Source organism: Streptomyces sp. SP18CS02 (genome assembly GCF_036322365.1).
Classification (GTDB): domain Bacteria; phylum Actinomycetota; class Actinomycetes; order Streptomycetales; family Streptomycetaceae; genus Streptomyces.
The window spans coordinates 1-228,330 of the sequence record NZ_JAQYXC010000281.1 but is presented as its reverse complement, the minus strand read 5'-3'; the positions used below and the strand labels follow the sequence as shown (position 1 = coordinate 228,330).

Here is a 228,330-nt window from a genome sequence, read left to right as displayed (position 1 = left end):
GCCCGCGTGGCGCCATACCGCTGTCCCTCGCCCTCATGGGAGCCCTGTCGGTCGCGCTCCTCGTCGGGCTCGCCCTGACGACGGGCGCCACCGACTGGCCTGCACACCCAGGGTTCCGGGCCTGGCAGACGATCTGTGTGGCGCTCACCGTGCAGGCGCTGCCGTTCCTGCTGCTGGGGACCGCCGTCTCCGGCGCCGTCAACGCGTTCGTACCCGCGCGGGCGTTCGAGAGGCTGTTGCCCCGCAACCCCGTGCTGGCCGTCCCGGTCGCCGGTGCGGCAGGGGTGGTCCTGCCGGGCTGCGAGTGCGCGTCCGTGCCGGTCGCCGGGAGCCTGATCCGGCGGGGGGTGACCCCGGCCGCCGCGTTCGCGTTCCTGCTGTCGGCGCCCGCGATCAACCCGGTCGTCCTGGTGTCGACCGCCGTCGCCTTCCCGGGCCGGCCCGACATGGTGGCGGCCCGGCTGGTCGCCTCGCTCACGACGGCGGCCGTCATGGGCTGGCTGTGGCTCGCACGGGGCCGCTCCGCATGGCTGACGATGCCCGCCCGGCACACCGGCCACCGCGCCGGTCACAGCCGTTGGGAGGAGTTCCGGACCGGGTTCCAGCACGACTTCCTCCACGCGGCCGGGTTCCTGGTGGTCGGGGCGATGGCGGCCGCGACCTTCAACGTCCTGGTCCCCCGGTCCGTACTGGGGACGTTCGCCGGCTCGCCCTGGCTGGCGGTGCCGTTCCTGGCGGGGCTCGCCATCGTGCTCTCGGTCTGCTCCGAGGCCGACGCCTTCGTCGCCGCCTCGCTGACGGGCTTCTCCGCCACCGCCCGCCTGACGTTCATGGTGGTGGGACCGATGGTCGACCTGAAGCTGATCGCGCTTCAGGCGGGCGTCTTCGGACGCGCTTTCGCCGTGCGTTTCTCCGCCGCCACCGCGGTGGTGGCCGTGATGTGCGCCTGCCTGACGGGGTGGTGGCTGCTGTGAGACGCGACGTCCAGGCGGTCCTGCTGCTCCTTTCGGGCTCCGCGGTGCTGCACGTCTCGCTGCTGAGCGAGCTCTTCCTGCGGTACGTCAAGGAGGGCCTGCGGCCGTTCCTCGTCGTCTCCGGGGTGGTGCTCCTGGTCCTGGGCGTGGCCTCGGCGGTACGGGACGGACTGCCGTTCATGCCCGGGAGCCGCGCCCGGGACGACGCGGGCGCGGAGGCCGCCGGCCCCGGCCCGGACGGCGGGGGCGGCGGCGCTTACGAGAGCGTCACCGCGCCCCACGGGTCGCCCGGGAAGGACCCGGACAACGACCACGGTCACGGTCACGACCACCACGCGGGACCACGCGTCGCATGGGTGCTGTTCCTGCCCGTGCTCGCCCTGCTGCTCCACGCGCCGCCCGCCCTCGGTTCGTACACGGCGGGCCGGGAGACCGACGCGGCCGTCGCCGAGGTCTCGGAGTTCGACCCGCTGCCCGCCCGGGACCCGGCACCGCTCGCCCTGTCCGGCTTCATCGCGCGGGTCCAGCAGGACCGTGACGGGAGCCTGCGCGGCCGGACGGTGCTGATGACCGGTTTCGTCACACCGGCGAAGGACCCCGGCGGACCATGGTTCCTCACCCGGCTCGTCGTGAGCTGCTGCGCGGCGGACGCGCAGACGCTGCGCGTCCGGGTGCACGGAGCCCCCGCGCCGCCCGCCGACACCTGGGTCACGGTGACCGGGACCTGGCACGGGGGCGGCCGGCTGGGCACGGCGAACGCCTCGGTGGCCGTCGACGCCCGTTCGGTGAAGCGGGTGCCGCAGCCGGCCGGACCGTACCAGGACACCACTCCCCTGCCCTGACACCGCACAGGCGTACGCTCCCTGGACGTGATCCCGCCGAGCAAGGAGTACGGCACGTGAGCAAGGTGCGCAGACCCGGACCGCCGCCGGTCGAGGAAGGTCTGTACGTGGTGCGCAATGTCGCCAGCGGGCTGGTGCTGGAGGTCTACAAGGGCGTCAAGGGCAGTGGCGCCAAGGTCCAGCAGGGCGAGGAGGACGGCACCGCCGGACAGCGGTGGCACATCACCCCCGTCCCGAACGGCGGCGGGCTCCACCACCTGGTCAACGCCGCCAGCGGCAAGCGGCTGGACGTCGCGAACGCGTCGACCGAGAACGGCGCCCTGGTCCAGCAGTGGCGGGCGAACAACTTCGGCGCCCAGGAGTGGACCATCGAGCAGGACCTGGACGCACCCGGCACGGTGACGCTGGTCAGTTTCATCAGCGGTCTGCTGCTGGAGGTGGCCGGCGCTTCCCTGGAGAGCGGCGCGAACGTCCAGCAGTGGGAGGACACCGACTCGCCCTCCCAGTGGTGGCGGCTGGAGCGCGTGGACGACCCGGCCTGAGTGTCAGCCCCGGCGGGCCGTGTGGACCGTGCGGACGGCCAGGGTGTAGAGGTCCGGCCGGTGGTGCAGTCCTCGCGGCTCGGCCGGGTCGAGCAGCCGGTCGAGGGTGTTCCGGTCCTCCGGGTCGAGCCGGTCCCCCAGGGCGTCGCGGGCCCACGAGAAGGTCGAGACGGCGTGTTCGCGCACCGCCTCGGTGACCGGCGCCGGAAGGTCGTGCAGGAACGAACGGGTGCCACTGGGCGCGAGACCCGCCCCGGCCAGCAGCGCCCGCCAGTCGTCGACCTCGTCCCTGGCGCCCGGCAGCGCCGCCCGCATGTCGGTGAACCAGCCGGAGAACACCGCCTCGACACGGGCCTCCAGGCCGGGGCGCCCGATGCCGATGTTGTGCGGCAGGTGACGCGTCGGCAGGCCGCCTTCGGAGAGGGCCAGCAGACCGCCGGGGCGCAGCAGCCCGCCGAGCCGGGAGAGTGCCTCGCCCTGGTCGCCCAGGTGGTGCAGCGAGTTGGCCGCCCAGATCAGATCCGCCTCGCCCAGCGTGCCGATCCCGTCGGGGAGTTCGGCCTCGACGGTGGTGACGCGCACGCCGAGGGAGGCGGCCCGCTGCCGGGCACGCTCCAGGAGCTCGGGGGTGGCGTCGACCGCGACCACCTCCGCGTACGGGAACGCCTCGGCGAGGAGGCACGACAGCACGCCGGGGCCGCTGCCGATGTCGAGGACGCGGCGCACCCCGGCGGCCGGGACCAGCTCGCCGAGCCAGGTCACCGCCTGCCGGTAGAGGGGCACCTGGAGCGCGGCACCGAGCTCCAGCTGCGGGAACATCTCGTTCCAGTCGATGTGGGTGTCGTCGTGGTGGCGGGTGGCGCCGTGCTGGTGCGCGTCGTGGTGCCGGGTGTCGCCATGGGGGTGGGTGCTCATGGGGACAGCGTGGGCCGGAGCGGCGGTCATGGCGAGAATTCTTGCCGTTTCGGCAAGGCGACCGAGCGGTGTCCCGGTGAGGCCGGGCCGCGGGCCCGCGGGCAGGCGGTGCTCGGCGCGAAGGAGCCGCTGCGGCCCCGGGGGGCGACGCATGGCGGGCCGGCCGGTGCACGGCGCCGGGCGGGCCGACACGTCGGCGAAGGGCGGGGGAGGCGGGTGCCGGGGCAGGACCCGCCGGACTTCACGGAGTACGCGCAGGGCCTTCGCACGGTGGCCGCGAGGCCGGGCGGGGAGCGGCTGGGATCGGGCCGCATCCCCGGCCGGCCGGCTGTTCAGGAGGCGCCGTGCAGGGGGGCGATCGCGTCCACCCGCGACGCCAGGTCGAAGTCCTTCTCCGTGACCGCGCCGCCCGCGTCATGGGTGTGCACCGAGACGGCGACCGTGTTGTAGCCGAGTGTCAGGTCGGAGTGGTGGTTCAGCTCCTCCTGGATGCGGGCGATGTGGACGACCATCGCGGTGGCGGCGAAGTGGGTGCCGAGGCGGTACGTGCGGGCGATCCGGTCGTCCTCGGACGACCAGCCGGGCAGTTCGCGCAGCCGGTCCTCGATCTCCTTCTGCGACAGCGGCTCAGTGGCCATGTCCCGTGCTCCCTCCGGGTCGGTGCGGGTGACGGTGACGATACGGTCCTTGTGCCCCGGGGCGGTGGTCAACACGTGCGCCGTACGGTGGTGGTGTCCGGCTGGGCTACCGTCTGCGGTATGACAAGTGCCGTGGTGGCCAAGGGAGTCGGACCTCTGTTGCGCGGCTGGCGGGTGCGGCGGCGGCTGAGCCAGCTGGAGCTGGCGCTGCGGGCCGACTCCTCGGCCCGCCACATCTCCTTCGTCGAGACGGGCCGGTCCCGGCCGAGCGAGGCGATGCTCCTTCGTCTGGCCGAGCACCTGGAGGTACCGGTCCGGGAGCGCAACGCGCTGCTGCTGGCAGCCGGTTACGCTCCCCGGTACGCCGAGACCCCCCTGGACGACCCGGCCCTGGGCGCGCTGCGCGCGGGGATCGAGCAGCTGCTGGCCGGGTACGAGCCGTATCCGGCGCTCGTCGTGGACGGCGGGTACGACGTGGTGGCCGCGAACCGGGGCATCGCGATGCTGCTGGACGGGCTGCCCGGACATCTGCTGGACCCGCCGCTCAACGCCATGCGGATCACGCTGCACCCCGAGGGCCTGGCGCCGCGGATCCGCAATCTGCGGGAGTGGCGCGGCCACCTGCTGGCCCAGATGGAGCGCCAGATCGCGCTGGCCCGTTCGCCGGCGCTGCGCGAGCTGTACGACGAGGTGGCCGCCTATCCCCCGCCGCGGGCCCGGGCCGGCGACGGGAGGCCCGGGGAGGAGGGGCCCGGGGAGGAGGATCCTCCCTCTCCGTACGCCGCCTTCGCCCTGCCCCTGCGGATAGAGCACGGCGGACAGGTGCTGTCCTTCGTGTCGTCGATCTCGACGTTCAACACGCCCATGGACGTGACGGTCGCCGAGCTGGCCATCGAGACGCTGCTCCCGGCCGACCCGGCGACGGTCAAGCACTTGCGGCGGCTCAGCGGCTGAGCGCGCGCACGGCCGACCACTGGAGGGCGGCGAACACCGCCACCACGACGGCCTGGGCCGGGATCCACATGGTGCCGGCGGTGCTGGGCGACAACCAGGCGACCAGCGCCACGAAGCTGAGCACGGCCCAGGCGAGGTTCACGTCGACGACCAGCCTGACGGGGGCGAGGGGCGGCCGGCGGCGCGAGGCGAGCCAGCCGACCCCGGCGGCGAACACCGTCAGGAGGACGCCCAGTTCGAGGAGGAGCGCGGGGCCGACGCCGAGCAGCCGGCCCAGCGGTCGGGAGGCGGCGACGTAGGCCAGCCCGTTGGCCCCGGTGACGACGGCGTCGAGGGCGAGGAAGCGGCGCAGCGCGGTCTGCGGCTCGGTGGTGCGGGAGACTCCGGCGAGCAGGGCCTGGGACATGGCGGATCGGCCTCCATCGAGGTCGTACGGATCGGTCGGGGCCCGGTCCCCGAGCGGAGTGCGCCGCTCGGGGGCCGGTACGGACACCTTGCCGGTCGGCCGGGAGGCGGGTCGATTACCCGTGGGGTAATGCGACTGCCCGCGCGGCCCTGCGGGCCGGCCCGTGCGGTCGCGGGCGCGGCACGTCGTCGGCGCCGGGCTCCGGTGCCGTGGACCGCGGGGTGGTGAGGGGACACGGCCGGCGGCGGGGGGCCGACGACGACGCGGACGGCGCGCCCCGGCCCGGCGGGCGATGCCGCCGGCCTGCGCCGAAGCTCTCGTCCGCAGTCTGGTGGATCACGAGACAGGAACGGCCGTCCGGCGGCATCCTTGGGTCCGGGCCGACAGTTGCACGAGGGGTGGCAGGCGCCGATGCGCATTTTCATCAGCTGGTCAGGGAACGCTTCACGACAGTGCGCCGAGGTGCTGCGGAGCTGGCTTCCGATCATGAACCAGTCGATCGAGCCCTTCGTCTCGTCGCAGGACATCTCCAAGGGCGAGCGGGGCCTGCACAAGATCGCCGACAAGCTCCAGGAGAGCGCGTACGGCATCGTGTGCGTCACACGGGACAACCAGGCCGCGCCCTGGATCAACTTCGAGGCCGGCGCCCTCTCCCGCGAGCTGGGTGAGAGCAGGCTCGCCCCCTTCCTGCTGGACCTGGCGGTCAAGGACCTGTCCGCCGGTCCCATGACGCAGTTCCAGGCGACCGAGAGCTCCTCGCGCGACGATGTCCTGGCGCTGGTGAAGAGCATCAACGACAAGTGCGAGAAGCGGAACGAGCACCTGGAGACCCTCTTCGAGAAGTTCTGGGACGACCTCCGCACGAGCCTGGAGGGGATCCGGAGCAGCCAGCCCGCCAACGAGGTTCCCGAGCGGGAGACCTCGGACATCCTCAACGAGCTGGTCTCCCTCGTGCGCGAGCAGAGCTCGCGCCTGCAGCACCTCGAGGGCAAGGTCGCGCGCACCGGGGACGTCAACACCACGACCCACTACACGATCAACGAGCCGCACGAGGTCAAGATCCAGTCCGAGGAGCCGGAGTCGCGCACGCGCCGGCTCCTGCGCACGGTCCGCGACGCCATCGGGGCCGAGAACGTGGTGAAGGCGGGGCGGAAGGCCGGGATCCTCCAGGTCATCACCAACACGGAGGGCATGGAGAACGCCCGGCAGTTCGAGATGGAGATCGCGGACGCGGCCGCCTCGTGCGCCGTCGGGCTGGAGATCAAGACGCCCGACGGGGACACCCTGCTCTACCCGCCGTTCTGAGGGCGGGCGCGTGACAGCACTGCGCCGCGTGCGCGGAGCCCTCGGCAACAGACGTGGCATGGGCCTCGTCCTGCGGAACTCCTCGGTCGCCTTCGTCGCCCTCTCCGGCGTTCTCCAGCTGATACTCGCGGTCCGCCCCGTCCAGGAGCTCCAGGACGGGCGGACCATCCTGGCGATGGCGGCCGTCTCGGCCCTGTGGGGGTTCTTCACGTCCCTGCCGGGCAGGACGGTCTCCCGCACGTTCCGCAACCCCGACTTCACCGTCACGGTGAGGCAGGGCGACCTGTTCGCCGAGCCCTCCCAACTCGTCATCGGGTTCACCGACTGCTTCGACACCTCGACGCATGACAGCGACATCATCGCGCCGGGCAGTGTGCAGGGGCAGTTCCTCCACGGCGTGTACGGCGGAGACACCGACCGGCTGGACCGGGACCTGATCTTCGCCCTGCGCGGCACGTCGCCCGAGGTGGTGGAGCGGCCGGAGGACAAACCGCGCGGGAAGCGCACCAGGTATCCCATCGGGACCGTGGCCGTGCTGGGCATCTCCGAGCGCCGGTACTACTGCGTGGCGTACTCACGGATGAGCAACGGGCTCGTCGCCCGCTCCAGCGTCGATCTGCTGTGGCAGAGCCTGGGGAACCTGTGGTCGTCCGTCGAGACGCACGGGCACCGCCGGCCGGTGGCCATGCCCGTCGTGGGTTCGGACCTGGCGCGGGTCGACAGCCTCGACTACGAGAGCCTCGTCAAGCTGGTGGTGCTCTCCTTCGTCTCCCGGTCACGCACATCGGTCGTGGCGAAGGAGCTCTGCCTGATCGTCCACCCGAGGGACAGCGAGCGCCTCAACATGAACGAGGTGTCGGCCTTTCTCCACTCCCTGTGAGAGCTTCGCCCCAGTGCCTTGCACGGAGCCCGAGGACGGCGCGCGGGGGCACGCCGCGCCGCTCCTCACACCCCGTCCGGGGGTGGCGTGAAGCTGGGCTGTTGGGCCGCTTAAGAAATCCTCGATGGACGCGGGGAGCGCGGCTCGGCAGATTGGTGCACGTCCACGATCAGCGCAACTTCCCTGCCTGGAGCCGCCCGATGAAGGCACTTGTCAAGCAGAAGGCCGAGCCCGGTCTCTGGCTCATGGATGTCCCGGAGCCCGAGACCGGCCCCGGTGACGTGCTGATCCGGGTGCTGCGCACCGGCATCTGCGGGACGGATCTGCACATCCGCTCCTGGGACGGCTGGGCGCGGCAGGCGGTGGCGACGCCGCTGGTGCTCGGGCACGAGTTCGTCGGCGAGGTCGCGGCGGTCGGCTCCGACGTCCAGGACATCGCGGTCGGCGATCTGGTCAGCGGCGAGGGGCACCTGGTGTGCGGCAAGTGCCGCAACTGTCTGGCGGGCCGGCGCCATCTGTGCCGGGCGACGGTCGGTCTCGGGGTCGGGCGGGACGGCGCGTTCGCGGAGTACGTGGCGCTGCCCGCGTCCAATGTGTGGGTGCACCGGACGAAGGTCGACCTGGACATTGCCGCGATCTTCGACCCGTTCGGGAACGCCGTGCACACGGCCCTGTCGTTCCCGCTGGTCGGCGAGGACGTGCTGATCACGGGTGCGGGTCCGATCGGGATCATGGCCGCCGCGGTCGCCCGGCACGCGGGTGCGCGCAATGTGGTGATCACCGATGTCAGCGAGTCCCGGCTGGAGCTGGCCCGCAAGGCGGGCGCGACCCTCGCGGTCAACGTCGCCCAGAGCGGCATCGACGAGGCGCAGCGGCAGCTGGGGCTGCGGGAGGGCTTCGACATCGGTCTGGAGATGTCCGGGCGCCCCGAGGCCATGCGGGACATGGTGGCCAACATGACGCACGGCGGCCGTATCGCGATGCTGGGCCTCCCCGCCGAGGAGTTCGCCGTCGACTGGTCGAAGATCGTCACGTCGATGATCACCGTCAAGGGGATCTACGGCCGCGAGATGTTCGAGACCTGGTACGCGATGACCGTGCTGCTGGAGGGCGGCCTCGACCTCAGCCCGGTGATCACCGGGAGTTACGCCTACCAGGACTTCGACGCCGCGTTCGACGAGGCAGCCACCGCCCGCAGCGGCAAGATCATTCTCGACTGGACCACCTGATCGGGCGCGGCCGGCCGCGTCCGGCGTGCCGGGTCGTGACCGGTCCCCCGGCCGGCCCGCGCCCGGCTCACGCGTCCGGCGGGCCGGCCCGCGCCGATCTCCGAGGTTCCCTCGGTCCACCGTCCTCATCAAGGGAGCAGCCCTCATGTACACCACCGTCCGCGACGATCTCCGCGCCACCCTCGACGAGATCCGCGCCGCCGGCCTGCACAAGCCCGAGCGGGTCATCGGCACGCCGCAGAGCGCCTCGGTCGCCGTGACCGCCGGCGGTGTGCCCGGCGACGTGCTGAACTTCTGCGCCAACAACTACCTCGGGCTCGCCGATCACCCCGAGGTGGTCGCGGCCGCCAAGGAGGCGCTGGACCGCTGGGGCTACGGCATGGCCTCGGTGCGCTTCATCTGCGGCACGCAGGAGGTCCACAAGGAGCTGGAGCAGCGCCTCTCGGCGTTCCTGGGTCAGGAGGACACCATCCTGTACTCCTCCTGCTTCGACGCCAACGGCGGTGTCTTCGAGACGCTCCTCGGCCCCGAGGACGCGGTGATCTCCGACGCCCTCAACCACGCCTCGATCATCGACGGCATCCGCCTGTCGAAGGCCCGCCGCCACCGGTACGCCAACCGTGACATGGCCGATCTGGAGCAGCAGCTCAAGGAGACGCGGGACGCGCGGCGCCGGCTCATCGTCACCGACGGCGTCTTCTCCATGGACGGCTACGTGGCACCGCTCCAGGAGATCTGCGACCTCGCGGACCGCTACGACGCGATGGTGATGGTCGACGACTCGCACGCGGTCGGGTTCGTCGGCCCCGGCGGGCGCGGCACGCCGGAGCTGCACGGAGTGATGGACCGGGTCGACATCATCACCGGCACGCTGGGCAAGGCGCTGGGCGGCGCGTCCGGCGGCTATGTGGCGGCCCGCGCCGAGATCGTCGCACTGCTGCGTCAGCGCTCGCGCCCCTATCTCTTCTCGAACTCGCTGGCGCCCGTGATCGCGGCCGCCTCCCTGAAGGTCCTCGACCTGCTGGAGTCTGCCGGTGACCTGCGCGGGAAGCTGGCCGAGAACACCAAGCTGTTCCGTACGCGGATGGCGGAGGCGGGCTTCGAGATCCTGCCCGGCGACCACGCCATCGCCCCGGTGATGATCGGGGACGCCTCCGAGGCGGGCCGGATGGCCGAGCTGCTGCTGGAGCGCGGTGTGTACGTGATCGGCTTCTCCTACCCCGTCGTGCCGATGGGCCAGGCCCGGATCCGTGTGCAGCTGTCCGCGGCGCACTCGGTGGCCGACGTGGAGCGGGCGGTGGCGGCGTTCGTCGACGCCAGGGCCGCGATGGCCGGGTGACAATGGCTGGGTGATCGACCCCCGGCGTCTGCGTATCCTGCGAGCCGCGGCGGACCACCGTACGGTGACCGCCGCGGCCGCCGCGCTCTATCTGACCCCCTCCGCCGTCTCCCAGCAGCTCGCGGCGCTGGAGCAGGAGACGGGGCACACCCTGCTGACGCGCAGCGGCAAGGGGGTGCGGCTCACGGCGGCCGGGGAGATCCTGCTGGAGCACGCCAACGCGGTCCTCGTACAGCTGGAGCGGGCCGAGGCGGAGCTGGCGGCCTACGCGGGCGGCACGGCGGGCGAGGTGACGGTGGCCGCGTTCGCGACGGGCATCGCGGAGGTGCTGGCGCCCGCGATCGGGCGGCTGGCCGACGCCCACCCCGGTATCCGGGTACGGGTCCGGGACGCCGAGGGCGACGAGTCGCTGCCGCTGGTGCTGGACGGCGAGGCGGACCTGGCGCTGGCGGTGGAGTACCGGGGGGCGCCGCGCGAGGGCGATCCGCGCCTCTCGCGCGTGCCGCTGTACGCGGAGCCGTTCGACGCGGTCCTGCACGCGGGTCACCCGCTGGGGCAGGGGCCCGAGGTGGCGCTGGCGGAGCTCGCCGACAGCGACTGGATCGGCCCGTACCCCGGCAATCCCTGCCATGACGTGATGGTGCTCGCGTGCGAGCTGGCGGGCTTCGATCCGCGCCAGGTGCACTCGTCCGACGACTTCCGCGCGGTCGTGGCGCTGGCGGGGGCCGGCGCGGGGGTGGCGCTGGTGCCGCGGTCGGCGCTGCGGGGGATGGAGCTCAAGGACGTGGTGGTCCGCCCGGTGGCGGGCCCGGCCGCCTTCCGGCGGGTCTTCGCCGCGGTGCGCCGGGGCGGCGAGGACCATCCCCTGATCCGTCCGGTCCTGGACGCCCTGGCCGCATCGGCGGCGGGGCTCAGCGAGACGGGCCTGTGAGGCGGGCGGTTACGCTTCGGCCGCATGGGGGGAGCAGTGAGGATGTTCGTCGTCCTGGTCGTGGCCGTCGGGGGGGTGTGGGCCGCTGTGGCGTTCTTCGCCGGCGAAGGCGAGTCGCCCCGGGAGCGGGAGGGACGCATGGCCGCCGAGGCGGGCGCGGCCAGTGGAGCGGCCCTGCGCGACGAGGCGCTGTCGAGCGGCGCGTCGCCGGCCGACGCGGTGCCGAACGTGGAGCGGTGCGCGGCCGAGTGGAAGGCGTCGCAGCCCGCGGGGCTGGACGCCACGGTGCGAATGGAGTTCATCACGGCGTGCGTGGGTGTTCCGGTGCGCCGGTGAGGCCGGGCGGCCGGTACGCCGTGGCTCCCGGTGCCCGGCCCGCGCGGCCCGCGCCCGCCGGCCGGTGACGTCCGGCCGGTGACGTCCGGCCGGTGAGGCGGGGCCGGTGAGGTCGGTCGCCCGGTCCGGCGGCCGGTGCGGGTGCCGGACACCGGACACCGGACACCGGATGGAGGCCCGGCCGGGCCCCTTCTCCGGGCCGGGCCGGGCCGGATCGCCGGATCAGCGACGGACGGGGTCCGCCGGCCGGTCGGTGGCCGGGGCGTCGGCCGGATCGCGGGGTGCCGGCTGTCGCGCGGCCGCGCCGGCCTCGGGTTCACGAGCGCGGGCGGCCTCGGCTCGGAGCATGGCGTTCAGGGCGGCGAAAGGGTCGATGGGCATGGCTGTCTCCTCGCGGTGGTGAGTGGTCCGGGACGCTGCTGGAGGGGGAGCGGCATACCGCTCAGCAGCGCAGGACCACGCAGCGCACCGTGTGGACCGCCGCGTCCGCCCGGCGCGCGGGCCGGTGCGGGGCACGGGACCGCCGCGCGGTCGGGGCGCCCCCGCGGGGGACGCGCCCGGGGCGCACCGCGCGCCGATGGCGCCGGTCCGCGCGGTGGGGCGCGGCCGCGTCCGTCCCGGCCGGGTCGTGCTGCCCCTCGCCGCTCGGATCGGGGGCACCGGAGGCGGCCGGGCGGGGCTCGGCGCCCGTGGCGGGAGGCGCTCCGGCCGTGACGCCCAGGAGGGCGGTGAGCACCATCAGGGCCACCAGTGCCGCCCGGCGCGCGGTGGCGCGGGCGGTGGGGGTGAACAGGGTGGTGCCGGTCATGGGCGTCCTTTGCCCAGGACCGGTGGCGTTGTGGCCGCTCCGCCCGTAAAGCCGCCCGTGCGGGGTACGGCGGTTACGCCGTCCGTGCGGCACGCGCCGCGAGCGGTGTGCCCCCGGTCAGGAGCCGGAAGACCCTCCGGGGTCCGGCGGCCCGGGAGTCGAGGGGGCGCGGTGTCCGGCAGCCGGGCGCCCTGTGGCCGGCACCCGTGACCTGCCGGTGGCTCAGCCGGGTCGCCCGCCCGCCGCGGCGCGCTGCTTGCGGGCGGACATCCAGGCGTAGACGAGGACGCCGGCGAAGAGGAACAGCACGCCCTGGTAGACGGCCGCGTATCCGGAGCCGGCCACCAGCCACATCGAGAACCCGAACGCGAGCAGGGCGAGGACCGCGTCCCGGACCAGGCGGCCCCGGTCCACCCGGTCCGACCGGCCGGACGCCAGGAAGTAGAGCTGGGCGGCGGTCGACAGGAGGTAGGGGACGGTGGCGGTGAAGGTGGTGACGAGCACCAGGATCTCGAAGACGCCGTGCGAACCGGCCGTGTAGTTGTACACGGTCAGCAGGGAGGCCAGGACGACGGTGACGAGGACTCCGACCGTCGGGACCCCGCGCCTCTTGTGGGCGAAGATCTGCGGGAAGAGGCCGTCGCGGGCGGCGGCGTAGGGGGTCTGGGCGCTGAGCAGCGTCCAGCCGTTGAGGGCACCGACCATCGAGACCAGGGCCATGCAGGCGATGGCGGTGCCGCCCCAGGAGCCGCCGAACATGGCGTTGACGGCGTCGGAGAAGGGGGCGGTGGAGTCGACGAGCTCGTCGTGGGCGACGGTGCCGAAGACGGCGAGCGTGCCGAGCAGGTAGACCGAGGCGGCGCCCAGGGTGCCGAGGATCGTGGCGCGGCCGACGTTGCGTCGCGGGTCGCGGACCTCGCCGGCGCTGACCGCCGCGGACTCCACTCCGAGGTAGCTGAAGAGCAGGATGGCGGCGGAGGCCGAGATCGCGCCGATGGCGCTGGAGCCGCTCGCCTGGAAGGGCCCGAGGTTGGCGGGGTCGAAGAAGAACAGTCCGCCGATGGCGACCAGCAGCAGGGGGACGAACTTCAGCACGGTGGCGACGAGCTGGACCGCCCCGACGTAGCGGGTCCCCGCCAGGTTGGCCAGGGCGGGCAGCCACTGGAGGGCCAGGGCCGCCGCGATCGTCGCGCCCTTCGAGCCGTGGACGGGGACGAGCACGTCGAGGTATCCGACGGCCGCGACGGCGAGCGCGGCGTTGGAGACCCAGGTGGTGATCCAGTACGACCACGCGGCGAGGAATCCGGCGAAGTCGCCGAAGGCCTCACGGGCGTACACGTAGGGTCCGCCGGTCTGCGGGAGCCTGCGGGCGAGCCTCCCGAAGACCAGCGCGAGGGCGATGGCGCCGATCGTCAGGACGCCGAAGGCGACCAGGCTGATGGTGCCGTAGGGCGCCACGGACGCGGGGAGCAGGAAGATCCCGCCGCCGATGATGTTGCCCATGACCAGAGCGGTGGCGATCGGAAGTCCGAACCGTCGCGCGTGCTTGCTCTGCTCGTCTGGGGTGACCGTGGTCAGGGTGCTCATGGGACCGGGGCGCCTTTCTCCGTACAAACCTGAACATGGTCAGGTAAGGCGAACACTGCGCCAAATCAGCCCTGTTTATCCTGCACGGCACCGCCGGGAACCGGAAATGCTCCTTCCGCGCGTGTCTTCGACGGGGATTCCTCCGTGGTGGTGATCACGGCTCCGGCGATCGGGCCGAGGGGCACCTGCGGGCCCTGGCATTCGCGCAGCCAGCGTCGCAGCACCTGGTGCACCTCTTCGGCGCCGACCAGTTCCCCGCCGTCGTCGACGGGGGCGGAGAGGGCCACCGGGGAGAGGAGGAAGGGCTCCGACTGCTCGCCGCCCAGGCCGCCGTGGGAGCCGATCTGTTCCTCGAAGGCGTGCACCTCGCCGGTGGCCGGGTCGTACATCGAGTTGACCATGATGTCCGCGACGTGCGGGAAGGAGTCGGTGCGCCGGATCGCGTCGGCGGCCCCCCGTCCGAGGACGGCGAGCGGACCGGTGTCGGTGAGCTCGTCGACCGGCACCTCCAGACCGGCGGGACCGAGCACCACAGAGCCGTGCTCCTCGCTGCGGACCAGCAGGAACCCGATGCCGGGGTGGTCGGCGAGGGTGCGCAGCAGGGCCGGGTGGCGGCGGTCGATCTCCTCGCGGGACATCCGGTACGGCACGTCGGGGAAGGAGACGAGGCCCAGGTTCCCCGAGGCCAGGACCATGGGCCCGGAGCCTCGCGGCGGGCGTTCCTCCCGCCCCTGTCCCGCGGGCCGGTGCAGGGCGTCGCGCAGCGCGTCGCGGGCCTCCGCGCCGCTCCTGGTGCGCTGGGCCCGGCGCGGTACGGGCAGCCCGCAGCCCGCCCGCACCAGGTCCCTGAGCGTCAGCCCGTACGCGCTCTCGAAGGTCTGTCCGGGGCTCTGCCCGTGGTCGGACAGGAGCACGATCCGGTACGGGCGCGGGGTGTGCTCGGCGACCTTGGCGATCAGCGCGACCGAACGGTCCAGGCGCTCCAGCACCTTGGCCGCGTCACGGCTGTGCGGGCCCGAGTGGTGGGCGACTTCGTCGTAGGCGACGAGGTCGGCGTAGACGGCGGTGCGCCCGGCCAGCATGTCGCCGATCACGGCCGCGACCACCACGTCGCGCTCCACCACGGTGGCGAAGGCGCGGATGAAGGGGTAAAGACCTCCCCGGCCGACGCGCGGGGCGTCGCCGCGGATACGGGCGCGGGTGGCCTGGCCGATCTCCCGGCAGACCTCGGCCACGAAGGAGATCGCGGTGCGGACGGCGTTGGCGGGGTCGCGGAAGTAGGCGAAGTAGCCCGCCCGGGAGCGGTTGCGGCGGCCCCGGCGGGCCGCGACGGACAGGACGAGCGCCAGCTGGTCGGCCCCGCCGCTGAACAGGTTGCCGCGGCTGGCCCCGTCCAGGGTGAGCAGTCCGGCGTCGCCGGTGCGCCGGATGGCACGGCGTTGCAGCTCGGCGGCGCTGGCGGGCCGGTTGCTGACCATCAGCCGGCCGGTGTCCTTCTCGTACCAGCGGAAGGCGGGCACGTCGTGGTTGGTGCCGTGCAGGATGCCGAGCTGGCTGGCGCCGGTCTGGCTGGACCAGTCGGTGCGCCAGGGCGTGAGCCGATGGGTGGTGCCGGTCCAGGCGGCGAGGGTGGGCATCAGGCCGTCGGCGACGGCGTCCCGCAGCACCCGGTGGCCGACCCCGTCGAGCTGGAGGAAGAGCGTGCCGGGCGGGCTGCCGGGGCCCGCTCCCGGTCCGCGCCGCCGGCCCCGGCCGGCGAGACGGGAGAGCCTGCGGCGGTAGGCGTTGTCGTCGCGTACGGCGAGGGCGGTGGAGGTCGCCGAGGCGACGGCGGACATGACGGCGGCCACCACGACGGCGTTCTGCGGGTCGGCCTCACCGCGCCCGTCGGGGGTCAGCCGGAGCGCGACCAGCAGCAGGGTGCCGTTGAGGAAGAAGCCGAGCAGGCCCACGACGAGTGCCGGGACGAGCAGCAGCGCCCGCACGGCCAGCGGCCACACCAGCGCGCTCAGCAGACCGAACACGCCCGCGCCCCAGGCGGCGGTGACGGCGGTCCTGGTGACGCTGTCGCCGTCGTCCGACTGGAGCTGGACATCGGGGAGCAGCCCGGCGAGCGCCAGAAGCGTGAGCGTCGAGACCGCCCACACCACGACCACCCTCAGCAGGGCGCCGCCCGCCGTGCGCCATCGCCCGTGGAACACCCGTTCGCCTTTCACCCGGAAGCCTCCAGCCTGGCACAAGGGGCGGACGCGGCGGTCTCCCGGGCGGGTCAGCAGCCGTCGTACCCCGCGGTCGGCATGGACAGCCTGCGGTGGACACGGGCCTTCGCGGTCGCGTCGTACGCGGGTTCGTCGAGTCCCGCGGTCTCCAGCCGCACGCCCCTGCGCTCGCACTCGGCGGTGAAGTCCCGTGCCGAGGTCAGGGCCCGGTCAAGGACCCGTTCACTGGGCGCGACGAACAGGTCGACGGCGCCGGACTCGACATCCGCCCACAGGACGCGGTGGTCGGGGCGCAGCCCGTAGAGGAGGAGCTGCCGGGTGACGACATATCCCTTGTCGGCCGCCCAGCGCTCGCACATCGCGTGCTGGCTCCGCGTGTCGACCAGGAAGGGGTCGCAGTCGAGTTCCTCGAGCGGCGTCAGGCTGGCGATCGCCGCCACGCGTACCTCGTCCATGCGCAGACCCTACTCCGATCGTGTCCGCGCGAGGAGGCGCGCAATTAGGCTCGTGGCAGCAGTCAGGGAGCGAGGAGGGGCCCGTGGAGATCACCTGGTGGGGCCATGCCACCTGTACGGTCGAGGACTCCGGAGTGCGGGTGCTCACCGATCCGCTGTTCGCGCGCCGGCTCGCGCATCTGCGCCGGCGCCGCGGTGCGCTGCCACCGCCCGCCGCGGCCCGCGCGGACGCGGTGCTGATCTCGCACCTGCACTCGGACCATCTGCACCTGCCGTCGCTGGCCGGGCTCGCGCCGGGGACCCGGCTGATCGTGCCGCGCGGCGCGCTCCGGGCGGTCCCGGGACTGCGCAGGCTGACCGGGCTGCGGATCACGGAGGTCGGGCCCGGTGACGAGGTGAAGGTGCGGCAGGTGGTGGTGCGGGCGGTGCCCGCGCTGCACGACGGGCGGCGGCTGCCGGTCGGTCCGCACCGCTCCCCCGCACTCGGCTATGTGATCACCGGGGCGGCACGGACGTACTTCGCCGGGGACACCGGCCTGTTCGACGGGATGGCCGACGCGGTGGGCGAGGTGGAGGTGGCTCTGCTGCCGGTGGGCGGCTGGGGCCCCTTCCTGGGGCACGGGCACCTGGACGCGGGCCGGGCGGCGCAGGCGCTCACCGCGCTGGCGCCGCGCGCGGCCGTACCGGTGCACTACGGCACGTACTGGCCGATCGGTCTCGACGGGGTGCGGCCGCACGAGTTCCACGCGCCGGGGGACGAGTTCGTCCGGCAGGCGGCAAGGGTCGCCCCGGACGTGGCGGTGCACCGGCTGGCGCACGGCGAGAGCGTGCGGCCGGAGGTCGGGCGGTGATCGAGGAGTGGGCGCGGCAGTTGCCGCCCGAGTCGACGCAGCAGGCGATCGCCTACCCGTCGCTGTTCCTGCTGGTGGCGCTGGGCGCGCTGGTGCCGGTGATCCCGACGGGGGCCATCGTCAGCTCGGCGGCGGTGGTGGCGTTCCACCAGACGGCGCCGTTCGCCCTGCTGGTGGTGTTCGTGACGGCGGCGTGCGCGGCGTTCGTGGGGGACGTGGCGCTGTACTGGCTGGGCCGGCGCGGGGTGCGGTCGAAGAACGGCTCACGGTGGCTGGCGGCGCTGCGCGGGCGGGCCGCGCCGGACCGGCTGGAGCAGGCGCAGGCGAAGCTGCGTGCGCACCGGGTGTCGGTCCTGGTGCTGTCCCGGCTGGTCCCGGCGGGGCGGATTCCGGTGATGCTGGCGTGCCTGCTCGCCGAGATGCCGCTGCGCCGGTTCGTGCGCGGCAACGTCCCGGCGTGCCTGGCGTGGGCGGCGACCTACGCGCTGATCGGGATACTCGGCGGTTCGCTCTTCGCCCGGCCGTGGGAGGGCGTGGCGGCGGCGGTGGCGCTGACGGTGCTGGTCAGTACGGCTCCGGCGGCGTGGCGGCGGGTGCGCCGCGGGCGGGCGGACCGTCAGCACGCGTGACGGCGGCCCCGGGTGCGGGCCCTTCCGGGGAACCGGACCGGCCCCCGTCCCCCGGGGCCGTTCCGTCAGGGCGCCGCGAGCACCCGTGAGGCGCCGACGGGCAGGTCCCACAGGCGGTCGCGGGGCAGGCCGGCCGCTTCCCAGGCGGCGTTCAGCCGGGTGAGGGGTTCCAGTACGGGTTCGGCGGAGAGGACGAACGTCGCCCAGTGCATGGGGACCATATGGCGGGCCCCCAGGTCCTGGAAGGCCCGTACGGCCTCCTCCGGGTCGGTGTGGACGTCGCGCAGCCACCAGCGGGGGGCGTAGGCGCCGATCGGCAGCAGCGCGAGGTCGATGTCCGGGAAGCGGCGGCCGATCTCCCCGAACCAGTGTCCGTAGCCGGTGTCCCCGGCGAAGTACACGCGCTGTCCGAGGCGGTCGGTGAGCATCCAGCCGCCCCACAGCGAGCGGCAGGTGTCGGTGAGGGTGCGCTTGGACCAGTGGTGGGACGGTACGAAGTCGAAGCGGACGCCGTCGAGTTCGGCCGTCTCCCACCAGTCGAGTTCGGTGACACGGGTGAAGCGGCGGCGGCGGAACCAGCGGCCCAGGCCGGCCGGGACGAACACCGGTGTGTCGGGCGGCAGCCGGCGGAGCGTGGGCGCGTCGAGGTGGTCGTAGTGGTTGTGGCTGATGACGACGGCGTCGACGGGCGGCAGGTCCTCCCAGCGGACTCCGACGGGCGTGATCCGGGCGGGGGTGCCGAGGATGCGGCGGGACCAGACGGGGTCGGTGAGGACGGTGAGGCCGCCCACCCGGACGACCCAGCTGGCGTGTCCGGCCCAGGTGAGGGCCAGGGTGTCGGCGTCGACGGCGGGCAGCGGTCCCGGCGCGAACGGCAGCCGGGGAATGTCCCGCAGACCATCGGGGCCGGGGCGCACGGCGCCTTCGCGGGCCAGCCGGGCCATGGCGCGTACGCCGGGCAGGGGTGCGGTCAGCCGGTCCGCGAAGGATCTCGGCCAGGCACGTACCTCGGGAAGGGGGCGGGGACCGCTCCCGCCGAGCCGCGACCCTGTCGACCGCCCGGAGCGCTGCGGCCGATCGGCGGGTGCCGTCTTTTCCGTCATCTGCGGGCTCCGTTCACCGTGGTTCCAGTCACCGTAGTTCCAGGAAGGCGGATGCGAAGGCGTCCAACGCCTTGCGCACGTGCGGCAGTTCCAGCGGCCGGGGCGACGCGAGGGACTCCGCGCGCTGCTGGGCGTCGGCTCCCAGCAGGGGCCCGGTCTCCAGGCGTACGCGCAGCGCGCCGAGCTCGTCGCCGAACCGGTGGCCGCCCGGCGTGGGCGCCCCCAGGCGGCCGGTCAGGTACTCCTCCAGCTCCATCGAGTCGGTGACACCGTGCCGGGCGAGTCCGGACCGCAGCGGGGCGAGGTCGGCGTACAGATGGCGTCCGGCCCGCGGTGGGCGGGCGAGCGCGCCCGCGGCCCGCACGGCCTGGTGGGCGGCCGCGGCCACCCGCGCGTGCAGGGCGGCGGCCTCGGCCATCCGGGCGGAGACCGGTGCGGGCTCGTCGAGCGCGTGGGCGGCGGCCTCGGCGACCGGGGCGGCGATGTGGGCTCCGAGAGCGGTGAGCACGTCGAGGGTGCGGGCGCGGCGGGCGGTCGCCCGGCGGGTGCGCGGGAAGCGGGCGACGGCGGTGGGCCAGGCGGACGGGGTGAGGGCGCCGGACAGGTCGCACACGACGGTGACGTCGTCCGGGCACATCTCGGCGGGGCTGACCAGTACCGTGTCGTGCGGCTCGTGCAGGGTGTCGCGCCAGGTCTCGTCACTGATGATGTGCAGTCCCTCCCCGACGGCCGCCTCGCATGCCTCCCGTACGACCTCGGGCGGGGCGACGGTCCCGGTCGGGTCGTCGACGACGGAGATCAGCATCAGCGCGGGGTGGCCGCCCTCGACACGGATCCGGCGCACGGTCTCCAGGAGGGCGAACGGGTCGGGCACGCCGCCGCATTCGGCGGGTGTCGGCACGTGATAGGCGGGCCGGCCCAGCAGCCGGGCCTGCGGGGTCCAGGCGGCCGGGCAGGGCCGGGGCATCAGGACGTCGCCGCCGTGGGCCGCGATCAGCGCGGAGAGCAGCGGCTCGGGGCCGGGGGCGGCCACCACGTCCTCCGGGTGGCAGCGCAGGCCGCGTCGCGACCAGTAGCCGCACGCCGCTTCCCGCAGGACGGGCCCGCCGCCGGGCGGTTGCGGCTCGGTGCGGGTGGCGGCCGACGCGAGGACGGCGGCCAGCTCGGACAGGACCGGCAGACCGGGATCGGGTGCGGGCGGCGCGTAGCGCACCGGCCCGCGTCCTTCGGGAGCCGTCTCCCGCATGCGCTCACCTCCGCCGACACTGCCGGACGCGTGCCCGTCCGCGAACCCCTTCATGCCGCCCCCTCACGCTCTTTATACGGAGGTTCCGCCCCGCTCGCCGCTCCGGATGCGCCGGTGCGGACGTCGGCGCGGGTGCCGGCCGCGGGTACAGGCGTCCCGGTACGGACCCGGCGCGCGTCCGTCGTGCGTCCGGTACGGGCCCGGCGCGCGTCCGTCGTGTGTCCGGTGCGCGCCCGGTGTGCGCGCCCGGCGTCACGGGAGCGCGGCGAGCCGGGACAGTTCCCCCTCCAGGCCGCGGCCCCTGGTGCGGACGACCCCCGCCGCGACGTCCGCGAGCTTGCGGTTGGTCAGCTGCGAGAGCCGCCGCAGCACCCCGTACGCCTCGTCGGCGTCGCAGCCCAGGACGTACATCACGATGCCGCCCGCCTGGTCGATGACGGGCCGTGAGCGCAGCGCCGTCGCCAGCTGGCCGGCCTCGGTGAGGGCGGCGCGGTAGCGGCGGTCGCGCACCAGGCCCGTGGTGATCTCCTCGCCCAGGGCCGCGGCCGGGCCGTGCGCGGCGTCCTGGAGGGAGCCGGGGCGGAAGCCGTAGAGATTGAGGGTGAGGTCGATGCCCGCGCGGCGGAAGGGCAGCGTCACGCTCGCCCGGACGCCGGAACCGAGTGCCATGGCGCGGTAGCGGGGCCACCGGTCGTCCGTCAGCAGGTCCTCGGCGTCGACGGGGCGGCCGCTGTCCAGGGCCGTCCGGATGGGTCCGTCACCGGAGTGGAGCTGGAGGGAGACGAGGGCCGCCAGGTCCGGATGGGTGGCGCTGGTGCGGGCCTCCTGCCGGCCGTCGTCGAGCGTCGCGACGGCCCCGCAACAGGCCGGGAGGGAGCGTACGCAGACCTCCGTGAGCTGCTGCAACCTGCGTACGGTGGAGGCCGGTTCCGGCCCTTCGAACTCCCGCTGGGGCAGCATCGCACACTCCTCTCCCCCCTGGCGGCTGCCCGGCGCGGACAGCGCGAAACGGCGTACCCGGCGGCCCGGCCCCGCGGTTACGGTGCAGTCATGACGCAGACGGACGACTTCGGCGAGGACCTCGCGGATTTTGTACGACGGGTGGGCGAGCTGCGCACCGCCCGCGCGCTGCCGGCCGTCGAGCAGCAGGGCGTTCTGGACGCGGCTCTGTTCGAACTCCAGCATGCGGCAGAAACCCTGTGGCCGCGCTACGAGAGCCTGGCGGCGCGCGCCCCGGACGGGACGTCGGCCGACCGGCAGGAACGCCAGTTGCTGAAGACGGTGTTCCAGCGGCTGCCACTGCCCGTCGCGCTGATCGACCGCGACACCGTGGTGCGCAGGATGAACTTCGCGGCGACGGGGCTCACGGGCGTCCGTGCCGGCTACGCCACCGGACGGCCGCTGACCGGGCTGCTGCTCTCGGGCGACCGTGCGCCGCTGCGCACGCAGGTCGCGGCGACGGCGCGCGGGGAAGGCGGCCGCAGCCTCAGTGTGCGGCTCCAGCAGCGGCCGGACGAGCCGGTGCGGGCGACCCTGACCGCGCTGCCGCTCCCCGGCGAACGGCAGCCCCATGTGCTGGTGGTCCTGCAGCCGGGCGTCCCGGGGACCGCGGTGCCGGCGGGGGGCGGCGGAGCGGGCCGGCGGCCGACGCCTCCCGACCTCGCCGAGACCACCCGCCGCACCGAGGCGCTGGACCTGGTCGACGCCATGGCCGGCGTCCTGCTGGACTGTCCGCCGGGCGACCCGGACGCGGCGTTGCGGGCCGCCGCCGACGTCCTGCACGGCCGGTTCGCGGACTGGGTGATCGCCGATACGGCCGGGGCCCGGCCGCTGCGGCGGGCGGTGGTCCTGGGCCCGGGCGGTACGGGCCACGGGCCGCTCGTGGCGGCGCTGGAGCGGCAGGACCCGTCGGGCTGCCCCCTGGTCGTGGAGGTGGCGCGCGGCGGGTCCGCCGCGCTCCAGGTACGGCCCGAGGACACCCTCGCGTTCGGCGAGGACGCCGCGGGCGCGTCGGTACTGGTGCGGGCCCAGGTCAGCTCGTTGCTCTGTCTGCCGCTCTTCTGCGAGGGCAGCGGTGTGCTCGGGGTGCTCAGCCTGTTCCGCACCGGGGCGCGGCGGGCCTTCTCGATGGCCGAGGCGCAGGCCGCCGACGTGGTGTCCCGGCACCTGGCGCTGGCTATGCGGCGACGTCCCGCATGATGTCCTCGCGCATCTGGGTGCAGCAGCGGCTGATCAGGCGGGACACGTGCATCTGCGAGATGCCGAGGTCCTCGGCTATCGAGCTCTGCGTCATGTCGCGGAAGAACCGCATGTAGAGGATCCTCTGCTCCCGCTCGGGCAGCTTGCGCAGCCGTGGCTTGACCGACTCGCGGTCGACGACGACGTCGAGCGCCGGGTCGGGTCCGCCGAGGGCGTCGACCAGGGTGTAGCCGTCCTCGGTGCCGGGCAGCTCCGCGTCGAGGGAGAGGGCGGTGAAGCTGTCCAGGGCCTCCAGCCCGGCCATCGCCTCCTCCTCCGTCATGCCCGCCTTCTCGGCGATCTCGGCGACGGTGGGAGCGCGGCCTCCGACCGTGTGCGAGAGCTCCTGGTAGGCGAGCCGGACGCGGCCGCGCAGATCCTGGACGCGGCGCGGGACGTGCAGGGTCCACATGTGGTCGCGGAAGTGTCGCTTGATCTCGCCGGTGATGGTCGGTACGGCGAAGCTCTCGAACGCGGCGCCCCGTGCGGGGTCGTAGCGGTCCACGGCCTTCACCAGACCGAGCGCGGCGACCTGCTTGAGGTCCTCCAGCGCCTCTCCCCGGTTGCGGAAGCGGCCCGCGAGGCGGTCCGCCATGGGCAGCCAGGCTCGGACGATGTCCTGCCGCAGGGCCTCCCGGACCTCGCCGTCGGGGAGGCGGGACAGGCGCAGGAACGCCTCGGTGGTGTCGGGGGCGTCGTCGTGCGGGTGCTTCGTGTGAGTGAGGGTTCGCATGTGGTTCAGCTCCCTGGACGGTGCTGACGATGGGACTGTCACCCCGAGGAGAGCGCTGCTCCGGGCACGGGCACGCCCGGAGCCGATCACCGCTCCCACGGACGTGCCTCCGGTCCGAAGCACGAGATGCGCATGCCCGGGGGCGGATCCGGCAAACGCCTCATTCCATGCTGGCCCCGTCGCGGCCGCTCGGCTCCCCGAACGGGTGCGGGCGCCGCACGAGCGGGGCGGGGCACGGGTGCCCGGGAGCGGGGCAGGGGCGCGCGGAGGCCCGGTGGAACGGGGCCGGGGCGGTGGCCCGCGCGGTGCGGCGTGCAAGCGCCGGTACCGGGCGGGCGTACGGCCTTCCGGGTGAACGGACCGCTGTGACCGGCGGGGGGCCGGCGGGGGGCGGTGGGCGTGGACGGACCGGTGTGACCGGCCGGGGGGCCGGCGGGGGGCGGTGGGCGTGGACGGACCGGTGTCTCCGGCCGGGGGGTCGGCGACGGCCGGCGGGCGTGCGGGGCCTGCGGCGCCGTGGGGGCGCCGCGGCGGGTGCCGGCGCCCGGCAGGTGGCGTCAGCCGACGGCGTCAGCCGACCGGTACACGCTCGGCCGACGCCCTCGGGGCCGCGGAGGACATCGCGATGACCGGCGGGAGCAGGGCGTCCGGGGACATCCCGCCGACGGGGGCCGTCGGAGCGGTCGGAGCGGTCGGAGCGAGGGTGCCCCCGGGTCGGGCGGCGGGCGCCGTCGACGGGCGGCCGGCGCGGGGGAAGGCGCCAGGGGCCCGTCGTCGGGATCCCCTTCGGGCAGGAGCAGTTCCTCGTAGCGGCCCATCGCCAGGACGACGCCGAGCATCGCGGGCGGCAGCAGCAGCGGAACCAGTACGGGAAGCACGTTCATCGAGCCGGTCCTTCCATCGGGGAGCCGGTCCTTGCGTCGGAGGCCAGGGGCTCCCCGTGACGGGGCCCGCACCGGGCCGGGGGTCTCGTTCCGCACGCGGGATCCGGCCGGGTACCGCCTTCGGGCCCGACCGCCGTCCGGGCCCGAAGGCGGTGTCTCCCGCACCCCCTTGGCCGCTCGGCCGAAGTTGCGGGTCCCCCCGGGGCCGGTCCGCAAACCCGTGGACGGCCGACCGGTTTACGGGCGTGCCGTCGGGTACCCGCCCGGCGACCGACGCACTCAAGATCATGGAGAGTGGCATGCAGCGAGGCAGCGACCGGCTCAGCCGCCGTCAGGACGACGAGATGAAGCACCAGCTCCAGGGGCTGCTCCGGTCCGGTCACCCCACCCGGAGCGAGGAGTGGCACGACCCCGAGCCCATGGCCGACGACGACCCGGAGCTGGCGGCGGGACCGGTGCCGGGCGACCGGTTCGAGACCCTGCGGCTGGAGCTGGGCCGCCATCTGGCCCGTACGCCCTTCCCCGCCCACCGCGGGGAACTGGTGCGCATGCTGCGCGAGCGGCACGCGCCCGACCCCCTGACCGAGCTGGTGGAGCGTCTTCCCGGGGACACCACGTACCGCAGCGTGCAGGACGTGGCGCTCGCCCTGGCCCCGGCGTGACGGCGGGGTGAACGCCGCCGCACCGGCGGCCCCCGGCATGAAGGGCCGGGCCGGGGGTACCCCGTGCGGCGTCAACCGAAGCGGAAGGCACCGAAGGCACGGAGGGCGGAGAGCGATGGCACAGCTCGTTCGGGAAGTCATGACGGCGGGCGTCGCGGTGGTACGTCCGGACGCGTCGCTCGTCGAGGCGGCCCAGCTGATGCGGGCCCAGAACACCGGCGACGTGCTGGTGGCCGACGGGGACCGGCTCGTCGGAGTGGTCACCGACCGGGACATCGCGCTGCGCGCGGTGGCCGACGGGGCGGACCCCCTCACCGTCAACGCCCAGTCCGTGTGCACGCCCGACCCCGTGTGCGTGGCGCCGGACGACGAGGTGTCCGACGCCCTCCGCCTGATGCGGCAGTACGCCGTACGGCGGCTTCCGGTGGTGCAGGACGGCCGTCCGCTCGGCATGGTCGGCATCGGGGACCTCGCGGTGTCCCACGACCCGGATGCCGCCGGTTCTGCCCTCGCCGACATCGGCCGGGCCGCCCCCGACACCCTCTGAGGCCCCGCACCATCGGCGCCCGCGCGGGAACACACCCGGGCGCCGGAAGCACGACAGGAAAGGAAACACCGTGCGGATCGCGTTTCTCGTGGCGCCGGAAGGCGTCGAACAGGTGGAACTCACCCAGCCGTGGCAGGCGGTGACCGACAGCGGCGACACCCCGCAGCTCGTCTCGACCGAGCCGGGAAAGATCCAGGCGTTCAACCACCTGGACAAGGCCGACACCTTCCCCGTGGACGAGACCCTGGCCGAGGCGTCGGTGGAGGCCTACGACGCCCTGGTGCTGCCGGGCGGGGTGGCGAACCCCGACTTCCTCCGGATGGACGAGCGGGCCGTCTCGTTCGTGCGCGGCTTCTTCGACGCGGGCAAGCCGGTCGCGGCGATCTGCCACGCCCCGTGGACGCTCGTCGAAGCCGACGTGCTGCGCGGCAGGACCCTGACCTCGTGGCCGAGCCTGCGGACGGACATCCGCAACGCGGGCGGCCAGTGGGTCGACGAGCAGGTGAAGGTCTGCACGGGCGGACCCAACACCCTGATCACCAGCCGGAAACCCGATGACCTCAAGGCCTTCTGCGTGGCGTTCACCGAGGAGTTCGCCAAGGCCTGAACCGCGCGGCCCGCGACCGCCGCCCCGGCTTCCCACGGCACTGCCTCGGGACACTGGACACGGGGCACTCGGGACACCGGGTACGGCGTGCGCGGGCCACGCCCGGGACCGCTCCTCGTCCAGCGCGGCGGACGAGGAGCTCCGGCGTGTCCGGGTCCGTTCGCACGGGCCGGGGCGCGTCCGGGTGCGTTCCGGGCCGGGGCGGGTCCGTTCGCAGGCGCGCGGCCGCCCCGGCCGCCCTGGCGTGCCGGGGCGCCGGGCCCGGGACTGTGCCCGGGAGGCGTGGGTGTACCCGGGGAAGGCCGGGGCGGCGGTCTCAGACCTTCCGCCCCACCATGGCCAGCAGCTCCGTCTGGGCGTCGGCGCCCGGGGGCGGCTTCAGCGGACGGTCGAACAGCCCGCTCTTGTACAGGCTGTCGGCGTACGGGGTCACCTCCTCCAGGGCGAAGTCGACGAGCTCACGCGGGAGCCTCTCGTCGGCGCCGATACCGCGCGCCAGGTCCCACGCGTGCACCACCGCGTCCGAAATCATCTGCGAGCAGTAGGCGGTGGCGGGCCTCCGGCCGTAGGAGAGGTTCACCGTCCGCTCCATCGCGCCCGGCTCGCCGAACGCCTCGAGCGCACCGGCGGCGGCCCGGTCCCAGGCGGCGACCGGGTCGTCGCCGAGCACGTCGCCCTCGAAGGCGTCGCCGACCTGGGCGATGGTCCGGCCCTCGCGTACCAGCGGAACCACCCACAGCTGCTCGCCGGTCAGGTGGGCGACGAGATCGCGTACGGACCACTCGGTGCAGGGAGTCGGGGCGTCCCACTGGTCCGGACGGACCTCGTGGACCAGTTCGGTGAACACTCCGAGGGCCTCGTTGTACCGGGCCAGGAGCCGTTTCGAGGCAGAAGCCATTGGTACCTCACCTCCGCAATCCACTGTCCCTTCCCGTCGCTCGTGGCGCGAGGGGACACCCGGCGGGCCCATGGCACTCCTGCCGGTGTGCCGCTCCATGTGCGCGCCGGCGCCCCGGCGGCGGTCGGCCGACGCTTGGCGCCGGCGGGACGGGGTACGCGCCAGACATGTCTGATGTGTACGCCGAGCAATCGGTACAGACCCTGCGTGACCGGGTCGCCGCGATCCTCGGCGACTGGGACCGCGAGGTGTTCCACGAGGTCGCGACCCGGCACTGGCCCGGCGGCGACCCGCTGCTGCCGCGACTGAGCCGCAGCGCCAACCACGGGCTGCTCTGGTTCGGTACGGCGGCGGGCATCGCCGTGTTCGGACGCGGCCCGCGATCACGCCGGGCCGCCGTACGCGGGGTGGCCTCCCTGGCCCTCGCCTCGGCGGCCATCAACACCATCGGCAAGCGCTCGGTACGCCGCGCCCGGCCCGTGCTGGACGCGGTGCCCCTGGTACGGCAGATGAAGAAGCAGCCGTTCACCACGTCGTTCCCGTCCGGGCACTCCGCGTCGGCGGCGGCCTTCGCGACCGGGGTCCTGCTGGAGTCCCGGGGATGGGGTGCGGTGGTGGTGCCGCTCGCCACCGCCGTGGCCCTCTCCCGCGTCTACACGGGCGTCCACTATCCCAGCGACGTACTGGTCGGTGCGGCGCTCGGAGTGGGCGCCGCGTTCGCCGTACGCGGACTGGTGCCGACCCGTTGGCAGCTTCCCTCGCCCGGCCGCCCGCACGCGGACGCCCCCGTGCTGCCGGGCGGCGAGGGCCTGGTCGTGGTCGCCAACCGGGCCTCCGGGTCCTCGGACGCGGCCGCCCTGGTCAGGACCGCCCTGCCCTACGCCGAGGTGCTCGAATGCGAGCCCGCGCAGGTGGAGAGCGAGCTGGAGAAGGCGGCCGGGCGGTGCACCGCGCTGGGCGTCCTCGGCGGCGACGGAACCGTCAACCGTGCGGCGACCATCGCCGCCTCCCACCGGCTGCCGCTCGCGGTCTTCCCCGGGGGCACCCTCAACCACTTCGCCTACGACCTGGGCGTCGAGGCGGTCGACGACACCTGCCGGGCCGTGACCTCGGGCGACGCCGTACGCGTCGACCTGGGCCGGTTCACCCCGGGCCCGGACGGCGCGGCCGAGGGCTACTTCCTCAACACCTTCAGTCTGGGGGTGTACCCGGAGCTGGTGCGGCTGCGGGAGCGCTGGTCGCCGCGGATCGGCGGCTGGCCCGCCGGCGTGCTGGCCGCGTGGCGGGTGCTGCGCGGCCAGCACCCGCTGGAGGCGGAGCTGCACGGGGAGCGCCACGCCCTGTGGCTGCTGTTCGCCGGCAACTGCATCTACCAGCGGATGGGCCCGACGCCCGGCCACCGCGCCGACCTCGCGGACGGCCTGCTGGACGTGCGGGTCGTGCAGGGCGGCCGGCTTCCCGGGCTGCGGCTGCTCGCGGCGGCGCTCGCCGGACCGCTGAGCCGCTCCCCCGTGCACGCGGCGGAGAAGATGCGCCGGCTGCGGATCTCCGGCCTGGCGCCCGGGACGTCCCTCGCCTACGACGGCGAGGTGGGCCGGGCCCCCTCGGAGCTGGTCGTCGACAAGGCCGACGAGGCGCTCATCGTCTACCGGCCCGTTCGTTAGGTCCGCTCCGTCCCCATCGATCTCGTCGGCTCCGTCCCCGCCGATCCGCCGATCCGCCGGGCCGGGGGCCGGGAGCCGTTGCGAAGGGTCCGGCGCTGTCGGACGGACGGCCGCCCCTGGTGCGGTACCGATCCACCGGTACCGCACCAGGGGCGGCCGTCCGCGTGCGTCGACGTCCGTTCGCCGGACCGTTCATGTTCAGAGCAGCGGCCCGAGCGGCCCGAGGTCGATGTTGAGGTCCTCCGGGGCGAGCCCGAAACGCGTCCGGAGGATCTCCATGCGGTCCTCCAGCAGCATCAGGGTCAGCCCGATCCGCTCCTCCTGCTCCTCGGTGAGGTCCTCGCCCTCCACCCGGCGCAGCGCCTGCCGTTCCATGAGCTGACGCAGCAGCTCGATGACGGTGAGCACCAGCCGGGCGAGGTCGCGTTCGACGCTGTCGGGGTCGAGCTCGACCCGCCGCTTCGGTTCGCTCACGCGCGCACCTCCCAGGGGGAGGGGACCTTCTCACCGACCGAGCTGATCAGCGCCCTGAGGTCGACGCGGACGAGATCGACGTCGGCGATGCTCAGCGTCAGGTCGCCGGTGAGGACCACACCGCCGGCCAGCAGCCGGTCCAGCAGGTCGACCAGCGCGACCTGCCGCCGCGCGAGGGGCTCCGGCACGGCGCTCACCGGCCGTCCTCCCCGGTGTCCTCCTCGGCGATCCCGGCGAAGGAGTAGGGCGCCCACGGCCCGGTCAGCTCCACCCGGATGCCGGGTTCGGAGGTCCGGCCGACCCGTTCGACGAAGGCCTCGCTGCGGGCACGGTCGACCAGGTAGGCCGCGTTGAGGACGTTGACGCCCTCGGCCTTGGACAGCCGGGCGTCCTGCGGGCGATGGACGGCGCCCGCCTCTGCGTACCGGGAGAGCTCCTCGTGCAGGCTCCGGGACAGGGCGTCCGCGCGCTCCAGATCGCCCTCGCGGTTGCGACGGGCGTGCAGGCGGCGGCGCAGGTAGTCGCGTCCCCCGCCGGTCCGCCCGGCGCCGGGTCCTTCGGCCGGCGCCGTCCCCGGCGCGGGTTCGCGCTCCGGGGCGGTCCCGCCCGTGTCCTTGCCGGGGTCCGCGTACACCTTCACGCCCCATTCGACCCGGCCGTCCAGCCGGTCCAGGGTCCGTACGAAGCGGTCGTGCCCCTGCTCCAGCAGCAGCCTCACCCCGCTGTCGTCCCGGCAGACCGTGGCGAGGCGCAGCGGGACCGGGCAGGCGACGGTGGACAGCGCCGCGATCACCGCGTCATGGGCGCGGGCGGTCGCGGCCAGCCAGTCGAGGTCCTCCAGGTGCGCGCGCAGTGGCGCCTCGTCGAAGTCCTCCGCCGGTACGGCGCCCACCACGGCGGTCAGATCCCCGTGGTGCAGCAGCCGGGGCGGCTCGTCGCCGATACCCCGGACGCCGTCGGGCAGGACGCCCTCGAAGGGGCGGGTCACGGCGTACACATAGCGCAGTCTTTCCGTCATGCGTCCCGTCCCTTCCGTAGTTCTGTGCTCCGCCACGCGGTCCGCACCCTCGGTTCCGTGCTCCGTCACGCGGTCCGCTCCTTCAGCTTTACGATCCGTCTCGCGGCCCGCACCTTCGGCTCCACGATCCGTCATGCCGTCCGCACCTTCGGTTCCACGTTCCGTCATGCCGTCCGCTCCTCCAGCTCCGCGATCCGGCGCTGCAACTCGGCGTTCTCGGCCGCGAGTTCCCGGTGCCGGGCGCCGGAGGAGAGCGAGGGGTCGCTCTCCCACCAGTCGATGCCCATCTCCTTCGCCCGGTCGACCGAGGCGACGACGAGGCGGAGCTTGATGGTCAGGAGCTCGATGTCCAGCAGGTTGATCCGGATGTCGCCGGCGATGACGACGCCCTTGTCGAGGACACGTTCGAGGATGTCGGCGAGGTTGGCGCTACTGCCCTCGGACGCGTAGGGGCTGGGAAGCTGGCCGGGAACGGTCATGGTCGTCGTGCTCCTTCTTCCAGGCGGGCCAGCAGCTCGTCCTCCCGGCGGTCGAATTCCTCGTCGTCGATCTCGCCCGCCTCAAGCCGTTCCTCGAGGCGGGCGAGTTCGCGTTGCACGGCGGCGGGGTCGTAGTACTGCCGCTCCGCCTCCGTCACCACCTGGCGCAGCACCCATGCGGTGCCGCGCAGCGGGGCCGCCGGCAGCAGCAGCAGTTCTCCCAGCAGGCCCATCGGGTCACTCCACGAAGCTGTAGGGCGGCAACGGCCCGTTCACCTGCAACACCAGGTGGGGATGGGCCGTCTGCAGGGCCTGGAGCGCGCTCACGAAGGCGTCGGCGCGCTCCCGTTCGACCAGGAACGAGATGTTCGCCAGCCAGCCGCTGCCCTCCGGGGCGGGCCGGACGCCTTCCGCCTTGTCCTCCAGCGTCTGCTGGATCAGCACCGCGTCGCGCGCCTCGCGCTGCTTGACGGCGGCCACGACGCGTTCGCCGAGGGCGAGCTTCTGGTCGTACGTGCCCCCGCCCGCCGCGCGGTTGGCCTCGCTGAGGGCCCGCAGCTCCGGGTCGTCGGCGAGGACCTGGTGGAGGACGGCTTCCTCGTCGTGGCTGCCCTTCACGTTGTACTCGACCTTGTTGTCGAGCGCGTCGAGCCGTTCCAGGTAGTGCGCCTCACGTTCCCCGAGGGCGGCGGTGACCGCCTCGTCGTCGGGTGAGATGCCGCCGAAGCGCATGGGCAGGACCGCACCCGCCGCGCCCGCCTCGGAGAGCACGTTCTGGTGCGCGAGCAGGTCACGCCGCTTGGGCTTGAGGTTCTCCGGTGCGTCGCTGACGAGCGCGGCGAGCCGGCCGGAGGTCAGGACGCGTACGGCCTTGGGCGGGTCGCCGACGCCTCCCATCTTCTCCGGGAGGTTCGGGTGCGAGCTGCGTGCGATGCCGTAGACGTACGTGCTCACTCCTGCTCCTCCTTACGGCGGGACGAGGTGGAGCGCCCGCGTGACTTGGATTCGGTGGTGGATTCCTCGCGCCCCTGTCCGAGGGCGTCGGAGAGGGTCTGGGCGGCTCCGCTGAGGACGCCCTTGGACTTGCCGCGCGCGCCGGACTCGGTGAGTTCGCCGACCAGGTCCGGGAGGCCGGGGTCCTTGCGGGGGCCCGACTCCAGGTCGAGGCGGTTGCACGCCTCGGCGAAGCGGAGATAGGTGTCGACGCTGGCGACGACGACGCGCACGTCGATCTTCAGGATCTCGATACCGACCAGGGAGACCCGGACGAACGCGTCGATCACGAGCCCTCGGTCCAGGACGAGTTCCAGGACGTCGTACAGGCCGCTGGTGCCGCCCGAGCCGCCTCCGCCTTGCTGTGCCGGGACAACTGTCATGTGGGTGATGCCTCCTCGGGTCTAGGAGCCCTGGGAACGGTCGGCGCGGCCGCGCTCGTAGCGGCGGACGCGCCGGTAGCCGGTGAGCTCGCCGCGTGGGTCGAGCTGGACCTCGTACGAGGCGAGCAGGCTCATCGTGTCGGGGACACGGGCCAGTTCGAGGACCTCGATGTTCAGGATCCAGCCGTCCTCGGTCTGTTCGAAGGACGACACCGACTCGGCCTCCCTCCCGGTGAGCTCGGTGAGCTGTGCCTGTGCGGCGCGCAACACCTGGATGGCTCCCGGGAGTTCTTCCGATTGTTCCTTGGACTGTGACGAATTCTTACGGTCGTTGGTGTTCTCTGATGTATTAGCCATGGCACCTCGCTCCTCGGGTTGCCGTGACGCTGCTCCGCAAACCCTTGGCCTGGACTCAACGCGATGCGTCGAGCCTTCGACGGGCCGGGCCGAGGGCGCGGGGGCGGGGCGCACCGCCGCCCCAGGGGTCCGTGCGGGCCTGATCCAGGGCGGTGTCGACGGTCCAGCGGGCGGCATGCGTGGCGGGGTCGTCCAGCTGTTCCCAGCGGATCGGAGTGGCGACGGGTGCGCCGGGCCTGGCGCGTACGGAGTAGGGCGCGACGGCGGTCTGCGCGTAGCCGTTGCGCTGGACGTCGAGGTAGAGACGGTCACCGCGCGCCTGTTTGCGGGCGGCGGTGGTGAGTTCGTCCGGGTGAGCGGCGGCGAGGGTGTCGGCGACGTCCCGGGCGAAGGCGCGGACGGCGTCGACATCGCTGCGGCCGTTCAGGGCGACGATGACGTAACAGCACGAAGACCCGCGCCGTACGGGCGGGCCGCCGCCGTCGGGCGCGGGTACCCGGGGAATCCCACGTGCAGGCGCGGGTCATCGTGCTGGGCGGCGGACGGAAGATCGGGTCCGTGACCGTTTCCCGAACCCCGCCGGCTTCCCGGTATCCTGCCGACTTCCGGAAACCCGCCGACGGGTGCCCCCCCCCACGGGTGCCCGCCACGGGTTCCGGCCGGGTGCCGGCCGGGTGCCGGTGAAGTGCGGGCCGCGCTGTGCGCGCACCCGCTCCGCGCGGTGGCCGGATGTCATCGGGGGGTCGGACCTGGGCGACAGGGGGCTACGCCCTGGCCCGGGAGGACCGGAGGAGGTCGGAGTCATCCGCAGCGAACTGATCCGTACGCAACGGCTCGATCTGGTGCCGTTGCGGGCCGGGCACGCCGACGAGATGGCCGTGGTGCTGGGCGACCCGGCCCTGCACACCTTCATCGGCGGTGCCCCCGCCGACGTGGTGGGCCTCCGGGCCCGTTACGAGCGGATGCTCGCCGGGCCCGGCCCCGAGCAGCCGGGGGTCGCCTGGTGCAACTGGGTCGTACGGCTGCGCGCCGAGGACCGGCTCACCGGGACGTTGCAGGCGACCGTCACCGAGGGCGGCGGCGCCGAGATCGCCTGGGTGACCGGCACACCGTGGCAGGGCCGCGGAATCGCCTCCGAGGGAGCACGGGCGCTGGTGGAGCATCTGCGGGCGCGGGGGGTCGGGCCCGTGATCGCGCATGTGCATCCGGAGCACGGCGCGTCCGCCGCCGTGGCCCGCGCCGTTGGGCTGTCCCCCACCGGCGTACTGCACGACGGCGAGGTCCGCTGGCAGCTGGGCGCGGGCCCCGGCACGGACTGAGCCGGGGCCCGCCGGGGCCGCGCTCGCGCGGCGCGCCGCCGACGGCCCCCGGTAGTTCCCGCCCCTTCCCGTCCGGTTCCCCGTCCTTCCGTCCGCACCTCCACCGTGGCCACCGCGCGCCACCCCCCGTCCGGCCGGCCGAGGGGACGCCCCGGGCTCCGGGCCGTCAGGGCACGGCGATCCGTTCCACCAGCAGTTTCACCGCGGCGGCGATCGACTCGGCGTCGATGCCCGACGCGCGCAGCTGCTCCTCGGGAGTGGCCGACGCGGGCATGTTCCGCACCGCGAGGCGTGCCATGCGCGGCGCGGGGCGGCCGTCCGCGAAGGCGTCTGCGACGGCGTCCCCGAGGCCGCCCTCGGGGTGGTGGTCCTCGACGGTGAGCAGGCAGCCGGTCGCGCCCGCCGCTTCGTCGAGCGTCTCGGTGTCCACGGGTTTGATCGAGTACAGGTCGATGACCCGTACCGGAATGCCGTACTCGCCCAGCAGGTCGGCGGCCTTCAGCGCCTCGTGGACGGTGATGCCGGCGGCGACGACGGTGGCCCTGTCCTCGTCACCGTGCTCGCGCAGGACCTTGCTGCCGCCGATGGGGAACGCCTCGTCGGGGCCGTAGATCACGGGCGTGTCGCCGCGCGTGGTGCGCAGATAGCGGACGCCGTCCAGATCGGCCATGCTCGCCACCAGCCGGGCGGTCTGGTTCGCGTCGCAGGGGTACAGCACGGTGCTGTCGTGGACCGAGCGGAACATCGCGAGGTCCTCCAGGCCCATCTGGGAAGGACCGTCCTGGCCGATCGAGACACCGGCGTGCGAGCCGACCACATTGATCCCGGCGCGGCCGGCGGCGGCCATCCGCACGAAGTCGTACGCGCGGGTGAGGAAGGCCGCGAACGACGACGCGTAGGGCACGTAGCCGCGGGTGTTGAGCCCGACGGCCGCGGCGACGAGCTGCTGCTCGGCGATGTAGCACTCGAAGTAACGGTCGGGGTGCGCCTTGGCGAAGAACTCGGTGCGCGTCGAGTCGCTCACCTCGGCGTCCAGCGCGACCACGTCCCCGCGGGCCGAGCCCAGTGCCTCCAGGGCGTGGCCGTAGGCGGTACGGGTGGCCACCGCGTCGCCGATCTCGAAGCGCGGGAGCTCCGGCTCCCCGTTCCGTACCGCGTGCAGCACCTTTCCCTCGGGCGGCCTCTGCACGTCGACGTGGACGCGGGAGCGGACCCCGCCCAGTTCCGCGATGGCGGCCTCGGCGTCCTTGAGGGGCTTTCCGTGGAAGCCCTCACGGTCCTCGACGGCGGCCACCCCGCGTCCCTTCCGGGTCGCGGCGAGGATGGCGGTGGGCTGGCGCAGTGTCGAACGGGCCTCCGCGAAGGCCCGGTCGACGGCTTCGACGTCGTGGCCGTCGACCTCGATCGTGTGCCAGCCGAAGGCACCGAGCCGCCGCGCGTAGGCGTTCAGATCGTGCTCGTGGCGGGTGGGCCCCCGCTGGCCGAGCCGGTTGACGTCGACGATGAGGGTCAGATTGTCCAGGTGGTTGTACGCGGCGTGTTCGGCGGCCTCCCAGACCGAGCCCTCCGCCATCTCGCTGTCGCCCGACAGGACGTAGACGCGGTAGGGCAGCTGGTCGAGGCGTTTGCCCGCGAGGGCCATCCCGACGCCGACGGGCAGGCCCTGGCCCAGGGATCCTGTGGCCACGTCCACCCAGGGGAGCCGTGGGGTGGGGTGCCCCTCCAGCCGGCTGCCCAGGGTGCGGAAGGTGAGCAGCTCCTCGTCGTCGATGGCGCCGGCCGCGTGGTACATGGCGTACAGCAGGGGTGAGGCATGGCCCTTGGAGAGGACGAACCGGTCGTTGCCGGGGTGCTCGGGGTGCGCGAAGTCGAAGCGCAGGTGGTGGGTGAGCAGGACGGCGGCGAGGTCGGCCGCGGACATCGACGAGGTGGGGTGCCCCGAGCCGGCGGCGTCGGCCGCGCGGATCGCGTCGACCCTCAACTGCTGGGCGAGAGAAGCCATTTCTTCGTACTGCATGTCACTCCTTGCCGGGTCCGGCCGAGGTCCGGGCCAGTTCGGGCGAGTCCGTGTCCAGCGGCACCTGCCAGGGGCTGAGCAGTCCCAGCTGCACGGCCTGTCGCGGCAGGACCGCGTCGAGGGCCCAGTCTGCGGCCACACGGATCCGGTTGCCGGGCATCGCGGCGAGGTGGTAGCCGCGGGTGACGGCGCCCGCGACCGGGCCGGAGAGCGGCACACCCAGCGGGTTGGCCGCGGCCTTGACGCCGCCGAGGTCGACGGCGAATCCCATGTCGGCGTGCTTGTACGGGACGGGCTCCCCCAGGCCGAGGGAGGCGGCCACGTTGTGCGCCGCGACCTTGCCCTGGCGGGACGCGTGCTGCGCCGTCATGGCGGTGAATTCGCCCGGCCGGGTGAGATCGGGTACGGCCGCGGCGTCACCGCACGCGAAGACCTCGGGGTGTCCGGGGACGCCCAGCTGCGGGGACACGACCAGCCGGCCGCGCTCGACGGGCAGTCCCAGCGCCGAGACCAGCGGGTCGGGGCGTACGCCGACGCACCAGATCAGGGACCGGGTCGCGACGAACTCCCCGTCGTCCAGCAGGACGCCTTCGGAGGTCGACTCCTTGACGGAGGTCCCGGTGCGGACCTCGACCCCGCGTTCCCGCAGCACCCGGTCGGCCGTGGACGAGAGCCGCGGGTCGAGGCCGGGCAGGACGCGTTCGGCGACGTCGAGGAGCAGCCAGCGGGGCTTGGCTCCGGCGGGCCAGGCGGGCTGGTTGCGGACGAGCTGGTCGGTGAACATCTTGCCGTGCGCGGCGAGCTCGGTGCCGGTGTAGCCCGCGCCGACCACCACGAAGGTGCAGCGGGAGGTGCAGGTCCCCGGGTCGCCCCCGCCCGCGGCCAGCTCGATCTGGCGGGTGATGTGGTCACGCAGGTAGAGCGCCTCCGGCATGCCCCGGAAGCCGGTCGCGTGCTCGGCGACCCCGGGGATCGGGAGCAGTTTGCTGACGCTCCCGACGGCCAGGACGAGCCGGTCGTAGGTCAGCTCGCCCGCGGTGCCCTCGGGGTCGGTGTAGTGGACCGTACGGGCGGCGAGGTCGACGTGACCCGCTTCGCCCAGCACGAGCCGGACGTGGCGCAGGGTGCCGGAGAGGGAGACCGTCACCCTGCGGGGCTCCAGCACCCCGGCGGCGACCTGCGGGAGCAGCGGCAGGTAGAGGAAGTAGTCCGTGGGGTTGAGAAGCACGATCTCGGCCCGGCCGCGCAGCCTGCGGGAGAGGCCGCGGGCGGTCTGGTACCCCGCGAATCCGGCGCCGACGATCACGATCCTCGGCCGGGTGCGGGGGCTCCCCGGCGAGGCGCCCACGGCGGACGGGTCGCCCGAAGGGCCGTTCGAACTGACGGGCAGGGTCACGGGGCCTCCATCGTCATGTCTGATTGCGGCAGAATGTCCTGGCAGACGGACCTCTCCGGTGCCCCTGAGCACGGGGGTCAAACGCGGCGGGCCGGGGCCCGGACCCGGCGGCGCAGGGCGGCGGCCGCCGCGGACACGGCCACCGTCGCGGCGGCCAGGGCGGCGGGGTGGCGCAGCAGGACGGTGTCCCAGTAGCGGTCGCGGGCCTCGTCGTCGAAGCGGCCGTGGGCGCCGAAGTCCCGGCCGAACGCACCGTCGACGGGCGTCCAGAGGTTGTTGAGGCCGGGTTCGTCACCGGCCGCGTCCGGCGTCCCGGCACCCTGTTGCTGCGCCGCGTAGCCGGTACGGGCCAGATGGCGGTCGAGCAGGCCGGGCACCAACGCGTTGGCCAACAGCGCGGCGGCCGTCCCGGCGCCCACCCGGTACTCGCGCCGGCCGGGGTGGTCCACCGCGTACAGGACGGCGCGCGCGGCCACCTCGGGCTGGTAGACCGGCGCCGGGGGCCTGGCGCGGCCGGGCATCCGGGACAGCGCCCAGTCGAACTGCGGGGTGTTGACGGCGGGCAGCTGGACCATCGTCGTGCGCACCCTCGTACCGGAGTGCAGCAGCTCGCAGCGCAGTGCTTCGTTCCAGCCCTGGATGGCGTGCTCGGCACCGCTGTACGCGGACTGCAGCGGGAGGCCCCGGTAGGCGAGGGCGGAGCCGATCTGGACAACGGTCCCCTGGTCACGGGGCACCATGCGCGACAGCGCCGCTCTGGTTCCGTTGACGTACCCGAGGTAGGAGACGTCGGTGACCCGCCGGAACTCCTCCGGGCCGATCTCGGTGAACGGCGCGAACACCCCGGCGACGGCGTTGTTGATCCACACGTCGATCGGTCCCAGTTCCCTCTCGACGCGCTCGGCGGCCTCGTCGACCGCCAGGGCGTCGGCGATGTCCACCCGTACGACGAGAGCCTCGCCGCCCGCGGCCAGCACATCGCCGGCCGCCGCCGCGAGGCCCTTGTCACCGCGGGCGAGCAGGGCGACTCGGTCGCCGCGTGCCGCGAGGGCCCTGGCGGTCGCCCGGCCCACACCGCCCCCGGCGCCGGTGATCACGACGGTACGGGGCACCTGGTCACCCCCGGTGGTGCGGGGACCCGGCCGGCGGACCACCCGGAGGTGTGCCGAGGTCCGGATCGGCGGCGGGCAGGGGCGGGGTGCCCGGCGGCGGGACCGGGCCGCCGCCGGGGACGGCTGTCGGCCCCGGGGAGGTGCGGGCGCGAGCGGCGGGGCGCGGGGCGACGGAGGCCACGAGGAGCGGCACCCCGGCTTCAGCGCGGCGGCCGGCCCGGGCGCGCGGCACGGCGGGCGGCTCGTCCCTGAGCGCTTCCCGGACAGCCCCGGCGATCTGTTCCGACAGCTCCGGTTCCGGCCCATCCATCGCTTCCATGAGGCGCGGGTACCCGGGAGCCGACACCCATAACACGGTCCGGCCATACCCGCTTGTCCATATGACAAGACAGGGGTCTCACCATTCAACACAGCGGGCATACGGTGGACCCCGGAAACCTCACTCCGAGAGCGAGCAGGGAGTCGGCCATGGCGGATGCCGTGTACACCCATGGGCACCACGAGTCGGTACTGCGTTCCCACCGCTGGCGCACCGCCGCGAACTCCGCCGGTCACCTCCTCGGCGAGCTCCGGCCGGGGCTGGACGTCCTGGACGTGGGGTGCGGCCCCGGCACCATCACGGCCGACCTCGCCGCGCTGGTCGCGCCGGGCCGGGTGACGGCGGTCGACGCGTCGGCCGCCGTCCTGGACCAGGCCCGTGCCGTGACGGACGAACGCGGCCTGGACAACGTGCGGTTCGCGGTCGCCGATGCGCACGCACTGGAATTCGCCGACGGCTCCTTCGACGTGGTCCACGCGCACCAGGTACTCCAGCACGTGGGCGACCCGGTGAAAGCCCTCCGCGAGATGCGGCGGGTGTGCCGCCCCGGCGGTGTCGTCGCGGTACGCGACAGCGACTACGCGGCCTTCGCCTGGTTCCCCGAGGTGCCGGTCCTGGACGACTGGCTGGGACTGTACCGGCAGGTGGCACGGGCCAACGGCGGCGAGCCGGACGCGGGCCGGCGGCTGCTCTCGTGGGCCCGGCGGGCGGGCTTCACCGACATCACCGCCTCCGCCTCGACCTGGTGCTACGCCACGCCGGAGGAACGCTCCTGGTGGAGCGGGCTGTGGGCGGACCGCACGACCGCCTCGGTGTACGCACGGCTGGCCGTGGAGGGCGGCCACGCGACCGGGGAGCGGCTGGCGGCGATCGCCGCGGGGTGGCGGGAGTGGGGGCGGCAGGACGATGCCTGGTTCATGGTCCCGCACGGGGAGCTGCTCTGCCGGGCCTGAGGGGCGGGAGCGGTCCGGCCGGCCGGAACCGAATCGATCTCGCTCCCCCGCGCGGCCAACTACCCTGATCGGCATGGAGATCCTGGGAACCACGCTGCGCGTCTGCGTCGACGACCTGGAGACCGCGGTCGTCTTCTACGAACGGCTCACGGGCGGCCACGCGCAGCGTTTCGAACGGGGTGGCGTGTCGGTCGCCGCCGTCGGCTGCTTCCTGCTGATGAGCGGCCCGGAGGCGGAGCTGGAGATTCTGCGGAAGGTCACGGCGACCATCGCGGTGCAGGACGTGGACAGCGCGCTCGCCAGGCTCAACGAGGTCGGCGCCAAGGTCCTGGCGGGCCCGGTGCCGACCCCGGTGGGCCGCAACCTGATCGCGGTGCACCCCGACGGTTCGGTCTTCGAGTACGTCGACCGCCGCCTCTGACCTCATGGGTCCGCCCGGTCGGCCCCGGGCCGTGGCGGGTGCGGCCCCCCGGCATATTTCCGCGCGCGACTGCGCGTCGCCGCCCTAGGGTGTGTCCGGAGAGTAACGGCGTCCGCCCGGGGGGCGGGGTTCGCGGCGTCCGGTGCGTGCGATCGCGGCGGAGGAGCGAGCCGACGCGGTGGAGGCTCCTCCCGTGCCCGAGGGGCCCGGGGGGTGCGCGGGCCGTGGCGGATCAGGCGGGATGCGACGGACCACCGTGGGGTGGGCCGTCGGCATCGAGGCATACACGAAGGACGGCGGGGCGGATGGGCACGCAGCACACGTACCGGGTGATCGTGCGCGGCACATGGGACGGACTGACGGACGAGGCGCGCGACAGGCTGCTGGCGGAGGTGGACGACCACGGGCTCGCCGGGATGCGGTTCACGCCGGAGGGGTCGCTCACCTATGACGCCGCGCTGAAGCACTTCTCGTACCGCTTCACGGTGGTGTCGGAAGCGGCGGACGGCGAGGAGATGGCCGCCGCGATCGCCGAGGACCGGGCCGAGTCGGCGCTGCGGGAACTCGGCCACGGTTACCGGGCCCTCAAGTCGACGGTGACGGACATGGACACCATGAAGGTGAACCACAAGAGCCGCCGCTCCTGACCGGCACCGGCCCCGTCGGTCCCGGCCACCGCCGGAGACCGGCGGAGACCGGCGGCGACCGGCGGATCGGCTCCCGGTCCCGGACGGTCCGGCACCAAGGTCGCGGTTCCCCGGCCGCAGTCCCGGGGGCGCCCGCCCGCGCACGGGGGCGGTCTCAGGGGGTTCCGGTGGTCATCTCCGCCGTGATCGCCCAGCGTTCGTGGTCACGCCAGGCGCCGTCGATGTGGAGCATCGCCGGGGAGAAGCCCTCCAGGCGGAATCCTGCCCGGCGCACGAGGGTGCGGGAACTCTCGTTGCCGGGCTGGATGTTGGCCTCGAGCCGGTGCAGGCCGAGGGGCCCGAACGCGTACCGCACGACGAGGCCGAGCGCCTCGCTCATCAGGCCGCGCCCTGCGGCGTGCGCGAAGGCGCCGTAGCCGAGGGCGCCGCAGAGGAAGCTGCCCCGGACGATGTTGTTGATGTTGATGAATCCGGCGATCCCGCCGCCCTCGTCCTTCTCGCAGACCAGGAAGGACGCCCTGGCCGGGTCCTCCATGAGGGCGCGCGCGTAGACGGCGTACGTCTCGGGGCGGTCGGGCGGGAAGAGCCAGGGCCGGTGCAGGTCCTTGCTCTGCCCGGCGCGTGCGGTGAACTCGTCGGCGTCCTCGTACGTGAGAGGCCGTACGGCCACCCGCGGGCCTTCGGCGAGATAGCTGCGGGAGGGCGGTGAACCGGACATCGGGTCAGCGTACCCACACCGGACGCCGTTCCCTCGCGGGCGCCGTGCGGGCACCCGGCGGTATCCGGAAGCCAGGCCCCGGCCGCCGCCCGGAGAACCGCCGCCGCCCCCGGGACCAGGACGGGTGTTCCTGGTCCGGCGGGGGCGGCGGGCGCGGCCGTACGGGTGGAGCGGCGGGGTCGGCTCAGTGGTGGGCGATCACGAGCTGCGGCTCGTCGGCGTCCGCGTCCGCGCCGTCGGCCGGGTCGGGGCGCTGGATGAGGAACGCCGTCACGACACCGATCGCGAGCAGGGCGAGCGCGGCGTACATGGCGTGCTGGTAGCCGGCCTCGGTGACGCCCCCGGCGTCACTGCCCGCCGTGATCATGGCGGAGGCCAGGGCGATGCCCAGTGAGGCTCCGATGCCGAAGCAGGCGCCGTTGAGGCCGGACAGCGAGCCGGGCTTGTCCTTGGGGGCGGTGGTGACGGCGAGGCCGTTGAGACCGGTCAGCATGAAGCCGCCGTACGTCACGCCGAGGGCCGCCAGCGAAGTGACCAGGATCCACTCGCTGTGCAGGAAGAACGTGGCGAACACGAAGATCACCAGGTTGGCCACGGCGCCGGTGACCACGATCCTGCGCCAGCCGATCTTCGGACCGAGGCGGCCGGTCAGCGGAGCGGAGATCACTCCGATGAGCTGGATCGGGGTGAGGAAGAGCACGGCCGCGGTCACGGCGGAGAGGCCGAGCCCCACCCGGGCGTCCTGGGAGAAGAGCGGGATGGTCAGGGCGACCGCGCCGAAGGCTCCTCCGAGGGTGCAGATGGTGGTGATCAGCAGCGGCCAGGCACGGCGGGAGGCCAGGACGTCCAGGTCGATGACCGGGTTGGTGGCGCTCTTCTGCGAGAGGACGAAGAAGACCAGCGAGGCGAGGCCGCCGAGCAGGAACCCGAGGGTCAGCACGGAGGTCCAGCCCCAGGCGGCGCCCTGGGCGAGGCCGACGAGAACGCCGGTGAGGCCGAGCGCGAGGGCGGCGATGCCACGCGAGTCGAAGCGGGTGTCGGCGGTGGTGGGCGGGACGTCGGGGACGTAGCGGTGGACACCGACCAGTCCGGCCACGGCGATCAGGGTCGAGCAGACGAAGATGCCGCGGAAGCCGATGGTGTCGGCGATCTGGCCGCCCGCGATGGCGTCGACGCCGGCGAGGCCGCCGTTGACGGCGGTGATGATGCCGGCCGCCTTGCCGAAGCCGGCCGGGGTGAGCAGCTGGTTCAGCGTGAGGAAGGCGAGGGTGAACATCGCGGCCGAGACGCCCTGGAGGATGCGGCCCGCGATGAACACCTCGATGTTCGGGGCGAAGACGCACAGCAGATTGCCGAGGATCAGCACGAAGGCACAGAGGATCATCATCGGCTTGCGGCCGCGCTGGTCGCTGAGGCGGGCCAGGGTGACCTGGCCGATGGCCGCCATCAGGAAGAACAGCGTCTGCGAGAGTCCGGCGGCGGCCGTGGTGGTGCCGAGGCGCTCGATCACATCCGGCAGCGCGGGGCTGAGCATGGTCGCGTTGATCTGGTAGCCGAGTACGGCCAGGACCATCGCCAGCAGCATGGGGCCACGGCCCGCAAGGTCGGATTCGGCTCCGGAACGCGTCCGGCCGAGCGAGAGTGACATGTCGGCCCCTTTGCCTTGGATGTCATGTCGAGAACGGTGCGGTGCAATGCGACGCGGCAGCCCGCCCCGCCCCGCCCCGCAGAACGTCGGGATCCGTCGAGCCCGGTGGAGACCCGTGGAGCCCGGTCCGGGCCCGGTCGTGGATCCGCCGTAAATCCGTCGCGGGATCGCTTGCGGGATCCGTCGCAGGATCGGGAAGAAGCTTGTCAGACAAGTGCCGCCTCCACAGATTGAGATCTACGCGCGTAAACGTCAAGGGGTTCGTGCTGTGAATCCGAAAAAACCCGTGGGGCCCGGGGTTTCCGCAGCTCAATCGAGACGCAGGCGGCATTGCCCGACCGGGCGGCCACGGCATAACTTGCTGACAAGTGAGCCGAGGAGGGGCAGTGGTGGTCAGCGCAGAACAGCGGAGACCGGTCGTGGTGCTGTACGAGCGGATCGTCGACGCCATCCACGCCGGTACCTACCCGCCGGGCTCGACCCTGCCGTCCGAGCCGAAGCTCGCCGCGGAGCTGGGCGTGAGCCGCCCCGCCCTGCGCGAGGCGCTGCTGCTGCTCCAGGAGGACGGGCTGCTCTCGGTGCGGCGCGGGGTCGGCAGGACCGTCAACGACGGGCCGCCGCGCCGCGGTTTCGAGCACATCCAGCCACTGGAGGAGCTGATCGGCGGAGGCGGCCAGGTCCGCGTGCGGGCATTGCTGCGCACGGTCGAGGAGCCGACCGACTTCACCACCCAGCATCTGCTCGCCCCGGCGCGCTCGGAGCTCCGGTTCTGGGAGTCCCTGCTGACCGCGGAGAGCGCGGCGGCGGCACTGAGCCAGGAGTGGGCGGCCTCCGGGGACGTGCTGGAGCGGGCCCATCCGGGTTTCGCGAGGGCACTGGACGAGGAGCCCGCCACCGGACGCGCCTCGATGCTCGCGGTGCTGGCCGGGGCGTCGCGGAGCGTGCCGCTCTCGGCGCACAGCGGCGTGACGGCCACGCTGGTCGGACAGCGTCGCGGGGAGCAGCTCGGCCGGCCGGCCGACACCCCCGCCGTGTTGATCACCCAGGTGGTCCGGGCCGGGGACACCCCCATCCTGGCGGCCAAGCACATGCTGCCGACGGGGGCGGCCGCCCTGCCCGTACTGCAGTCGAACTGACCCGTGCGCCTGACCCGTGCGCCTGAGCCGGGCCCGATGCCGGGCCGGTGCCTGAGCCGAGCCCGGTGCCGGTGCCGGTGCCGGGAAGAACGCCCCCGCAGGCCCGGGGCGTCGCCGGAGCGGCACCCCGACCCTCCCGGCACGGCGTCGGGACCGCTCCCGCCGGGTCCTCCACCCCTCTGTCGGCTGGGTCACGGCACGGGCGGCAGGTGTGCCGTACACTCCCGCCCCATGCACTTGTCTGACAACGTCCCCGCTGACGCTCCCGCCACCTCCCCCGTCGCCGACTGGGTCCGCCGCGCCCCCAAGGCCGTCCTCCACGACCACCTGGACGGTGGCCTGCGCCCTGCCACGATCATCGAGCTGGCCCGCGAGTGCGGTTACGCCGGCCTGCCGGCCGAGGACCCGGACGCGCTGGCGGTGTGGTTCCGCGATGCCGCCGACTCCGGCTCGCTGGAGCGCTACCTGGAGACGTTCGCCCACACCTGTGCGGTCATGCAGACCCGCGAGGCCCTGTTCCGGATCGCGGCCGAGTGCGCCGAGGACCTGGCGGCGGACGGCGTCGTCTACGCCGAGGTGCGCTACGCCCCCGAGCAGCACCTGGAAGCCGGACTGACCCTCGACGAGGTGGTCGAGGCCGTGAACGCGGGCTTCCGCGAGGGTGAGCGCCGCACCGGTGGCCGGATCACGGTCGGCACCCTGCTGACGGGCATGCGCCACACGGACCGCTCGCTGGAGATAGCCGAGCTGACCGTCGCGCACCGCGAGCACGGCGTCGTCGGCTTCGACATCGCCGGCGGCGAGATCGGCAACCCGCCGGCCCGCCACCTGCCGGCCTTCCAGCACCTCAAGCGCAACAACTGCCACTTCACCATCCACGCGGGCGAGGCCGTCGGGGCCGAGTCGATCCATGAGGCGGTGCAGGTCTGCGGCGCGGAGCGGATCGGCCACGGCGTCCGGATCACCGACGACATCGCCGAGGACGGCACTCTCGGCCACCTCGCCTCGTACGTGCGGGACAACCGGATCGCCCTGGAGGTCTGCCCGACGTCCAACCTCCAGACCGGTGCGGCGAAGGACTACGCGTCCCACCCGATCGACCAGCTGCGCCGTCTCGGTTTCCGGGTCACCCTGAACACCGACAACCGGCTGGTGTCGGGCACCACCATGAGCCGGGAGTTCCAGCACATGGTGGACGCCTTCGGCTACGGCCCCGAGGTCTTCGAGGAGTTCACGATCGCCGCCGTCGAGGCCGCGTTCGTCCCCCTGCCGGAGCGCCGCCGCATCATCGACGAGGTGATCCGCCCGGCGTACGCGGCTCTCGCCGGTACCCGCTGAGCCCTGGGTCCCCCGCGGCCGCCGGCGCCTCCGGGCACCGGCGGTCACGCCCCGGCCCTGCGCCGCTCAGCGCAGTGCCGGCAGGTCCAGGGTGAGCGAGCGGGCGTCCGCGTCCAGGGTGGCGGGCACGCCGAGCGGCATCGTGAGCGCCGTCGCGCCGTGTCCGAACCCCAGCTCCTCCACCACCGGCACGCCGAGCCCGCCCAGCCGGTCCAGCAGGGTCGCCCGCACCTTCTCGTAGGGACCGCACTCCTCCCACGAACCGAGCGCGATCCCGGCGATCCCGTCCAGCCGGCCGGAGCGCAGGAGCTGGGTGAGCATACGGTCCAGGCGGTACGGTTCCTCGCCGGTGTCCTCCAGCAGCACCAGTCCGCCCCGGGCCGACGGGCGCCCGTGCGGGGTGCCGACCTCGCTCGTGAGCATGCAGAGGCAGCCGCCCAGGGTGACGCCCCGCGCCCGGCCCGGGACCATCGTGCGCGCGATCGGCAGCCCGAGGCGGCGGACCGACTCGGGCTCGAAAAGGGTGGCCCGCAGCCCCTCCTGGGAGTCGGCGTCCTTGACGAAAGTGGCCGCCGCGACCATCGGGCCGTAGAGGGTGGCGAGCCCCATCCGTACGGCGAACGCCTCGTGCAGCGCGGTCGCGTCGCTGTAGCCGACGAACACCTTGGGACCGGCGGCGCGGATCGCCGTCCAGTCGAGGAGATCGACCGTGCGCTGGGCGCCGTAGCCGCCCCGGGCGCAGATCACCGCCGAGACGGACGGGTCGCACCATGCCTGTGTGAGGTCCCGGGCGCGTGCCGTGTCCCCTCCGCCGAGGTAGTCCAGCTCCCCGGGGACGTCCAGGACGTGCGGCATCACCACGGGCTCCAGCCCCCAGCCGCGCAGGATGTCCAGACCCGCCCGGAGCCGGTCCTCCGCGACCGGGCCGCTGGGGGCCACCACGGCGACCCTGGCACCGGGCCTCAGCCGTTCGGGCCTGGTCAGGGGGGTGAGGGTCACGTCCTCAGCTCCAGGCGGGGGACGTCGTCACGGGTGAGGCCGAAGGTCTGCGCGTAGAGGGACAGTTCGGCCTCCAGCGCCCGGATCATGGTGTCGGCCCTGCGGAACCCGTGCCCTTCCCCCTCGAAGGCGATGTACGCGTGCGGGACCCCCCGGCCCGCCATCCGTGCCAGGAAGCGTTCGCTCTGCACGGGCGGGCAGATGACGTCGTCGAGGCCCTGGAGCAGCAGGAAGGGGGCGGTGATGCGGTCGGCCCGGGTGATCGGGGACCGCTCGCGGTAGCGGCCGGGGACCTCGGCGAGCGGCCCGATCAGGGTCTCCAGGTACCGCGATTCGAAGTCGTGGGTCTCCCCGGTGCCCCAGCCGGTCAGGTCGAGGATCGGGTAGATGATGGTGCCGCAGGCGTAGAGGCCGGTGCCGGCGAGGGAGGCCGCGCTGGTCCAGCCGCCCGCGCTGCCGCCGCGCACGGCCAGCCTGGCGGGGTCGGCGGTGCCTTCGGAGGCGAGCGTCGCGGCGACGGCGGCGCAGTCCTCCACATCCACCACACCCCACTGTTCGCGCAGCCGGTTGCGGTAGTCCCGGCCGTATCCGCTGGAGCCGCCGTAGTTGACCTCGGCCACGCCGATGCCGCGCGAGGTGAAGTAGGCGATCTCCAGGTCCAGGACGAGCGGCGCGTGTCCGGTGGGCCCGCCGTGCGCCCACACCACGTACGGCGGCAGTTCGTCGGTGGGGGCGACCCGGTCGGGGTTGTGCGGGGGATAGATGTGGGCGTGGATCTCGCGGTTGTCGGGACCGGTGAAGGTGCGGATCTGGGGTTCGGGGTAGTACGCGGGGTCGACCGGGTCGTCATGGCCGGAGCCGACGATCCGGGCCCGGCCGGTACCGGTGTCCAGTTCGACGACCTCGTAGGCGCTGCGGGGGCTGGCGGCCACGCCGACGACCCGGCTGCCGGCCGAGTCGAGGGTGGAGGCCCACTCGGTCCAGGGTCCGGCGGTGTCGACGAGCTCGCCGGACTCCGGGTCGAGTATGCCGAGGCTGGTGGCGCCCCTGCCGTGGATGACGGCGATCAGGCCGTCGTCGAGCGGCTGGAACCACTTCTGGCCGATCTTCCACAGGGGCCCGCCGAACTCCTCGCCCCGCCCGGGACAGAGGCCGACGGCCTCCGTCGAGCCGGGCTCCCTCCGGTACAGCTCCCACCAGTCCCCGATGTCGGAGACGTACAGCAGCGAGCCGTCGGGCGCCCACTCGACCTGGCAGACCGCTTCGTCGGGGCCGCCCGCGACCGTGCGCACATCGGTGAACGGCCCGTCCTCGGTCACCTCGCCGGTCATCACCTCCGTACCGTCCCACGGCATCCGCGGGTGGTCCCAGGCGATCCAGGCGGCGCACCGCCCGTCCGGTGAGAGCCTCGGCCCGGTGACGAACCGGTGCCGGCCGTCGGTCAGCTCCCGTACGGCGTCCCGGTCGTCGGCGGCCGAGCCGTCCAGCGGTACGGCCGCCAGCACCCGCCGCAGGTCCCCGGGGCCCTCACCGGTGAACTCCTCCAGGACGCACCACACTTCGCCCCGGCCCAGGTGGATGGCCGGGTCCGCCCAGCGCAGTCCGCCGCCGATGCCGGACACCGGGGTGAGCGGCCGGGGCGGCCCGTCGCCGTCCGGTTCGTAGGCGTACAGCCGCTGGTCGGGGAAGTGGCTGAAGACGACGAGCGGGCCCCCCTCGTCCCGGGCCGTACCGGCCCAGGGCCGGCCGCCGTACTCGATCACCCGGCTGCGCGCGTTCCACGGGGCGGGCAGCACCGGTTCCTCGGTGCCGTCGGCGCGTCTGCGGACCAGTGCGCGCCGGCCGCCCTCGACGGGGCGGGGCTCGGTCCACCACACCTCGTCGCCGACGAGTCCGACGTACTCGGGTCGTCCGTCGTGCGCGGCGGCCAGCTTCGCGTCGATCGGTGACGGCCAGGTTCCGTAGGCCCCCGTGGGTACCATGGGCGGCTCCCCCTATGCGGTTTGCAGGTAGTGATCGAGGACGCGGACGCCGAAGTGCAGGGCCTCGACCGGGACGCGTTCGTCCACTCCGTGGAAGAGCGCCTGGTAGTCGAAGCCGATGGGCAGCCGCAGCGGTGAGAACCCGTAGCCGACGATGCCCAGCTTGGCGAACTGCTTGGCGTCCGTGCCGCCGGACATGCAGAACGGGACGATGTGGGCGTCCGGCTCGAAATGTGCCAGCGCGGCCCGGAGCTTGGCGTAGGTAGGTGAGTCGACCGGCGCCTGGAGGGCGATGTGCCGGTGCGCGAACTCCCACTCCACGTGCGGCCCGGTGAGCCGGTCCATGGTCTCGATGAACTCCTCCTCACCGCCCGGCACCATCCGCCCGTCGATGTGCGCGGTCGCGACGCCCGGGATCACGTTGACCTTGTAACCGGCTTGCAGCATCGTCGGATTGGAGCTGTTGCGGATGGTCGGCTCGACCAGCGCGGCGGCGTGCCCGAGCTTGGCCAGCAGGGCGTCGGCGTCGAAGTCGTCGGCGTCCAGGTCGGGCCGGATGCCGTGCAGCGCGGCCAGCTCCGTCAGCGCGGCGCGCACGGTCGGCGTGATCCTTACCGGCCACTGGTACTCGCCGATGCGGGCGACGGCCGCGGCGAGACGGCTCACGGCGTTCTCCCGGTTGACCTTGGAACCGTGACCGGCCCTGCCGTCGGCCGTGAGCTTGAGCCAGCCGGTGCCGCGCTCCCCCGCGCCGATCGGGTAGATCTCCAGGTCGGGGCCGGCGTGGAAGGTGAACGCGCCGGACTCTCCGATGGCCTCCGTGCACCCCTCGAAGAGCTCCGGGTGCCGGTCGGCGAGGAACCCGGAGCCGTCGGCGGCGCTGGCCTCCTCGTCGGCGGTGTAGGCGATGACGATGTCACGCCGGGGCCGGATGCCCTGGCGCGCCCATTCCCGGACGACCGCGAGGACCATGGCGTCCATGTTCTTCATGTCGATGGCGCCGCGGCCCCAGACCAGGCCGTCGCGGAGCTCCCCGGAGAAGGGGTGCACGGTCCAGTCGGAGGGGTCGGCGGGCACCACGTCGAGGTGGCCGTGGACCAGCAGCGCGTCGGCGGACGGGTCGGTGCCCTCGATCCGCGCCACCACGTTGGTGCGCCCGGGCGTGCGCTCCAGCAGGACCGGTTCGAGTCCGGCGCCGGCGAGCCGTTCGGCGACGTACTCGGCGGCGGGGCGTTCGCGGCAGTCGCCTCCCCCGTGGTTGGTGGTGTCGATCCGGATGAGCTCGGAGGTGAAGGTCACCACCTCGTCGAGCGCCTGCGTGTCGGTCTCGAAGGGCGTCACGTCAGCCATACTGCTCCTCCACTGCGGCCGAGACGATCGTGGTGACCGCCTTGAAGGTGCGGATGGCCTCGTACATCGTCTCGCCGGTGTACGCCACCCGTCGCTCCCCGCCCACCACGACGCCCGGGACGACGGTGGCGGCCGCGGCGAGGTGCTCCGCGTCGAACTCCAGCTCCACGGTGAACGGCCCTCCGCGCACCGGTTCGTACCGTACGGCGAGAGTGGTCGCCTCCTTCGCTGCGGCGCGGATCTCGGCGGCCGTACGGGTGGGAGTGCGGCACACGGCCGCATACCGCGAGACGTGGTCCTTGACGGCGACCTTGCGGGCCTCGGGCGCGTATCCGAGGGCGTCCTCACAGGTCAGGTCGTCCCCGGTGACGAGGATGACGGGTACGCCGTACTCGGCGACGACATGGGCGTTGAGCAGACCCTCGCTGGCCCGTACGCCGTTGAGCCAGACGCCGGTGATGCTGTTCGCCAGGTACGTGTGGGCCAGGACGCCCTCGGTGCCGGCGCCCGTGTGGTAGCCGACGAAGGCGATGCCGTCCACGTCACCGTGCTGGACGCCCTCCACCATGGAGAGGGACTTGTGGCGGCCGGTGAGCATCTCGACGCGCTCGTCGAGCCGTTCCAGCAGCAGGTTGCGCATGCTCCAGTGTGCCTCGTTGATGAGGACCTCATCGGCTCCGCCGGCGAAGAAGCCGAGGGCGGCCGCGTTCACGTCGGAGGTGAACATGGACCGGCAGCGCTCCCACTGCGGCGTGCCGGGCAGCACGTCGGCGGGCCACGTCACACCGGTGGCGCCCTCCATGTCGGCGCTGATGAGGATCTTCACAGAGCTCTCCGTCCTCGCCGGTCCGGCCCGAAGTGTCCTCCTGGCGCGGGTCCCGGCATCGGTTCCATCACACCGTTGGATCTCCCACCCTGTCGAGCGCTTCATGCCGGACCGGGGCCTGCGCCCTCGGCGGCGTCGGGTTCCGCAGTGCCTCGACGAGGCGCTCCTGGTAGGCGTACCTGCGCGCGTTGTCGAGGACGAGCCCGGCCCGGGCGGCCAGCTCCACACCCGTCGCCCGGTCCATGTCGTCGAACTGGGGGCGCCCCGGGTGACGCAGCAGGACCATGAAGCCCAGTACGAGGCCGCGGGCCTTGAGCGGCACGATCAGCATCGAGCGCCCGTCGATCAGGGGCCGGACGTCGCGCTTCTCGTACCGGGCGGCGATGGCGGTGCTCAGCGACGCGCCGATGTGCGGTACGAGCACGGGCTCGCCGCTCGTCATGCACTGGAAGAACGGCGTGCCGCCGGGGACCAGCAGGGTCTCGCCGACCGGCACCGCGTCGTCCCAGCGGCCCGGTTCGTCGACGTGCTCGACGGCGACCCGGTGCCAGCGGGTGGTGGCGTCCGGCGTCCCGTCCGGAAACTCCTCGCCCGCGACGACCTGTTCGCGCACGTAGACGCCGACGACATCGGCGAACCGGGGTACGACCGCGGCGCCGACCTCCGCGACCGTACGGGCGAGGTCGAGCGTCGATCCGATGCGGCCGCTGACGTCGTTGAGGAACGCGAGGCGCTCGTGCGCGGCGTGCTCCGGGTACGCCTCGCGGCAGGCCGGGTCGCCCGGTCCTGCGGCGCGCGGACGCTCGGGCCGCCGCGCCCGGGGAACGCCCCGGTCCGCGGTGACCGGTACGCGTCTGCGGTAACTGAATTCGAGGACCGGATATCCCAGTTCCAGCACCTGGGCGACGATCCGGTCGGATTCCCGGGCGCTCATGCCCGGCAGGATCTCCGGAAGCCGGGCGGCCAGTTCGCCGGAGTCCCCGAAGTCGGTGTGCGGGGCGAAGCCGGGGGCGATCCGTTCGAAGTGCTCCTGGTCGGCGGAGCCCTCCCGGAACCGTTCCGCGTCCGCGGCCAGGACGAGCACCCGCTCGCGTCCCGGGCCGGCCAGCGGGTAGGCCCACCAGAGCACGTCGCCCCGCTCACGCCCCGGTTCGCTCAGCCGGGCGCGGCCCGCCGCAGGGTAGAGGATGCGGCCCCCGCACCCGTCGTGCTCGTCGTACGGCCCGGGCGTCTCGTCGTCGCCGAGCACCTGGGAGACGGGCAGCAGCTCCTCGGCCGCCCGGCCCACCGCGTGCTCCTCGGCCGGGCCGAAGAGCCGTCGCGCGCCGGCCGACCAGTGGGACACCAGTCCCTCGCAGTCCACGACGAACACGGCGAGCGGAATCCGGCCGGCCGCGCGCGACCGCTGCGGCACCTCCTGCGGAACGCCACTGTCCATGGGGGAAGGCTCCTTCCGCGCCGCGAGGTTCCGCGGCTCTGCCATCACGGTACGATCCCGTGCCGCCGGGCTCCGGGCATCGGCTGAATCCCCAACGGGGCCTGCACGAACCGGTGGAACGTCAATCCTCGTAGCCGAGCTGGAGATCCCGCTCGGTGCGCCCGCCGCGGGCCACCTGGAGCACGGTGGCCACCGGCGGGTAGCCGGCCGCGATCACGGTGTACTCGCCGGACGAGAGGTCCACGAAGCGGAAGGTGCCGTCGGGCCCCGTGGTGAGGGTGTCGACGACGTTCCCCGCCGTGTCCAGGAGCGTCACACGGGCCTCCTCCACGGGGCGGCCGCCGGTGGCGCGTACCGTGCCGCGCAGCATCGCCCCGCCGGCCAGCTCGATGTCCTGGCGGGTCTCACGGGACGCCTGGACGCTCACCGGCAGGGCGGCGGGCCGGAAGGCGGGGGCGCTGGCGGCCAGGGTGTACTCGCCGGCCACGAGTTCGGTGATCTCATAGCCGCCCTCGCGGCCGGTACGGGTCGAGGCGACGACCTCGCCGCGCACATCGGTGAGAGTGACCGCGGCGTCGCGCACGGGCGTGCCGTCGGCGGTCACGACCGTTCCCGCGAGGCGTCCCGCGCCGCCGAGCACCACATCGAGCTCCACGGGCCGGTCGCCGACGGTGACGGTGACGGCCTGCGGCTGGTGCCCGCCGGCCGCCGCGATCATCACGTAGGCGCCCGCGCCGGGCACGCTCAGCGCGTACCGCCCGTCCTCCCCGCTCGCGCCGCGCCCGATCTGCTGTCCCCGTACGTCGACGAGGGTGAGCGCGGCGCGCGGGACGGATGAGCCGTCGGGGTGCTGGACGGTGCCGCAGACCGGGACCCCGGCGACGAACGCGGGGGCGGGGCGCGGTGGAGCCGGTGGGGCCGGGGAGACCCGGGCGGCGGGCACGGGGACCGTCGTGACGACGGGCGGGTCAGGGAACACGAGCGGTTTCTCCTTGAGGAAGAAGGCGAGGACGAGGCCGAGCGCGAGCAGGGGCACCAGGAGGAGGAAGGTCCGCGGCATCGTGTCGGCGTACGCCTGGAGGTAGCCGTCGCGCAGGGCGGGCGGCAGGGCGTGCACCATCTGCGGGGTGATCGACGAGCCCTCGGGCAGGGCCGTGGTGGGCAGGCCCTCGCCCCCGGGCGGGCGGTCGGCGAGGGCCTGGTCGAGACGCCCGGCCAGGAGGGTGCCGAAGACGGCTGCCGCGGCGAGGCCGCCCGCCTGGCGGAGATAGGTGTGGGCTCCGGTGGCCGTGGAGAGGTCGGCGGGCGGCGCGGAGTTCTGCGCGGCGAGGACGAGCGCCGGGATCACCAGGCCGATGCCGGTGCCGAGGACGGCCTGCCAGACGCTGTGGTCCAGGCGCGGGGTGTCCGGCTCCAGCCGGGACAGCAGCCACATGCCGACGGCGGCCACGGCGGTGCCGATCACCGGGTGGATCTTGTAGTGGCCGGTGCGGGAGATGAGCAGCCCGGAGACGGTGGCGGCCACGGCGAGGCCACCCATCAGCGGCAGCATCAGCAGTCCCGATTCGGCCGCGTCCGCGCCCTGGGCCAGCTGGAAGAAGGCCGGCAGGCAGGTGCCGGCGACGTACAGCACCACGCCGGCGATGAGGCCGATGAGCCCCGTGAGGACGAAGACGGAGTCCCGGAACAGATACGGCGGGACGAGCGGTCGTGGGGCCAGGGACTCGACGACGAGGAAGAGCAGGAGGGTTCCGACGGCCCCGCAGGCGAGCCCCAGGACGACGCGCGAGTCCCAGGCGTGCTCCTTGCCGCCCCAGCGGGTCATCAGGACCAGGCAGGCGGAGGCGGCGGTCAGGAAGAACACGCCGAGCACGTCCGGCCGGGCCGGCAGCCGGACCGGAGGTTCCGGCAGCCTGAGCGCGAGGGCGACGACGGTCAGGGTGATCAGGCCGGCGGGGACGTTGACGTAGAAGCACCAGCGCCAGGAGCCCTGTTCGACGAGGAAGCCGCCGAGCAGTGGTCCGCCCACCGACGCGGCCGCGAAGGCGGCGCCGGCCAGGCCCATGAAGCGGCCGCGGGCCCGGGCCGGCACGAGGTCGGCGGTGAGCGTCTGGGCGCCCGTCACCAGTCCCCCGGCGCCGATGCCCTGGAGGGCGCGGAAGGCGATGAGCTGGTCCATGGTGCGCGACGAGCCGGCCAGGGCCGAGCCGACGACGAAGACGACGACGGCGAACTGGAAGACCGCCTTACGGCTCCACCGGTCACCGAGCGCGGCGTGGACGGGCAGGCCGACGGTCACGGCGAGGAGGTAGGCGGTGACCACCCAGGGCAGCCGGTCCGGTCCGTGGAGGTCGGCGGCGACGGCGGGGAGGGCGGTGGCGACGGTGGTCTGCTCCAGCGCCGCGAGCAGCAGCGCGAGCGTGAGACCGGCGAAGACCAGGCGGACCCGGCCGGGGCCGAGGGCCGGGCGGCCGCCGGCTGGCGGGCCGCCGACGGGGGGTGGTGCGGTGCCGTCCGCGTCGGTCCGTGCGGCCCGGTCGTCCTTCGCCTCCGCGATCCCACCCACGAAACATGCTCCCCTCGTCGCACGTGCCCTCGCGCTGCGCGGCGTCATTCTTCGCATCAGGCGCGCATGTGGAGCAAGCGGGGCATTTACGGGAGAGGGGGCGCGAGTGTCCCGCGCCGATCGGGCATCGGGCAGGGTTCGGGGCGCTCATCAGCGGCTTTCCCGCGGCCCCGGGAGCGCCGGCCGTGCCTGGCGCGCCGGGGGGCCGACGGGAAGACCACTCGAATCGGTGACCGGTTCAGTGCCGCGGCACGGCTACTTCTCCACCTCCGCGGCGAGCTTGTCGAGCATCGCGTCGTAGATGCGGCCGAGGCCCTTGGGCGCGAAGGTCCGCTCGAAGAATCCGCCGATGCCGCCCGCGCCGTCCCAGACGGTGGTCACGACGACCCTGGCCCTGCCCTCACCGGCCGGAGTGACGGTCCAGGTGGTGACCATCGAGGAGTTGCGGTCCTTCTCGACGAGCCGGCCGTCGGTGGTCTCGCTGACCTCCAGCAGGCAGTCGCGGACGCGCTTGCTGGTGGCCTGGAGCTTCCAGTGCACGAGGGTGCCCTCTCCGTCGCCGCCCTCGCGCACCTCGTACTCGCTGAAGTGCTCGGGCAGCAGCTTCGCGCGGGTGTCCTTGTAGTCGGCCAGCGCGTCGAACACCGTCTCCGCGTCCGCCGCGATGACCCGCTCCGTCGTGGCCTCGACCTGCGCCATGCCTGACCTCCAGCACTCGTTACCTAAGGGGGCTCCAGCCAACCACCTGTGCGGGAACCGCCCAAATCCGGGTCGGGGTGATCACGGGAACAGGTGCTCCACTGTGTGAACCTCTTCGTCCGCGGGACGCACGGCCACCCGGACCTCGACACCGGCCCCGGCGCGCAGGTCGCGGTGCAGGCGAATGCCCCGAGCCGGGCGGCGGACCGGCCCGCCCGCGCGGCGCTGGGCGGCCGGCGCGTTCCCCCCGCCGCGCGCGACGGGGAGGCCACGGCGGCCGGGGCCACACACCTCACCCTCCTCTGATCGGGTCAAGTCCGGCCACGTGGTGACCTCCCGGGCGGGAATACGGGGACGATGCGCCGAGGGCTGTGTCCTCACAGCCGCGTTCCGCCCAGCACCGGGAGGCCACATGCAAAGACGCGCAGGAGTGCTGATCGCCGCGGGGGCGCTGATGGCGAGCACGATCGGCGCCGGGCCGACGGCCGCCGGAGCCGCGGACGCCGGGCCGACGGCCCCACCGAAATGGGCCGGTTGCGCCACCAAGCAGTACCCGAGGCTCCAGTGCGCCACGATCGAGGTGCCCCTGGACCACGGCGCTCCCCGGGGCAGACGGATCACCCTGGCCCTGTCGCGGGTCCCGCACACCGCCAAGTCCTCGCAGGGTCCGCTGATCGTCAATCCCGGCGGCCCCGGCGCGAGCGGACGGGCGATGGCCGCGTTCGTGGCGGCCTCGCTGCCCCCGAAGGTCGCCGGACAGTACGACGTGATCGGCTTCGACCCGCGCGGCGTGGGCGCCGGCACACCGGCGCTCGACTGCCTGCCCGGCCACTTCAAGCCCGTACGCGTCGACTCCCTGCCGGCCGACGGGGCGCGGGAGCGGGCCAACACCGCGCGGGCCGAGTCGTTCGCCAAGGCGTGCGGCGACAAGTACGGCGACGTGCTGGCGCACATGGACACGGTGAGCACGGCCAAGGACCTGGACGCGATCCGCCGGGCGCTCGGCGCGAGCAGGATCAACTACTTCGGCTACTCGTACGGGACCTATCTGGGCGTCGTGTACGCCAAGCTGTTCCCGCACCGGGTGCGGCGGGCGGTCCTGGATTCCGTGGTGGACCCCGAGGCGGTCTGGTACGACGCCAACATCGCGCAGGATTTCGCCTTCGACGCCCGCCACAAGGCCTTCCTCGCGTGGGTGGCCAAGCACGACGCCTCGTACCGGCTCGGCACGGATCCGGCCGGGGTCGAGACCCGCTGGTACGCGATGCGGGCGGCGGTCGGGAAGAAGCCGGCGGGCGGGAAGGTCGGCCCCGCCGAACTGGAGGACACCTTCCTTCCGGGCGGGTACTACAACGGCTTCTGGCCCGTGCTCGCCGAGGCGTTCTCCGCGTACGTCCACGAGAAGGACGCCGATCCTCTCGTCCGGGCGTACGAGTCGATGGCGGCCCACGACGCCTCCGACGACAACGGCTACTCGGTCTACACGGCGGTGCAGTGCCGGGACGCGTGGTGGCCGCGCGACTGGCGCACCTGGCGCCGGGACAACACGGCCGTCCACGCCAAGGCACCCTTCTCCACCTGGAACAACGCCTGGTACAACGCGCCCTGTGCCTTCTGGCCGGTCGAGTCGCTCACCCCCCGGGACGTGTCCAACCGGGCCCTGCCGCCGGTGCTGCTGTTCCAGGCGACGGACGACGCGGCCACCCCGTACGAGGGGGCCGTCTCCGTGCACCGGAAACTGCGCGGCTCACGGCTCGTCGTCGAGCGGGGCGGCGGGAACCACGGCGTCACTCTCGGCGGCAACGTCTGCCTGGACGGGTATCTGACCCGGTATCTGGAGACGGGGGAGGTCCCCGAGGGCGCCGGGGGCGGTGAGGCGGACGCGCTCTGCGCGGCGGTGCCGGAACCGCAGCCCGACAGAGCGGCGGGGGTGCCCGCGACAGCCGCGAACGAGGCGGACCGGGGCGGCAAGGCGCAGCAGACGCACAAGGCACAGCGGGGGCAGACGGCCATGGAGCCCGCCACCGGCGGTGCGGCGCTGCACAGGGTGCTCGGCCACGGAAACTGACGGGCCGGCCGCCGGGGGCGTGCGTCGCGAGGATGGCGGTCATGACGACTCATCTCACCCATGTGCACGCCCCTGACGGAGTCGCCCCCGGCTCCGGCTACAGCCATGCCGTATGGGGCACCGGCCGGTTCGTGGCCATATCCGGCCAGTGCGCCTTCGACGCCGGCGGCGAGGTCGTCGGCGTCGGGGACCCGGCGGCGCAGTCCCGCCAGGTCTTCGAGAACCTGGGCCGGTGCCTGGCGTCGGCGGGCGCCTCGTTCGACGACGTGGTGAAGCTGACGTACTTCGTCACCGACGTGGCGCACCTGCCCGCGGTGCGGGCCGCACGGGACGAGGTCGTCGACACCGCGCGTCCGCCGGCCAGTTCGGCGGTCCAGGTCGCGGCGCTGTTCCGTCCCGAACTGCTGGTGGAGATCGAGGCGTTCGCCGTCGTCCCCGAGGACCGCTGACGGCGGCCGTCCGGCCCGCGATGGCGCCTCGGAGCGCTCGGCGGGTGCCGGTGTCCGCCCGGAGGTGCACCGTGTCCGGTGCGTACATCGCACGCACCTGACGCCGCGGCCCCCGCCCTGCGGACGCCGTTACTTTCCGGTCACTCCCTAAGGCCTGGGCCGGGCCAGCCGGGCCAGTGCCTCGGTCGCCGCGCGGTTCAGGCGCGGGTACGCGCACGCCGCCTCAAGGACGGGCCGGGCGCGCCGGTCGCCCAGCGCGCCCAGGCCCTCGGCGCACGCCACGCCCACCCGCCAGTGCGGATCGTCCGCGGCGAGCCGGCGCTCCAGCACCGTGATGAGCGCCGGCACGGACTCGGGCGCGCGCAGCTGGGCGAGCAGCCGGACCGGCGTCAGGGCGTAGGCGACGCGCAGTTCATTGGTGGCCAGGGCGGCCGCCGCCCGGGGCGTCCGGGGGTCACCGAGTCCCGTGAGGGCGTACGCCGCGGAGACGCAGCGCTCGGGGTCCCGGTGGTTCAGCAGCAGGATCAGGGCCTCGAAGGCGCGCCGGTCCCCGGCCCGGCCGAGGCGGAAGGCGGCTATCTCGCGGGCCCACAGGGGCTGTCCTGGGCGGGTGAGGACCTCGGCGAGTTCCTCCTGGTCCCGGACGGTGATCAGCCGTCGGTACACGGCCGATCCGCCCGACTCGTCCCGCAACCGGTCCGTGAGCGACCTGAACTCCTCGTCCATGGCCGTCAGCGTAGCGAGGCACCGCGATCCAGATCACATGATCCGGGGACGACCGGGGACTGGCGCGCTCATTACTCGCCGGTTAATCTCAAGTGAGCGGGACACACCCCCCGCACCCCTCCCGGTGGCCTGGTGACGCAGCCGTCCGGGAGACAGCTCCCATACCGCATGGCTATGGGGGAGTTCGTCGGTTCGGTTCGATGACGCGGCTCCGGGACAGAGTCCGTCGCCCTTTTCTCTTCCGCGACCCGCACTTCTTCAGCGCGCGGTACGCCGTTGACGTACGCACGGCTCGGCCGTGATCCGCGGCAGGTCCGCGGCGTACGCCCGCAGGCCGTGATCCACGCGGTACGCCCCGTGAGGCATCCCCGCGCGCGCCCTCATCAGTCGTCACCTCATCCCTGGAGTCCCGTGATGGACACCCCTCTCTCCACCATCGCCGTCGTCGGCCTCGGCACGATGGGCGCCGGCATCGCCGAGGTCCTGGCCAGGGCCGGCCGCGAGGTCATCGGCATCGACATCAGCGAGGCGGCCGCCCGCCGGGCGATCACCTCGCTGGAGACCGGCACCGCCCGTTCGGTCGCCCGTGAGCGGATCACCGAGAAGGAGCGGTGCGACATCCTCGCCCGCTTCCGCACCTTCTCCGACCTCCAGGCAGCGGCCGACGCCGACCTCGTGATCGAGGTCGTGCCCGAGTCGTACGAGATCAAGCAGCAGGTCTTCCGCGCGCTGGACTCCATCGTCCGGCCCGGGACGATCCTGGCGACGGGCACCAACGCGCTGTCCGTGACCCGTCTCGCCGCCGAGTCCGCCCACCCCGAGCGGGTGCTGGGCCTGCACTTCTTCAATCCGGCCCCGGCGATGAAGCTGGTCGAGGTGGTCTCCTCGGTGCTGACCTCTCCGGCGGCCGTCGCGTCCGTCACCACGCTCGCCCACGAGCTGGGCAAGGAGCCCGTCGCCGTCGGCGACCGGCCCGGTTTCGTCGCCGACGGCCTGCTCTTCGGCTACCTGAACCAGGCCGCCTCCATGTACGAGGCGAAGTACGCCTCGCGGGAGGACATCGACGCCGCGATGAAGCTGGGCTGCGGCCTGCCGATGGGCCCGCTCGCCCTGCTGGACCTGATCGGCATCGACACGGCCCGCACCGTGCTGGACGCGATGTACGCCGAGTCGCACGACCGGCTGCACGCCCCCGCCCCCATCCTCAAGCAGCTCAGCGAGGCGGGACTGACCGGCCGCAAGGCGGGCCGCGGCTTCTACACGTACGAGGCGCCGGGCGGCGCCGAGGTGGTCCCCGACGGGCTCACCCCGACGGAGACGGCCGTCGCCGGCGGTGGCCGTGAGATCCGTTCGGTCGGCGTCGCCGGGTCGGGCACCATGGCGAGCGGCATCGCGGAGGTCTTCGCCAAGGCCGGGTACGACGTGGTCCTCGCGGCCCGCTCGCCGGAGAAGGCCGAGAAGGCCAAGGCCCGGATCGCCACGTCGCTGGCCCGCTCCGTCGAGAAGGGACGGCTGACCGCCGAGGCCCGCGACAAGACGCTGGACCGGATCACCCCGGCGGGTTCGCTGGACACCTTCGCCGGAGTCGACCTGGCCCTGGAGGCGGTCGCCGAGGACCTGGAGGTCAAGCAGCAGCTCTTCGCCTCCCTGGACAAGATCTGCAAGCCGGGCGCGGTGCTCGCCACCACCACGTCGTCGCTGCCCGTGGTGGCCTGCGCCCGCGCCACCTCGCGCCCGCAGGACGTCATCGGCATGCACTTCTTCAACCCGGCCCCGGCGATGAAGCTCGTCGAGATCGTCCGTACGGTGCTGACCGGCGACGACGTCCACGCCACCGTCCGCGACATCACCAAGAAGATCAAGAAGCACCCGGTGGACTGCGGCGACCGGGCCGGTTTCATCGTGAACGCGCTGCTCTTCCCGTACCTCAACAACGCGATCAAGATGGTCCAGGACCACTACGCCACGCTCGACGACATCGACGCCGCGATGAAGCTGGGCGGCGGCTATCCGATGGGCCCGTTCGAGCTGCTCGACGTGGTCGGCCTGGATGTCTCGCTCGCGATCGAGCGGGTGCTGCACCGCGAGTTCCGCGACCCCGGCCTGGCGCCGGCTCCGCTGCTGGAGCACCTGGTGGCGGCGGGCTGCCTCGGTCGCAAGACGGGGCGCGGCTTCCGCGAATATGCCCGGCGCTGAGGCGTACGGGGAGTGGGGAGGGCTGCTCGGCCCTCCCCAGGGCCCGCCCGGGGGCCGGTCGGGGCCCCCGGGCGGCCCGGCCCCGCAGGCGCGATCTCCTGCACGGATGCAGTACGTTCAGGTCATGTCCCAGCCTGCTGACCCAGCCCGACGGCCTCCCCGTACCACCGCCGCGCCCGACGCCCCGGAAAGTGCCGCAGGCAGCCGCGCCGCCGCCCAGCGCCTCAAGATGCGTCGCGAGCTGGCGGCCGCGGCCATGGAACTGTTCGCCACCAAGGGGTACGAGGCGACGACGGTCGACGAGATCGCGGCAGCCGCGGGAGTCGCCCGGCGTACCTTTTTCCGCCATTTCCGCTCCAAGGAAGAGGCGATCTTCCCCGATCACGACGACACCCTGGTGCGGGCGGAAGCGGTCCTGAACGCCGCCCCGGCGCACGAGCACCCGCTGGACACGGTCTGCCGGGGCATCAAGGAAGTCATGAAGATGTACGCGGCCTCCCCCGCGGTCTCGGTCGAGCGGTACCGCCTCACCCGCGAGGTGCCGACCCTGCGGGAGCGCGAGATCGCCTCGGTGGCCCGCTACGAGCGCCTCTTCACCCGGTACCTGCTGGGCCACTTCGACGAGCGCGACCACCACGACGGCAACGACGACCCGCTGCTGGCCGAGGTGGCCGCGTCCGCGGTCGTCACCGCGCACAACCATGTGCTGCGCCGCTGGCTGCGGGCGGGCGGACAGGGGGACGTGGAGACCCAGCTGGACCACGCCTTCGCGATCGTGCGGGACACCTTCGGAACGGGCATAGGCGCCGGCCGCTCGGCCGCCTCGCAGACCGGTCCGGCCGCGCAGAGCGGTCCCGGACCGTCGGCGACGGCGTCCACGCAGGGCGAGGTGCTCGTCGCCGTCGCCCGTACGGACACACCGCTGGACCAGGTCATGCGCACGATCCAGCAGGCGCTGAAACCGCACAGGAGCTGACGAGGGCCGCCCGCTCGTGTTATTCACGTGGCTGTGGACGACGCGAGCGAGGCGCACCCGCCGGCGGCGGTACGCAATGAGGTCACCGACGCCAGGGCCGACAACGTCATTCAGAGCGGCACCATCGGCGCGGTGACCATCAACGCGCCCACGCGGTCGTCGTCCGCGCTGCGGGGTCTGCGGCCGCGGCCGCACACGGTGATCGGGCGCGACGACGCCCTCGCCGTACTGCTCGGCCGCCTCGAACCGTCCGCGCCGCGGCCGCACGCGGTGGCGATCACCGGCCAGGGCGGGGTGGGCAAGACCGTGCTGGCCCTGGAGGCCGCGCACGAGGCCGTCGACCGGGGCTGGTTCCCGGGCGACGTGCTGTACGCCGACGCCCGGGCCCACCATTCGGGGCGGCGGGCCGGCTTCGAGGAGCTGCTCGACGGCTTCCTGCGCATGCTGGGCACCCCGGCCGCGGACATACCGGCCCACCGGATCGGCCTGGAGGCCCTTCTGCGCAGCGCGCTGATCCGGCACGACGAGCGCCACGGGGCCGCGCTGATCCTGGTCGACGACGCCGTGTCGGCCGCCGAACTGGTCGACCTCCTTCCCTCCTCCACCCGCCACCGGCTCGTGGTGACCACCCGGCAGGGGCCGTCGGCCCACGCGGAGCTGGCCGTACTGCCCCTCGGCGTCCTCGGGCCCGCCGACTCCCGCGACCTCCTGCGGTCCGGGCGGAGCGGCGGTGCCGACGAGGCGGAACTGGACGAACTCGCCATGCTGTGCGGGCACCTGCCGCTCGCCCTGGGCGTGGCCCTCGCGACGGCGAACGAGGACGGCGGGAACCTGCTCCCGCTGCTCTCCCGGCTGCGCGAGCAGCGCGAACGCCTGGCGGAGCTCGGGCTGGACGCCCTCTACGACGCCTCGTACCAGACACTGCCGCCCGAGGACGCCCGGCTGCTGCGGATGCTCGGCCTGCATCCCGCGACGGTGATCGACGTCGCTTCCGCCGCCGCGCTGGCGGGCCGGCCCGAGGCGGAGACCGGCCGCGGCCTGCGCCGGCTGCGCCAGGCGAACCTGCTGCTGGCGGCCGACCGCGACGGGCGGGTGCGCTTCCACGACCTGACGCGTCTGTACGCCGAGAAGCAGCTGGCCGAGGCCCCCGCCCCGGACCGCCTGGCCGCCCTGGAGCGGCTGCTCGCCCACTTCGCGGCCCGGGCCGAGGAGCCCCACTGGCTGGACGACCACCACGGGGCGGCGGCAGCGGCGGTCGACCGGGCGGTGACGGAGGGCCTGCACGGCGCGGTGGAGCCGCTGGCCGAGCCGCTCACCGCGTATCTGACCCGCCGCGCCCACACGGTCGACGCCCTGGTGGTGCTGCGCGGGCGGGCGGTCGCGGCACGGCACCGGGGCGACCACTTCGGAGAGATCCGGGTGCTGGACTCGATGAGCGAGCTGTACGCGGAGCTGGGATTCCGCGGGCACTCCAAGGACTGCGACCGGACGGCCGACATCCTGCGCGACCGGCACCGGGGTCACAGCGGGCGTAACCACCGCCGGACGACGGCGCGGCTGGCGGACATGAAGGGACGGACCGCCTCGTTACGCCAGGACCACGAGGAGGCGGTCAGTCATTTCCTCGTCGCGCAGCGGCTCTGGGAGCGGCTGGGACAGAGCCGCAAACGCATCGCCTCACTGTGCGAACTGGGCCGGTCCTACCGGGCCCTGGGACAGGACGGCGCGGCGGACACGACCTTCCGGGACGTCCTGCGCCTGGCCGAGGAGACCGACTCCCTTCCCGGGGCCGCCCGCGCCCATCAGGAGCTCGCGGACATGGCGCTCGCCCGCCGGGACCCGGGATCGGCGTCGCGGCACGCGGCGGCGGCTCTGCAGCGGGTGCGGCGCACGGGCGACCGCAAGGCCCTGGCGGCCGCCCACGCCGTGCTGGCCAGGATCGCCCTGGCGAACGGGGACCTGGACACGGCGAGGACCCAGGCCGACCTCGCGTTCGACATCACCCTCGACCACGGACTGGTGGACACCGACGCCCTGGAGGTGAGCGACGAGGTCGACGACGCCTGGCGGGCGGCCCGCAAGGAGCGGCTGCGGCTCCTCGCCGGGCAGGGCCGAGAGGCCGAGTACCAGGCGGAGGCCGAGGCGGTGCGCGCGGTTCTCGACAGGGCCCTGGCCCGGCGGGAGGCGTACAGGGGACTGCTCGAAACGATCGGGGGCCAGCTGGAGCGCCAGGCGAGGATGAGCGACAGCTACGCCAAGTGGCGGCGCCTCACCTGGCAGTCGGACGAACCGCCGCCGGGCCTCCCCCAGCCACCGCCGCCACCGCCGGCGAAGCTGCCCGCCCCCGCTCTCGTACGTCTCGCGCTCGGCCCGGCCCTGTCCGCCGTCCCCCTCGTCGCCGAGCTCCTGGGGGACGGGCCCCATCCTGTTCGACTGCTGCTGTGGGCCGTCTACCTCTGCATCGGTTCGGTGGGCACCGCGGTCGTGTACGGCACGCTGACGAGGGGACGGACGAGTACGCGGGAGTTCGTGGTCGAGACGGTGTGGCTCGTGGCGGCGCTGGTGGGCCTCGTCAGCCTGTCGGTGGGAATGCTGACCGGCCTCGGCAGCGAGTCCGGTTGGAGGGTCACGACCGGAAGCGTCTGGGTGGGAGCCCTCGCCGCGACCGCGCCCATCGTCTGTTCCTTCCACACCTCTCCCCGGGTGCGGCGCAGATTCCGCGCCCGTTGAGCACCCGGCGCGGTCACCCGACCACGCGATGTCACGGTGGTCGCCCCTTGCGACGGCCGTGTTGCTCATGCGTGCCGCGCGGATGACATCTGAGAGAAATTGTTGGCACCGAGTGTCTTGCCACCTGGCACGGGGTGCCATACGTTGAAGGTGTCCGGGCGGCCGGCGTGCAGAGACCTCTCGTACGCCGGCTGTCCCCGCAAACCATCGTGAATGCGCGCCCGGACGCCTGCGTCACAGGCAACCTCCCGCGCACACCAGCGCTGCCACAACAGCATCACCAGCCGAACCGACGGCACACCTCCACAGCAGCACCCCGACGTTCCCCTCAGCGTTCCCCGAAAACGCGCTTCGCCGGAGGCAACACCGTGAAGGAAATCCTGGACGCGATCCAGTCGACGGAGACCACGTCCGCCGACTTCGCCGCTCTTCCCCTGCCCGAGTCGTACCGCGCGGTGACCGTGCACAAGGACGAGGCGGAGATGTTCGCCGGTCTCGCCACCCGCGACAAGGACCCGCGCAAGTCGCTGCACCTCGACGACGTGCCGCTCCCCGAACTCGGCCCGGGCGAGGCCCTGGTGGCCGTGATGGCCTCCTCGGTCAACTACAACTCCGTCTGGACCTCGATCTTCGAGCCGGTGTCCACCTTCAGCTTCCTGGAGCGCTACGGACGCCTGTCGGAGCTCACCAAGCGCCACGACCTGCCGTACCACGTCATCGGCTCCGACCTCGCGGGCGTCGTGCTGCGCACCGGCCCGGGCGTCAACGCCTGGCGCCCGGGTGACGAGGTCGTCGCGCACTGCCTCTCCGTCGAGCTGGAGTCCTCGGACGGCCACAACGACACCATGCTCGACCCCGAGCAGCGCATCTGGGGCTTCGAGACGAACTTCGGCGGACTGGCGGAGATCGCCCTCGTCAAGTCCAACCAGCTGATGCCCAAGCCCGACCACCTCAGCTGGGAGGAGGCCGCCTCCCCCGGCCTGGTCAACTCCACCGCCTACCGCCAGCTGGTCTCCCGCAACGGCGCCGGCATGAAGCAGGGCGACAACGTCCTGATCTGGGGCGCGAGCGGCGGCCTCGGCTCGTACGCGACGCAGTTCGCCCTGGCCGGCGGCGCCAACCCGATCTGCGTGGTCTCCAGCCCCGAGAAGGCGGACATCTGCCGGGCCATGGGCGCCGAGGCGGTCATCGACCGCAACGCCGAGGGGTACAGGTTCTGGAAGGACGAGCACACCCAGGACCCCAAGGAGTGGAAGCGCTTCGGCAAGCGCATCCGCGAGCTGACCGGCGGCGAGGACATCGACATCGTCTTCGAGCACCCGGGCCGCGAGACCTTCGGCGCCTCCGTCTACGTGACCCGCAAGGGCGGCACCATCACCACCTGCGCCTCGACCTCGGGCTACATGCACGAGTACGACAACCGCTACCTGTGGATGTCGCTGAAGCGGATCATCGGCTCGCACTTCGCCAACTACCGCGAGGCGTGGGAGGCGAACCGTCTGATCGCCAAGGGCAGGATCCACCCCACTCTGTCGAAGGTGTACTCGCTGGAGGACACCGGCCAGGCCGCGTACGACGTCCACCGCAACCTGCACCAGGGCAAGGTCGGCGTGCTGGCCCTGGCGCCGCGCGAGGGCCTGGGCGTGCGCGACCACGAGCTGCGCGAGAAGCACATCGACGCCATCAACCGCTTCCGGAACATCTGAGGCCCATAGATGACAGAGCGCCAGAAGGACCGCCCCTGGCTCATGCGGACGTACGCCGGTCACTCGACCGCCGAGGCGTCCAACGAGCTCTACCGGCGCAACCTCGCCAAGGGCCAGACCGGCCTGTCGGTCGCCTTCGATCTGCCCACGCAGACGGGGTACGACCCCGATCACATCCTCGCCCGCGGCGAGGTGGGCCGCGTCGGGGTCCCGGTCTCCCACCTCGGTGACATGCGACGGCTGTTCCAGGACATCCCCCTGGAGCAGATGAACACGTCCATGACCATCAACGCCACCGCCATGTGGCTGCTGGCGCTCTATCAGGTGGTGGCCGAGGAGCAGGGCGCCGACATCGGCAGGCTCCAGGGGACGACCCAGAACGACATCGTCAAGGAGTACCTGTCGCGCGGGACGCACGTCTTCCCGCCCGGCCCCTCTCTCCGGCTCACCACCGACATGATCACCTACACGGTGAACAACATCCCGAAGTGGAACCCGATCAACATCTGCAGCTACCACCTGCAGGAGGCGGGCGCCACCCCGGTCCAGGAGATCTCGTACGCCATGTCGACGGCGATCGCCGTGCTCGACGCGGTCTTCGCCTCAGGCCAGGTACCGGAGGACCGCAAGGGCGATGTCGTCGCGCGCATCTCCTTCTTCGTGAACGCGGGCGTCCGGTTCGTCGAGGAGATGTGCAAGATGCGCGCCTTCGGCCGCATCTGGGACCAGGTCACACGTGAGCGGTACGGCATCGAGAACCCCAAGCAGCGCCGCTTCCGCTACGGCGTGCAGGTCAACTCGCTGGGTCTGACCGAGGCGCAGCCGGAGAACAACGTCCAGCGCATCGTCCTGGAGATGCTCGCCGTCACCCTCTCCAAGGACGCCCGCGCCCGCGCCGTCCAGCTGCCGGCCTGGAACGAGGCGCTGGGCCTGCCCCGGCCCTGGGACCAGCAGTGGAGCCTGCGCATCCAGCAGGTCCTCGCGCACGAGAGCGACCTGCTGGAGTACGAGGACATCTTCGCGGGCTCGCACGTCATCGAGGCCAAGGTGGAGTCCCTGGTCACCGAGTGCCTGGCCGAGATCGACCGGATCGAGGGGATGGGCGGCGCGATGGCCGCCGTCGAGTCCGGTTACCTGAAGTCTCAGCTGGTCTCCTCGCACGCCGAGCGGCGGGCCCGGATCGAGGCCGGCGAGGAGAAGATCGTCGGCGTCAACATCTTCGAGACCACGGAGGAGAACCCGCTCACCGCGGACCTGGACACCGCGATCATGACGGTGGACCCGGCCAACGAGGCGCGGGTGGTCGCCAAGCTGCACGAGTGGCGCGACAACCGCGACGAGACCCGCGCCCAGGAGGCCCTCGCCACGCTCAAGGCGACGGCGGCCGGCGAGGGGAACCTCTTCGAGGCCACCCTGGAGTGCGCCCGCGCGGGCGTCACCACCGGCGAGTGGTCCTGGGCGCTGCGGGACGTCTTCGGCGAGTTCCGCGCCCCCACGGGCGTCTCGTCCGCCCCGGTGGCGGTCACCGCCGAGAAGGGCACGCCGCTCGCCGCCGTGCGCGAGAAGGTCGCCCGTACGGCGGAGGAGCTGGGCGCGGGGCGCCTGCGCCTGCTCGTCGGCAAGCCCGGCCTGGACGGGCACTCCAACGGCGCCGAGCAGATCGCCGTACGCGCGCGCGACGCCGGCTTCGAGGTGGTCTACCAGGGCATCCGGCTCACCCCCGAGCAGATCGTCAACGCCTCGCTGGCGGAGGACGTGCACTGCGTGGGGCTGTCGATCCTCTCCGGGTCGCACGCCGAGCTGGTGCCGGACGTCCTGAGCCGGCTGCGGGAGGCCGGTGCCTCCGACATTCCGGTGATCGTCGGCGGGATCATTCCGAACGCCGACGCAGCCGAACTGAGGCGCGCGGGTGTGGCCGCCGTCTTCACCCCGAAGGACTTCGGCATCACGGAGATCATCGGCCGTATCGTCGACGAGATCCGGAAAGCGAACAAGCTCGACCCTCTGGAGGTCCCCGCATGACCACGCCCGTGAACCGCCTGCGCCCGCGCCGCTCCTGCCTGGCGGTCCCCGGTTCCAACCCGCGCTTCCTGGAGAAGGCCCAGGGCCTCCCCGCCGACCAGGTCTTCCTGGACCTGGAGGACGCGTGCGCGCCGCTCGCCAAGCCGGGGGCCCGGCACACCATCGTCCAGTTCCTCAACGAGGGCGACTGGACCGGCAAGACGAGGGTGGTGCGCGTCAACGACTGGACCACCGAGTGGACGTACCGCGATGTCGTCACGGTCGTCGAGGGCGCGGGCCAGAACCTCGACTGCATCATGCTGCCGAAGGTGCAGGACGCCCAGCAGATCGTCGCCCTCGACCTGCTGCTGACCCAGATCGAGAAGACGATGGGCTTCGAGGTCGGGAAGATCGGCATCGAGGCGCAGATCGAGAACGCGCAGGGCCTCAACAACGTCAACGCGATCGCCCAGGCGTCCCCCCGGGTGGAGACGATCATCTTCGGCCCGGCCGACTTCATGGCGTCGATCAACATGAAGTCCCTGGTCGTCGGCGAGCAGCCGCCCGGCTACCCGGCGGACGCGTACCACTACATCCTGATGAAGATCCTGATGGCCGCCCGCGCCAACAACCTCCAGGCGATCGACGGCCCCTACCTCCAGATCCGCAACATCGACGGCTACCGCGAGGTCGCCCAGCGCGCCGCCGCCCTCGGTTTCGACGGCAAGTGGGTGCTGCACCCGGGCCAGGTCGAGGCGTCCAACGAGATCTTCTCCCCCTCGCAGGAGGACTTCGACCACGCCGAGCTGATCCTGGACGCGTACGACTACTACACGTCCGAGGCGGGCGGCAAGAAGGGCTCCGCGATGCTCGGCGACGAGATGATCGACGAGGCCAGCCGCAAGATGGCGCTGGTCATCTCCGGCAAGGGCCGGGCCGCCGGCATGACCCGTACCTCCAAGTTCGAAGCCCCCGTCGACTGAGAGAGACCTGATCACCATGCAGTTCGGACGCACGTACGAAGAGTTCGAGATCGGCGCGGTCTACAAGCACTGGCCCGGAAAGACGGTCACGGAGTACGACGACCACCTCTTCTGTCTGCTCACGATGAACCACCATCCCCTCCACATGGACACGAACTACGCGGAGAGCACGACCGACTTCGGGAAGAACGTCGTCGTCGGCAACTACATCTACTCCCTGCTGCTGGGCATGTCCGTGCCGGACGTCTCCGGCAAGGCGATCGCCAACCTGGAGATCGAGTCGCTGCGCCACGTCGCGCCGACGTTCCACGGCGACACCATCTACGGCGAGACGACCGTCCTCGACAAGACCCCCTCGAAGTCCAAGTCGGACCGCGGGATCGTGTACGTCGAGACCAAGGGCTACAAGCAGGACGGCACCCTGGTGTGCGTCTTCCGCCGCAAGGTGATGGTGCCCACCGAGACGTACATCAAGGAGCGCGGCGGCGAGCAGCCCGGCCGCCCGGAGCTGGTGGAAGCTCCGAAGAAGACGCAGGAGAAGTGAAGCCATGAGCCGACTCGCGCAGACCCACGGTCTCACCGACGTCCAGCAGGAGATCCTCTCGACGGTCCGTGACTTCGTCGACAAGGAGATCATTCCCGTCGCGACCGAGCTGGAGCACCGCGACGAGTACCCGCAGGAGATCGTCGACGGTCTCAAGGAGCTGGGTGTCTTCGGCCTGATGATCCCCGAGGAGTACGGGGGTCTGGGTGAGTCCCTTCTCACGTACGCGCTGTGCGTGGAGGAGATCGCCCGCGGCTGGATGTCCGTCTCCGGGATCATCAACACCCACTTCATCGTCGCGTACATGCTCAAGCAGCACGGCACGCAGGAGCAGAAGGACACCTTCCTGCCGCGGATGGCGGCCGGCGAGGTGCGCGGGGCGTTCTCGATGTCCGAGCCGGCCCTCGGGTCGGACGTGTCGGCCATCACGTCGAAGGCGGTGGAGGACGGCGACGAGTACGTCCTGAACGGCCAGAAGATGTGGCTGACGAACGGCGGCACCTCGACCCTGGTCGCCGTCCTCGTCCGGAGTGACGAAGGACACCCGGAGGGAACGGCCCCCCACAAGTCGATGACGACCTTCCTGATCGAGAAGGAGCCCGGCTTCGGAGAGGTCCGGCCCGGCCTCACGATCCCGGGGAAGATCGACAAGATGGGCTACAAGGGTGTCGACACCACCGAGCTGATCATGGACGGACTGCGCATTCCGGCCAATCGTGTACTCGGCGGCACCACCGGCCGAGGGTTTTACCAAATGATGGACGGCGTGGAAGTCGGCCGGGTGAATGTCGCGGCCCGTGGCTGTGGTGTCGCGCAGCGTGCGTTCGAGCTCGGTGTCTCATATGCCCAGCAGCGCCACACTTTCGGAAAGGCGATCGCCCAGCACCAGGCGATCCAGTTCAAGCTGGCGGAGATGGCTACCAAGGTCGAGGCCGCCCATGCCATGATGGTCAACGCAGCACGCAAAAAGGACTCCGGGGAACGAAACGACCTGGAAGCAGGGATGGCGAAGTACCTCGCCTCCGAATACTGCAAGGAGGTCGTCGAGGACGCCTTCCGTATCCATGGCGGCTACGGGTTCTCGAAGGAGTACGAAATCGAGCGTCTCTACCGAGAGGCGCCGATGCTGCTCATCGGTGAAGGTACCGCCGAGATCCAGAAAATGATCATTGGTCGCCGTCTGCTCGAGGAGTACCGCTTCCAGGGGTGATTGTCGCTTTTGAGTCGGTTTGGCCGCGAAGAAGATCACACCCTGGCATCCTTTGCCGAACGCTTCCGGCCGACCGACTCGGCTTCGGGCTTTCCCAGTTGCGGCCCGCAACCGCTAGCATCGCTCAAAAGCCGCCGTCCCCCGTTCACAGCGCGGCCTCATCCGCTACGAAGGTCATCCATGCCCCACAGCCAAACCTCTGCACCTCGCGAAGGCCTCTCCGGCGTACGCATCGCACGCGGAGCATCGCCGTGGCTTCTGCCGACCGTCGCCACCGCCGCACTCAGCCTTGCCCGCTCGCGCCGTTCCCGGCGCGCCGCGGCCATCGCTGTGCCCACCACCGCTCTGGCGGCGGGCATGCTGTGGTTCTTCCGCGACCCCGAGCGCGAGATCGCTCAGGGCAGGGTCATCTCGCCCGCCGACGGTGTGGTGCAGAGCATCATGCCGTGGAAGGACGGACGTACCCGTGTCGCCATCTTCATGAGCCCGCTGAACGTCCACGTCAACCGCGCCCCGCTGGCGGGCACGGTCACGTCGGTCGAGCACGTGCCCGGCGGTTTCGTGCCGGCGTTCAACAAGGAGAGCGAGAACAACGAGCGCGTTGTCTGGCACTTCGACACCGAGCTCGGTGACATCGAGATGGTGCAGATCGCCGGTGCCGTGGCGCGGCGCATCGTGCCGTACATCCCGCAGGGCACCAAGGTCGAGCAGGGTGAGCGTATCGGTCTGATCCGCTTCGGCTCGCGCGTTGACATCTACCTTCCGGAAGGTGTCGACGTCGCTGTCGAGGTCGGTCAGACCACGACTGCGGGGGTGACTCGCATTGACCGTGATTGATCCCGACACACGGGCCTCCGACTGGGTCTCCGACGCGGACGCGGAGGGGGCCGACGAGGCCGAGGAGATGCCGCTGTCACTGAGGCTGTCCATAGCGGACGCCCTCACGCTCGGTAACGCGACGTGTGGATTCATGGCGGTGTACTTCACCACCACCGGCATCCTCATCCCGCACCTCACGGGCAGCGCCGAGACCGGCATGGCACGCAACAGCGCCGCCACCGCCGTGATCCTGATGCTGTGCGCGGCGATCTTCGACCTCTTCGACGGCATCGTGGCGCGCAAGCTGCGCTCCTCGCCGATGGGCGCCGAGCTCGACAACCTCTCGGACCTGATCAGCTTCGGTCTGGCCCCGGCCTACTTCGTGCTCGTGTACGGCATGGTCACGCCCGGCGCGCAGCAGAAGGTCTCGGCGGTGGCCGCGATCGTGGTGCTGCTGGCGGTGGTGCTGCGGCTTGCCAGATTCTCCTGCGTGACGCTGAAGGACGGCATGTTCCAGGGCATGCCGAGCCCCTTCGGCGCCCTGACGGTCGTCTCGATCGTGCTGCTGGAGCTGCCGTTCATCCCGACGCTGCTGGCGATCATCGGCACGGCGTGGCTGATGGTCAGCCGGGTGGAGTACCCGAAGCCGCGGGGCGTCCTCGCGGTGGCGATGCTCAGCTGGATCGTCGGAGCGATGGCCATGCTGGCCGCGTGGGCGTTCGACGCCCCGGGCGGTCAGCTGCTGCTCCAGACCGGCTGCGCGCTCCAGGTGGTGCTGGGCGCCGTGATCCCGTTGTTCGCCACGGCGCGGCGCGTGAACACCTTCCGTGACAACCGGCGCGAGAGCCGTGAGGCGCGGGCGGCACAGCTGCCGTAGCGGCACGGCATGGATGACGGAAGGGCCCGGGTGCTTGAAGAGCGCCCGGGCCCTTCCGTCGTTCCCGGACGCCGGCCCGGGGCGGGCGGGCCTCTCCGGCCGGCCGTATGCGGCCGCCCGCGGGGCCTCGGGGCCGGCCCCGCCCTTCTCAGGCGTCCGCGGGGGCCATGGGGCGGGCCCCCGCGCCGGCCGCGCCCGGGTCCAGGGGCTTGTAGTAGTACGTGGTGGGGCGCGGGACCCCGGCGGGGTCGAGCGCGTACCCGGGAATCGTCCCGCCCCGGGTCCATCCCGCCCTGCGGTAGAGACCCTCGGCCGCGCTGCCGGTCTCGGTGTCCAGCACGAGCAGCGTGCGGCCCTCGTCCGCCGCCGCCCGCTCCGCCGCCGCCAGGAGGCGCCTCCCGAGCCCTCTGCCCCGGGCGTCGCGGTGGACGAGCAGCTTGGAGATCTCGGCGCGGTGGCGCTGGTTCGGCAACGACGGACGGACCAGCGTGATCACCCCGGAGAGCCGGCCGTCGTGCCCGGCACAGGCCCATACCTCCCGGTCCCCGCGTTCCGACTCGTCGGCGACCGCCCGCCACCAGGCGGCGGCCTCCGCGGCCTCCAGAGGTGCCAGGAACCCCACCGAAGCGCCGCCGTCCACGGCGTCCACCAGGAGTGCCGCGAGTCCGTCGCCGGCCCGGTCACGGATCTGTCCGGCGGTCAGCAGCACGATCGCGTGCGTGTCCGCCGCGTGTGTGCCGGCTGCGTGTGCGTCCGTCCCCGCGGCCCGCGTGTCGCTGCGATGGCTCATGATCAGAGCTTCACACGTACGGGTTACAGCGGCGTGACGGAGGGTTCCGGCGGGCCGGGGGCGCGAAGTGAAGAGGGCGCCTGGCGCGCGGCCCGCCGGATCGCCGGATCGTCATCCCGGGCCGGTGCCGAGGAGCCCGTACCGGACCGGATGCCGGACCGGTACGCCCCCCGGACCCCGTGAACCGCCGGCAGTGACGACGCGCCGGGGACGGCGCGTCCGACGGGGTGCCCGCGGGGAGCGGGGGGGGGCCGGGGGGGGAGCCGCCGCGGGCCTGCCTACCGCAGGAAGTCGCGGGCGATGCCGGAGGCCACGCGCTCCAGCAGCGGACCCGCCTGCGCGATGCAGGTGGCCGTGTCCGGCTCCAGGTCGGTCAGCGGGTACGCCCGGCGGATGCCCGCAGCGCCGAGGACATCCGGCCGCAGTGCCAGGCGGCCGCAGACGGCGACGACCTCGACGCCGGCCGCCCTGGCCGCCGCGGCGACGCCCGCGGGGGCCTTGCCGTGCAGGGTCTGCTCGTCCAGGGAACCCTCGCCGGTGATGACGAGCGTGGCCCGGGACAGCGCGGGCCCGAAGCCGAGCACGTCGAGCATCACCTCGATACCGGGGCGGAACCGCGCGCCCAGCCCGACCAGCGCGCCGTAGCCGATACCGCCCGCGGCGCCCGCGCCGGGCGAATCGGCCAGGGCGGTGGCCCGGGAGCCGATGGTGTCGCGGAGCACCGACGCGAAGTGCGCGAGGGCCGCGTCCAGCTCCGCCACGTCCTCGGCGGACGCGCCCTTCTGCGGCCCGTACACCGCGGGCGCGCCCTTCGGCCCGGTGAGCGGGTTGTCCACGTCGCTCGCGAGAACCAGGTCCACGTCCGCGAACCGGGCGTCCAGGCCGGACAGATCGGCCGTCGCGAGGCGGCGCAGTCCGCCGCCGCCCGGCCCGACCGGCTCGCCGTCCCCGTCCAGGAAGCGCGCGCCCAGCGCCGCCAGCATCCCGGCGCCGCCGTCCGTGGTGGCACTGCCGCCCACGCCGAAGACGATCGTGCGGGCACCGGCGTCGAGCGCGGCGCGCAGCAGCTCGCCGGAGCCGTACGTCGTGGAGGTCAGCGGCGCGAAGACGCCCTTGGGCAGCAGCTGGAGGCCCGACGCCTCCGCCATCTCCACCACGGCGGTTCCCTCGCGCAGCGCGTACGCCGCCGTGACCGGCTCGCCGAGGGGCCCGGTGACCCGTACCTCCCGGCGTTCGAAGCCTGCCGCGACCGCCGCCGCGACCGTGCCGTCGCCGCCGTCGGCGACGGGCAGGGTCTCCACCCGGAGACCCGGAAGGACCTGCCGCAGCCCGGCCGTCACCCGCTCCGCGACCTGCACGGCCGTGAGCGAACCCTTGAACTTGTCAGCCGCGACGAGCACACGCGCGGCCTCAGTAACTGCTCCGTCCGTCACCCTTGCATCCCTTGCTTTCGAACAGGCAGTCGCGCCGAGGCCGACCCTATCCGCAGGGTCGAAGGGAGTGCCACCCCCGCCCGGACCGCCGCTACCCTGACGCTGTGACCACCACGGACTACGCCACGTACATCGCCGGACTCCCCCGTGTGCTCGCGGCGGCCGCCGCGCTGTTCCGCGACAGCGAGGGCCGGGTGCTCCTCGTCGAGCCGAACTACCGCGAAGGCTGGGCGCTGCCCGGCGGGACCATCGAGTCCGACAGCGGGGAGACCCCGAGGCAGGCAGCCCGGCGGGAGACCCTGGAGGAGATCGGGCTGGACGTGGAGCCGGGGCCGCTGCTGGCGGTGGACTGGTCGCTCCGGGCGGACCGGCCGCCGATCGCCGCGTGGGTGTACGACGGCGGGGTGCTCACCGGTGAACAGTTCCGGGCGATCCGGCTCCAGGAGGACGAGCTGATCTCCTGGAAGCTGGTGGAGCGCGAGGAGCTCTCCACGTATCTGCCCGGCCAGCTCGGGCCGCGGGTGCGGGCGGCGCTGGACGCGCTGGAGGCGGGCCGGGGCCCCGTCGAGCTGGAGAACGGCCTGCCGCCCCGTCCCCCGGCCTGAGCACGGGCCTCCACGGCCCTGGCCGGGGCCCCGGGCAGGGCCCGGTAATCGGCTCGCGGGCGCGGCGGGGTGCTGCGTAACCTCGCCCCATGACTCTCGTCGCGATCCTCAGCGGTGCCGGTATCTCCACCGACTCCGGCATCAGCGACTACCGGGGGCCCAACGGTCTGTGGCGGCGCGACCCGGAGGCCGAGAAGCTCGTCACGTACGAGTACTACATGGCCGACCCGGAGATCCGGCGCCGTGCCTGGCGGATGCGGCGTGACGCCACCACGCTGCGGGCCCGGCCGAACGCCGCGCACCGGGCCGTCGCCGCGCTGGAGCGGACGCCGGGCTTCGCCGTGCGCGTGATCACCCAGAACGTCGACGGGCTGCATCAGCTGGCCGGGATGCCCGCGCGCAAGGTGCTCGAACTGCACGGCACCGCGCGGACGGTGGTGTGCACCGGGTGCCATGCGCGGTCGCCGATGGTGGATGCGCTGGCCCGTGTGGAGGCGGGCGAGGAGGACCCCGCGTGCACGGGGTGCGGGGGGATCCTGAAGTCCGCCACGGTGATGTTCGGCCAGCGTCTGGACCCGGTGGTCCTGGGCGAGGCGGTGGGGATCGCCAAGGCCTCCGAGGTGTTCATCGCGGTCGGCTCGACGCTCCAGGTGCAGCCCGCCGCCTCGCTGGCCGGGCTCGCCGCCGAGCACGGGGCCCGGCTCATCGTCGTGAACGCCGAGCCGACCCCGTACGACGAGCTGGCCGACGAGGTCGTCCGCGAGCCGATCGGCACGTCCCTGCCGGACCTGCTGAAGCGGCTCTGAGGCCCGTCGGCCGGCGGGACCGCACCACCTAGAAGAGCGCGTCCTCGGTGGGCCGGCCGCTCTCGAAGGCGAGCAGGCGCTCCTTGCGGTCCAGACCGCCGCCGTAGCCCGTCAGGCTGCCGCTCGCCCCGATGACGCGGTGGCAGGGGACGATGATGCCGATCGGGTTCTTGCCGTTGGCGAGGCCCACGGCGCGCGAGGCACCCGGCTTGCCCAGGGCTTCCGCCAGTTCGCCGTACGAGCGGGTCTCCCCGTACGGGATGAGCAGGAGCTGCTCCCACACCCTGAGCTGGAACGGCGTGCCGGCCAGCTTCAGGGGCAGGTCGAAGGTGGTGAGCTCACCGGCGAAGTAGGCGTCGAGCTGGCGGATCGCCTCGCCGAAGGGGCGCGGGTCCGGGTCTCCGAACGTCTCCTCCGCCGGCCGGTGCCGCTGGCCCGCCATGTGCAGCCGGGACAGGACGCCGTCCGTGGCGACGAGGGTCAGCGGGCCGTACGGGCTGTCGACGACCGTGTGCTGCGTGGACATCGTTCAGTTTCCTTACGCGGGGAGGTGGTTGATCGGGTGGCTGTCGGTGGCCCACAAATACTGGACGGCGTAGGCGCGCCAGGGGCGCCAGGCCGCGGCGCGCGCGGTCAGGGCGGCGGGCGTCGACGGCAGGCCGAGACCTGCGGCGGCGCGCCGGATGCCGAGGTCCGAGGGGAGGAAGGCGTCGGGATCGCCCAGGGCGCGCATCGCGATCACCTCGACGGTCCAGGGGCCGAACCCCGGCAGCTCCATGAGGCGTGCGCGGGACTCCTCCCAGTCGCTGTCCGGGCCCAGTCGCAGCGAGCCGTCCGCCAGGGCGCGGACCAGGGTGGTGAGGGTGGTGCGGCGGCTGCGCGGAAGGGCGAGGGTGTCGGGGTCGAGCGCGGCGAGCGCGTCGGACGTCGGGAAGAGATGGGTGAGGCCGCCCTCGGGGTCGTCGACGGGAACGCCGTAGGCGCCGACGAGTCGCCCGGCGTGGGTGCGGGCGGCGGCGGTGGAGACCTGCTGGCCCAGCACGGCCCGTACCGCGAACTCCGCGGCGTCCACCGTGCGCGGTACCCGCCGCCCGGGCGCCTCGGCGACCAGCGGTGCCAGCAGGGGGTCCCCGCGGAGCTGGTCGTCCACCGCGACGGGGTCGGCGTCCAGGTCGAGCATCCAGCGGCAGCGGCTGATCGCCAGGGTGAGGTCGCGCGGGTCGGTGAGCGAGAGGCGGCAGGCGATGTGGTCGGGCCGGGGTGCGAGGGCGGCGACCCCGTGGCCGTGCGGGAGGGCGAGGGTGCGCCGGTAGGCGCCGTCGCGCCACTCCTCCACGCCCGGTACGGCGGTCGCGGCCAGGTGGCCGAAGAGGTTGTCGGGGTTCAGCGGCGCGCGGTACGGCAGGCGGAGTGCGATGACCCCCGGGGTCCGCGGCGGGTTCGTCCGGCTGCGGGCCGCGCGGGCCCGCAGCTCGCCCGGGGCCAGTGCGAACACCTCGCGGACGGTGTCGTTGAAGGTGCGCACGGACGAGAACCCGGCCGCGAAGGCCACGTCGGCCATGGGCAGCGTGGTCGTCTCGATGAGGAGGCGGGCGGTCTGTGCGCGCTGGGCGCGGGCCAGGGCGAGGGGGCCTGCGCCGAGCTCCGCGAGCAGCTGGCGCTCGATCTGCCGGGTGGAGTATCCGAGGCGGGCGGCCAGCCCCGGGACTCCCTCCCGGTCCACCACACCGTCCCGGATCAGGCGCATGGCGCGGGCCACGGCGTCGGCCCGGGCGTTCCACTCCGGGGAGCCGGGGGTGGTGTCGGGGCGGCAGCGCTTGCAGGCGCGGAAACCGGCCTGCTGGCAGGCGGCGGCGCTCGGATAGAACGTCATGTTCTCGGCCTTGGGCGGCACCACCGGGCAGCTGGGCCGACAGTAGATCCGGGTGGTCAGGACGGCGGTGAAGAACCAGCCGTCGAACCGGGCGTCCTTGGACTGGACGGCCCGCACGCAGCGCTCGGTCTCGGTGTGCATGGTTCCAGCATGGCGGCGGACGACGGCTGCGGCTGGCGGGAATCCGACATCAGCCTCCCGCTGCCAGGGCCGTTTCGAATCGCCGGTACGCGTCTTCGTCGAAGAGGACGAAGCGCACATCGGTGAGGGTCGTCAGGGCCGCCCCGCGGACCGTGCGCACGGCGATGCGCGCGCCGTCGTCCATGGGCCAGCCGTAGACGCCTGTCGAGATGGCGGGGAACGCCACGGAGGTGGCTCCCAGCTCCTGGGCGACCCGCAGGGACTCCCGGTAGCAGGAGGAGAGGAGGGCGGAGCGGTCCTCGTCGGCGCTGTGAACCGGTCCCACGGTGTGGATCACCCAGCGGGCGTCGAGCCGGCCCGCGGTGGTGGCGACCGCCTGTCCGGTGGGCAGGCCGCGGCCGTACCGGGAGGCGCGCAGCGCGCGGCACTCCGCCAGGATCGCGCCTCCGCCCTTGCGGTGGATGGCGCCGTCGACTCCCCCGCCGCCGAGCAGGGAGGAGTTGGCGGCGTTGACGATGGCGTCGACGTGCTGCGCGGTGATGTCTCCTCGGACCAGGGTGAGGGTGGTGCCACCCGCGGAGGGACCGGTCATGACGGCTCCTTGCGCAGGTGGCGCCAGACGGCCTTGGCGGCGTTGTGCCCCGACATGCCGTGCACTCCGGGCCCGGGAGGGGTCGCGGAGGAGCAGAGGAACACCGCGGGGTGGGGTGTGTGGTACGGAAAGAGCGTCAGCCGCGGGCGCAGGAGCAGCTGGAGGCCGCTGGCGGCGCCGCAGGCGATGTCGCCGCCGACGTAGTTGGCGTTGCGCTCGGCGAGCCGGGGCGGGCCCGCGGTGGCGCGGGCGAGGACGAGGTCCCGGAAGCCCGGGGCGAAGCGCTCGATCTGTCGTTCGATCGCGTCGGTGAGATCGCCCTCCCAGCCGTTCGGCACATGGCCGTAGGCCCAGAAGACGTGCTTGCCCTCGGGGGCGCGGGACGGGTCGACGAGGCTGGGCTGCGCGGTGATGAGGAAGGGCGTCGCGGGTGCCGTACCGCTCGACGCCTGTCGCAGTGCGACGTCGATCTCCCCGAGGCTCGGGCCGACTTGGACGGTGCCGGCGCGGCGGGCCTCCCGCGCGGTCCAGGGGACGGGGCCGTCCAGCGCGTAGTCGATCTTGAAGACGGAGGCGCCGTAACGGTAGTGGTCGTAGGCCCGGCCGAGGCCCGCGATCCGGGCCAGGGCTGTCGGGGAGGTGTCGAAGACGTACGCGCGGGCGGGCGGCAGGTCGTCCAGGCGCTTGACCTCGAAGGAGGTGTGGACGCTCCCCCCGAGGTCCCGGACGTACGCGCTGAGGGCGTCCGAGATCGACTGGGAGCCGCCGCGCGGCAGCGGCCAGCCGCCGGCGTGGGCGGCCAGCGCGAAGACCAGTCCCACCGCGCCGGTCGCCAGACCGTTGAGAGGGGCGATCACATGGGCCACCAGGCCCGCGAACAGGGAGCGGGCCCGGTCGTCGCGGAACCGGCGCATCAGCCAGGTGAACGGCGGCAGTCCGTCGAGGCCGAACCGGGCGAGCGTGAGGGGATCGCGCGGAAGGGCGGTGAGGGGCAGCGACATGAAGTCGCGGACGAGCGTGTCCCACTTGCCGGTGTACGGCTCGACGAGCCGGCGGTACGCGCCCGCGTCCCTCGGCCCGAACGACGCGGCGGTCTCCGACACGGAACGGGAGAGAACGGCGGCGGTGCCGTCGTCGAACGGGTGGGCCATCGGCAGATCGGCGTGCAGCCACTCCAGGCCGTACCGGGCGAGGGGCATGGCCTTGAAGGCGGGCGATCCGATGCCGAGGGGGTGGACGGCCGAGCACGGGTCGTGGCGGAAGCCGGGGAGGGTGAGCTCCTCGGTCCTGGCACCTCCGCCGACGGTCTCGCGGGCCTCGAACACGGCGACGGAGAACCCGCGACGGGCAAGCTCGGCGGCGGCGGTCAGTCCGTTGGGGCCCGCCCCCACCACGACGGCATCGAGCATCGACGGCACCTTCGGACTCCTTCGTCAGCCGATGGCCAGGGTCATCAAGGATAGGGGGGCGGGGCTACGGGATGTGGCCCGGGGGCGCCGGATCGACCCGTGAGCCGGGCATTTCCCGTATCCCCGGCCTTCCCGGTTCGTCATCTTCCCGGTTCGTCGTCTTCCCGGTTCGCGGTCTTCCCGGTTCGCGGTCTTCCCCGTCTTTCCGGTTCGCGGTGTTGCCCCCGTCTCCCCGGCCGGCGGTCCTCCGGGCTGCCGCCGCTCCCCCGCTCCCCGCGCGCGGCCCGAGGGGACGGCCGGAGGGAGCGGCGAGGGCAGGGCCCCCTACCGGGCCCGGAGCAGGGTGCGTATGCGGGCGGCCGTCGCCGCGTCACGGGCGGCCGTGAACGGCAGGGCGTTGCCCCCGGTGACACGGAAGGGCGAGCCGGCGAGGGTGGTGTGGGCGCCGCCGGCCTCGGTGACCAGCAGGAGGCCTGCCGCGTGGTCCCAGGCGTACTCCCAGGAGAAGGCGACCGCGTCCAGCTCGCCCCGGGCGACCGCCAGGTACTCCAGACCCGCCGAGCCGCACGGGCGGGCCTGGACGCCCTCGGTGTCGAGGCCCAGCAGGGCCCGCTTCTGGTCCGGGGTCGTGTAGTCGGGGTGGGACGTCGCGACCCTCAGCGCCTCGCCCGGCCGGGGCGAACCCGCCCGTATCGGTGCGCCGTTGAGCCGGGCGCCCTTGCCCCGGACCGCGACGGCCATCTCCTCCCGCGCGGGGGCGAACGTCCAGGACGCCAGCACCTCGCCGCGCAGGGCGAGTGCGACGAGCGTGCAGAAGCCGGGGTCGCCGTGCGCGAAGTGCCAGGTCCCGTCGACGGGGTCGACGATCCACACCGGCGCCTCGCCGTGCAGCGCGTCGTACACCGCCGGGTCCGCGTGCACCGCCTCCTCGCCGACCACCACCGAGCCCGGCAGCAGCGCCGTGAGCGAGGCGGTGAGATGGGCCTCGGCGGCCCGGTCGGCGACCGTCACCAGATCGTGCGGGCCGGTCTTCTCGACGATCTCGTGGGTGGCCAGCTGCCGCCAGCGCGGCATGACCTCGACGGCGGCCGCCTTGCGCACCGCCTCCTCGACCTCGGACAGGGAACCGTCAAGAAAGTCATCGATCATGTGTCCAGCCAATCACAGTCCACTGACATCGTCGGGCGCCCTCAGCCTCCCCCCGCGTCACCCCGCGTTCCCCGGAGGTTTGCGTCGTGGGCGGGAGCGTCGGTGGCCGATGCGCTCCGACGCCCCGCCCTGACGCCCCGTCCCCGGCTGGGGGCCTTGATCCAGGCATAGGCTGACAAGACGGCCCGTCCGGTCGGAAACCGGCGGGTCAGAAGAGCGGCAGAAGACGGAGAAGCCATCGTGCACGGTGAGTACAAGGTTCCCGGCGGCAAGCTGGTCGTGGTCGATCTGGACATGGAGGACGGCGTCCTGCGGCGCGTGCGGGTCGCGGGGGACTTCTTCCTGGAGCCCGACGAGGCACTGCACGCCATCAACCAGGCGCTGGAGGGGGCACCGGCCGACACGGGGGCGTCCGGGCTCGCGGCCAGGATCGACGCGGCGCTGCCGCCGGGGACCGAGATGTACGGGCTGACCACGGAGGGCATCGGGGTCGCCGTGCGGCGCGCCCTGGCACACGCCACCGACTGGACCGACTACGACTGGCAGCTCGTGCACGACGAACCGCAGTCGCCCGAACTGCACATGGCGCTCGACGAGGTGCTGACCGCCGAGGTGGCGGCCGGGCGGCGCCCGCCGACGCTGCGGGTGTGGGAGTGGGGCGCCCCGGCCGTGGTGATCGGCAGCTTCCAGTCCTTGAGCAACGAGGTCGACCAGGAGGCCGCACAGCGGCACGGCATCACCGTCGTACGCCGCATCAGCGGGGGCGGCGCGATGTTCATCGAGCCGGGCAACACCATCACCTACTCGCTCTCCGTGCCCGACGCACTGGTGCAGGGCCTCTCCTTCACGGACAGCTACGCCTATCTGGACGACTGGGTGCTCGGGGCGCTCGGCGACATGGGCGTCAAGGCCTGGTACCAGCCGCTCAACGACATCGCCACCGAGGCGGGCAAGATCGCGGGGGCGGCGCAGAAGCGCGTGGTGGGCGGGGACGGCGCCGTGCTGCACCACGTGACCATGGCGTACGACATCGACGCCGAGAAGATGACCGAGGTGCTGCGGATCGGCCGCGAGAAGCTCTCCGACAAGGGGACCAGAAGCGCGAAGAAGCGGGTGGATCCGCTGCGCCGGCAGACCGGACTGCCGCGCGCGACGGTCATCGAGCGGATGATCGGCTCGTTCCGCGAGCGGTACGGGCTGTCCGGGGGCGCGGTGTCGGAGGGGGAGATGGCTCGCGCGCGTGAGCTGGCGCGGACGAAGTTCGGCTCGCCGCAGTGGACGGCCCGGGTGCCGTAGGGGGTGTCCGGAAGGCATCGGCGTCCGCCCGGAGGGCGGGGGCTGCGGCGTCCGGTGCGTGCGATCGCACGGCGGAGGAGGGAGCGACGCGGTGGGGGTACCCCCGCGACCGGAGGGCCATGGGGGACGTCGGCGACCGGCGACAACGCGGCGAGGCACGGTGCCAGGCGTCGTGGTCAAGGCGAGACTTCCCGGACACGGCCTCGTAGCCCCGCCGGGCGCGTGTGCGGCCCCTGCCCTGTCTCAGCCGGTCGCGACGGGGGCGCTGCCCGGGCGGCGTTCGTACCACTTCCGGTCGTCCTCCAGCTGGGCGGCCAGCGAGATGAGCAGCTCCTCGCCCCCTTCCGGGCCCAGGAGCTGGGCGCCGACCGGGAGGCCGCCGGCGGTGAGTCCCGCGGGGACGTTCACGGCGGGCCAGCCCAGGACGTTCCAGGGCCAGGCGTACGGGCAGGCCGCCGCCATGGTGACGTCGGTGCGCCAGGCGGGCATGTCGTCGAACGTGCCGATGCGGGGCGGCGGCGCCGCCGTGGTGGGCGCGAGGACGACGTCGTACGTCTCGAAGAGGGCGCCGATCCTGCGGTGCTGGTGGGCTTCGCGGGCCCGGGCCGCGCGCAGGGCACGGCCGCCGAGGCGGTGGCCGGTGCGGGCGGCGCCACGGGTGCGCGGGTCCAGCACGCGGGGGTCGGGGTGCCGGTCGGCGTAGGCGGCGATGCCGGCGGTGGCCCGGGGCAGGAAGCTCAGCCCGATGAGGCCGTAGCGGGGCCTGGCCTCCTCGACGGTGTGGCCGAGGCGGGCGAGGGCGTCCGCGATGCCGGTGACGGCCTTGCGGATGTCGGGGTCCAGCGGATTGCTGGTGGCGGTGAAGGCGGAACGCCAGGCCAGTGCGACGCGCAGACGGCCGGGTTCGCGGCGGGCGGCGGCGGAGGCGTCGATGGCGGGCGGGTGGTAGCGCTCCCCGGGGTGCGCTCCGGTGACCGCGTCGAGCAGCAGGGCGGCGTCGGCGACGGTACGGGCCAGGGGGCCGTTGACGGTGAGGCCCTCGAAGCAGTCGTTGTACGGGTGGAGGGAGACCCGGCCCCGCTGGGGCTTGATGCCGACGAGGTGGGTCCAGGCCGCGGGGATGCGGATGGACCCGGCCCCGTCGGAGCCGAGGGCCGCGGGCACCAGCCCGGCGGCGACGGCGACGGCCGATCCACCGGACGAGCCGCCCGGTGTGTGGTCGGTGTTCCACGGGTTGCGGGTGGCGCCGAAGGCCGGGCCCTCGGTGAAGGGCCACTGTCCCAGCTCGCAGGAGTTGGTCTTGCCGACGACGATCGCGCCGGCCGCGCGCAGTCTGCGGACCGCCTCGCCGTCGGCCGTGGCGGGCGGGAGATCGCCGTCGCAGCCGAAGGCGGTGGGCAGTCCGGCCACGTCGGTGTCGTCCTTGACCGCCACGGGTACGCCGAGGAGCGGCAGTCGCTCCCCCGCGGCGAGTCTGCGATCGGCGTCCTCCGCCTCTTCGAGTGCCGCCTCGGCGCGTACGCACCGAAAGGCGTTCAGGGTCGTCCGGCTGGCCTCGATCCGGTCGAGCGACTCCCGGACCAGGGCCGCCGAGGACACCTGGCCTTCGGCCAACGACCTTGCCCGGTCGGCGAGTCCGGGCATCGTGTCACTGCACATGGCGGCTCCCCGTCGCTTCGGGTTCACGCTTCGAACGGAGCGTACTGGAGAGTAGGGAACGTGTCAGCCGGTTCGCCCCGCCATGGCCGGCGGGTGGGGGCGGCGGGTGGCACCGACGGCCGGTGGCAACGTCAGCCCGCCCGTGCAGCCGTCGCCGGTTCTCGGCGCGACGGGGCCGCCAGGTGATGCCGCGTCACCATCCGATCGGCGCTCGGGTGCGACGCCGCGGCCCAGGGGAGCCACTGACCGAGGGCCTCCCTCTTGTTCGGGTCCGTCGCCGTGGTGATCGTCGGCCTCGTCACTTCCGACGACCCGCGCCCGGCTGCGCCGGGTCAGGCCGGCCGGCGTCCCGCTCCTGACGGCAGCGACGGCCGTGATCGCCTCCTGCCTCACCGTCGAGCGCGCGTCACCTGGCCGACCGACGTCACTTGCCGGCGGCTGCCGGCCGGGGCGCGCCCAAGGGGACGGCAGCTGCCCCGAACGGCGAAGCCCGGCAGGTCACGGCCGCTTCCTGCGCGGTCGGAGGTGGTGGAACACTCCAGGACCGGTGCAAGGGCCCCTCTTCCGCCTCGCCCCTCTTCCGCCTTTCCGTCGATGCCCCGACCGATCGCGAGGCCCGTCGGTCGAGCCGTCCGGCGATGCCGCGAGAGCCCATCGGCGGGCACGGCCGCGCTTCACCGGCGCCCCACATGGCGTCGGTCAGCCTCCCGGCTTGTCGGACGGCATTGCCTTCGCTTCTCTTCATTGCAACGATCCATTGCTTTCGACCTCACCGTCATTGCATCAATTTACCGGCATCTACCTGGGAAAACCACATTCCACTCTTTGACGATATCGTGAATGCAACGTAGCTTTCGGGTTGCGTAAAACGCGCACCATCGCGAGATGAGGAATGGCCATGAGCGAGTCCCTCCACACCGTCACGACGCTGCCGGCCACGCGTCGTCCCGGGTGCCCCTTCGACCCGCCGGCGGAGCTGATCGACGCCCGCCGGCACGGCCCCATCAGCCGCTACACCCACCCCGGCGGGCGGCCCGGCTGGCTGATCACGGGATACGACCTGGTCAGGTCGGTGCTGGCCGACTCACGATTCAGCTCCCGCAAGGAGCTGCTCGACGTGGTCGACTTCGAGCTCCCTCCGGCGCCGCCCGGCGAGTTCCTGCTCATGGACGAGCCACAGCACGGGCGATACCGGAAGCCGCTGGTGGGGAGGTTCACCGTGCGCCGGATGCGGCTGCTCACCGAGCGCGTCGAGCAGATCACCGCCGAGTGCCTGGACGCCATGGAAGAGGCGGGGCCGTCGGCGGACCTGGTGACCGCGTTCGCCAAGCCCATCCCGACCATCGTCATCTGTGAGCTGCTGGGGGTGCCGTACGAGGACCGGGGCTCCTTCCAGGAGCAGATCGACGCGTTCATGGGCGGGGAGACAAGCGACGAGGAGCTGATCGCGGCCTACACCGCGACCCAGGACTACCTGGCGGGACTGGTGGCCGCCAAGCGCGCGCACCCCACCGACGACGTCCTCAGCGAACTCACCGGCAGCGACCTGACCGACGAGGAGCTCAAGGGGATCAGCCTGATCCTGCTGGCGGCCGGGCTCGACACCACGGCGAACATGCTGGCGCTGGGAACCTTCGCGCTGCTGCAGCACCCGGAGCAACTGGCCGCCCTGCGCGCCGAACCCGATCTCACCGATCGGGCCGTGGAGGAACTGCTGCGGTATCTCACCGTCGCCAAGTCGTTCATGAGGACGGCGCTGGTGGACGTCGAGGTCGGTGGCCGGCTCATCGAGGCCGGGACGACGGTCGTCCTGTCGTACAACACCGCCGACCGGGACCCCGAGCGTTTCACCGACCCCCACGTACTCGACCTCCGGAGGCAGGAGGGCGGGCACCTCGCCTTCGGCCACGGCATCCACCAGTGCCTGGGCCAGCAGCTGGCCCGTGTGGAGATGCGGGTCGCGTTCCCGGCACTGTTCAAGCGCTTCCCGACGCTGCGCCTTGCCGTACCGGCCGAGGAAGTCGCCCTGCGCCCGGAGACCGCGGACATCCACGGGGTGAAGAGCCTCCCGGTCACCTGGGACGTGTGACCGGAAGCCGGTGACGCGCCCCGGACCGTCGGCGGAGAAACCCCCGCCGCCGCGGGCCGGGCCGGCGTCACCTCCACGACGGCGGCCGTCCGGAAACGCTCGACCAGGTCTGCGTCGTAAGGAGGGCTCCCGGCGGGCGGACGACCCGGACCGTACAAGCCCGGCCGTCACCACCGCCGCACCCCTGGTCCCGGCACCGTCTCCCCGGTCGCGGGCGACAGCGGCTCCCCGGAGAACGCGACACCTCCCCGTGCACAGGTGGGTGGCATGTCATGGGCCCGACCGGGGTAGTCGGCAGTTCTGCACCTGAGCCGAGGAGGGACATGGCGGTCGCCGATGCCGGCACGGAGGATGCCCCCGTGACCGGGGGCCGGGCGTCCAGCTCCTCGCTCGACACCGTGCTGGAGGACATGGGAGCGCCTGCCGTCGTCGTCGACGACGACGGCCTCGTCGTCGCGGTGAACGAGGCGGCCCGGCGCATGCTGGGCAGAGAGTCCAAGGAACTCGTCGGGCACGATTCCCACGACCTGCTGCACCGCGACAGCCACGGGCATGCCATGCCCCGTACGCGCTGCCGGATGCGGAAGGCACTCCTCACCGGGAACGCCGCGCACGGTGACGCGGAATGGTTCGTCCGCGGGGACGGCACACTTGTCGAGTCGTCCTGGCTGGTCACGCCGTACTCGCTCGGACCGGGCGCGACGGGCGCGCTCGTGTTGCTGTACGGAGCGCGGCAGGGGGCACCTCGTCAGGGCGACGAGGAGAACTCCGCACCCATGCCGGAGCTGGACCGCCTGGCCCTGCTGGCGGAGACGACCACCCGGCTGACCTCCACCCTGGACGTGGACCAGGCACTGCACCGGCTGGCGGCCCTGACCGTGCCCAGGCTGGCGGACTGGGCGGTCGTCGATCTGCTCACCGAACAGGACGAGGTGCGACGCGCCCTGGTGGTGGAGCACAGGGACGGACTACTGGTCCAGCGCGATGACCTGCAGGGCCCCATGCCTCCTGTGCCGGAGGAGTCCCCGATGCCCCTGTCGCGTGCTCTGCGCGGCGCCGCCACCTCCCTGGCGGGCCCCGCCACCTACCAGGGCCCGCCCGATTCGGGCATCGCGGTCGAGCAGCGTCGTCTGTTCGCCGAGACGGGCATGCACTCCGCCGCCATCGCGCCCATCCGGGGCCTGCGCGACGTGCTCGGGGCCCTGACCCTGGGCCGCTCCCGGCGCCACGAGGCCTTCACCGCCGCCGATCTGCCGCTGCTGGAGGACCTCACCCGCCGGGCGGGCCTGGCGCTGGACAACGCACGCCTGTACCAGCGCCAGCGCAGAGTCGCCGAAACCATGCAGCGCCACCTGCTGCCCCAACTCCCCACCGTGCCCGGGGTGGTCATGACGGCGCGCTACGTGCCCGCTCCGGACGCCTCCTCCGTCGGCGGCGACTGGTACGACGCCTTCGCTCTGGGGGACAGCGCCCACGCCCTGGTCATCGGTGACGTCGTAGGGCACGACCTCGACGCCGCAGCCGGCATGGCGCAGGTGCGCAACATGCTGCGTGCCTTGGCGTGGTCCCGCCCGGAGGCCGCCCCCAGCACCACCACCACCCGGCTCGACGAGGCCATCAGGAACATAGCCGAGGTCCCGATGGCGACCATGGTCCTCGGCCGGCTGCTCCTCGGCGACGACGGGCTGTGGCGACTGCGCTGGACGAACGCCGGGCACCCTCCGCCGCTGCTGGTCAGCCACGACGGCCAGGCCAGCTACCTCAGCGACGCCCACGGCATCCTGCTCGGCACCGGAGTCACCGGACCGCGCCCCGACGCCGTCACCGTCCTGCCGCCCCGGGCCACGCTTCTGCTCTACACCGACGGCCTGGTCGAGTCGCCCCACCACTCCATCGACCATGGACTGGACCGGCTGCGCCGGCACGCGGCCTCCCTGGCCCACCGCCCGCTGGACTCCTTCTGCGACGCCCTGCTGGAGCAGGTCCGCCCCAGCGACAACGACGACGACGTCGCCATGCTGGCGCTGCGCACACCCGCTCCCGCATAGGCCGTCGGCCACCGTCGTCGCTCCGCAAACCGCCCGGCCGTGCGCCCCGGGCGGTGCTCGTACGGCGTGCGGTGTACGGCGTGCGGCGAGGAGGCTAGGCGTTGACCGCCGGGATGATCTCGGAGCCGTACGCGTCGATCGTGGCCTCCTTCGCGTCGTGCATGTCGTACACCGCGAACTGGTCGACGCCCAGCTCCCGCAGTGCCCTCAGTTTCTCGATGTGCGCGGCGGGCGGGCCCAGCAGGCAGAACCGGTCGACGATCTCGTCGGGGACGAAGGCGGTGTCGGGGTTGTCGGCGCGGCCGTGGTGGCTGTAGTCGTAACCGTGCCGGTCCTTGATGTACGCGGTCAGGGCCTCGGGAACCATGTCGGAGTGTTCGCCGTAGCGGCCGACCAGGTCGGCGACGTGGTTGCCGACCATCCCGCCGAACCAGCGGCACTGATCACGGGCGTGCGCGAGGTCGTCCCCCACGTAGGCGGGCGCGGCGACGCAGATCGTCACGGAGGACGGGTCACGCCCGGCCTCCTCGGCCGCCTTGCGCACCGCCTTGATCATCCACTCGGTGAGGAACGGGTCGGCGAGCTGAAGGATGAACCCGTCGGCCTTCCGCCCCGCCAGGGCGAGCGCCTTGGGCCCGTACGCGGCCATCCAGACGGGCAGCTTCCCGCCCTTCACCCAGGGCAGGCGGATCGGGTTGTCGTCGATGACGGCCTCGCGGCCCTCCGCCAGGTCGCGGATGACGTCGATGGCCTCACCGAGCCGCGCCAGAGTGTTGGGCTTGCGGCCCGCGACGCGCATGGCGGAGTCGCCCCGGCCGATGCCGCACACGGTCCGGTTGCCGTACATGTCGTTGAGCGTGGCGAAGGTGGAGGCGGTGACCTCCCAGGTCCTGGTCCCCGGGTTGGTGACCATGGGGCCCACCGTGAGCTTGCTGGTGTGTTCGAGGATCCGGCTGTAGATGACGAAGGGCTCCTGCCAGAGCACGGCGGAGTCGAAGGTCCAGCCGTAGCGGAAGCCGTTGCGCTCCGCGCGCTTCATCAGACCGACGACCGACGAGGCCGGCGGATCGGTCTGCAGGACGAGTCCGAAGTCCATGCGGAACTCCTCAGATCAGGTACTGGCAGGTGGAACGCGGGGTGTAGACGCCGTGCCCGGCCCGCCCCGTGTAGGTCCGGCGGTCGATGACGACCTCCCCGCGGGACAGCACGGTCTCCACCTGTCCGGTGACGGTCCGGCCCTCGTATGCGGAGTAGTCGACGTTCATGTGGTGGGTCTCGGCGGACAGGGTCTGGACCGCGTGCGGGTCGTAGACGACGACGTCGGCGTCGGCGCCGGGTGCGAGGGTGCCCTTCTTCGGGTAGAGGCCGAACATCCGGGCCGGGGTCGCGCAGGCGATCTCGATCCAGCGGCGGCGGCTGATGTGTCCGTCGAGCACCGCCTGGTGGAGCAGGTCCATGCGGTTCTCCACACCCGGCAGGCCATTGGGGATCTTGGAGAAGTCACCCCGGCCGAGCTCCTTCTGCCCCACGAAGCAGAAGGGGCAGTGATCGGTGGAGACCACTTGCAGATCGTTGGTACGCAGACCCCGCCAGAGTGCCGCCTGGTGCTCGCGCGGCCTGAGCGGCGTACTGCACACGTACTTGGCCCCTTCGAAGTCCGGCTCGGCGAGGTTGTCCGTGGACAGGAAGAGGTACTGCGGGCAGGTTTCGCCGAAGACGTTGAGGCCCGCACGGCGGGCGGTGGCGAGCTCGGCGACGGCCTCCTCGGCGGAGACGTGCACGACGTACAGCGGCGCCCCCGCGACCCGCGCGAGCTGGATGGCACGGTGCGTCGCCTCCGCTTCCAGCAGTGCCTTGCGGACCTCACCGTGGTACCGCGGATCGGTCTCGCCGCGCGCCAGGGCCTGCTCGACGAGGACGTCGATCGCGATGCCGTTCTCGGCGTGCATCATGATCAGTCCGCCGTTCGCCGAGGACCGCTGCATGGCGCGCAGGATCTGGCCGTCGTCGCTGTAGAAGACGCCGGGGTAGGCCATGAAGAGCTTGAAGGAGGTGACCCCCTCCTCGATCAGCAGGTCCATCTCCTTGAGCGAGGACTCGTTGACGTCGGAGAGGATCATGTGGAACGCGTAGTCGATGGAGCACCGGCCGTCGGCCTTGGCGTGCCAGGCGTCGAGGCCCTCGCGCAGCGTGTGACCGACCGACTGGACGGCGAAGTCGACGATGGTGGTGGTGCCGCCCCAGGCGGCTGCCCGGGTGCCGCTCTCGAAGTCGTCGGACGCGAAGGTCCCGCCGAAGGGCAGTTCCATGTGGGTGTGCGCGTCGACACCGCCCGGGACGACGTACTTGCCGGTCGCGTCGATCGTCCGGTCGGCGGTCCAGCCTTCGGCGACGGACGTGCCGTGCGCGGCGAGGGCGACGACCCGGCCGTCCTCGATCAGCACGTCGGCGTGGTTCTCGTCGGCGGCGGTGACGACCAGTCCGCCGCGGATCAGGGTTCGGGTGCTCATGGGTTGGGCCCCTTGCGGTAGTGGGCTGGTAGGGGGCGTGCCTCGTGGAGCGGGTCCGGTCGGGTCGGTGGGCGGGGTCCGGCCCGGTGCGCGGCCGCGGATGAAGGGCGGGACGGGTACCCCCGTGCCCGCGGGGCTACCGGCGGCCGGGGGATCGACGACGCGGCGGGCCAGGGGCCGACGTCCCCGCGGACGGGCCCATCGCCCTCCGGCCGGGGGTCCGCCGGGCGTGCCCGGCGGGCCCTCGGGGCCCCGCACCGAGGGGACCTGCCCCAGGCCACGCCTCGGGGCGCCGGCCGGGCCCCGTGCCCCATGCCCTTCCGACGCCTGACCGGGCCGTCAGACGGAGCGCAGGGCCTGTTCCAGGAGGGCTGCGCCCTCTTCGGCCTCGGCCACCGTCAGCGACAGCGGCGGGGCGACGCGCAGGGCGCTGGTGTCGTGGCCGCCGCCCTTGCCGATGAGCAGTCCGGCTTCGCGGGCCGCCTCCAGGACGGCGGCGGCCGCCTGCGGATCGGCCTCGTCGGTGCCGGGCTTCACCAGTTCGATGCCGATCATCAGACCGCGGCCGCGCACCTCGCGTACCAGCGGGCTGGCCGCCCCGATGGCGCGCAGCCGCTGGATGAGCAGACCGCCCACGCGCCGGGCGTTGCCCTGGAGGTCGTGCTCCAGGAGGTACGAGAGGTTGGCGAGACCCGCCGCCATGGTGACCGGCGAGCCACCGAACGTGGAGATCGAGTTTGCCGTCAGCGAGTTCATGATCCCGGCGCGGGCCACGACACCGCCGATGGACATGCCGTTGCCGATGCCCTTGGCGAAGGTCAGTACGTCCGGCGGGCCGCTGCCCGCGTGTGCCTGCCACCCCCAGAAGTGCTCACCCGTACGGCCCCAGCCGGTCTGCACCTCGTCGCTGATCCACAGGATGCCGTGCCGGTCGAGCACCTCCCGGAACGCGGCGTACAGCCCGTCGGGCGGGGAGGTGAAGCCGCCGACTCCCTGGATGGGTTCGGCGATCAGTGCGGCGACGTCGGCGGTGTGGCCGAGCAGGTCCTCCAGGTCGGCGACGCACGCCCGGACGAACTCGGTGTCCGAGAGGTGGGCGAAGGGACCCCGCGACCGGACGCCGCCGTGCACGTACAGCGTCTGGAGCGGGGAGAGGCCGGTGGGGGTCCAGGCCCGGTTGCCGGTGATCGACACGGTGGAGAACGACCGGCCGTGGTAGCTGTTGCGCATCGCGAGGATCTGGTTCGACCGCCGGTGCGCGGTGGCCAGCAGCAGGGCGGTGTCGTTCGCCTCCGTGCCCGAGGTGGTGAAGAAGACCCGGGCGTCCGGGATGCCGGAGAGGTGGGCGACCCGCTCGGCGAGCTCGATCATCGGGCGGTTGAGGTAGAGCGTCGAGGAGTGGATGATCCGCCCGGCCTGCTCGCTGACGGCCTTGGTGACCTCGGGCAGCGCGTGTGCGGTCATGGTGGTGAGGATGCCGCCGAAGAAGTCCAGATAGCGCTTGCCCCCGGCGTCCCAGACGTGGCGGCCCTCGCCGTGGGTGATCTCGATCGGGTTCCGGTAGTAGAGCGAGACCCAGTCCGGGATGACCGCCCTGTGCCGGTCGTGAAGGCTGTTCACGGCTTCACCAGCCCCTCGTACGCGTCGGGCCTGCGGTCCCGGTAGAACGCCCACTGCTGCCGCACCTCGTCGATCAGGTCGAGGTCGAGGTCCCGGACGACCAGTTCCTCCTCCTTGTCGGAGGCCCGCTCACCGACGAACTGGCCGCGAGGGTCGACGAAGTAGCTCGTGCCGTAGAAGTCGTTGTCGCCGTACTCCTCCTGCCCGACGCGGTTGATGGCGGCGACGAAGTACTCGTTGGCGACGGCCGCGGCCGGCTGTTCCAGCTGCCACAGGTGGGAGGAGAGGCCCCGGTGGGTGGCGGAGGGGTTGTAGACCAGCTGCGCGCCGCCCAGGCCGAGTTGGCGCCACCCCTCGGGGAAGTGGCGGTCGTAGCAGATGTAGACGCCGATCCTGCCGGCGGAGGTGTCGAAGACGGGCCAGCCGAGGTTGCCGGGCCTGAAGTAGTACTTCTCCCAGAATCCCTTGACCTGCGGGATGTGGTGCTTGCGGTACTTGCCGAGGTACGAGCCGTCGGCGTCGATCACGGCGGCGGTGTTGTAGTAGAAGCCGGCGCCCTCGACCTCGAAGACCGGTACGACGATCACCATTCCGGTCTCCCGGGCCAGGTCCCGCATGCGGCGGACCGTCGGGCCGTCGGGGACCGGCTCGGCCCAGCGGTAGTGCTCGGGCTCCTGGACCTGGCAGAAGTACGGTGCGTTGAACACCTCTTGGAAACCGATGACCTTGGCGCCCTGGCGGGCCGCCTCCCGGGCATGCTCCTCATGCTTGGCGATCATTGATTCGGTGTCGCCGGTCCAGGTCGCCTGGACGAGTGCGGCGCGCACGATGTGGGACATGAGCTGCTCCTTCGGCACGGCGTCAGAGAGCCTCTACGCACGTAGATTCAGTACGTAGGAGGAGAACGTAAGCCTCGTCACATCCCTGAGCAAGACCGCCGCCATCAACCACCAGAGTCGATCATGTTTCATACCCGACTGGTCGACACCGGTCGGAATGCGTCACCGAATCAGCCACCCAGTAACCCGGCGACCCGCAGGGCGTGCACGAGGTTCCGCTCGTGCGACGGTGACAGCGCCCGGGCGGCCTCGACCAGGGGCGGGACCAGCCGGTGGGGGGCGTGGGCGGCGAGCCGGGCGGCCTCCTCGGCGGTACGGCTGCGCACGAACGCCTCGATCAGCGCACGGGCGTTCCGGTCGTCCGTGTCGAGCGCGAGCACCGCTGCGGCGGTCTCCTCGGTGGGCCTGGCCACGCCCTGGCGCAGCAGCCCGTGGGCGTCCTGCTCCCGGCCGCCCCGGGCGAGCGCGTCCGCCAGGGCGGCGAGCCGCTCGGGAGGCAGCGAGGCGGCCTCCCACAGGAGGGTGGCCCAGTCGGCGCCGAGGCCCTGGCGGTGGAGCTCCAGGGCGAGCGGGGGCAGCCACGACGGCGGCCACCGGGCGGCCTCGCACAGCAGCGCGTGCGCTTCGCCGCCGCGGCCCGCGGTACGCAGTCCCAGCAGCGCCGTCACGGCATCCCGCGCGGCCCTTCGGGCGTCGTCCGCGTCGAACGGGTCCGGCGGTTCCGGTTCCGCCCGGGGCGCGGGGCGCTCGCCGCCCCCGAAACGGGCGCCCCGGGGGCCGGCCGCGGTGACGGGCAGCTCGGGCAGGGCGGAGGCGGCATGAGGGCCCCCGTCCGGCCGGGTCCCGTGCTCCTCCGCGCCACCGGCCGCGCCGGTCACCTCCCTCCCGTACCCCGGCGTCGCCTCCGCCCCGCCGGTGTCATCGGCGTCGTCATCCACGTCGAGCCAGGCGTACCGCGCCCCCCGGGGCCGCCTGCGTCCCGCCGCCGAGGCCCTGCCGCGTCGGGCCCGGCCGAAGACGCCCCTGGCCGGGGCGCCGGCTCCGGCTCCGAGGGACCCACTGCCCCGGGGCCGGGGCCCGGCGGGGGCGGGGCGGGGCTCCGGGGCGTGCGCCGGAGGGGTGACCGCGGCGTCGGGGCCGAGGGGGCCGGCCGGCACGGAACGTGCCGGCCCGGTCGGGGACTCCCCGGGCGTCGGCGCCGAAGGCACGGGCGCGGTCGGGGACATCGCGGGCCCCGCGGGCGGGGGCGGCCGGAACCAGTCGTCCGGCAAGGCAGGACCCTCCGGTGCCAGGGCCGCCAGCCGGGCTTGCAGCTCAGCGATCCGGGCCGTCGCCCGGGCGTGGTCGTCGCGCAGCCAGGCCAGGTCGGCGGCGAGTTGCCGCGCCTCCGGCGAGTCCTCCGCCATGCCGCGCAACAGGCCGATCAGCCGTTCGCCCCGCTCGTGGGCCCGGGCCTGCTCGTGTGTCATCAGCTCCAGCCGGTCCCGCAGCGCCTCACGGCCGCCCGCGCGCCGGTCGTGCGCGGCGGCGGCCGCGCTGTGCAGCCGCCGGGCGCGCGCCTCCTCGGCGGGCGCGCCCCGCGGGGACCCCAGGGCGACGTGGTCCTGGAGCAGCGCCTCCACGACGTCCCACGGCGGGATCTCCGCCCCCTCCAGGCAGGCCCGCAGGCCGCCGGGGTCGCGCCGGCGGAAGACCCCGTACCACCCGCCGTCCTGATCGAGCGGAGCCACCAGTTCCCGCAGGTGACTCGCGAACAGCCCCATTGCGGACGGGTGTTGCTGCACCGCCATGTACGCCCCTGCCCCACGGTCGACTGGAACCCGGCCCGCAGGCATTCGACCGCAACCGTGTTACGGCACGGCTACAGGAGCTTTTCCTTCAGAACTCCACGGCGATCGCGACATGCGGCCGCTTGCCCCGCCGCACCAGCGTCGCGGGCAGGTCGACCAGCCAGAACTGCCAGGTGTACTTGCGGGAGAGCAGCTTGCGCACGCCCTTCAGGTCGTCGAGCAGCCGCGCCGTGCCCGGTGTCCTCGGTGTGCCCTCGGCGACCCGGCCGCGCACGTCACAGACGGCGACCACGACACGGCTGTCGCGGCGGAGCCGCTTGACCTTCCAGGAGTCGGCGCGCGTCCAGACGAACAGTTCGTCGCCGTCGACCGCGAACCAGACCGGTGTGGCGACCGCCGTGCCGTCCTTGCGGAACGTGGTCAGACTGACGTACCGGGCGCGTCGAAGCTCTTCGCTCATCACGCTCACGACCGTACGCCCCCGCTTCCCGCCCGCGCTCCGGCGCCCTGCCCTCCGGGGCCCTGCCCTCCGGCCGCCGGACCGTCCGGGTCCCCGGGGGCCGGCATGCCGGTGGGCCGGTGGGCCGGTGGACCGGTGGACCGGGCGAGGGGCGCCGGTGACGTCCTGGCCCTTGTCCACCTCACGACATCCGGGTGGCTCGACCCGTCGTGCCGGGTAGTCCTACCCAGCCCCTGTGGCCCCCGCGTACGGACGGAGTACCGCCCATGGCCCCCTGCCACATCCCCCCGGACCACGACCCGGACGTGATCAAAGCCGTCTACGCCGTCGGCCGTGAACTCGGCGTCTCCGGCAAGGTGATGCTCGCCGCCTTCGAGGCGGGCTGGGTGGAGTCCCATATGAACAACCTGGACTGCGGCGACCAGGACTCGCTCGGGGTCTTCCAGCAGCGCCCGAGCCAGGGCTGGGGCAGGCCGGAGCAGATCATGCGGGTGCCGTACGCCGCCAAGCGGTTCTTCACCCGGGCCGTCCGCGTCGAGCAGCGGTCACCGGACCTTTCGCCGGGGCGTACGGCCCAGGCAGTGCAGCGTTCGTCCTTTCCCGACCGCTACGACGAGGCGGAGGCCAAGGCGCGCGCGCTGCTGGCGGAGGCGGAGGAGTCGGCCCGCGACGAGGCGGCCTGAGCCGGCGGGAGAACAGCGGGTGCGGCAGCGGTGCGACGCCGATGGCCCGCCCGGACGGAGCGCGGCGACCGACGGCAAAGCGGCGTGGGGGCACCTCCCGTGCCCGAAGGGCTACGGGGGAGGGCGTGCGGGGCGTCGCGGTCAGGGCGGGACCTTCCGGACACGGCGTGGATGTCTAGACGGGCGTCAAGGCGCAGTGGACGGCCAGGTCGTCCATGGACAGCTCCAGCACGCCCGCCAGTGCGGCGACGGTGAAGAAGGCCGGAGTGGGGGCGCGGCCCGTCTCGATCTTGCGCAGCGTCTCGGCGGAGATCCCGGCGACGGCCGCGATCTCGACCATGCTGCGCGCACCGCGAGCCTCCCGGAGCAACCGGCCCAGGCGTTCGCCGCGTTCACGCTCTTCGGGGGTGAGAGGGGTACGGACCATTCCGTCATTCTAATACCTCGCGCACGCGCCGCGCCGGAGCCGCCCGAGCACACCGGACCGGTATGTCGCCTGCCCCGGGAGGAGCAGGACCGACGCCTTCCTGGACACCCGCGCCGGTGTGCCCGCCGACGCCCGGGTCGCGGCGCGGGCGCGGGAGCCCGTGCCGGACAGGCCGCCGTCCGGTGTCGCGCTGCGCGCCCCGGACCGGGACCGGTGCGGGGGGCCGGGGCGCGGGGAGCCTAGGGCCAGGGGGGCCGCGTACGCCGGTCGGCGTCCGCGGCCCCGCCCGCGTGCGGCGTGGTCAGCTGCCGCCCGGCACACCCGCGGGACGCCCGTTGCCGCGCGTCAGCGAGTAACCCCAGATGCCCGCCAGCGCCGCCAGGGCGGCACCGCCCGCGGTCCACAGCCAGCGTGTGGACCACCAGCCGGAGGACCAGCCGTCCTCGGGCTCGACCGTGGCCGACGAGCCCTGCGTCAACGGCGTGGACAGGCGGCCGTCCACGGCCGCCGCGGCGCCCGCGTCGGCGGTGCTGACGTCCAGCGACGCCTCGAAGGGCAGACCCACATCGGTGGCGGCCAGGCGGACCGCCGTGAGGCGCACGTAGTACGCGCCGGGCAGCGGATCGCCGGACCACGGCTCCGCCCAGGCGCGGACCGTGCGCAGGTGGCAGGTCAGCTCGACCGAGGCGGCGCCCGACGCCGTGGCGGTCTGGCTGCCGAATCGGCATGCCTGGCGCCGGCGCAGTCCGTCGTACACGTCCACCTGCCAGGTGGACGCCGCCCGGACGGTGGCCGACTCGGGCAGTTTCACGGACGCCCGGACGGTGGGGCGCTGAGCGGCGTCGGCGGGGAACTGCCAGTACAGGTAGTCACCGGTCGACGCCTGCGCCGTGGCGCGCTGCCCCGGGCGCACGGCGGTGGCCGTCCGGAACGACGTGCCCGCCTCGGTCGGCGCCGCCTCCTCGCCCTTCGAGGGGGCCGGGCCGGGCGAGGCGGTCTCCGCCACCGACACCCCGGGAAGCCCCATGAGCGCGGTCCCGGCGAGCAGGACGGCTGCGGTCAGGGTCCGTACGGTACGCATCAGTTGGTCCTCCACACGGAGACGCGCCAGCGCGAGAGCCAGCCCCACAGCAGTCCGGCCGCGAAACCGGCGAGCACGAGCACGACCAGCAGCCACCAGCCGCGTCCGAGCCCGAAGAAGGCGGCGTCACCCGCCTCGTCGGGTCCGTCCACGACGGCGATGCTGAGCTCGACGGGCAGGCCCGGCGTGGTCTTGACCGAGGCGGGCGCGGAGAAGGAGTTGCTGACCCGCAGACAGACCGTCTCGGCCGCGGGCTTGTCCGAGTCCGCGTCCGCGTCGTCGGACTCGGGCTTCGGATAGCGCAGCCCGGTCGAGATGACGTCCGTGCGTCCGTCCCCCGCGGCCTCGCCGCGGACGATCTCCCGGCCGGGGAGGGTCGAGGCGCGCAGCAGCACGCCGTAGTCGGGGTTGACGGCGCGGTCGGCGGCGATGCTCACCGAGGCGCGCAGCTCCTGGCCGGGCAGGACGTCCACCCGGTACCAGCGGTGTTCGGCGAACGCCTCCCGGTCGGTGTAGAGGCCGGGCTCCAGCAGGGGCGCCTTCTCGCAGCGGTCGGCGCCCTGGGTCGCGACCGGCGTGAGGGTGGGCTCGGCCGCGCGGTCGACCAGTTGGCCGACCCGGTCGGAGAGTTCGTCGGTGTGCTGCACCGAGGTGTAGGTGCCGCCCGTGGCCTCGGCGATGCAGATCAGCTGGGCGCGGGTCTTGGCGTCGGGCACGAGCCCGAGGGTGTCGATGGTGAGGTGGATGCCCTTGGCGGCGATCTCGCGGGCCACCTCGCACGGGTCGAGCGGGGCGCAGGTGTCCTCGCCGTCGGTGATGAGGACGATGCGACGGGTGGCGTCGCCGCCTTCCAGGTCGTCGGCGGCGCCGAGCAGCGCGGGGCCGATGGGCGTCCAGCCGGTCGGGGTGAGGGTGGCCACCGCCGTCTTCGCCTCGGTCCGGTCCAACGGGCCGACCGGGTAGAGCTGCTTGGTGTCCTTGCAGCCCTCCTTGCGGTCCTTGCCCGGGTAGTTGGCGCCGAGGGTGCGGATACCGAGGTTCACCTCGGCCGGGACCGCGTCCAGCACCTCGTTGAACGCCTGCTTGGCCGCGGCCATGCGGGACTGGCCGTCGATGTCGCGGGCCCGCATGGAGCCGCTGACGTCGAGGACCAGTTCGACCTTGGGGGTCTGCTTCTCGGCCGGTTCGGCGTCGGCCCGGGCGACCGCGGGGAACAGCCCGCCCGTCAGGGTGACCAGCAGGCCGCACAGGGCGGCCGCCAGTCGTTTACTTGTGATCATCGGCGGATCATATTGATCGCGGAGAGTCGGCCCCAACTCTCCGGTGGTCCCGGCTGTCCGGTGGTCCCGTTCTCCGGTGGCCCCGCTCTGTGTTCCTCCCGCGCCCGTGCTCCGGCCGGATCGGGGCGCGGATCCGCGCGTCAGGCCCGGGCGAACACTCCGGCCAGCCGCCGCAGACCCTCCTGGATCTCCGTCGGCGAGTGCGTGGTGAACGAGAGCCGCAGGGCTCCCGGGTCGGGCTTGCCCGCGAAGAACGGCGCACCGGGGACGTAGGCGACGTCGTTCCCGACGGCGAGGTGCAGCAGTTCCGTGGCGTCTTGGCCCTCGGGGAGCCGCGCCCAGACGAACATGCCGCCCTCGGGGCGGTTCCAGCGGCTCGCGGCGGGCAGCGCGTCGCCGAGGCCCCCGAGGAGGGCGTCGCGGCGTTCCCGGTACGCGCCGCGGATGACGGCGACGTGCGCGTCGAGGTCGCGGTCGCGCAAGTACCGGGCGGCGGCGGCCTGGTCGACGGTGGAGGTGTGGAGGTCGGCGGACTGCTTGGAGATCACGCAGGCCCGGCGGAGAGCGGCCGGGGCCCGCAGGTATCCGAGGCGCAGCCCGGGGGCCATGATCTTGGAGAAGGAGCCGAGCAGCACGGTGCGGTCCGCCGCGGCGGGTATGGAGGCGATCCACGGCACGGGCTCGCCGTCGTAGCGGAGTTCGCCGTACGGGTCGTCCTCGACGATCCAGAAACCGTGACGCTCGGCGGCCTGGGCGACCGCGCGCCGGCGCGCGAGGGGCAGCGTGCGGCCGGTGGGGTTCTGGAAGGTCGGCACCAGGTAGAGGAGCTTCGGCCGCTCGCGCACCACGATCTCCTCCAGCGCCTCGGGGTCCAGCCCCTGTTCGTCGGTCGGCACCGGCACCACGCGCGCCCCGGCGAACCCGAAGCACTGGAGGGCGGCCAGGTAGCAGGGGTCCTCGACCAGCACCACGTCACCGGGCTCGAGCAAGGCGATGGCGAGCAGGGTCAGCGCCTGCTGCGAGCCCGTCGTGACGATCAGGTCGTCGGCACCGGTCGGCAGCCCCCGCACGGTCATCCGCTCGGCCACCGCCGCGCGCAGGTCCGGGTCGCCCTCGGTCGTCGAGTACTGGAGGACCCGGTCCGGGGCGTCGGCCAGAACACCGGCGTAGGCGGCCCGTATGCCCTCGCTGTCGAACAGCTCCGGGGCGGGCAGGCCGCCCGCGAAGGAGATCACCTCGGGGCGGGCGGTCAGGGCGAGGATGTCGCGTACGGGCGAGGAACCGACCGTGGTGGCACGGGCGGCGGTCGCGGGAAGCTCGGCTCGGGTCATGGCCGCAGCTTACGAATATTCGTTGCGGTGTCCACATAGTCGGTCACGGTACGAGCGGGACCCGTCGGACGCGGTGGGCTCCGGGCCCGACGCCCGAGCGTCGGCGGGCCCGTCCCCCTCGGCGCGACCGGGTGTCCGGACAGCGGTGCGGCCCGCCCGGAAGGGGCGGGCCGTCCGGCGGGGCTGCCGCGGACGGCCGGGCCGGGTACGAAGGCCGGGCCGGGCTCACGAGCCGGTCCGCGAGGCACCGGAGCCGGGTCCGGAAGCCCCGTCGGGATCGGCACCGGCCGGGCCGGCGCCGGTTCGGCTCCCCCGGTTCGGCCCGGCGGACGCGGCCTACGGCCTGCCCGCCGGCCGGACGACCATCGCCGAGCCGCCGCCGCGGCGCGTCTTCTCCGCGGCGGCCAGCCAGCGGCCGTCCGGCAGGCGCTGGATGCCTGTCGCCGCGCCGATCTCCGGATTCAGGCGGAACGCGTGGCCGAGGGCCTCCAGCCGGGCGCGCGACGGGCTGTCGTAGAGAGCGGGCTCCAGCTCCGTCGTCGGCTGGTTGCGCTGGCTCGCGCGCGGCGCCGCGATCGCCTCGACCAGGGGCAGGTCGCGGTCGAGCACATTGGTCAGGGTCTGGAGGACCGTGGTGATGATCGTCGCGCCGCCCGGGGAGCCCAGCGCCAGCACCGGCCTGGCGTGGTCGTCCAGGACGATCGTCGGGGACATCGACGAACGCGGGCGCTTGCCCGGGCCGGGCAGGTTCGGGTCGTGGACGGCCGGGTCGGCCGGGGCGAAGGAGAAGTCGGTCAGCTCGTTGTTGAGCAGGAAGCCGCGCCCGGGCACGGTGATGCCGCTGCCGCCCGTCGACTCGATCGTCAGCGTGTACGCGACGACGTTGCCCCACTTGTCGGAGGCCGTCAGGTGGGTGGTGTTCTCGCCCTCGTACGTCGTGGGGGCGGCCGTGCCGCCGGGTGCGCACGGGCGCGGGTCGCTCGGGTCGCCGGGGGCGAGGGGGCTGGTCAGTACGGAGTCGTCCTTGATGAGGCAGGCGCGCGAGTCGGCGAAGCGCTGCGACAGCAGCCCCCGCACCGGGACGTCCTCGAAGGCCGGGTCCCCGACCCACCGGCCCCGGTCGGCGAACGCGATGCGGCTCGCCTCGATGTAGCGGTGCAGATACGCCTCCGGCGAGGCGGCGGACAGGTCCGAGCCCTCCAGGATGTTCAGCGCCTCGCCCACGGTGGTCCCGCCGGACGAGGAGGGGGCCATGCCGTAGACGTCGAGCCCCCGGTACGAGATCTTCGTCGGCCGCTGCCGCTCCGTCCTGTACCCCGCCAGGTCACGCACCGTCAGGTCCCCGGGCCGCACAATACGGGTGGCGCCCTCGCGGACCGGCGGGTCCTGCACGGTCCGCACGATGTCGCGCGCCAGCCCGCCCCGGTAGAGGGCCTGCGTTCCCTGCCGCCCCAGCTTCTCGTACGTACGCGCCAGGTCCGGGTTCTTGAAGGCCGATCCGACCACGGGCAGCTGCCCGCCGGGCAGGAAGAGCTCCGCCGTGGCGGGGAAGTCGCGGAACCGCGCCTCGTTCGCCTGAGTCTGGGCGCGGAAGGTGGCGTCCACGGTGAAGCCGTCCCTGGCGAGCCGCTCGGCGGGTTCGAGCAGCCGGCGGAGGGACTTGGTGCCCCACGCGTCGAGTGCCGCCTCCCAGGTGGCGGGCGTCCCAGGGGTTCCGACGCCGAGCCCGCTGGTCATGGCCTCCGCGAAGGGGATGGGCCGGCCGTTCTCCAGGAACAGTGAGGCGTCCGCCGACCTGGGCGCGGTCTCGCGTCCGTCGATGGTGTGCACCTCGCGGGTTCCGGCGTCGTAGTAGACGAAGTAGCCGCCCCCGCCGATGCCGGCCGAGTACGGCTCGGTGACCCCGAGGGCGGCCGCGGTCGCCACCGCCGCGTCCACGGCGTTCCCACCGGCCCGCAGCACCGAGATCCCGGCCGCGGAGGCGTCCGCGTCCACGCTCGCGACCGCTCCCCCGTAGCCGACCGCCACCGGCACCTTCACCGGTGCGGTGCTCCCGGTCGTCGGCGGCGCCGCCGCGCCCACCGAGAGCACCGTCGCGGCGACCGCGGCGAGCGAGACGTTCCGTACAGTGGACCGACGCATCCGTACCTCCAGTCAACGACCGTCCGCGCAGCGTAACTTCGCGCGGGGCGCCTTGCCAGGACCGCCTCGAACAACATGTCGTGCGCCCGCTAGCATGCGCGCCCATGAACGAGGACCTGCGCAACATCGTGCTGGGTGTCATGGCCACGGGGATCAGCGCCTCCCTCGGCTGGGTGGCCCGCAACGCCCTGTGGCGCCGCAAGCTCCGCCGCAAGCAGGCGTTCTTCGGCCTGCCGGGACACGCGGAGTGCGTACTGGTCGTCAACCGCGAGGCCGGCAGCGAGGGGGCCGTGCACCGCTTCGACGTGTTCGCCCTGCTCGAACTGGCCGCGCTCATCAAGGACTGCGGGGCGCACGCCCGGATCGTGCAGCACGACATCGCACAACAGGGCTTCGGCGAACGTACGGAGTTCTGTCTGGGAGGACCGTACTCAAACAAACGTATGGCCGCTCATCTCCGGACCCTGCTGCCCGGTCTGAAGGTCAACCTGGACGTGGAGCCGGGGCCCGAGCGGGGGGCGTTCGAGATCGGCTCCGAGCGCTACCGCATGGAGCCCGGCGTCCGCGAGTACGTCGTCCTGGCGCGGCTCACGGCGGGCGAGGGCGCCCGGCCGGTGTTCCTGTTCTGCGGCCAGCGCGCCATCACCAACCAGGCGGCGACCCGCTACCTGGTCCGTCACCACGAGAAGCTGGCGCGCAAGCACGGCGACGGCTCGTTCGTGCTGCTGCTGAAGGTCGTCAGCTCACAGTCGTACGGCCCCGATGTGGTGGAACTGGTGGCCGATGTGACCCGCGACGCCCAGGCGTCCGCCCCGGTCGTGCGCACCTCCCAGCGGGCGGCCGGCTGAGGCACCGGCGACCCGTCGCGGGGCCCGCGGGAGGCGTGCACCGCCCCTTCGGCTGTCCCCGCCCCTTCGCTGTCCCCGCCCGCCGCTTTCCACGCCCGCCGCGCCCGGTCCATCCGCCCCATCCGTCCAACGAAATGTGTCGTTGTTGTGCGGATCACATCCAGCACGGGCGGAAATTCTCCGATTTCGGCAACCCGACTCCTCTGCTCCTCCTCTCACTGAAGGACAGAGATCGCATCGGAGGTTTTCCAGTTGAGCCGCACACGCCCGCGCACCCCGTTCCGCACCGCCGCCGTGGCCGGCACCGCGGTCCTCGCCGCGGCCCTCACCGCGTGCTCAGGCGGTTCGGGAACCGCCGACGACGGGGCCGCCAAACCGGAGACCCGGATCTCGGTGAACCTGACCGGCAAGCAGGCCAAGGCCGGCGAGCCGGTCCGGGTGACGCTCGCCGAGGGCAGGCTCAAGCAGGTGACCGTGACCGACTCCAGGGGGGCGACGCTCCAGGGCGCCGTCTCGGCGGACGGCAGGAGCTGGACGTCCACCCGTACGGCCGCCCCGGGCACCGGTTACACGGTCGAGGCCCGGGACGCCGACGGCGGTACCGCCAAGGCGGACTTCGCCACCGCCGCCCCCGAGAAGGTCAACAAGCTCAGCCTGGCCCCGGGCAAGAACGCCACGGTGGGCGTGGGCCAGCCACTGTCGATCGTGTTCGACCATCCGGTGAAGAACAAGGCGGCGGTGGAGAAGCAGCTCAAGGTCACCACCTCGGACAACACCCAGGGCTCGTGGGGCTGGATGCAGGACTGGTCGGGCAAGGACCGGGTCGACTGGCGCCCCCGGGAGTACTGGAAGGCCGGCACCAAGGTGACCCTGAAGGCCGAACTGAACGGCGTCGACTCGGGGCCCGGCGGCTGGTTCGTCCGCGACTACACGACCGGGATGACCATCGGCAGGAACCAGCTCGTCAAGGTCGACCTCGACAACCACCGGCTGAAACTGCTCCGGGACGGCCGGCAGGTCAGGGACATCCCGATGTCGGGGGGCACGCCCGGCGGTGACAAGGCGTCCTGGCGGGGGAAGACCGTGCTGATGTCGAAGGAGGGCACGATCAACATGCGCTCCGAGACGGTGGGCCTCGGTGACGCGTACGACAAGATGGTCGACTCCTCGATGCGGTTGACCTGGTCGGGGATGTACGCGCACGCCGCGCCCTGGAACGCCGCGTACTTCGGCAGCGCCAACAAGAGCTCCGGCTGCATCGGCATGAGCGACTCCGACGCCAAGTGGGTCTACGACCAGGTGCAGGTCGGCGATCCGTTCGAGGTGACGGGGGACGACGCCAAGGGCACCCAGGCGCTCAACAACGGCTACGGCGAATGGAATCTCTCCTGGGCCGACTGGCAGGCGAAGAGCGCCCTGCGGTGAGGCGGGGGAACCACCCCCGCCCGGCCCGGAACCCCCGGGAGCGGAACCCCCGGAAGCGGGACACACCGCCTCGGCGCCGCGATGGCGCGGCCCCGCGCCGGGCAGCTCGCTGACACCTCGTCCAACAATCGTTACCGGGGCGTAACTTACCGACCGGTTACCTTCGGTAAGCCCATGCGGTTACCTTCGGTTCACTTTTCAAGAACAGAAGGAGTGACCCGTGGGACACCCGCGCACAGCCCTGCGTTCTTCGGCGGCGGGGGCGGTATCGGCCGTCCTGGTCGCCGGGGCGGCCTTCGGGCTCGCCCCCACGGCGGCGGCCGCCGCCGGCCCCGCCGGGGGTATACGGTTCGTCGACATAGCGGGCGACGGCGGCACGGTGCTCAAGGCCAATGTCCTCACCCCCGCCGACGCCGACGGCACCCGCCGGTACCCGGTCGTCGTGCTGCCCACCAGCTGGGCCATGCCCCAGGTCGAGTATCTCGCCCAGGCCAGGAAGCTCGCCGACTCCGGCTACGTGGTGATCGGCTACAACTCCCGCGGCTTCTGGGAGTCCGGCGGGAACATCGAGGTCGCCGGGGCACCGGACATCGCCGACGCCTCGAAGGTCATCGACTGGGCGCTCGCCCACACCCCGGCCGATCCGGCGAAGGTCGGCATGGCGGGCGTCTCCTACGGCGCGGGCATCAGCCTCCTCGCCGCCGCGCACGACCGGCGCATCAAGGCCGTGGTGGCGATGAGCGGCTGGGCCGACCTCATCAACTCCATCTACAGCGGCCGTACGCAGCACCTCCAGGCGGCCGCCCTGCTCGGCGGCTCCGGCTACCTCACCGGCCGCCCCAGTGCCGAACTCCAGTCGGTCCTGGGCAACTTCCTCTCCTCCAACCTGTCCAAGGAGCAGGAGATGATCGACTGGGGGGCCAAGCGCTCCCCCGCCACCCAGCTCGACCGGATCAACGCCAACGGCGCCGCCATCATGCTCGGCAACGCCTGGGGCGACACGATCTTCCCGCCGAACCAGTACGCCTCCTTCTACGAGAAGCTGACCGGCCCCAAGCGCCTGGAGCTGCGCCCCGGCGACCACGCCACCGCCGAGGCCACAGGACTGCTCGGCCTGCCCAACGACACCTGGACGAACGCCCACCGCTGGTTCGACCACCATCTCAAGGGCGCCGCCAACGGCATCGACCGCGAGCAGCCGGTCCAGCTCAAGTCCCGCTCGGGCGGCGGCTACGAGGGCTACGCCGACTGGAAGTCGGTCGGCGCCGACGAGCGGAAGATCGCCCTCGCCGGACCGCAGCGGATCCACGCGAACGTCGACTCGGGGGCCAACGGCGGCATCGTGCTGCTGTCCAACGCCCGCGACCAGTTCCTCAAGCTACCCCCGACCGCGTCGATCCCCCTGCTGCCCCGCTCCTTCGCGGCCGTATGGCAGTCCGAGCGGTACGACTCCGTACAGCGGATCCGGGGCACGGCGAAGCTGCACACCACGGTCACTCCCACCGCGGAGAGCGGCACCCTCGTCGCGTACCTCTACGACGTGGGCCCGCTCGGAGTCGGCAAGCTGGTGAGCAACGCTCCGTACACCTTCCACGACCGGACGCCCGGCCGACCGTTCGCCGTGGACCTGGAACTGTTCTCCACCGCCTACGACGTCCCGGCCGGCCACCGGCTCGCCCTGGTCGTCGACACCGTGGACCCGCTCTACATCGAGCACAACCCGTCCGGCGCACGGCTGACCTTCTCCTCGCCCGAGGCCGACCCGTCGTACGTGTCGGTCCCGCTGCGCGAGGAGTGATCACCGGCCGCCGCCGGCCGGGCACACGGCCCCACTCGCCGTTGCTCTCCCCCTACGTCTGCGCGGCCGTGGGGGGACCACCGGGCAGCCGCGTCTCCGATTCGGCGGCCGCGATGTCCACGCCCTCCGTCTTGGGGTTGCGGCGCTGCCTGCCGGCCACCCAGGTGGCGAACCAGGAGAGCAGCATGCACATCCCGATGTAGATCGGCGAGATCACCATCACCACGGGGATGAACGGCAGATCGTAGTCGAGATTGGACGCGATGAGCTTGCCCGCGTGGAGGAACTCCTCATAGGTGATGAGGTAGCCCAGCGAGGTGTCCTTGAGGGCGACCACCAGCTGGCTGATGATGGTGGGCAGCATGGCGCGCACACCCTGCGGTACCAGGACGTACGTCATGACCTGGGTCTTGCGCATGCCCAGCGAGTACGCGGCCTCCCGCTGTCCGCGCTCCACGGAGCCTACGCCGGTACGGAACACCTCGGCGAGCACCGAGCCGTTGTAGAGGGTCAGTCCGGCGACCAGCGCGGGCAGCGGTTGCACCTTCAGCGCCACGAAGATGAAGAAGATCATCACCAGGACGGGCATGGCGCGGAAGAACTCGACCAGCACCGTCGCCGTCCAGCGGACGATCCGGTGCTCCGAGAGCCGCCCGGTGGCGAGGACCGCACCGAGCGCGAGGGACAGCACGGCGGCGTACGCGAAGGCCTTGAGGGTGTTGCCCAGCCCGCGCAGCAGCAGTTCCTGGATGCCCTGGTAGGCGAAGGGGGCCCACTTGGCGGCGGTGAACTGGCCGCTTTCCAGGAGCAGATGAAGGATCCAGCCGAGCAGCGCCACGATGAGGACGGTCGACCCCAGTCCGTACAGCAGGTGACGTCGCCGGGTCCGCGGTCCCGGAATGTCGTACAGGGCGGTGGAAGGGGTCATCGGGGGACTCCCCAGCGCTTCTCCAGCACGTGGAAGATCGCGCTGATGGTGAGGGTGATGATCAGGTAGCCCACGGCGATCCAGACGAAGGTCCAGATGATGCTGTAGCCCAGCTCGTTGAGGGTCTTGTAGGTGCCGAGCAGCTCGGTGACGCTGAAGGCTCCGGCGATCGCCGAGTTCTTGGCGAGCGCGATGAGAGTGGAGCCGATCGGCGGGATGACGGAGCGGAACGCCTGCGGCAGCATGACTCCGCCAAGGATCTGGTGGAACGTCATTCCGAGGCTGCGGGCCGCCTCGCCCTGCCCGACGGGCACGGTGTTGATGCCCGAGCGCAGTACCTCGCAGATGAACGCGGAGGTGTAGCAGCCCAGGGCGAGAACGGCGAAGACCTCGAAGGGCAGGATGAGCCCGAACCGCGGCAGGCCCAGCAGCACGGCGAAGAAGAGCAGGGTGAGCGGGGTGTTGCGCAGCACCGTCACCCAGACCGTGCCGAAGGCGCGCAGGGAGCCGACGGGGGCGATCCGGAAGGACGCCATGACGAAGCCCAGTGCCAGGGCGAGGAGCGAGGAGTAGACGGTGAGCTCGACGGTGCCGAGGAAGCCCTCGCCGTAGACCGACCAGTTGTCCGTCAGAACGTCCATGGCTGCCTCAGCTCGCCGGGTAGCGGTCGATGGCGGGAGGCCGGGGGGCCGGGACGCCGGAGAGCCCGAGCGTGGCGTCGTAGGCCTTCTTCCAGTCGCCGTCCTTCTCGTTGGCCTCCAGGGCGTCGTCGACGGCGAAGCGCAGCGCGTTGTCGGAGCGCGGGACGCCGATGCCGTAGGGCTCCTGGGAGAAGGGCTTGCCGACCACCTTCAGCTCGTCGGGAGCCTTGGCCGCGTACCCCAGGAGGATGGTGTCGTCGGTGGTGACGGCGTCCACCTGGAAGGTGAGCAGGTTGTCCACGCAGATGGAGTAGGTGTCGTAGGCGACGAGGACGGCCTGCGGGTAGTCCGCCTCGATGCGCTGGTACGGCGTGGAGCCGGCGGCCGAGCAGACGGTCCTGCCGGCGAGGTCCTGGGGGCCGTCGATGTCGTTCTCGTCGGTGCGGACGAGCAGGGACTGGCCTGCCATGTAGTACGGGCCGGCGAAGCCGACGAGCTTCTTGCGGTTGTCGTTGATGGTGTAGGTGCCGACGTAGTAGTCGATCTGCCCGTTCTGGATGGCGGTCTCGCGGTTGGCGGAGGCGATCGTCCTGAACCGGACGGTGGCGGGGTCGAAGCCCAGTGAGGCCGCGGTCATCCTGGCGATCTCGATGTCGAAGCCGGAGTAGACCCCGGTCGCGGGGTCCTTCTCCCCGAGGTACGGCTGGTCCTCCTTGGCGCCGACGACCAGGTACCCGCGCTGCTTGGCGCGGTTCCAGGTCGGGGAGTCCGGAAGCCGGAAGGAGGTGTCCACCCGGTAGACGGGCAGTGCTTCCGGTTCGGGGCCCTTGACCGGTGGGCTGCCCTCCTTGCCGCAGGCGGCGGAGAGCAGGGCCAGCGCGAGGGCGGCCAGGGCCCGTCTCGTACGCGTCATCGGTCCGCCGCCCCTCTCAGTGCTTGAGGATCTTGGAGAGGAAGTCCCTGGCCCGGTCGCTCTCCGGAGCCGTGAAGAACTCCTCGGGTGCGCGGTCCTCGACGACCCGGCCGTCCGCCATGAACACGACGCGGTTGGCGGCGGAGCGGGCGAACCCCATCTCATGGGTGACGACGACCATGGTCATGCCGTCCCGGGCGAGCTGCTGCATGACCTCCAGGACCTCGTTGATCATCTCCGGGTCGAGGGCCGAGGTCGGCTCGTCGAAGAGCATCACCTTGGGGTCCATGGCCAGCGCCCGGGCGATGGCGACGCGCTGCTGCTGGCCGCCGGAGAGCTGGGCGGGATACTTCTCGGCCTGGTCGGCCAGCCCGACGCGCTCCAGCAGCTCGCGGGAGCGCCGGTCGGCCTCGTCCTTCTTGCGGCCGCGGACCTTGACCGGCGCCAGGGAGAGGTTCTCCAGCACGCTCTTGTGGGCGAAGAGGTTGAACGACTGGAAGACCATGCCGACGTCGGCGCGCAGTTTCGCGAGCGCCTTGCCCTCCTCGGGGAGGGGCTGCCCGTCGATCGTGATCCGGCCCGACTCGATCGTCTCCAGCCGGTTCATGGTCCGGCAGAGCGTCGACTTGCCCGAACCGGACGGCCCGATGACCACCACCACCTCTCCGCGGCCGACGGTGAGGTTGATGTCCTGCAGCACGTGCAACTGCCCGTAGTGCTTGTTGACGTCACGCAGCTCGATCAACGGATCGACGGCCATACGCTGCCCTGCCCCATTCCTCAGCTGTGTCGAGGTCAGCGCAAACTATTCAGCCCGGAAAGGGACTTCACCGCCCGACACGCACATTCGAGGCACTAGCCGTATTGTGTGAACGAGGTCCGGCCGGTCAGCTCTCGGCCGCTTCGGCGTACATCTGTGAGAGCTCGGGCGATCCGGTCCTCGCCCACTCCAGCCCGGCCTCGACCACCTGGATCTCCCGCCCCGAGGCGAGCCGGACCACCGGCTTCCCGTCCGGCCACACCCGCCAGGCCGCCCCCGGCACCGTACGGACGATGACGGTGCCGAGGTAGAGGCCCGCGTCGTTGCCCAGCCAGGGCAGTTCCTCCGGGTCGTCGCGCCAGCGCGGCGGAAGCTGGTCGAGGGCCTCCAACGACGTGGGCGTGTCGTCGAGACGCACCCCGAACCCCTGGACCCTGGCCCGCAGCAGCTCGCACTCGGCGAGCAGCTCGGTGACGCCCTCCGGGTCGCTCTCGATGGCGGATGCCAGCGACCCGGCCCGCTCACCGCCGTGCCGCTTGCGCCAGGCGTCCAGGAAGGGGATGTTCATACCGCCAGCCTCGCACTACCCGGGCCCGGCGCACCATAGGGCACGCTGGCCCCGGACGCCGCCCGCCCGGCCCCGGGACGGGTGGCGAGGCTTCGCGGCGGCTCTAGGCCGTGTCCTCGACATCCCGTCCGGCAGACGACGCCACGGTGCAGACACTCCCTAGACGTCGAGGTCGACGACGACCGGGGCATGGTCGGAGGCGCCCTTGCCCTTGCGCTCCTCGCGGTCGACGTAACTGTCCTTGACCGCGTCCGCGAACGGCTTGTTGCCGTACACCAGGTCGATGCGCATGCCCTTGTTCTTGGGGAAGCAGAGCTGGCGGTAGTCCCAGTAGGTGAAGGGGTGGTCGTACTTCAGCGGGCGCGGCACCACGTCGGTGAGGCCGGCCCGGCGCAGGCCCGCCAGTGCGGCGCGCTCGGGCGGGGTGACATGGGTGGCGCCCTCGAAGAGGGAGACGTCCCAGACGTCCTCGTCGGCCGGGGCGATGTTGAAGTCGCCGAGGACGGCGAACGGGCGCGCGTTCGCGGCGTCCTCGGCGACGGCGCCCTGGAGCGCCTCCAGCCAGCGCAGCTTGTACGCGTAGTGGTCGTGGGCGACCTCGCGGCCGTTGGGCACGTACACCGACCAGAGGCGGACCGGGCCGCAGGTCGCGGAGATCGCCCGCGGCTCCTGCACGCCTTCGTACTCCGGCCCGCCGGGCAGGCCCTGGACGACGTCGTCCAGCCCCACCCGGGAGACGAGGGCCACGCCGTTCCACCGGCCCGTGGCATTGACCACGGACTCGTACCCCAGCTCGCGCAGCTCGTCGGCGGGGAACTGCTCCGCCGTGCACTTGGTCTCCTGGATGCACAGCACGTCGGTGCCGCTGCTCTCCAGCCAGGCCAGCAGCCGGGGCAGCCGGGCGGTGATCGAATTGACGTTCCAGGTGGCGATGCGCATGCAGTGAAGCCTAACGGCCGGGTGTGACAGTCACAGGTCCGTGGACTCCCCCGGGGTGAGACGGCCGTGGTCCGCGCCGCCGAGGGCCCCGATCTGGCTGTCGTAGATCGGCCGCGCGAGATCGGTGAGCAGCGCGTCGTGGATGTCGATGGCGCGCCGCGGCCCGACCTCGCGCACGTAGTCGATGACCTCGGAGATCTTGGACCAGGGCGCCATCACGGGGAGCATCAGCGTCTCCACCGGCCGGTCGGGCACGGTGAGGGCGTCTCCGGGGTGGAAGACGCTCCCGTCGACCAGGAAGCCGATGTTGGTGATGCGCGGGATGTCCGGGTGGATCACGGCGTGCAGTTCGCCGTGCACCTGGACGTCGAACCCGGCCGCGGTGAAGGTGTCCCCGTGGCCGACCGTGTGCACCCGGCCGGGGAAGGCGGCCGAGATCTTCTCCGCGACGCTGCGCAGGGTCCAGATCTCGGCGCCGGGGTTGGCTTCCAGGCCGGCCCGCAGACGGTCCTCGCTGAAGTGGTCGGCGTGCTCGTGGGTGACGAGGAGGGCGTCGGCGCCGAGCGCCGCGTCCTCCTCGCTGAACGCGCCGGGATCGATGACGAGCGTCCGCCCGTCCTTCTCCAGCCGGACGCACGCGTGGGACTTCTTGGTCAGCTTCATACCGTTCATCCTCCTCCTGGTCGTGCCGCCGGGGCCGCCGGGCGGCCCCGGGGGTCGTTCGGATCCTGCCGGACCGGTCGGCGCCTCACCGGCCGGGGCACGCGGGCGGGATCCGGACGAGGGTCCCTACACCTCGGGCGTGGTCTCCTCACGGATCACCCGCTGGGCGACCCGGAAGGCCGAGTTCGCCGCCGGGACGCCGCAGTAGACCGCGGTCTGGATCAGCACTTCGCTGATCTCGGCGGGCGACAGGCCGTTGCGCAGGGCGGCGCGGGTGTGGAACGCGAGCTCGTCGAGATGGCCGCCGGCCGCCAGCGCCGTCAGGGTGACGCAGCTGCGGGTTCGGCGGTCCAGTCCCTCGCGGGTCCACACCTCGCCCCAGGCGTAGCGGGTGATCAGCTCCTGGAAGTCGCCGGTGAAGTCGTCCGCGGCGGCCATGGCCCGGTCCACGTGCGCGTCGCCCAGGACTTCGCGGCGCACCCGCATCCCCGCGTCGTACGGGTCGGGGCGCCCGGCCGCGGACGGTTCGGGGACGGCGGCCGGGGAGATCTCGGCGACCGGTGCGACGGGCGGCACGACGAAGGGCGGGGCGGGGGCCGCCGCCCGGGCCGGGGCCGGGCCGGGCGCGGCGGGGGCGGCGGGGGCAACGGGGAGCTGGGGGACCACGGACGGCGGGGCTATGGCGGTGAAGCCAGCCGTCGTGTCCGGCGCGGCCTGCCAGGCGGTGGAGAAGTGGCGGATGAGGAGGTCGGTGACGGCGGCGGGCTGCTCGACGGGGGCCAGGTGGGAGGCGCCCGGTACGACGGCGAGGCGGGCGTCGGGGATGCCGGCCACCAGGTTGCGGGCCTCCGCGGGGCCGGTGACCCGGTCCTCCGAGCCGACCAGGACGAGGGTGGGGACGCCGATGCGGCCGAGGTCGGCGCGCACGTCGAAGGTGGCGAGCGCCTCACAGGCGGCGATGTAGCAGCCGGGCTCGGTGGTGCGGACCATCTGCACGGCCCACTCGACGATGGCCGGCTGCGCGGCGGCGAAGCCGGGGGTGAACCAGCGCTCCGGCGCGGTGCGGGCCATCGGGTCGAGGCCGTTGGTGCGGACGATGACCCCGCGCTGCCGGAACTCGTCGGCGGTGCCGAAGCGGGGCGAGGCGGCGATCAGGGCCAGCGAGGCGAGACGGTGGGGCGCCCGCAGGGCGAGGTCGGCTCCGACGGCCCCGCCGATGGAACAGCCCGCGTACCCGAAGCGCTGGACGCCGAGCTCGTCGAGGGTGGCGAGGAGCCGGTCGGCGAGGTCGGTCACCGCGGTCGCGGGATGGGCGGGGGCGCCGCCGTGGCCGGGCAGATCGAAGCGGACGACCCGCCACTGGCGGCTGAGCTCCGGTATCTGCCGGTCCCACATGTGCCATGTGGTGCCGAGGGAGGGCCCCAGGATCAGCACCGGGGCTTCTTCCGGTCCGTCAACGCGGTATTGCAGGGTGTTCGGTGGTGTCTCGCTCACTCGCCCGACCCTCTCATCTCTCACGGGATCCCACATGGCCGACCCCGTCTAACGGCCCTCGTCGCCCGCGCCGCGACAGGATTACGGCCACTGCCGGAAACCGCAAGGGCCGAGGTGTGTGCTCTTCGGCGTGCATTCGTGACCGTTTCGCCGGCGGGTCCGGCGGGCGTACGGAGGCGGGCCGGTGCGTTTGGTGGAACCTTTACCCGGAGGCGGTCGTTGGTCCGGTGAACGCGCGAGCTGCGTCGCGACCAATGTCTCAGTGGAATACCGAGGGTGACGTCGATGGCTTTGTGGGACCGACTCAAGGACCAGGCCCAAACTCTGCAGCAGGCCCAACGCGGGCGCGGTGCGGCCGGCGGGCCGAGCCGCGGCGCAGGCTCCGGCGGTGGATCACGCGCCCAGCTGGTAAGCGCGCTGAAGACGCAGCTCGGCTCCCTCAGGACCGAGCTGAAGAGCGGTGCGTACCGGGACGCGAGCATGGCGATGTGCGCACTGGTCGCGGCCGCGGACGGGCATGTGGACCCAGCCGAGCGGCAGCACGTCGAGTCGATGATCCTCAGCAACGAGGTGCTGCAGAACTTCCCGCCGGAGCAGTTGCGCCAGCGCTTCAACAAGCATGTCGACCAGCTGACCCACGACTTCCAGCAGGGCAGGGCCGAGGCGATGCAGGAGATCGCCAAGGCCGCCAAGAAGCCGACCGAGGCGAGGGCGGTGATCCAGACCGGCATCGTCATCGCCGGGGCCGATGGCGACTTCTCCCAGAGCGAGCAAATGATCATCCGGGATGCCTGCACAGCGCTGGGAGTGTCTCCCGCCGAGTTCCAGCTCTGACCCGCCCGGGGGCCCGGGCCCCCGGCGGATGACACAGAGTCACATCGGCGCGGCAGGACGTCCGTACGCGACCTTCCGCCAGGCGCTTGGGCCCCACGTCGGCCGCGGCGGGCTCAGTCGTACGCCCTCAGGCACAGCAGCGTCGCGCCGCCGTCCACCTTCTGGGACCAGTATGTGTTCGTGTCGTACTGCCCGGCACGGCAAGCCGCGGTGGTGGTGCTCGCTGTCGCCCGGTAGACGGCGGTGATGACGAAGATGTCGTTGTACGCGCTGGGGACCTGCCGGTCCGTGCAGTTCACCGAAGACAGCAGCGCGATGGTGGCGGATCCGCCGTTGTTGTCGGCGAGCAGACAGTCGCCGCCGCGGTACAGGCCTTCGAGGCAGAGCGCGGTCCGTCGGCCGCTGCTGCTGGAGTAGTACGACCAGGTCGCCTGGTCCTGGGCGCTGTCACAGTCGCCGGTGGTGGTGCGGTACACCCGCACGCGCGCGGTGCTGCAGGACGTCGTGGCCGGCTTGTCCTCGCTCCAGTCGTACTTCTCCCGGCCGCCGTACCCGGTGTCGACGACGTCCAGGCAGTCCCCGACCGAGACGGCCTTGAAAGCGTCCTCGACGGGGTCCGGCTCCGGCGAGCTGGTCTCGGGTTCGGGCTCCGGCTCGGCCTCGGGCTCGGTCCCGGACCCGGTCCCGGACCCGGACTCGTCCGAGCCTCCGCTCGACGCGTCGGAGGAGTCGCCGGAGCCGGACCAGGTGTCACCGCTGCCGCCACCGCCGGCCAGGGCGGAGCTGTTCGCCGCCCGGGGGCCGCTTCCCCCGCTGCCCTCACCCTGTCCCCAGGGCTGCCAGAACACGAGGCCGGCGACGATCGCGCCCACGAGCAGGACAAGCCATCCTCCGGAGCTGTTCGATGCCTTCGAAGCGGACTCCTCCGGAGCCTTCGGCGCCGAGGAGGCCGAGGACGGAGAGGACGTCGGGGTGGGGGTCCGGGACCGCGCGAGCGCCACGCGTTCACCCTCCTTCTCCGCGCGTTCCGCCGCCCTGCGCGCCCGCTCCCGGCGCCGGCGGTCCTCGTCCGCCAGGCGCCGGCGCTCCCGCTCCTCCCTCTCCGCCCGCTCCTCGGCCTGCGCCTGCGCCAGGGCGTCCCGCTGCTTGCGCAGGGCCTCCAGCTGTTCGCGCATCGCGCTGACGGCCTCGCCCGACCCCTCCCGCCCGGCCGCGGGCCCCACCCGCGTCCGTGCGTCGGCCGCGTCGAAATCGACCGCCCCGTCCTGCAGTTGACGCCCCTGCTCCGCGTACTCCTCGATGAGCGCGGTCCACTCCGGCGGCAGCCACCGGGCGGCCTCCCCGGTGACCGCCGGCGATCCGAGGTCGCGCAGGCAGCCCCGCAGTACGTCGGCGGGCGCGGGACGCTCCCCGGGCTCGGCCCTCAGCAGCGGGAGGATCAGTGGTTCCAGCTGCGGAGGCAGCCCGTCCGTGTCGAGCTCGGCGCGCTGGACCAGAGCCAGGAGCCCGATGGAGTGGTCGGTCTGCTCGTACGGTGGGCGGCCGACCGCGAGGAAGAAGAGGGTCGCTCCCAACGAGTACATGTCGGACGCGGTGGTGGACTTCTTGCCCGAGGCCTGCTCCGGCGACGTGAACGGGAAGGTGCCGATCGTCGTCGCGGAGCTGGTGTGGTCGTGGGCGTGCGAGATGCCGAAGTCGATGAGGCGGGGCCCGTCCCGGGTCAGGAGGATGTTCTGGGGTTTGACGTCCCGGTGGACGACCCCCACACCGTGCAGTTCGACCAGCGCACGCGCGGTCTCCGCCGCGATCCATCGCACGGCGTCCACGGGTAACTCGCCCGCCTCCCGTACGAGTTCGGCCAGGCTGGGCGCCGGAATGAACTCGATGGCCAGCCATGGGCGCTTCGCGGTCGCGTCGGAGTCCAGAACCCGGGCCGTGGACGCGCTCTCGACGCGTCCGGCCAGATCCACCTCGCGAGCGAACCGGTCCCGGTCCGGCCTGCTGACGAAGCCCTCGGCCAGGAGCGTCTTGACCGCGACCAGAGGGCGGTCCACCACGGTTCCGGTGGGCCCGGTACCGCCCGCTCCCGCCTCCTCCTGGCGCGCGAGATAGATGCGGCCCATACCGCCCGTGGCGATCCGCCGCAGCAACCGGTAGGGCCCGAGCCGCCGCGGATCACTGGATTCGAGTGAGTAGAGCTTCATTCCGGCCATGCGGCGTCACTCCCCATGCGCGTCCCCCGTCCGTCATGTCGCCCGCATGGGCTTCCGAGCGTCCTGCGATTCTGCCCTCACACCGTGCCACGGCAATCAGAGCCGGAAAAGCCCCTGTGGCCGGAGCGGTCACGGCCCGGCCCCATGCGCACGTGACACCAGTTCTCCGACGGGCACCTGTCTCCGCCGGACCACGCCGCACTTCCGCCGGCACACGAAAGGGCACCCGCCGCCCGGACAACCGTCCGGGCGGCGGGTGCCGCTTCTGCGTCCTGTGTCCTGTGTCCTGTGTCCTGTGTCCTGTGTCCTGTGTCCTGTGAGGGTGACCGGGTGTCCCACGGGGTGCGCGCCGGACATACGGCGCCATGGACGCGGCGCCCGCCCACCGTGCGAACCGGATCCGGCCGACCTCCCGTCCGCCCGTCCCACCGGGCCCGGTGGACACCGTCCGGGGTGGACGTCTCCCCCGGCTTCCCTGCGTCATACGACGCCGGGCCGTACGGCGATGGGCCGCGGGGCCGGGGTCAGAAACGGTCCGGGGCTCGCTGCGGGAGCGGGGACCCGGGGAGGGCGTCCCGCTTCCGGTGCTCGCGTGCCTCCGCGTTCGATTCGGCCGTGGCCCGGCAGGTCACGTCCTTCGCCGGGAGCCTGCCGGTGACCAGGTAGCCGGTGACCGTGCCGTCCGTGCACGCGTTGCCGCTCGGGTAGACGCCGTGGCCCTCGCCGCCGAGGACGGTGACCATCTTCGAGCCCTTCAGGGCGGCGTGCAGGGCCTGGCCGCTGGGCAGCGGGGTCTGTGAATCCCATTCGTTCTGGACGACCAAGGATCCGGCCTTGTTGTTCACCCTGGTCGCCGGTTCCCGGGACGTGTCCCAGAACGCGCAGGGCTTGATGCTGGACGCGAAGTCACCGAAGAGCGGGTAGCGGCCCTTGTCCTCGACGGCGTCCCGCCGGTAGCTCTCGGGATCGCGGGACCACGCGGCCGAGTTGTCGCCGCACACCACGGCCCAGAAGCTCGCCGTCATGTTGTCGGACGGCACCTCGGCGGCTTCGGCGGTGCCTGCGGTCCCGGCCTCCTCCGGTCCGGCGAACGCCGCGAGCTTCTTCGCGGAGGCGGGCTTGCCGGCCGCAGCCTTCTTCAGTTCCACGACCCCCTCGGTGGCGTACTTCGGGGTGAAGACCGCCCCGCGCATGCCGCTCCGGATGTCGTCCCCGGTGGTCGGCTGCCCCTCCACCTCGATGGGCTTCTCGTCGGCCTGCGCGACCAGGCCCCAGAAGGTCCGGTCGACCTCCTTCGGGGTCTTGCCGAGGCCGTACTGCTCGGAACGCTCGGCGGCCCACTCGGTCCACCGGTCGAACGCGGGCTCGGCGCCCTCCGCCCACCACTGGATCATCCCCCGCCAGGCGCGCGCCGGATCGACCGCGCTGTCCAGCACCACCCGGTCGGCCCGGCCCGGGAAGAGCTGGGTGTAGACGGCGCCGAGATAGGTGCCGTACGAGTAGCCCACGTACGAGATCTTCTTCTCACCGAGGACCGCACGGAGCAGATCCATGTCGCGGGCGGTGTTGCGCGTGGTGATGTGCGGGAGCGTGTCGCCCGCCTTCTCCTTGCACTTGTTCGCGACGTCACGGGCCCAGGCGACGTCCTTGTCGAACGTCGCCTTCTTGTACGGGCGCAGCCAGTTCTCCTCCTCCGGCTCCAGATCGCAGGAGACCGGGCTGCTCCGTCCCACACCGCGGGGGTCGAAGCCGATGAGGTCGTACTTCTGCCGTACCGACTCGGGGAGCCTCTCCTGCATGCCCAGCGGCATGTGGAGCCCCGGGCCCCCGGGGCCGCCGGGGTTGGAGAAGAGAACACCGCGCCGCTTGTCCGGCGCGGTGCTCTTGATCCGGGATATGGCCAAGTCGATCCGCTTGCCCCCGGGAGCCCGGTAGTCCAGTGGAGCCTTGATCGTGGCGCACTCGAACTCCGCCGGGGTGTCGGCTTCGCACCGCTTCCACTGCGGCTTCTGCTTCACATACCGGTTCAGCGCGCCCGTGGCGGCGGACGAGGAGGCGGTCGACGGGGTGGCGGCCGCGGCGGCGGTGGCCGTCGAGGTGGCGAGTGCGGGAGCCAGCGTTGCCGTGACACTCACGGCCAACAGGGGTACGAGACGTCGTCTGCGCACTATGCCGATCCTTCCGGTCTGATGTTCGGACAGGAGAGATCTTGCAGGACCGGTCACGCATACGGATCCCTCGCCGGGCCGCACCTCCCTCCGCCCTGGGAATGACACAACGGCTTTGACTGATACCAGAGTTGTAGGGGACGGACGGCCTCGGCGACGGGTGGCACCCCGTTCCGCGACGGGACGGACAGAGACGGTCATCAATACGGGCCGCGGGCCGGCCCTGGGAAGCGGGCGGGCTCGGCGTCCACCACAACCCGGCTCCGGCAGCCGGGCGTTGCCGCCGGTCCGCCCCCGTCGGCGCGTCGGCCGCGGGACCCGGCAAGGTCCTGGCGAGGGTCCTGGCGAGGGATCACCCTCCGCTCCGCGGGCGCTGCGGTTGCCTCACGGAGGACGGCCTTCACCAACCGGCCGCGCGGCACGCGGCGATGCCACGGCCGGCCGGTGACGCGCCCGAGCCCGCGCAGGACCTGCCGTCAGGGGTCGGTGCCGGTGGCGGCCGCGGGACCGCTCGGGTCACATGAACCCGCGCGGGGCGCGAGTCCGCCCTGGCCGACGGTCCCCGCGGAGTCGGGGCGGGGGCGGCATGGCGGCCGGGAAGCGGGCGGGGACGCGATGTCGCTTCCGCGGCGGTTCCAGGGGCGTCGCTTCTGCGGCGGTTCCAGGGGGCGCGTCCGCGACGGTTCCAGGGGGCGGTCCGGTCAGGGGGTGGCGGTCGACACCGCGTAGACGCGGGGGGCGGCCGGGTCGGTCAGGTCGACGGTGAGGTCGAGGCTGGGCCTCGGGTCGGTCCGGGTGTACCTGGTACCGGCCCAGTCGTGGCCGACGGACGGGAAGTGCCACCCGACCGTCTCGGCGTCCCGCTCTCCGACGGTGACGTCGCCGGCCCGCAGGGCGGAACGGCTCGTCCCGACGTCCTCCAGGAAGTCGTCGAGGCCCGATCCGCTGGTGGTGAACTGGACGTACAGGCGGCTGGACTTCCAGTTGCTCGTCTCGAAATAGGAGACGTCGGTGGAGCGGGAGGGGATCGGCACCTCGAAGACCCGGCGCTTCATCTTGGACGGCCAGCTGTCCTGGAGGCCGGTGGCCGAGGACTCGGCCTCCTTGTCCCGCCCGCTGTCGCGGCTCTGCTCCGCGGAGATCAGCAGGTAGCCGGCCGGGACGCCGATCAGGAGCACGATGACGACCGCGGTGAGCCAGCGGCGGACGAGCATGTGCCGCCGGGCCTCCGGCGGCCTGACCGGGCGGCCGGGCTCGTCGAGGGACACGGGCTGGTAGGACACGGTCATGACTACGGTTCCTGGGTGGTGCGGATGCTGCCGTTGCGGATGGCCTGCGCGTACCGCTCGTACCGTTCGTAACGCTCCAGCCGTCGGCGGTTGGCGCGGCGGAAGCGGCGCGCCACGAGCCGCGCCAGGTCCGCGGCACCGACCATACCGGCCTCGGGGCCGAGCTGGGCCTTGGCGATCCGGGCCTCGGGCCGGTAGCCGCGGCCGGTGAGGTGGCGGCGGAACGCGTCCCGGGCCGGGCCGATGAGCAGGTCGTCGGCGGCGCTCACGCCTCCGCCGATGACGAAGCAGGAGGGGTCGAGGGCGGCCGCGAGGTTGGCGATGCCGACGCCGAGCCACTGGCCGATGTCCTGGAAGAGTTCGATGCACATGGCGTCGCCCTCGCGGGCGAGCTCGGTGATGAGCGGTCCGGTGATGTCGGGGACGCTGCCCTTGACCCGGTCGATGATGTTGTACGCGACCGGGGAGTCGGCGGCCGCCAGTTCACGGGCCTCCCGGACCAGGGCGTTGCCGGAGCTGTACTGCTCCCAGCAGCCGCGGTTGCCGCACGGGCAGCGGTGGCCTCCGGGGACGACCTGCATATGGCCGAACTCACCGGCGACGCCGTACTTGCCGCGCTTGACCTGGCCGTCCTCCAGGATCGCTCCGCCGATGCCGGTACCCAGCGTGATCATGACGAGGTGGTCCTCGCCCCGGCCGGCCCCGAACCGCCACTCCGCCCAGGCGGCGGTGTTGGCGTCGTTGTCGACCATGACCGGGACGGCGAGGCGGGCCTGGAGTGAGTCGCGCAGGGGCTCGTTGCGCCAGGCCAGGTGGGGGGCGAAGAGGACCCGGCTGCGGTCGGCGTCGACCCAGCCGGCGGCGCCGATCCCGACGGCGTGCACATCGTGCCGGTCGGAGAGGTCGAGCACCAGCTCGGTGATGGTGTCCTCGACGACCTTGGGGCTCTTGGACTTGTCCGGGGTCTCGGTCTTGACCTGCTCCAGGATGGTGCCGTCGGCGTCGACGACGCCCGCCATCACCTTCGTACCGCCGATGTCGATACCGACCGTGGGGACGCGGGGCGCCGTCAGGTGCGAGCGCCGCTCGCGGGTGCCGACGGTCCGCAGGACGGTGGCCCGGGCGGAGCCACGGTGGGCGAAGTCGCGGTACGTGCTCATCTGTCCCTGCGGAGGTGGGGGTGGCCGGCGGGTGGGGGGAGCCGGCGGCGGACGGCGCCCGCCGCCCCCGATTCTGCCAGGTACGGCTCCGGGGGCGGGGGCGCGGCGGCGTCAGGAGGCGGCGGGCGGAGGTACCTCGTGGCCGCCGACGCGGGTGGGCGGTGCGGCGCGTTCCAGCTCGTGGCGGAGGTCCTCCAGCTCGCTGCCGCCCGCCATCTGACGGGTCAGTTCGTCGAGCGTGAGGGATTCCTTGGTGTGGCTGCCGGACATCACGCCGCGCTTGAGCAGCACGAATCTGTCACCGACCAGATACGCGTGGTGCGGGTTGTGCGTGATCAGCACCACGCCGAGGCCGGCGTCCCGGGCGGCCGCCACGTACTTGAGGACCACCCCCGACTGCTTGACCCCGAGGGCGGCGGTCGGCTCGTCGAGGACAAGGACCTTGGCGCCGAAGTGGACCGCGCGGGCGATCGCCACGCACTGGCGCTCACCGCCCGACAGGGTGCCGATGGGCTGGTCGACGTCGCGCAGGTCGATACCCATGCGCAGCAGCTCGGCGCGGGTCGTCTCGCGCATGAGATCGACGTCGAGGCGCTTGAAGGGCCCCGCTCCCTTCGTCGGCTCGGAGCCGAGGAAGAAGTTCCGCCAGACCGGCATGAGGGGGACGACGGCCAGGTCCTGGTAGACCGTGGCGATGCCCCGGTCGAGCGCCTCGCGCGGCGACGACAGGGAGGTCTCCTCGCCGTCGATGCGGAAGGTGCCGCCGTCATGGCCGTGCAGACCGGCGATGATCTTGATGAGGGTCGATTTGCCGGCGCCGTTGTCCCCGAGCACGCAGGTGATCTCCCCTGCGTGGACCTCCAGGGAGACGCCCTCCAGGGCGCGGATGTTGCCGTAGTACTTGCTGACGTCGTCGAGCTCGACGAGCGGGCTCGTCGTCTTTTCCGCTGTCACGGTGTCTCCCGGTTCACTGTCGCCCGGTTCGCCGGCGCCAGGTTCACTGTCGCCCGGTTCGCTCCCGCGCCCGCCCGGCGCGGAAACGCGGGTGTCCTCGCTCCGCGCCGCCCGGCGGGCGGGTGCGCGCCGTTCACTTCGTGGCCTCCGCCCGCTTGCGGACCCAGGCGTTGAGCAGGGTCGCGAGCAGGAGCATCGCGCCGAGGAAGAACTTGAACCAGTCGGGGTTCCACTCGGCGTACACGATGCCCTTGCTGGTCATGCCGAAGATGAAGGCGCCGACCGCGGAGCCGATGGCGGAGCCGTAGCCGCCGGTGATCAGGCATCCGCCGATGACCGCGGCGATGATGTAGATCAGCTCGTTGCCGACGCCCTCGCCCGACTGGACCACGTCGAACGAGAAGAGCAGGTGCTGTCCGGAGATCCAGGCGCACAGGGCCACGCCCATGTAGAGCCCGATCTTCGTCCGGCGGACCGGGACACCGACCGCGCGGGCCGCGTCGGCGCCGCCGCCCACCGCGAAGATCCAGTTGCCGGAGCGGGTGCGCAGCAGGATCCAGGTGGCGACGGCGACCAGGGCGAACCACCACAGGATGGTCACCTTGAGGTCCACGCCGCCGATGGACAGCTGCGAGGCGAAGACCTCCTTGGCCGAGGCGAAGCCTTCCATGTCGGCGATCGTCCTGGTGGAGACGGTTCCGCCGATCAGCTTGGTGAAACCCAGGTTGAGGCCGGTCAGCATCAGGAACGTACCGAGCGTGATGATGAAGCTCGGGAGCTTGGTGCGGGTGAGCATGAAGCCGTTGAAGAAGCCGACGGCGAGGGTGGCCAGCAGGGACACACCGACGCCGACCCATACGTTGGCCGTCATCTGGTAGCTGAACATCGACGAGATCAGCGCGGAGGTGGTCACGAGCACACCGGCCGACAGGTCGAACTCGCCGCCGATCATCAGCAGGGCGACGGGGACCGCCATGATGCCGATCGTCGACGCCGCGTAGAGGACCGTGCCGAAGCTGGAGGCCCGCAGGAAGCTGTCGGCGACGATAGCGAAGAAGAGGAAGACCGCGGCGGCGCCGACGACCGAGCCGAGCTCCGGTCGGCCCAGGAGCCTGCGCAGCGGTGAGGTCCGCAGCAGCCGTTCGTCGCCGGGGGCGTTGTCCTGGGCGGGGGGCGCGGTCGCCGTCATCGGGTCCCCCGCTCCGTGTACTCGGCCAGCTTGCCCGCGTCCTTCTCCGTGATGATCTGCGGTCCGGTGAGGACGGGCTTGCCGCCGCCGAGCACGTCGGCGTTGTAGCGGTAGAGCCAGAGCAGGTCCACGGCCTCGTAGCCCTGGAGGTAGGGCTGCTGGTCGACGGCGAAGCCGAGGGAACCGCCGCGGAGCCCGGAGGCGACCTTGGCGTTGAGGTCGAAGGTGTCGATCTCGGCCTTGGACCCGGCGGTCTTCTTCGCCTGGACGGCGGCGTCGGCGAACGGGGCGCCGAGGGTGACCACCGCGTCGATCGTCCGGTCGGTCTGGAGCTTGGCCTCGATGGACGCCTGGACGTCGGGCATGTTGGTGCCGTCGACGTAGAGGTTCTGCACATCGCCGCCGAAGGTCTTCTTCACGCCGTCGCAGCGCTGCTCGTGGCCGACGTTGCCCTGCTCGTGCAGGATGCACAGGGCCTTCTTCCGGCCCCTCTTGTCGAGCTCGTCGCCGACGGCCTCCCCGGCGACGGCCTCGTCCTGCCCGATGTGGGTGAGGGCCCCGAACGCCTGCGACTGCTCGGATCCCGAGTTGACGGTGATCACCGGGATGCCGGCCTTGACGGCCTTGGCGACGGCCGCCTTCATCGCGTCGGGCTTGGCCAGGGTGACGATCAGCCCGTCGACCTTCTTGTCGATGTAGGAGTCGACCAGCTGGGCCTGCTGCTGCCCCTCGTCGCTGTGGGCGTAGAGGAAGTTGATGTTGTCCTTGACGGCGGCCTGCTTGGCGCCGTTCTGGACGATGTCCCAGAAGGTGTCCCCGTCGCCCGAGTGGGTGACCATGGCGAACGTCCACTTCGGGGTGTTCACCGCGGCGCGGCCCTGGGCGGCCGCCGCCTTGCGGGCATCCTCCGCCCGCTTCCCGCCGGTGGCGCTGCACCCCATGAGCGAGGCTCCGAGCACCGCCGCCAGTACCACGCCCAGCGCGCGTACTCCTGTCCGAACCGTTGCCACGACGCCGTGCCCTTCTCGCTGTACTCCTCGGTGCGGCCGGGCGGCATTCCGCCGCATCCCGACCGGCCAAGTATCGGTCATTGCCCCTGCGCGGGTGTTCATCGGGTGCCGCGGCCGGTGGGTTCCTCCCGAGCCGGTACGCCGACGGCGGGTGCGGGTGCGGCGAGCGGGACCGCTGCCGTACGGGTGGTGCGTGTCATGGGACCGCCTTGTCTCCCCCGGCCGCCCGAGTGCGGCTGGGTGAGTTTTTACGGCGATGGCACGACGCCGTCAATGCTTTGTCCGAACATTCTTACGCGACCTGCCGTCGCGGGCAGGAGGCGTGGGGGCCGACACGCCCACCCGCACCCCGCACCCCGCACCCGCACCCGGGGCAGGCAGCCGGGCCGGGCGGGACACGACCTAGGGCCGCACCAGCAGCTGGAACTCGAAGGCGTACCGCGACGCGCGGTAGACGTGCGAACCGAACTCGACCGCCCGGCCGGTGTCGTCGAAGGTGGTGCGCTCCATCGTCAGCAGGGGCGCGCCCTCCCGCTCGGTGAGCAGCTCGGCCTCCGGCCCGGTGGCGGCCCGGGCCCCGACCGTCTGGCGCGCGCTGTGCAGCGTGATGCCCGCGCCCCGCATGAGCCGGTACAGGCCGGTGGCCTCCAGCTGCTCGCTCTCCACATCGAGCAGCCCGGCCGGCAGGTGGTTGCGCAGCCGCGCCATGGGCTCGCCGTGCGCGCTGCGCAGCCGTTCGACGTACCGGACGTCGTCGCCCTCCGGCACGCCGAGTGCGGCGGCGACCGCGGCCGAGGCCGGTTCGAGCCGGTTGACCAGCACGAGGGTGGCGGGGCGCTGGCCGGCCGCCTCCAGGTCGTCGTACAGGCTGCTCAGCTCCAGGGGCCGCTTGACCTGGCTGTGCACGACCTGGGTGCCGACGCCGCGCCGGCGCACGAGCAGGCCCTTCTCGACGAGGGCCTGGATGGCCTGGCGGACGGTGGGGCGGGACAGGCCGAGGCGGTTCGCCAGCTCGATCTCGTTGCCGAGCAGGCTGCCGGGGGTGAGCGTCCCTCGCTCGATGGCCGCCTCCAGCTGCTGCGAGAGCTGGAAGTAGAGCGGCACCGGGCTGGTGCGGTCCACACTCAGCGGCAACCGCGCGGCGGGGCCGGGCTCGTCCCGGGTCTGCTTGGGCACGGCCCGAGCGTATCTCCCGTACATGTTGACGGGAAGTTGTGAAGTTCAATTGTCAGGACAAATGCTTGACAGGATGACAGCCACACCCCACCTTGGGGCCATGCGCATCGGACTCATCGGAACGGGACGTATCGGGACCTTTCACGCGGGCGCTCTCAGTCGCCACGCCGAGGTCGGCTCACTCGTGGTCGCGGACGCCGACCCAGGCCGGGCGGCCCGGGTCGCCGAACTCACCGGCGCCACCGCGGCGCCGACCGTCGACGACGTCTTCGCCCGGGGCATGGACGCGCTGGTGATCGCCTCGGCGACCTCCTCCCACGCCGACCTCATCGCCCGCGCCGCCCGCGCCGGGCTCCCCACCTTCTGCGAGAAGCCCATCGCCCTGGACCTGGCGGGAACGCTGGGCGCGCTCCGGGAGGTCGAAGCGGCCGGCACCCGGCTCCAGATCGGTTTCATGCGCCGCTTCGACGCGGGCTACCGCGCGGCCCGCGAGGCGGTGCGGGAGGGGCGGCTCGGGCGGCTGCACACCGTGCGCGCCATCACCTCCGACCCGGCGCCGCCGCCCGCCGCGTACCTGCCGCTCTCCGGTGGCCTCTACCGGGACTGTCTGGTCCACGACTTCGACATCCTGCGCTGGGTGACCGGCCGCGAGATCGTCGAGGTGTACGCGACGGGGTCCGACGCCGGCCCGGGGATGTTCCGCGCGGCGGGCGACGTCGACACGGCGGCCGCGCTGCTCACCCTGGACGACGGGACCCTCGCGACAGCGACGGCGACCCGCTGCAACGGCGCCGGATACGACGTCCGGATGGAACTGGCCGGTGAACGGGACCAGATCGGGGTCGGCCTGGACGACCGCACCCCGATCACCTCCACCGAGCCCCTGGGGCCGCCCGCCGCCGACAAGCCGTGGCCGGGCTTCCTGGAGCGGTTCGCCCCCGCGTACGAGGCCGAGCTGGACGCGTTCGTCCACGTGGCGAGCGGCGCGCTCGACAACCCCTGCGACGGCCGCGAGGCTCTTGAGGCGCTGCGCGTCGCGGAGGCGTGCGAGCTGTCCCGGCGCGAACACCGCCCGGTGCGGCTCGCCGAGATCGCCTCGGCGCTCTGAGGACCCCGGCCGGACGGACGGGGCCGGGGCGGCCACGCCGTGCGGGTTCCCGCGCCCCCGGCCCCGGCAGCGGCCCGGCCCCGTGCCGCGGCACCCGGCCTCCGCCCCGCGCTCGTCCCGGCGCCGCCCCGCACTCGTCCCGGCGCCGCCCCGCCGAGGGACGGCCCGTTCCGGACCGGCGCGGAGACACCTGAAGTGCCCGTCCGCGCGCGTTCGCGGAGCGGACGCCATCGCGACCGGCGGCGTCACCGAGGCAGCCGCCGTCGCTGGCTCACCGCTCAGCTGACCTCAAGGTCCGTGAAGTCCGGGTGGCGCAGGAAGCGCCACACCTCGGCGCCCGAGAAGGGGCACTGGGTCGCCGTGCGGCCCGGCTCCGTCCAGTAGTAGTTGCGCGCCCGGGGGTCGCTCCAGGTCTTGTTGAGGTTGCGCCGGTCGACCTCCTCGTTGAACCGCCGGTACGGCTCCTCCTTCACCGTGACCGCCTTCCTGCCGTCGAGGATCAGCCGCTCGATGCATTCGAGGGCGTGGACGGTGATGAGTTCGTGGTAGGTGGGGATGTTGAGCATGCCGCTGGTGTTGGGGCCGTAGATGGTCCACAGGTTCGGGAAGCCCGGCATCATGCAGCCCTTGTAGGCCTTCGCTCCGTCCTCGCTCCACAGCTCTTCCAGTGTGAGCCCGCCCCGGCCGGTGATCCTCATCGGGAACAGGTAGTCCCTGGCGCGGAAGCCGGTGGCGTAGACGATCACGTCCACATCGTGCTGCGTTCCGTCGGCCGCCTCGATCCCCGTCCGGTTGATGCGGCCGATGCCGTCGGTGACGAGCGTGACGTCGTCACCCCGGATGGCGTCGAGGACGCTGTACTCGGGATCCACCATGACCGGTCGCGCCGCGAGCACGGGATGCGGGGGTGTCATCCTCTTGACGAGTTCGGGATCGCCGAGTTTGTGTTCGAGGAAGGCCAGGGCGCTGTCCCGGGCCGCCTTGTTCGAGGCGCTCAGGGCGTACGGGTCGTCGTAGTCGGGGTCGATCTCGGTCGTCGTCGCGAGCGCGTCGGTCGCGTAGGTCGCTCTGAACCGGTTGAAGTTGGTGTGGTACGGCAGGTTCCGGTCGAGCCAGGTGACCTGCTCGGGGAAGGGAGAACGGTAGCCGGGCGTCGGGAACAGCCACTGCGGTGTGCGCTGGAAGACCGTGACGTGCCCGGCGTCCAGGGCCAGCTCCGGGATGAGCTGGTAGCCCGTGCAGCCCGTTCCGACGACCGCCACCCGCTTGCCGGCCAGGTCGGCCCCGTCCGGCCACCGGGCGGTGTGCCAGGATTCGCCGGCGAACTCATCGGCCCCTTCGATCCCCGGAACGTGCGGCCGGTTCAGGAAGCCGACGGCGGAGATGACCGCGTTCGAGCGGAGGGTGTGCCCGCCCTGCGGGCCCGTGACGTGGATCGCCCACGTCCCGGAGTCCTCGTCCCAGTCCATCGCGCGCACCTCGGTGTTGAACACGACGTCGGCGCGGACGTCGAACTCGTCGGCGACCCAGTCGAAGTACTCGGCGTTCTTCTCCGCCGGGGAGAAGGGGTACGGATAGCCGAAGTCGACGCCGTACAGGTGCGTGTACGCGCGGCTCGGGGAGTCGACGCGGCAGCCCGGGTAGCGGTTCTCCCACCATGTGCCGCCGACACCGGCGTTCTTCTCGACGACCGTGTACGCGATGCCCGCCCGCTTCAGCTGGACGGCGGCGTTGAGGCCCCCCATGCCGGCACCGATGACCGTGACGTGGAAGTCCTCCAGCCGGTCGGGCGGCGGCGGGGCCTGCCAGTCCAGGGCGCGTGCCCAGGGGTCAAGAGCGAGGTCCTCCAGCCACAGCCCCATGTCCTCCTCGGGTATCCGCTGGCCCGCCGCCAGCATCAGGCTGACCGGCAGGCGCCCGGCCGGACCGGGTTCGATGCCACCGGCCCCCGCGTCGCGGTAGGACTTCAGGAAGCACGCCGCCTTGTGCCGCAGCAGCGCGACGTCCTCGTCGCCGGCCGGGACCCGCATGGTGAGGACACCGGCCGGCACGGTCCTCACCTTCGTCGCCGCGACCTCTTCGTCGCCGGTCAACTGGTACAGCAGACCCCGCAACACCATCGGGTCGGCGTACCGGACGGCGTCCTCGATGGTCTCGTCGCTCGCGTCGAGCAACTCCTTGCGGGGCTCACCTTCGGGCTTGGCCATGGCTCGTTCCTTTCGGCAGTGGGCCGGAGAGGGCCTCGTGTGATCGTCTCCCGAATGCCGCCCGCTCCGGGCCGAGTTGGTCATGACGGCCGCGGTACGGCGGCGGGCCGGCGGTGAGGGCCGCGGGCCTCGGCGGGCTTCGCCGTGGACGACGCCCCGGCGGGCCGCAGGACGGCACTACGCTTCGGACCCCTCCCGGGCCCGGCCGGCGGCGCGGCGCCCCCACGCCGTGCCGAGGAGCACCAGCGCGGCCCCCAGCAGGCCCGGCGCTCCCAGGTGTTCGCCGCCGATGGCGATGCCCGCGGCCGCCGCCCACAGCGGCTCGGTGCCGAGCAGCAGGCTGACCCGGGACGGCGAGGTACGGCGCACGGCCCACATCTGCACGAAGAACGCGAAGAGCGTGCAGAAGACCGCGAGGAAGAGCAGCCCGGCCCATTCACGCGGGCCGAATCCGACAGCCACGCTCCAGGGCGACGCCCCGGTGCCGGGCACGGCGGCGAGCAGGGCGAAGACCGCGACGGCGCCGCCGAGCTGCACGGTGGTGAGCGACAGCGAGTCGGCGCCACGGACCGCCTTGATACGGGACATGGCGAGGACGTGCACGGTACGCGCCAGGGCGGCCAGCAGCATGAGCAGGTCACCGGTCGAGGGCGTACTGAATCCGGCGCCCTGGGTCAGCAGCACCACGCCGGTGACCGAGAGTCCGGCCGCGGCCAGGAACGACCGGGGCGGCCTGGTGCGGGTCAGCGCCGCCTCGGCGAGCGGCGTGAAGATCATGGTGAGGCTGATGATGAGCCCGGCGTTGGTGGCGGACGTGTGGACGACTCCGTACGTCTCCAGCAGGAAGATGCCGCTCAGCACCAGCCCGAGGAGCGTGGCGCCGCGCCATTGGGCCCGGGTCAGGGCCTGGAGCCTGCGCCGGCCGGCCACGACCAGCACCGGCAGGACGACCGCGAAGCGCAGGACCAGCACGGCCGTCACGGTGTGGGCGGTGGTGATGCCCTTGGCGGCGAGGTAGCTGGCGCCCCAGACGACCGCCACCAGGAGGACGGGCAGATCGGTGAGCCAGGCCCGGCGCGGGGCGAGAGCGGGCGCGGGGAGGGCGATCGACGACATGGCGGGCCTGTTCTCCATCCGGTGGGGCGTTGTGGAGACGCCGTCGGCTCGCACGCGGAAGTGATCACCGTACTCGCGCGGCGCTCACCGGTCGAGGGCGGATGTGCCGAGCCGGGCGGCCCCTGCGGGGCCGGTGGCTCCGGGTGGTGGCACCGGTCGCCGCCGCTCCGCCGGCCGGTGCGTTCACAGGCGGTCGGCGCCGCGCCGCCGGGGGCGGGGACGGCCGCCCCTGCCGAACGGAACCCGGTGGAGGCCGCGCCCGCCGTACCGGCTCATCGGTGTCCGGCGACCGGGCGGCACGCCGGGGACGCCGTCCGTTTGCCGCCAGCGCCGGGGCCTCCCCGCGGGTGTGATGGAGCCGTCACCACTTCCGTTTCCCCATGGAGGGTTCACATGTCCACAGCGACCATGAACGGCCGGGCGGCGCTGGTCACCGGCGGCAGCCGGGGCATCGGCGCGGCGACCGCGTTGCGGCTTGCCCGGCGGGGCGCCGATGTCGCGTTCACATACGTACAGGGCGAGGCGGCCGCCGAGCAGGTGGTACGCGAGATCGAGGCGACCGGGCGCCGCGGGGTCGCCCTGCGCGCCGACGCGGCGGACGCGGCCGAGGCCGTGGGGGCGGTGGAGCGGGCCGCCGAGCTGTTCGGGCGGCTCGACGTGCTGGTCAACAACGCGGGCGTCGGGGTGATCGGTCCGCTGGAGAGCCTGTCGCTGCCGGACGTCGACCGGGTGCTCGCGGTGAACGTACGCAGTGTGTTCCTGGCGTCGCAGGCGGCGGCCGGGCGGATGCGGCGCGGCGGGCGGATCATCACGATCGGCACCTGTATGACGCAGCGGGTCCCGGGGCCGGGCGGAACGCTCTACACCATGGGCAAGTCCGCGCTGATCGGTCTCACCAAGGCGCTGGCCAGGGAACTGGGCGAGCGGGGCATCACCGCGAACATCGTGCACCCCGGGCCGGTGGACACCGACATGAATCCGGCCGACGGCCCCTACGCGGACGCGCAGAGCGCCATGACCGCGCTCGGGCGGTTCGGCAGCGCGGACGAGGTGGCGTCGATGGTGGCGTTCCTCGCGGGCGAGGAGGCGGCGTATGTGACGGGGGCCGAGTTCTCGGTGGACGGCGGTCACGCGGCCTGAGGCCGGCGTCCGGCGCACGCCACCGGTTCCGGTACAGGCCGGGGCCCGGCGGAGACGGCGGGACGAGGCGCGAGGGCGCACCGGTGCTGTCGTGCCGGTGCGCCCTCGCACGTCCGGGCGGGGTGCCGTGCCCGCCCGGGACCGCGGGCCGCGGGGGCCGAGGGCCCCCGCCGGCTCCTACGGGGTGTCCAGCTCCTCGTGGCGGGTGGTCAGGCGCTTGGCGCCTTCGTCCGTCAGCGAGCCGAACAGCCGCAGGCGGGAGATCCCGCCATCGGGATAGATGTCCACGCGCACCTGCGTGCCGACCGCCGGCTCGGCCAGGACGAACCGGTGGTTGGTGTCGGGCTGGAGGCGGGTGCGGGGAAGGATCTCCGTCCACCCGCCGGCCCCGTCACCGACCGACAGGGCCGCCCAGCCGGCGCTGTTGCCCTTGAGGTACGCCGTGTCGATCTCCACCGCGCGGATCTCGGACTGCTCGACGAGCCGGTAGCGGATCCAGTCGTTGCCCTTGTCCCGGCGGCGGCGCGTCTCCCAGCCGTCGTCCATCTTGTGGGAGCGGCCCGGCTGGATGGTGTTGGTCGCCGGGGAGTAGAAGCGGTCGGAGGCGTCCTCGACACGGCCGCCGTTCTCCAGGGCGACGACGTCGAAGGTGCCGAGCGCGCCCAGCCACGCCGGGTCGGGGGCGACCTCGCCGTACACCCGCAGGCGGGCGATGCCGCCGTCCGGGTGCTGGTTGACGCGCAGGTGGGTGAAGCGCCGCTCGACGTCGACGGTGAAGCCGTTCGCCGCGTGCCCGCCGATGGCGGTACGCGGGACGAGGGTCGTCCATGCGACGTCGGCACCGAGCAGTTGTTCCGGGGACGGCGAGCCCGCGACGGAGGTCGCCTCGACGGACACCGCCTGCGGGTAGTTGCCGCGGAAGTGGGCCGTGTCGACGACGATCCCCCGTACGACGCCGGGCGCGCCGAGCCGGACGAGGGCCCAGTCGTGGTCGTCGGCGGTGGGGTGCGGTTCGGCGGCGGAGACGCCACGGCGGCGACGGGTCTCCCAGCCGTCCATGATCTTTCCCTTGTGCCCGAAGTGCTCGGGGTCGAACTCGGCGGGCCCCGGCTTGAGCATGTTCTCGCGCTCGGCGAAGAACTCGTCGTTGGCGGCGATGACGCCCGCGCCGAGCCGCCGGTCGGCGAGGTCGACGTGGTGGGCGAAGGGGAAGCCCTCGGGGCCCGTGGTGCGGTAGTCGGCGTACGGGTCGCCGCCTCCGTAGGGGCTGGCGTCGCCGGTGAAGACAGGTATGCCGGTCACGGGGTTCACTTGTTCCTTTCGAGCAGGCGGCCGCCGGCCTCGGCCGGGACGCCGTGGTGGGCGATGCGCACGCCGCGCAGCCACGTGGACGTGACGACACCGTGGAGGGTCCTGCCCGCGTAGGCGGTGACCTGGTTGCGGTGGTGCAGCTCCGCCGGGTCGACGGTGAAGGTCTCGTCGGGCGCGAGGACCGCGAAGTCGGCGTCGCGGCCGGCCTCGATGGCGCCCTTCCGTGTGAGGCCGGCGAGTGCGGCGGGGCCGGCCGACATCCAGCGGGCGACGTCCTCCAGGGTGCGGCCGCGGCGGCGCGCCTCGGTCCAGATGGCCGGAAGGCCGAGCTGGAGGGAGGAGATGCCGCCCCACGCGGAGGCGAAGTCGGCCGTCTTGAGGTCGGCGGTGGAGGGCGAGTGGTCCGAGACGATGCAGTCGATGGTCCCGTCGGCGAGCCCCTCCCACAGCGCGTCCTGGTTGGACGCCTCGCGTATGGGCGGGCAGCACTTGAACTCCGTCGCCCCGTCGGGGATCTCCTCGGCGGTGAGCGTGAGGAAGTGCGGACAGCTCTCGACGGTGATGCGCACGCCGTCGCGCTTGGCCGCGGCGATCACGGGCAGGGCGTCGCCGGACGACAGGTGCAGGACGTGGACCCGGGCATCCAGCCGCCCGGCCTGGGCGATCAGGTTCTCTATGGCGGTGTTCTCGGCGTCGCGCGGCCGGGAGGCGAGGAAGTCGGCGTACTTCGGCGAGCTCTTCCGCGGGGCGGCGGCGAGGTGGTGCGGGTCCTCGGCGTGCACGATCATCAGGCCGCCGAAGCCGGCGATCTCGGCGAGGGACGCGGCGAGCTGCTCCTGGTCGAGCTCGGGGAACTCCTCCACTCCGGAGGGCGACAGGAAGCACTTGAAGCCGAAGACGCCGGCGTCGTGCAGGGGCCGCAGGTCCTTGACGTTGTCCGGCAGGGCGCCGCCCCAGAAGCCGACGTCGATGTGGGCCTTGGTACGGGCCACCTCCTGCTTGGTGCGCAGGTTGTCGACCGTCGTGGTCGGCGGCAGGGAGTTGAGCGGCATGTCGATGAGGGTGGTGATGCCGCCGGCCGCGGCCGCGCGGGTGGCGGTCCAGAAGCCCTCCCACTCGGTGCGGCCGGGGTCGTTCACGTGCACGTGCGTGTCGACGAGGCCGGGGAGTACGACGTCGTCGCCGAAGTCCTCCAGCCGGGCGCCCCGGGGCACCTCGACGTCGTAGGGCAGCACCGCCGCGATCGTCCCGCCGGAGACGGCGACCGATGCGGCCCGCATCCCCTCGGGGGTGACGACGCGCGTCGAGCGCAGTACCAGGTTCACGTCCACATTCCCGTCCACAGTGCCGTCCTTGGCGTCCATCGGCGTCCCTCGGCGTCCCTCACCGGCTTCGAGGCCCAGGACGGTCCCGGGCCGTCGCGCGGCCGTGCCGTCCCGGCGCGTCGGGCGGGCGGGACGCCGAAATTCAACGAACTGTTGAAGGAGTCTTCACTCCGGGCACCGCTCCGTCAAGAGTGACCCCGACGACAGCCGCCTGGCGCGCCAGCCGCTTGGATGTTTCCATGAAGTGGAAATAGAATTTCATGGAGCAGAACGTAGCTCCGCACAGAAAGGACAGGTCCGGGCCCCCGCCGACCGCCGGGGACACCCGGACAAACAGCCCCTGACCGGCCAGGACGCCTCCACTTGGACGGTGTGCCCGGCCGGGCGGCCCGGTAGGCTGCTGCCTTGCCCGTCCGCCTCGAAAGGACCCTTGACGTGCCGACGTCCAGCGCCAGCACCACCGACGCCGCCAAGCCCGCCGCCGCCACCGGCGGAGTCCAGTCCCTGGAGCGTGCCTTCGACCTCCTGGAGCGGATGGCCGACGCCGGGGGCGAGGTCGGCCTGAGCGAGCTCTCCGCCAGCAGCGGCCTGCCGCTGCCCACCATCCACCGGCTGATGCGGACGCTGGTCGCCTGCGGTTACGTACGCCAGCAGCCCAACCGGCGCTACGCCCTGGGCCCGCGTCTGATCCGGCTCGGCGAGTCCGCGTCCCGTCTGCTCGGTACCTGGGCCCGCCCCTACCTCGCGCGCCTGGTCGAGGAGACCGGCGAGACCGCCAACATGGCGCTGCTCGACGGCGACGAGATCGTCTACGTCGCCCAGGTGCCCTCCAAGCACTCGATGCGCATGTTCACCGAGGTGGGCCGACGGGTGCTCCCCCACTCCACGGGCGTGGGCAAGGCCCTGCTCGCGCACGCGCCCGCCGAGGAGGTCCGGGCGCTGCTCGCCCGTACCGGCATGCCCGCCGCCACCGAGAAGACGATCACCACGCCGGAGGGCTTCCTGGAGGCCCTGGAGCAGGTGCGCGCGGCGGGCTACGCGGTCGACGACAACGAGCAGGAGATCGGGGTCCGCTGCCTGGCCGTCCCGGTGCCCAACTCCCCCACCGCCGCCGCCATCTCCATCTCCGGGCCGGCGGGACGGGTGACGGAGGCGGCCACCGAGAAGATCATCCCGGTCCTCCAGGAAGTGGCGCAGGAGCTGTCGGCCGCCCTGGCCAGCACCTCGGGCCCGGCGCAGGGCTGACCCCGCACGGCCTCCGCCGTACGGGGTCATCGCGCGGGGTCACGGCGTCAGCCCCGGACGGGAGCGTCCCCGGGGGAGCCGTTCCCCGCGGGGTCCTCGCCCCCCGGGCCGTACAGCCTGCCGTCGCGGACCGACACCGTCCGGTCCATCCGCTCCAGATGGGCCCGGTCGTGCGTGACGAGCACCGTGGCCGTTCCGCGCTCGCGGGTCAGTGTGACCAGCAGGTCCAGCACCGCCGCACCCCGCTCGTGGTCCAGCGCGCTGGTGGGCTCGTCGACCAGCAGCACCGCGGGGTCGTTCATCAGGGCCCGCGCGATGTTCACCCGCTGCCGCTGGCCCCCGGAGAGCTGATGCGGACGGCGGCGCGCCTGGTCCGCCAGACCCACCGCGTCGAGCAGTTCGAGCGCCCGCCCGCGCGAGCCGCGCGGGGCGCGCCCGGTCAGATGGGCCATCGCCTGGAGCTGCTCGGCCGCCGTCAGCGACGGCAGCAGGTTCGGCTGCTGGAAGACGATGCCGATGCGCTCACGGCGCAGCGCGGCCTTGCCGGCCCGGTCCAGCGTCCCGGTGTCCGTACCGTCCACGACCACCCGCCCCCGGTCCGGCGTCACGAGGGTCGCGGCGACCGCGAGCAGGCTCGACTTGCCGGAACCGGACGGTCCGACGACCGCCGTGAGGCCCCCGGAGGGGACTTCCAGGCTCACCGAGTCCAGCGCCGTCAGCCGTCCCTCCCCGTCGGCGTAGGTGAGCGTCACATCGTCGAGCAGCAGGTTCATGGGCTTCATCGGACGCTCCCCAGCGCGGTGAGGGGGTCGACGGCGGTGATCCGCCGGATGGACAGGGCCGCTCCGAGGACCCCCAGAACGATCATCACGGCGGCCGGGCCGAGCACGGTCGACGCCTCCAGCACGAAGGGCACGTCACCCCCGCTGATCAGGATGCCGATCGCCGCCGCGAGCCCCGTGCCCGCCGCCGTCCCGACGCCGAGCATCAGCACCGCCTGGCCGAGGGCGTCCTTGAGCAGGTAGGGGGTGGAGGCGCCGAGCGCCTTCAGCACCGCCACGTCCCCGCTGCGCTGGATCGTCCAGACCGTGAAGAAGGCGCCGGTCACCAGGGCGGAGATCACGAAGAGGAAGCCGCGCATGAGCTGGAGCGAGCCGTTCTCGGCCTGGTAGGACCCTATGGCGGTGAGCGCCTCGTCGATGGTGACACTCCGCGTGCCGGCGGCCCGGTCGCCCGCGTCGAGGTCCGCACCCTCCTCAAGGGTCAGGGCGATGACGGTGGCCCCCGCCCCTGGCCCGGTGCCGGCGCCGCCGAACCGCCGCCAGTCGTCGAGCGACGTCCACACCACGGGTGTGTGGCTGTACGACGCGTCGCCGGCGATCGCCCCGACCGTGAGCTCCCCGGGCCCGATCCTCACCCGGTCCCCCACGCCCACGCCGAGCTCCTCGGCGGCCGATGCCGACAGGACGCCCCGCCCCGGGCCGAGCTCCGCGTCGGCGGGCGCGACTCCGCTTCCCGGTTCGGTTCCGAAGGCGGAGACCGTCGCGGTGCGGTCGCCGGCGCTCGCGTTGAGGGTGCTGATGCCGACGGGGGCGGCCGCCGTGACACCCGGCTGTCCGGCCCAGGTCCGCCACGCGCTCCGCGGCACGACCGATCGCGTGAAGGACACGCCCCGGTCCGCGGGCGGGGCGGCGAAGGCGAGGCGGTCGGCGGGCAGCCCCGTGATCGCCGAGATGTTCTCCCGTGCGAGTCCGGCCGTCAGCCCGGACAGCAGGCCCACGAGCAGCGTGATCAGTACGATCACCGTTCCCATCAGGGCGAACCGCCCCTTGGCCGATCTGAGATCTCTCCATGCCACGAACATGGTGACCAGCCTGCCGACGGGGAGCCCGCCCGCACATCGCGCCACGGATGGCTCCGGAATCAAACTTTCGATGGAGGGGCGGACGCCGCGCACCGGCCTACCCTGGACGGGCCATGGATCCCCGCTCCCTCACTCCTGTCCTGCGCGCGCTGCGCGTGTGCCTGCACCTGCTGATGGCGGGGCTGCTGGCGCTCGCCGCGATCCGGGCGGTGGCCCACCACGATCCGTCCGCAGCCGCCGTCGTCGCGGCCGCCGTGCTGACGGGCTCGGTCCACGCGCTCGGTTCGTCGCTGCGCGCGGTCCGCGCCTCGGTACGGGCCGCCGCGCTGTGGCTGGGCACACTGGGCGCCGCCTGGCTGGGGCTGCTGGCCCTGACGCCCGACGGGCTGTGGGCCGCGTTCCCGCTGTACTTCCTCCAGCTGCACCTGCTGCCGGCCCGCTGGTCGCTGCCGGCCGTCGCCGCCACCGCCGGCGCGGCGATCATGTCGTACGTACTCCACGGGGCGCCACTCAATCCCGGGGCCTTCATCGGTCCGCTGCTCGGCGCGGCTGTCGCCGTCGCGACCGTCCTCGGCTACCAGGCGCTGTACCGGGAGAGCGAGCGGCGCAGGAGGCTGATCGAGGAACTGGTCTCGACCCGAGCCGAGCTGGCGACGGCCGAGCGCCACGCGGGCACGCTGGCCGAGCGGGAGCGCCTCGCCCGGGAGATCCACGACACGCTCGCGCAGGGCCTGTCGTCGATCCAGCTGCTGCTGCGCGCCGCCGAGCGGGCCCTGCCGGAGGACTCCCCCGCCGCCGGTCACATCGAGCGGGCGCGCCGGGCGGCGCAGGACAACCTCTCGGAGGCGCGGCGGTTCGTGAGGGCGCTGACGCCTCCCGGTCTGGAGCACGGCTCGCTGGCGGCGGCGCTGGAACGGCTGTGCGAGCCGGGACCGGGGCCGCGCGTGCGCTTCTCGGTCAGCGGGACGCCGGCCGAGCTGCCCACGCCCTACGAGGTGGCGCTGCTGCGGATCGCCCAGTCCGCGCTCGCCAACACGGTGCGGCACGCGGCCGCCGAGCGCGCGGAGATCACCCTGACCTTCATGGACGCCTCGGTGACGCTGGACGTGGTGGACGACGGCACGGGGTTCGACCCCGTGTCGTGTGCCCCGTCGTCCGACGGGGGGTTCGGGCTGCCGGCGATGCGCTCGCGGGCCCGGTCGCTGGGCGGCGCGTTCACCGTCGAGTCGGCGCCGGGCCAGGGCACCGCCGTGGCCGTCACCCTGCCGCTGCCGCAGCCGCCGGACACTCCCGTGCCGTCGGCCGTCTCCTTGTCACCGGTGGGTGGCCGGCCGTGACGATCCGCCTGCTGCTCGCCGACGATCATCCCGTCGTACGGGCCGGACTGCGTGCCGTCCTGGACACCGAACCGGACTTCTCGGTGGTCGCCGAGGCCGCCACGGCCGAGCGGGCCGTGGAACTGGCCGCGCTGCAGGATGTCGACGTCGTCCTGATGGACCTCCAGTTCGGTGCCGGGATGCACGGCTCTGAGGCGACCGCCGCGATCACCTCGCGCGCCGGCGGTCCCCGCGTCCTGGTGCTGACCACCTACGACACGGACGCCGACATCCTGGCGGCGGTGGAGGCGGGCGCGGTGGGCTATCTGCTCAAGGACGCGCCCCCGGAGGAGCTGGCGGCCGCGGTACGGACGGCTGCCGCCGGCCGGTCCGCGCTCGCGCCCGCCGTCGCCCACCGTCTGATGGACCGGATGCGCGCACCCGCCCAGGCGCTGACGAAACGGGAGCTTGAGGTGCTGCAACTGGTGGGCGACGGACTGTCCAACCAGCAGATCAGCAAACGGCTCTTCCTCAGCCAGGCGACGGTGAAGTCGCATCTGGTGCACGTGTTCGCCAAGCTCGGCGTGGATTCGCGTACCGCGGCGGTGGCGGCGGCGACGGCGCGCCGCCTGATCAGGCGCTGAGCCCGGCCGTGGCGCGCCGGCCCGCCGCCCCCGTACGGAGGGGGCGCCGCCCGGTCGGGCCCCGGGTGCCACCCGTCCGCACGGCGCCGCGCCGCCCGCGGGCGGCCCCGTGGTCCGGCCGCGGGCTCACCCGCCGTGCGGCGACTCCCCGAAGAGCTCCACGGCGTTGCGCACCCGGGCGAGCGCGGCGCCGAGGGCACTGACCGATCCGATCGCTCCCGCCACCAGCAGCAGTGAGCGGCGCAGCCGGCGCACCTCGGGCATGCCGTCGACCGCCATGGAGGCGAGTGCGGCCAGTTCGTCCTCGGCGATCCCCCGGTCCATGAACTCGACCGGGTGCGCCGCCAGTTCGCGACGGAGCCGGGTGATGGCAGCACGCAGCTCCAGCACTCTCGGATCCTCGCCGCTGCCGGTCACACGCCTCTGCCCCGTGCTTCGCAACAAAGCTCTCCCCCTCTTGCCCGCCCGTTCCCGCGCGGTCTCGCGACCCGCTCCGGCGCTGGTCGGGCGCCTGCGGGCTGCGGACAGATTACGGGCTGCGAGGCTGTCCGCCGCACACGGGGCAGGAAGATCAGCCGGTCTCCTCGGCATCCATCGCTCCCCGCCATACCCGCAGGTCGAGGCTGATGTAGTCGCTCGGGTCCGACTCGGGCGGGAAGCCCTGGATCGTGAGCAGCGCGACGTCCCCGGCACTCGTCTGCAGACAGAGCTGGGAGCCCTTGGAGAGCTTGCTCTTGGAGATGTACGTGGCGAAACGGGTCTCGCTCGTGCAGGTCTCCAGCGTGGCGTCCTGGCCGTTGCGCAGCAGCACGAGGCGGGCGCCGTCGTTCGCCGACAGTCCGACGCTGTAGTGGAGGTCGTAGGCAGAGCTGCCCTCCTTGGGCTTCACGGGGTCGTCGGCCAGGGAGATCTCGTACCCGGAGGTGAGGTCGACGTTCTTGTAGTCGACCGGCTCGGGGGCCTTGGGGGGCTGGGCCGGCGGGCTCTTCCGGTCGGCCGGTGCGCCGTCGCCCGTACCGCCGGTCGCGGGCGCGTCGTCCGCGGTGTCGCCGCCACCGGTGCCCTTCGACGGGTCCTGCCGGGCTTCGTTCGTCTTGGCGCCGTCCTTGTCACCGCCGCCGAGCAGGACATAGGCGGTGCCACCGCCGGCGACGGCGAAGACGAGGGCTGCCGCGACGGCGATGAGCCCGGCCCGCGACCTGCGCCTGGGGGCGGCCGGCTGGACGGGGACGCCCCCGGTGTGCGGGCCGTACGGGGGTACGCCCTGCTGGACGGGGTGGGTGTAGGGGTGGGGCACGGGGCCCTGGGTGTGCGGGGGTACGGGGGCCGGCGCGTGCGGGTGGAGCGGGGGCGGGGTGTGCGCGTGCGCCGGGACCTGCCCCATCGTGGGCGGCGGGCCGAATCCCTGCGGGGGCGCGGCCGGGCCGGCCGGGGCCGTCGGGGGGTGGGTGAGGGCGGCCGCCGGGGCCGCCGCGGGCGGTGGCGGGGTGGTGGCCGTGGCCGGGGCGGGGGCGGCCGTCCGGGTGGTGATGTCCGCGGCGACCGCCCCGGGCAGCCACTCCTCGGGGCGGCGCAGCGCCGTCTGGTCGTTGGCGGCCTGACACAGGGCGAGGACGTCGGCGACCGAGGGGCGTTCGGCCGGATCCTTGGTCAGGCACCGGGTCACCAGTTCGCGCAGCCGCTCCGGCACTCCCTGCAGATCCGGCTCCTCGTGCACGATGCGGTACAGCACGCCGTGCGAGGTCCCCTCGCCGAACGCGGGGCTGCCCTTGGCCGCGTACGCGGCGACCTGGCCGAGGGCGAAGACGTCGGTGGCCGCGTCGACCTTGCGGCCCGCCGCCTGCTCGGGCGACATGAACGACGGTGTGCCGATGGTGACGCCGCTGCCGGTGAGGGACGTGGCGTCGGCGGCGCGCGCGATGCCGAAGTCGATGACGCGCGGCCCGTCCGCGGCGAGCAGGACGTTCGCGGGCTTGAGGTCGCGGTGCACGATGCCCGCGCCGTGGATCACCTGGAGAGCCTCGGCGATCCCCGCGACCAGGAGCAGGACGGTCTCGACGGGCAGGCGGCCGTGGGCGACGACGGCGTCGGCGAGGGAGGGCCCGGGAACGTACGCGGTGGCGAGCCAGGGCTGCCGGGCGTCGGTGTCGGCGTCGATGACGGGCGCGGTGTAGAGACCCTGGACGCGCTGGGCGGACTGCACCTCCTGGGCGAACCGGCGCCGGAACTCGGCGTCCTGGGCGAAGTCCGGCCGGATCACCTTGATGGCGACGGGCCGGCCGCCGGGCGTGTACGAGAGGTACACCTTGCCCATGCCGCCCGCGCCGAGCTTGGCGGCGAGCCGATACCCGGCCACTGCGCGCGGATCATCCTCCTCCAGTGGCTGGAAGACCGTTCCCCCGTGCGACGGACTACCACTCATCAACCCATGTCTCCCGAAAAGGACTTCGCACTGCACACTTCAATGCCGGACCCGCACCCTATCCAAGCGCCGCAGCTCCTTCACGCCCGCGTACGGCGGAGGGCATGCGGTATGCACTGCACATGGGACAAACGACACCGGAAGAACCCCTCATCGCCGGGCTGCTGTTGGCGGCGGGCGGCGGACGGCGGCTCGGCGGCCGCCCCAAGGCCCTGCTGGAGCACCGCGGCCGGCCGCTCGTCGAGCACGCGGTGGGGGTGCTGCGCGAGGCGGGCTGCGAGGTGGTGCACGTGGTGCTGGGCGCCGCCGCGGACCGGGTGAGGGAGACCGCGGCACTGCCGGGCTGCGTCCTGATCGACAACCCGGCGTGGGCCCGGGGCATGGGCTCGTCCCTGCGTGCCGGGCTCGCGTCGCTCACCGCCACGGAGGCGGACGCCGTCGTGGTGTCGCTGGTCGACCAGCCGGGGATCGGGGCGAGGGCGGTGGCCAGGGTGAGGGGGGCGTACCGCTCCCGCGACTCGCTGGCGGCGGCCTCCTACGAGGGGGTGCGCGGCCATCCGGTCCTGTTCGGCGCGGAGCGGTGGGCGGACGTCGCGGCGAGTGCGGAGGGCGACCGGGGGGCACGCGCCTATCTGAGGGAGCACGAGGAAGCGATCGTCCTCGTCCCGTGCTCGGACGTGGCGGAGCCGTACGACATCGACACCCCGGGGGATCTTCGGCGTCTGGAGTGAGCCCGGGCGCGCGCGTCGGGGCGCGTCCCCCGGCCGGCTGCTCCCGGTGACCCGATCGCGCCCGGGCGCGCGCGTTCGGGGCGCGGGTGCCCGGGCGGGTGAACGGCGCGTGCACGGCGTGGCACTCGGAGCCACGTTCTGTCGACCCAGAGAATCTCGACATCAACAAACGATTGAACTTCCACCATGAGGAAACTAGTATCCACTGATCAGAAGCGCCCGATCGTCAGATGGCGTCGGCGGCCGTATCTCGGCTCCGCGGCACTCGGTGCCGCCCGTGTCTGCCCGGCGGCCGCCCCCGTGCCATCTGAAGCCCGCTGAAGGAAGTGACAGCTCATGTCCGCACCAGCGCCCTCCCCGCTGGCCATCGTCGAAGCCGAGCCCCTGCCCCGGCAGGACGAGGTCCTCACCGACGCGGCCCTCGCCTTCGTGGCCGAGCTGCACCGGCGGTTCACGCCCCGGCGTGACGAGCTCCTCGCCCGCCGTGCGGAGCGCCGCGCCGAGATCGCCCGCACCAGCACCCTCGACTTCCTTCCGGACACCGCGCGGATCCGGGAGGACGAGAGCTGGAAGGTCGCGCCGGCCCCGGCCGCGCTGAACGACCGCCGCGTCGAGATCACCGGCCCCACCGACCGCAAGATGACCATCAACGCCCTCAACTCGGGCGCCAGGGTCTGGCTCGCAGACTTCGAAGACGCGTCCGCCCCCACCTGGGAGAACGTCGTCCTCGGCCAGCTCAATCTGATCGACGCGTACGAGCGGAAGATCGACTTCACCGATCCGGGGTCCGGCAGGTCGTACGCGCTCAAGGACGACGACCAGCTCGCCACGGTGGTGATGCGCCCGCGCGGCTGGCACCTGGAGGAGCGCCATCTGACCTTCCAGGGCGGCCCCGTGCCGGGAGCGCTGGTCGACTTCGGCCTGTACTTCTTCCACAACGCCAAGCGGCTCATCGAGCTCGGCAAGGGCCCCTACTTCTATCTCCCGAAGACGGAGTCGCACCTGGAGGCCCGCCTCTGGAACGACATCTTCGTCTTCGCCCAGGACTACATCGGCATCCCGCAGGGGACCGTCCGGGCCACCGTCCTGATCGAGACGATCACGGCGGCGTACGAGATGGAGGAGATCCTCTACGAGCTCCGTGACCACGCGGCGGGCCTCAACGCCGGCCGCTGGGACTACCTGTTCTCGATCGTCAAGAACTTCCGGGACGGCGGGGCCAGGTTCGTCCTCCCCGACCGCAACGCGGTGACGATGACCGCCCCGTTCATGCGCGCCTACACCGAACTGCTGGTGCGCACCTGCCACAAGCGGGGCGCCCACGCCATCGGCGGCATGGCCGCCTTCATCCCCTCCCGGCGGGACGCCGAGGTCAACAAGGTCGCCTTCGAGAAGGTCAAGGCGGACAAGGACCGTGAGGCGGGCGACGGCTTCGACGGCTCCTGGGTCGCGCACCCCGACCTGGTCCCGATCGCGATGGCCTCCTTCGACGCCGTGCTGGGCGACAGGCCCCACCAGAAGGACCGCCTCCGCGAGGACGTCTCGGTGGCCCCCGGCGACCTGATCGCCATCGACTCGCTCGACGCGAAGCCGACGTACGACGGTCTGCGCAACGCCGTCCAGGTCGGCACGCGCTACATCGAGGCGTGGTTGCGCGGCCTCGGCGCGGTGGCCATCTTCAACCTGATGGAGGACGCGGCGACCGCCGAGATCTCCCGCTCCCAGATCTGGCAGTGGATCAACGCGGGCGTCGTCTTCGAGAATGGCCAGAAGGCCACCCCCGAGCTCGCCCGCAAGGTCGCCGCCGAGGAACTGGCCGCCATCCGCGCGGAGATCGGCGAGGAGGCGTTCGCGGCCGGCCGCTGGCAGCAGGCGCACGACCTGCTGCTGAAGGTGTCGCTGGACGAGGACTACGCGGACTTCCTCACCCTGCCCGCGTACGAGCAGCTGATCGGCTGACGGCCGGGCCGGCGCGTTCCGGCTCGTTCCGGCTCCACTCCGCCCCCGGTACCGCACAGCACCGGGGGCGGAGCTGTCATTCTGGGCGCATGCCCGGAGGAAGAGTCGCCGTCGTGGGCGGCAGCGTCGCCGGTTGCGCCGCCGCGCTCGCCGCGCACCGGAGCGGTGCCACCGAGGTCACGGTGTACGAGCGCGCCGCCGGGCGCCTCGCGGACCGCGGGGTCGGCCTGGCCGTGCACGACGCCCGCTACGCCGAACTGGAGGCGGCGGGCTACCTGGACGCGGCCATGCCGTACATCCGGCTCTCCCGCCGGCGCTGGTACGTCCGCGAGGGATCCGCCCTGCTGGGACGGCCGATCGGCACCCTGCCCTTCCCCTTCCGCACCTACAACTGGGGCCCGCTGTGGCGGGAGTTACGGGCCCGGGTGCCCGCATCGGTGACGTTCCGCACGGGGACGCCGGTCGAGTCGGTCACGGCCCGGCCGGACGGCGCCGAGCTGCGCACGGCGTCGGGCACCGAGCGCTTCGACCTCGTCATCGGCGCGGACGGGTACCGCTCCACCGTCCGCACGGCGGCCTTCGCCGGTCCGTACGCCGACGCCCGGCCCCGCTACGCGGGCTACCTGGCGTGGCGGGGCGCCTTCCCCGTCGACCGGCTGCCCGACCCCGGCCCGTGGGACGTCGCCGAGTGCGCCTACGTCGTCTTCCCCGGCGGACACGTGATCGTCTACCGCATTCCGGACGGCCGGGGCGGCCACCGGGCGAACTGGGTGCTGTTCACCGCTCCCCCGCCGGGCCACCGCGCCGCCCCGCACACCAGGGAGGCGACAGGACCCCTGCGGGACCACCTCGCGCGGGTCGTGGAGACCCGGCTGCCTCCGTACTGGGCGGACCTGATCCGGCTGACCGCTCCGGACGAGCTGTTCATGCAGCCGATGTACGACTTCTCCGCGCCCCGCTACGCGATCGGGGCGCTGGCGCTGACGGGCGACGCGGCCACGGTGGCCCGTCCCCACACGGGCGCGGGCGCGGTGAAGGCCCTCCAGGACGCCGTCGCCCTGGAGGCTTCGGCCGCCGCGGCGACGACCTGGCGCCAGGCCCTGGCGGCGTACGACACCGACCGCACGGCGGCGGGCCGCACGATGGCGGACCTGGGCCGCCGGCTCGGCCGGGCCCTGGTCGAGGAAACCCCGGACTGGCACACCATGGACCAGTCGGCGCTGGAGGCGTTCTGGCGTCGGGCCGACGCGTCGGGGGCGTTCGGGGGACGCGGACCACGGCGCTGATCACATCGACGCCGGTCGGATCGGGATCGGTGACATCGACCGGAGGGGGAACCATGCGTACCACCATCAGGAGATCCGCCGCCGTGCTGCTGGCGGCCGGGGCCGTGCTGACGCTTCCGTACGCCTCCCTGGGCGCCCCTCGCGCCGCCCCCGGCCCCGGGGCGCCCGGCACCGAGCGGGTCAGCACCGCCTCGAACGGCGCTCAGGCGGACCTCGGCGCGAGCGGGGCCGTGATCAGCGCGAACGGGCGCGTCGTGGCCTTCACGTCGCAGTCGACGAACCTCGTGCCCGGCGACACCAACGCCCAGCAGGACGTCTTCGTCCGGGACCTGCGCACGGGCAGGACCGACCGCGTCAGCGTCGCGAGCGACGGTACGCAGGGCGACTCGTACGCCCATGGGGCCTCGCTCAGCGCCGATGGCCGCCTCGTCGCCTTCACCTCGCACGCGGCCAACCTGGTGGCCGGCGACGGGAACGGCGCGGAGGACGTGTTCGTGCACGACCGCGCGACGGGCCGCACCGAGCGCGTCACGCAGGGCGGGAGCGCGGGCGCCCGGGACTCCGCCAACCCGGTCCTCAGCGCCGACGGACGTCAGGTGGCGTTCTCGTCGTCCCGGGACGACCTGGTCCCCGGAGACACCAACGGCGTCAACGACATCTTCGTCCACGACCGGCGTACCGCCACCACGAAGCGGGTCAGCGTCAGCAGTGACGGGACCCAGGGCACGGGTGCCTCCCGGGTCGACCCGGTGATCAGCGCCGACGGCCGCCGGGTGGGCTTCGTCTCCCGCTCCCACCTGGTCCCGGGGCCCCAGGAGCCGACGGCCGGGGACCCGCGCAGGCCGCGCCTCTCCTTCATGTACGTGCACGACGTACCCAGCGGGCGGACCATGGTCGCCAGCGCCACATCGAACGGCGTGGCGGTCGGGGCGTCGAGCATCGGGCTGAGCCCCGACGGACGCCTCGCCCTCTTCTCGTCGCTCTCCGAGGGCATCGTCCCCGGCGACGACAACGGCGAGATGGACATCTTCACCCGCGACCTGGGGACCGGCGCCGTCGTCCGGGTCGGAGCCGCCCACGACGGGACGCAGCCGACCGGCGGAGCCTCCACCCAGGCCGCCCTCAGCGCCGACAACCGCCGCGTCCACTTCCTCTCCGGAGCGACCAACCTGGTCCCGGGCGACACCAACGGCACGGACGACGCCTTCGTCCGGGACCTGCGGACGGGGACGGTCGAACGGCTCACCGTCACCCATGACGGTTCCGACCTGCGGGGCTACGGACCGTCCGGCATCGCCGTGGACGCGGCCGGGCGCACCGTCGTCTTCGACGCGGACGCCGACAACCTGGTCCCGGACGACACCAACGGCCACCCCGACGTCTTCACGCACCGCCGGCGGTGACGACGACGGTGCGCTGGGCCGAGAAGTCGCCCCACTTGCCGTCCGGCAGCTTCGCCCGGAGCTTGACGCTGTAGCGGGTGCCCGGCTTGTCCATGACGGTGAAGGTGTACGTCACCGTCCCGGGGGGCGGCTGGGCACCCCAGACGATGGTCGTGGCGAACTCGCCGTTGAGGTAGAGCTGGTGCTCCCGGACCGGCTCCCCGGTGTCGGGCGGTGTCCAGGACAGCTCGATTCCCCCCTTGCGGGCCGTGGCCCTGAGGCCGGTGGGCGCGGTGCCCGCACCGCCGTCGGGGCCGGCCCCGGTGGTGAGGTCCACCGGGACGCTGTCGGGTGACGAGTTCTCGGCGGCGTCCCTGGCCCGCACCGTGAAGGAGTAGATGGTCCCCGGCCGCAGGCCGGTGATACGGGTGGTGGTCTCGCCTCCCCCGACGCTGTGGATCCGGGAGTCCTCCTGGTAGATGTCGTACGCGGTGACGCCGACGTCGTCGGTGGATCTGCTCCATGTCAGGACGGCCGCCCGGCTCCCCTCCGCGCTCGCGCGCAGACCGGCCGGGCGCGAGGGGGCGCCGTGGTCGTCCGGGGTGGGCGCGGGGGTGGTGACGGATATGGCCGCACTGGGCTCCGAGAGGTTGCCGGCGGCGTCGCGGGCCCTGACGGTGAAGCTGTAGGCGGTAGCGGGCGCCAGACGGTCCACGTCGACCATGGACCGGCCGCCCTGGACGCTCTTGACCTTCTCGCCCTTCTGGAACACGTCGTAGCCGGTGACGGCCTTGTTGTCGGAGGACGGTTCCCACATGACGTGGACGGAGGTGGCGCTGCCCGCCTGGGCCGTCACCCCGGCGGGCGTCGAGGGGCGCTCGGTGTCCTTGTCCTCCTCCCCTCCGCAGGCGGTGAGGAGAAGGGCCGCCGAAACGGCCAGCGCGGTGAGGGTGGGGGGACGTTGCACGGTCGGGCCTCCGCGTACGACGGGCATTGGTCCAGACCTGTATGGCACAGCCGGCGGGCGGCTTCAAGGGTTTGCCCCGGTCCGGGCCGCGCGGGCGGCGGAAGGGCGGGGCTTCGGACCGCTTTTGCCCGGACAACCGACCCGACCACCGGATTCACCGTCTTTCACCCGGGAGTCCACGGAGTGTCGGGGCGGCCGGACGCCGGGAGCCCTCGCCGGGGGGCGGGTACCAAGGGGTGGGGTGCCGGGCGGCCGACCGGTGACCCGTCGCCGCACCGGCCGGTCCGCCACCCCGCACGCCGGGGAATCGGGCCGGCCGGCCGATCGGCGGGCTCTTCGCGGCCGCCGTCAGCGGTGGCGCGGGGTGCTCCGGCTCCTGCGCCCCCTGCGGTTCGTCCGGGCCCTGGCCCCGGCCGACGGGCCGGCCGCCTTCGCCGCGTGGGCCGCGAGAGCCGCCACCCGGCGGTCGGGGTGCTTGTCGCGCAGTTCCTCCAGGATGCGCAGGGAACCCGCGGGGTCGGTCGCGGCGAGGAGCGGGATCAGGGCGGCGGCGCCGCCCGGCCAGGTCGCGGCGGCCGCGTCGAAGGCGTCACGGAGGGCGGTCGGCACCGGGAGCGGTGCGCGTTTCCCGACCTGGGCCTCGATGACGACGCGCATGTCCGCGATCTCGTGTGTCACCAGTTCCTCCAGGAGCAGGGTCGCGTGGGCGCTCGGCGGGACCGCGTCCGCGGGGACGTCCTCGCCCCGCTCGCGGAGGAGGCGACGGGCGTAGGCGCCGATCACCGGATCGGTGAGGGCGGTACGCAGGGGCCCGGAGGGGACGGCGGCGAGGTCCAGGCGGGCGAAGAGGGCGGAGGGGACGATGTCGTCGGGGGACGCGGCCTTGACCGAGGAGAGGGCCGTGAGCAGCTCGCTCCAGACCTCGTCGCCGCCGCCCCGCTCGGCGGTCCACGACCCGAGGGCCGCCGCGGCGGTGGCCGGGGGCCAGTACCGGACGGCGATGACGACACCGTCGGCGCGCAGGGACAGGAACGTCTCGCGGTCGGGGGCGGCGACGAACCCGGCGGTCAGGACGTGCCGCACGACGGCGCTGCCGAGCGGGGTGAGACCGTAGGCATCGCCCGCCCGGAAGACGCAGCCGGTGACGGCCAGTCCGTCGACGACGGCGGCCAGCGCCTGGGCGTGCGGGTCGAGTTCCGCCCGGTCGGCATCGGTCAGGCCGGGGAGTCTCAGCATGGCCGACAACTCCTGCGACGTGGGGGTGCCGTAGGCCTCCGGCGCGGTGCCGGGTACCGGGAACGGCGCCTCCTCCAGGTCCGGGTCGACCGTCCATCCGGCCACGTCGGACGCCTTGCGCGCCACCGATTCCGGTGTGCCGCCGCGCTCGTAGAGGGCGTAGAGGACATGGGCCGCGTCGTGGGCGTACTCGTCGGCCGGGTCGGAGCCGGCGGCGAGGCGTTCCACGGTGGCGGCCAGGATGTCGGCGGCGAGTTCCGTCAGCTCCTGGGGTGTTCCCTCGTTCCAGACGGCGGTGGCCGGGCCGGGGAAACCGCACCGTTCGGCGAGTTCACGCCGGTCGTCGGTGACTCCCGCCGCGAGTGCGGCGGGGAGCGGGGCCGCGTGCAGCAGTTCCCGGATCTCGCCGGGGGCGGGCAGCACCGGAGGCGGCGGCAGCGGAAGGCTCGAATCCCCGTAGTAGTCGAGGTGTTCGTCGAGCATGCGGTCCGCGAGGACGACGTGGGGCAGGGCCTCCGGGCCGGGCGCGATGTCGGCGTACGGACCGCCGAGCGCTTCGCCGAGGCCCGCGGCGGTCCACCGGTCGGCCAGTTCACCGGCCCGGCGGTCGAGTTCGCCCGGGTCGTCCGTGTCCAGGGGCGGCCCGGGCAGCAGGGGGCCGGCGGGCGAGGGGCTCCCGGCCTGCTGGGCGGAGGCCGCCAGCAGGGCCCGGGCCAGCACGGTCGCCGCCTCGAAGGTCCGGGCCGCCACATGGGCGCGGCACACCCGGGCGGGGAGTGCGCGATCGGCGCGCGGGGCCGCCGCGAGGGCGGCCATCCCCGCCCGCACCGCTTCGGCGTCGCCGGTGTCGACACCACGCGCGTGCAGCAGCGAGGCGTACCAGCGGGGCCAGGTGAGGCGGGAGGGCTCGTCCATGGCCGTCAGGCATCCGGGCACGGTCTCGGCCACGGCGTCGAGCAGACGGGCGTGGCGCTTGGCGTTGAGCCGGTGCGCCGCCCGGACGCGGTCGGCCAGGGCGGTGAGCACCCGGGGCAGGGCGGCGATCTCGTCCGGCGGCGCGTACAGCAGCACCGGAAGGTCCTCGTGGAGCACCTGGCGCAGGAGCTGCGGCGTCGGTTCGGGTACACCCGCGCGGCGGTCCGCGCCCCGCAGGGCGAGCAGTGTGAGGACGGCGTCCGCGGGACGCACGGGCAGGGTCACTCCCCGCTCCTTCTGCGCCCAGGCGAGGAAGTCGTCAAGACCGGTGTGGAGGGCAGTGGTACGGGTCGTCACCCGGGGAGCGTATGGGCGTGCGGCCGGGCGCGGGGGCTCGCCACGTCCGGATGGCCCGATCGGGTGATCGCCCGGCACCCGCGGCGCCGATGCCCGTGAGGGACCGGGTCCGGTGCGGCGGTCGGCCGCGGAGCCTGGGGGCGTTGTCAGTGGGGTGCGCTTCACTGGTTCTCGTCACTCTCCGTTACCTATCGAGGGGGAAGGCGTGACGGAACGTATGACCTATGTGACGCACACCGGGCTGCGGCAGCGCGGGTGGACCGACCGCATGGTGAGGGATCTGCTGGGGGCGCCGGATGTGCAGGGACGCAGTCCGCGACGGTGGTCGGTGGCGCCCGTGCGGTTGTACCTGCTGGCCCGGGTGGAGGCGGTGGAACGGACGGAGGAGTTCGCGGCATCCGGGGGGACGTCGGGTGCGGCGGCCGCGCGCGCGGCGGCGGAGGCGAGGCGTCAGGCGGTCCTGGCCGCCATCAGGGCGGAACCGATCCGGGTCCCGGTGCTCCCGGAGCCGGAGCTGGAGATGCGGGCCGTGCGGCACCGGCGTCTGCTGGGCGCGGGACCGGGCGGCGGCCCGGGGCCGGGAGCCGGGTCGGCGGGGTCGTTGACGCGATGGCAGGTCGACTACCTCCGCCACGCGCTGAGGCGGTACGACACCCTGCTGGACGGCCTCTTCGGTGACACCGGGCGAGCCGAGGCGGAGCGGCTGCTGCGGACCAGGGTGTACGCCGCGATCGCGAGGGCCTATCCACGGCTGGCGGGCGAGTGCCGGCGCAGGACGGGCCCAGGAGGGAGGGGCGGGTGAGGACGGCCACCGGGGCGCGGGCGCCGACGGGGGCGGAAGGGCCGCCGTGGCGGCCGGCCGGCCGGAGGGTATCGGCCCATGGGCGATGAGTTCCGGGGCGCGCGGCGGTCTGCCTTTGCATGGACGCAGAAACGAGAACCGCCACACCCGATCTCGGACCCGTGACCCACCGGGTCGCCGGCCTCCTGGACGGCATCACCGACGACCTGCTCGATGCCCCGACCCCCTGTCCCGGCTACTCGGTGCGCGACCTGCTGGGCCACGTGGCGGGGCTCGCGGTGGCCTTCAGGGACGCCGCGCGGAAGGAGCTCGGGCCGTCCACCGATACGCCCCCGGAGGCCGCCCGTCCCGTTCTCGACGGGGACTGGCGCACCACGCTCCCCCTCCGGCTCGACGAGCTCGCGTCCGCCTGGCGGGCCCCCGACGCCTGGCAGGGGATGACCCAGGCCGGCGGGATCTCGCTTCCGGGGCAGGTGGCGGGAGCGGTGGCCCTCGACGAGGTGCTGATCCACGGCTGGGATCTTGCGCGGGCCACCGGCCAGGCGTACGACGCCGACGAGGCGTCGCTCCGGGTGTCGTACGAGCTGCTGGCGCCCGCGGCGGACGACCCGGGGAGCGGCGGCATGTTCGGGCCTCCCGTACCGGTGCCGGACGACGCACCACTGCTCGACCGGGTCATCGGGCTGAGCGGCCGTCATCCGCGGTGGAGGGCCGGAGCGCGGGAAGGCGGGGGCGGGAGCGAGACCGGGTGAGGCAGACCGGGAGCTGTTGAGGGAGACCGGGGGCGCACGGTGCGGGGAACGCGGGTGGAGCACGCACGGCACCGGGGGTGCCGTGCGCGCTCCGGCGCGGGTACGCACAGGGCCTTCCGGGAGGAGGCCTGCCGCGGGGGCCTGACCGCAGGGCCGTCAGTGCACCGCCGCGGTCTTCGGTGAACGGACCTCGGAGATCTCGTCGCCGGGCTCCATCGGGGCGGTCACCTCGTCGTCGTCGCGGTGGCGGCCGAGGTGGTTGAAGACCAGGTTGAGCAGGACGGCGGCGACACAGCCGGTGGATATGCCCGAGTCCAGAATGATCTTCGCGGTCTCCGGAAAGGAGTGGTAGAACTCCGGTGCGGTGATCGGAATGATGCCGACGGCCAGCGAGACCGCCACGATCAGCACGTTGTTGTCCTTCTCCAGTCCGGCCTTGACCAGGGTCTGGATGCCGCTGGCGGCGACCGAACCGAACAGGACGACGCCCGCGCCGCCCAGGACGGGACGCGGGACGACCGCGATGAGCGAGGCCGCGATCGGGCACAGGCCCATCAGGACCAGGAAGCCGCCACCCGCGGCGACGACGAACCGGCTGCGGATCCCGGTCATCGCGACCAGGCCGATGTTCTGGGCGAACGCGCTGCACATGAAGCCGTTGAAGAAGGGGCTGATCGCCGAGCCGAGGGTGTCGGCGCGCAGCCCCGCCGCGATGGTCTTCTCGTCGGCGGGCCGGTCGACGATCTCGCCGAGCGCCAGCATGTCGGCGGTCGACTCGGTCATCGACACCAGCATCACCACGCACATGGAGATGATGGCGGCCAGCGCGAACTGCGGGGCTCCGAAGTGGAACGGGGTCGGGAAGCCGACGACGTCCGCCTCGGTGACCGGGCTGAAGTCGGTGACGCCGAAGGGGATGGCGATCAGCGTGCCCAGGACCAGGCCGATCAGTACGGCGATCTGCTTGACGAAGCCGTGGGTGAAGCGGCGCAGGACCAGGACCAGGACCAGTGTGACGGCGGCCAGGGTGAGGTAGGTGGCCGAACCGTAGTCCGAACCCTTGGGGTTGGGCCCCTGGGCCCAGCCGAAGGCGACGGGCAGCAGCGAGACACCTATCAGCGTGATGACGGTGCCGGTCACGACCGGGGGGAAGAACCGTACGAGCTTGCTGAAGAACGGGGCGGCCAGGAACCCCAGTATTCCGGCGACGATGATCGCGCCGAAGATGACCGGCAGGGCGTCGGACGTGTCCTTCGTGGTGTCGACGATCGCGAGCATCGGCGCGACACCGGCGAAGGTGACGCCGTTGACGAACGGCAGCCGGGCACCGATCTTCCAGACCCCGAGCGTCTGGAGAAAGGTCGCGAGGCCGGCGGTGAAGAGGCTTGCGCCGGTCAGGAAGGTGAGCTCGGTGCCGGAGAGGCCCACGGCCGCTCCGACGATCAGCGGCGGGGCCACCACGCCCGCGTACATCGCGGCCACGTGCTGGAGGCCGCTGGTGAGCATCCTGACGGGCGGGAGCGTCTCGTCGACCGGGTGCTTCCGGTCACCGGGTTCTCCGGCGGACGTCCCGGTCGCGGCCCCGGCCGGCTCCGCGGGGCCTTCGGCGCGAACCTCGCCGGAAGGACTGCCGGGAGTGTCCTCGGGGGTGCTGTCGGATCGGGATTCGGGGTCGTTGCCTGCATCGCTGCGAAACCTGGGCTTGGCGGCCACGGCGGTTCCTCCGGTCGGTTACACGTCGGCGGTGACGCGGGGTTCAGGGAGGTGGTGCAAGTGGTGCGTGAGGTGCAGGGAATTGCGGGGTGCGCAGGGCGTACGGGTGCGCGTGGGTGGCGCGACGTGGGGGTGTCGGGCGGGAACACGCGCCGGGGTGACGCACGTGTCGGGTGCGGGGCATGCGTGAGGGAGCACATGCGGTGATGCGGGGCGTGCCGTACAACAACACGTGCCGGGGTGGCGCACGCGCGTCGGGGTGGGGCGTGTCGTGTCGTCGGGGTGCTGACACGGGCCACCGTCCGGGGGGTGCCGTCCCTCCTTCGGTTCGGCACCCCCCGTCCGGCTGCCGTGGACCCCGCTCGGGTCCACGGCGACCGGCCGAGGGCCGTCCCCCTCGGCCGGACTCCTTGGGTGGGCCGCCGGGATCAGGCCCCGGCGGCGATCCGGGCGAGACGCCGGGCCTCGTCCCGGGCGGAGCGGGCGATGGCGTCCTCGTCCACGGTCAGCAGACGGTTGTTCTCGACGATCTGCTCGCCGTTGACGAACGACGCGGTGACCGGGGCCGCCGCTCCGAAGACGATGGCGGTGACCGGGTCGGCGATGGACGAGTGGCCGATCCCGTCGATCTTCCAGAGCACCAGGTCGGCGAGCTTGCCCGCCTCCAGGGAACCGATCTGGTCGGCGCGGCCGAGGACCTGGGCGCCGCCGTAGGTGCCCAGGCGCAGCGCCTGACGGGCGTTCAGCGCGGCTTCGCGGTGGGCGCCGAGACGGTTGATCAGCAGCGCGTTGCGCAGTTCGGTGTGGAGCTCGCCGGACTCGTTGGAGGCGGTGCCGTCGACGCCGAGGCCGACGGGGACGCCCGCCCTGAGCATGTCCGGTACGCGGGCGATGCCGGCGGCCAGCCGGGCGTTGGACGAGGGGCAGTGCGCGACGCCGGTGCCGGTGCGGGCGAAGGCGGCGATGTCGGAGTCGTTCATGTGGACGCAGTGGGCCATCCACACGTCCTCGCCGAGCCAGCCGGTGGACTCGAAGTAGTCGGTGGGGCCCATCCCGAAGAGCTCGTGGCAGAACTTCTCCTCCTCGACGGTCTCCGAGCCGTGGGTGTGCAGCCGTACGCCGAGCCGGCGGGCCAGCTGCGCGCCCTCCTTGAGCAGCTCGGTGGAGACGGAGAAGGGGGAGCAGGGGGCGACGGCGATCTGGGTCATCGCGTCGAAGGAGGCGTCGTGGTGCTTCCTGACGGTCTCCTCGGTGGCGGCGAGGGCGCCTTCGAGGGTCTCGACCGCGAAGTCCGGCGGCAGACCGCCGTCCTTCTCGCTGCGGTCCATCGAGCCGCGGGCCAGGGTGAAGCGCACGCCCATCTCGGAGGCGGCCCTGATGATGGCGCCGGACAGGTCGCCGGCGCCCCGGGGGTAGACGTAGTGGTGGTCCATGGCGGTGGTGACACCGCCGCGGGCCATCATCGCGAGCGAGCCCTGGGCCGCCGCGTACCCCATCCGCTCGTCGATGCGCGCCCAGGTCGGGTAGAGCGCGACCAGCCAGTCGAAGAGGTTGTGGTCGGTGGCGAGGCCCCGGGTGATCCACTGGTAGAAGTGGTGGTGCGTGTTGACCAGGCCGGGGGTGACCAGGTGGCCGGTGGCGTCGACGCGCCGGACGACGTCCGCGAGGCCCTCGGGTGCCTTCCCCGGTCCGACGGACTCGATCCTGTTGTCCGCGATGACGATATGGCCCGAGGCGTACTCGGTGTCATCCGCGTCGACCGTGGCGATCGCACAGTTCTCGATCACTATGCGCTGGGCTGCCGAAGGTGCCATGGCGCTTCCTTCTCTCTGCGGCGTATCGGGCACGGCAGGACCCTAGGAGGATTTGAGTGCCACAGCCGTGCGGCTGCGGGTGCCGAGATGGTGGAAGAACAGGTTCAGCAGGACCGCGACGAGCGCTCCCGCGCTGATCCCGGAGCCGAGGACGGTCTGCGCCCAGGCCGGGAATTCGGCGTAGAAGGTGGGCGCGGCGAGCGGGATGATGCCCGCGCCGAGCGCGACGGCCACCAGGATGATGTTGGAGCTGTCGTCGAGTCCGGCCTCGGCGAGCGTACGGATGCCGCTGACCGCTATCGAGCCGAAGAGGACGATCCCGGCGCCGCCGAGTACGGGCATCGGCACGAGCGAGACGACCGCGCCGAGCACCGGGAAGGCGCCGAGGACCAGGAGCACCCCGCCGGCTACCGCCACGACGTACCGGCTGCGGACGCGGGTCAGGGAGACGACTCCGACGTTCTGGGCGAAGGCGCTGGTCGGGAAGGAGCCGAAGACGGGGCCGATCAGGGTGGCGAGACCGTCCGTGCGCAGGCCCCGGGTGATGGTGCGGCCGTCGGTGCGGCGTTCGCAGATCTCGCCGAGGGCGAGCATCCCGGCGCTGGACTCGGTCATCAGCACCAGCATCACGATGCACAGGGAGAGGATCGCGGCGGGCTGGAACTCGGGCGCGCCGAAGGCGAAGGGCGTGGGCAGCGCGGCGACGGGCGCCTGGCGCAGCGTGGAGAAGTCCGCCATGCCGAAGGGGATCGCGACGAGCGTGCCGACGAACAGGCCGAGCAGCAGGGCGACCTGCTTGACGAAGCCCTTGCCGAAGCGCTGGAAGAGCAGGATCACGACGAGCGTGAAGGCGGCGAGCGCGAGGTACTTCATGGCGCCGAAGTCGGCGGCGCTGTTGTCCCCGCCCTGGGCCCAGCCGACCGGTACGGGCATCAGGGTCACCCCGATGAGGGTGATGACGACCCCGGTGACGAGCGGCGGGAAGAATCGCAGGAGCCGGCCGAAGAAGGGGCCGACGACGAGGCAGAACGCTCCGGCGACCATCACCGCACCGTAGATGGCGGGCAGTTGGCGGCCGGGGGCGCTGGTCTCGGCGATGGCGAGCATCGGGGCGATACCGGCGGAGGAGGCGGCGTTGACGAACGGCAGCCGGTTTCCGGCGAAGCCGGTGATGCCGATGGTCTGGAGGATCGTGGCGAGTCCGGCGATGAGCAGGCCGGCCGCGATGAGCCGGGTCATCCCGGCGGCGTCCAGACCGACCGCCTGGCCGATGATGAGCGGAGGGGTGACGACGCCCGCGTACATGGCGGCGATGTGCTGGAGTGCGGCGGGGACGAGCCGCGGCAGGGGGAGCTTTTCGTCCACCGGATGGCAGGGAGCTTCCGGTGGGGCGGAACACGGGCCTTCTACCGGCCCCTTAGCGGGCTGTGCCATTGATGTTCCCTCCGGTCCGGTGCCGCCCCGCCCGACTGCGGGCGGGCGGGGCGGTCAGCGGCCTGGCGTCAGAGGTTGGTCATGTCGACCGGGATCCGGGGCTCCGTGCCGTCCCGCAGGATGGTGGCCTCGATCAGGCCGTAGGGACGGTCGGCGGCGAAGTAGACCTCGTTGTCGTTCTTGAGCCCGAAGGGCTCCAGGTCGACCAGGAAGTGGTGGTTGTTCGGGAGCGAGAAGCGGATCTCGTCGATCTCGCTGCGGCTGTTGATGACCCGCGAACCCATCTGGTAGAGGGTCTGCTGCAGCGAGAGGGAGTACGTCTCGGCGAACGCCTGCAGGATGTGCTTCTTGGCCTGCTCGTACGAACGCTCCCAGTTGGGCATCCGGTCTTCGTCGCTGGTCCAGTTGTAGCGCCAGGCGGCGGAGACGTCGGTGCACAGGATGCGGTCGTACGCCTCCTTGAGCGTCGTGTACTTGTCCTTGACGTAACCCCAGAACTCCGAGTTGGTGGAGTTCATGACCGTGAGGTCCTTGAGGCCGGAGACGATCTCCCACTTCTCACCGTCGTAGGTGATCTGGGAGGTGCGCAGCTCCTGCCCCTTGCGGGCGAAGGAGTGCCGGACCTCGTCCGAGCCGATGAACCGGGAGTTGCCGTCCGAGGTCTCTATCCGCTCCCAGGAGTACTCCTCGATCCGGATGCGGGCCCGGTGGATGGGCTCCTGGCTGGTCACGAAGTGGCGGGCCAGGTGGATGCCGAACTGCTCGGCGGACTCTATGCCGTGCTCCTTGGCGAACGCGTACACCGTGTTCTTGGTGGTGTCGGTCGGCAGGACGTTGGCGTTGGACCCGGAGTAGTGCACGTCCTCCATGTCGCCGGAGAGGGCGACGGAGACATTGAGGTCCTTGATGTGGTGGGTGTCGCCGTCCCGCGTGATCCTGACGACGCGGTTCTCCGCTTTGCCGTACTGGTTCTGGCCGAGAATCACAGGGCGGGAGTGGTGCGAATTGGCTGTCATCTGGCTGCTAGCTCCCTCGGTAAACGGAGTAGCCGTACGGGTTGAGCAGCAGCGGTACGTGGTAGTGCTCGCCCGGTACGACGGCGAACGTGATCGCCACCTCCGGGAAGAACGCACCGCTGTCCCTTACGCGGGGGGCGTCCTGCTGCGCCTCGGCTTGCTTCTTGGAACTCTGCTTGTTCAGGAAGTACGCCTCGGTCTCGAAGTCGAGACGTACGTGCGTGGTGCCTTCCGGCAGGGCCGGCAGGTCCTTGCAGCGCCCGTCCGCGTCGGTCGCGGAGCCGCCGAGCGTCACCCACCCGGCGTCGCGGCCACCACGGGCGGCGAGCGAGACGGCGACGCCCTCGGCGGGGCGTCCGATGCTGGTGTCCAGGATGTGCGTGGACACGGAACCGTGCGGCTGGGCCGCGCTCTCGGTGCTCATGCGTTCTCTTCCTCCACGAGGCGGGTCAGCCGGATGCGGTTGATCTTGCCCAGTTCGGTGCGGACGATCTCCCGCTCCTGTTCGGGCGTGTTGCCGATCCGTTCCCGGACGGCGTCCCGCATCTGCTCGCCGGTCCTGCCGGTGGCACAGATCAGAAAGACATGTCCGAACGTCTCCTGGTACGTCAGGTTCAGTTCGAGCATTTCGGCCTTGAGCGCCTCGGGGGCGCCGGCCATCCCGCTCTGCTCGCGGGAGGAGGTCGGGTCACCGGGCTTCGGCCTGCCGATCGGCGGGTGCCCCGCCATCGCCTCGGCGAGATCCTCCGCGGTCAGCTCGGCCGTGGCGGCGTCACTGGCGAGGAAGAGGGCTTCGGTGGTGGCGTACGGGCGCTGGGCGAGGAGCTTGCTCCCCCATGCCGAGCTGGCACACACCTCGTGCAGGGCGGCGAGCGCGTCGCTGTCCGGCGAGGTGTTGAACCGGGTGAGGCCCGGTGTCGGCTTCGTAGTCACGGGAGCCTCCGTGGCTGTTTTTCGCTGTGCGTTGGACGGGCTGCGGATAGCTAACGCCCTGCGGCAACACTGCGTCAACACTTTGTTGAAAACTCGGCAACGCAAAAGCCGCCGCCCGGCCGCCCGGACGACGGCCTCCCGTCACCCGTGATCGCTTGTGATCGCCCAGCCGCCACGGCCTACTCGCCCTTGGCCGCGTTCTCCCTGTTCAGGTAGTTGTACACGGTGAATCTGCTGACGCCGAGGGCGCCGGCGACCGTCTCGACGCCATGGCGCACCGAGAAGGCACCACGCGCCTCAAGCGTCCGCACGACCGCCTGCTTGGACTTGCGGTCGAGCTCGGCGAGGGGCATTCCGTGCCGCCGCTCCAGCGCCGCCAGGATGTGGTCCAGCGAGTCCGCGAGCTGGGGAAGCCGCACGGCGAGGACGTCCTGGCCCTCCCAGGCGAGCACCACGTCGTCGACCTGCGCCTGCTCGGGCCCGAGCAGCTCTCCGCCCATGGCGTCCACCAGCGGCTTCACCGCGGCGACCAGCGGGTGCTCCCCCGTCTCCGTCACTTCTCGCCCTCCCCGATCACGTTGACCTGGAGCGAGACGCGGGTGGCCCCCGCCTCCAGGGAGCGGCGCAGCAGCGCCTCCACGGCCACCAGGACGGCGTCGGCGCCGCCCTCCGCCGTATTGCCGAAGGGGCCGACGTCCACGGCGTCGAGCCGGGCGCCCTGTATCACCTCGCGGGCCACCACCGCATGGGCCGGCGCCTCGTCGAGGTCGAACGGTTCTGTCGTGAATTCGACCCTCAATCGCTGCATGCCCTCACGGTAGCGCCGCACCGCGGGCCCGACCCCGGGCCTCCGCCGGGTTGCCCCCTTCCGTCCCGGTACGCGACCGGCCCCACTGGCGGGTACCCCTTGACAGCCCTCCCCGGTCACAGGCAATCTTCCGTTAAGCAGAAATGAACTTCCGCAATACGGAAGGAGCGCCGCCCTCATGGCCCGCTTTTCAGAAGACGCAGGCAAGGACCAGCGCTTCGATGTGAACCTCTCGATCCTCTTCACGGAACTCCCGCTCCTGGAGCGCCCCGCGGCCGCCGCCGCCGCGGGCTTCACGGCGGTCGAGCTGTGGTGGCCCTGGATCGACACGCCCACGCCGGCTCCCGGTGAGCTCGACGCCCTGAAGAAGGCCCTGGACGACGCCGGCACCCGGCTGGTCGGCCTGAACTTCTACGCCGGACAGCTCCCCGGCCCGGACCGCGGCGCCCTGTCCGTACCCGGCGAGGAGTCGGACCGCTTCCGCGCCAACATCGAGGTGGCGGCGGACTTCGCCGCCTCGGTCGGCTGCACGGCGCTCAACGCGCTGTACGGCAACCGCGTCGAGGGCGCGGACCCCGCCGTCCAGGACGCGATCGCCCTGGAGAACCTGGTGCTGGCGGCCCGAGCGGCCGACCGGATCGGGGCCATCCTGCTGATCGAGGCCCTGAACAAGCCGGAGTCACCGCGCTACCCGCTGGTGAGCGCCCCGGCCGCGGTCGAGGTCGTCGACAAGGTCAACGCGGCCACGGGACTGGGCAACGCCAAGTTCCTGCTGGACCTCTACCACCTGTCGATGAACGGCGAGAACCTCCCCGAGGTCATCGAGAAGTACGCCGACAGGACCGGTCACGTCCAGATCGCCGACAACCCGGGCCGCGGCGCGCCGGGCACCGGCGAACTCGACCTCGCCGACCTGCTCGGCCGCCTCAAGGACGCCGGATACGACGGCTGGGTGGGCCTGGAGTACAAGGCCGGCGACCGCCCGAGCGCCGACAGCTTCGAGTGGCTCCCGCGGTCGCTGCGCGCGGCCGGCTGACGCCATCCCACAGAGTTTTGAGAGAGGGACCCTCATGAGCACCAACCTCCCCAGGATCGCCTGGATCGGCCTCGGCATCATGGGCTCGCCCATGTCCGAGAACCTGATCAAGGCGGGCTACCCGGTCACCGGCTTCACCCTGGAGCAGGACAAGCTGGACCGCCTGGCCGCGGCGGGCGGCACCGCCGCCGGCTCGATCGCGGAGGCCGTCAAGGACGCCGACGTCGTCATCACGATGGTTCCCGCCTCGCCCCAGGTGGAGGCGATCGCCTACGGCCCCGACGGCATCCTGGAGAACGCCAGGCGGGGCGCCCTTCTGATCGACATGTCCTCGATCACCCCGCAGACCTCGGTCGACCTGGGCAAGGCGGCGGCCGACAAGGGCATCCGCGTGCTCGACGCCCCGGTGTCCGGCGGCGAGGCCGGCGCCATCGAGGCGGTACTGTCGATCATGGTCGGTGGCGAGCAGGCCGACTTCGACAACGCCAGGCCGATCCTGGAAGCACTGGGCAAGACCATCGTCCTGTGCGGCCCGCACGGCTCCGGCCAGACGGTGAAGGCCGCCAACCAGCTGATCGTGGCGGTCAACATCCAGGCCTGCGCCGAGGCCGTGGTCTTCCTGGAGAAGTCCGGCGTGGACCTCAGGGCCGCCCTGGACGTCCTCAACGGCGGCCTCGCCGGTTCGACCGTACTGACCCGCAAGAAGGACAACTTCCTCGACCGGAACTTCGCGCCGGGCTTCCGGATCGACCTGCACCACAAGGACATGGGCATCGTCACGGACGCGGCCCGCAACGTCGGTGCCGCCCTGCCGGTCGGCGCCGTGGTCGCCCAACTGGTCGCCTCCCTGCGCGCGCAGGGCGACGGCGGCCTGGACCACTCGGCCCTGCTGCGCGCCGTCGAGCGCCTCTCCGGCCGGCAGGTCTGACCTCCCGCCCCGCACAAGGGCCCCCCGATTTCCGGACGGCGTCGGCGCTGACACCTGTCCTGTCGCGCCCAGGCGCCGGCGCCGTCCGGAACTCCACTCTTCACTTTCAACAAACTGTTGACGCGATGTTCGAGGCGAATTTACGCTCCTCGCACCTCCCCCAGCAGCTCCCGTACGTATCGGAAGGTCACGATGTCGAAGCGCGTGCTTACGACCGAGTCCGGCGCCCCGGTCGCCGACAACCAGAACTCCGCCACCGCCGGCGTCGGTGGCCCGCTCCTCCTCCAGGACCAGCACCTGCTGGAGAAGCTCGCCCGCTTCAACCGGGAGCGCATTCCGGAGCGCGTCGTGCACGCCCGTGGATCCGGGGCCTACGGCCACTTCGAGGTGACCGACGACGTCACCGCCTACACGAAGGCCGCGTTCCTCTCCGAGGTCGGCAAGCGGACCGAACTGTTCCTGCGCTTCTCGACCGTCGCCGACTCGCTGGGCGGCGCGGACGCCGTGCGCGACCCCCGCGGCTTCGCGCTCAAGTTCTACACCGAAGAGGGCAATTACGACCTCGTCGGCAACAACACCCCGGTGTTCTTCATCAAGGACCCCATCAAGTTCCCCGACTTCATCCACTCCCAGAAGCGCGACCCGTTCACGGGCAAGCAGGAGCCGGACAACGTCTGGGACTTCTGGGCACACTCCCCCGAGGCCACGCACCAGGTGACCTGGCTGATGGGCGACCGGGGCATCCCCGCCTCGTACCGCCACATGAACGGCTACGGCTCGCACACGTACCAGTGGACGAACGCCAAGGGCGAGGGCTTCTTCGTCAAGTACCACTTCAAGACGAACCAGGGCGTGCGTTCCCTGTCGTCGGACCAGGCGGCCGAGCTGGTCGGCAAGGACGCCAACTCGCACCAGACCGACCTGCTGCAGGCCATCGAGCGGGGTGTGCACCCCTCCTGGACCCTGTACGTACAGATCATGCCGGCGGCCGAGGCGGCGGACTACCGCTTCAACCCGTTCGACCTGACCAAGGTCTGGCCGCACGCGGACTACCCGCTCCAGCGCGTGGGCCGCCTCGTCCTGGACCGCAACCCGGACAACGTCTTCGCCGAGGTCGAGCAGGCCGCGTTCTCGCCGAACAACTTCGTACCCGGCATCGGCCCGTCGCCGGACAAGATGCTCCAGGGCCGCCTGTTCGCCTACGCGGACGCCCACCGCTACCGCCTCGGCGTCAACCACACCCAGCTCCCGGTGAACGCGCCCAGGGCCGTGCCCGGCGGGGCCGACAACTACGGCCGCGACGGTGTGATGGCGACGCGCCACGGCTCGCGCCACGACAAGAACTACGAGCCCAACTCCTACGCCGGCCCGGCGCAGACCGACGCGGCGCTCTCCGCCCCGCTGGCCGTCCAGGGCCACACGGGCACCCACGCCGCCCCGGCCCATGTGAAGGACGACGACTTCTTCCAGGCCGGTGAGCTGTACCGCCTGATGTCGGCGGAGGAGAAGAACCGTCTCGTGGCGAACATCGCCGGCGGCCTCTCGCAGGTGAGCCGCGACGACGTGATCGAGAAGAACCTCGCCCACTTCCACGCCGCCGACCCGGAGTACGGCAAGCGCGTCGAGGAAGCGGTCCGAGCCCTGCGCGAGGACTGACGCGATACGTCGAGGCGCAGACACAGACCGCGTACGGCGACCGACGGGAGGTCAGTCACCGTACGCAGTCCGGACCGCGGGCCCGAATGAGGGGTGGCCGGCGGTACGGACGGCTTGAGGACCGTGGCGGCGAGCGAGCCAGTGCGGTGGTAAGGAAGCCCGGCCCCTTCTTGACCTGAAGGAAGGCCGCCGGACTCCCGTCGCCGCCGCCGCGGTCCCCGGCGACCTCCCCCAGCACTCCGTCCGGCGGCGCGAACGTCCTGTCGCGCCAGCCTCGCACCGTCGGACGGGCACCACCGCGGAGCCGGAGCGCGGAGTCCGGTTTACGGTCCCGGACTCCGCGCTCCTCCGCGTCCCCCGGTCGCTCCGCGCGCCGAACGCCCCCTCCCGGATCCGGCGGAGAGGGGGCGTTCGCCGGATCCGGGCTCGGCCGGGGCATGGGCGTCGGGGCGATCCGCGGTCCGGTCCCGTTCCGGAACGGGGCCGGCGGAGCGGGCCCGGGCCGCGGTCACGCGGCGGGCCCGGAACCGGGGCGGGTCATGCCGCCCGGGCGACGTCTCCCCGCTGTGTCGCGGCCCACGCCACGACGAGTGCCTCGTAGATCCGGTGTTCGTCCGCCGACAGCGGCCGGGCTTCGCTCCGTGCACGCGCCCACAGCTCACGGATCGCAGCATTGAGCGCCTCGGCGTCAGGGCCGGCGGCATCGTGCGAAGGTTTCTGGGACATGCCTAAAGGGTAGGCCGGGCCTCGGACAATCGGGCCGCTTCGTCGAGTGCGATCCGCCACGGGAACCGGTCGGGCGCCCCGGAGTCCCACTGCCGCGGTGTGACACCGCTCTCCTCGCACAACACCGACACCCCCGCGGAGCGCAGTGTGTCCACGGAGCGCGCGAACTGCGGGTGGGCCGTGAGGGCCCCGCCCGCACAAGGCATCGCGACCATCGGGATGCTCCTGCCGATCCCCTCGGCGACGACCCCGACGACGAACTTCCCGGTGAGACCGAGCGCCCACTGGTTGAGCGTGTCGAACGTCACCGGCGCGACCAGGATCACATCCGGTTCAGGCCATATGTCCGGCTCGCCGGGGAGCCCGTACCGCGAGCGGACCGGATGGCCCGTCAACGCCGCCAGTCCGGCCAGACCGTCCTCCAGCCAGCGGGCGGCCGTCGGCGTCAGCCCGAGACACACGTCCCAGCCGTCCGCCTGCGCCTCCTCGATGACACGGGCCACATCGAACACCGGCGGGGCTGCGGAGCCGAACAGATACAGAGTCCTCTTCATACGCCTATCCGATCACACACCCCCGCCCGCGAACCGGAAGGAAACCCGCCGGTCAAGGCGCCGCGGGCGCCCCGCGCCCGCCCGCAAGCGGCGTGCCGGCCCGGAGAGTTGATCACCGACGGAGGTCCCGCCCCTTTTCCCTCTGCACGAGGGTTACGTTCCGGCCAGGCACCGGCGTAATCTCAGCCACCTCGGCAGAGGCCCTCCCCGCTCCGGACCACCTGCCGTGGGCGCCGCGGCCCATCTCCCCGAGGATGCCGCGCGCCGGACAGAGGCCCCGCCCCGTACCCCGCCCGGCGGGGCCTCTTCATGTCCGGCGACACGGGTCGCGATCACTGCGTGTGGGTATCACATCACTGAACGTACACGTCGTGACGGAACTCCTGGAGAGAGGGGAGTCCATGGCGCGGTATCCCGCTGCGACCCGTATGGAGCCGCAGCCCGAACCGGACAGTCGGCCGGCGACCGACTGCCTGCGGGGCGCGATATCCCTCCCCGTGGGCGGCTGCCGCACGCAGGAGTGCAGGACAGTCCCGGAACCTGCCGAGTCCGTGGTGGCGGCGGGTGCACAGCAGCGCACGGGCGCATCGCCCGCAGGACTCGGCCCGGTCCGGACAGCAGGCGTGGTCATGGTCGATGGACAGTGCGCGCCCGGCGCCGTCCGCCTCCCGGCGGATGGCGCACCACCTGCGGAGGCGGACGCGCACGGGGCGGTCACAGCCTCCGGCGGCACAGGTGGCTCTGTCCGTGCCGGTGTCCCCGAAGGAAGCGTTCCGATCCGGAAGGAGGCACCGTGATGGCCTGGTGCCCGTTCGCGCGGAAGCTGGAGCTGCAGCCCGAGAGCGATCAACAACCCGCCATCAGGCCGACGCAGTTCATCCTGCACAGCATCGCGGCCCCATGGACGGCACAACGGGTCTACGAGTACTGGCAGACCACCAATCTGGAGTCCCATTTCGGACTCGGCTACGCCGGGGACCTCGCCCAGTACATCGGCACCGAGACCCGCGCGGACGCCAACGCCCAGGCCAACCGGCGCCCGGACGGGACCGGAGCGGTGTCCATCGAGACCGCGTCCAACCTCAAGCACACCGACCCCTGGACCGAGGAACAGATCGAGCGGCTGATCGCGCTCGGCGCGTGGCTCCACCATCGCCACGGGATCCCGCTGCGGATCTGCCGCAGCGCCTCGGACCCGGGCTACGGCTACCACCGTCTGCACGCGGCCTGGTCCTCGGGCGGCACGGCCTGCCCCGGGGACGCGCGTGTCCGTCAGTTCAAGGACGTCGTATTCCCGGGGATCGTCGCCCGCGCGAACGGTGACACCCCGCCCCCCACCGAGGAGGACCCCATGCCGAGCGTCATCACCGAATCGGAAGCCGGCGGCCCCGCACTGGAGGCCGGGGCGTACGTGCTGTTACGGATGGCCGCGGACACCGCCCTGCTCCAGGGGCCTTGCGCGTACACCGTGACCGCGTACGCCACGGTCAGCGGACGGGCGGGCACCCGGATCACCATGCGTTTCCACGATCTGGCGATCGCCACCAGGCGCCCCTCGCTCGACCTGCCGATCGACTGCGGCGTGATCGGCGCGGACGGCGTGCTGAACGTCGCCGTCACCCGCAGCGGAAACCTGGGCACCAACGAACAACTGAAGGTGGAGATCCGCGCCGACCAGGCGGCCAGGGTCGACCGACGGGTACTGCGCGCACTGCGCTGGGCGCCCTGACGCGTTTCCGCGAAGCGGCGCCCCCGCCCGCCCCGCGGACGGCCGGCGCCACTTGGCGGGAGTTCCCCGGCCAGGGTCTTCCGTCCGGATCAGGCCGGACGCCCGGCACGATCGGCGAGACACTCCCCGGGCGGTGACGGCGGGGAGGGAGGGGCCGGCAGAGACCTGGTTGAGGACCGTGGGCAGCATGGCGATGGCCGTGCCCTTCCCGCCGGGTGAGACCGTCGGGTTCGTCCGGACGACGAGCGTGACGCCGTTGTCCGGGTCGTGACCGATGGAGGAGTCGACGGCGGCCCGCGCCTCCGGGTGCCGGGGGCGCGGGCCGTCGATGCCGGGTGGCGCGGGCGCGCCGGGGCGCCGCGTCCCGCCCGTCAGACCAGCGGGCGGATCGCCGTCGGCGCGTGGCCGGGCTCGGTGGCGAGCTCCTCGAACTCGACCACGTTGCTGATGTCGGCGGTCGTGCTCATCGAGATGTTGGTGACCCGCTCCAGGATGGCCTCGACGACCACCGGCACCTGGAACTCGGCGGCGAGTTTCCTGGCCTCCTCGAAGGCGGGCAGCAGTTCGTTCGGGTCGGTGACCCGGATCGCCTTGCAGCCCAGTCCCTCCACCACCTTGACGTGGTCCACGCCGTAGACGCCGAGCTCGGGCGCGTTGATGTTCTCGAACTCCAGATTGACCTGGAAGTCGATGTCCAGACCGATCTGCGCCTGACGGATGAGGCCCAGATAGGAGTTGTTGACCAGCACGTGCACGTACGGGATCTTGTGCTGGGCGCCGACGGCCAGCTCCTCCAGCATGAACTGGAAGTCGTAGTCGCCCGACAGCGCGACCACCGGCGTCCCGGGGTCCGCGGTCGCGACGCCCAGCGCGGCCGGGATGGTCCAGCCGAGCGGGCCCGCCTGCCCGCAGTTGATCCAGTGGCGCGGCCGGTAGACGTGCAGCATCTGCGCGCCGGCGATCTGGGAGAGGCCGATGGTGGTGACGTAACGCGTCTCCGGACCGAAGGCCCGGTTCATCTCCTCGTACACGCGCTGCGGCTTGATCGGCACGTTGTCGAAGTGCGTACGGCGGTGCAGTGTCGCCTTGCGCTCCAGGGTTGAGGCGATCCACGCGGAGCGGTCGGGGAGCCGGCCGGCCGCCTTCAGTTCACGGGCGACCTCGACGAAGAGCTCCAGGGCGGCCTTGGCGTCGGAGGCGATGCCGTAGTCCGGGGCGAAGATCTTGCCGATCTGGGTGGGCTCGATGTCGACGTGGACGAAGGTGCGGCCCTGGGTGTAGACGTCGAGCTTGTAGCCGGTGTGACGATTGGCCCAGCGGTTGCCGATGCCGAGGACGAAGTCCGACTCCAGGAACGTCGCGTTGCCGTAGCGGTGCGAGGTCTGCAGGCCGACCATGCCGGCGTTCAGCTCGTGGTCGTCGGGGATGGTGCCCCAGCCCATCAGGGTCGGGATGACGGGGGTGCCGGTGAGCTCGGCGAACTCCACGAGCAGGTCGGAGGCGTCGGCGTTGATGATGCCGCCGCCCGCGACGATCAGCGGACGCTCGGAGTCGAGCAGGTAGGAGATCGCCTTCTCGATCTGCGCGCGGGTCGCGGCGGGCTTGTAGACCGGCAGCGGCTCGTACGTCTCCGGGTCGAACTCGATCTCGGTGAGCTGGACGTCGATCGGCAGGTCGATGAGGACCGGCCCGGGACGGCCGGAGCGCATCAGGTGGAACGCCTGCTGGAAGACCCCGGGCACCTGGGCGGCCTCCAGGACCGTGGTGGCCGCCTTGGTGACGGGCTTGGCGATCGACGCGATGTCGACGGCCTGGAAGTCCTCCTTGTGGATCACCGAGGTCGGCGCCTGGCCGGTGATGCACAGGATCGGGACGGAGTCGCCGATCGCCGAGTACAGACCGGTGATCATGTCGGTGCCGGCCGGGCCCGACGTCCCGATGCACACGCCGATGTTGCCCGGGCGGGTACGGGTGTAGCCCTCGGCCATGTGGGAGGCGCCCTCGACGTGACGGGCCAGCGTGTGCTTCACCCCCCCGGACGCCTGGAGGGCCGCGTAGAAGGGGTTGATCGCCGCGCCCGGCACACCGAACGCGTTGGTGACGCCTTCGCGCTTGAGGATCTCAACTGCCGCTCGGGCGGCGGTCATACGAGGCATGGAGTACTCCTGCTTCGGCCTGGCGGATTCGGGCTCTGTCGCGCCACCTGAGAGCTTCGATCCGTGCTGCGGAATTCCGTCATGCGGAAGTTTAGTTCTGCTATACGGAAGCAATCTAGAATGCGTCCCGGATGTCGTCAAGAGTTGGCCGAACCCTGGATGGCCGAAGTGCCTCCCCAAGTGCTCGGCGTTGGTGGACGATGGGTCACGGATCGAAGGGGGCCGTCGTGGGAGAGAACGTGCCGGTACGCTGCCCGGCCTGCCGTAGGGCGCATGTCTACGCGTCGCCCGTCTATCCGTGCGCCTGCGGCGCGCCGGTGGCCCCTCCCCTGGTCAGGGGCGCTCCCGCCGTGCCGATCACCCACCGCACCTGGAGCGACGAGTGGGTCACGGTGCGCTGTGCCGGCTGCGGGCGGCAGGACCAGTGGCCGCAGCCGGAACTCGGCTGCCCCTGCGGGGTGGTACTGCGGATACCGGTACGGCCGGTGGCCGCGGCCCCGCAGCCGTCCGGCGGGCCGGCACCCTCGGGCGGGACCACCGCCTCCACGACCGGTGTCTCCACGGTCCGGGCTCCCGCCCACATCCCGCCACCCCCCGCCACCGCGGCGCCCCGCCCCTCGTTCCGGCCGGTCACCATCCGGACCGCCCGGGACGCCGTCACCGCCGCCGCGCTCTATCTGCGCTGGCTGGGCTTCCGGGACGTGGTGCAGCCCGAGGAGCACAGCCCGTCCGGGATCGATCTGCGCGGACCGGGGCTGGTCGCCCAGGTCGACCCGACGACCCGGCCCGCCTCCCTGCGCGCCGTCGAATGCCTGTGGCTCAACGGCCTCGCCGCGTCGTCGACGAGCGTCTTCTTCACACTCGCCGGATACGAGGAGAAGGCCCGCGCCCGCGCCGACGGCCTGCTCGTGCCCCTGTTCGTCATGGACCTCACCGGCACCCCGCAGCCCGTCAACGGCCCGGCCGACGAACTCGTCGCACGGGGCGTGTGATTGCGCCGCGGTCCCGGAAGCGACCACAGCCGGCCCGCCCGAGGCCACGGCCGCCGGCCCATGGCCGGGACGGCTCGGCCATACTCCCCGTATGCGCATCCGACCGGTCATCCCCGCCGACCTCCCGCTGCTCCAGGACATCGAGCGCGCGGCGGGCGAACCCTTCCGGGAGCTCGGCATGGCCGCGATCGCCGACGACGAGCCGCCGGCCCTGGAGCAACTGGAGCGGTACAGGCGCGCCGGCCGCGCCTGGACCGCGACGGGACCCGACGGCCTCCCCCTGGCCTATCTGCTCGCCGATGACGTGGACGGTGCCACCCACATCGAGCAGGTGTCGGTGCGTCCGGCTGCCGCCCGGCGGGGCGTGGGACGCGCCCTGATCGACCACCTCGCCACCCTGGCCACGGCGCGGGGCGTCGAGGCCCTGACGCTGACGACGTTCAGGGACGTGCCGTGGAACGCCCCGTACTACGCCCGGATCGGATTCCGGCCGCTCACCGAGGCGGAACACACCGAGGGACTGCGCGCGATCGTCCGGGCCGAAGCGGCCCATGGCCTGGACCGCTGGCCGCGCGTGTGCATGCGCCGCGACCTCGGTCGCTGACCGGCACGTCCGGCCGGCGGTCCGGCCGTACTGCCGTCAGGCGTCAGGCCGGCGTTGCGCCGGCCGGTGACCGCCCGGGGCGCACCCTCGGCTCCCCCCCTTTGCCTCGCCCAGGGCTTCCGGTCCGTGGCTTCGCAACAGCCCCTGACCGGCCGGTTCAAGGCTCTCTCCAGATTTCCTCAAGGCGGGCCGGGCAGCGTGGTGCCCGAGGGTTCGCTCCCCGCGGCGGTGGCGCCGTCCCGATGGTCAGGTCACCGGGACGACGGAACGGCCGAAGAGACCGGGTGCGCGATCTTCACCAGCGCGGATGTCCCCGCCGGCTTTCCGGGGCGTCCGCATCCGATCGGTGGGACGAAGGAGTCACAGATGCCGATTCGCCAGACACTCGCGGGTGCAGCCCTGGCCGTGACGGCCGTACTCGGGGGTGTCGCCGCCCCCGCACAGGCCGCCCCCGCACCGGCCGCCACCACTCAGGCCGCACCCACTCGGGCCGTACCCACTCAGGCCGCACTCGCCGCCGAGGCGGCGACACTGGCCTCGTGCCCGTCCGTCTCGGGTGGGCGCGGCCCGATCATCGTCACCTCATCCGTCATCAAGGACCGGGCGGCGGTGCACATCGGGCCGGCCGGGGCGTGCCGCACCACGGGGTACCTGTCGGTGAACAGCTCGATCGACCTGTACTGCACCTACTACAACGCCAGCACCGGCAACCTCTGGGAGTGGACCAACAAGGGCTGGATCTGGAACGCCTACGTGAGGGACACCGCCTACTACAACTGCTGATGACGGGCGGCCCTTCGCCGGGCGGTGCTTGATCCGGGGAGCGGCTCAGCAGGGGGAGCCGGCGGTCCTCCACGCCGGCCTGCCGCGCCGGAAGGCGGCAGGCCGGCGTCGGCGATGGCGGACGCCGACGCCTTCCGGGCACGACCTAGCGGCCGTACCTGCCGCGCAGTTCCACCTTCCGCACCTTGCCGCTGACCGTCATGGGGAAGGCGTCCAGGATCTCCACCCGGCGCGGGATCTTGTAGTGCGCCAGCCGGTCGTCGCAGAACGCGGTGATCTCCTCCAGCGTCGGGGGGTCGGCCGGGTCGCGGGGGATCACGCAGGCGAGGATCTCCTCGCCGTACCGCGGGTCGGGCAGGCCGACCACCTGAACGTCGGCGATCTTCGGGTGGGCGTAGAGGAACTCCTCGATCTCGCGCGGGTACACGTTCTCACCGCCCCTGATGATCATGTCCTTGATGCGGCCGACGATCTGGACGTAGCCGTCCTCGCGGATGACCGCGAGGTCACCGGTGTGCATCCAGCGGCCCGTGTCGATCGCCTCCGCCGTCTTCGCGGGCTCGTCCCAGTAGCCGAGCATCACGCCGTAGCCCCGGGTGCACAGCTCTCCCGCCTCGCCGCGCGGCACGGTCACCCCGGTCGCCGGGTCGACCACCTTGACCTCGACGTGCGGCATCACCCGGCCGACCGTGCCGGTACGGCGCTCCAGGTCGTCGTCGCGCCGGGTCTGCGTGGAGACCGGGGAGGTCTCCGTCATCCCGTAGCAGATCGACACCTCCGCCATGTGCATCTCCGTGACGACCCGCTTCATCACCTCCACCGGGCAGGGGGAGCCGGCCATGATGCCGGTGCGCAGGGTGGACAGGTCGTGGGCGGCGAAGTCCGGCAGGTTCAGTTCGGCGATGAACATCGTCGGGACGCCGTACAACGAGGTGCATCGTTCCTTCTCGACCGCCTCCAGTGTGGCGGCGGGGTCGAAGGACGGCGCCGGGATGACCATGCAGGCACCGTGCGAGGTGGCGGCCAGGTTTCCCATCACCATGCCGAAGCAGTGGTAGAAGGGGACGGGCAGGCAGATCCGGTCCCGCTCGGTGTAGCCGAGCAGCTCCCCCACGAAGAACCCGTTGTTGAGGATGTTGTGGTGGGTGAGGGTGGCCCCTTTGGGGAAGCCGGTCGTGCCGGAGGTGTACTGGAGGTTGACCGGGTCGTCACACGACAGCCGGGCCTCCCGGGCGGCGAGCTCCTCATCGGTGACACGGCCCGCCGCGTCCAGCAGGACGCCCCAGGACCCGTCGTCGGGGTGGTCGCCGCCGTCGATGCAGTCGATGTAGTGGACGGCTCGCAGCACCGGGCAGTTGGGGCGGGCCTGCTCCACCATCGCCCGGTAGTCGCTCGTCCTGTGGCGCCGCGAGGCGAACAGCACCGACACAGCGGCCTGCCGCAGGACGTACTCCAGTTCGTGGACCCGGTACGCGGGGTTGATGTTGACCAGGATCGCGCCGACGCGGGCGGTGGCGTACTGCACCAGCACCCACTGCGAGCAGTTGACCGCCCAGATCCCGACCCGGTCGCCCTTGCCGACACCGGTGCCCATCAGCCCGCGGGCCAGCCGGTCCACGGCCGCGTCGAACTCGGCGTACGTCCAGCGGGTGCCTTGCGCCACGTCGACCAGAGCCTCCTGGTCGGGGTACCGCGCGACCGTGCGCGCCAGGTTCGCGCCGATCGTGTCGCCGAGCAGGGCCGTGGTGCCCGTGCCGTGCGTGTAGGACAGGCTCATCGCAGGTCCCCCTCGTCGTATTCGGCCGCGGACCCCGCCGCGGTCCGCTCGCGCAGTTCGATCCGGCGGATCTTCCCGGAGACCGTCTTCGGCAGTGCGGCGAACTCCAGTCGCCGGATCCGCTGGTACGGGGCGAGGACGGCGCGCGAGTGCGCGAACAGGGCCTTGGCCGTCTCCGGGCCGGGTTCCCAGCCCTCGGCGAGCACGATGTACGCCTTCGGCACCGCGAGCCGTACGGGATCCGGCGCCGGGACGACCGCGGCCTCGGCGACCGCCTCGTGCTCCAGGAGCGCGCTCTCCAGCTCGAAGGGGCTGATCTTGTAGTCGCTGGCCTTGAACACGTCGTCGGCCCGCCCGATGTAGGTGATGTAGCCGTCGGCGTCGCGCGAGCCGATGTCTCCGGTGCGGTAGTGGCCGCCCGCCATCGCCTCGGCCGTGCGGTCCGGGTCTCCGTGGTAGCCGGCCATCAGACCGACCGGGGCGGCCGACAGGTCGAGGGCGATCTCGCCCTCCGCCGCGCCCGGCTCCCCGGTCACCGGATCCAGCAGCTCCACCGCGAACCCGGGGCTCGGCCGGCCCATGGAACCGGCCTTCAGCAGCTGCCCGGGACTGTTGGAGACCTGGACGGCGGTCTCGGTCTGGCCGAAGCCGTCCCGGATGGTCACTCCCCACTCGCGCCGCACGGTCTCGATGACCTCGGGGTTCAGCGGCTCACCGGCCGCGACGACCTCCCTCGGCGGTGTGCGCAGCACGCTCAGGTCCGACTGGATGAGCATCCGCCACACGGTCGGCGGGGCGCAGAAGCTGGTGACGCCGTTGCGGTCCATCTCCGCCATCAGGCGTCGCGCGTCGAAGCGGACGTAGTTGTGGATGAAGACGGTCGCCTCGGCGTTCCAGGGGGCGAAGAGGTTGGACCAGGCGTGCTTGGCCCAGCCGGGTGAGGAGATGTTCAGATGGACGTCGCCCGGCTTGAGACCGATCCAGTACATCGTCGACAGATGACCCACGGGGTAGGAGACGTGGGTGTGCTCGACGAGTTTGGGCCGGGCGGTGGTTCCCGAGGTGAAGTACAGCATCAGTGTGTCGTCCGCGTGCGTGACCCCGTCGGGTGTGAAGGCGCCCGGCGCGTCGTAGGCGTCCTCGTACCGCAGCCACCCCGAGGCGCCGCCCCCGACCGCGATCCGGGTGCAGTCCCCGGGGACGTCGTCGAACTTGGCGGTGTGGTCGGCGCGGACGAGCACGTGGCGGGCCGCGCCACGCTCGACCCGGTCCCGCAGGTCGGCCGGGCCGAGGAGCGGGGTCGCCGGGATGACGACGGCGCGCAGCTTCATGGCGGCGAGGGCCGTCTCCCACAGTTCGGCCTGGTTGCCGAGCATCACGATGAGACGGTCCCCCGCGCGGACACCCTGCGCACGCAGCCAGTTCGCCACCCTGTTCGACCGCTCGGACATCTCGGCGAACGTCAGCCGGGTCTCGCCGCCGTCCTCCTCCACGATGTGCAGGGCGGTCCGGCCGTTGCCCGCCGCGATGACGTCGAACCAGTCCAGCGCCCAGTTGAAGCGGGCCGGCCGGGGCCACGTGAAGCCCTGGCAGGCCGCCTCGTAGTCGTCCCGGTGCTTCAGCAAGAAGTCCCGGGCCGCCCGGAACTCCTCCGTCGCGCCGCTTTCCGACATGTGTCCTCCTCGTTGCGGGACCCGTCACCGACATCGTGTAATCAGTGACCCAGGTCTCACTACCCCCGGACGGGGGTGAAGGAGCAGCGCACGTGCCGGACACCATCGAAGCAGTGGAGATACGAGCCGCCCTGCTGCGGCTGCGCCGCGCGACCGGACTGCACGCCGCCTTCGGGGGGCTGCTGGACGATCCGCGGCGGATGCGCATCGGGGAGCTGAGCGGGACGCACACGCACGCCCTGCGCGGACTGGCGATCAGCACCGGACACGGGCTCGGCGGCAAGTCCATCGCGCTGTCCCGGCCCTGCTCGGTGGTCGACTACCCCTCCTCCCGCCACATCAGCCACGAGTACGACGGCGCGGTGGCGGCCGAGGGACTGCGATCGGTGATCGCCGTGCCGGTGGTGGTCCGCCGGAAGGTACGCGGTGTGCTGTACGGCGCGCTGCGGGCGCCGCTGCCGCTCGGCGAGCGGGTGCTCGACGCGGCGGTGGCGGCCGCGCGGGACGTCGAGCAGGCGCTGGTGGTGCGGGAGGAGGCACGGCGGCTGCTGGCCGCGGGCCCGGCCGTCCCCGCGCCGGCCGGGCCCGGCCCGTGGGAGGCGGTCCGCGCGGCCCACGGCGAGCTGCGGACGCTGGCGTCCCGGACCGCCGACCCGGCGCTGCGCGAGGAGCTGCTGGCGGTGTGCGGGCGGATCGCGGCGGCGGCGGCCCCGGCCGCCCAGGACCCGGGGCGGCCGGCCCTGGTGTGTCTGGCGCCGCGCGAGGTGGACGTCCTGGCGGCGGTGGCGGGGGGCGCGTCGAACGCCGTGGCGGCGGAGCGGCTGGGGCTGCGGCCCGAGACGGTGAAGGGCTATCTGCGCTCGGCGATGCGGAAGCTGGGCGCGCACTCCCGGCTGGAGGCGGTGGTCGCGGCGCGGCGGGAGGGCGCCCTGCCGTGAGCGGGGCGCGATGCGGGGCGCGGTGCGGGCCGGGTGCTCGCCGCGCGCGGGGCCGGTGCGGCCGTGCGGGCGGACGGCACACGGACCGCGTCGGGACATTCCGCGGTCCGGATTCCAGGGGCCGGATCGCGGGGCCTTTCGGCCCGCTCTCCGAAGGAGAAGCGGAGTACGCCGCCCGGCCGGGCCGGACCGGCAATAGGACGAAGGTCCCATGGCGGCACCGGTGTCGTTGATCAACCGCTGTGCTGCAATGGAGCCGTTCTCAAAGCTGCTTCTCACGCGCCACAGCGACGTGGCGGGGAGGATGGCGGGCGTGGGCCGTGCACATCCCCATCAGGAATTCGCCGTACGCACCCCCGTACCGGCCGACTCGCCGGAGCTGTGCCGTATGTACGGAAGATGCGCCCCGGCCACGCGCTACCACCGCTTCCTCAGCTCTTCGCCCGCGTTTCCGCCGGGCCATCTCGACGCCGTCACCCGCCCGGCCCCGGGTGTCGACGCCCTGCTCGTCACTCCGGCCGGCGATCGTTCGCACCCGGTCGCCCTGGGGAGCACCCATCCCGTCCTGCCGGGGACGGTGGAGCTCGGGGTGCTGGTGGAGGACGTCTGGCAGCGCAGGGGGCTCGGCCGGCTGCTGGTGCGACGACTCGCGCGGCGGGCCGGCCTGCGGGGGGCCGTCGCGCTCACCGCGCAGGCGCCGACCGGCCGGCGCTGGGTGCTGTGGCTCCTGCGGGACGAGGTCGGAACCCTGGAGTACGGGCCGATGTCCGACACCGTCCGGGCGACCGCCCGCCTGGTACCGCCGCGCCGATCGAGGGGCAGGACGGATAATTGCGCACCCACGAGGACTTCTCGAAACGAATTCAGCAATTCGTCCGACTCCGCTCCACAAGGCCGCGAGGCTCTTCCCGAACGCCGTAGCGGAAAATCTCCGGAATCCCAAGTCAGGCCCTGTGGCGGCCCGTTGCGGTGAACTCGGCGATGAGGTAGGACTGATCCTCGACGGCCCTGCCCCCACGTATGGAGGAGCGAAAGTGTCACAGGAGAGTGCCCCCCGCACCCATGTCGCCACGTTCGAGTGGCGGGAGCAGGGGCCGATTTTCGCCACCAGGGCAGATGAATCCGGCCTCTCGTATCTCCAGGGGCTGGTGAGCGGTGAGATCGTCCCACCGCCCGTCGCACAGGTTCTGGGTATTGAGGTGACAAAAGCGGAACCGGGCGCCGTGCAGTTCACCATGCCGGTCAAGAATTTCTTCACCAATCATCTGGGCTTTCTCGCCGGCGGCATCCTGTCGACGGTGATCGACTCCGCGCTGGGCTGCTCCATCCTGGCCTCGATCACCCCGGACAAGGACATCGTCACCCTCGACCTGAACGTCGACTTCCTGCGGCCGGTGAGCGAGGCGTCAGGGCTGATCACCGTCGACGCCGAGGTGGTCCACCTCGGCCGGAACCGCGGCCTGGCCAGCTGCCGGGCGGTGGACTCCGAGGGGCGCCTGTGCGCGGTGGGCAAGAGCAGCTGCCTCGTACGCGACAAGCCGCAGAGGACGGGCTCCGCCGTCGGCGCCCAGGCAGTGAAGGAGCCCCGGCGATGAGCGGCGAGACGGTCCGGCAGGACGAGCGGGCGGCGGACACCGCGGCCGAGGCGGCCGCCGGCCACGCCGATCTGACGGTCGGCCAGGTGCTGCGGGCGCAGCGCGTCATCACGGAGGAGGACATCGCGGCCTTCGCCGCCCTGGTGGGGGACAAGGGACGCCACCACCTGCCGGGGCAGGGGCAGGTGATGGCCCACGGCCTGCTCACCGCCTCGCTGGCGACCAAGATCGGCGGCGACCTGCACTTCATCGCCCGCACGATGGGGTGGGAGTTCCTCAAGCCGGTCTGGGGCGGCGACACGATCACCGCGGAGGTCACCGTGGCCGCCCTGCGTGAGATCAAGCCCGGCCTGGGCGTGGAGTTCGCCATCGAGATCCGCAACCAGGACGGCGAGACGGTGCTGCGCGGGGACGCCGAAGGGCTGATCCGGCGCTGATCCGGCCCGGCTCCGCCCGCTGCCGGTCAGCCGCGCGCCTCGGGGACATCGGGGCCTGACGGCTGGCCGGCGCCGGGCGGCGCGTCGGAGGAGTTGGGCGGCAGCCCTTCCATCTCCCGCAGCTGGTCGAGGAGCACCTCCGCGAAGTCGAGACCCTTCTGGGACAGTCCGACCGCGCGCATGGCGACCCGGGTGACCCCCGCGTCCTCGAACCTGGTGAGCTCCGCGCGCGTCAGTCCGGCGTCCCGCCAGGCGGCCAGTTCCTCCAGCTTCGCGTCGGTGCGGTCGGCGGTCTCGTCATCGAAGAAATAGGCGATGCTCACACCGAAGAACCGGGCGAGCGCTTCGAGATGGTGCATCCGGGGATTGTCACGCTCGCCCTTGCGCAGATATGCGATGTACTGCTTGGAGATGTTGCCGCCCTGGGCGCAGATGGCCCGCGCCGTCTCCTCGTTGCTGTACGGTCCCCGGCCGCGAGGATGAACCGTGGCGAACAGATGGTTCAACCGCTCGGCCAGCACACGGGGCGTGTCATGACCCATCTGACCAGCTCCCCTGACGTCTCTGATCACGACTGCGGTGGGGCCGGCGGGCATGGACGGACAACCGGCTGCCGGGCAGCGTGACTGACGCACCGTCATGGACGGTGGGCGGATCCGCGAGCGCCACCACCCCGGATGGTACTGCACGTGAACGAAGCTTATCCATACCGGGAACTGCTCCAATTCGACCCGCTATGGAGATTCGGGGCTTCATGATTTCCCCGGCACCGCCCGCCTCTATTACCCCCTCTACCCGACGGGGCCGCTTGGCCCCATGATGGAAAAACGCATGCGCGATGGGCCTGTGAGAGGGGCAGTGGTGGGCGAAAGACGCGCTCTGGGTGGAGGCGGAGCTTCCGCCCGGTTCGCCCGTGCTTGCGGCATGGCGGCGAGGGTTCGACTTGTCTGATTCATTACTCTGGTTCTTCAGCATTCTCCACCTCTTCTGCGGCGCCATCAGCCTCGCGGCTTTCGCCTACAAGCGCCGCGACCTGAGAGGCGATCCGCAGAATCTTTCCCTCCGGGCACTCTGCTCGGCCCGCCTGTGCAACGGTCTGGCATACGTGTGCCTCGCACCGGTGATGTACGCGGGTATCGGCCGGCTCACCGGCATGCCGAACGTCGCCACGCTCATCGCCGCCGAATTCATCGTCTTCGGCGCCATGTCCTCGCACGTGATGCTGGTGGGCTGGTTCAACCACTCCGACGAGGCCAGACGCCGGGCCCGGCGCGTGGGGTTGCTGTACGCCGTGCCGATGGCCGCGCTGCCCCCGCTCTTCCTCCTGGGCCCCCTCCCCGGTTCGCACCCGCTGGACTTCGAGGTCCACTTCGCGAACGACGGCGGCGCCGTCGCCTACATGGTGGTGTTCCTGGCGACCTACGGGCTCAACCTGGCCAACACGGCACGGCGGACCTGGCCTTCGTCGCGCGCGATGGGGCGCCCGCTGCTGGAGCAGTCCCTGCGCATGACCGCCCTGGGGTCGGTTTTCGTCATCGGGTTCATCCTCGGCAAGGTCGTCGGCCTGATCGGCCGGTGGTGCGGGACGACGGCACTGGACTCGGCGGCGATCCTCTGGAGCCCGCTCATGGCGAACGTGGGCTCCATCGTGCTGGTCTGCGGGTACACGCTGCCCGGGTGGGGGCGCGGCATCGGCGTACGGGTACGGCGCTACCGGTCGTTCCGCAAGCTGTACCGGCTGTGGTTCGCCCTGTGCCAGGCGGTGCCCGGCGTCGCGCTGTTCGAGCCGCGGTCGCCCCGGCCACCGCTGTGGGCGGGTGACCTGGAGACCCGCCTCTACCGCATGATCATCGAGATCAGGGACGGGCAGCGCGCACTGCGCCCCTATGCCGACGCCGGCTGCGTCGAAGCGGTCCGGCGGACGTCGGGGCTCGGCGAGTTCGGCCATCTGGACGAGGAGGCGGTACGGGAGGCGTGCACCTTGGCGCTGGGCATACGGCGCAAACAGTACGGCGCGCCGCCCCAGGAGGGCGCCCCGCTGCCGGTCCCGCCCCACCGGGACGCGAACCTGGCCGGTGAACTGGCCTGGCTGCTCCAGGTGGCGGAGGCGTTCGGACGGGTCTCCCTGACCGGCGACGCGCCCCGGCCGGCGGAACGGCCACGGGTGCGAGGCCGCTGACGGCACCGGCGACGGCCGGTGAGCGGCGACGGCGACCGGGCCGGGGCGTCCGGCGGCGGGAGCCGTGCGGACCCCGCCTCCCGCGACCGGAACCGCGCGGCCCCGGCGTACGGCTTCGCGAGGGCCCGCCGGCCGATGGCAGCAGCCGACGGACCGCGCGAGGGCCCGGCACTGTCAACAACGCTCGTGACCCATACACCTCGGCGTGCGGGGCCGCGGTCGAGGCGAGACTTTCCGGACCCGGCCTAGACGGCGAGGCGCGCCTCCATGCCGCGGGCCGGTGGGCGCAGCCCCCGCCGCACGGCGTAGAGGGCCGCCTGCGTCCGGTCGGCGGCGCCGATCTTGGTGTAGATCGCACTGAGGTGGTTCTTGACCGTCTTCTCGGAGATGCCGAGACTGCGGGCGATCCTGCGGTTGGTCAGCCCCTGGGTGATGAGGTCCAGGACGTCCGTCTCCCGGGAGGTCAGCCCGGATGCCCGCTGCCGGTCGCGATGCCCCTGCGCGCCGGCCGCCGGCGCGGGGTCCGCCGGTACGGCGTCCGCCGGTACGGGGCCTGCGGGGTGCTCCGCCCGGCCGGCGCCCGGCCCGCTTCCCAGAGCGTAGAGGGCCGCCTGCGTCCGGTCGGCGGCGCCGATCTTGGCATAGATCGCACTCAGGTGGTTCTTGACCGTCTTCTCGGAGATGCCGAGGCCGCGGGCGATCCTGCGATTGGTCAGCCCCTCCGAGACGAGCGACAGGATGTCGAGTTCACGGCGCGTCAGGCAGGCCGGATACGAGCGTTCGAACAGCGGAGAGGGGGCGGCCACTCGAATGTCCTCCACTTCTTTTCCCGTGCCCGGCCCATCGGTGGTGGGTCGCAGGCGCGAAGAGTGTTCTGCCGAGGGGGGTCGCGCCATTCACTCGAAGTGAGAAGCGGAAAGGAGGAGATCGGCACGTTGTGCGTCCGCGTGGGGCGCGGCGTCGAAGTGATCCTTTTTATGGGGGCGGTCTTCCGCCTGGAATCACCAGCCCTTCCCGCGCATGGGTGAACACTGTCGGGGAATGCGCGGAAGGCGGTGTCGCACATCGCCTCCGGAGGCGATTCACTTCCTTCTCCGTAACGCATGAGCCGACTTCAGCCGCAGGTGATGCTATGCCCGCGCATAGCCCCCGTCAACTGCCGTGGTCGCCAATCGGCCTACGGGTAACCGCAGTTGTCGCCCCCTGTGGGGCGTACCGCCACGGCGGCGTGAAGATCATTGATGTCTGGGACCTAGGTCCTATTGCTGCGGGAAAAGCAGGGGTGCGAACGTGATCGACCATGAACCCCGTGCCGGTGGGCCCGCCCCACTTTTCCGCACTCGCCCGACGGGAAATCCGTTGAGCCCCCGCGAGCAGGCGGCGCGGATTCTCGTCCTCACCTGTGACTGGCAGGAGTACCGCGCCCCGGAGGAATTGCTCGGGGACGACGAACGGGCCCTCGCCGCCGCCCTGCCGGACACCGGCCGGCGGCAGGAGTGGGTCCGCGCCCGGCTGACGGCGAAGGCGGCGGTGCGCCTGCTCGGCCGCCTCGACGCCGTACAGGTGCTCCCCGCTTCCGACGGGGCACCCCGGATCCGGGCGGGGAGCGCCCGCCTCCCCCTGTCCGTCTCGCTCTCGCACACCGGGCCCGTCGCGGTCTGCGCGGTCGCACCGGGCCGGGCCGGCCTCGGTGTGGACGCGGAGCCGGTCGACGCGGCCAACGACGTCCTCCTGCGGCGCGTCGCGGCGCCGGGCGAGGACGCCCTCGTCCCCCACGGGCGTCCCGGACTCCGGGCGACCACGCTGATCAGCTGCAAGGAAGCGGCCGTCAAGGCGTACCGCAGGACCTCCGTACGCCTGCGGGACTACCGCGTGACGCGGGACGCGGACGGCGGCCTGTGGGTGCGCCCGGACGGCGGCCTGCTCCCCCGGATGAGGCTGTGGTGCGAGTCCACCCCGGCCATGGTGACGGTGGTCTGCGCGCCGGCGGGCGGGCGGACCGTGCGCCACCGTCTCCCGCCGCACCGGATCGTGCGATGCCTGGCGGATCCGGTGCCCCGCGCCGCGGCCCTCGCGGCCGCCGCCCCCCTCTCGTCACGACTCCCGTGACGCCCCGACCATCCTTCCGTAGCCCTGATGTGGGAGACCCGCATGACCTACGTCATCGCCCAGCCGTGCGTGGACGTCAAGGACAAGGCGTGCCTGGACGAATGCCCTGTGGACTGCATCTACGAGGGTCCGCGCAAGCTCTACATCCAGCCCGACGAATGCGTGGACTGCGGTGCCTGCGAACCGGTCTGCCCGGTCGAGGCGATCTTCTTCGAGGACGACCTCCCCGACGGCTCCGCGCTCTACGGCCCGGTGGACCGGGAGGTCTTCCTGTCCCTCGGCTCGCCCGGCGGGGCCAGCGGTACGGATCCGCTCGCCCAGGACCACCCGGTCGTGGCGGCCCTCCCGCAGAGCGAGACCGCCTCCCCCTGACCCTCCTGCCCCGGACGGCCCGCCGGCCCGCCGGCCCGCCCGGAACGGTCCCGTGCCATGCCGGACGACGGAGTTCCCATGAGCCATTACCGATCGAACCTACGGGATCTTGAGTTCAACCTGTTCGAGGTGCTGGGCCGTGACGCGGTCTACGGCTCCGGGGCCTTCGCCGACCTGGACGGCGCCACCGGCCGGGACGTCCTGCGCCAGGTCGAGCGGCTGGCGGTCGAGGAGCTCGCGGACTCCGCGGTGCTCGCCGACCGGGACCCTCCCGTCTTCGACCCCCGGACCGCCACCGTGTCGGTGCCCGAGCCGCTGCGCACGGCCTTCACCCGGTTCATGGACGGGGGCTGGTGGCGTCTGGGGCTGCCGCGGGAGCTCGGGGGAACCGACTGCCCGCCCTCGTTGTACTGGGCGATGGCGGAGCTGGTGCTCGGCGCCAACCCGGCCCTGTGGATGTACTCCAGCGGCCCCTTCTTCGCCTCGGTGATCCAGCGGCTCGGTACGGCACGGCAGCGGGAGATCGCCCGGCGGATGGTCGACCGGCTCTGGGGGGCCACGATGGTGCTGACCGAGCCGGACGCCGGCTCCGACGTCGGCGCCGCCCGGACCAGGGCCCTGCCCCAGCCCGACGGGACATGGCACATCGAGGGCGTCAAGCGCTTCATCACCAACGGCGAACACGATCTGGCCGAGAACATCGTGCATTTCGTGCTGGCCCGCCCCCAGGGCGCGGGGCCCGGCACCAAGGGCCTGTCCCTGTTCATCGTGCCCAAGTACGACTTCGACCCGGACACCGGTGACCTGCTGGGGCGCAACGGCGTCCACGCCACCCGCCTCGACCGCAAGATGGGCCTGAAGGCCTCCACGACCGTCGAGCTGGCCTTCGGCGCCGGGCAGCCGGCGAAGGGCTGGCTGATGGGCGACCGGCACGACGGCATCCGGCAGATGTTCCAGGTGATCGAGTTCGCCCGGATGATGGTCGGCACCAAGGCCATCGCCGCCCTCTCCACCGGATACCTCAACGCCCTGGACTACGCCAGGAGCCGGGTCCAGGGCGGCGACCTCGCGCGGGCCGCGGAGCGCGACGCCCCGCGCGTCACCATCACCCACCACCCCGATGTGCGCCGCTCCCTGATGACCCAGAAGGCCTACGCCGAAGGGTTGCGCGCCCTGGTGCTGTACGTCGCCACGATCCAGGACGGGATCCGGGTCGAGGAGGCCGCCGGCGAGGACGCCGAGGCGGCCCGCGGGCTGAACGACCTGCTGCTGCCCGTCCTCAAGGGTTACGGCTCCGAGAAGTCCTACGAGCAGCTCGCCCAGTCGCTCCAGATCCTCGGGGGCTCCGGGTACCTCCAGGAGTACCCGATCGAGCAGTACATCCGGGACGCGAAGATCGACACCCTCTACGAGGGCACCACGGCCATCCAGGCGCAGGACTTCTTCTTCCGGAAGATCGTCCGCGACCGGGGCCGGGCGCTGACCGCCCTTCTGCGGGAGATCCGGACGTTCCTGGCCGACGCTCCCGACGGCGACGGCGACGGCGACGGCGACGGGCCGGCCGCGGCGCACGGACGGCTCGCCAGGGCCGCCTCGGACCTGGAGGCGATGGCCGGTGTCATGCTCGCCGACGCCGCCGCCTCCGAGCGGGCGCCGAAGGCCGTCTACCGGGTCGGCCTGAACGCCACCCGGCTGCTGCTGGCCTGCGGTGACGTGGTGGTGGGCTACCTGCTGCTGCGCGGGGCGGCGGTGGCCCGGCACCGGCTCGCGACCGCACGGGGCGGGGACGTGGCCTTCTACCGGGGCAAGATCGCGGCCGCGGCCTTCTTCGCCGACACCGTGCTGCCCCTGCTCACCGCCCAGCGCGAAATCGCCGGGCACGTCGACGACACGCTGATGGAACTTCCCGAGGACGCGTTCTGAAATCCGCTCGGAGCACCGGCCCCGGGAGCCACCTGGGACCTAGGTCCTATTGTTTCGGATGAGGCTCACTGAAAGGCTGATCAACCATGGACTCAGTGAAGCAGGAGCTTCTCTACGACCCTCGCAATCCCGAATTACGGAAAGATCCCTATCCGTTCTACAAGCGATTGCAGGAAACAGATCCCGTTTATCTGACCCCCTTCGGGTATTGGGTCGTATCGGGCTACGAGGAGACGGCGGCCCTGCTCCGCGACCCCCGGCTCACCAGTGAATTCCATCGCGACGCCAAGTGGGCCGAGCACCGGGGCGGCTGGGAGAGCCCCGTCGTCAGCGACACCCGCAAGTGGATGCTCATGCTGGACGGTTCCGCCCACCGCCGGATCCGCGGCCTGGTCAACCCGGTCTTCAGCGCGCGGGCCATCCTGCGGATGCGTCCCCGTATCGTCGAGATCCTGCACAAGATCCTGGACGACATGGGGTCCGGCAAGGACATCGACCTGATCAGCGCTCTGGCGCTCCCCGTCCCGGTGACCGTGATCTGCGGCCTGGTGGGGCTGCCCGTCGAGGACCGCGACCAGTGCCGGCAGTGGACCGAGGCGATCGGACACGTCGTCGACCCCGCGCTGAGCGAGCAGACGCAGCAGGCGATGAACACCGCCCTCGTCGAGTTCCGGGCGTACATCGCCGAGCACCTCGCCCTGCGGCGCAAGGACCCCCAGGACGACATCCTCTCCCGGCTGCTGGCCGCCGAGGTCGACGGCGAGAAGCTGTCGGACGACGAGATCATCGCCAACGTCCTGCTGCTGTTCAACGCCGGTCACGAGACGACCGTGAACCTCATCGGCAACGGCATGCTCGCGCTGCTGCGCCACCCCGACCAGCTGCGGGCCCTGCGGGAGAACCCGGGACTGCTCGACGAGGGCATCGACGAGTTCGTCCGCTTCGACGCGCCGGTGCAGCTGGTGGCGAGGATCGCCACGGACGACATCGATGTCGGCGGCAAGACGATCCCGGCCGGCGCCAAGCTGATGCTGCTGCTGGGCGCCGCCAACCGCGACGCGCGCCGTTACGAGGAGGCCGACCGGCTGCGCCTGGACCGGCCGGACATCAAACCGCTGGCGTTCGGCGGCGGGCCGCACTACTGCATCGGCGCGATGCTCGGGCGGATGGAGGGCCAGCTGGTGTTCTCCGAGCTGGTGAACCGGTACAGCGACATCTCGCTCACCGGTGAGGACCTGGTCTGGCGCCCGCACGTCAATTTCCGCGGCCTGAGTGAACTGCGCCTCGATCTCCTTCCCTGACAGGACCGACGAGAGGACCGCTGTGCGACCCGCTCTGCTCTCCGGCGAGACCCTGACCGAGTGCCTGATGTCCCATGTGCGGACCTCACCGGACGCCGTGTCGGTCTTCCCCGGCACGCAGGAAAGACTGACCGCGAAGGAACTGGAGGAGGAGTCGCTGCGCAGCGCGCTCGCGCTGATGGAGTACGGCGTCGGCCCCGGCTGCGTCGTCGGGCTGCTCATGCCGACCGACGCGAACTTCCTCAACGTCTTCTTCGGTGTCCAGCGGGCGGGCGCGGCGTGCAGCGTCCTGCCGCTGCCCGCCGGATTCGGTGACGAGAAGGGCACCGCCCGCCGGCTCGCCAGGATCATCGAGTCGGCGGGCACCCGCCACCTCGTCCTGGGGAGCGCCTTCTCGGACCTGGGCAAGCTCCTGCTGGAGCTCGTGCCCGGTCTCGTCATCATCGACCCCCATGCCGCCAAGTCCGGCAGCGCGCTCGCGCTGCCCGCCGTCGACCCCGACGCCCTGGCCGTCGTGCAGTTCACCTCGGGCAGCACCAGCGCGCCCAAGGGGGTCCAGATCACCCAGTCCGGGATGGCGGCCGGGCTCCACGCCTGCGCGGTCTCCGGCGAGTTCAGCCCGGACGACGTGTTCATGCAGTGGGTACCGACCTTCCACGACATGGGCCTGGTCGGGCTGTTCTCCCACCTGCTCAACGGGGCGGACGTGCACGTGTTCAGCCCGACCGCCTTCCTGCGCCGGCCGGCCGAGCTGCTGGCCTACTTCGCCGAACACCGCGGCAGCGTCATCACCGGCCCCAACTTCTCGTACGACCAGATCCTGGACGCCGCGTCGCCCGAGCTGATCGCCGGCCTGGACCTGTCGGCCTGGCGCCTGGCGTTCAACGGGGCCGAGCCGGTCAGTGCCGAGACCACCGCGCGGTTCACCGAGCTGCTGAAGCCGGCGGGCCTGCGGGACACCGTGATGTACCCGGTGTACGGGATGGCCGAGGCGACCCTCGGCATCACCTTCCCGCGGCCGGGCAGCCCCGTACGGGTGCTGTCGGTCGACCGGAACGCGCTGGCGGCGACCGGACGGATCACTCCCGTCGAAGCGGGGGCACCGGGGTCCAAGGCGGTCGTGTCCGTCGGCCATCCGGTCCACGGCATCGAGGTGCGGCTCATCACCGACGAGGGCAGGCCGAGCGAGGCGGGGCAGCTGGGTGAGATCCAGATCGCCGGACCGGCCGTGACCACCGGCTACTACCGCAACCCGGAGGCCACCGCCGCCTCCTTCGACGGACGGTGGTTCCGCACCGGCGACGTCGGGTTCGAGCAGGACGGCCACCTCTATGTCACCGGCCGCGTCAAGGACATGATCATCGTCCGCGGCCAGAACTTCTTCCCCGAGGACGTCGAGGCGGTCGCCCGTGAGGCCCCCGGCGTCTACCGCAAGCGCTGCGTGGCCTTCTCCGATGTCGAGGAGGGCGGCCGCGAGGTCCTGCGCGTCGTGGTCGAGGCCGACCCGAGGAGCGCGGCCGGCGACGAGCTGGCCGGCGAGATCCGGGCCCGGGTGGAGAGCGAGATGGACTTCTCCGACGTACGCGTACACCTCGTCAAACCCCGCTGGATCACCCGTACGACCAGCGGCAAGTGGCAGCGGGCCCTGACCCGGCAACGGCTCGCGGAGCTCTGAGGCACGGCGCCGGCGCCGCGTACCGACACCCACCGAACCGGACCGAAGGAAGAGCGATGACCACGCCGCACAAGCTCGAAACCGCCCGCGACGAGTCCGCGGAACCCCTCCACAGCTATGACGTCTTCCCCATCTACCAGAAGGCGTCCTGGGAGCTGGGCGACATCCCCTGGGACGAGTTCCGCCCCGATCTGGTGCGCCCCGAGTACATCGCCTTCGCCATCGGCGCGGTGATGGGCGAGTCCAACTCGATCGCCGCCCAGCACGGCTTCTTCAACGAGTTCGAGGACGACTACGACTTCTCGGCCTTCGTCTGCCTGTGGGGGTACCAGGAGCTCCAGCACCACCTGGCGTTCAAGAAGTGGCTGCGGCTGGCGGGCAGGGACGTCGGGTACGAGCAGATCAACGCCATGCGCGCGCCCTACCCGCCGGGCGTCACGCCCTCGGCGACCCTCGCGACCAACATCATCTCCGAGATCGCCACCAACCACATGTACAAGTGCGTGAGCCGGGTGACGCAGGAGCCGGTGATCGCGAAGATCATGAAGCGGGCCAGCGGGGACGAGGCCCGCCACGCCCGGGAGTTCATCCACTACACCGCCCGTCGCCTCACCACCCGCCCGCACGAGCTGGCGTCGGTGCTGGAGACCTTCTACGTCTACATGGCCGACCCCGAGGGCCGCTACAACCACCCCGTCAGCAAGTTCAAGGGGAACCTGCCCGAGCTGGAGGGGCACATCACCATCGACGAGGTGTTCCGCTACTTCGCCGAGGTCGACGACGGCACGGAGTGGGAACGCATCCACGCCCAGCTCTACAAGACGCTCACCGAGCTGACCGGCCGTCCGATCACCCGGCTCCGGGACATCAGGCGCACCCTGGCCGACCTTCCCACCGAGCTGCCGGCCCCGGGGCAGGCCCGGTGACCGCGGGTTCGCCCGTCGAGCTGCCCTGGATCGACGAACCGCGGTTCCAGTGCTTCGGGTGCTCGCCGCGCAACCGCATCGGGCTGGCGCTGAAGATGTTCCGCACCGAGGACGGCGCGCTCTCCACCGACGTCACGTTCAGCGACGACTACGCCTCCTACCCCGGCGTGGTGCACGGCGGCATCGTCAGCGTCCTCGTCGACGAGTTGATGGGCGACCTCATCGCCCTGGACCGCGGCATGCTGGCGTTCTCCGTCACCCTGCGCACCAAGTTCCTGCGGCCCCTCAGGACCCGCTCGCCGTACCGGGCGACCGCCCGCATCAGCCGGGAGGGGAACGGGGTCGTGCACGCCGAGGCCGATGTGCTCGCCCCCGACGGCACCGTCCACGCCATGGCGAACTCCGCCTACCAGCCGATCAGTTCCGACCAGGCCGAGGGGCACATGGGCCTGGTCGGCGCGGACCGCGAACGCCTCGCCCACTACTTCGACCACGCGATTGGATGAGATGACCATGGCCCAGCCCACCGAGCAGCAGAACGCCCCCCGCCCCGACGCCACCGCGGTCCTCGACGAGATCCGCGCCCAGACCGGCAAGGAGCTCGGCCTCGACATCGAGCAGGTCACCCCGGACACCGTTCTCAAGCAGCTTCCGGGAGCCGACTCGGTGCGCCTGCTGCGCGTCGTCGCGCAGGTCGAGCGCATCTACGACGTGGAGTTCGACGACGAGGACGTCTTCCGGGTGCGTACCCCCAAGGAGCTCGCCGATCTGGTGACCGCGCAGCTGGCGGAAGGTGCCTGAGGTGACGGAGGCGATTCTGGACGGCACGATCCGTTCCGGGCGCGAGGGCGATCTGGCGCTCGCCCCGGAGCAGGCCCGGCAGTCGACCAACCAGCACTACGAGCTACCGCCCGAGGTCTTCCAGGCCTTCCTCGACGAACGGATCAAGTACAGCTCGGCCCTCTACCGCTCCCCCACGGACACCCTGGAGGAGGCCCAGACGGCGAAGCTGCACTTCGTCGCCGACCGCCTCGGCCTGACCGGCGGTGAGTGCCTGCTGGACATCGGCTGCGGCTGGGGCAGCCTGACCCTGTTCATGGCCCAGGAGTACGGCTGCGAGGTCACCGGCATCACGCCGTCCGCCCCGCAGGCCGAGTACATCCGGGAGAAGGCGGCCAAGGCCGGGCTGACCCCGCTGGTCGACATCCGTGTCGGCTCCTTCTCCGACGTGGCGGTGGACGGCCGGTACGACGCGGCGACCATGCTCGGATCGATCATCCACATGCCGGACCGGGTGGCGGTCCTGCGCAAGACGTTCCAGCTGCTGAACCGGCAGGGCCGGCTGTACCTCTCGGAGAGCTGCTTCCGCAACACCGAGACGTACCGCGAGTTCGTCCAGCGGCCGGGCACCCGGCACGTCACCGAGACGATCTTCGGCTTCGCCGACATGGTGCCGCTGTCCACCCTGGCGGAGGCCGTCGAGTCGGCGGGCTTCAGCCTCACCGCTCTCGACGACCTGACCGCGCACTACCACCGCACCATCGAGGAGTGGGAGGCCCGCGCGCTGGCCAACCGCGAGCGCATCGAGGAGGTGGCGCCCGGGATGTCCGAACCCCTGCTGCGCTATCTGCGCACCGCGAACGCGGGCTGGGGCTACACCTCCAAGCACTACGCCCTCACCGCCTCGAAGAGCAGGCTCGGCCCGAAGGAGGTCCGGGCGTGACCCCCGCGACGAGGACGGCCGACGGACCGGCCGTCCTCGACGACCTGCTGCCTCCCGACCGGATGCACGAGCTGGTGGACCAGGCGGTGACCCGGGCGGGAGAGCGGTCCTGGACCCTGGCCGAGCTGGACTGGAAGGGGTTGCGTCCGGAGGCGCTCACGGAGACCGACCGCTCGGCGGTGCGCTTCATCACCTTCGTGGAGGACCACATCCCGGGCTACCTCTCCCAGTTCCTGGACGCGTTCCCCGTGGCGGACGCCGAGATGGAACTGGAGCGGTTCGGTTTCAACCGCGAGTACTTCCGGTTCCTGGTGGCCTGGGCGGGCGACGAGGAGCGGCACGCCTCGGCGCTGGCCAGGTACCAGGTGGAGACGGGGATGGCCACCCGTGAGCAGCTGCTGCGGGACCTGGCCGAGGAGGGCCGCAAGGAGTTCGTGCTGCCCTACGAGCACCCCGTGCAGTCCTTCACGTACACCCTCGTGCAGGAGAAGGCGACGCAGCTGTTCTACCAGCGCTTCAGGGAGACGGTCAGCGAGCCGTTCCTGAAGGACCTCCTCGGCCGGCTGGCCCGGGACGAGGCACGCCACTTCGCCTTCTACAGCAACCTGGTGGGGGCGTACGTGGCCAGGGACGGAGCCGCGGCGGTCCCCGGCCTCAAGGACGTCATCGCCACCTTCCGGATGCCGCTCGCCGACACGATGAAGGGCTACTGGCGCTGGTCGCTGAAGGTCGCGGACGCCGCCTCGTACGACCACACCGAGGCGTACGAAGCGGTGGTACGGCTGGTGCGCGGCTTCGTCGACACCCCCGGGGAGCCGTCGGTGACGGACCTCGGCGACTTCGTCGCGGCCATCAGGGCGGTGCGCTGACCCGGCGGACCTCCGCCGGGGCGGCCACCGCCCGCCCCTCTCCCACTGCTTCACCACCGTCGTCGTGGAACGGATGCGGGGACGGCACCCCTTTCGGGTGCCGTCCCCGCCGCACGTGGTGGGGCCGCCGGTCAGCCGGCGGCGGGCGCCGCCTGCGCGTCACGGAAGCGACGCGGGTCGAACAGCGACAGGTCCTGGCTCGCCCGTCCGTCGGTGACCAGCTGGCCGACGGCCTCGCCGATGGCGGGCAGGAACTTGAAGGCGTGTCCCGAGGTGCCGGCGGCGGCGACGATCCGGCCGTGCTCGGAGGTCGGGCCGATCACGAACGCCTGGTCGGGGGTGTTGTCGTAGAGGCAGACCGCGCTCCTGCGGTACCGGCCGGCCCCCAGCCGCGGGATGCGGGTGCGCAGGAAGTCCTGGATCTCGGCCACCTCCCGCTGCTCCACGTAGCGGTCCACGAGGTCCGGGTCGGTCGGCGTGCCGCCGCTGTGGACGCCCGCCTTCACACCGCCGTGCAGTCCGTTGGCGCCCGGGTGGCCGTAGCCGATCATCCCGTCGCCCTCCCAGATCCAGTACGGGAAGCGGCCCGGCAGGAAGTCGTCCGCGGTCCCCTCGGGCTCGAACCACAGCATGACCTTGCGCAGTACCTGGACCGGCAGGACGGACTCGGGCAGCAGTTCGGGCGCCCAGCAGCCCGCGCCGACCACGACATGGCCGACGTGATAGGTGTCGCGGTCGGTGCGGACGACCGCTCCGCGCGCGTCCTCCGTGACGGACAGGACCCGCTCGTGGAAGTGGAGGGTGGCGCCGTGCTTCTCCGCGAGTTCCAGCTGCACCCGCACGGTCTGTTCCGGCTGCACGAAGCCGGAGTCCGGGTCGAAGACGGCCACGTCGTCCGAGTCGGGCGTGAACTGCGGGTAGCGGGCGTGCACCTCGTCGGCGCTCAGCACCTCGTGGGTGAGCCCGGTCTGCTCGGCGCTGGCCCGGGCGGCCGGGACCAGTTCGCCGTCCGAAGGGCCGAGGCACAGGCCGCCCGTGCGGTGGAACAGGTGCTCCCCGCTCTCCTCCTCCAGATCGGACCACAGGGCGTAGGCGCGGCGCAGGAACGGCACGTAGCCCGGTCCCATGAAGTACGCCTGCCAGACCCCGCGCGACTCGCCGTGGCTGGCACCCAGGTCGTGGACGCGTCCGAAGCGCTCCACGCCGAGGACCCGGTGGCCCGCCGCGGCGAGCGACCGGCAGGCGGCGCTGCCGACCCCGCCGAGGCCGATCACCAGTACGTCGTACGACTTCTCCGTCATTACCGTCCCTCGGTGTCCGGGAGCGGGCTCATGGGGCACCGCTCCATCCAGGCGGCGAGTTCGCGGTGGGTGCCGTCCGGGCTGCCCGCGAAATGCCGCGTCGTCCTCTCCCTGGCCTGCTCGGACTGCTCCTGGCTGAGTTTGAACATGCCGTCCACCTGCTCGACGTGCACCTCGAAGGCGCCCACGGCCGGGACGATCCGGTCGAAGTAGCCGAGTGAGGACGTCATGTCCCAGCCGCGGCCGAAGCGTCCTTCCAGCTCCCGCACGGTGCGGCGGATGACGCCCAGGGTCTCCTCGCCGGCCGCCAGCGGCCGGATCGTGCCCCGTACGTGCACGGACACGAAGTTCCAGGTGGGCGCCGCCGGTGTGTAGCCGTAGACCTCGGGAGAGATGTATCCGTTGGGGCCCCGGAAGATCAGCAGCCCGGCCGACGGCCCCGAGGCCAGCCGGGACCAGTGCGGGTTGGCGCGGTTCAGATGGCCGACGAGCCGGAGCCCCCGCAGGTCCTGGGCACCGTCCCGGAGGGCCTTCTCGGTGTCCTCGGGTACCACGATCGGCAGGTGGGTGGCGTACGGCACCGGGTCGGCGCTGGTCGTGAGGGTGGCGAGGGGGTTGGCCTGCACGACGGCCAGGGCAGCGGCCGCGTCCCCCTCGTAGTGCGCGGGTACGAACACCTCGTGAGCTCCTTGTCGTTCGGTACGGGGGGAGTTCAGGCGTCCTGCGGCGGCCGGCCGGTCAGCGCGTGGGCGATCTCCCCCGCGCGTACGGCCGTGTTGGACAGCAGCGTCGAGCTCAGGCCGTGCGTGTACTCGGTGGCGCCCTGCAGGTAGATGCCGCAGTGCACGCCGTCCTCCATCTCCAGCCGGTAGTCGCGCCCCACGCGCAGATGTCCGGAGGAGTCCCGCTTGCAGTACCGGACCAGCTCCGGGGCGAGCAGTTCCTCGGGCGGCGTGGGGACGTATCCCGTGGCGTACACCAGGTAGTCGGACTCGACGCGGCTCTTCGTGCCCGTGGTCAGTGTTTCCAGCGTGAGGTGCAGGCCGTCCGCCGTCTCCTCGGTGTCCAGCAGCCGGGAGGCGTTGTCGATCAGGAGCCGCTGCTCGTTCACGACCTTCTCCTGGTACCAGGTGCCGTACAGCTCCTCGATGAGATCGGCGTCCACCACCGCGTAGTTGGTGTTGCGGTGGCGGTCGGTGAGCATCCGGCGCACCGAGGGCGGCGCCTGGTAGAAGTCGTCCACGGCGGGCGGGTCGAAGATGCGGTTGGCGAAGGGCGAGTCGTCGGCGGGGGTGTAGCCGTACGCGGAGAACACGGCGCGCACCTGGGCCTGCGGGAAGCGGCCGTGCAGGTGGGAGACGACCTCGGCCGCGCTCTGCCCGGCGCCGACGACGGTGAAGCGCAGGGGCGCCCGTTCATCGGGGAAGTCCTCAAGGCGGGGCAGCAGCCGGCTGCTGTGCCAGACGCGGCCTGACTCGCTCACCCCCTCGGGCAGCCGGGGGCGCAGGCCGGGGGCGAGGACCACGTTGCGCGTCCGTCGCACGAAGGACCGTCCGTCGCCGTCCGTCCGGCGCAGGCGCACGTCCAGGTACCGCACGGCGTCGGTGTCGGCCACCGGTTCGACGGACAGCACCTCGCACCCGTAGCTGACGTCGGCGTCCACCGACGCGGCGCACCATTCCAGGTAGTCGTGGAACTCCAGACGGCTGGGGAAGAGTGCCTTGTGGTTGATGAAGTCGGCCAGTCGGCCACGGTCCCGTAAATAGCAGAGGAACGAGAACCTGCTCGTCGGATTCCTCATCGTCACCAGGTCCTTGAGGAAATGGACCTGCATCGTGGCATCCCGCAGCAGCATGCCGCGGTGCCAGGAGAACCGGGGCAGGCGTTCGTAGAACTGCACGGCCGGCCCGGGTCCGGCGGCCTCGTCCAGGGCGATCGCGAGGGCGAGATTCGATGGTCCGAATCCGATGCCGAGGGCATCGAGTGGTGTGTTTCCCTCCAGCCCCCGAGAGGCGGTGGAAAGGGCAGCGGCAGAGCCTGCGGTCACCGGTTTCTCCAAAAAATGGACGAGGGGCACGGGACACGAGTTCCGTACGATCCTGCGGGGGCCACCGGTAAACCGTCAACGCCGCCGGTCTGGGTAATTCGGCCCATGGCCCGGCCGGCGGACCGCCCGCTATTCTGCCCAACACTCCCCGGCTGTCGGTCCATTCCGGCCGGAATGCGAATGGATTGCGCCGTCCCGATGCCGTCGACCCGGCTCCGATGCTGCCGGCCGATTCGGCCGCTGTCGGATTTCCGGCGGTGGCGCCGGCGCCGTCGTCAGTCCTGCCCGTGGTGCAGTGAGCGTTCGAGCCGCTGCACCAGGTCGGTCATGCCCTCGGGCGCCGAGGGGGGTACGAAGTCCCAGTCGCTGACCTGGCGGAGCATCCGGGTGGCGAAGTACTCCGCGGCGAATTCCTCGGGGTGGCTGTACTGGCTGCGACCGAACATGTGGCTGACCAGCGCGGTGTCGATCTCCTCGGGGACCAGGGAGTTCCCGTCGTGGGCGTGGGAGCCGCCCGCCGACCCCTCGTGGAGGAGCAGATGGCCCAGCTCATGGGCGATGACATGCTTCTGATGGGTCAGGGTGGTGTCCGCCGCGTAGAAGATGTAGTCCGTGGACGCGGTGGAGACCAGCAGCCCGCAGGGGCTGCCGGCGGGGAGGTCGAGGGGCGCCAGACGGATGGGGCGGCCGCGGCTTTCGCCGATTCGCGCGCACAATACGTCGATGTCGAAGGGGACCGGCAGTTGGAGCCGGCGGATCAGCTCGGCGCACTTCTTCCGCAATTGGCGCTGCTGCCGCATGGTCAGCCTCCCCGCATATGCCAGCCCTTGGCCTCCTCCATCATGCGGCACGCGCCCCTGATCGTTGAAGAGCGGAACCGAAGAAAAGACCGGATGTCCGGTTTCGGCGGGGCGGTTCCGGACGGGGAGATCGCCGCCGGCGGGTCAGGGCAGCGTGACGACCTGGGCGCAGTAGCTCAGCCCCGAGCCGAACCCGGCGGTCAGCACCAGCCCGCCCGGCCTCACGCGGCCCGCCGCCACGAGCGCCTCCAGTGCGAGCGGGATGGAGGCGGCGGAGGTGTTGCCGTCGTCGCGCACCGTGCGGGCCACCTCGACCGACGCAGGCAGCCCCATGCCCTTCACCACGGCGTCGGTGATGCGCATGTTGGCCTGATGCGGTACGAACGCGTCCAGGTCCTCCAGGGTGACCCCGGCGGCCTCGACGGCCTTCAGCGCCACCGGGGCGACCTTGCCGATGGCCCACCGGAAGACCTCCTGCCCGGCCATCTCCAGGTACGGCCAGCCCTCGGCACCGGGGTCCTTCAGCTCGGCGAAGGAACGGCTCTGTTCGATGGCGCGCAGATGGGTGGTGTCGGTGCCCCACACGGCGGGTCCGAAGCCGGGCTCCGCGGCGGGACCGATCACCATCGCACCCGCCCCGTCGCCGAAGAGGAAGGCCGTGGAGCGGTCCCGCGGGTCGACGATGTCACTCATCCGCTCCGCGCCGATCACCACCACATGGTCGGCCTCCCCCGTCACCACCAGGGAGTTGGCGACGGACAGGGCGTGCGCGAACCCCGCACAGGCGGCCCCCAGATCGAAGGCGGCGGCACCGGTCGCCCCGAGTTCGGCGGCGCAGGCGGCAGCGGCTGGCGGTGCCTGATGCAGATAGGACATCGTCGCGAGGATGACGCAGGAGACGTCCGAAGGGGTCAGGCCGGCCGCGCTCAGCGCCTTTTCCGCGGCACGGGCGCCCATCGAGGCTATGGATTCGTCCTGCGCGAAACGCCGGGTGGCAATGCCGGACCGCGCCTCGATCCACTCCGGGTTCGAATCGATGAGTTCGCAGATCTCCGCGTTGCCGACGATCCGGGCCGGGCGGTAGGCGCCAATCCCCAGTGGCCGGGCGTACCGGTTCTTGGTCGAGCTGGATTTTATTTCCATGGCGCGCTCCAACAATCGCTCGGCGGATGGGCCGACTCGGCTCGCACTGTGCCTGGATTCGCTTCCCGCGTTCTACGCGGTGCGGTGGTGAGGCAGATGACGCAGATGACGCTCAATGGAACGCCGCCGAAAAGTCGACTGTCAAGGAGAGCCCGGGAGGGACAAATTTCCTATGTACCCGACACGCGAAGACGGTTTCGATGGGGGGACGGACCGATCACGGGGAGGGGGCGAGGGAAAGAGCCGCTCGCTCCCCGGGCGTCCGCACGGGACGCGGGACGGCGGCCCGGACAAGGGGTGGCCGGGGCCCCTCAGGGCTCAGGGGCTCCGGGCTCCGGGCTCGGGCTCCGGGGGTACGAAGGCGCGGACCTCCCGGGGGACGGCGGCGGTGCCACGCCGCGCCCTCACCCTCCGGGGCTCTCACCCGCGCACGCGACCAGGAGCGCCACGTCGTCCTGGTCGCTGGGGTGACGCAGTTCGCGCAGCAGGCGCTCGCAGGTCTCCTCCAGCGACCCGTCCGGCACACGGAGCAGACCGAGCAGCAGCTCCAGCCGCGTGTTCAGGTCGTCGTCGCGGGTCTCGACCAGTCCGTCGGTGTAGAGGACGAGCCGGTCGCCGGGGGCGATGTCGACCGTGACCTCGCTGAACGGGATGCCGCCCACTCCCAGGGGCACGCCGGTGGGCAGGTCGAGCAGCTTCGGGTCGTCTCCGGGCCGGACCAGGACCGGGGGGAGGTGGCCGGCGCTGGCCATGCAGCACTTGCCCCGGCGCGGGTCGTACACCGCGTACACACAGGTGGCGATCAGGGAGTCCAGGCCGGCGGTGATCTCGTCGAGGTGGCGCAGGACCTCGGCGGGGGCCATCGCGAGGCGCGAGAGGGTCTGGGTGGCGGTGCGCAGCCGGCCCATGGTGGTGGCGGCGTTGATGCCGCTGCCCATCACGTCACCGACCACCAGGACGGTCCTGCCGTCCCGCAGGGGGATGATGTCGAACCAGTCGCCGCCGACCTCCGCGCCGGAGCCGGCGGGCTGGTAGCGGGAGGCGACCTCCAGCGCGACGAGCTCGCTCGGCGTCTGGGGGAGCATGCTGCGCTGGAGGGTCAGGGCGGTGTCCCGCTGCCGGCGGTACAGGCGGGCGTTGTCGATGCCCACGGCGGCGCGGGCGGCCAGTTCGCAGGCCAGCAGGGTGTCGTCCTCGGTGAAGGGCTGCCGGTTCCTGGCGCGTTTGAGGTCGAGGGCGCCCAGGACCTCTCCCCGGGCGATCAGGGGCACCGCCAGATAGGAGTGGACCCCCGCTTCCACCAGCAGGGCCGCCGCATGGCTGTCGCGGGCCACCCGGGAGAGCAACTGGTCGTCGAGGTGGGGCTCGCGCACCGGCCGGCCGGTGCGCAGGCAGTGGGTGACGAGCCGGTCTGCTCCGTAGTGGGCCACCTCGCCCGGGCGGTCGGCCGCCGCCACGGCGACGGTCGGGTAGGCGGCGGCGACGGCCAGGGCCCGGATGTCCGCCGGGCCCTCGGACCGACCGGGTCTGCCCTCCAGGACGTGGTCCAGGAGGTCCACGGCGGCGATGTCGGCGAGTTGCGGCACGGCGACGTCGGCGAGCTCGCGGGCGGTCTGTTCCAGGTCGAGGGTGGTGCCGATGCGTACCGACGCGTCGGCCACCAGGGCGAGGCGGCGGCGGGCCTGCTCCGCCTCGGCCGCCGCCCGGTGCCGGTCGGTCACGTCGATCACCGACATGGCCAGCCCGAGGACCCGGCCGCCCGAGTCGTCCAGCCGGTACAGCGACACCGACCAGGCGTGATCGTCGGCCGGATCGGCCTGGATGCCCCCGACGACCTGCCGGTCCAGCAGGGGGACGCCGGTCTCCAGGACCAGCCGCATCTCCGCCTCGACCGCCCCGGCGTCGACGAACGGCAGGATCTCCCCCACCCTGCGCCCGAGGTGCTCCCCGGCGCGCACGCCGTCCAGCCGCTCCAGGGCGGCGTTGGCCGCCACGTACCGCAGATCGGCGCCGAAGACGGCCAGCCCGATCGGGGACTGGTCCACCAGCCGCACCGAGAGCGCGAGATCCCGCTCCACCTGGCGCAGCGTCGATTCCTCGGTGGCCAGCCCCAGGGCGTACAGGTCGCCCAGGTCGTCCAACAGCCTCATGTTGCGGAACTCCAGCATGCGTGTGGTGCCGTCCTTGTGCCGTACGGGAAAGACGCCCGCCCAGGTCTCCCCGCTGCTCATCACCTGGGAGAAGAGGCCGAGCACGAGATCGAAGCGCTCCTCGTCCACCAGCAGCCGGGCGGCGAACCGGCCCAGTGCCTCCTCCGCCGTGTAGCCCAGCAGCTGCTCCGCCTGGGGGCTCCACAGGACGATGCGTCCTCTGGCGTCCAGGACCAGGGCCGCCACCGCCAGGACGTCCATGAGCCCGCCCCGGGACGAGGCCCTGACTCCGGTCCGGTCCGGCTCGCCGCGGGCGGACGGGAACCCTTCGGTGGTGCCCATGACAGCTCCTTCCCGTGCCGTCGCCGCGCACGGGCACGCCGGGGGCCTCATCGTCCCCCGGCGGCGCCCGCCCCCGCAGCTCCTACTAGCCCTGTTGGCCCCCTGCGCCCGGCGGGCGCCTCGTGCGGCGTTGACGCGCTCGCCCGCGCCCTCGCCGCCGCCCGGGGGCGCGCACGGCGCAAGGACGTGGACGGGGGCTGGCCCTGGGCCAGGACATCCGGGGGCGCCAGGACGTCCTCCGCAGAACGGCCAAAAGGCGTGGTTCCCGCGAATCGGGCCCCCGCGCTAGCGTGAACGACCGATGGCGCGAGGCCGGCCGGCACTTCGGACGCGGCCCTGCCGTATGCCCCCACGAGGAGGCACCCTTGCGAGCTCAGCCGTATCCCCGCCCCGGAAGCACGCGGACGCACGCGGACGCACGGGGACACGGCCGGCCCGGAGGCCGGCGTCCCCCGGGCCGGCCCGGCGGGCCCTTCCGGATCTCGCCCGTGGCGGCGGTGCGGCGATGAGGGCCGCCGGAACGGGGCGGGGCCCGGAGAGGGGCGAGAAGAGGCGCGGGGCACGGACGTGGGCGTCGACCTGGCCGGCGAGTCGGCCTTCGGTCAGGGCGTCCCGCGGCGGAGGGCCGGCGGGTGGACCAGCCGCCGGCCACCGCCGGGCACGGCACCGGTGATCCCCCGCGCGCCCCACGACGGCCTCCGCCCGCGCCGCCGGACGGCCCGCAGGGCGGGCGGAGGCGACCGGCGGTGGTGGGCAGCTCAGCGGGCGCCGTGCAGCACGCCGAGTGCCTGCCCCACGAACTCGGTACCCGACGCGTCGGTGGACGTGACGTCACCGGCTGAGGTGTTGCCGTAGGACTGCACGGAACCGTTGCCGTTGCTCGTCGAGACATGACGGTCGCCCACGGCGGCGGCCATCGGGGCGGACGCGCCCAGTACGACGGCGGCGGCACCGGCTGCGGCGACGGCGGTGAGAAGCTTCTCGATCATGATTCGTCCTTCCTCTTGCATCGGGGCTCCTTGCCCGGATTGCCCTGAGTAACATCGGGGCGCCGGGGGCGTCACGGCCGGGGACGAAGTCGGGTGCACGTGGGGGGACGCCGTACGGGGAATCGGTGATGGAGGGTTCGGCGGTGAGCAACGCTTTCGGCCTTGTGGTGGCGGCGGTCGGTATGGCTTTCGTACTGGCGGGACTGGCGGGCAAGGGCCGGGCGTCGCGGCCCTTCGCCCGCGCCCGCGCGCAGAGGGCACGGGCCCGGCGGTATCCGAAGGCGCTGCTCCGGTCGGCCGACATGGCGATCGCGGCCGCCCGGCGCCGGGCCGGCGCGGGAGAGCCGGCCATCGTCAGGACCGACGACGTCATGGACCTCGCGCGGGAGCACTTCGGCTATCCGCACCCGTCCCGGTCCGACGCGGCCGCCGCCCTGCGCCGGCGGTACGCGAGCGGCGGCTGCGAGAGGGACTGCGTCACCGACGCCTACGACCTGTCCCGGTGGTAGGCGCCGGTGACGCGGTGACGGTGCGGTGCGGGCGTCCTCCCGGTGCCCCCGGGCGTCAGAGCCCGACGTCCCGGCTGCGGAAGTCGTCGAGCGACTCGCGGCGTACGAGCAGCCGGGCGCGGCCGTCGGCGACGGCGACCACGGGCGGTCGCCCGACGAGGTTGTAGCCCGAGGCCATGGAGAGGTGGTAGGCCCCGGCGACCGGCAGGGCCAGCAGGTCTCCGGGTCGGATGTCGCCGGGGAGTTCGGCGTCGGCCGCCAGTACGTCGCCCGCCTCGCAGTGCCGGCCGACCACGTCCGCCCGGCGGGGGGCCGCGGTCGACCGGCGCCCGATGAGGCGGGGCGCGTACCGCACGCCGTACAGCGCGGGCCGCGGGTTGTCGCTCATCCCGCCGTCGACGGCGACGAAGACGCGCTGTCCGCCGCGCTTGACCGCGAGCACGCGGTACAGCGCGACGCCGGCCGGCCCGACGACGGCGCGGCCGGGTTCGATGAGCAGCCGGGGCACGGGCAGCCGGGCCGCCGCGCAGCTCTCGTCGAGCTCGGCGCGGACGGTGCGGGCCAGGGCGGTGATGTCGAGGGCGGGCTCACCGGGGCGGTACGCCACGCCGTGGCCGCCGCCCAGGTTGAGCTCGGGCAGCACGGCGCCGTGGCTGTCCCGTACGCGCGCCATCAGGCCCACCATCCGTCGCACGGCCGTCGCGTACGGCTTGACCGAGGTGATCTGGGAGCCCAAGTGGCAGTGCGCGCCGGTCAGTTCGAGGCGCGGCTGGTCGAGGATCCGGGCGATGGTGTGGTGGGCGTGGCCGTCGGTGATGGTGAGGCCGAACTTCTGGTCGTCCGTACCGGTCCGGATCTTGTCGTGTCCGCCGGCCATGACGCCGGGGGCCACCCTCACCATGACCTTCTGGCGCCCGCCCGGGGCGACGGCGGCGACCAGCCGGGCGATCTCGGAGGGGCTGTCGATGACGATGCGGCCGACACCGAACCGTATGGCGGCGTCGATGTCGTGGGGCGACTTGGCGTTTCCGTGCAGCACGATGTTCTCGGGCGGGAAGCCGGCGGTGACCGCCAGTTCCAGCTCCCCCGCCGAGCACACGTCGAGTCCCAGCCCCTCCTCGTCGGCCCAGTGCGCCATGGCGCGGCACAGGAACGCCTTCGCGGCGTAGAACACCTGCGCGCCGGGAAAGGCGTGCAGATAGGTGCGGCCGCGTTCGCGTACCTCGATCTCGTCGAGTACGTACGCGGGGGTGCCGAACCGCTCGGCGAGACCGGCGAGGGACACTCCGCCGACCCCCAGGTCGCCGTGGTCGAGCCGGGCGGTGGAGGCCGGCCAGACGGACAGGTCGTCCGCGCCCGCCGTGGTGGTGGCCGGAGCTTGACCGATGTTCACGCGGAACTCCTTCAGCCGGTCCGCGTGGACAGTGCCGTGGGGGCGGCCGCCGGTTCGCCGACCGGTACGGCGGCGGGCGCCCGGCCGGGCCGCGGGCACGGGCCCTCCCCGTCCCCCCGGGCGAGGGGGACCGCGGACGGCGCGGAGAGGCACGGGTCCACGGTGAGGGTGGTGACGCCGAGGGGCGTGACGAGCCTGCGCAGCACGGGGCCGGCGAGCCGGACCCATGGCTGGTGCGGACCGAGCGCGGTGGTCAGCCGGTGCTCGGTGGTGAAGCCGATGGCGGTGCGGCCACCGGGAGGGGTGCGGAACAGCCGTACCGCGTAGCCGTGGGGGCCCGGCCGGACCGGGACGTAGAGCGGACCGGCCGGGGCGGGCGCTGATGGCTCCGGTTCTTCAGCGCACAGGAGCTCTGACATCGGATTCCTCCTGGAGGATCCTCGGAACGAGCGAGGAGCCCCGGTGCGGGGAGGCGGCCGGGGCGTTGCTCCGAAGGTATGCCCGCGCGCACCGTCCTCGGAGCCGCCCCTGACGTGATGCTGACGGGTGGCCGGGACGCGTTGACGCGATGCTGACGCCTGCCTCGGGAGGCCGGCCGCGCCGCAACCCCTCTGACGTGCCGTGTACCGGCCGCGCACGGGGGAACCGTGAGGGGGCGGAGGCCGTCGGGCGGGTGGCGGAGGGTGCGAAGAACGGCCGGATCGCGCATGGCCCCGGAGGGCGGGCGGGCCGGACCGGGGGCGTGCGCGAAGTGTTCGCGCGTCCGCGTCCGGGCCGGCCCGCGCCGGGGCGTGGCCCGGAAGGCGCGCCGGCCGGGCGGCGGTGCGCCGCCGGGAGCGGGCGGCCCTGGTCCTGGCGCGGAACGCGCTGGTGGCACACTGACCGCCGGTCGAACGAAGGAGCCAGTACGTGTCGATGATCCGCAGCCTCCGGCGCGTGGTGCGCCGGGCCTACCGCCGGACCGTGGACCTCAGCCATCCCGCCCGCTCCCCGCTCGGCAGCGCGGTGGTCAACTGCGTGGTGTACGAGGACGGTGTGCGGCAGTCCGGTGCCCGGTCGGTGCCGGACGCGGTGGAGCGGGTGCGCACCTCGGGCCGGGGCTTCGTCTGGATCGGGCTGCACGAGCCTTCCGCCGAGGACATAGCCGAGGTGGCCGATCTGTTCGGGCTCCACCCGCTGGCCGTCGAGGACGCCGTGCACGCCCATCAGCGGCCCAAGCTGGAGCGGTACGACGAGACGCTGTTCGCCGTCCTCAAGACCTGCCGCTATGTGGAGCACGCGGAACTCACCGCCACCAGTGAGGTGGTGGACACGGGCGAGCTGATGGTCTTCGCCGGGCCCGACTTCGTGATCACCATCCGGCACGGCGGGCACGGCTCGCTCGGGCCGCTGCGGGAGGCACTGGAGTCCGTACCGGAGCAGCTGGCCAAGGGGCCCGCGGCCGTACTGCACGCCATCGCGGACCACGCCGTCGACGAGTACCTCGGGGTGGCGGACGCCCTGCAGAGCGACATCGACGCCGTGGAGACCACGGTCTTCAGCGAGAACGCGAGCCGGGGCGACGCCGGACACATCTACCAGCTCAAGCGCGAGCTCATGGAACTCAAGCGGGCGGTGGCGCCGCTGGACCGGCCGCTGCACGAGATGGTCACCACGCCGCTGCCCCAGGTGGGCCCCGGCCTCCAGCCGTACTTCCGTGATGTCGCGGGCCGCCTCGCCCGGGTCACCGATCAGCTGGCCGCCTATGACGCCCTGCTCGACTCGATCCTGCAGGCGCACCTCGCCCAGGTGACCCTCGCCCAGAACGAGGACATGCGGAAGATCACGGCATGGGCGGCGATCGTGGCGGTGCCCACCATGGTCTGCGGCATCTACGGCATGAACTTCGAGCACATGCCGGAGCTGCGCTGGACCTACGGCTATCCCGCCGTGCTCTGCGTCATGGCGGCCGCCTGCGGAGTCATCCACCGCAGTTTCCGCCGCAACGGCTGGCTGTGACCGCGCCGGCGGCGGGCCGGCCGGACGCGCCGGCCGGAGGGCGTGCGCACGGGGCGTCCGGCCAGTGGCGCGCCGGGGGCGCGAGGGAGGAGACGGGCGCCGACGGGGCGCCGGTGCTCCCGGCCGGCGCCCGCGGTGTCGTCCGATCGGGATGTTCCTCGCGGAGTCCCGGACGCGGGCGGCCTCTTCTGGGAAACTGCCGACGGCAGGCCTGGGGGCATCGCATGCCGTCAGGGGGGAGCGGACCGGTGGCGGGTGTGCATGGTGCAGCTTTTCCTCAGCTTCTCCGGGGAGGACAACGGCAATGGTCTGGTCAGCGACTTCTTCGACGACCTGTGCACCGAGATCGGTCACATCACGGCCCTCGCCCCGGACACGCTGGGCTACAACTACCTCGAGATGCGCACGGCGATGAGATGGCGCAGGGAACTCAGTGAGGCCCTGGGCTCCTGCAAGGTCTTCATACCGCTCTACTCCCCGCGTTACTTCGCCAGCCAGTTCTGCGGCAAGGAATGGTGGGCCTTCAGCCGCCGCCAGGCGGAGCACGGACTCGGCACGGCCGACCCGGAGCCGGAGATGATCTTCCCGGTCATCTGGGAGGGGGTCTTCGACGGCAGACGGTCCGTCCCGAAGGCCGCCGCGGACATCTGGGCCAGACAGCCCGACCTCGGCGAGCGGTACGCGAGCCGGGGGCTGCGTCAGCTGGTGCAGCTCAAGCACAACAAGGAATACGGCCCGCTCTACCAGGAGATCATCTTCGCCCTGGGAAAGCGGCTTGCCGAGCTCATCGACGACAGCCCCCTGGCGGCGGGCACGGTGTCCGAGGATTTCGACTCCCTCGGCAACGCCTTCCACGACCTGTCCGCCCCGCCGCGGGAGACGCCGGCGGCCGAGGCGGTGACGGCCGCGACCCTCCTGGCCGCGGACGAGGACCTGGCGCGGGCGGAACCGGCCGCCGGGCACACCGTGCCGGGTCCCCGCGCGTCCTCCTCGGGCCCCAAGCGCGTCCGGCTGGTGGTGGCATCGGGCACCCGGGAGGATCTCGGCGGGCTCCGGCAGGACACCACCCCGTACGGCCGGAGACAGGACGAGTGGGCTCCCTACGCGCCGGAGCACCCCGAGCCCGTCCTGCTGTACGCGATCGAGGTCGCCTCGGAGTTACGGCTCATGCCGCAGCCGCAGGAATTCGATGGCGAGGTGACCCGGTTACTGGACAAGGTGGAGGCCGACAACGAGCTCGCCGTTATCATCCTCGACCCGTGGACCATTGGACTGAAGGGCCGTCAGGCCGCACTGAGCGAGTACGACAAACGGCTGACCATGAACACCGGGATGGCCGTGCCCCAGAGCGCCTCCGACACCGAGACGGCCGCCCGGACGGACGCGCTGAGCCAGCAGCTGCTCACCGTGCTCAGCCGCCACGCGCAGTTGCGTGAGCCGGTGTTCAAGATGTCGCTCAAGACGGTGGCGGCGTTCAAGGACGCGTTACGTCAGATCCTCGTCGAACTCACCCGCCAAGTGATGATGCAGGCGACCCAGGTGCGCCCTGCCCTGCGCAGCGGTCCGGGCGTGCTGTTCGATTCCCGGCCCTTCCTCGACGGACCCTCGGAGGGATGATGGGGACAGCGACGGCTGGGGAGCCCGGCGAGATCGTGACGTTCTACTCGTACAAGGGCGGCACCGGCAGGACGATGGCCCTGGCCAACGTGGCCTGGATCCTGGCCAGCAACGGCAAGTCCGTCCTGGTGGTCGACTGGGATCTCGAGGCCCCCGGACTGCACCGCTATTTCCACCCCTTCCTCCTCGACAAGGAGCTCCAGTCCACCCCCGGCGTGCTCGACCTGCTGTGGGACTTCGCGCTCGCGGCGCTGGACCGGGGAGCCGACGGCGCGCCGGGCTGGCACGAACCCTTCGCCGACCCGCTGGAGCACGCGGTCTCGCTGCGGTGGCAGTTCCCGGACAACGGCCACATCGACCTGCTCTGCGCGGGCAGGCAGAACAGGTCGTTCGGCCAGCGGGTCAACTCCTTCGACTGGCACTCCTTCTACAACCGGCTCGGCGGCGGGGCCTTCATCGAGTCGCTGCGGGAACAGATGGCGCGCGCCTACGACTACGTCCTGATCGACAGCAGGACCGGGCTGAGCGACACCTCGGGCGTCTGCACCATCCAGCTGCCCGACACCCTGGTCGCCTGCTTCACGATGAGCACCCAGTCCATCTCGGGGTGCGCCAGCGTCGTGGAGTCGGTGATGCGGAGACGGGCCGACCGCGCGGTGCGCGTGCTGCCGGTCCCCATGCGCGTGGAGAGCGGGGAGGCGGACCGGCTGGAGGAGAGCCGGGACTGGGCGCAGTGGAGCTTCCGCCACGCGTTCCCGCCCGACGGCACGATGGACGTCGAGCGCTACTGGGGCGATGTGGAGGTGCCCTACCGGAGCCTGTACGCCTACGAGGAGCTGCTGGCGACGGTCGGCGACCGGCCGCAGCAGGAGGACACCCTGCTGGCGGCGTTCGAACGGCTCACGGGCCATCTGACACGGGGGGCGATCACCAAGGCCGTGCCGATGGCGTCGTCCCAGCGGGCCACCCTGCGCCAGCGCTACCGGCAGCGCCCGCAAGGCCGGATCAGGTTCGACTTCTTCCTCGCGCACGTGGCCGCGGACAAACCCTGGGCGGACTGGATCGCCGCCCAGCTGACCGATGCCGGGTACCGGGTCTCGCCCGATGTGGCGGCCGCGTCCGGCGGGACGTGGTCGTACATGCTGCGCAACGCGCTGGAGGGCAGTGCCAAGGTCCTGGTGCTGCTGTCTCCCGACTTCTCCAGCGGCGCCTGGATGGCGCAGGAATCCTCGTGGCGGGCCGGCGCGGTCACCGAGCGGCCCGCGCACGTCCTTCCGTTGCGGGTCTCGCAGTTCGACGGGCCCGCGGACACCGAGCTGTCCGCCCTGCCGGAGATCGCTCTCGCCGGGCTGGCCGAGGAGGAGGCGCGGGACAGTCTGCTGGAGGCGGTCGCGGCCTGCCACGGCCCGCCGCCCGAGGCGCCGGAAGGCACCGGGCCCCGGGTGCGGCCTCCCCGGCCCCCCTATCCCGACGCGGTTCCCGTCCTGTGGGAGGTACCGGAGCGGACGCCCCCGTTCGTGGGGCGGGGCGCGGAGCTCCTGCGGATGCTGCGGCATTTCCGCGACGACGGCTCTCCCTACGCGATCACCGGCATGGCCGGTGCGGGAAAGACGGCGCTCGCCGTGGAGTTCGCCCACCGTGCCCGGGGCCGGTACGACGCCGTCCTGTTCGTCCGGCCCCCGGACGTGCGGCACGACTGCGACGACGGGTCGGCCCTCGGGGCGGCGCTGCGCGACGCCGGGCACCGGGTGCGGTCCCTCTCGCCCGGACCGAGGACGCTGCTGGTGCTGGACGGGTTCGAGGGGGTGACGCTCGACGCGCTGCTCGGACATCACCTTCCGTACCACATCATCGTGACGCGCCGCCGGGACGCGAGTGCGGACTTCCGCTACAGCACGGCCCTGCGGGGCTTCACCCCCGCCGAGGCGACCGAGCTCCTCAACCGGTACGTGCCCGGCATCCCCGCCCACGCCGCGGATCAGATCGCGGTGCGGCTCGGCTTCCTGCCCCTCGCGCTGCGGATCGCCGCCAACCAGCTGAGCGTCTCCAGTTCCAGCGTCTGGGACTTCCTGGTCCTGCTCGACAAGCGGCTGGACCAGGTGGTGCTGCGGGCGGGCGGTGACTCCGGCCATTCGCTCCTGGCCCGCTTCCAGCGGATGTTCGACCGCCTGGCCGAGCAGAGCCCGGCGGCGGCCCATCTGCTGGCGCTGCTGGCGCTCACCGCCCCTCACCCCCTGCCGCTGCGGCTGCTGCGGGCGGCTCCCGAGGTGTTCGGGCCGCCGCTGCGGCTGTCGGTGGTCGACGGCGACCACCGGGAGAAGGCCGTGCGGCCCCTGCTGGTGGAGAACCTCGCCGAGGAGAAGGGCGCGGGTCTGTACGCGCACCCCGTACTGGCCGCGGTGATCCGCACCAACCTCTCCCCCGAGGACCACGAGCGCCTCTCGCTGGAACTCACCCGCATGCTCGTCGCGAACGACCCGGGTGATCCCAGTGACGCGACCGACTGGCCCGTCTACCGCTCCCTCATGCCGCTGGTCAACTCCGTCCAGTGGTCGGCGGAGTCCGGGTTCCGCGAACTGCTGCTGCGGTTGTGCTGGTACCAGCTGTCCACGGGAAACCCGCTGACGGCCAAGGAGCTGGCCGACCGGGTGACCAAACGGTTCGAGCCGCTGCTGGGCTCGGTGCACGAGGACACCCTCGCGGCGCTCCACATGGTGGCGCTGTGCGACTGGGAACTGGGCAATGTGCAGCAGGCCGAGGCGATGCTGCGACGGCTCACCGAGGCGCGCGAGAGACTCCTGGGATCCGGGCATCCGGCGACGATGGCGTCACGGAACAATCTGGCGGCGGCGCTGGCCGGCCAGGGGAAGTGGCGGGAGTCGGTCGCGCTGCATCAGGAGATCCTGCGGGACAGGATCACGAGTCTGGGTCCCGACCACCCCGACACACTCGTCTCGGAGGGGAATCTCGCCTCCTCCCTGTACGGCGCCGGGGATTTCGAGCGCGCGCATCAGATCGAGTCGTCCGTCTGGCGGAAAAGGGTCGACCGGTTCGGTGAGGACCATCCGGCGAGTCTGGCCTCCGCCGACAACCTGGCGTCCATCCGGGAAAAGCTCGGCGAATTCGCGAGCGCCCTGGAACTGAGGCGGAGCTCCTTGGCCGGCCGCCTGAAGACCATGGGCGAACAACACCCCGATACGCTGCGCTGCGCGGCGAGTCTGGTTCTGGCTCTGGTCGCCAGGGGCGAGACGGCCGAGGCACGGGAGATGGCCCGGCTGATCAATGAGAACCTGCACAAGGTATTCGGCCCGGACAACGCCCTCGCGCGCCGCATGAAAGAGGTCGCCGAAGGGGACCACTGAGGCATGCGGAAGCAGAGGACCGACAGTCGGGAGCAGATTTTATGAATGTACGGAGGTGACCGGGGGTGGAACCTTTCGCGGCATCGATCGCGGCGGCGGCCGGCCGGGTGCTCGTCCAGGCCATGGCGACCGAGGCCTGGCCCGTCCTGCGGGACCGTCTGGCGCGGCTGATGAGCCGCCGGGCCGAGGATCGCGAGGCCCAGATGACCAACGCGCTGGAGGACACCCGCCATGTCGTCCTGAGCGGCTCCTCCAGCAGCGAGGTGGCCGCGATCCGGTGGCAGGGCCGTCTGGAGGCGCTGATCGAGGACGATCCGGGAGCGGTCGAGGAGCTCCAGTCGATCGTGGACAGCTCCGCCGACCCGTCGGTCTACCGCCCGATCTCGGTGATCGACGGCGGCACGGCCGGGTGGACACAGATCGTGCAGCACAACATCGGAGGGGGAACCATCCTGGTCTCGCACGCCTCCACGCGCACATGACCGTTCCGGCCGGGGCATGCCCGGACCGGAACGGGACGGCAAGGACCTGAACGCGACGAGGCGTCGCCGAACGAGGGGGGCAGGCCCATGGAAAGCCTGTGGAACGTCCAGCACAAACCACCCGCGACCAGCGAGGAGCGGGAGACGCGCGCCATAATTCTGGAGCAGTACAAGATCTGCGTGGAAATGGCCGACCGCGTCAGCGCCAGGCGTTCCCTGGCGAATACTTTTTTCCTTACACTCAATACCACGGTCCTGACCGCTGCCGGAGCCCTTGCCGCTCTGGATCTCTCCGGGCGTCCCTCGATGCTCGCCTTCCCCGCTGCCGTGCTCGTGGTGCAATGCCTGGTCTGGTTCTATCTGGTCAAGTCCTACCGACAGCTCAATACCGCGAAATACCGCGTCATCGGCGCACTTGAGGAGAGGTTACCGGCGTCGCCCTATTGGAAGGCGGAGTGGACGGAGCTGGGTGAGGGGCGCGACCGCTCGCGGTACTGGCCCCTGACCCATGTCGAGCAGTGGGTGCCGTTGCTCTTCGCGGTGTTCTACGTCGGGGGGTTCGTCATTCTCGCGCTCGCTCCTTGAGGCGCTTCGCGGCCGGGCGGGCGGAGGCGAGCATCATGACCGCGGTGATGAGGAGTTCGGTGAGCAGGCACACCGCCCGGCTCGCGATCGCCACCGCACCCGCCGCCGCCACCGGCAGCACCTGCGACAGCGCGCCGATCAGCAGCAGCTCCCGGACGAACGCGCCGTCCGGCAGCACGATGATCAGGGTGGAGACGACCGTGGTCAGGGCGAACGCGCCCACGGTCACCGTCAGCGACTCCCCCGCCGGAGCCCCCAGAGCCAGGGCCAGCGCCCAGAGGTGGAGGCCCGAGACGAGGCGGCAGGCCAGCTGCCAGCCGATCGCCGCCCGGATGTCCGTGCCCGAGCCGGCCGAGGTCAGCTCGCGCCGCAGCAGCCGGGCCGCCGCGACGGCGGCCCGGCCGACCACGGCGGGCCGCGCGAGCACCCAGACGAGCAGGGCGGCGGGAGCGGACAGCAGCCAGCCCCAGGAGCCGAACACCCCCGGTCCCGCGAGCGCGCCGACCACCAGGCCGGTCAGCAGGATCACGGGGATGTTCAGGAGGAACACGGCGACGGTGGTGAGACCGCTGACCCCGGCACGGCCCGCCAGCCGCGCCTGGGTGAGCACCACCCAGAACGGCCCCGGCAGGTACTTCGCGCTCATGCCGATGAAGTAGACCCGGGCCGCCGTGCCCACGGGCAGCCGGTGCCCGAGGTCGGCGAGGATTCCGCGCCACGACAGCATGGCGCACACCAGCGCCAGTACGTTCAGGGCACACGAGGCCAGCAGGAACGGAACGGCCTCACCGGTGACCAACGGGCGGGCCGAGGACCAGTCCTGGTCGCGCACGGTCCAGTACAGGGCGACGGCGATGGCGATGGCCAGCAGACAGCCGGTGACGGTCCGCAGGCGGCCGCGGGCGGCCGGCCCGGGTGGCTGCCCGGGCCGCTGCCCCGTCATCCGGTCGGGGCCACCGGCACCGGGCGGCGGGCCGGTGCCGGCGGGCGGCGGCGCGGGTTCGGTGTGTTGCCTCTGCTCGTTCACCGTGCCGCGCCCTCCCCCGAAACCAGCGCGTCCTCGTACACGCGGAGCGTGGCCGCTATCGTCGCCGGCCAGCGGAAGGTCCGCCGGACGTGCTCACGGCCGCGTGCGGCGAGGGCCTCGGCCTGTTCCGGGTCGGCGAGCAGCGCCCCGACCAGGGCGGCGAGTTCCGCCGGATCGTCGCGCTCGGTACGCAGGGCCGCGGGATGAGGACCGTCCCCTGTGATGATCCGGGAGAAGCCCGGCCCGAGGACGACGGGGACGCCGAGGGACATGGCCTCGACGGACACCAGGCCGAAGGGCTCGTACGTCGAGGGGAAGACGCAGACGTCGGCGGCCAGGTAGTGCCGGTGGACCTCGTCCGCGGGAAGGTAGCGGTGGTAGACGTGGACGCGGTCCCGGATGCCGAGCCGCTCCACCAGCCGGTCGACGGCGGCACTCTGGCCCGTCCCCTCAAGGCCCACGCCGAGGACGAACAGCCGGACGCCCGGATGGTCCCGGGCGAGCGCGGGGAGGGCGCGCAGCAGCGTGTGGACGCCCTTCACGGGGCTCAGGCGCCCGGCGAAGACGAGGATCCGGGCGTCCGGCGGGAGTCCTGAGGCGGTGGCGAGTTCCTCGCGGGCCGTCTCCCGGTCCGCCTCCGCGCCGCCCCCGCCCGGCCCGCCGTCCGGGTGCGGTCCCGCGCCGGCGGCGTCGGGGGTCTCGTGGCCGTGCGGTACGACGCTGATCCGGCCGGGCTCCCAGCCGTGGCGGACCACCAGCTCCCTCATCTCGGGAGTCGGGACGACCACTTGGGCCGCCAGCCTGCTCAGCAGCCGCTGGCTGCGTCCGATGAGCCCGAACGGGTCCGTCATGTCCGGTGTCGCCGTCATGGTCGCCTCGGTGTTGTGCACGTGGTAGATCACCGGCAGCCGCAGCAGGGCGGCCGCCAGGATGCCCACCGGGGCGCTCTGCCAGTCGTGCACCGCGACCACGGTGCCCCGACGGCGTGAGCACAGCAGGGAGAGCAGCGTCGCCGCGTTGAAGTGGAGCAGGGCCAGCGCGAAGACGGCGCGGCCGCCGGCCGAGAGCCGGTCGCCCGGGGCCAGCAGCCGCCGCTTGAGGGCACGCGGCATGCGCGGCCGGGTGATGGTCAGGCCCTCGTGCCGCTCCCGGTGCGGCAGGTCTCCGGGGCAGTTCATGGTGTGCAGCGCGAGACGGAGGCCGGGGCGCTCGCGCCGGATGCCCCGGACGAAGCGTTCGGCGTACTCGGCCAGTCCGCCCAGGTTCCACGGCGGGTACTGGTGGCAGACCACGGCGACGCGCCGCAGGGCCGGCCCGCGCGCCGCTCCGGCGGGACCCGACCGGCGGGGCTCCTCCGCGGGAGCCGGCCCGCGCGCCGCTCCCGCGGGGGACGTGCCGGCGGACCCGGGCGCCGCCGCCGTGGGAGCCGGGCCGCGCGCTCGTTCGGTGCTCACGCCGCGGACCCGCCGGGCCGGCGGCCGATGAGGGCGCCGAAGGACTCCTCGTGGAGGTCGAGGAACGCCTCGCCGCCGAACAGCTCGATCGCCTTGCGCCGTCCCTCCTGGCGTTCGGCGTCCGGCAGCTGGGCCATGTCGAGGATCGCCCGGCGCAGCCGCTCGGGGTCCCTGGGCGGTACGAGCCGGCCGAAGCCCGTGGCCTGGACGGGGAACCGGGAGCCGGCCAGGTCGGTGGTGACCGAGGGCACGCCGGTCATCATCGCCTCGACCTGCACGATGCCGAACGACTCGGAGACCGACGGCAGGGCGAAGACGTCGATGGAGGCGTAGAAGTCCTTGATGGTCTCTCCGCGCAGCAGCCCCAGGAACCGGACGCGGGCGTCGTCGCCGGCGACGGCCCGCAGCTGTGCGATGTTGCTGCCGCCCGCCACGGTCTCGTAGTCGCCCGCGACGAGCAGCCGGGCCTTGGGGTCGTCGATCCCCCGGAAGGCCCGTATCAGGTGGTCGATGCCCTTGTCCTCGGCGATGCGCCCCATGAAGCCGACGTGCAGACCGCTGCCGTCGCGCAGGCGCGGGGTGCCGCCGTTGCGGTCCACGCAGGGGGAGGCAATGGCACGCAGCGGCCGCCGCCGGATGGTGGGCCAGATGCGCGAACCGCGCGCCTGGTCCTCGCTGTTGACGATGACCAGGTCGGCGCGGCGTACGGCGGTGCGGGCGATGGCGTCGGCGACGCGCATGCCCAGCCGGTTGACCGGCCCGTCCGGCAGGAAGGCGTCGATGTGATAGGTCGTCACCAGTCGGGCGCTGGAGCGCAGCGCGGCCACGAACGCCGCCTCGGGCATCGGCTGGTGCAGGTGCAGCAGCGCGGACCGGGCGGCGAGCCGGGCGGTCAGCAGCGGCAGTCCGGGCGCGAGGAAGCCCCTGCTGACCCTGGCGAGTACGGGTGCCCGGAAGACCTGGACGCCGTTGATCACCTCGTGCGTGGGCAGTGTCGGGTCGTGCCGGGCGCAGGCCACGGCCACCTTCCAGCCGCGGGCCGCGAGCCCCTCGGCGGTGTTGCGGGCCGCCTCGGTGAGGCCGCTGACGTACGGCGCGTAGTAGTCCAGCACGACCGTCACGTCGAATGTCTCGCTCGCCCCGGGCCGGCCCCCGGGCTCCCGGGCCGGCCGGCGGACGGTGCCCGTCGCCCGTGCGCCTGTCGTTCGTGTGCGCATCGTTGAACTCCTCTTCTGCGTTCCTCGTCAGGTCTGGATGGAGATGCGGATGTCCTGGGCCATGTGGTCGGAGAAGCCGTGGCCGTCGCGGAAGCGGTAGCCGGTGACCCGGACGTCGTCCGTGCTGAACAGCCAGTCCAGGCGCCACATCCGGGGCAGTGCCAGGCCGGAGGCCGGCCAGGACCAGGCCGTCGGGGCGCCCTGTGGGTCGCGGCGTTCCAGCCCGTCCTCCAGCCGCAGCAGATGGGGCACCCAGGCGGAGTTGAAGTCCCCGGCGGCCAGGGCGGGCAGCGGGTTGCGGGCCAGGTCGGCGCGGAGGGCGCCCAGTTCGGCCTGCCGCCGCTGGTGCTGTTCGCGGGTGAAGCGCAGGAAGCCGGCCGAGAAGGGGGTGCGTTCGAGGTCGATCGGTACGGCGAGGTGGATGTTGTAGAAGGACACCACCTCGGCACCGATCCGGATGTCGGTGCGCAGGATCCGGCTGCCGCGCCAGTCGGTGTCCGCGCCGTCGAGCAGCCGGGTGGCGGTGACGGGCAGCCGGGAGAGGGTCACCAGTTCGCTCTCGGCGGCCACGTGGTAGCCGGGGAAGGCGGCGCGCAGCCGGTCCAGGTCGTCGACGCGGACCGGCTTGCCGTCCTTCCAGTACAGGTACTCCTGGAGCAGGTAGATGTCGGCGCGCTGGTCGCGCAGATAGGCGTAGAAGGCGTCGGGGTCGTCGCTCATGTGCCAGTAGTCGGTGTTCCAGGAGAAGACCTTCACGGTGCCCGTCCCCGTCCCGGTGCCGCCCGTCACGGACCCGGTGAACGCCCCCGGTCCGACTCCGGCGAGCGGCGCGCCGGCCAGGAGCAGGGCGAGCAGTGCCGCTCCCAGGGGGCGGCGTACCGGTCGCGCCAGCGGTGTGAGGGCGAGCAGCAGCACCGGTACGGCCACCAGCGCCGGGGGAGGCATGGTCTCGACGACGAGCCAGGGCCACCAGTTGCCCGCCAGGAGCACGTGGAGTGCGAGGAAGGCCGCCCACAGGGCGGTGGCCGCCACGAGCAGCCGGGTCCCCCGGCACCACCGTGCGCGCCGGGCGGGGCGCGCGGTGGCCCGGGGCGGCCGCTCGGTGGCGAGGGGGTTCACTGCATTCCGCCGTGCACGACGGCCTGGACGCCCGCCCATATCAGGACGTTGAGGACCGCGGCGGTGACGATGACCGGGTCGCGCACCAGGGTGAGGACGGGGTCGGATCCGCCGCCGGAGACCGTGACGAGCTGCATGTACCGGAAGAGTCCGAGGAGCGTGAGCGGCAGCAGCAGGGGCGCCGCCCACACGCCGTACGGCGGTTCGTAGCTGTTGAGGAAGAACAGCAGGGTGGTGACGCCGAGCCCGGCGCTGAGCAGGACCAGCTGGTCGAGGAGCTTGGCGTTGTATCCCTTGAGCGCGGGGCGGTGGGCCTGGTCGGCCAGTTCGAGCTCCCGGCGGCGCTTGCCGAGGACCACGACGACGGCGAGGAGGAAGACGCCGAGGGTGGGCCACCAGGAGGTGTCCAGGGCGACGGCGACGTATCCGGCGACCAGGCGCAGTCCGAAGCCGGCCGCGACGAGGAACACCTCCAGTACGGGGACGTGCTTGAGGCCGTAGCCGTAGGCGGCGTTGATCGCGAGGTAGGCGCCGACCGGCCAGGCGAGTCCGGGCTCGACGACGGCCACCAGGCCGGCGAGGGCCAGGAGCAGGACGGTGCCGAGGGCCGCGGCGGCGGGGACGCCCAGCCGGCCCGAGGCGAGGGGGCGGTGGCGTTTGACCGGGTGACGGCCGTCGCGCTCGCGGTCGGCGATGTCGTTGGCGATGTAGACGACGCAGGAGGCGAGGACGAAGACGACCACGGCGGCCGCGAGTCCGACGACGCCGCGGCCGGTCCACACCTGGGGGTGCAGCAGCGGCAGCGGCACCATGATGAGGTTCTTGACCCACTGGTAGGGCCGGGTGAGGGCGAGCAGCTCGCGCGGCGTGCCGCGCGGGGGCCGGCCGGCGGGCGGGTCCGGGGCGAGGGCGGGCTCGGCCGGGCGGGCCGACTCCTGCAGGGGTGTGCCGGACATGGTGTACCTCCTGGTGGCTAGAAGAAGACCTTGGCCAGACCGAGGGCGCCCTGCCGCCAGGGCTCGTTGCTGGTGCGCTCGCCTCCCCGGCCGGTGCGCTCGCCCCGGTGCGAGCGCCACCAGTCGTAGGTCTGGAGGATGGCGCCCCGGTTGGACAGCCGGGGGACGAAGCCGAGCCGTTCACGTGCCTTGTCGACGCTCACGTACGAGTCGGCGAGCAGTTTGGACACGAGCCGTCCGTAGACGGGCGACAGGCGGGAGCGCTCCAGGGCGCGCAGGGCGGCGACCGCGGGACGGGCCGGGACGGAGACGACGCGCCGGCCGTGGCCTGCCGCGTCGAGGACGCTCTGGAAGTCCTCGCGCAGGGTGCCGAACTCGGCGGCTCCGATGTTGTACGTGTCGTTGGCGACGGCGCCCGGTGCCCGCAGGACGGTGGTCACGGCGTCGACCAGGTCGTCGAGGCCGAGCATCTGGATGCGTACGTCACCGCGGCCGAGGACGGGGAAGTGACGGCCTTCCTCGGCCCACTGGAAGAGCATGTCGAACAGGCCCATGCGGCCGGGGCCGAGGAAGGTCTTGGGCCGCAGCACCGGCAGGCACATCCCGTCGGCGCGGTGGCGTTCGGCGATCTCCTCGGCCGCCGCCTTGGCGGCGCTGTAGGTGTCGACGGGTTCGCGGGGGTGCTCCTCGGGTGTGGGCACCCGTCGCGGCAGCCCGTACACGGCCGTCGAGGAGATGTGGACGACCCGGGGTATCCCGGCCGCCGCGGCGGCCCGCAGCACGCTCGCGGTCCCGTCGACGACGACGGAGCGGATCTGGTCGGCCGGGTAGCTGGGCAGTGCGGAGGCGCAGTGCACCAGCGCGTCGACGCCCCTCACCGCTTCGGTGACGGCCCGGCCGTCGCGGATGTCCCCGGTGAAGGCGGTGAGGCGAGGGGCGGGGGCCAGCGGGCGGACGTCCAGGGCGTGGACCTCGCGGCCCTCGGCCCGCAGCCGGGCGACCAGGTGGGCGCCGAGCACCCCGGCGGCGCCCGTGACCGCGATGCGGGTGGGCAGGCCGTCGGTCACCACAGGGTGCTCACCCGTTCGCGGACGAACCGGGTGAGGAGCTTGGTCATGCCCTGGGAGAGCGTGGCGTCCAGCGCGTCGAGGAACGTCTCCACGTCGGCGGGTTCGGCGACGAGGGGTGGGCTGACGACCAGGGGGCTGCGGCCGTTGAGGGTGTAGTAGGTGTAGATGCCGTGGTTGCGGTAGAGGGCGTCGACCACCGCGGAGGTCACGATCTTCGTACGCAGCAGGGGGTCCTTGGCCGGCCCGCCGGTGGGGAGTTTGGCCAGCACGTCCAGCACGCGCGGGCCGCCCGAGAGGAACACCCCGTAGAGCGCGCCCGCCCCGCGCACCTCGGCGATCAGGTCGGGGTGGGCCTTGCGGATGCGTTCGAGGCCGGGGGCGAGGACGCGTTCGATGGCGCGCGCCCGGCCGGGGAAGTCGTCCTCGACGGCGACGGCGATCGCCTCGATGGCGGTGGCCGTCTCCTCGCCGAAGCCGTAGTAGGTGGTGCTGGTGGACTGCAGCATGGCGTCGGTCATGTTGTCGTACGCCTTGTGGAACACGGGTTCGCGGGCGACGAACGCGGAGACCGAGGACTTGCCGCCGCCGAACGACTTCGAGGTGGTGACGATGTCGGGCACCAGGCCGGGGTGGCGCATGAAGTGGAACATGGTGCCGGTCTTGCCCCAGCCGGTGTAGATCTCGTCGAAGATCAGGACGATGTCCTCGGCGGTGCAGATCTCCCGCACTCCCCGCAGGAATTCCTCGGAGCACCAGCGCATGGTGGAGGCGCTGAACGGTTCGACGAGTAGCGCGTACACGTCGCTGCGGCCGTCGGCGCGGCGGGCGGCGGCGACGGCGTCGCGTACGGAATCCAGGTCGTCGTACCGGAAAGTGACGATGCCCGGAATGGTGGGGAACGGGAAATGGCTCTGGGCCCCGCCGGTCAGACCGCCCGATCCCAGCAGCTTGCCGTGGAATCCGATGTCGGAGCGCAGGATCCGGCCGCGCTTGCCGCCGTGGTACTTGTGGGCGAGCTTGACGGCTCCTTCCACGGCTTCCGCGCCCGAGTTGGGAAGGAAGGACATGCGCAGATCTCCGGGGAGTATCTGCGCGAGGTTATGGCCGAGGGCCGCCAGATAGGGCGAGAAGAAGGTCTTGTGGACCTCCATACGGCGCTCCTGCTGGAAGCGCTGCCGGGCGGCCACGATCCGCGGGTGATTGTGGCCGTGGTTGAGGACTCCGACGCCTCCGGTGAAATCCAGGATGCGCCGGCCGTCCCGGGTGTGGATGTGGACTCCCTCGGCGTGGTCGGCCAGTTCATGGCCGAAGCCGAACGACGTCATGAGCCGGACCTGGCTCCGGTTCACGTACTTCCGATAGAGCTCGTGAACCTCGCCCACATCCAATTCCTCGGCTTGGTCCAGCGTGATGAGCCTGTCCGACAATTCGTCCGTCACGACGACCTCCAAAAGGTTCGCTTCTCCGCGTCCAGAACGCTACGGGCGGCGGCTTTCCGGGTCGTCCTGTGTACGTTGGAAGTTGAAGTCGTTCCAGGGGTGGAGCGACGTGCTTCCTACAACTTCTGCGGTAGCCGGGACTCCCGCGATTGTGTGATGTGTACGTGACAGGTGGCCACTACGCTGCATGCGTCGAAGAGGTCCTAGGCGCGGGGCCATGCGTGAAGTCAGTCGTCAAGGAAAGGCTTCTCCATGAGTCCGAGCACGCCTGTCCCACCGCGATTCACGGATGACGCGGATGACGCGGATCCCATCAGAGTTCTCATCGTGGACGACCAGTTCCTCATACGCGCCGGCCTCGTGGCCCTGCTCCACACGACACCCGGAATGCGGGTCGTGGGCGAGGCGTCGTACGGCGAGGAAGCGGTGACCCGCGCGGCCCAGCTGGCACCCGATGTGGTGCTGATGGACGTCCGGATGCCCGGTATGGACGGGATCACCGCGGCCGAGCGGATCCTCGCCCAGAGCCAGAGCGACCCCCCGCCCCGCGTCCTGATCCTGACCTCGTTCGACCTCGACCACTACGTGCACGCGGCGCTGCGGGCCGGCGTCTCGGGCTTCCTGCTCAAGAGCGGGGACCCCGAACGGCTGCTCGCCGCGATCACGGCTGTCGCCCGCGGTGACACCGCGTTCGCGCCCAGTGTCTCGCGGCGGCTGATCGAGGCGTACGTGCGGCGCACCGATCCGGCCCCGGGCGCGCCGCCGCCGGCCCGGCTCGGTGTCCTCACCACGCGTGAACGCGAGGTGCTCCGGCTGACGGCGCGCGGCCTGTCCAACGCGGAGATCGCCGAGAGCCTGGTCATCAGCGAGACCACGGTGAAGTCCCACCTCAACCGCACGATGACCAAGCTGGCCCTGGGCAGCCGCGCGCAGGCCGTCGTCCTCGCCTACGAGACGGGCCTGGTCACCCCGCGCGGGCTGGCCCCCTCCCTGCGTCTGCCGGTGGCGCCGCCGGCCGAGCCGGCTCCGGGACCCGACGAGCCCGCCGCCCGCGCGGCCACCCCCGCGACGCTGTGAGCGGGGGGGCGGACCGGGCCCCGGGCCGCACGGGCGGCGCCGCGGCCGCCGCACCGGACGGGGGCGGGCGGCGCTTCCCGGGTTCAGCCCCCGGTGCCGGACAGCCGAGCCGATGTCACCGCGATCGCGGTGACCAGCAGGCCCTTGGACGCGAGCCACCGGCCTTCGAGCCGGTCGATCGCCGGGCCGCCGGCCGGCGGCCGGTACGGCAGCCGGATCCGCGCGGTGAACGCGCGGGTGTCCAGGTCGAAGGAGATGTCGGCGTCCTCGAACTCCAGGCGCTGCCCCGTGAAGGGGTACCAGCTCTTGTAGACCGCCTCCTTGGTGCTGAACAGCAGCCGGTCCCAGTGCACCTCGGGCACCGTGTCGCGCAGCTTGCGCACGAGCCGCTGTTCGTCGGGGAGCGCGATGGCCTCCAGGACGCCCTCGGGGAGCGGGGCGTCGGGTTCGGCGTCGATGCCGAGCATGACCGTCCCGGGCGCGCGGGCCACCACCGCGGCACGGTAGCCCGCACAGTGCGTGATGCTGCCGAGTACCCCGTCGGGCCACTGGGGGGCGCCGTGGCGGCCGGGCAGGATCGGCACCGCGGGCAGGCCGAGCGTGGTGAGGGCCTGCCGGGCGCACCAGCGGGCGGTGGTGAACTCGCGTCGCCGCGTCTCCACGGCGTTCTCGACGAGCCGGGCCTCCTCCGGGTGGAGGACACCGGGCTCGGGTACGTCGTCGAACGACTCGGACACGGCGACGCTGTGGGGGAGTATGTGCTCGATCATGAGGTGGGGGCCTCCGACGGGGGGATCTCGGGCAGGATCTGGCGCAGCCCGGTACGGGGGTGGCCGGGCCTGCGCCACTCCCGCGGATAGCCGACGGACACCTCTTCGAAGCGCACGCCGTCGTACCAGGTGGTACGCGGAATGTGCAGGTGCCCGTAGACGACGGCACGGGCCCGGAAGCGGCGGTGCCAGTCCGCCGTCTGCACGGTGCCGCACCACTGGGCGAAGTCGGGGTAGTGGAGGATGTTCGTGGGGTCGCGGACCAGCGGGAAGTGGTTGACGAGGACCGTGGGCAGGCCGGGGTCGCAGGCCGCCAGGCGCCTCTCGGTCTCGGCGACGCGGGCGTCGCACCACGCGTCCCGGCCGGGATAGGGGTCGGGGTGCAGGAAGAACTCGTCCGTGCAGACCACGCCCTTCTCCCGGGCCATGGCCAGCGACTGCTCCTTGGTCTCGGCGCCCGGCACCCGGAAGCTGTAGTCGTACAGCACGAACAGCGGTGCCACGGTGACCGGCCCGCCTGGCCCGTCCCACACGGCGTACGGGTCCTCAGGGGTGAGGACGCCGAGGCCCCGGCAGACCTCCACGAGGTGGTCGTACCGCTCCTGCCCGCGCAGTTGCAGCGGGTCCTGACGGGGGGTCCACAGTTCGTGGTTGCCGGGCGCCCAGACGACCTTGGCGAACCGGTCGCTCAGAGTGGACAGAGCCCAGGCGATGTCCTCGGAGAGCTCGCCGACGTCACCGGCGACGAGCAGCCAGTCGTCGTCCGACGTGGGCCGCAGCCCCTCGACGATCTTGCGGTTCTCGGTGTAGGCGACGTGCAGGTCGCTGATGGCCAGCAGTCTGCCCCCGCTCATGCCTCACCCGCCCGGTGCGCCGCCGCGCGGACGTCGCGCAGCTGCGCGGCGACCGTCTCCATCACGGACGGGGCGTGCGCGTTGAGGTAGAAGTGCCCGCCGGGGTAGGTGCGCAGGTCGAAGGAGCCGTCGGTGTGCTCCCGCCATGCCCGCGCCTCCTCGGCGGTCACCTGTGGGTCCCGGTCGCCGGTGAGCACGACCACCGGGCAGCCGAGCGCGGGTCCCGGTTCGTACCGGTACGTCTCCACCGCCTGGTAGTCGCTGCGCAGCGCCGGCAGCAGCATCTCCACGACCTCCGGCTCGTCCAGGAGCCGGTCGTCCGTGCCGTTCAGCTTCTTGACCTCGGTGATGAGCCCGGCGTCGTCCCGCAGGTGCACGTCCTCGGCGCGTACGCACGAGGGAGCGCGGCGGCCCGAGGCGAAGAACGTCAGCAGCCGGACGCCGTCGCGCTCCAGCCGGCGCGCCACCTCGTATCCCAGGACCGCGCCCATGCTGTGGCCGAAGAAGGCCAGCGGACGGTCCGTCCACGGGCGGATCTCCTCCACCACCAGGTCGGCGAGTTTCGACATGTCGCCGACACAGGGCTCTGTGCGCCTGTCCTGCCGCCCCGGGTACTGGACGGCGAGGACCTCCATCTCGGCGGACATCCTCATCGACATGGGGTGGTAGTAGGTGGCCGCGCCTCCCGCGTGGGGGAAGCACACCAGGCGGACGGGGGCGTCCGACGGATGGAAGCGGCGGATCCAGGCCCCGGTGTCCCTGGGCGTACTCGTCATGGCTCCTCAACATCCCTTCTTGAGCCGCAAGGTGATGGCCGGTCGGTCCGGCCCCGGCCGCCCGCCGGCCTCGTGGCCGGCGGGCGGGCGGCGTTCAGCGGTCCCGGCGTTCGCCATCCGCTCCCAGGGGCGACCACCACTGGTCGTAGTTGGTCGACCCGTCTCCGAAGAAGCCGGCGATCCCCTCGACGATCAGGCCGTCCGACCAGCGGAACACCTGCACGCCGACAGCGTCCAGGACGTCGTAGGGCGAGGTGCTGCCCTCGGGGGCGCCGGGGCGGACCGCGTGCACCTTCACCACATCCATCGACTCGTTCCCGTTGATCATCGAGGTGACCAGTTCGACGTCGAACTTGCCGCCCGCCGCCGCGGTCAACGATCGACGGAACGCCAGGAGATCGTCGAGGCCGACACGCCAGCCGGCTTCGGCGTGCCGTCCGGGGACCTGGAACCGGACGTCCTCGGACCAGTACTTGACCGCCTCCTCGCGGTCGCAGGAGACCAGGGCCACGTACGCCTTCTCGATCAACTCGGGTGTCACCGCGGTCATTTCGTCAGCTCCATTTTCTATTCCTGTTCCATCACTGGAAACGTCCGGCCCGCGCGCGGATGTTCCGCGGCCTGGGCGAGCCATGCGTGGACGGTCTGTGCGGCGGGACCCGCGTGCTCCTCCAGCATCGAGAAGTGGTCCCCTGGCGTCCGCCGCACCGTGGCGGCGGGTGCCCAGGGGATCTTCGGGCCGGTCCCGGCCGGTGTCCCGGCGGATACCGCGCCGGCGGGCGACGCGGTGCCGGGCAGTGCTTCGGCGGCGCGGAGGAAGAGGGTGGGGGCGGTGAGCCCGCCGGGCGACCACTCCTCGAACACCCGGAAGTAGGCGCCCATCGCGGTCAGCGACTGGGCGTCGGCGGCCTCCCGCTCGCCGCGCCGGCCGAACAGTCCTTCCGTGAACGCGGTGACCAGGCGGTCGTCCGTCTCGCTCTGGAGGTAGGTGTCCAGCAGCACGACGGCTCGCGGCCCCTCCCCCGAGCGTTCCAGCCGGGCAGCCACCTCGTGCGCGATCCAGCCGCCGGAGGAGTAGCCGACGAGGGCGACGGGAGCGCCGTCCGCGTACCGCCGTACGGCCTCGGTCTGCGCCGTGATCACCGCGCCGAGGTCCGCCGGCAGCCGCTCGCCGGGCCGGAAGCCCGGCTGCGGCAGCGCCACCACCTCGCGCCGTCCGCGCAGGGCCGCGGCGAACCTGGCGTACTGGTGCGGACCCGACAGGGCGACCACGGCCGGGAAGCAGACGAGCGCGGTCCCGCCGTCGCCGCCCCGGGCCAGCCGCACCGGCCGGGGCCGCTCCCCCGCCCCGTCGGCGTCGCCGAACGAGGGCAGGAACCGGGAGGCCACACGGAGCAGTTCGATCCCGTCCGGCGTACGGCCCGCCGCCCGCGCCCGGTGGAACAGCGCCGCGACACCGTCAGCGGCGGTTTCCGGCGCGGCCGCCTCCGGCGCGGCCGGGCCGTCGGGGGCGGCCGCCGCGAGCTCCTCACCGAGGTGACCGACGAGCGCCGGCAGCGTGGGGTGGTCGAACACCACGGTGGCCGCCAGCCGCAGGCCCGTGCCCGCGTCCAGCCGGTTGCGCAGCTCCACCGCGGTGAGCGAGTCGAGGCCCAGCTCCAGGAAGGAGGCGTCCTCGGCGATCGCCGCCGTCGAAGGGAAGCCGAGCACGGCCGCCACCGACGAGCGGACGAATGAGGCGAGCGCCCGCGCCCGTTCGGGTGCGGGCAGTTCCCCCAGGGGCCGGGCGGCCGGGGCGTCGGACGGCCGGGCGGCCGCCGCGCTCCCCGCGCCACCGGTCGGGGGCCGGCGCACCAGGCCGCGCAGCAGCGGGGGAAGCGCCGGGCCGCCGTCGAGCGCGCGCAGGTGCCCGGGGTCCGTCCCCATCGGCACGAGGACGGGCTCGGGCGCCCCGAGCGCCGCGTCGAACAGGGCCAGTCCCCGCTCGGACGTCAGGGGGACGAGGCCGCCGCGCGTCATCCTGCGCAGCTCCGCCTCACCGGTCATCCCGCCGCGCCGGTCCGGCTCGTGGGCGCGGTCCGGCTCCTCGGTCCCGTCCGGTTCGTCCGCCGGGGCCCAGGGGCCCCAGGCCAGGGAGAGGGCCGCCAGCCCGCGCGCCCGGCGGTGCTGGGCCAGTGCGTCCAGGAAGGCGTTGGCGGCCGCGTAGTTGGCCTGACCGGGCGCCCCCAGGGTGCCCGCCGCGGAGGAGAAGAGCACGAACGCCGACAGGTCGAGACGGGCGGTCAGCTCGTGCAGGTGCCAGGCCGACACCGCCTTGGCCCGCAGTACGCGTTCCAGACGTCCGGGCGTCAGCGACGCCACGACGCCGTCGTCCAGCACGCCCGCGCAGTGCACCACGGCGGTCAGCGGACGCTCCGCCGGGACGGTGGCGAGCAGACCGGCGACGGCGGCGCGGTCGCCGATGTCGCAGCCGGCGACCTGCGCCGATCCGCCCAGCCGCTCCACCTCGGCGGCCAGGGCCGCCAGACGCGGGTCGTCGGCGCGGCGGCCCGCCAGCAGGAGGTGCCGGACGCCGTGCCGGGCCACCAGGTGCCGGGCCGTCAGCCGGCCGAGGGCGCCCGCCGCTCCGGTGACCAGCACCGTGCCGTCGGGGCGGAACGCGGGATCCGCGGACGTCCCGGAGGCCGCGGCGTGGGTCAGCCCGGGCACCCGCAGCACGCCCTCGCGCACCGTCACCTGCGCCTCGGCGCAGGTGACGGCGTGGGCCGCGGCCGCGGGGAGGGCCCGCCACGATGCGTCCCGGCCGTCCACGTCGACCAGCGCGACCCTGCCCGGGTGCTCGGAGGCCACCGACCGCAGCAGGCCCCACACCGCCGCGTGGGCCAGGTCGGGGACGTCCTCGGTGGCCGAGGCGGCCACCGCTCCCCTGGTGACCACGACGAGGCGGGAGGCGTCCCGCCCCGGGTCGGCGAGCCAGGAACGCACCAGCTCCAGGGCCGCGCCGGCGGCTTCCGTCATGGCCCGCGCGGTCCCGCCGGCCTGTGCGTGCGCTCCGGCCGGATCTCCGAGGAGGGGTACCAGGACGTTCCCGGCCCCCTCCGGGAGGGCTTCGAGGTCCCCGGCCGGCGCGACACGGGCGCCGTGCTCCCGCAGGGCCCGGGCGGCCGGCCCATCGGCCGGCCCCAGCACCGTCCACGCCTCCGTCACCGGCGCCGTGGCCGCGGACGGATCGGCGGGGCGCGTCCAGTCGACGCGCAGGAGCGACCGGTCGAGGGCCGCGGGCGGGGCGGCCAGGGGCCGCAGGGCCAGCGCCGCCACCGAGGCGACCGGGGCGCCGGTGTCGTCGGCGAGCTCCAGTGCCACGGTGCCGGTGCCGGTCTCCGTACCACGGCCGGCTGCGGCATCCGCTGCGGTCGCGTCGCCGGCTTCGGCGAGGCGCAGCCGTACCCGCAGGGCCCGCGCGCCGGTGCGGTGGAGCCGGACGCCGCGCCAGGAGAAGGGCAGCTCGGTCCGGCCGGATCCGTCCTCCCTGCCGAGTCCCAGCGCGTGCAGGGCCGCGTCGAGCAGGGCCGGGTGCAGACCGTACCGTCCCGCGTCGGCGGCGGGGTCGGGCTCCGCGAGCGCGACGTCGGCGAAGAGCTCCCGGTCCAGGCGCCAGAGCGCGCGCAGGTTCCGGAAGGCCGGGCCGTAGGGGAGTCCGGCGTCGGCCAGCCGTTCGTAGCCGTCGGTGAGGTCCACGGGCCGCGCCCCGGCCGGCGGCCACTGCGGGGGAGCGGCGGACGGCTCGGGGCCGGCCGCGGTGAGCGTGCCGACGGCGTGGCGGGTCCACCCGTCGTCCGGCCGGGCGTCCGACGGCGTGCCCGACCGGGTGTCCGGCAGCCGGGCGAAGACGCTGAAGGACCGCCTGCCGTGCTCGTCCGGTCCGCGCACGGAGAGCCTGAGCTCGGTGCGGCCGGTGACGGGGACGGGGAGAGGGGCCTCCAGCACGAGGTCCTCGACGGCCGGGCTGCCCAGCTCGGCGCCGGCGCGCAGCGCCATCTCGACGAAGGCGGCCCCGGGCAGGACCGCCGCCGCGCCGACGCGGTGCTCGGTCAGCCAGGGCGTGGTCCGCGCGTCGAGGGAGCCGGTGAACACGGCGCCTTCGACGTCCGGGGCGGACACGGCCGGCCCCAGCAGGGGGTGCTCCCGCCGGTCGTGCGCCGGGGCCGCACCGGCCGCGAGCCAGTACCGCTCGCGCTGGAAGGCGTAGGTCGGCAGCACCACGCGCCGCGCGCCCGAGCCGCCCATGACGGCTTCCCAGTCCACGGCCACTCCCCGGACGTGCAGTTCGGCGACGGCGGCGGTGAGGGCCCGCGGCTCGGGCGGACCGGGGCGCAGTACCGCGACGGCGGCGCGCTCCCGGTCGGCCAGGCCGTCGCGGACCAGCGCGGTGAGGGTGGCGTCCGGGCCCAGCTCGACGAAGGCGGTCACACCGTCGGCCTCCAGCCGCGCGACCGCGTCGCGGAAGCGCACCGGCCGGCGGAGCTGTTGGGCCCAGTACTCCGGTGAGCGGAGTTCGGCCGCCGTCGCCGGGAGGCCGGTCACCGTGGAGACGACGGGGAGGACCGGCTCGTCGAAGGTCAGCCCCCCGGCGATCCGCCGGAACTCGTCGAGCATGCCGTCCATGTGCGCGGAGTGGAACGCGTGGCCCACCCGCAGCCGCCGGGTCCTGCGGCCCGCCGCCGACAGACGCGCGACGACCGCGTCGACGGCGTCCGCGTCCCCGGAGACCACGACGGAGGAGGGCCCGTTCACGGCGGCGAGGGCGACCCGGTCCGTCAGGAGCGGCAGGACCTCCTCCTCCGGCGCCTGTACGGCGGCCATCGCGCCGTGCGCCGGCATGGCCTGCATCAGCCGGCCCCGCGCCGCCACCAGCGTGGCGGCGTCGGCCAGGCCGAGGACGCCGGCCGCGTGGGCGGCGGCGAGTTCCCCGACGGAGTGCCCGGCCAGGACGTCCGGTCGTATGCCCCACGCCCGCAGGGTGCGCACCAGCGCGACCTGGATGGCGAACAGCCCGGCCTGGGTGTACTGGGTCCGGTGCAGCAGCGCGGCGTCCTCGCTGCCCTCGGCGGCGAACAGGACATCGCGCAGCGGCCGGTCGAGCAGGGCGTCGAAGGGGGCGGACACCTCCTCCAGGGCGGCCGCGAACACCGGTTCGGCGGCGGCGAGTTCCCGGCCCATGCCGGTGCGCTGGCTGCCCTGGCCGCTGAAGAGGAAGGCGACCTTGCCGTCGGTGGCGCGAGCGGTCATCACGTCGGCGGCGGCGCCGTGCGGGTCCCTCTCCCCCGGCCCGGCCGGCTGCCCCGTCGTCCCCCCGGCGGCGAGCCGCCCCAGCGCGGCCATCAGCCCCGCGCGGTCCGGGGCCACGACGGCCGCGCGGTGGGCGAAGGAGGACCGGGTCGTCGCCAGGCTCAGGGCGATGTCGGCGTCGGCCACGGCGGGCCGTTCGGCCACATGGTCCAGCAGCCTGCGGGACTGCTCGCGCAGGGCCTGCTCCGTCCTGGCCGACAGCACCCACGGCAGGGTCCCGGCCGGCCGTGCCGCCCCGGGGGCGGGCGCGGGGGCGGACGGCTCGGTCGCGGACGGCTCGTCGGGGTCGGGGGCCTGTTCGATGATGGCGTGCGCGTTGGTGCCGCTGATGCCGAAGGAGGACACCCCGGCCCGGCGCGGCCGGCCGGTGGCCGGCCACGGCGTGGCCTCGGTCAGCAGCCGCACGGCGCCGGACGACCAGTCGACGTGGGGGGACGGACTGTCGACGTGGAGGGTACGGGGCAGGGTGCCGTGCCGGATCGCCTGCACCATCTTGATGACGCCGCCGACTCCCGCGGCGGCCTGGGAGTGGCCGATGTTCGACTTGAGCGAGCCCAGCAGCAGCGGCCGGTCCTCCGTCCGCTCCTGGCCGTAGGTGGCCAGCAGCGCGTGTGCCTCGATCGGGTCGCCCAGCGTGGTGCCCGTGCCGTGGGCCTCGACCGCGTCGACCTGATGCGCCGTCAGTCCGGCTGCAGCGAGGGCCTGGCGGATGACCCGCTGCTGCGCGGGTCCGCTGGGCGCGGTCATCCCGTTGCTGGCGCCGTCCTGGTTGACGGCGCTGCCCCGTACGACGGCCAGCACCGGGTGCCCGTTGCGGCGCGCGTCCGAGAGCCGTTCCACCAGCAGTACGGCGACGCCCTCGCCCCAGCCGGTGCCGTCGGCGCCGGCCGCGAACGACTTGCACCGGCCGTCGGCCGACAGGCCCCGCTGCCGGCTGAACTCGACGAACGGCCCCGGGGTCGCCATGACGGTCGCGCCGCCCGCGAGCGCCATGGAGCACTCGCCCGAGCGCAGGGCCTGCGCCGCCAGGTGCAGCGCGACGAGCGAGGACGAGCAGGCGGTGTCGACCGTGACGGCGGGGCCTTCGAGGCCCATCGCGTACGCCACCCGCCCGGAGGCGACGCTGCCCGCCGTGCCGGAGCCGAGGTAGCCCTCGACGTCCTCGGGCGCGCTCTTCGCCCATGAGCCGTAGTCGTGGTACATCACCCCGGCGAAGACCCCGGTGTCGCTGCCGCGCATCGAGGACGGGTCGATCCCGGCCCGCTCGAACACCTCCCAGGAGACCTCCAGGAACAGCCGCTGCTGCGGGTCCATCGCGAGGGCCTCGCGCGGGCTGATCCCGAAGAACCCGGGGTCGAAGTCGGCCGCCCCGTCGAGGAACCCTCCGTGGCGGGTGTAGAACGTGCCGCGCGCGGAGGCGTCGGGGTCGTAGAGGCCGTCGATGTCCCAGCCCCGGTCCCGGGGCATCTCGGTGATGGCGTCCCGCCCGGACAGGACGAGGTCCCACAGGTCCTCCGGGGACACCACGCCGCCCGGATAGCGGCAGGCCATGCCCACGATCGCGATCGGCTCGCCGGCGGCGGAGGGCGCGGGCCGCGGGCCGGCCGCGTCCGCCGGCGCCCGGGTGCCCAGCAGCAGCGCCCGCAGCCGCGCGGCGAGGTCGCCGGGGGTGGGGTGGTCGAACACCAGCGTCGTGGGCAGCCGCAGGTCCGTGGCGGCGCCGAGCCGGTTGCGCAGTTCGATCGCGGCCAGCGAGTCGAAGCCGAGCTCGGAGAACGGGCGGTCGTCGCCCACCTCCTCCGGTCCCCCGTAGCCGAGGATGGCCGCCGCCTCCGCCCGGACGAGGTCGGTGAGCTCCCGTACCTGGTCGGTCCCGGGGAGCGCGGCGAGTCGCTGGGACGGGGTGAGGGGCGCGCCCCCGGCCGTCGGTCCGGCCGGGCGGCGCCGGCGTCCGGGACGGGCCAGCCCCCGCAGCAGCGCGGGTACGGTCGCGGTCGCGCCGGACAGCTTGCGCGGGTCCAGGTGGAGCGGCGCCACCACGGCCCGGGTCCCGCCGAGGGCGGCGTCGAACAGCGCCAGGCCCTCGTCGGCCGGGATCGGCCGCATGCCGAGCCCGGCGAGCCGCCGCCGGGTGGGGTCGTCGACGCCCGCGACCATGCCGGACGTCCCCTCCCACAACCCCCAGGCCAGGGAGAGCGCCGGCAGACCGCGGTGGCGGCGGTGCTCGGCGAGGGCGTCCAGGAAACCGTTGGCGGCGGCGTAGTTGGCCTGTCCGGGGGCGCCGAGGAGACCGGCCGCCGAGGAGAACAGGACGAAGGCGGACAGGTCGAGGTGGGCGGTCAGCTCGTGCAGGTGCCAGGCACCGTCGGCCTTCGGCAGCATGGCCCGGTCGACGCGCTCGGGCGTCAGGGCGCCGATCACCCCGTCGTCCAGGGCGCCGGCGGCGTGCACGACCGCCGTCAGGGGGCGCTCCGCCGGTATGTCCGCCAGCAGCGCGGCCAGGGCGTCGCGGTCGGCGGCGTCGCAGGCGGCGACGGTGACGTCGGCGCCGAGTCCGCGCAGCGCGGCGGCGAGCTCGGCCGCGCCTTCGGCGTCCGGGCCGCGACGGCTGGTCAGCAGCAGGCCGCGTACGCCGTGCGCGGTGACGAGGTGCCGGGCCAGGAGCGCCCCCAGGGCGCCGGTGCCACCGGTGATCAGCACCGTGCCGTCCGGGTCGAGCCGG

201 protein-coding genes and 2 pseudogenes (1 of these 203 only partly in view) are annotated in these 228,330 nt (G+C 72.7%); 86 read left to right on the top strand and 117 right to left on the bottom strand.

Annotation, left to right across the window (positions count from 1 at the left end; genetic code table 11):
- The 3 genes in view from PUR26_RS16135 to PUR26_RS16125 are tightly spaced (at most 56 nt apart) and all read left to right on the top strand, a layout consistent with a single transcriptional unit that may run on beyond the window.
- On the top strand, positions 1-974 hold the 3' portion of the coding sequence (locus tag PUR26_RS16135; RefSeq protein WP_329873065.1) for a permease. The gene continues 28 nt to the left of window position 1, outside the view; only the last 974 of its 1,002 coding nucleotides appear in the window; the start codon falls outside the window, past its left edge; it ends in the stop codon at positions 972-974.
- Positions 971-1,816: a TIGR03943 family putative permease subunit gene (locus PUR26_RS16130; protein ID WP_329873064.1), complete on the top strand. Its 846-nt coding sequence runs from the start codon at positions 971-973 to the stop codon at positions 1,814-1,816. Before PUR26_RS16135 ends, PUR26_RS16130 begins: the two co-directional genes overlap by 4 nt.
- 56 nt (positions 1,817-1,872) lie before the next feature.
- Positions 1,873-2,358 (top strand): RICIN domain-containing protein, encoded by a 486-nt coding sequence (locus tag PUR26_RS16125; protein WP_329873063.1) that lies wholly within the window; start codon positions 1,873-1,875, stop codon positions 2,356-2,358.
- A 3-nt stretch (positions 2,359-2,361) separates the two neighbouring features.
- Here PUR26_RS16125 and PUR26_RS16120 read toward each other — a convergent pair whose 3' ends face one another.
- On the bottom strand, positions 2,362-3,273 hold the full coding sequence (locus PUR26_RS16120; protein ID WP_329873062.1) for a class I SAM-dependent methyltransferase: 912 nt from the start codon (positions 3,271-3,273) through the stop codon (positions 2,362-2,364).
- A 332-nt stretch (positions 3,274-3,605) separates the two neighbouring features.
- Positions 3,606-3,911, bottom strand: a complete 306-nt coding sequence (locus PUR26_RS16115) for a 4a-hydroxytetrahydrobiopterin dehydratase (protein WP_329873223.1) — start codon at positions 3,909-3,911, stop codon at positions 3,606-3,608.
- Positions 3,912-4,031: 120 nt separating this feature from the next.
- Here PUR26_RS16115 and PUR26_RS16110 point away from each other — a divergent pair, with 120 nt between their 5' ends.
- The gene (locus PUR26_RS16110; protein WP_329873061.1) at positions 4,032-4,865 is read left to right on the top strand and encodes a helix-turn-helix domain-containing protein; all 834 of its coding nucleotides are present in this window, start codon (positions 4,032-4,034) and stop codon (positions 4,863-4,865) included.
- Here PUR26_RS16110 and PUR26_RS16105 read toward each other — a convergent pair.
- On the bottom strand, positions 4,855-5,271 hold the full coding sequence (locus PUR26_RS16105) for a hypothetical protein (RefSeq protein ID WP_329873060.1): 417 nt from the start codon (positions 5,269-5,271) through the stop codon (positions 4,855-4,857). The two genes, PUR26_RS16110 and PUR26_RS16105, sit on opposite strands and share 11 nt — an antisense overlap.
- A 411-nt stretch (positions 5,272-5,682) precedes the next feature.
- Between PUR26_RS16105 and PUR26_RS16100 the strand changes: the two genes are divergently transcribed.
- The 6 genes from PUR26_RS16100 to PUR26_RS16075 all read left to right on the top strand — a co-directional run bounded on the left by PUR26_RS16100 (position 5,683) and on the right by PUR26_RS16075 (position 11,291).
- Entirely contained in the window at positions 5,683-6,576 is an 894-nt protein-coding gene (locus tag PUR26_RS16100; protein WP_329873059.1) for a toll/interleukin-1 receptor domain-containing protein, read from the top strand.
- A gap of 10 nt (positions 6,577-6,586) precedes the next feature.
- Positions 6,587-7,456 (top strand): macro domain-containing protein, encoded by an 870-nt coding sequence (locus PUR26_RS16095; RefSeq protein WP_329873058.1) that lies wholly within the window; start codon positions 6,587-6,589, stop codon positions 7,454-7,456.
- Positions 7,457-7,656: 200 nt separating this feature from the next.
- Positions 7,657-8,685 (top strand): L-threonine 3-dehydrogenase, encoded by a 1,029-nt coding sequence (gene tdh / locus PUR26_RS16090; protein ID WP_329873057.1) that lies wholly within the window; start codon positions 7,657-7,659, stop codon positions 8,683-8,685.
- A gap of 145 nt (positions 8,686-8,830) precedes the next feature.
- The gene (locus PUR26_RS16085) at positions 8,831-10,024 is read left to right on the top strand and encodes a glycine C-acetyltransferase (protein ID WP_329873056.1); all 1,194 of its coding nucleotides are present in this window, start codon (positions 8,831-8,833) and stop codon (positions 10,022-10,024) included.
- Positions 10,025-10,034: 10 nt separating this feature from the next.
- Complete coding sequence (locus tag PUR26_RS16080; RefSeq protein ID WP_329873055.1) at positions 10,035-10,955, top strand: LysR family transcriptional regulator; 921 nt, start codon at positions 10,035-10,037, stop codon at positions 10,953-10,955.
- A 24-nt stretch (positions 10,956-10,979) separates the two neighbouring features.
- The gene (locus PUR26_RS16075) at positions 10,980-11,291 is read left to right on the top strand and encodes a hypothetical protein (protein ID WP_329873054.1); all 312 of its coding nucleotides are present in this window, start codon (positions 10,980-10,982) and stop codon (positions 11,289-11,291) included.
- Positions 11,292-11,513: 222 nt separating this feature from the next.
- On the opposite strand, the gene PUR26_RS16070 is transcribed toward PUR26_RS16075, so the two are convergent.
- The 5 genes from PUR26_RS16070 to PUR26_RS16050 all read right to left on the bottom strand — a co-directional run bounded on the left by PUR26_RS16070 (position 11,514) and on the right by PUR26_RS16050 (position 16,360).
- The gene (locus PUR26_RS16070) at positions 11,514-11,672 is read right to left on the bottom strand and encodes a hypothetical protein (protein ID WP_329873053.1); all 159 of its coding nucleotides are present in this window, start codon (positions 11,670-11,672) and stop codon (positions 11,514-11,516) included.
- A gap of 61 nt (positions 11,673-11,733) precedes the next feature.
- Positions 11,734-12,099 (bottom strand): hypothetical protein, encoded by a 366-nt coding sequence (locus PUR26_RS16065; RefSeq protein WP_329873052.1) that lies wholly within the window; start codon positions 12,097-12,099, stop codon positions 11,734-11,736.
- A gap of 222 nt (positions 12,100-12,321) precedes the next feature.
- The gene (locus tag PUR26_RS16060; protein ID WP_329873051.1) at positions 12,322-13,686 is read right to left on the bottom strand and encodes an amino acid permease; all 1,365 of its coding nucleotides are present in this window, start codon (positions 13,684-13,686) and stop codon (positions 12,322-12,324) included.
- Positions 13,687-13,751: 65 nt separating this feature from the next.
- A complete protein-coding gene (locus PUR26_RS16055) occupies positions 13,752-15,887 on the bottom strand; it encodes a phage holin family protein (RefSeq protein WP_329873050.1) in 2,136 nt (711 codons plus the stop codon).
- 68 nt (positions 15,888-15,955) lie between these two features.
- A complete protein-coding gene (locus PUR26_RS16050; RefSeq protein WP_329873049.1) occupies positions 15,956-16,360 on the bottom strand; it encodes a hypothetical protein in 405 nt (134 codons plus the stop codon).
- Positions 16,361-16,443: 83 nt separating this feature from the next.
- On the opposite strand from PUR26_RS16050, the gene PUR26_RS16045 reads away from it, so the two are divergent.
- On the top strand, positions 16,444-17,211 hold the full coding sequence (locus tag PUR26_RS16045; RefSeq protein WP_329873048.1) for an MBL fold metallo-hydrolase: 768 nt from the start codon (positions 16,444-16,446) through the stop codon (positions 17,209-17,211).
- Complete coding sequence (locus PUR26_RS16040; RefSeq protein ID WP_329873047.1) at positions 17,208-17,840, top strand: DedA family protein; 633 nt, start codon at positions 17,208-17,210, stop codon at positions 17,838-17,840. The genes PUR26_RS16045 and PUR26_RS16040 overlap by 4 nt, the downstream gene beginning before the upstream one ends.
- Before the next feature lie 65 nt (positions 17,841-17,905).
- Here the strand turns inward: PUR26_RS16040 and PUR26_RS16035 are convergent, their stop codons facing one another.
- From PUR26_RS16035 to PUR26_RS16025, 3 genes are all read right to left on the bottom strand, one after another.
- A complete protein-coding gene (locus PUR26_RS16035; RefSeq protein WP_329873046.1) occupies positions 17,906-18,943 on the bottom strand; it encodes an MBL fold metallo-hydrolase in 1,038 nt (345 codons plus the stop codon).
- Positions 18,944-18,971: 28 nt separating this feature from the next.
- Positions 18,972-20,189, bottom strand: coding sequence for an aminotransferase class I/II-fold pyridoxal phosphate-dependent enzyme (locus PUR26_RS16030; RefSeq protein WP_329873222.1), 1,218 nt, complete (start codon positions 20,187-20,189; stop codon positions 18,972-18,974).
- Positions 20,190-20,441: 252 nt separating this feature from the next.
- Positions 20,442-21,149, bottom strand: coding sequence for an ANTAR domain-containing response regulator (locus PUR26_RS16025; protein WP_329873045.1), 708 nt, complete (start codon positions 21,147-21,149; stop codon positions 20,442-20,444).
- 90 nt (positions 21,150-21,239) lie between these two features.
- On the opposite strand from PUR26_RS16025, the gene PUR26_RS16020 reads away from it, so the two are divergent.
- Positions 21,240-22,388, top strand: coding sequence for a PAS domain-containing protein (locus PUR26_RS16020; protein WP_329873044.1), 1,149 nt, complete (start codon positions 21,240-21,242; stop codon positions 22,386-22,388).
- Here the strand turns inward: PUR26_RS16020 and PUR26_RS16015 are convergent.
- A complete protein-coding gene (locus tag PUR26_RS16015) occupies positions 22,366-23,160 on the bottom strand; it encodes an RNA polymerase sigma factor SigF (RefSeq protein WP_329873043.1) in 795 nt (264 codons plus the stop codon). The two genes, PUR26_RS16020 and PUR26_RS16015, sit on opposite strands and share 23 nt — an antisense overlap.
- A gap of 1,183 nt (positions 23,161-24,343) precedes the next feature.
- On the opposite strand from PUR26_RS16015, the gene PUR26_RS16010 reads away from it, so the two are divergent.
- The 3 genes from PUR26_RS16010 to PUR26_RS16000 all read left to right on the top strand — a co-directional run bounded on the left by PUR26_RS16010 (position 24,344) and on the right by PUR26_RS16000 (position 25,860).
- Positions 24,344-24,706: a DUF2795 domain-containing protein gene (locus PUR26_RS16010; protein WP_329873042.1), complete on the top strand. Its 363-nt coding sequence runs from the start codon at positions 24,344-24,346 to the stop codon at positions 24,704-24,706.
- Positions 24,707-24,821: 115 nt separating this feature from the next.
- On the top strand, positions 24,822-25,253 hold the full coding sequence (locus tag PUR26_RS16005) for a CBS domain-containing protein (protein ID WP_329873041.1): 432 nt from the start codon (positions 24,822-24,824) through the stop codon (positions 25,251-25,253).
- A 70-nt stretch (positions 25,254-25,323) separates the two neighbouring features.
- A complete protein-coding gene (locus tag PUR26_RS16000; protein WP_329873040.1) occupies positions 25,324-25,860 on the top strand; it encodes a type 1 glutamine amidotransferase domain-containing protein in 537 nt (178 codons plus the stop codon).
- 316 nt (positions 25,861-26,176) lie between these two features.
- On the opposite strand, the gene PUR26_RS15995 is transcribed toward PUR26_RS16000, so the two are convergent.
- Positions 26,177-26,758, bottom strand: coding sequence for a TIGR03086 family metal-binding protein (locus PUR26_RS15995; protein ID WP_329873039.1), 582 nt, complete (start codon positions 26,756-26,758; stop codon positions 26,177-26,179).
- Positions 26,759-26,925: 167 nt separating this feature from the next.
- Between PUR26_RS15995 and PUR26_RS15990 the strand changes: the two genes are divergently transcribed.
- Positions 26,926-28,422: a bifunctional phosphatase PAP2/diacylglycerol kinase family protein gene (locus PUR26_RS15990; RefSeq protein WP_329873038.1), complete on the top strand. Its 1,497-nt coding sequence runs from the start codon at positions 26,926-26,928 to the stop codon at positions 28,420-28,422.
- A gap of 198 nt (positions 28,423-28,620) precedes the next feature.
- On the opposite strand, the gene PUR26_RS15985 is transcribed toward PUR26_RS15990, so the two are convergent.
- The 9 genes and pseudogenes from PUR26_RS15985 to ligD form a co-directional block, all read right to left on the bottom strand.
- Entirely contained in the window at positions 28,621-28,896 is a 276-nt protein-coding gene (locus PUR26_RS15985; protein WP_329873037.1) for a gas vesicle protein K, read from the bottom strand.
- Positions 28,893-29,093 carry a gas vesicle protein gene (locus PUR26_RS15980; protein ID WP_329873036.1) on the bottom strand — a complete coding sequence of 67 codons (201 nt, stop codon included), beginning with the start codon at positions 29,091-29,093 and terminating at the stop codon, positions 28,893-28,895. Before PUR26_RS15980 ends, PUR26_RS15985 begins: the two co-directional genes overlap by 4 nt.
- Positions 29,090-29,914 carry a GvpL/GvpF family gas vesicle protein gene (locus PUR26_RS15975; RefSeq protein WP_329873035.1) on the bottom strand — a complete coding sequence of 275 codons (825 nt, stop codon included), beginning with the start codon at positions 29,912-29,914 and terminating at the stop codon, positions 29,090-29,092. Before PUR26_RS15975 ends, PUR26_RS15980 begins: the two co-directional genes overlap by 4 nt.
- Before the next feature lie 164 nt (positions 29,915-30,078).
- Positions 30,079-30,393 (bottom strand): gas vesicle protein, encoded by a 315-nt coding sequence (locus PUR26_RS15970; protein ID WP_329873034.1) that lies wholly within the window; start codon positions 30,391-30,393, stop codon positions 30,079-30,081.
- Positions 30,390-30,626 (bottom strand): gas vesicle protein GvpG, encoded by a 237-nt coding sequence (locus PUR26_RS15965; protein WP_329873033.1) that lies wholly within the window; start codon positions 30,624-30,626, stop codon positions 30,390-30,392. Before PUR26_RS15965 ends, PUR26_RS15970 begins: the two co-directional genes overlap by 4 nt.
- A 4-nt stretch (positions 30,627-30,630) precedes the next feature.
- A complete protein-coding gene (locus PUR26_RS15960) occupies positions 30,631-31,347 on the bottom strand; it encodes a GvpL/GvpF family gas vesicle protein (protein WP_329873032.1) in 717 nt (238 codons plus the stop codon).
- The gene (locus PUR26_RS15955; RefSeq protein WP_329873031.1) at positions 31,344-31,769 is read right to left on the bottom strand and encodes a gas vesicle structural protein GvpA; all 426 of its coding nucleotides are present in this window, start codon (positions 31,767-31,769) and stop codon (positions 31,344-31,346) included. Before PUR26_RS15955 ends, PUR26_RS15960 begins: the two co-directional genes overlap by 4 nt.
- Before the next feature lie 21 nt (positions 31,770-31,790).
- Positions 31,791-32,126, bottom strand: a complete 336-nt coding sequence (locus tag PUR26_RS15950; protein ID WP_329873030.1) for a gas vesicle protein GvpO — start codon at positions 32,124-32,126, stop codon at positions 31,791-31,793.
- A gap of 55 nt (positions 32,127-32,181) precedes the next feature.
- Positions 32,182-32,583 (bottom strand): annotated as a pseudogene (gene ligD / locus PUR26_RS15945) (non-homologous end-joining DNA ligase LigD); the annotation flags it as partial.
- A gap of 385 nt (positions 32,584-32,968) precedes the next feature.
- Between ligD and PUR26_RS15940 the strand changes: the two are divergent.
- Positions 32,969-33,445: a GNAT family N-acetyltransferase gene (locus tag PUR26_RS15940; protein ID WP_329873029.1), complete on the top strand. Its 477-nt coding sequence runs from the start codon at positions 32,969-32,971 to the stop codon at positions 33,443-33,445.
- Positions 33,446-33,611: 166 nt separating this feature from the next.
- Here the strand turns inward: PUR26_RS15940 and PUR26_RS15935 are convergent, their stop codons facing one another.
- From PUR26_RS15935 to PUR26_RS15925, 3 genes are all read right to left on the bottom strand, one after another.
- Positions 33,612-35,462 (bottom strand): transketolase, encoded by a 1,851-nt coding sequence (locus PUR26_RS15935; protein WP_329873028.1) that lies wholly within the window; start codon positions 35,460-35,462, stop codon positions 33,612-33,614.
- A 1-nt stretch (position 35,463) separates the two neighbouring features.
- Entirely contained in the window at positions 35,464-36,768 is a 1,305-nt protein-coding gene (locus PUR26_RS15930) for an NAD(P)/FAD-dependent oxidoreductase (protein WP_329873220.1), read from the bottom strand.
- 167 nt (positions 36,769-36,935) lie between these two features.
- Positions 36,936-37,970 carry an SDR family oxidoreductase gene (locus tag PUR26_RS15925; protein WP_329873027.1) on the bottom strand — a complete coding sequence of 345 codons (1,035 nt, stop codon included), beginning with the start codon at positions 37,968-37,970 and terminating at the stop codon, positions 36,936-36,938.
- A gap of 468 nt (positions 37,971-38,438) precedes the next feature.
- On the opposite strand from PUR26_RS15925, the gene PUR26_RS15920 reads away from it, so the two are divergent.
- The 3 genes from PUR26_RS15920 to PUR26_RS15910 all read left to right on the top strand — a co-directional run bounded on the left by PUR26_RS15920 (position 38,439) and on the right by PUR26_RS15910 (position 40,310).
- Positions 38,439-39,242 (top strand): methyltransferase domain-containing protein, encoded by an 804-nt coding sequence (locus PUR26_RS15920; RefSeq protein ID WP_329873026.1) that lies wholly within the window; start codon positions 38,439-38,441, stop codon positions 39,240-39,242.
- A gap of 73 nt (positions 39,243-39,315) precedes the next feature.
- Positions 39,316-39,663: a VOC family protein gene (locus PUR26_RS15915; protein ID WP_329873025.1), complete on the top strand. Its 348-nt coding sequence runs from the start codon at positions 39,316-39,318 to the stop codon at positions 39,661-39,663.
- 305 nt (positions 39,664-39,968) lie between these two features.
- Positions 39,969-40,310 (top strand): DUF6204 family protein, encoded by a 342-nt coding sequence (locus PUR26_RS15910; protein WP_329873024.1) that lies wholly within the window; start codon positions 39,969-39,971, stop codon positions 40,308-40,310.
- A 154-nt stretch (positions 40,311-40,464) separates the two neighbouring features.
- Here PUR26_RS15910 and PUR26_RS15905 read toward each other — a convergent pair whose 3' ends face one another.
- Complete coding sequence (locus tag PUR26_RS15905) at positions 40,465-41,028, bottom strand: GNAT family N-acetyltransferase (RefSeq protein ID WP_329873023.1); 564 nt, start codon at positions 41,026-41,028, stop codon at positions 40,465-40,467.
- Positions 41,029-41,212: 184 nt separating this feature from the next.
- On the bottom strand, positions 41,213-42,676 hold the full coding sequence (locus PUR26_RS15900) for an MFS transporter (protein ID WP_329873022.1): 1,464 nt from the start codon (positions 42,674-42,676) through the stop codon (positions 41,213-41,215).
- A gap of 386 nt (positions 42,677-43,062) precedes the next feature.
- On the opposite strand from PUR26_RS15900, the gene PUR26_RS15895 reads away from it, so the two are divergent.
- Together PUR26_RS15895 and PUR26_RS15890 are read left to right on the top strand one after the other, a co-directional pair.
- On the top strand, positions 43,063-43,812 hold the full coding sequence (locus PUR26_RS15895) for a GntR family transcriptional regulator (RefSeq protein WP_329873021.1): 750 nt from the start codon (positions 43,063-43,065) through the stop codon (positions 43,810-43,812).
- A 231-nt stretch (positions 43,813-44,043) separates the two neighbouring features.
- Positions 44,044-45,150 carry an adenosine deaminase gene (locus PUR26_RS15890; protein ID WP_329873020.1) on the top strand — a complete coding sequence of 369 codons (1,107 nt, stop codon included), beginning with the start codon at positions 44,044-44,046 and terminating at the stop codon, positions 45,148-45,150.
- 66 nt (positions 45,151-45,216) lie between these two features.
- Here the strand turns inward: PUR26_RS15890 and PUR26_RS15885 are convergent, their stop codons facing one another.
- The 7 genes and pseudogenes from PUR26_RS15885 to PUR26_RS15855 all read right to left on the bottom strand — a co-directional run bounded on the left by PUR26_RS15885 (position 45,217) and on the right by PUR26_RS15855 (position 55,010).
- Complete coding sequence (locus tag PUR26_RS15885; RefSeq protein WP_329873019.1) at positions 45,217-46,149, bottom strand: S66 peptidase family protein; 933 nt, start codon at positions 46,147-46,149, stop codon at positions 45,217-45,219.
- Positions 46,146-48,131: a S9 family peptidase gene (locus tag PUR26_RS15880; RefSeq protein ID WP_329873018.1), complete on the bottom strand. Its 1,986-nt coding sequence runs from the start codon at positions 48,129-48,131 to the stop codon at positions 46,146-46,148. Before PUR26_RS15880 ends, PUR26_RS15885 begins: the two co-directional genes overlap by 4 nt.
- Before the next feature lie 12 nt (positions 48,132-48,143).
- On the bottom strand, positions 48,144-49,481 hold the full coding sequence (locus PUR26_RS15875) for a M20/M25/M40 family metallo-hydrolase (RefSeq protein WP_329873017.1): 1,338 nt from the start codon (positions 49,479-49,481) through the stop codon (positions 48,144-48,146).
- Complete coding sequence (locus tag PUR26_RS15870) at positions 49,474-50,307, bottom strand: M55 family metallopeptidase (protein ID WP_329873016.1); 834 nt, start codon at positions 50,305-50,307, stop codon at positions 49,474-49,476. The genes PUR26_RS15875 and PUR26_RS15870 overlap by 8 nt, the downstream gene beginning before the upstream one ends.
- A gap of 124 nt (positions 50,308-50,431) precedes the next feature.
- Positions 50,432-51,745 (bottom strand): annotated as a pseudogene (locus tag PUR26_RS15865) (GAF domain-containing protein); the annotation flags it as partial.
- Between the two features lie 121 nt (positions 51,746-51,866).
- Positions 51,867-54,311, bottom strand: a complete 2,445-nt coding sequence (locus tag PUR26_RS15860) for an MFS transporter (RefSeq protein ID WP_329873015.1) — start codon at positions 54,309-54,311, stop codon at positions 51,867-51,869.
- A 255-nt stretch (positions 54,312-54,566) separates the two neighbouring features.
- Entirely contained in the window at positions 54,567-55,010 is a 444-nt protein-coding gene (locus PUR26_RS15855) for an SRPBCC family protein (RefSeq protein WP_329873014.1), read from the bottom strand.
- A 105-nt stretch (positions 55,011-55,115) separates the two neighbouring features.
- On the opposite strand from PUR26_RS15855, the gene PUR26_RS15850 reads away from it, so the two are divergent.
- The 3 genes from PUR26_RS15850 to PUR26_RS15840 all read left to right on the top strand — a co-directional run bounded on the left by PUR26_RS15850 (position 55,116) and on the right by PUR26_RS15840 (position 57,527).
- Positions 55,116-55,316, top strand: coding sequence for a hypothetical protein (locus tag PUR26_RS15850; protein WP_329873013.1), 201 nt, complete (start codon positions 55,116-55,118; stop codon positions 55,314-55,316).
- Positions 55,317-55,422: 106 nt separating this feature from the next.
- Positions 55,423-57,078 carry an alpha/beta hydrolase gene (locus tag PUR26_RS15845; RefSeq protein WP_329873012.1) on the top strand — a complete coding sequence of 552 codons (1,656 nt, stop codon included), beginning with the start codon at positions 55,423-55,425 and terminating at the stop codon, positions 57,076-57,078.
- A gap of 41 nt (positions 57,079-57,119) precedes the next feature.
- Positions 57,120-57,527: a RidA family protein gene (locus PUR26_RS15840; protein WP_329873011.1), complete on the top strand. Its 408-nt coding sequence runs from the start codon at positions 57,120-57,122 to the stop codon at positions 57,525-57,527.
- 147 nt (positions 57,528-57,674) lie between these two features.
- Here the strand turns inward: PUR26_RS15840 and PUR26_RS15835 are convergent, their stop codons facing one another.
- A complete protein-coding gene (locus PUR26_RS15835; protein WP_329873010.1) occupies positions 57,675-58,253 on the bottom strand; it encodes an adenylosuccinate lyase in 579 nt (192 codons plus the stop codon).
- A gap of 414 nt (positions 58,254-58,667) precedes the next feature.
- On the opposite strand from PUR26_RS15835, the gene PUR26_RS15830 reads away from it, so the two are divergent.
- The 10 genes from PUR26_RS15830 to pssA all read left to right on the top strand — a co-directional run bounded on the left by PUR26_RS15830 (position 58,668) and on the right by pssA (position 72,295).
- Positions 58,668-60,449: a 3-hydroxyacyl-CoA dehydrogenase family protein gene (locus PUR26_RS15830; protein ID WP_329873009.1), complete on the top strand. Its 1,782-nt coding sequence runs from the start codon at positions 58,668-58,670 to the stop codon at positions 60,447-60,449.
- Between the two features lie 106 nt (positions 60,450-60,555).
- Complete coding sequence (locus PUR26_RS15825) at positions 60,556-61,425, top strand: TetR family transcriptional regulator (RefSeq protein ID WP_443077085.1); 870 nt, start codon at positions 60,556-60,558, stop codon at positions 61,423-61,425.
- Positions 61,426-61,458: 33 nt separating this feature from the next.
- Positions 61,459-64,155, top strand: a complete 2,697-nt coding sequence (locus PUR26_RS15820; protein WP_329873007.1) for an AAA family ATPase — start codon at positions 61,459-61,461, stop codon at positions 64,153-64,155.
- Positions 64,156-64,523: 368 nt separating this feature from the next.
- Positions 64,524-65,861 carry a crotonyl-CoA carboxylase/reductase gene (ccrA, locus tag PUR26_RS15815; protein ID WP_329873006.1) on the top strand — a complete coding sequence of 446 codons (1,338 nt, stop codon included), beginning with the start codon at positions 64,524-64,526 and terminating at the stop codon, positions 65,859-65,861.
- Between the two features lie 9 nt (positions 65,862-65,870).
- A complete protein-coding gene (locus PUR26_RS15810; RefSeq protein WP_329873005.1) occupies positions 65,871-67,883 on the top strand; it encodes a protein meaA in 2,013 nt (670 codons plus the stop codon).
- Positions 67,880-68,845, top strand: coding sequence for an HpcH/HpaI aldolase/citrate lyase family protein (locus PUR26_RS15805; protein ID WP_329873004.1), 966 nt, complete (start codon positions 67,880-67,882; stop codon positions 68,843-68,845). The genes PUR26_RS15810 and PUR26_RS15805 overlap by 4 nt, the downstream gene beginning before the upstream one ends.
- A gap of 16 nt (positions 68,846-68,861) precedes the next feature.
- Positions 68,862-69,389, top strand: a complete 528-nt coding sequence (locus tag PUR26_RS15800; protein WP_329873003.1) for a MaoC family dehydratase — start codon at positions 68,862-68,864, stop codon at positions 69,387-69,389.
- Positions 69,390-69,393: 4 nt separating this feature from the next.
- Complete coding sequence (locus PUR26_RS15795) at positions 69,394-70,599, top strand: acyl-CoA dehydrogenase family protein (RefSeq protein WP_329873002.1); 1,206 nt, start codon at positions 69,394-69,396, stop codon at positions 70,597-70,599.
- Positions 70,600-70,779: 180 nt separating this feature from the next.
- Entirely contained in the window at positions 70,780-71,436 is a 657-nt protein-coding gene (locus tag PUR26_RS15790) for a phosphatidylserine decarboxylase (RefSeq protein WP_329873001.1), read from the top strand.
- Positions 71,429-72,295 (top strand): CDP-diacylglycerol--serine O-phosphatidyltransferase, encoded by an 867-nt coding sequence (gene pssA / locus PUR26_RS15785; RefSeq protein ID WP_329873219.1) that lies wholly within the window; start codon positions 71,429-71,431, stop codon positions 72,293-72,295. The genes PUR26_RS15790 and pssA overlap by 8 nt, the downstream gene beginning before the upstream one ends.
- 148 nt (positions 72,296-72,443) lie before the next feature.
- Here the strand turns inward: pssA and PUR26_RS15780 are convergent, their stop codons facing one another.
- Complete coding sequence (locus PUR26_RS15780) at positions 72,444-73,085, bottom strand: GNAT family N-acetyltransferase (protein ID WP_329873000.1); 642 nt, start codon at positions 73,083-73,085, stop codon at positions 72,444-72,446.
- A gap of 278 nt (positions 73,086-73,363) precedes the next feature.
- Positions 73,364-74,518: a glycerate kinase gene (locus PUR26_RS15775; protein ID WP_329872999.1), complete on the bottom strand. Its 1,155-nt coding sequence runs from the start codon at positions 74,516-74,518 to the stop codon at positions 73,364-73,366.
- Positions 74,519-74,622: 104 nt separating this feature from the next.
- On the opposite strand from PUR26_RS15775, the gene PUR26_RS15770 reads away from it, so the two are divergent.
- The gene (locus tag PUR26_RS15770) at positions 74,623-75,123 is read left to right on the top strand and encodes an NUDIX hydrolase (RefSeq protein ID WP_329872998.1); all 501 of its coding nucleotides are present in this window, start codon (positions 74,623-74,625) and stop codon (positions 75,121-75,123) included.
- Positions 75,124-75,212: 89 nt separating this feature from the next.
- Positions 75,213-75,929, top strand: a complete 717-nt coding sequence (locus PUR26_RS15765) for an SIR2 family NAD-dependent protein deacylase (RefSeq protein WP_329872997.1) — start codon at positions 75,213-75,215, stop codon at positions 75,927-75,929.
- Between the two features lie 28 nt (positions 75,930-75,957).
- Here PUR26_RS15765 and PUR26_RS15760 read toward each other — a convergent pair whose 3' ends face one another.
- From PUR26_RS15760 to PUR26_RS15740, 5 genes are all read right to left on the bottom strand, one after another.
- A complete protein-coding gene (locus PUR26_RS15760; protein WP_329872996.1) occupies positions 75,958-76,455 on the bottom strand; it encodes a methylated-DNA--[protein]-cysteine S-methyltransferase in 498 nt (165 codons plus the stop codon).
- A gap of 12 nt (positions 76,456-76,467) precedes the next feature.
- On the bottom strand, positions 76,468-77,943 hold the full coding sequence (locus PUR26_RS15755; protein ID WP_329872995.1) for an AlkA N-terminal domain-containing protein: 1,476 nt from the start codon (positions 77,941-77,943) through the stop codon (positions 76,468-76,470).
- Between the two features lie 49 nt (positions 77,944-77,992).
- Positions 77,993-78,535, bottom strand: coding sequence for an O-acetyl-ADP-ribose deacetylase (locus PUR26_RS15750; protein WP_329872994.1), 543 nt, complete (start codon positions 78,533-78,535; stop codon positions 77,993-77,995).
- On the bottom strand, positions 78,532-79,953 hold the full coding sequence (locus PUR26_RS15745; RefSeq protein ID WP_329872993.1) for a phytoene desaturase family protein: 1,422 nt from the start codon (positions 79,951-79,953) through the stop codon (positions 78,532-78,534). The genes PUR26_RS15750 and PUR26_RS15745 overlap by 4 nt, the downstream gene beginning before the upstream one ends.
- A 315-nt stretch (positions 79,954-80,268) precedes the next feature.
- The gene (locus PUR26_RS15740) at positions 80,269-81,093 is read right to left on the bottom strand and encodes an inositol monophosphatase family protein (RefSeq protein ID WP_329872992.1); all 825 of its coding nucleotides are present in this window, start codon (positions 81,091-81,093) and stop codon (positions 80,269-80,271) included.
- Between the two features lie 240 nt (positions 81,094-81,333).
- Here PUR26_RS15740 and PUR26_RS15735 point away from each other — a divergent pair, with 240 nt between their 5' ends.
- Positions 81,334-82,389, top strand: coding sequence for a lipoate--protein ligase family protein (locus PUR26_RS15735; protein WP_329872991.1), 1,056 nt, complete (start codon positions 81,334-81,336; stop codon positions 82,387-82,389).
- Positions 82,390-82,632: 243 nt separating this feature from the next.
- Here the strand turns inward: PUR26_RS15735 and PUR26_RS15730 are convergent, their stop codons facing one another.
- Complete coding sequence (locus PUR26_RS15730) at positions 82,633-84,048, bottom strand: amidase (RefSeq protein WP_329872990.1); 1,416 nt, start codon at positions 84,046-84,048, stop codon at positions 82,633-82,635.
- Between the two features lie 898 nt (positions 84,049-84,946).
- Between PUR26_RS15730 and PUR26_RS15725 the strand changes: the two genes are divergently transcribed.
- Both PUR26_RS15725 and PUR26_RS15720 read left to right on the top strand, forming a co-directional pair.
- Positions 84,947-86,137 (top strand): cytochrome P450, encoded by a 1,191-nt coding sequence (locus PUR26_RS15725; protein WP_329872989.1) that lies wholly within the window; start codon positions 84,947-84,949, stop codon positions 86,135-86,137.
- 323 nt (positions 86,138-86,460) lie between these two features.
- Positions 86,461-88,185 carry a SpoIIE family protein phosphatase gene (locus PUR26_RS15720; protein WP_329872988.1) on the top strand — a complete coding sequence of 575 codons (1,725 nt, stop codon included), beginning with the start codon at positions 86,461-86,463 and terminating at the stop codon, positions 88,183-88,185.
- Between the two features lie 94 nt (positions 88,186-88,279).
- On the opposite strand, the gene PUR26_RS15715 is transcribed toward PUR26_RS15720, so the two are convergent.
- The 6 genes from PUR26_RS15715 to PUR26_RS15690 all read right to left on the bottom strand — a co-directional run bounded on the left by PUR26_RS15715 (position 88,280) and on the right by PUR26_RS15690 (position 95,404).
- Positions 88,280-89,281, bottom strand: coding sequence for a TIGR03842 family LLM class F420-dependent oxidoreductase (locus PUR26_RS15715; RefSeq protein ID WP_329872987.1), 1,002 nt, complete (start codon positions 89,279-89,281; stop codon positions 88,280-88,282).
- A 10-nt stretch (positions 89,282-89,291) separates the two neighbouring features.
- The gene (gene hydA / locus PUR26_RS15710; RefSeq protein WP_329872986.1) at positions 89,292-90,695 is read right to left on the bottom strand and encodes a dihydropyrimidinase; all 1,404 of its coding nucleotides are present in this window, start codon (positions 90,693-90,695) and stop codon (positions 89,292-89,294) included.
- A 339-nt stretch (positions 90,696-91,034) separates the two neighbouring features.
- Positions 91,035-92,315: an aspartate aminotransferase family protein gene (locus PUR26_RS15705; RefSeq protein ID WP_329872985.1), complete on the bottom strand. Its 1,281-nt coding sequence runs from the start codon at positions 92,313-92,315 to the stop codon at positions 91,035-91,037.
- On the bottom strand, positions 92,312-93,154 hold the full coding sequence (locus tag PUR26_RS15700) for a nitrilase-related carbon-nitrogen hydrolase (protein WP_329872984.1): 843 nt from the start codon (positions 93,152-93,154) through the stop codon (positions 92,312-92,314). Before PUR26_RS15700 ends, PUR26_RS15705 begins: the two co-directional genes overlap by 4 nt.
- A 170-nt stretch (positions 93,155-93,324) precedes the next feature.
- The gene (locus PUR26_RS15695; protein ID WP_329872983.1) at positions 93,325-94,944 is read right to left on the bottom strand and encodes a hypothetical protein; all 1,620 of its coding nucleotides are present in this window, start codon (positions 94,942-94,944) and stop codon (positions 93,325-93,327) included.
- 88 nt (positions 94,945-95,032) lie between these two features.
- A complete protein-coding gene (locus PUR26_RS15690; RefSeq protein ID WP_443077084.1) occupies positions 95,033-95,404 on the bottom strand; it encodes a PPOX class F420-dependent oxidoreductase in 372 nt (123 codons plus the stop codon).
- A 266-nt stretch (positions 95,405-95,670) separates the two neighbouring features.
- On the opposite strand from PUR26_RS15690, the gene PUR26_RS15685 reads away from it, so the two are divergent.
- Entirely contained in the window at positions 95,671-96,087 is a 417-nt protein-coding gene (locus PUR26_RS15685) for a hypothetical protein (RefSeq protein WP_329872981.1), read from the top strand.
- 175 nt (positions 96,088-96,262) lie between these two features.
- Here PUR26_RS15685 and PUR26_RS15680 read toward each other — a convergent pair whose 3' ends face one another.
- From PUR26_RS15680 to ggt, 5 genes are all read right to left on the bottom strand, one after another.
- A complete protein-coding gene (locus PUR26_RS15680) occupies positions 96,263-96,514 on the bottom strand; it encodes a helix-turn-helix domain-containing protein (protein ID WP_329872980.1) in 252 nt (83 codons plus the stop codon).
- A 301-nt stretch (positions 96,515-96,815) separates the two neighbouring features.
- Positions 96,816-97,595: a hypothetical protein gene (locus PUR26_RS15675; protein WP_329872979.1), complete on the bottom strand. Its 780-nt coding sequence runs from the start codon at positions 97,593-97,595 to the stop codon at positions 96,816-96,818.
- A complete protein-coding gene (locus tag PUR26_RS15670) occupies positions 97,595-98,875 on the bottom strand; it encodes a VWA domain-containing protein (RefSeq protein ID WP_329872978.1) in 1,281 nt (426 codons plus the stop codon). The genes PUR26_RS15675 and PUR26_RS15670 overlap by 1 nt, the downstream gene beginning before the upstream one ends.
- Positions 98,876-99,015: 140 nt before the next feature.
- Positions 99,016-100,206, bottom strand: coding sequence for an aminotransferase-like domain-containing protein (locus PUR26_RS15665; protein ID WP_329872977.1), 1,191 nt, complete (start codon positions 100,204-100,206; stop codon positions 99,016-99,018).
- Positions 100,207-100,542: 336 nt separating this feature from the next.
- Entirely contained in the window at positions 100,543-102,348 is a 1,806-nt protein-coding gene (gene ggt / locus PUR26_RS15660; RefSeq protein ID WP_329872976.1) for a gamma-glutamyltransferase, read from the bottom strand.
- A gap of 104 nt (positions 102,349-102,452) precedes the next feature.
- Here ggt and PUR26_RS15655 point away from each other — a divergent pair, with 104 nt between their 5' ends.
- From PUR26_RS15655 to PUR26_RS15645, 3 genes are all read left to right on the top strand, one after another.
- A complete protein-coding gene (locus PUR26_RS15655; RefSeq protein WP_329872975.1) occupies positions 102,453-103,196 on the top strand; it encodes a hypothetical protein in 744 nt (247 codons plus the stop codon).
- 252 nt (positions 103,197-103,448) lie between these two features.
- Entirely contained in the window at positions 103,449-104,621 is a 1,173-nt protein-coding gene (locus PUR26_RS15650; protein ID WP_329872974.1) for a L,D-transpeptidase, read from the top strand.
- Positions 104,622-104,841: 220 nt separating this feature from the next.
- Positions 104,842-106,419, top strand: a complete 1,578-nt coding sequence (locus PUR26_RS15645) for an alpha/beta fold hydrolase (RefSeq protein WP_329872973.1) — start codon at positions 104,842-104,844, stop codon at positions 106,417-106,419.
- 52 nt (positions 106,420-106,471) lie between these two features.
- Here PUR26_RS15645 and PUR26_RS15640 read toward each other — a convergent pair whose 3' ends face one another.
- The 8 genes from PUR26_RS15640 to pcaDC form a co-directional block, all read right to left on the bottom strand.
- Positions 106,472-107,347, bottom strand: a complete 876-nt coding sequence (locus PUR26_RS15640; protein ID WP_329872972.1) for an amino acid ABC transporter permease — start codon at positions 107,345-107,347, stop codon at positions 106,472-106,474.
- Complete coding sequence (locus tag PUR26_RS15635; protein WP_329872971.1) at positions 107,344-107,988, bottom strand: amino acid ABC transporter permease; 645 nt, start codon at positions 107,986-107,988, stop codon at positions 107,344-107,346. Before PUR26_RS15635 ends, PUR26_RS15640 begins: the two co-directional genes overlap by 4 nt.
- A gap of 7 nt (positions 107,989-107,995) precedes the next feature.
- On the bottom strand, positions 107,996-108,901 hold the full coding sequence (locus PUR26_RS15630; protein ID WP_329872970.1) for a glutamate ABC transporter substrate-binding protein: 906 nt from the start codon (positions 108,899-108,901) through the stop codon (positions 107,996-107,998).
- A gap of 16 nt (positions 108,902-108,917) precedes the next feature.
- On the bottom strand, positions 108,918-109,661 hold the full coding sequence (locus PUR26_RS15625; protein ID WP_329872969.1) for an amino acid ABC transporter ATP-binding protein: 744 nt from the start codon (positions 109,659-109,661) through the stop codon (positions 108,918-108,920).
- A gap of 127 nt (positions 109,662-109,788) precedes the next feature.
- On the bottom strand, positions 109,789-110,229 hold the full coding sequence (locus PUR26_RS15620; protein ID WP_329872968.1) for a DUF6278 family protein: 441 nt from the start codon (positions 110,227-110,229) through the stop codon (positions 109,789-109,791).
- Between the two features lie 159 nt (positions 110,230-110,388).
- Positions 110,389-111,168 carry an exodeoxyribonuclease III gene (locus PUR26_RS15615; RefSeq protein ID WP_329872967.1) on the bottom strand — a complete coding sequence of 260 codons (780 nt, stop codon included), beginning with the start codon at positions 111,166-111,168 and terminating at the stop codon, positions 110,389-110,391.
- Between the two features lie 30 nt (positions 111,169-111,198).
- Positions 111,199-111,831, bottom strand: coding sequence for an MBL fold metallo-hydrolase (locus PUR26_RS15610; protein ID WP_329872966.1), 633 nt, complete (start codon positions 111,829-111,831; stop codon positions 111,199-111,201).
- 126 nt (positions 111,832-111,957) lie between these two features.
- The gene (gene pcaDC / locus PUR26_RS15605) at positions 111,958-113,325 is read right to left on the bottom strand and encodes a bifunctional 3-oxoadipate enol-lactonase/4-carboxymuconolactone decarboxylase PcaDC (protein ID WP_329872965.1); all 1,368 of its coding nucleotides are present in this window, start codon (positions 113,323-113,325) and stop codon (positions 111,958-111,960) included.
- 285 nt (positions 113,326-113,610) lie between these two features.
- Here pcaDC and PUR26_RS15600 point away from each other — a divergent pair, with 285 nt between their 5' ends.
- A complete protein-coding gene (locus PUR26_RS15600) occupies positions 113,611-114,159 on the top strand; it encodes a tellurite resistance TerB family protein (RefSeq protein WP_329872964.1) in 549 nt (182 codons plus the stop codon).
- A gap of 113 nt (positions 114,160-114,272) precedes the next feature.
- Here PUR26_RS15600 and PUR26_RS15595 read toward each other — a convergent pair whose 3' ends face one another.
- The 8 genes from PUR26_RS15595 to PUR26_RS15560 form a co-directional block, all read right to left on the bottom strand.
- Positions 114,273-116,372 (bottom strand): serine/threonine-protein kinase, encoded by a 2,100-nt coding sequence (locus PUR26_RS15595; RefSeq protein ID WP_329872963.1) that lies wholly within the window; start codon positions 116,370-116,372, stop codon positions 114,273-114,275.
- Positions 116,373-116,896: 524 nt separating this feature from the next.
- Positions 116,897-118,513, bottom strand: coding sequence for an alpha/beta hydrolase (locus PUR26_RS15590; RefSeq protein WP_443077091.1), 1,617 nt, complete (start codon positions 118,511-118,513; stop codon positions 116,897-116,899).
- Positions 118,514-119,241: 728 nt separating this feature from the next.
- The gene (locus PUR26_RS15585) at positions 119,242-119,829 is read right to left on the bottom strand and encodes a hypothetical protein (RefSeq protein ID WP_329872961.1); all 588 of its coding nucleotides are present in this window, start codon (positions 119,827-119,829) and stop codon (positions 119,242-119,244) included.
- A gap of 2 nt (positions 119,830-119,831) precedes the next feature.
- Entirely contained in the window at positions 119,832-120,989 is a 1,158-nt protein-coding gene (locus PUR26_RS15580) for an ROK family glucokinase (RefSeq protein ID WP_329872960.1), read from the bottom strand.
- Positions 120,990-121,100: 111 nt separating this feature from the next.
- Positions 121,101-121,943 carry an ATP-binding cassette domain-containing protein gene (locus tag PUR26_RS15575; RefSeq protein WP_329872959.1) on the bottom strand — a complete coding sequence of 281 codons (843 nt, stop codon included), beginning with the start codon at positions 121,941-121,943 and terminating at the stop codon, positions 121,101-121,103.
- A 133-nt stretch (positions 121,944-122,076) separates the two neighbouring features.
- Positions 122,077-123,132, bottom strand: a complete 1,056-nt coding sequence (locus PUR26_RS15570; protein ID WP_329872958.1) for an ABC transporter permease — start codon at positions 123,130-123,132, stop codon at positions 122,077-122,079.
- A complete protein-coding gene (locus PUR26_RS15565) occupies positions 123,129-124,142 on the bottom strand; it encodes a sugar ABC transporter substrate-binding protein (protein ID WP_329872957.1) in 1,014 nt (337 codons plus the stop codon). Before PUR26_RS15565 ends, PUR26_RS15570 begins: the two co-directional genes overlap by 4 nt.
- Positions 124,143-124,544: 402 nt before the next feature.
- Entirely contained in the window at positions 124,545-125,264 is a 720-nt protein-coding gene (locus PUR26_RS15560; RefSeq protein ID WP_329873218.1) for a GntR family transcriptional regulator, read from the bottom strand.
- Positions 125,265-125,418: 154 nt separating this feature from the next.
- Here PUR26_RS15560 and PUR26_RS15555 point away from each other — a divergent pair, with 154 nt between their 5' ends.
- Positions 125,419-126,426, top strand: a complete 1,008-nt coding sequence (locus PUR26_RS15555; RefSeq protein WP_329872956.1) for a Gfo/Idh/MocA family protein — start codon at positions 125,419-125,421, stop codon at positions 126,424-126,426.
- A 278-nt stretch (positions 126,427-126,704) separates the two neighbouring features.
- Here the strand turns inward: PUR26_RS15555 and PUR26_RS15550 are convergent, their stop codons facing one another.
- Positions 126,705-128,633: a flavin-containing monooxygenase gene (locus PUR26_RS15550; protein WP_329872955.1), complete on the bottom strand. Its 1,929-nt coding sequence runs from the start codon at positions 128,631-128,633 to the stop codon at positions 126,705-126,707.
- Positions 128,634-128,810: 177 nt separating this feature from the next.
- Entirely contained in the window at positions 128,811-129,749 is a 939-nt protein-coding gene (locus tag PUR26_RS15545) for a DMT family transporter (protein ID WP_329873217.1), read from the bottom strand.
- A gap of 393 nt (positions 129,750-130,142) precedes the next feature.
- Here PUR26_RS15545 and PUR26_RS15540 point away from each other — a divergent pair, with 393 nt between their 5' ends.
- Positions 130,143-130,889 carry an SDR family oxidoreductase gene (locus PUR26_RS15540; protein WP_329872954.1) on the top strand — a complete coding sequence of 249 codons (747 nt, stop codon included), beginning with the start codon at positions 130,143-130,145 and terminating at the stop codon, positions 130,887-130,889.
- 177 nt (positions 130,890-131,066) lie between these two features.
- Here the strand turns inward: PUR26_RS15540 and alc are convergent, their stop codons facing one another.
- Positions 131,067-132,191 (bottom strand): allantoicase, encoded by a 1,125-nt coding sequence (gene alc / locus PUR26_RS15535; RefSeq protein ID WP_329872953.1) that lies wholly within the window; start codon positions 132,189-132,191, stop codon positions 131,067-131,069.
- Positions 132,192-132,196: 5 nt separating this feature from the next.
- Positions 132,197-133,480: an allantoinase AllB gene (gene allB / locus PUR26_RS15530; RefSeq protein WP_329873216.1), complete on the bottom strand. Its 1,284-nt coding sequence runs from the start codon at positions 133,478-133,480 to the stop codon at positions 132,197-132,199.
- A gap of 480 nt (positions 133,481-133,960) precedes the next feature.
- On the opposite strand from allB, the gene PUR26_RS15525 reads away from it, so the two are divergent.
- Complete coding sequence (locus PUR26_RS15525; protein ID WP_329872952.1) at positions 133,961-134,770, top strand: IclR family transcriptional regulator; 810 nt, start codon at positions 133,961-133,963, stop codon at positions 134,768-134,770.
- Between the two features lie 47 nt (positions 134,771-134,817).
- Here the strand turns inward: PUR26_RS15525 and PUR26_RS15520 are convergent, their stop codons facing one another.
- Both PUR26_RS15520 and PUR26_RS15515 read right to left on the bottom strand, forming a co-directional pair.
- A complete protein-coding gene (locus PUR26_RS15520; RefSeq protein ID WP_329873215.1) occupies positions 134,818-135,543 on the bottom strand; it encodes an ABC transporter ATP-binding protein in 726 nt (241 codons plus the stop codon).
- Positions 135,544-135,548: 5 nt separating this feature from the next.
- A complete protein-coding gene (locus PUR26_RS15515; protein ID WP_329872951.1) occupies positions 135,549-136,634 on the bottom strand; it encodes an ABC transporter permease in 1,086 nt (361 codons plus the stop codon).
- Between the two features lie 113 nt (positions 136,635-136,747).
- Between PUR26_RS15515 and PUR26_RS15510 the strand changes: the two genes are divergently transcribed.
- Both PUR26_RS15510 and PUR26_RS15505 read left to right on the top strand, forming a co-directional pair.
- Positions 136,748-137,971 carry a sensor histidine kinase gene (locus PUR26_RS15510; RefSeq protein ID WP_329872950.1) on the top strand — a complete coding sequence of 408 codons (1,224 nt, stop codon included), beginning with the start codon at positions 136,748-136,750 and terminating at the stop codon, positions 137,969-137,971.
- Positions 137,968-138,594: a response regulator transcription factor gene (locus PUR26_RS15505; RefSeq protein WP_329872949.1), complete on the top strand. Its 627-nt coding sequence runs from the start codon at positions 137,968-137,970 to the stop codon at positions 138,592-138,594. Before PUR26_RS15510 ends, PUR26_RS15505 begins: the two co-directional genes overlap by 4 nt.
- Positions 138,595-138,720: 126 nt before the next feature.
- Here PUR26_RS15505 and PUR26_RS15500 read toward each other — a convergent pair whose 3' ends face one another.
- Positions 138,721-139,038 carry a DUF5955 family protein gene (locus PUR26_RS15500; protein WP_329872948.1) on the bottom strand — a complete coding sequence of 106 codons (318 nt, stop codon included), beginning with the start codon at positions 139,036-139,038 and terminating at the stop codon, positions 138,721-138,723.
- Positions 139,039-139,165: 127 nt separating this feature from the next.
- Positions 139,166-141,016, bottom strand: a complete 1,851-nt coding sequence (locus PUR26_RS15495) for a serine/threonine-protein kinase (RefSeq protein WP_329872947.1) — start codon at positions 141,014-141,016, stop codon at positions 139,166-139,168.
- A gap of 122 nt (positions 141,017-141,138) precedes the next feature.
- Here PUR26_RS15495 and PUR26_RS15490 point away from each other — a divergent pair, with 122 nt between their 5' ends.
- The 4 genes from PUR26_RS15490 (at position 141,139) to PUR26_RS15475 (ending at position 146,395) form a co-directional block, all read left to right on the top strand.
- Positions 141,139-141,747, top strand: coding sequence for a nucleotidyltransferase family protein (locus PUR26_RS15490; RefSeq protein WP_329872946.1), 609 nt, complete (start codon positions 141,139-141,141; stop codon positions 141,745-141,747).
- Positions 141,748-142,083: 336 nt separating this feature from the next.
- Positions 142,084-143,706, top strand: a complete 1,623-nt coding sequence (gene aceB / locus PUR26_RS15485; protein ID WP_329872945.1) for a malate synthase A — start codon at positions 142,084-142,086, stop codon at positions 143,704-143,706.
- An 89-nt stretch (positions 143,707-143,795) separates the two neighbouring features.
- Positions 143,796-144,992 (top strand): FAD-dependent monooxygenase, encoded by a 1,197-nt coding sequence (locus PUR26_RS15480; protein WP_329872944.1) that lies wholly within the window; start codon positions 143,796-143,798, stop codon positions 144,990-144,992.
- Between the two features lie 53 nt (positions 144,993-145,045).
- Complete coding sequence (locus PUR26_RS15475) at positions 145,046-146,395, top strand: hypothetical protein (RefSeq protein WP_329872943.1); 1,350 nt, start codon at positions 145,046-145,048, stop codon at positions 146,393-146,395.
- On the opposite strand, the gene PUR26_RS15470 is transcribed toward PUR26_RS15475, so the two are convergent.
- Together PUR26_RS15470 and PUR26_RS15465 are read right to left on the bottom strand one after the other, a co-directional pair.
- Entirely contained in the window at positions 146,376-147,368 is a 993-nt protein-coding gene (locus PUR26_RS15470; RefSeq protein WP_329872942.1) for a fibronectin type III domain-containing protein, read from the bottom strand. The genes PUR26_RS15475 and PUR26_RS15470 overlap by 20 nt on opposite strands.
- A gap of 321 nt (positions 147,369-147,689) precedes the next feature.
- Positions 147,690-149,849: a hypothetical protein gene (locus PUR26_RS15465; RefSeq protein WP_329872941.1), complete on the bottom strand. Its 2,160-nt coding sequence runs from the start codon at positions 149,847-149,849 to the stop codon at positions 147,690-147,692.
- 205 nt (positions 149,850-150,054) lie between these two features.
- On the opposite strand from PUR26_RS15465, the gene PUR26_RS15460 reads away from it, so the two are divergent.
- The gene (locus PUR26_RS15460) at positions 150,055-150,651 is read left to right on the top strand and encodes a hypothetical protein (protein WP_329872940.1); all 597 of its coding nucleotides are present in this window, start codon (positions 150,055-150,057) and stop codon (positions 150,649-150,651) included.
- A gap of 119 nt (positions 150,652-150,770) precedes the next feature.
- Positions 150,771-151,403 (top strand): TIGR03086 family metal-binding protein, encoded by a 633-nt coding sequence (locus PUR26_RS15455; RefSeq protein WP_329872939.1) that lies wholly within the window; start codon positions 150,771-150,773, stop codon positions 151,401-151,403.
- 156 nt (positions 151,404-151,559) lie between these two features.
- Here PUR26_RS15455 and PUR26_RS15450 read toward each other — a convergent pair whose 3' ends face one another.
- The 8 genes from PUR26_RS15450 to PUR26_RS15415 all read right to left on the bottom strand — a co-directional run bounded on the left by PUR26_RS15450 (position 151,560) and on the right by PUR26_RS15415 (position 159,121).
- Positions 151,560-152,909 carry a nucleobase:cation symporter-2 family protein gene (locus PUR26_RS15450; protein WP_329873214.1) on the bottom strand — a complete coding sequence of 450 codons (1,350 nt, stop codon included), beginning with the start codon at positions 152,907-152,909 and terminating at the stop codon, positions 151,560-151,562.
- 635 nt (positions 152,910-153,544) lie between these two features.
- Positions 153,545-154,930: an 8-oxoguanine deaminase gene (locus PUR26_RS15445; RefSeq protein WP_329872938.1), complete on the bottom strand. Its 1,386-nt coding sequence runs from the start codon at positions 154,928-154,930 to the stop codon at positions 153,545-153,547.
- Positions 154,931-154,972: 42 nt separating this feature from the next.
- Complete coding sequence (locus PUR26_RS15440; RefSeq protein ID WP_329872937.1) at positions 154,973-156,364, bottom strand: nucleobase:cation symporter-2 family protein; 1,392 nt, start codon at positions 156,362-156,364, stop codon at positions 154,973-154,975.
- Between the two features lie 68 nt (positions 156,365-156,432).
- Positions 156,433-157,380, bottom strand: a complete 948-nt coding sequence (pucL, locus tag PUR26_RS15435; protein ID WP_329872936.1) for a factor-independent urate hydroxylase — start codon at positions 157,378-157,380, stop codon at positions 156,433-156,435.
- A gap of 7 nt (positions 157,381-157,387) precedes the next feature.
- The gene (gene uraH, locus PUR26_RS15430) at positions 157,388-157,804 is read right to left on the bottom strand and encodes a hydroxyisourate hydrolase (RefSeq protein ID WP_329872935.1); all 417 of its coding nucleotides are present in this window, start codon (positions 157,802-157,804) and stop codon (positions 157,388-157,390) included.
- Positions 157,801-158,313, bottom strand: a complete 513-nt coding sequence (uraD, locus tag PUR26_RS15425) for a 2-oxo-4-hydroxy-4-carboxy-5-ureidoimidazoline decarboxylase (protein ID WP_329872934.1) — start codon at positions 158,311-158,313, stop codon at positions 157,801-157,803. Before uraD ends, uraH begins: the two co-directional genes overlap by 4 nt.
- Before the next feature lie 179 nt (positions 158,314-158,492).
- Positions 158,493-158,813, bottom strand: a complete 321-nt coding sequence (locus PUR26_RS15420) for a helix-turn-helix domain-containing protein (RefSeq protein WP_329873213.1) — start codon at positions 158,811-158,813, stop codon at positions 158,493-158,495.
- Positions 158,814-158,866: 53 nt separating this feature from the next.
- Positions 158,867-159,121, bottom strand: a complete 255-nt coding sequence (locus tag PUR26_RS15415; RefSeq protein ID WP_329872933.1) for a hypothetical protein — start codon at positions 159,119-159,121, stop codon at positions 158,867-158,869.
- A 178-nt stretch (positions 159,122-159,299) separates the two neighbouring features.
- Between PUR26_RS15415 and PUR26_RS15410 the strand changes: the two genes are divergently transcribed.
- The 3 genes from PUR26_RS15410 to PUR26_RS15400 all read left to right on the top strand — a co-directional run bounded on the left by PUR26_RS15410 (position 159,300) and on the right by PUR26_RS15400 (position 162,741).
- The gene (locus PUR26_RS15410; protein ID WP_329872932.1) at positions 159,300-160,157 is read left to right on the top strand and encodes a TIM barrel protein; all 858 of its coding nucleotides are present in this window, start codon (positions 159,300-159,302) and stop codon (positions 160,155-160,157) included.
- Positions 160,158-160,191: 34 nt separating this feature from the next.
- The gene (locus PUR26_RS15405) at positions 160,192-161,085 is read left to right on the top strand and encodes a 2-hydroxy-3-oxopropionate reductase (protein WP_329872931.1); all 894 of its coding nucleotides are present in this window, start codon (positions 160,192-160,194) and stop codon (positions 161,083-161,085) included.
- A 192-nt stretch (positions 161,086-161,277) separates the two neighbouring features.
- Entirely contained in the window at positions 161,278-162,741 is a 1,464-nt protein-coding gene (locus PUR26_RS15400) for a catalase (RefSeq protein ID WP_329872930.1), read from the top strand.
- Positions 162,742-163,278: 537 nt separating this feature from the next.
- On the opposite strand, the gene PUR26_RS15395 is transcribed toward PUR26_RS15400, so the two are convergent.
- From PUR26_RS15395 to PUR26_RS34695, 3 genes are all read right to left on the bottom strand, one after another.
- Positions 163,279-163,467, bottom strand: a complete 189-nt coding sequence (locus PUR26_RS15395; protein WP_329872929.1) for a hypothetical protein — start codon at positions 163,465-163,467, stop codon at positions 163,279-163,281.
- A 2-nt stretch (positions 163,468-163,469) separates the two neighbouring features.
- Positions 163,470-164,021: a flavoprotein gene (locus PUR26_RS15390; RefSeq protein WP_329872928.1), complete on the bottom strand. Its 552-nt coding sequence runs from the start codon at positions 164,019-164,021 to the stop codon at positions 163,470-163,472.
- Between the two features lie 353 nt (positions 164,022-164,374).
- A complete protein-coding gene (locus PUR26_RS34695) occupies positions 164,375-164,728 on the bottom strand; it encodes an endonuclease domain-containing protein (RefSeq protein ID WP_443077083.1) in 354 nt (117 codons plus the stop codon).
- 89 nt (positions 164,729-164,817) lie between these two features.
- Between PUR26_RS34695 and PUR26_RS15385 the strand changes: the two genes are divergently transcribed.
- On the top strand, positions 164,818-165,750 hold the full coding sequence (locus tag PUR26_RS15385) for a peptidoglycan recognition protein family protein (protein ID WP_329872927.1): 933 nt from the start codon (positions 164,818-164,820) through the stop codon (positions 165,748-165,750).
- 371 nt (positions 165,751-166,121) lie between these two features.
- On the opposite strand, the gene gcl is transcribed toward PUR26_RS15385, so the two are convergent.
- Positions 166,122-167,906 carry a glyoxylate carboligase gene (gene gcl, locus PUR26_RS15380; RefSeq protein ID WP_329872926.1) on the bottom strand — a complete coding sequence of 595 codons (1,785 nt, stop codon included), beginning with the start codon at positions 167,904-167,906 and terminating at the stop codon, positions 166,122-166,124.
- A 200-nt stretch (positions 167,907-168,106) separates the two neighbouring features.
- On the opposite strand from gcl, the gene PUR26_RS15375 reads away from it, so the two are divergent.
- From PUR26_RS15375 to PUR26_RS15365, 3 genes are all read left to right on the top strand, one after another.
- Positions 168,107-168,898: a hypothetical protein gene (locus PUR26_RS15375; RefSeq protein ID WP_329872925.1), complete on the top strand. Its 792-nt coding sequence runs from the start codon at positions 168,107-168,109 to the stop codon at positions 168,896-168,898.
- A gap of 91 nt (positions 168,899-168,989) precedes the next feature.
- Positions 168,990-169,502: a GNAT family N-acetyltransferase gene (locus PUR26_RS15370; protein WP_329872924.1), complete on the top strand. Its 513-nt coding sequence runs from the start codon at positions 168,990-168,992 to the stop codon at positions 169,500-169,502.
- A 366-nt stretch (positions 169,503-169,868) separates the two neighbouring features.
- Positions 169,869-170,285, top strand: coding sequence for a hypothetical protein (locus PUR26_RS15365; protein ID WP_329872923.1), 417 nt, complete (start codon positions 169,869-169,871; stop codon positions 170,283-170,285).
- A 145-nt stretch (positions 170,286-170,430) separates the two neighbouring features.
- Here PUR26_RS15365 and PUR26_RS15360 read toward each other — a convergent pair whose 3' ends face one another.
- Positions 170,431-172,062 (bottom strand): AMP-binding protein, encoded by a 1,632-nt coding sequence (locus PUR26_RS15360; RefSeq protein ID WP_329872922.1) that lies wholly within the window; start codon positions 172,060-172,062, stop codon positions 170,431-170,433.
- On the bottom strand, positions 172,059-173,735 hold the full coding sequence (locus PUR26_RS15355; protein WP_329872921.1) for an AMP-binding protein: 1,677 nt from the start codon (positions 173,733-173,735) through the stop codon (positions 172,059-172,061). Before PUR26_RS15355 ends, PUR26_RS15360 begins: the two co-directional genes overlap by 4 nt.
- A gap of 92 nt (positions 173,736-173,827) precedes the next feature.
- On the opposite strand from PUR26_RS15355, the gene PUR26_RS15350 reads away from it, so the two are divergent.
- From PUR26_RS15350 to PUR26_RS15335, 4 genes are all read left to right on the top strand, one after another.
- Entirely contained in the window at positions 173,828-174,673 is an 846-nt protein-coding gene (locus PUR26_RS15350; protein ID WP_329872920.1) for a helix-turn-helix transcriptional regulator, read from the top strand.
- Positions 174,674-174,986: 313 nt separating this feature from the next.
- Positions 174,987-175,646 carry a hypothetical protein gene (locus tag PUR26_RS15345; RefSeq protein ID WP_329872919.1) on the top strand — a complete coding sequence of 220 codons (660 nt, stop codon included), beginning with the start codon at positions 174,987-174,989 and terminating at the stop codon, positions 175,644-175,646.
- 61 nt (positions 175,647-175,707) lie between these two features.
- Positions 175,708-176,268 carry a PaaI family thioesterase gene (locus tag PUR26_RS15340; RefSeq protein ID WP_329872918.1) on the top strand — a complete coding sequence of 187 codons (561 nt, stop codon included), beginning with the start codon at positions 175,708-175,710 and terminating at the stop codon, positions 176,266-176,268.
- A complete protein-coding gene (locus PUR26_RS15335) occupies positions 176,265-176,705 on the top strand; it encodes a hypothetical protein (RefSeq protein ID WP_329872917.1) in 441 nt (146 codons plus the stop codon). The genes PUR26_RS15340 and PUR26_RS15335 overlap by 4 nt, the downstream gene beginning before the upstream one ends.
- Before the next feature lie 26 nt (positions 176,706-176,731).
- Here the strand turns inward: PUR26_RS15335 and PUR26_RS15330 are convergent, their stop codons facing one another.
- Positions 176,732-177,247: a helix-turn-helix domain-containing protein gene (locus PUR26_RS15330; RefSeq protein WP_329872916.1), complete on the bottom strand. Its 516-nt coding sequence runs from the start codon at positions 177,245-177,247 to the stop codon at positions 176,732-176,734.
- A gap of 401 nt (positions 177,248-177,648) precedes the next feature.
- On the opposite strand from PUR26_RS15330, the gene PUR26_RS15325 reads away from it, so the two are divergent.
- Positions 177,649-178,884 (top strand): MAB_1171c family putative transporter, encoded by a 1,236-nt coding sequence (locus PUR26_RS15325; protein WP_329872915.1) that lies wholly within the window; start codon positions 177,649-177,651, stop codon positions 178,882-178,884.
- Between the two features lie 245 nt (positions 178,885-179,129).
- On the opposite strand, the gene PUR26_RS15320 is transcribed toward PUR26_RS15325, so the two are convergent.
- Positions 179,130-179,690 carry a response regulator transcription factor gene (locus PUR26_RS15320; protein ID WP_329872914.1) on the bottom strand — a complete coding sequence of 187 codons (561 nt, stop codon included), beginning with the start codon at positions 179,688-179,690 and terminating at the stop codon, positions 179,130-179,132.
- A 553-nt stretch (positions 179,691-180,243) separates the two neighbouring features.
- Between PUR26_RS15320 and PUR26_RS15315 the strand changes: the two genes are divergently transcribed.
- From PUR26_RS15315 to PUR26_RS15270, 10 genes are all read left to right on the top strand, one after another.
- Positions 180,244-180,993, top strand: a complete 750-nt coding sequence (locus tag PUR26_RS15315) for a 4'-phosphopantetheinyl transferase family protein (RefSeq protein ID WP_329872913.1) — start codon at positions 180,244-180,246, stop codon at positions 180,991-180,993.
- A 42-nt stretch (positions 180,994-181,035) separates the two neighbouring features.
- Complete coding sequence (fdxA, locus tag PUR26_RS15310) at positions 181,036-181,365, top strand: ferredoxin (protein WP_329872912.1); 330 nt, start codon at positions 181,036-181,038, stop codon at positions 181,363-181,365.
- Positions 181,366-181,443: 78 nt separating this feature from the next.
- Positions 181,444-183,288: an acyl-CoA dehydrogenase gene (locus PUR26_RS15305; RefSeq protein ID WP_329872911.1), complete on the top strand. Its 1,845-nt coding sequence runs from the start codon at positions 181,444-181,446 to the stop codon at positions 183,286-183,288.
- 86 nt (positions 183,289-183,374) lie between these two features.
- The gene (locus tag PUR26_RS15300; protein ID WP_329872910.1) at positions 183,375-184,589 is read left to right on the top strand and encodes a cytochrome P450; all 1,215 of its coding nucleotides are present in this window, start codon (positions 183,375-183,377) and stop codon (positions 184,587-184,589) included.
- Between the two features lie 22 nt (positions 184,590-184,611).
- On the top strand, positions 184,612-186,264 hold the full coding sequence (locus PUR26_RS15295) for an AMP-binding protein (protein WP_329872909.1): 1,653 nt from the start codon (positions 184,612-184,614) through the stop codon (positions 186,262-186,264).
- Between the two features lie 56 nt (positions 186,265-186,320).
- Positions 186,321-187,190 (top strand): ferritin-like domain-containing protein, encoded by an 870-nt coding sequence (locus PUR26_RS15290; protein WP_329872908.1) that lies wholly within the window; start codon positions 186,321-186,323, stop codon positions 187,188-187,190.
- Positions 187,187-187,696 (top strand): PaaI family thioesterase, encoded by a 510-nt coding sequence (locus PUR26_RS15285; protein WP_329872907.1) that lies wholly within the window; start codon positions 187,187-187,189, stop codon positions 187,694-187,696. The genes PUR26_RS15290 and PUR26_RS15285 overlap by 4 nt, the downstream gene beginning before the upstream one ends.
- Before the next feature lie 7 nt (positions 187,697-187,703).
- Positions 187,704-187,991, top strand: coding sequence for an acyl carrier protein (locus PUR26_RS15280; RefSeq protein ID WP_329872906.1), 288 nt, complete (start codon positions 187,704-187,706; stop codon positions 187,989-187,991).
- A gap of 1 nt (position 187,992) precedes the next feature.
- Positions 187,993-188,913: an SAM-dependent methyltransferase gene (locus PUR26_RS15275; protein WP_329872905.1), complete on the top strand. Its 921-nt coding sequence runs from the start codon at positions 187,993-187,995 to the stop codon at positions 188,911-188,913.
- Positions 188,910-189,782, top strand: coding sequence for an acyl-ACP desaturase (locus tag PUR26_RS15270; protein ID WP_329872904.1), 873 nt, complete (start codon positions 188,910-188,912; stop codon positions 189,780-189,782). The genes PUR26_RS15275 and PUR26_RS15270 overlap by 4 nt, the downstream gene beginning before the upstream one ends.
- A gap of 131 nt (positions 189,783-189,913) precedes the next feature.
- Here the strand turns inward: PUR26_RS15270 and solA are convergent, their stop codons facing one another.
- The 7 genes from solA to PUR26_RS15235 form a co-directional block, all read right to left on the bottom strand.
- Positions 189,914-191,083, bottom strand: a complete 1,170-nt coding sequence (gene solA / locus PUR26_RS15265; RefSeq protein WP_329872903.1) for an N-methyl-L-tryptophan oxidase — start codon at positions 191,081-191,083, stop codon at positions 189,914-189,916.
- Complete coding sequence (locus PUR26_RS15260) at positions 191,083-191,760, bottom strand: FMN-binding negative transcriptional regulator (protein WP_329872902.1); 678 nt, start codon at positions 191,758-191,760, stop codon at positions 191,083-191,085. Before PUR26_RS15260 ends, solA begins: the two co-directional genes overlap by 1 nt.
- A gap of 35 nt (positions 191,761-191,795) precedes the next feature.
- Positions 191,796-193,130 (bottom strand): lysine N(6)-hydroxylase/L-ornithine N(5)-oxygenase family protein, encoded by a 1,335-nt coding sequence (locus tag PUR26_RS15255; protein WP_329872901.1) that lies wholly within the window; start codon positions 193,128-193,130, stop codon positions 191,796-191,798.
- A gap of 275 nt (positions 193,131-193,405) precedes the next feature.
- Positions 193,406-193,930, bottom strand: a complete 525-nt coding sequence (locus PUR26_RS15250; protein ID WP_329872900.1) for an ImmA/IrrE family metallo-endopeptidase — start codon at positions 193,928-193,930, stop codon at positions 193,406-193,408.
- A 144-nt stretch (positions 193,931-194,074) separates the two neighbouring features.
- Complete coding sequence (locus tag PUR26_RS15245; protein ID WP_329872899.1) at positions 194,075-195,073, bottom strand: beta-ketoacyl-ACP synthase III; 999 nt, start codon at positions 195,071-195,073, stop codon at positions 194,075-194,077.
- 404 nt (positions 195,074-195,477) lie between these two features.
- Complete coding sequence (locus PUR26_RS15240) at positions 195,478-197,565, bottom strand: SpoIIE family protein phosphatase (protein WP_329872898.1); 2,088 nt, start codon at positions 197,563-197,565, stop codon at positions 195,478-195,480.
- A 758-nt stretch (positions 197,566-198,323) separates the two neighbouring features.
- Positions 198,324-198,554, bottom strand: a complete 231-nt coding sequence (locus tag PUR26_RS15235; RefSeq protein WP_329872897.1) for a hypothetical protein — start codon at positions 198,552-198,554, stop codon at positions 198,324-198,326.
- Between the two features lie 143 nt (positions 198,555-198,697).
- Between PUR26_RS15235 and PUR26_RS15230 the strand changes: the two genes are divergently transcribed.
- Positions 198,698-199,063, top strand: coding sequence for a hypothetical protein (locus tag PUR26_RS15230; protein ID WP_329872896.1), 366 nt, complete (start codon positions 198,698-198,700; stop codon positions 199,061-199,063).
- 55 nt (positions 199,064-199,118) lie between these two features.
- Here PUR26_RS15230 and lysA read toward each other — a convergent pair whose 3' ends face one another.
- Together lysA and PUR26_RS15220 are read right to left on the bottom strand one after the other, a co-directional pair.
- A complete protein-coding gene (gene lysA / locus PUR26_RS15225; protein WP_329873212.1) occupies positions 199,119-200,450 on the bottom strand; it encodes a diaminopimelate decarboxylase in 1,332 nt (443 codons plus the stop codon).
- A 17-nt stretch (positions 200,451-200,467) separates the two neighbouring features.
- Positions 200,468-200,875, bottom strand: a complete 408-nt coding sequence (locus tag PUR26_RS15220) for an SAV_915 family protein (protein ID WP_329872895.1) — start codon at positions 200,873-200,875, stop codon at positions 200,468-200,470.
- 496 nt (positions 200,876-201,371) lie between these two features.
- On the opposite strand from PUR26_RS15220, the gene PUR26_RS15215 reads away from it, so the two are divergent.
- From PUR26_RS15215 to PUR26_RS15195, 5 genes are all read left to right on the top strand, one after another.
- On the top strand, positions 201,372-202,454 hold the full coding sequence (locus PUR26_RS15215) for a magnesium and cobalt transport protein CorA (protein WP_329872894.1): 1,083 nt from the start codon (positions 201,372-201,374) through the stop codon (positions 202,452-202,454).
- Between the two features lie 261 nt (positions 202,455-202,715).
- Positions 202,716-204,071, top strand: coding sequence for a TIR-like protein FxsC (locus PUR26_RS15210; protein WP_329872893.1), 1,356 nt, complete (start codon positions 202,716-202,718; stop codon positions 204,069-204,071).
- On the top strand, positions 204,068-207,433 hold the full coding sequence (fxsT, locus tag PUR26_RS15205) for an FxSxx-COOH system tetratricopeptide repeat protein (protein WP_329872892.1): 3,366 nt from the start codon (positions 204,068-204,070) through the stop codon (positions 207,431-207,433). The genes PUR26_RS15210 and fxsT overlap by 4 nt, the downstream gene beginning before the upstream one ends.
- 65 nt (positions 207,434-207,498) lie before the next feature.
- Positions 207,499-207,915 carry a hypothetical protein gene (locus PUR26_RS15200; protein WP_329872891.1) on the top strand — a complete coding sequence of 139 codons (417 nt, stop codon included), beginning with the start codon at positions 207,499-207,501 and terminating at the stop codon, positions 207,913-207,915.
- A gap of 87 nt (positions 207,916-208,002) precedes the next feature.
- Positions 208,003-208,500: a RipA family octameric membrane protein gene (locus PUR26_RS15195; protein ID WP_329872890.1), complete on the top strand. Its 498-nt coding sequence runs from the start codon at positions 208,003-208,005 to the stop codon at positions 208,498-208,500.
- Here PUR26_RS15195 and PUR26_RS15190 read toward each other — a convergent pair.
- The 7 genes from PUR26_RS15190 to PUR26_RS15160 are packed head-to-tail and all read right to left on the bottom strand — an operon-like array spanning position 208,478 to position 216,782.
- Positions 208,478-209,527: a lysylphosphatidylglycerol synthase domain-containing protein gene (locus PUR26_RS15190; RefSeq protein WP_329872889.1), complete on the bottom strand. Its 1,050-nt coding sequence runs from the start codon at positions 209,525-209,527 to the stop codon at positions 208,478-208,480. The genes PUR26_RS15195 and PUR26_RS15190 overlap by 23 nt on opposite strands.
- On the bottom strand, positions 209,524-210,981 hold the full coding sequence (locus PUR26_RS15185) for a glycosyltransferase family 4 protein (protein WP_329872888.1): 1,458 nt from the start codon (positions 210,979-210,981) through the stop codon (positions 209,524-209,526). The genes PUR26_RS15190 and PUR26_RS15185 overlap by 4 nt, the downstream gene beginning before the upstream one ends.
- Positions 210,978-212,198, bottom strand: coding sequence for a glycosyltransferase family 4 protein (locus PUR26_RS15180; RefSeq protein WP_329872887.1), 1,221 nt, complete (start codon positions 212,196-212,198; stop codon positions 210,978-210,980). Before PUR26_RS15180 ends, PUR26_RS15185 begins: the two co-directional genes overlap by 4 nt.
- A gap of 27 nt (positions 212,199-212,225) precedes the next feature.
- Positions 212,226-213,317, bottom strand: coding sequence for an endonuclease/exonuclease/phosphatase family protein (locus PUR26_RS15175; protein ID WP_329872886.1), 1,092 nt, complete (start codon positions 213,315-213,317; stop codon positions 212,226-212,228).
- A complete protein-coding gene (locus tag PUR26_RS15170) occupies positions 213,314-214,273 on the bottom strand; it encodes a UbiA family prenyltransferase (RefSeq protein WP_329872885.1) in 960 nt (319 codons plus the stop codon). Before PUR26_RS15170 ends, PUR26_RS15175 begins: the two co-directional genes overlap by 4 nt.
- Before the next feature lie 17 nt (positions 214,274-214,290).
- A complete protein-coding gene (locus tag PUR26_RS15165; protein WP_329872884.1) occupies positions 214,291-215,343 on the bottom strand; it encodes an NAD-dependent epimerase/dehydratase family protein in 1,053 nt (350 codons plus the stop codon).
- Positions 215,337-216,782 carry an aspartate aminotransferase family protein gene (locus tag PUR26_RS15160; protein ID WP_329872883.1) on the bottom strand — a complete coding sequence of 482 codons (1,446 nt, stop codon included), beginning with the start codon at positions 216,780-216,782 and terminating at the stop codon, positions 215,337-215,339. Before PUR26_RS15160 ends, PUR26_RS15165 begins: the two co-directional genes overlap by 7 nt.
- Positions 216,783-217,034: 252 nt before the next feature.
- Between PUR26_RS15160 and PUR26_RS15155 the strand changes: the two genes are divergently transcribed.
- On the top strand, positions 217,035-217,859 hold the full coding sequence (locus PUR26_RS15155; protein ID WP_329872882.1) for a response regulator transcription factor: 825 nt from the start codon (positions 217,035-217,037) through the stop codon (positions 217,857-217,859).
- An 83-nt stretch (positions 217,860-217,942) separates the two neighbouring features.
- On the opposite strand, the gene PUR26_RS15150 is transcribed toward PUR26_RS15155, so the two are convergent.
- From PUR26_RS15150 to PUR26_RS15130, 5 genes are all read right to left on the bottom strand, one after another.
- The gene (locus PUR26_RS15150) at positions 217,943-218,629 is read right to left on the bottom strand and encodes a 4'-phosphopantetheinyl transferase family protein (protein ID WP_329872881.1); all 687 of its coding nucleotides are present in this window, start codon (positions 218,627-218,629) and stop codon (positions 217,943-217,945) included.
- On the bottom strand, positions 218,626-219,483 hold the full coding sequence (locus PUR26_RS15145) for a metallophosphoesterase family protein (protein ID WP_329872880.1): 858 nt from the start codon (positions 219,481-219,483) through the stop codon (positions 218,626-218,628). Before PUR26_RS15145 ends, PUR26_RS15150 begins: the two co-directional genes overlap by 4 nt.
- Entirely contained in the window at positions 219,480-220,259 is a 780-nt protein-coding gene (locus tag PUR26_RS15140) for a thioesterase II family protein (RefSeq protein WP_329872879.1), read from the bottom strand. Before PUR26_RS15140 ends, PUR26_RS15145 begins: the two co-directional genes overlap by 4 nt.
- 94 nt (positions 220,260-220,353) lie before the next feature.
- The gene (locus PUR26_RS15135; protein ID WP_329872878.1) at positions 220,354-220,809 is read right to left on the bottom strand and encodes a nuclear transport factor 2 family protein; all 456 of its coding nucleotides are present in this window, start codon (positions 220,807-220,809) and stop codon (positions 220,354-220,356) included.
- Between the two features lie 17 nt (positions 220,810-220,826).
- On the bottom strand, positions 220,827-228,330 hold a 7,504-nt coding region (locus PUR26_RS15130), incomplete at its 5' end, for an SDR family NAD(P)-dependent oxidoreductase (protein ID WP_443077082.1).

Bases quoted from the DNA above. Each gene is read 5' to 3' on its own strand.
- PUR26_RS15595 (WP_329872963.1), bottom strand. From the start codon at position 116,372: ATGGCCGGAATGAAGCTCTACTCACTCGAATCCAGTGATCCGCGGCGG.
- PUR26_RS15470 (WP_329872942.1), bottom strand. From the start codon at position 147,368: ATGCCCGTCGTACGCGGAGGCCCGACCGTGCAACGTCCCCCCACCCTC.
- gcl (WP_329872926.1), bottom strand. From the start codon at position 167,906: ATGCCTCGTATGACCGCCGCCCGAGCGGCAGTTGAGATCCTCAAGCGC.
- PUR26_RS16100 (WP_329873059.1), top strand. From the start codon at position 5,683: ATGCGCATTTTCATCAGCTGGTCAGGGAACGCTTCACGACAGTGCGCC.
- PUR26_RS15415 (WP_329872933.1), bottom strand. From the start codon at position 159,121: ATGCAGCGATTGAGGGTCGAATTCACGACAGAACCGTTCGACCTCGAC.
- PUR26_RS15845 (WP_329873012.1), top strand. From the start codon at position 55,423: ATGCAAAGACGCGCAGGAGTGCTGATCGCCGCGGGGGCGCTGATGGCG.
- PUR26_RS15610 (WP_329872966.1), bottom strand. From the start codon at position 111,831: ATGAAGCTGACCAAGAAGTCCCACGCGTGCGTCCGGCTGGAGAAGGAC.
- PUR26_RS15555 (WP_329872956.1), top strand. From the start codon at position 125,419: ATGCGCATCGGACTCATCGGAACGGGACGTATCGGGACCTTTCACGCG.
- PUR26_RS15515 (WP_329872951.1), bottom strand. From the start codon at position 136,634: ATGTTCGTGGCATGGAGAGATCTCAGATCGGCCAAGGGGCGGTTCGCC.
- PUR26_RS15540 (WP_329872954.1), top strand. From the start codon at position 130,143: ATGTCCACAGCGACCATGAACGGCCGGGCGGCGCTGGTCACCGGCGGC.
- PUR26_RS15450 (WP_329873214.1), bottom strand. From the start codon at position 152,909: ATGCTCACCAGCGGCCTCCAGCACGTGGCCGCGATGTACGCGGGCGTG.
- PUR26_RS15550 (WP_329872955.1), bottom strand. From the start codon at position 128,633: ATGGCCAAGCCCGAAGGTGAGCCCCGCAAGGAGTTGCTCGACGCGAGC.
- PUR26_RS15240 (WP_329872898.1), bottom strand. From the start codon at position 197,565: ATGGGCACCACCGAAGGGTTCCCGTCCGCCCGCGGCGAGCCGGACCGG.
- PUR26_RS15630 (WP_329872970.1), bottom strand. From the start codon at position 108,901: ATGACGCGTACGAGACGGGCCCTGGCCGCCCTCGCGCTGGCCCTGCTC.
- PUR26_RS15905 (WP_329873023.1), bottom strand. From the start codon at position 41,028: ATGTCCGGTTCACCGCCCTCCCGCAGCTATCTCGCCGAAGGCCCGCGG.
- PUR26_RS15400 (WP_329872930.1), top strand. From the start codon at position 161,278: ATGTCGAAGCGCGTGCTTACGACCGAGTCCGGCGCCCCGGTCGCCGAC.
- PUR26_RS15970 (WP_329873034.1), bottom strand. From the start codon at position 30,393: ATGACCGTTCCCGGCCAGCTTCCCAGCCCCTACGCGTCCGAGGGCAGT.
- PUR26_RS15440 (WP_329872937.1), bottom strand. From the start codon at position 156,364: ATGGCACAGCCCGCTAAGGGGCCGGTAGAAGGCCCGTGTTCCGCCCCA.
- PUR26_RS16065 (WP_329873052.1), bottom strand. From the start codon at position 12,099: ATGACCGGCACCACCCTGTTCACCCCCACCGCCCGCGCCACCGCGCGC.
- PUR26_RS15290 (WP_329872908.1), top strand. From the start codon at position 186,321: ATGACCACGCCGCACAAGCTCGAAACCGCCCGCGACGAGTCCGCGGAA.
- PUR26_RS15520 (WP_329873215.1), bottom strand. From the start codon at position 135,543: ATGAACCTGCTGCTCGACGATGTGACGCTCACCTACGCCGACGGGGAG.
- PUR26_RS15150 (WP_329872881.1), bottom strand. From the start codon at position 218,629: ATGATCGAGCACATACTCCCCCACAGCGTCGCCGTGTCCGAGTCGTTC.
- PUR26_RS16025 (WP_329873045.1), bottom strand. From the start codon at position 21,149: ATGCTGCCCCAGCGGGAGTTCGAAGGGCCGGAACCGGCCTCCACCGTA.
- PUR26_RS15695 (WP_329872983.1), bottom strand. From the start codon at position 94,944: ATGGCGGTGCAGCAACACCCGTCCGCAATGGGGCTGTTCGCGAGTCAC.
- PUR26_RS15805 (WP_329873004.1), top strand. From the start codon at position 67,880: ATGACCACGCCCGTGAACCGCCTGCGCCCGCGCCGCTCCTGCCTGGCG.
- PUR26_RS15725 (WP_329872989.1), top strand. From the start codon at position 84,947: ATGAGCGAGTCCCTCCACACCGTCACGACGCTGCCGGCCACGCGTCGT.
- fdxA (WP_329872912.1), top strand. From the start codon at position 181,036: ATGACCTACGTCATCGCCCAGCCGTGCGTGGACGTCAAGGACAAGGCG.
- PUR26_RS16105 (WP_329873060.1), bottom strand. From the start codon at position 5,271: ATGTCCCAGGCCCTGCTCGCCGGAGTCTCCCGCACCACCGAGCCGCAG.
- PUR26_RS15825 (WP_443077085.1), top strand. From the start codon at position 60,556: ATGCAGTACGTTCAGGTCATGTCCCAGCCTGCTGACCCAGCCCGACGG.
- PUR26_RS15510 (WP_329872950.1), top strand. From the start codon at position 136,748: ATGGATCCCCGCTCCCTCACTCCTGTCCTGCGCGCGCTGCGCGTGTGC.
- PUR26_RS15685 (WP_329872981.1), top strand. From the start codon at position 95,671: ATGGCCCCCTGCCACATCCCCCCGGACCACGACCCGGACGTGATCAAA.
- PUR26_RS15675 (WP_329872979.1), bottom strand. From the start codon at position 97,595: ATGCGTACCGTACGGACCCTGACCGCAGCCGTCCTGCTCGCCGGGACC.
- PUR26_RS15955 (WP_329873031.1), bottom strand. From the start codon at position 31,769: ATGACAGTTGTCCCGGCACAGCAAGGCGGAGGCGGCTCGGGCGGCACC.
- ggt (WP_329872976.1), bottom strand. From the start codon at position 102,348: ATGCGTCGGTCCACTGTACGGAACGTCTCGCTCGCCGCGGTCGCCGCG.
- PUR26_RS15195 (WP_329872890.1), top strand. From the start codon at position 208,003: ATGGAAAGCCTGTGGAACGTCCAGCACAAACCACCCGCGACCAGCGAG.
- PUR26_RS15750 (WP_329872994.1), bottom strand. From the start codon at position 78,535: ATGACCGGTCCCTCCGCGGGTGGCACCACCCTCACCCTGGTCCGAGGA.
- PUR26_RS15620 (WP_329872968.1), bottom strand. From the start codon at position 110,229: ATGAACATCCCCTTCCTGGACGCCTGGCGCAAGCGGCACGGCGGTGAG.
- PUR26_RS15360 (WP_329872922.1), bottom strand. From the start codon at position 172,062: ATGAGCCTGTCCTACACGCACGGCACGGGCACCACGGCCCTGCTCGGC.
- PUR26_RS15730 (WP_329872990.1), bottom strand. From the start codon at position 84,048: ATGTGCAGTGACACGATGCCCGGACTCGCCGACCGGGCAAGGTCGTTG.
- PUR26_RS15990 (WP_329873038.1), top strand. From the start codon at position 26,926: ATGTCTGATGTGTACGCCGAGCAATCGGTACAGACCCTGCGTGACCGG.
- PUR26_RS15700 (WP_329872984.1), bottom strand. From the start codon at position 93,154: ATGTCCCACATCGTGCGCGCCGCACTCGTCCAGGCGACCTGGACCGGC.
- PUR26_RS15445 (WP_329872938.1), bottom strand. From the start codon at position 154,930: ATGGCACCTTCGGCAGCCCAGCGCATAGTGATCGAGAACTGTGCGATC.
- PUR26_RS15935 (WP_329873028.1), bottom strand. From the start codon at position 35,462: ATGCAGTACGAAGAAATGGCTTCTCTCGCCCAGCAGTTGAGGGTCGAC.
- fxsT (WP_329872892.1), top strand. From the start codon at position 204,068: ATGATGGGGACAGCGACGGCTGGGGAGCCCGGCGAGATCGTGACGTTC.
- PUR26_RS15690 (WP_443077084.1), bottom strand. From the start codon at position 95,404: ATGAGCGAAGAGCTTCGACGCGCCCGGTACGTCAGTCTGACCACGTTC.
- PUR26_RS15915 (WP_329873025.1), top strand. From the start codon at position 39,316: ATGGAGATCCTGGGAACCACGCTGCGCGTCTGCGTCGACGACCTGGAG.
- solA (WP_329872903.1), bottom strand. From the start codon at position 191,083: ATGACGGAGAAGTCGTACGACGTACTGGTGATCGGCCTCGGCGGGGTC.
- PUR26_RS16030 (WP_329873222.1), bottom strand. From the start codon at position 20,189: ATGCGGGAGACGGCTCCCGAAGGACGCGGGCCGGTGCGCTACGCGCCG.
- PUR26_RS15585 (WP_329872961.1), bottom strand. From the start codon at position 119,829: ATGACCGTGTCCTACCAGCCCGTGTCCCTCGACGAGCCCGGCCGCCCG.
- PUR26_RS15740 (WP_329872992.1), bottom strand. From the start codon at position 81,093: ATGATCGATGACTTTCTTGACGGTTCCCTGTCCGAGGTCGAGGAGGCG.
- tdh (WP_329873057.1), top strand. From the start codon at position 7,657: ATGAAGGCACTTGTCAAGCAGAAGGCCGAGCCCGGTCTCTGGCTCATG.
- PUR26_RS15810 (WP_329873005.1), top strand. From the start codon at position 65,871: ATGACAGAGCGCCAGAAGGACCGCCCCTGGCTCATGCGGACGTACGCC.
- PUR26_RS15475 (WP_329872943.1), top strand. From the start codon at position 145,046: ATGCGTACCACCATCAGGAGATCCGCCGCCGTGCTGCTGGCGGCCGGG.
- PUR26_RS16035 (WP_329873046.1), bottom strand. From the start codon at position 18,943: ATGACGGAAAAGACGGCACCCGCCGATCGGCCGCAGCGCTCCGGGCGG.
- PUR26_RS15220 (WP_329872895.1), bottom strand. From the start codon at position 200,875: ATGTCAGAGCTCCTGTGCGCTGAAGAACCGGAGCCATCAGCGCCCGCC.
- PUR26_RS15890 (WP_329873020.1), top strand. From the start codon at position 44,044: ATGCACTTGTCTGACAACGTCCCCGCTGACGCTCCCGCCACCTCCCCC.
- PUR26_RS15245 (WP_329872899.1), bottom strand. From the start codon at position 195,073: ATGGAAATAAAATCCAGCTCGACCAAGAACCGGTACGCCCGGCCACTG.
- hydA (WP_329872986.1), bottom strand. From the start codon at position 90,695: ATGAGCACCCGAACCCTGATCCGCGGCGGACTGGTCGTCACCGCCGCC.
- PUR26_RS15580 (WP_329872960.1), bottom strand. From the start codon at position 120,989: ATGAGCACGTACCGCGACTTCGCCCACCGTGGCTCCGCCCGGGCCACC.
- PUR26_RS15875 (WP_329873017.1), bottom strand. From the start codon at position 49,481: ATGGCTGACGTGACGCCCTTCGAGACCGACACGCAGGCGCTCGACGAG.
- PUR26_RS16075 (WP_329873054.1), top strand. From the start codon at position 10,980: ATGGGGGGAGCAGTGAGGATGTTCGTCGTCCTGGTCGTGGCCGTCGGG.
- PUR26_RS15280 (WP_329872906.1), top strand. From the start codon at position 187,704: ATGGCCCAGCCCACCGAGCAGCAGAACGCCCCCCGCCCCGACGCCACC.
- PUR26_RS15370 (WP_329872924.1), top strand. From the start codon at position 168,990: ATGCGCATCCGACCGGTCATCCCCGCCGACCTCCCGCTGCTCCAGGAC.
- PUR26_RS15385 (WP_329872927.1), top strand. From the start codon at position 164,818: ATGGCCTGGTGCCCGTTCGCGCGGAAGCTGGAGCTGCAGCCCGAGAGC.
- PUR26_RS16005 (WP_329873041.1), top strand. From the start codon at position 24,822: ATGGCACAGCTCGTTCGGGAAGTCATGACGGCGGGCGTCGCGGTGGTA.
- PUR26_RS16020 (WP_329873044.1), top strand. From the start codon at position 21,240: ATGACGCAGACGGACGACTTCGGCGAGGACCTCGCGGATTTTGTACGA.
- PUR26_RS16070 (WP_329873053.1), bottom strand. From the start codon at position 11,672: ATGCCCATCGACCCTTTCGCCGCCCTGAACGCCATGCTCCGAGCCGAG.
- PUR26_RS15455 (WP_329872939.1), top strand. From the start codon at position 150,771: ATGGACGCAGAAACGAGAACCGCCACACCCGATCTCGGACCCGTGACC.
- pucL (WP_329872936.1), bottom strand. From the start codon at position 157,380: ATGACAGCCAATTCGCACCACTCCCGCCCTGTGATTCTCGGCCAGAAC.
- PUR26_RS15625 (WP_329872969.1), bottom strand. From the start codon at position 109,661: ATGGCCGTCGATCCGTTGATCGAGCTGCGTGACGTCAACAAGCACTAC.
- PUR26_RS15305 (WP_329872911.1), top strand. From the start codon at position 181,444: ATGAGCCATTACCGATCGAACCTACGGGATCTTGAGTTCAACCTGTTC.
- PUR26_RS15335 (WP_329872917.1), top strand. From the start codon at position 176,265: ATGAGCGGCGAGACGGTCCGGCAGGACGAGCGGGCGGCGGACACCGCG.
- PUR26_RS15680 (WP_329872980.1), bottom strand. From the start codon at position 96,514: ATGGTCCGTACCCCTCTCACCCCCGAAGAGCGTGAACGCGGCGAACGC.
- PUR26_RS15950 (WP_329873030.1), bottom strand. From the start codon at position 32,126: ATGGCTAATACATCAGAGAACACCAACGACCGTAAGAATTCGTCACAG.
- PUR26_RS15570 (WP_329872958.1), bottom strand. From the start codon at position 123,132: ATGACGGCGACCGCGCCCCCCGCCCAGGACAACGCCCCCGGCGACGAA.
- PUR26_RS16010 (WP_329873042.1), top strand. From the start codon at position 24,344: ATGCAGCGAGGCAGCGACCGGCTCAGCCGCCGTCAGGACGACGAGATG.
- PUR26_RS15855 (WP_329873014.1), bottom strand. From the start codon at position 55,010: ATGGCGCAGGTCGAGGCCACGACGGAGCGGGTCATCGCGGCGGACGCG.
- PUR26_RS15790 (WP_329873001.1), top strand. From the start codon at position 70,780: ATGCCCCACAGCCAAACCTCTGCACCTCGCGAAGGCCTCTCCGGCGTA.
- PUR26_RS15355 (WP_329872921.1), bottom strand. From the start codon at position 173,735: ATGTCGGAAAGCGGCGCGACGGAGGAGTTCCGGGCGGCCCGGGACTTC.
- PUR26_RS16120 (WP_329873062.1), bottom strand. From the start codon at position 3,273: ATGAGCACCCACCCCCATGGCGACACCCGGCACCACGACGCGCACCAG.
- PUR26_RS16050 (WP_329873049.1), bottom strand. From the start codon at position 16,360: ATGGACGAGGTACGCGTGGCGGCGATCGCCAGCCTGACGCCGCTCGAG.
- PUR26_RS15965 (WP_329873033.1), bottom strand. From the start codon at position 30,626: ATGGGCCTGCTGGGAGAACTGCTGCTGCTGCCGGCGGCCCCGCTGCGC.
- PUR26_RS16015 (WP_329873043.1), bottom strand. From the start codon at position 23,160: ATGCGAACCCTCACTCACACGAAGCACCCGCACGACGACGCCCCCGAC.
- PUR26_RS15600 (WP_329872964.1), top strand. From the start codon at position 113,611: ATGGCTTTGTGGGACCGACTCAAGGACCAGGCCCAAACTCTGCAGCAG.
- PUR26_RS15495 (WP_329872947.1), bottom strand. From the start codon at position 141,016: ATGAGTGGTAGTCCGTCGCACGGGGGAACGGTCTTCCAGCCACTGGAG.
- PUR26_RS15755 (WP_329872995.1), bottom strand. From the start codon at position 77,943: ATGCACACCGAGACCGAGCGCTGCGTGCGGGCCGTCCAGTCCAAGGAC.
- PUR26_RS15720 (WP_329872988.1), top strand. From the start codon at position 86,461: ATGGCGGTCGCCGATGCCGGCACGGAGGATGCCCCCGTGACCGGGGGC.
- PUR26_RS15375 (WP_329872925.1), top strand. From the start codon at position 168,107: ATGGGTCACGGATCGAAGGGGGCCGTCGTGGGAGAGAACGTGCCGGTA.
- PUR26_RS15830 (WP_329873009.1), top strand. From the start codon at position 58,668: ATGGACACCCCTCTCTCCACCATCGCCGTCGTCGGCCTCGGCACGATG.
- PUR26_RS15795 (WP_329873002.1), top strand. From the start codon at position 69,394: ATGAGCCGACTCGCGCAGACCCACGGTCTCACCGACGTCCAGCAGGAG.
- PUR26_RS15365 (WP_329872923.1), top strand. From the start codon at position 169,869: ATGCCGATTCGCCAGACACTCGCGGGTGCAGCCCTGGCCGTGACGGCC.
- PUR26_RS15800 (WP_329873003.1), top strand. From the start codon at position 68,862: ATGCAGTTCGGACGCACGTACGAAGAGTTCGAGATCGGCGCGGTCTAC.
- PUR26_RS15490 (WP_329872946.1), top strand. From the start codon at position 141,139: ATGGGACAAACGACACCGGAAGAACCCCTCATCGCCGGGCTGCTGTTG.
- PUR26_RS15670 (WP_329872978.1), bottom strand. From the start codon at position 98,875: ATGATCACAAGTAAACGACTGGCGGCCGCCCTGTGCGGCCTGCTGGTC.
- PUR26_RS15840 (WP_329873011.1), top strand. From the start codon at position 57,120: ATGACGACTCATCTCACCCATGTGCACGCCCCTGACGGAGTCGCCCCC.
- PUR26_RS15835 (WP_329873010.1), bottom strand. From the start codon at position 58,253: ATGGACGAGGAGTTCAGGTCGCTCACGGACCGGTTGCGGGACGAGTCG.
- PUR26_RS15760 (WP_329872996.1), bottom strand. From the start codon at position 76,455: ATGTCCACGCAGCACACGGTCGTCGACAGCCCGTACGGCCCGCTGACC.
- PUR26_RS15155 (WP_329872882.1), top strand. From the start codon at position 217,035: ATGAGTCCGAGCACGCCTGTCCCACCGCGATTCACGGATGACGCGGAT.
- PUR26_RS15975 (WP_329873035.1), bottom strand. From the start codon at position 29,914: ATGACGGAAAGACTGCGCTATGTGTACGCCGTGACCCGCCCCTTCGAG.
- PUR26_RS16085 (WP_329873056.1), top strand. From the start codon at position 8,831: ATGTACACCACCGTCCGCGACGATCTCCGCGCCACCCTCGACGAGATC.
- uraH (WP_329872935.1), bottom strand. From the start codon at position 157,804: ATGAGCACCGAGAGCGCGGCCCAGCCGCACGGTTCCGTGTCCACGCAC.
- PUR26_RS15215 (WP_329872894.1), top strand. From the start codon at position 201,372: ATGATCCGCAGCCTCCGGCGCGTGGTGCGCCGGGCCTACCGCCGGACC.
- PUR26_RS15250 (WP_329872900.1), bottom strand. From the start codon at position 193,930: ATGCGGCAGCAGCGCCAATTGCGGAAGAAGTGCGCCGAGCTGATCCGC.
- PUR26_RS15765 (WP_329872997.1), top strand. From the start codon at position 75,213: ATGACTCTCGTCGCGATCCTCAGCGGTGCCGGTATCTCCACCGACTCC.
- PUR26_RS15780 (WP_329873000.1), bottom strand. From the start codon at position 73,085: ATGAGCCATCGCAGCGACACGCGGGCCGCGGGGACGGACGCACACGCA.
- PUR26_RS15880 (WP_329873018.1), bottom strand. From the start codon at position 48,131: ATGGTACCCACGGGGGCCTACGGAACCTGGCCGTCACCGATCGACGCG.
- PUR26_RS15390 (WP_329872928.1), bottom strand. From the start codon at position 164,021: ATGAAGAGGACTCTGTATCTGTTCGGCTCCGCAGCCCCGCCGGTGTTC.
- PUR26_RS15300 (WP_329872910.1), top strand. From the start codon at position 183,375: ATGGACTCAGTGAAGCAGGAGCTTCTCTACGACCCTCGCAATCCCGAA.
- PUR26_RS16060 (WP_329873051.1), bottom strand. From the start codon at position 13,686: ATGAGCACCCTGACCACGGTCACCCCAGACGAGCAGAGCAAGCACGCG.
- PUR26_RS15420 (WP_329873213.1), bottom strand. From the start codon at position 158,813: ATGGGCGGAGAGCTGCTCGGGCCCGAGCAGGCGCAGGTCGACGACGTG.
- PUR26_RS15140 (WP_329872879.1), bottom strand. From the start codon at position 220,259: ATGACGAGTACGCCCAGGGACACCGGGGCCTGGATCCGCCGCTTCCAT.
- PUR26_RS15665 (WP_329872977.1), bottom strand. From the start codon at position 100,206: ATGACCCGAGCCGAGCTTCCCGCGACCGCCGCCCGTGCCACCACGGTC.
- PUR26_RS15655 (WP_329872975.1), top strand. From the start codon at position 102,453: ATGAACGAGGACCTGCGCAACATCGTGCTGGGTGTCATGGCCACGGGG.
- PUR26_RS15910 (WP_329873024.1), top strand. From the start codon at position 39,969: ATGGGCACGCAGCACACGTACCGGGTGATCGTGCGCGGCACATGGGAC.
- PUR26_RS15235 (WP_329872897.1), bottom strand. From the start codon at position 198,554: ATGATCGAGAAGCTTCTCACCGCCGTCGCCGCAGCCGGTGCCGCCGCC.
- PUR26_RS15210 (WP_329872893.1), top strand. From the start codon at position 202,716: ATGGTGCAGCTTTTCCTCAGCTTCTCCGGGGAGGACAACGGCAATGGT.
- PUR26_RS15180 (WP_329872887.1), bottom strand. From the start codon at position 212,198: ATGCGCACACGAACGACAGGCGCACGGGCGACGGGCACCGTCCGCCGG.
- PUR26_RS15995 (WP_329873039.1), bottom strand. From the start codon at position 26,758: ATGGCTTCTGCCTCGAAACGGCTCCTGGCCCGGTACAACGAGGCCCTC.
- PUR26_RS15900 (WP_329873022.1), bottom strand. From the start codon at position 42,676: ATGTCACTCTCGCTCGGCCGGACGCGTTCCGGAGCCGAATCCGACCTT.
- allB (WP_329873216.1), bottom strand. From the start codon at position 133,480: ATGCGGGCCGCATCGGTCGCCGTCTCCGGCGGGACGATCGCGGCGGTG.
- PUR26_RS15640 (WP_329872972.1), bottom strand. From the start codon at position 107,347: ATGACCCCTTCCACCGCCCTGTACGACATTCCGGGACCGCGGACCCGG.
- PUR26_RS15920 (WP_329873026.1), top strand. From the start codon at position 38,439: ATGGCGGATGCCGTGTACACCCATGGGCACCACGAGTCGGTACTGCGT.
- PUR26_RS15545 (WP_329873217.1), bottom strand. From the start codon at position 129,749: ATGTCGTCGATCGCCCTCCCCGCGCCCGCTCTCGCCCCGCGCCGGGCC.
- PUR26_RS15405 (WP_329872931.1), top strand. From the start codon at position 160,192: ATGAGCACCAACCTCCCCAGGATCGCCTGGATCGGCCTCGGCATCATG.
- PUR26_RS15330 (WP_329872916.1), bottom strand. From the start codon at position 177,247: ATGGGTCATGACACGCCCCGTGTGCTGGCCGAGCGGTTGAACCATCTG.
- PUR26_RS15635 (WP_329872971.1), bottom strand. From the start codon at position 107,988: ATGGACGTTCTGACGGACAACTGGTCGGTCTACGGCGAGGGCTTCCTC.
- PUR26_RS15135 (WP_329872878.1), bottom strand. From the start codon at position 220,809: ATGACCGCGGTGACACCCGAGTTGATCGAGAAGGCGTACGTGGCCCTG.
- PUR26_RS15480 (WP_329872944.1), top strand. From the start codon at position 143,796: ATGCCCGGAGGAAGAGTCGCCGTCGTGGGCGGCAGCGTCGCCGGTTGC.
- PUR26_RS16110 (WP_329873061.1), top strand. From the start codon at position 4,032: ATGACAAGTGCCGTGGTGGCCAAGGGAGTCGGACCTCTGTTGCGCGGC.
- PUR26_RS15395 (WP_329872929.1), bottom strand. From the start codon at position 163,467: ATGTCCCAGAAACCTTCGCACGATGCCGCCGGCCCTGACGCCGAGGCG.
- PUR26_RS16115 (WP_329873223.1), bottom strand. From the start codon at position 3,911: ATGGCCACTGAGCCGCTGTCGCAGAAGGAGATCGAGGACCGGCTGCGC.
- PUR26_RS15615 (WP_329872967.1), bottom strand. From the start codon at position 111,168: ATGCGCATCGCCACCTGGAACGTCAATTCGATCACCGCCCGGCTGCCC.
- PUR26_RS15145 (WP_329872880.1), bottom strand. From the start codon at position 219,483: ATGAGCGGGGGCAGACTGCTGGCCATCAGCGACCTGCACGTCGCCTAC.
- PUR26_RS15715 (WP_329872987.1), bottom strand. From the start codon at position 89,281: ATGGACTTCGGACTCGTCCTGCAGACCGATCCGCCGGCCTCGTCGGTC.
- aceB (WP_329872945.1), top strand. From the start codon at position 142,084: ATGTCCGCACCAGCGCCCTCCCCGCTGGCCATCGTCGAAGCCGAGCCC.
- PUR26_RS15170 (WP_329872885.1), bottom strand. From the start codon at position 214,273: ATGTCCGGCACACCCCTGCAGGAGTCGGCCCGCCCGGCCGAGCCCGCC.
- PUR26_RS15410 (WP_329872932.1), top strand. From the start codon at position 159,300: ATGGCCCGCTTTTCAGAAGACGCAGGCAAGGACCAGCGCTTCGATGTG.